General features: G+C 38.0%; 171 protein-coding genes, 8 tRNA genes and 1 pseudogene (1 of these 180 running past the window's edge). 71 read left to right on the top strand and 109 right to left on the bottom strand.

The features are described from left to right. Positions 1-14: 14 nt before the first annotated feature. Both BWI92_RS05820 and BWI92_RS05815 read left to right on the top strand, forming a co-directional pair. On the top strand, positions 15-317 hold the full coding sequence (locus tag BWI92_RS05820) for a ferredoxin (RefSeq protein ID WP_095161160.1): 303 nt from the start codon (positions 15-17) through the stop codon (positions 315-317). Between the two features lie 163 nt (positions 318-480). Next, on the top strand, positions 481-1,059 hold the full coding sequence (locus BWI92_RS05815; protein ID WP_229362712.1) for a hypothetical protein: 579 nt from the start codon (positions 481-483) through the stop codon (positions 1,057-1,059). An 84-nt stretch (positions 1,060-1,143) separates the two neighbouring features. On the opposite strand, the gene BWI92_RS05810 is transcribed toward BWI92_RS05815, so the two are convergent. From BWI92_RS05810 to BWI92_RS05780, 7 genes are all read right to left on the bottom strand, one after another. Further along, positions 1,144-1,833 carry a YjjG family noncanonical pyrimidine nucleotidase gene (locus tag BWI92_RS05810; protein ID WP_095161158.1) on the bottom strand — a complete coding sequence of 230 codons (690 nt, stop codon included), beginning with the start codon at positions 1,831-1,833 and terminating at the stop codon, positions 1,144-1,146. A gap of 227 nt (positions 1,834-2,060) precedes the next feature. Further along, a complete protein-coding gene (locus tag BWI92_RS05805; RefSeq protein ID WP_095161157.1) occupies positions 2,061-3,227 on the bottom strand; it encodes an AIR synthase related protein in 1,167 nt (388 codons plus the stop codon). A gap of 161 nt (positions 3,228-3,388) precedes the next feature. Further along, positions 3,389-3,583, bottom strand: coding sequence for a hypothetical protein (locus BWI92_RS05800; protein WP_095161156.1), 195 nt, complete (start codon positions 3,581-3,583; stop codon positions 3,389-3,391). Between the two features lie 2 nt (positions 3,584-3,585). Further along, complete coding sequence (locus tag BWI92_RS05795; protein WP_095161155.1) at positions 3,586-4,092, bottom strand: hypothetical protein; 507 nt, start codon at positions 4,090-4,092, stop codon at positions 3,586-3,588. 18 nt (positions 4,093-4,110) lie between these two features. Further along, positions 4,111-4,983 carry an OmpA family protein gene (locus BWI92_RS05790; protein ID WP_095161154.1) on the bottom strand — a complete coding sequence of 291 codons (873 nt, stop codon included), beginning with the start codon at positions 4,981-4,983 and terminating at the stop codon, positions 4,111-4,113. A 172-nt stretch (positions 4,984-5,155) separates the two neighbouring features. Then, on the bottom strand, positions 5,156-6,427 hold the full coding sequence (locus BWI92_RS05785) for a metallophosphoesterase (protein ID WP_095161153.1): 1,272 nt from the start codon (positions 6,425-6,427) through the stop codon (positions 5,156-5,158). Positions 6,428-6,561: 134 nt separating this feature from the next. After that, positions 6,562-7,704, bottom strand: coding sequence for an FAD-dependent monooxygenase (locus BWI92_RS05780; RefSeq protein ID WP_095161152.1), 1,143 nt, complete (start codon positions 7,702-7,704; stop codon positions 6,562-6,564). A gap of 119 nt (positions 7,705-7,823) precedes the next feature. On the opposite strand from BWI92_RS05780, the gene BWI92_RS05775 reads away from it, so the two are divergent. Both BWI92_RS05775 and BWI92_RS05770 read left to right on the top strand, forming a co-directional pair. Further along, positions 7,824-8,420, top strand: coding sequence for a TetR/AcrR family transcriptional regulator (locus tag BWI92_RS05775; RefSeq protein WP_095161151.1), 597 nt, complete (start codon positions 7,824-7,826; stop codon positions 8,418-8,420). Between the two features lie 260 nt (positions 8,421-8,680). Continuing rightward, on the top strand, positions 8,681-14,206 hold the full coding sequence (locus BWI92_RS05770) for an alpha-2-macroglobulin (protein ID WP_095161150.1): 5,526 nt from the start codon (positions 8,681-8,683) through the stop codon (positions 14,204-14,206). 411 nt (positions 14,207-14,617) lie between these two features. Here BWI92_RS05770 and BWI92_RS05765 read toward each other — a convergent pair whose 3' ends face one another. The 11 genes from BWI92_RS05765 to BWI92_RS05715 form a co-directional block, all read right to left on the bottom strand. After that, positions 14,618-15,451, bottom strand: coding sequence for a mechanosensitive ion channel family protein (locus BWI92_RS05765; protein WP_229362710.1), 834 nt, complete (start codon positions 15,449-15,451; stop codon positions 14,618-14,620). 62 nt (positions 15,452-15,513) lie between these two features. Beyond that, positions 15,514-16,065 (bottom strand): transcription termination/antitermination protein NusG, encoded by a 552-nt coding sequence (gene nusG, locus BWI92_RS05760; protein ID WP_095161148.1) that lies wholly within the window; start codon positions 16,063-16,065, stop codon positions 15,514-15,516. Positions 16,066-16,132: 67 nt separating this feature from the next. After that, positions 16,133-16,324, bottom strand: coding sequence for a preprotein translocase subunit SecE (gene secE / locus BWI92_RS05755; RefSeq protein WP_095161147.1), 192 nt, complete (start codon positions 16,322-16,324; stop codon positions 16,133-16,135). Positions 16,325-16,490: 166 nt separating this feature from the next. Then, positions 16,491-16,561: transfer RNA gene (locus BWI92_RS05750), tRNA-Trp, on the bottom strand. Between the two features lie 246 nt (positions 16,562-16,807). Continuing rightward, entirely contained in the window at positions 16,808-17,995 is a 1,188-nt protein-coding gene (gene tuf / locus BWI92_RS05745) for an elongation factor Tu (RefSeq protein ID WP_095161146.1), read from the bottom strand. Between the two features lie 119 nt (positions 17,996-18,114). Further along, positions 18,115-18,189: transfer RNA gene (locus BWI92_RS05740), tRNA-Thr, on the bottom strand. A gap of 127 nt (positions 18,190-18,316) precedes the next feature. Beyond that, a tRNA-Gly gene (locus tag BWI92_RS05735) sits at positions 18,317-18,389 on the bottom strand. Positions 18,390-18,443: 54 nt separating this feature from the next. Beyond that, positions 18,444-18,526 (bottom strand) — tRNA-Tyr (locus BWI92_RS05730). Positions 18,527-18,765: 239 nt separating this feature from the next. Beyond that, positions 18,766-19,947, bottom strand: a complete 1,182-nt coding sequence (locus tag BWI92_RS05725) for an outer membrane beta-barrel protein (protein WP_095161145.1) — start codon at positions 19,945-19,947, stop codon at positions 18,766-18,768. Positions 19,948-20,037: 90 nt separating this feature from the next. Continuing rightward, positions 20,038-20,871: a hypothetical protein gene (locus BWI92_RS05720; RefSeq protein WP_095161144.1), complete on the bottom strand. Its 834-nt coding sequence runs from the start codon at positions 20,869-20,871 to the stop codon at positions 20,038-20,040. An 8-nt stretch (positions 20,872-20,879) separates the two neighbouring features. After that, on the bottom strand, positions 20,880-21,455 hold the full coding sequence (locus BWI92_RS05715; protein WP_095161143.1) for an RNA polymerase sigma factor: 576 nt from the start codon (positions 21,453-21,455) through the stop codon (positions 20,880-20,882). Positions 21,456-21,598: 143 nt separating this feature from the next. On the opposite strand from BWI92_RS05715, the gene murI reads away from it, so the two are divergent. Then, positions 21,599-22,405: a glutamate racemase gene (gene murI, locus BWI92_RS05710; RefSeq protein ID WP_095161187.1), complete on the top strand. Its 807-nt coding sequence runs from the start codon at positions 21,599-21,601 to the stop codon at positions 22,403-22,405. Positions 22,406-22,465: 60 nt separating this feature from the next. Here murI and BWI92_RS05705 read toward each other — a convergent pair whose 3' ends face one another. The 23 genes from BWI92_RS05705 to BWI92_RS05600 all read right to left on the bottom strand — a co-directional run bounded on the left by BWI92_RS05705 (position 22,466) and on the right by BWI92_RS05600 (position 45,555). Continuing rightward, on the bottom strand, positions 22,466-22,735 hold the full coding sequence (locus tag BWI92_RS05705; RefSeq protein ID WP_095161142.1) for a hypothetical protein: 270 nt from the start codon (positions 22,733-22,735) through the stop codon (positions 22,466-22,468). 10 nt (positions 22,736-22,745) lie between these two features. Continuing rightward, on the bottom strand, positions 22,746-23,285 hold the full coding sequence (locus tag BWI92_RS05700; protein ID WP_095161141.1) for a DUF420 domain-containing protein: 540 nt from the start codon (positions 23,283-23,285) through the stop codon (positions 22,746-22,748). Between the two features lie 50 nt (positions 23,286-23,335). Beyond that, positions 23,336-24,061 carry an SCO family protein gene (locus BWI92_RS05695; protein WP_095161186.1) on the bottom strand — a complete coding sequence of 242 codons (726 nt, stop codon included), beginning with the start codon at positions 24,059-24,061 and terminating at the stop codon, positions 23,336-23,338. A 69-nt stretch (positions 24,062-24,130) separates the two neighbouring features. Beyond that, positions 24,131-24,448, bottom strand: coding sequence for a cytochrome C oxidase subunit IV family protein (locus BWI92_RS05690; RefSeq protein WP_095161185.1), 318 nt, complete (start codon positions 24,446-24,448; stop codon positions 24,131-24,133). A gap of 71 nt (positions 24,449-24,519) precedes the next feature. Beyond that, positions 24,520-25,275 carry a cytochrome c oxidase subunit 3 gene (locus BWI92_RS05685; protein ID WP_095161140.1) on the bottom strand — a complete coding sequence of 252 codons (756 nt, stop codon included), beginning with the start codon at positions 25,273-25,275 and terminating at the stop codon, positions 24,520-24,522. Positions 25,276-25,331: 56 nt separating this feature from the next. Beyond that, the gene (locus tag BWI92_RS05680; protein WP_229241869.1) at positions 25,332-25,928 is read right to left on the bottom strand and encodes a cytochrome c oxidase subunit 3; all 597 of its coding nucleotides are present in this window, start codon (positions 25,926-25,928) and stop codon (positions 25,332-25,334) included. A 44-nt stretch (positions 25,929-25,972) separates the two neighbouring features. Continuing rightward, the gene (gene cyoE / locus BWI92_RS05675) at positions 25,973-26,860 is read right to left on the bottom strand and encodes a heme o synthase (protein WP_095161139.1); all 888 of its coding nucleotides are present in this window, start codon (positions 26,858-26,860) and stop codon (positions 25,973-25,975) included. 18 nt (positions 26,861-26,878) lie between these two features. Next, entirely contained in the window at positions 26,879-27,841 is a 963-nt protein-coding gene (locus BWI92_RS05670; RefSeq protein WP_095161138.1) for a heme A synthase, read from the bottom strand. Between the two features lie 140 nt (positions 27,842-27,981). Then, on the bottom strand, positions 27,982-29,871 hold the full coding sequence (locus BWI92_RS05665) for a cbb3-type cytochrome c oxidase subunit I (RefSeq protein WP_095161137.1): 1,890 nt from the start codon (positions 29,869-29,871) through the stop codon (positions 27,982-27,984). Positions 29,872-29,926: 55 nt separating this feature from the next. Beyond that, a complete protein-coding gene (locus BWI92_RS05660; RefSeq protein WP_095161136.1) occupies positions 29,927-31,042 on the bottom strand; it encodes a cytochrome c oxidase subunit II in 1,116 nt (371 codons plus the stop codon). A 120-nt stretch (positions 31,043-31,162) separates the two neighbouring features. Beyond that, positions 31,163-31,969, bottom strand: coding sequence for a quinol:cytochrome C oxidoreductase (locus BWI92_RS28615; RefSeq protein ID WP_310588864.1), 807 nt, complete (start codon positions 31,967-31,969; stop codon positions 31,163-31,165). Then, positions 31,966-32,496, bottom strand: a complete 531-nt coding sequence (locus tag BWI92_RS28610) for a hypothetical protein (protein WP_310588863.1) — start codon at positions 32,494-32,496, stop codon at positions 31,966-31,968. Before BWI92_RS28610 ends, BWI92_RS28615 begins: the two co-directional genes overlap by 4 nt. A 90-nt stretch (positions 32,497-32,586) precedes the next feature. Next, positions 32,587-33,204, bottom strand: coding sequence for a cytochrome c (locus BWI92_RS05650; RefSeq protein ID WP_095161135.1), 618 nt, complete (start codon positions 33,202-33,204; stop codon positions 32,587-32,589). Between the two features lie 58 nt (positions 33,205-33,262). Then, positions 33,263-33,787 carry a DUF3341 domain-containing protein gene (locus tag BWI92_RS05645; RefSeq protein WP_095161134.1) on the bottom strand — a complete coding sequence of 175 codons (525 nt, stop codon included), beginning with the start codon at positions 33,785-33,787 and terminating at the stop codon, positions 33,263-33,265. Positions 33,788-33,871: 84 nt separating this feature from the next. Beyond that, positions 33,872-35,278 (bottom strand): NrfD/PsrC family molybdoenzyme membrane anchor subunit, encoded by a 1,407-nt coding sequence (gene nrfD / locus BWI92_RS05640; protein ID WP_095161133.1) that lies wholly within the window; start codon positions 35,276-35,278, stop codon positions 33,872-33,874. A 74-nt stretch (positions 35,279-35,352) separates the two neighbouring features. After that, positions 35,353-38,406 carry a TAT-variant-translocated molybdopterin oxidoreductase gene (locus BWI92_RS05635; RefSeq protein WP_095161132.1) on the bottom strand — a complete coding sequence of 1,018 codons (3,054 nt, stop codon included), beginning with the start codon at positions 38,404-38,406 and terminating at the stop codon, positions 35,353-35,355. Between the two features lie 103 nt (positions 38,407-38,509). Then, the gene (locus BWI92_RS05630) at positions 38,510-39,712 is read right to left on the bottom strand and encodes a c-type cytochrome (protein WP_229362709.1); all 1,203 of its coding nucleotides are present in this window, start codon (positions 39,710-39,712) and stop codon (positions 38,510-38,512) included. Positions 39,713-40,759: 1,047 nt separating this feature from the next. Beyond that, a tRNA-Cys gene (locus BWI92_RS05625) sits at positions 40,760-40,833 on the bottom strand. A 220-nt stretch (positions 40,834-41,053) separates the two neighbouring features. Then, positions 41,054-41,521, bottom strand: coding sequence for a 30S ribosomal protein S7 (gene rpsG, locus BWI92_RS05620; protein WP_095161130.1), 468 nt, complete (start codon positions 41,519-41,521; stop codon positions 41,054-41,056). Between the two features lie 150 nt (positions 41,522-41,671). Then, positions 41,672-42,094, bottom strand: coding sequence for a 30S ribosomal protein S12 (gene rpsL / locus BWI92_RS05615; protein ID WP_095161129.1), 423 nt, complete (start codon positions 42,092-42,094; stop codon positions 41,672-41,674). Positions 42,095-42,376: 282 nt separating this feature from the next. Continuing rightward, positions 42,377-43,318 carry a tartrate-resistant acid phosphatase type 5 family protein gene (locus BWI92_RS05610; protein WP_095161128.1) on the bottom strand — a complete coding sequence of 314 codons (942 nt, stop codon included), beginning with the start codon at positions 43,316-43,318 and terminating at the stop codon, positions 42,377-42,379. A 265-nt stretch (positions 43,319-43,583) separates the two neighbouring features. Beyond that, positions 43,584-44,771 carry a mannonate dehydratase gene (gene uxuA, locus BWI92_RS05605; protein WP_095161127.1) on the bottom strand — a complete coding sequence of 396 codons (1,188 nt, stop codon included), beginning with the start codon at positions 44,769-44,771 and terminating at the stop codon, positions 43,584-43,586. A 139-nt stretch (positions 44,772-44,910) separates the two neighbouring features. Next, entirely contained in the window at positions 44,911-45,555 is a 645-nt protein-coding gene (locus tag BWI92_RS05600) for a pyridoxamine 5'-phosphate oxidase family protein (RefSeq protein ID WP_095161126.1), read from the bottom strand. 111 nt (positions 45,556-45,666) lie between these two features. On the opposite strand from BWI92_RS05600, the gene BWI92_RS05595 reads away from it, so the two are divergent. Then, the gene (locus tag BWI92_RS05595; RefSeq protein WP_095161125.1) at positions 45,667-47,118 is read left to right on the top strand and encodes a PLP-dependent aminotransferase family protein; all 1,452 of its coding nucleotides are present in this window, start codon (positions 45,667-45,669) and stop codon (positions 47,116-47,118) included. Here BWI92_RS05595 and BWI92_RS05590 read toward each other — a convergent pair. The 6 genes from BWI92_RS05590 to rpoB form a co-directional block, all read right to left on the bottom strand. Continuing rightward, entirely contained in the window at positions 47,115-48,122 is a 1,008-nt protein-coding gene (locus BWI92_RS05590; RefSeq protein WP_205749546.1) for a sugar kinase, read from the bottom strand. The genes BWI92_RS05595 and BWI92_RS05590 overlap by 4 nt on opposite strands. 155 nt (positions 48,123-48,277) lie before the next feature. Next, positions 48,278-49,729 carry a tagaturonate reductase gene (locus tag BWI92_RS05585; protein WP_095161124.1) on the bottom strand — a complete coding sequence of 484 codons (1,452 nt, stop codon included), beginning with the start codon at positions 49,727-49,729 and terminating at the stop codon, positions 48,278-48,280. Positions 49,730-50,013: 284 nt separating this feature from the next. After that, complete coding sequence (locus BWI92_RS05580; protein WP_095161123.1) at positions 50,014-50,334, bottom strand: DUF3467 domain-containing protein; 321 nt, start codon at positions 50,332-50,334, stop codon at positions 50,014-50,016. A 334-nt stretch (positions 50,335-50,668) separates the two neighbouring features. Next, positions 50,669-54,997 (bottom strand): DNA-directed RNA polymerase subunit beta', encoded by a 4,329-nt coding sequence (gene rpoC, locus BWI92_RS05575; protein WP_095161122.1) that lies wholly within the window; start codon positions 54,995-54,997, stop codon positions 50,669-50,671. A 144-nt stretch (positions 54,998-55,141) separates the two neighbouring features. Further along, positions 55,142-56,788 (bottom strand): hypothetical protein, encoded by a 1,647-nt coding sequence (locus tag BWI92_RS05570; RefSeq protein WP_141234695.1) that lies wholly within the window; start codon positions 56,786-56,788, stop codon positions 55,142-55,144. Between the two features lie 3 nt (positions 56,789-56,791). Then, on the bottom strand, positions 56,792-60,652 hold the full coding sequence (gene rpoB, locus BWI92_RS05565) for a DNA-directed RNA polymerase subunit beta (protein WP_095161120.1): 3,861 nt from the start codon (positions 60,650-60,652) through the stop codon (positions 56,792-56,794). A 455-nt stretch (positions 60,653-61,107) separates the two neighbouring features. Here rpoB and BWI92_RS05560 point away from each other — a divergent pair, with 455 nt between their 5' ends. Then, positions 61,108-61,551 carry a DoxX family protein gene (locus BWI92_RS05560; RefSeq protein WP_095161119.1) on the top strand — a complete coding sequence of 148 codons (444 nt, stop codon included), beginning with the start codon at positions 61,108-61,110 and terminating at the stop codon, positions 61,549-61,551. Between the two features lie 222 nt (positions 61,552-61,773). Here the strand turns inward: BWI92_RS05560 and rplL are convergent, their stop codons facing one another. From rplL to pbpC, 5 genes are all read right to left on the bottom strand, one after another. Further along, the gene (rplL, locus tag BWI92_RS05555; protein WP_026997920.1) at positions 61,774-62,154 is read right to left on the bottom strand and encodes a 50S ribosomal protein L7/L12; all 381 of its coding nucleotides are present in this window, start codon (positions 62,152-62,154) and stop codon (positions 61,774-61,776) included. Positions 62,155-62,269: 115 nt separating this feature from the next. Further along, positions 62,270-62,803 carry a 50S ribosomal protein L10 gene (gene rplJ, locus BWI92_RS05550; RefSeq protein ID WP_095161118.1) on the bottom strand — a complete coding sequence of 178 codons (534 nt, stop codon included), beginning with the start codon at positions 62,801-62,803 and terminating at the stop codon, positions 62,270-62,272. Positions 62,804-62,805: 2 nt separating this feature from the next. After that, positions 62,806-63,504, bottom strand: a complete 699-nt coding sequence (gene rplA, locus BWI92_RS05545; RefSeq protein WP_095161117.1) for a 50S ribosomal protein L1 — start codon at positions 63,502-63,504, stop codon at positions 62,806-62,808. A gap of 95 nt (positions 63,505-63,599) precedes the next feature. Then, the gene (gene rplK, locus BWI92_RS05540) at positions 63,600-64,049 is read right to left on the bottom strand and encodes a 50S ribosomal protein L11 (protein ID WP_095161116.1); all 450 of its coding nucleotides are present in this window, start codon (positions 64,047-64,049) and stop codon (positions 63,600-63,602) included. A gap of 478 nt (positions 64,050-64,527) precedes the next feature. Next, complete coding sequence (pbpC, locus tag BWI92_RS05535) at positions 64,528-66,852, bottom strand: penicillin-binding protein 1C (RefSeq protein WP_095161115.1); 2,325 nt, start codon at positions 66,850-66,852, stop codon at positions 64,528-64,530. An 83-nt stretch (positions 66,853-66,935) separates the two neighbouring features. Between pbpC and BWI92_RS05530 the strand changes: the two genes are divergently transcribed. Then, positions 66,936-68,336 carry an MBL fold metallo-hydrolase RNA specificity domain-containing protein gene (locus BWI92_RS05530; RefSeq protein WP_095161114.1) on the top strand — a complete coding sequence of 467 codons (1,401 nt, stop codon included), beginning with the start codon at positions 66,936-66,938 and terminating at the stop codon, positions 68,334-68,336. Between the two features lie 113 nt (positions 68,337-68,449). On the opposite strand, the gene BWI92_RS05525 is transcribed toward BWI92_RS05530, so the two are convergent. Further along, the gene (locus BWI92_RS05525) at positions 68,450-69,634 is read right to left on the bottom strand and encodes an aminotransferase class V-fold PLP-dependent enzyme (RefSeq protein WP_310588862.1); all 1,185 of its coding nucleotides are present in this window, start codon (positions 69,632-69,634) and stop codon (positions 68,450-68,452) included. A gap of 169 nt (positions 69,635-69,803) precedes the next feature. Between BWI92_RS05525 and BWI92_RS05520 the strand changes: the two genes are divergently transcribed. Next, positions 69,804-71,279, top strand: coding sequence for a Gfo/Idh/MocA family protein (locus BWI92_RS05520; protein WP_095161113.1), 1,476 nt, complete (start codon positions 69,804-69,806; stop codon positions 71,277-71,279). A 140-nt stretch (positions 71,280-71,419) separates the two neighbouring features. On the opposite strand, the gene BWI92_RS05515 is transcribed toward BWI92_RS05520, so the two are convergent. After that, the gene (locus BWI92_RS05515; RefSeq protein ID WP_095161112.1) at positions 71,420-71,719 is read right to left on the bottom strand and encodes a LytTR family DNA-binding domain-containing protein; all 300 of its coding nucleotides are present in this window, start codon (positions 71,717-71,719) and stop codon (positions 71,420-71,422) included. A 306-nt stretch (positions 71,720-72,025) separates the two neighbouring features. Here BWI92_RS05515 and BWI92_RS05510 point away from each other — a divergent pair, with 306 nt between their 5' ends. The 7 genes and pseudogenes from BWI92_RS05510 (at position 72,026) to BWI92_RS05490 (ending at position 79,923) form a co-directional block, all read left to right on the top strand. Continuing rightward, entirely contained in the window at positions 72,026-72,547 is a 522-nt protein-coding gene (locus BWI92_RS05510; protein WP_095161111.1) for a phosphoheptose isomerase, read from the top strand. Positions 72,548-73,155: 608 nt separating this feature from the next. Further along, positions 73,156-73,758 (top strand): TetR/AcrR family transcriptional regulator, encoded by a 603-nt coding sequence (locus BWI92_RS05505; RefSeq protein ID WP_095161110.1) that lies wholly within the window; start codon positions 73,156-73,158, stop codon positions 73,756-73,758. Positions 73,759-73,861: 103 nt separating this feature from the next. Beyond that, entirely contained in the window at positions 73,862-73,990 is a 129-nt protein-coding gene (locus BWI92_RS28460) for a hypothetical protein (RefSeq protein ID WP_255406677.1), read from the top strand. A 41-nt stretch (positions 73,991-74,031) separates the two neighbouring features. Beyond that, a pseudogene (locus tag BWI92_RS28070) lies at positions 74,032-74,496 on the top strand (TolC family protein); the annotation flags it as partial. A gap of 54 nt (positions 74,497-74,550) precedes the next feature. Further along, positions 74,551-75,210: a TolC family protein gene (locus BWI92_RS28065; RefSeq protein ID WP_310588867.1), complete on the top strand. Its 660-nt coding sequence runs from the start codon at positions 74,551-74,553 to the stop codon at positions 75,208-75,210. Positions 75,211-75,242: 32 nt separating this feature from the next. After that, positions 75,243-76,358: an efflux RND transporter periplasmic adaptor subunit gene (locus BWI92_RS05495; RefSeq protein WP_095161109.1), complete on the top strand. Its 1,116-nt coding sequence runs from the start codon at positions 75,243-75,245 to the stop codon at positions 76,356-76,358. 208 nt (positions 76,359-76,566) lie between these two features. After that, entirely contained in the window at positions 76,567-79,923 is a 3,357-nt protein-coding gene (locus BWI92_RS05490; RefSeq protein ID WP_095161181.1) for an efflux RND transporter permease subunit, read from the top strand. Between the two features lie 465 nt (positions 79,924-80,388). On the opposite strand, the gene BWI92_RS05485 is transcribed toward BWI92_RS05490, so the two are convergent. The 7 genes from BWI92_RS05485 to BWI92_RS05455 all read right to left on the bottom strand — a co-directional run bounded on the left by BWI92_RS05485 (position 80,389) and on the right by BWI92_RS05455 (position 93,485). After that, on the bottom strand, positions 80,389-82,182 hold the full coding sequence (locus BWI92_RS05485; protein ID WP_095161108.1) for a MutS-related protein: 1,794 nt from the start codon (positions 82,180-82,182) through the stop codon (positions 80,389-80,391). Positions 82,183-82,350: 168 nt separating this feature from the next. Continuing rightward, positions 82,351-85,554 carry a S41 family peptidase gene (locus BWI92_RS05480; RefSeq protein ID WP_095161107.1) on the bottom strand — a complete coding sequence of 1,068 codons (3,204 nt, stop codon included), beginning with the start codon at positions 85,552-85,554 and terminating at the stop codon, positions 82,351-82,353. A 231-nt stretch (positions 85,555-85,785) separates the two neighbouring features. Continuing rightward, entirely contained in the window at positions 85,786-89,400 is a 3,615-nt protein-coding gene (locus BWI92_RS05475) for a M4 family metallopeptidase (protein ID WP_141234694.1), read from the bottom strand. Between the two features lie 66 nt (positions 89,401-89,466). After that, positions 89,467-90,219, bottom strand: coding sequence for a class I SAM-dependent methyltransferase (locus tag BWI92_RS05470; RefSeq protein WP_095161180.1), 753 nt, complete (start codon positions 90,217-90,219; stop codon positions 89,467-89,469). Positions 90,220-90,274: 55 nt separating this feature from the next. Continuing rightward, complete coding sequence (locus tag BWI92_RS05465; RefSeq protein WP_095161105.1) at positions 90,275-90,676, bottom strand: hypothetical protein; 402 nt, start codon at positions 90,674-90,676, stop codon at positions 90,275-90,277. A gap of 97 nt (positions 90,677-90,773) precedes the next feature. After that, positions 90,774-91,958, bottom strand: coding sequence for a M20 family metallopeptidase (locus BWI92_RS05460; protein ID WP_095161104.1), 1,185 nt, complete (start codon positions 91,956-91,958; stop codon positions 90,774-90,776). 75 nt (positions 91,959-92,033) lie between these two features. Beyond that, the gene (locus BWI92_RS05455; protein WP_095161103.1) at positions 92,034-93,485 is read right to left on the bottom strand and encodes a M61 family metallopeptidase; all 1,452 of its coding nucleotides are present in this window, start codon (positions 93,483-93,485) and stop codon (positions 92,034-92,036) included. A gap of 272 nt (positions 93,486-93,757) precedes the next feature. Between BWI92_RS05455 and rpmH the strand changes: the two genes are divergently transcribed. The 5 genes from rpmH (at position 93,758) to BWI92_RS05430 (ending at position 97,620) form a co-directional block, all read left to right on the top strand. After that, positions 93,758-93,913, top strand: a complete 156-nt coding sequence (gene rpmH / locus BWI92_RS05450; protein WP_095161102.1) for a 50S ribosomal protein L34 — start codon at positions 93,758-93,760, stop codon at positions 93,911-93,913. Between the two features lie 72 nt (positions 93,914-93,985). Next, a complete protein-coding gene (rnpA, locus tag BWI92_RS05445; protein ID WP_310588861.1) occupies positions 93,986-94,360 on the top strand; it encodes a ribonuclease P protein component in 375 nt (124 codons plus the stop codon). A 214-nt stretch (positions 94,361-94,574) separates the two neighbouring features. Next, entirely contained in the window at positions 94,575-96,239 is a 1,665-nt protein-coding gene (locus BWI92_RS05440; RefSeq protein WP_095161101.1) for a S41 family peptidase, read from the top strand. Between the two features lie 138 nt (positions 96,240-96,377). Next, positions 96,378-97,073 (top strand): tRNA (adenosine(37)-N6)-threonylcarbamoyltransferase complex dimerization subunit type 1 TsaB, encoded by a 696-nt coding sequence (gene tsaB, locus BWI92_RS05435; protein WP_095161100.1) that lies wholly within the window; start codon positions 96,378-96,380, stop codon positions 97,071-97,073. 34 nt (positions 97,074-97,107) lie between these two features. After that, entirely contained in the window at positions 97,108-97,620 is a 513-nt protein-coding gene (locus tag BWI92_RS05430) for a DUF2480 family protein (protein ID WP_095161179.1), read from the top strand. An 86-nt stretch (positions 97,621-97,706) separates the two neighbouring features. Here the strand turns inward: BWI92_RS05430 and BWI92_RS05425 are convergent, their stop codons facing one another. Further along, on the bottom strand, positions 97,707-98,222 hold the full coding sequence (locus tag BWI92_RS05425; protein ID WP_095161099.1) for an HNH endonuclease: 516 nt from the start codon (positions 98,220-98,222) through the stop codon (positions 97,707-97,709). On the opposite strand from BWI92_RS05425, the gene BWI92_RS27235 reads away from it, so the two are divergent. Next, positions 98,221-98,397, top strand: a complete 177-nt coding sequence (locus tag BWI92_RS27235) for a hypothetical protein (RefSeq protein ID WP_176464357.1) — start codon at positions 98,221-98,223, stop codon at positions 98,395-98,397. The two genes, BWI92_RS05425 and BWI92_RS27235, sit on opposite strands and share 2 nt — an antisense overlap. 356 nt (positions 98,398-98,753) lie before the next feature. Here the strand turns inward: BWI92_RS27235 and BWI92_RS05420 are convergent, their stop codons facing one another. Continuing rightward, positions 98,754-98,972 carry a hypothetical protein gene (locus BWI92_RS05420; RefSeq protein ID WP_095161098.1) on the bottom strand — a complete coding sequence of 73 codons (219 nt, stop codon included), beginning with the start codon at positions 98,970-98,972 and terminating at the stop codon, positions 98,754-98,756. Between the two features lie 251 nt (positions 98,973-99,223). On the opposite strand from BWI92_RS05420, the gene BWI92_RS05415 reads away from it, so the two are divergent. The 5 genes from BWI92_RS05415 (at position 99,224) to BWI92_RS05395 (ending at position 103,314) form a co-directional block, all read left to right on the top strand. Next, on the top strand, positions 99,224-100,672 hold the full coding sequence (locus BWI92_RS05415) for a BatD family protein (protein WP_095161097.1): 1,449 nt from the start codon (positions 99,224-99,226) through the stop codon (positions 100,670-100,672). Positions 100,673-100,728: 56 nt separating this feature from the next. Next, positions 100,729-101,838, top strand: a complete 1,110-nt coding sequence (gene aroC, locus BWI92_RS05410; RefSeq protein WP_095161096.1) for a chorismate synthase — start codon at positions 100,729-100,731, stop codon at positions 101,836-101,838. Continuing rightward, complete coding sequence (locus tag BWI92_RS05405) at positions 101,838-102,290, top strand: nucleoside deaminase (RefSeq protein WP_095161095.1); 453 nt, start codon at positions 101,838-101,840, stop codon at positions 102,288-102,290. The genes aroC and BWI92_RS05405 overlap by 1 nt, the downstream gene beginning before the upstream one ends. Positions 102,291-102,521: 231 nt before the next feature. Next, entirely contained in the window at positions 102,522-103,133 is a 612-nt protein-coding gene (locus tag BWI92_RS05400) for a superoxide dismutase (RefSeq protein ID WP_095161094.1), read from the top strand. A gap of 104 nt (positions 103,134-103,237) precedes the next feature. After that, positions 103,238-103,314: transfer RNA gene (locus BWI92_RS05395), tRNA-His, on the top strand. A 41-nt stretch (positions 103,315-103,355) separates the two neighbouring features. On the opposite strand, the gene BWI92_RS05390 is transcribed toward BWI92_RS05395, so the two are convergent. Beyond that, on the bottom strand, positions 103,356-104,282 hold the full coding sequence (locus tag BWI92_RS05390) for a serine hydrolase (protein ID WP_095161093.1): 927 nt from the start codon (positions 104,280-104,282) through the stop codon (positions 103,356-103,358). A gap of 97 nt (positions 104,283-104,379) precedes the next feature. Here BWI92_RS05390 and BWI92_RS05385 point away from each other — a divergent pair, with 97 nt between their 5' ends. The 10 genes from BWI92_RS05385 (at position 104,380) to BWI92_RS05345 (ending at position 111,490) form a co-directional block, all read left to right on the top strand. Continuing rightward, entirely contained in the window at positions 104,380-104,826 is a 447-nt protein-coding gene (locus tag BWI92_RS05385; RefSeq protein WP_095161092.1) for a DMT family transporter, read from the top strand. A gap of 8 nt (positions 104,827-104,834) precedes the next feature. Continuing rightward, on the top strand, positions 104,835-105,347 hold the full coding sequence (locus BWI92_RS05380; protein WP_229362708.1) for an NUDIX domain-containing protein: 513 nt from the start codon (positions 104,835-104,837) through the stop codon (positions 105,345-105,347). A gap of 138 nt (positions 105,348-105,485) precedes the next feature. Further along, complete coding sequence (locus tag BWI92_RS05375; protein ID WP_141234692.1) at positions 105,486-106,046, top strand: GDSL-type esterase/lipase family protein; 561 nt, start codon at positions 105,486-105,488, stop codon at positions 106,044-106,046. A gap of 17 nt (positions 106,047-106,063) precedes the next feature. Further along, positions 106,064-106,417, top strand: coding sequence for a hypothetical protein (locus BWI92_RS05370; RefSeq protein WP_095161089.1), 354 nt, complete (start codon positions 106,064-106,066; stop codon positions 106,415-106,417). Positions 106,418-106,512: 95 nt separating this feature from the next. Next, on the top strand, positions 106,513-107,502 hold the full coding sequence (locus BWI92_RS05365) for a sensor histidine kinase (protein WP_095161088.1): 990 nt from the start codon (positions 106,513-106,515) through the stop codon (positions 107,500-107,502). A 2-nt stretch (positions 107,503-107,504) separates the two neighbouring features. After that, complete coding sequence (locus BWI92_RS05360; protein WP_095161087.1) at positions 107,505-108,287, top strand: LytTR family DNA-binding domain-containing protein; 783 nt, start codon at positions 107,505-107,507, stop codon at positions 108,285-108,287. Between the two features lie 148 nt (positions 108,288-108,435). Next, a complete protein-coding gene (locus BWI92_RS05355; protein ID WP_229362707.1) occupies positions 108,436-109,665 on the top strand; it encodes a Na+/H+ antiporter in 1,230 nt (409 codons plus the stop codon). A gap of 5 nt (positions 109,666-109,670) precedes the next feature. Then, positions 109,671-110,006: a hypothetical protein gene (locus BWI92_RS28060; RefSeq protein WP_229362706.1), complete on the top strand. Its 336-nt coding sequence runs from the start codon at positions 109,671-109,673 to the stop codon at positions 110,004-110,006. A 61-nt stretch (positions 110,007-110,067) separates the two neighbouring features. After that, complete coding sequence (yidD, locus tag BWI92_RS05350) at positions 110,068-110,307, top strand: membrane protein insertion efficiency factor YidD (RefSeq protein ID WP_095161086.1); 240 nt, start codon at positions 110,068-110,070, stop codon at positions 110,305-110,307. A gap of 103 nt (positions 110,308-110,410) precedes the next feature. Then, positions 110,411-111,490, top strand: a complete 1,080-nt coding sequence (locus tag BWI92_RS05345) for a GTP-binding protein (RefSeq protein WP_095161085.1) — start codon at positions 110,411-110,413, stop codon at positions 111,488-111,490. Between the two features lie 248 nt (positions 111,491-111,738). Here the strand turns inward: BWI92_RS05345 and BWI92_RS05340 are convergent, their stop codons facing one another. Next, complete coding sequence (locus BWI92_RS05340; RefSeq protein ID WP_095161084.1) at positions 111,739-112,248, bottom strand: HPP family protein; 510 nt, start codon at positions 112,246-112,248, stop codon at positions 111,739-111,741. Between the two features lie 598 nt (positions 112,249-112,846). Here BWI92_RS05340 and BWI92_RS05335 point away from each other — a divergent pair. The 5 genes from BWI92_RS05335 to BWI92_RS05315 all read left to right on the top strand — a co-directional run bounded on the left by BWI92_RS05335 (position 112,847) and on the right by BWI92_RS05315 (position 119,181). Beyond that, positions 112,847-113,743, top strand: a complete 897-nt coding sequence (locus BWI92_RS05335) for a glycerophosphodiester phosphodiesterase family protein (RefSeq protein ID WP_095161083.1) — start codon at positions 112,847-112,849, stop codon at positions 113,741-113,743. A gap of 22 nt (positions 113,744-113,765) precedes the next feature. Next, positions 113,766-115,577 (top strand): alkaline phosphatase, encoded by a 1,812-nt coding sequence (locus BWI92_RS05330; protein WP_095161082.1) that lies wholly within the window; start codon positions 113,766-113,768, stop codon positions 115,575-115,577. A gap of 286 nt (positions 115,578-115,863) precedes the next feature. Then, on the top strand, positions 115,864-116,553 hold the full coding sequence (locus BWI92_RS05325; protein WP_095161081.1) for an RNA ligase family protein: 690 nt from the start codon (positions 115,864-115,866) through the stop codon (positions 116,551-116,553). After that, positions 116,537-117,640 carry an AAA family ATPase gene (locus BWI92_RS05320; RefSeq protein WP_095161178.1) on the top strand — a complete coding sequence of 368 codons (1,104 nt, stop codon included), beginning with the start codon at positions 116,537-116,539 and terminating at the stop codon, positions 117,638-117,640. The genes BWI92_RS05325 and BWI92_RS05320 overlap by 17 nt, the downstream gene beginning before the upstream one ends. Positions 117,641-117,894: 254 nt before the next feature. After that, on the top strand, positions 117,895-119,181 hold the full coding sequence (locus BWI92_RS05315) for a sensor histidine kinase KdpD (protein ID WP_095161080.1): 1,287 nt from the start codon (positions 117,895-117,897) through the stop codon (positions 119,179-119,181). 254 nt (positions 119,182-119,435) lie between these two features. On the opposite strand, the gene BWI92_RS05310 is transcribed toward BWI92_RS05315, so the two are convergent. After that, positions 119,436-120,578 carry an acyl-CoA dehydrogenase family protein gene (locus BWI92_RS05310; RefSeq protein WP_095161079.1) on the bottom strand — a complete coding sequence of 381 codons (1,143 nt, stop codon included), beginning with the start codon at positions 120,576-120,578 and terminating at the stop codon, positions 119,436-119,438. Between the two features lie 172 nt (positions 120,579-120,750). Here BWI92_RS05310 and BWI92_RS05305 point away from each other — a divergent pair, with 172 nt between their 5' ends. Next, complete coding sequence (locus tag BWI92_RS05305) at positions 120,751-121,512, top strand: enoyl-CoA hydratase/isomerase family protein (protein ID WP_095161078.1); 762 nt, start codon at positions 120,751-120,753, stop codon at positions 121,510-121,512. A gap of 416 nt (positions 121,513-121,928) precedes the next feature. Next, on the top strand, positions 121,929-124,046 hold the full coding sequence (locus BWI92_RS05300) for a tetratricopeptide repeat protein (protein WP_095161077.1): 2,118 nt from the start codon (positions 121,929-121,931) through the stop codon (positions 124,044-124,046). Between the two features lie 246 nt (positions 124,047-124,292). On the opposite strand, the gene BWI92_RS05295 is transcribed toward BWI92_RS05300, so the two are convergent. The 4 genes from BWI92_RS05295 to BWI92_RS05285 form a co-directional block, all read right to left on the bottom strand. Continuing rightward, entirely contained in the window at positions 124,293-124,502 is a 210-nt protein-coding gene (locus BWI92_RS05295; protein WP_095161076.1) for a hypothetical protein, read from the bottom strand. Between the two features lie 191 nt (positions 124,503-124,693). Beyond that, the gene (wecB, locus tag BWI92_RS05290; RefSeq protein WP_310588860.1) at positions 124,694-125,635 is read right to left on the bottom strand and encodes a non-hydrolyzing UDP-N-acetylglucosamine 2-epimerase; all 942 of its coding nucleotides are present in this window, start codon (positions 125,633-125,635) and stop codon (positions 124,694-124,696) included. Further along, positions 125,605-125,796, bottom strand: coding sequence for a hypothetical protein (locus BWI92_RS28605; RefSeq protein WP_310588859.1), 192 nt, complete (start codon positions 125,794-125,796; stop codon positions 125,605-125,607). The genes wecB and BWI92_RS28605 overlap by 31 nt, the downstream gene beginning before the upstream one ends. Positions 125,797-125,902: 106 nt before the next feature. Beyond that, positions 125,903-127,039: a glycosyltransferase family 4 protein gene (locus BWI92_RS05285; RefSeq protein ID WP_095161075.1), complete on the bottom strand. Its 1,137-nt coding sequence runs from the start codon at positions 127,037-127,039 to the stop codon at positions 125,903-125,905. A gap of 164 nt (positions 127,040-127,203) precedes the next feature. Between BWI92_RS05285 and BWI92_RS05280 the strand changes: the two genes are divergently transcribed. Then, the gene (locus BWI92_RS05280; protein ID WP_095161074.1) at positions 127,204-130,212 is read left to right on the top strand and encodes a HAMP domain-containing sensor histidine kinase; all 3,009 of its coding nucleotides are present in this window, start codon (positions 127,204-127,206) and stop codon (positions 130,210-130,212) included. Between the two features lie 6 nt (positions 130,213-130,218). On the opposite strand, the gene asnB (BWI92_RS05275) is transcribed toward BWI92_RS05280, so the two are convergent. The 12 genes from asnB (BWI92_RS05275) to tgt form a co-directional block, all read right to left on the bottom strand. Next, complete coding sequence (gene asnB / locus BWI92_RS05275) at positions 130,219-132,084, bottom strand: asparagine synthase (glutamine-hydrolyzing) (RefSeq protein ID WP_095161073.1); 1,866 nt, start codon at positions 132,082-132,084, stop codon at positions 130,219-130,221. Positions 132,085-132,087: 3 nt separating this feature from the next. Continuing rightward, positions 132,088-133,188: a glycosyltransferase gene (locus BWI92_RS05270; protein WP_095161072.1), complete on the bottom strand. Its 1,101-nt coding sequence runs from the start codon at positions 133,186-133,188 to the stop codon at positions 132,088-132,090. Positions 133,189-133,212: 24 nt separating this feature from the next. Next, a complete protein-coding gene (locus BWI92_RS05265) occupies positions 133,213-134,280 on the bottom strand; it encodes a glycosyltransferase (protein WP_095161071.1) in 1,068 nt (355 codons plus the stop codon). Then, positions 134,271-136,118, bottom strand: coding sequence for an asparagine synthase (glutamine-hydrolyzing) (gene asnB, locus BWI92_RS05260; protein ID WP_095161070.1), 1,848 nt, complete (start codon positions 136,116-136,118; stop codon positions 134,271-134,273). Before asnB (BWI92_RS05260) ends, BWI92_RS05265 begins: the two co-directional genes overlap by 10 nt. A 3-nt stretch (positions 136,119-136,121) precedes the next feature. Continuing rightward, on the bottom strand, positions 136,122-137,393 hold the full coding sequence (locus tag BWI92_RS05255; RefSeq protein ID WP_095161069.1) for a hypothetical protein: 1,272 nt from the start codon (positions 137,391-137,393) through the stop codon (positions 136,122-136,124). Continuing rightward, positions 137,366-138,700, bottom strand: a complete 1,335-nt coding sequence (locus tag BWI92_RS05250; protein ID WP_141234691.1) for a hypothetical protein — start codon at positions 138,698-138,700, stop codon at positions 137,366-137,368. Before BWI92_RS05250 ends, BWI92_RS05255 begins: the two co-directional genes overlap by 28 nt. After that, the gene (locus tag BWI92_RS05245; RefSeq protein WP_095161067.1) at positions 138,645-139,634 is read right to left on the bottom strand and encodes an NAD-dependent epimerase/dehydratase family protein; all 990 of its coding nucleotides are present in this window, start codon (positions 139,632-139,634) and stop codon (positions 138,645-138,647) included. Before BWI92_RS05245 ends, BWI92_RS05250 begins: the two co-directional genes overlap by 56 nt. A 37-nt stretch (positions 139,635-139,671) precedes the next feature. Then, the gene (locus BWI92_RS05240; RefSeq protein ID WP_141234690.1) at positions 139,672-140,172 is read right to left on the bottom strand and encodes a hypothetical protein; all 501 of its coding nucleotides are present in this window, start codon (positions 140,170-140,172) and stop codon (positions 139,672-139,674) included. A 37-nt stretch (positions 140,173-140,209) separates the two neighbouring features. Beyond that, entirely contained in the window at positions 140,210-140,605 is a 396-nt protein-coding gene (locus BWI92_RS05235) for a glycosyltransferase family A protein (RefSeq protein ID WP_095161065.1), read from the bottom strand. A 247-nt stretch (positions 140,606-140,852) separates the two neighbouring features. Further along, the gene (locus tag BWI92_RS05230; protein WP_095161064.1) at positions 140,853-141,905 is read right to left on the bottom strand and encodes a Wzz/FepE/Etk N-terminal domain-containing protein; all 1,053 of its coding nucleotides are present in this window, start codon (positions 141,903-141,905) and stop codon (positions 140,853-140,855) included. Between the two features lie 100 nt (positions 141,906-142,005). After that, positions 142,006-144,348, bottom strand: a complete 2,343-nt coding sequence (locus BWI92_RS05225) for an SLBB domain-containing protein (RefSeq protein ID WP_095161063.1) — start codon at positions 144,346-144,348, stop codon at positions 142,006-142,008. Between the two features lie 403 nt (positions 144,349-144,751). Further along, positions 144,752-145,885, bottom strand: a complete 1,134-nt coding sequence (tgt, locus tag BWI92_RS05220) for a tRNA guanosine(34) transglycosylase Tgt (RefSeq protein ID WP_095161062.1) — start codon at positions 145,883-145,885, stop codon at positions 144,752-144,754. Between the two features lie 226 nt (positions 145,886-146,111). On the opposite strand from tgt, the gene BWI92_RS05215 reads away from it, so the two are divergent. The 3 genes from BWI92_RS05215 to BWI92_RS05205 all read left to right on the top strand — a co-directional run bounded on the left by BWI92_RS05215 (position 146,112) and on the right by BWI92_RS05205 (position 148,082). Next, the gene (locus tag BWI92_RS05215; RefSeq protein ID WP_229362700.1) at positions 146,112-147,173 is read left to right on the top strand and encodes a glycosyltransferase; all 1,062 of its coding nucleotides are present in this window, start codon (positions 146,112-146,114) and stop codon (positions 147,171-147,173) included. Between the two features lie 36 nt (positions 147,174-147,209). Continuing rightward, the gene (gene rsmG, locus BWI92_RS05210) at positions 147,210-147,842 is read left to right on the top strand and encodes a 16S rRNA (guanine(527)-N(7))-methyltransferase RsmG (protein WP_095161060.1); all 633 of its coding nucleotides are present in this window, start codon (positions 147,210-147,212) and stop codon (positions 147,840-147,842) included. Between the two features lie 166 nt (positions 147,843-148,008). Beyond that, a tRNA-Asn gene (locus BWI92_RS05205) sits at positions 148,009-148,082 on the top strand. 61 nt (positions 148,083-148,143) lie between these two features. On the opposite strand, the gene BWI92_RS05200 is transcribed toward BWI92_RS05205, so the two are convergent. Both BWI92_RS05200 and BWI92_RS05195 read right to left on the bottom strand, forming a co-directional pair. After that, positions 148,144-148,545: a hypothetical protein gene (locus BWI92_RS05200; protein WP_095161059.1), complete on the bottom strand. Its 402-nt coding sequence runs from the start codon at positions 148,543-148,545 to the stop codon at positions 148,144-148,146. A 3-nt stretch (positions 148,546-148,548) separates the two neighbouring features. Beyond that, positions 148,549-150,897 carry a tetratricopeptide repeat protein gene (locus BWI92_RS05195; RefSeq protein WP_095161058.1) on the bottom strand — a complete coding sequence of 783 codons (2,349 nt, stop codon included), beginning with the start codon at positions 150,895-150,897 and terminating at the stop codon, positions 148,549-148,551. 206 nt (positions 150,898-151,103) lie between these two features. On the opposite strand from BWI92_RS05195, the gene BWI92_RS05190 reads away from it, so the two are divergent. After that, the gene (locus BWI92_RS05190) at positions 151,104-152,216 is read left to right on the top strand and encodes an ATP/GTP-binding protein (RefSeq protein WP_095161057.1); all 1,113 of its coding nucleotides are present in this window, start codon (positions 151,104-151,106) and stop codon (positions 152,214-152,216) included. Beyond that, positions 152,209-152,937, top strand: coding sequence for a hypothetical protein (locus BWI92_RS05185; RefSeq protein ID WP_095161056.1), 729 nt, complete (start codon positions 152,209-152,211; stop codon positions 152,935-152,937). The genes BWI92_RS05190 and BWI92_RS05185 overlap by 8 nt, the downstream gene beginning before the upstream one ends. A gap of 8 nt (positions 152,938-152,945) precedes the next feature. On the opposite strand, the gene pnuC is transcribed toward BWI92_RS05185, so the two are convergent. The 4 genes from pnuC to BWI92_RS05165 form a co-directional block, all read right to left on the bottom strand. Then, positions 152,946-153,530 carry a nicotinamide riboside transporter PnuC gene (pnuC, locus tag BWI92_RS05180; protein ID WP_095161055.1) on the bottom strand — a complete coding sequence of 195 codons (585 nt, stop codon included), beginning with the start codon at positions 153,528-153,530 and terminating at the stop codon, positions 152,946-152,948. A gap of 154 nt (positions 153,531-153,684) precedes the next feature. Next, positions 153,685-154,353 (bottom strand): endonuclease III, encoded by a 669-nt coding sequence (gene nth / locus BWI92_RS05175; protein WP_095161054.1) that lies wholly within the window; start codon positions 154,351-154,353, stop codon positions 153,685-153,687. A gap of 217 nt (positions 154,354-154,570) precedes the next feature. Next, the gene (locus tag BWI92_RS05170; protein ID WP_095161053.1) at positions 154,571-154,813 is read right to left on the bottom strand and encodes a hypothetical protein; all 243 of its coding nucleotides are present in this window, start codon (positions 154,811-154,813) and stop codon (positions 154,571-154,573) included. Continuing rightward, positions 154,788-155,390: an RNA polymerase sigma factor gene (locus BWI92_RS05165; RefSeq protein ID WP_095161052.1), complete on the bottom strand. Its 603-nt coding sequence runs from the start codon at positions 155,388-155,390 to the stop codon at positions 154,788-154,790. The genes BWI92_RS05170 and BWI92_RS05165 overlap by 26 nt, the downstream gene beginning before the upstream one ends. Before the next feature lie 412 nt (positions 155,391-155,802). Between BWI92_RS05165 and BWI92_RS27230 the strand changes: the two genes are divergently transcribed. Continuing rightward, on the top strand, positions 155,803-155,946 hold the full coding sequence (locus tag BWI92_RS27230; protein WP_176464356.1) for a hypothetical protein: 144 nt from the start codon (positions 155,803-155,805) through the stop codon (positions 155,944-155,946). 211 nt (positions 155,947-156,157) lie between these two features. On the opposite strand, the gene BWI92_RS05160 is transcribed toward BWI92_RS27230, so the two are convergent. Beyond that, positions 156,158-156,571, bottom strand: coding sequence for a hypothetical protein (locus tag BWI92_RS05160; RefSeq protein WP_095161051.1), 414 nt, complete (start codon positions 156,569-156,571; stop codon positions 156,158-156,160). Between the two features lie 334 nt (positions 156,572-156,905). Between BWI92_RS05160 and BWI92_RS05155 the strand changes: the two genes are divergently transcribed. After that, positions 156,906-159,008 carry a nitrite reductase gene (locus BWI92_RS05155; RefSeq protein WP_095161050.1) on the top strand — a complete coding sequence of 701 codons (2,103 nt, stop codon included), beginning with the start codon at positions 156,906-156,908 and terminating at the stop codon, positions 159,006-159,008. Between the two features lie 211 nt (positions 159,009-159,219). Further along, complete coding sequence (cobA, locus tag BWI92_RS05150; RefSeq protein ID WP_095161049.1) at positions 159,220-160,008, top strand: uroporphyrinogen-III C-methyltransferase; 789 nt, start codon at positions 159,220-159,222, stop codon at positions 160,006-160,008. Positions 160,009-160,111: 103 nt separating this feature from the next. Here the strand turns inward: cobA and BWI92_RS05145 are convergent, their stop codons facing one another. Together BWI92_RS05145 and BWI92_RS05140 are read right to left on the bottom strand one after the other, a co-directional pair. After that, positions 160,112-160,963 (bottom strand): 5'-methylthioadenosine/adenosylhomocysteine nucleosidase, encoded by an 852-nt coding sequence (locus BWI92_RS05145; RefSeq protein WP_095161048.1) that lies wholly within the window; start codon positions 160,961-160,963, stop codon positions 160,112-160,114. Between the two features lie 151 nt (positions 160,964-161,114). Then, positions 161,115-162,425 carry an NCS2 family permease gene (locus BWI92_RS05140; RefSeq protein WP_095161047.1) on the bottom strand — a complete coding sequence of 437 codons (1,311 nt, stop codon included), beginning with the start codon at positions 162,423-162,425 and terminating at the stop codon, positions 161,115-161,117. A gap of 534 nt (positions 162,426-162,959) precedes the next feature. Between BWI92_RS05140 and lon the strand changes: the two genes are divergently transcribed. Both lon and BWI92_RS05130 read left to right on the top strand, forming a co-directional pair. Further along, positions 162,960-165,446 (top strand): endopeptidase La, encoded by a 2,487-nt coding sequence (lon, locus tag BWI92_RS05135; protein ID WP_095161046.1) that lies wholly within the window; start codon positions 162,960-162,962, stop codon positions 165,444-165,446. Positions 165,447-165,558: 112 nt separating this feature from the next. After that, a complete protein-coding gene (locus tag BWI92_RS05130; RefSeq protein WP_095161045.1) occupies positions 165,559-166,446 on the top strand; it encodes an AAA family ATPase in 888 nt (295 codons plus the stop codon). A gap of 293 nt (positions 166,447-166,739) precedes the next feature. On the opposite strand, the gene BWI92_RS05125 is transcribed toward BWI92_RS05130, so the two are convergent. From BWI92_RS05125 to BWI92_RS05110, 4 genes are all read right to left on the bottom strand, one after another. Beyond that, positions 166,740-168,212: a DUF4301 family protein gene (locus tag BWI92_RS05125; protein WP_095161044.1), complete on the bottom strand. Its 1,473-nt coding sequence runs from the start codon at positions 168,210-168,212 to the stop codon at positions 166,740-166,742. 480 nt (positions 168,213-168,692) lie between these two features. Beyond that, complete coding sequence (locus tag BWI92_RS05120) at positions 168,693-169,946, bottom strand: amidohydrolase family protein (protein WP_095161043.1); 1,254 nt, start codon at positions 169,944-169,946, stop codon at positions 168,693-168,695. A 207-nt stretch (positions 169,947-170,153) separates the two neighbouring features. Further along, positions 170,154-173,324 carry a hypothetical protein gene (locus tag BWI92_RS05115; RefSeq protein ID WP_095161042.1) on the bottom strand — a complete coding sequence of 1,057 codons (3,171 nt, stop codon included), beginning with the start codon at positions 173,322-173,324 and terminating at the stop codon, positions 170,154-170,156. After that, the gene (locus BWI92_RS05110) at positions 173,321-174,868 is read right to left on the bottom strand and encodes a hypothetical protein (protein ID WP_095161041.1); all 1,548 of its coding nucleotides are present in this window, start codon (positions 174,866-174,868) and stop codon (positions 173,321-173,323) included. Before BWI92_RS05110 ends, BWI92_RS05115 begins: the two co-directional genes overlap by 4 nt. Before the next feature lie 356 nt (positions 174,869-175,224). Here BWI92_RS05110 and BWI92_RS05105 point away from each other — a divergent pair, with 356 nt between their 5' ends. Then, on the top strand, positions 175,225-176,460 hold the full coding sequence (locus tag BWI92_RS05105; RefSeq protein WP_095161040.1) for an alkaline phosphatase family protein: 1,236 nt from the start codon (positions 175,225-175,227) through the stop codon (positions 176,458-176,460). A gap of 365 nt (positions 176,461-176,825) precedes the next feature. Here the strand turns inward: BWI92_RS05105 and prmA are convergent, their stop codons facing one another. Together prmA and BWI92_RS05095 are read right to left on the bottom strand one after the other, a co-directional pair. Further along, a complete protein-coding gene (gene prmA, locus BWI92_RS05100; protein WP_095161039.1) occupies positions 176,826-177,662 on the bottom strand; it encodes a 50S ribosomal protein L11 methyltransferase in 837 nt (278 codons plus the stop codon). A 142-nt stretch (positions 177,663-177,804) separates the two neighbouring features. Beyond that, complete coding sequence (locus BWI92_RS05095) at positions 177,805-178,368, bottom strand: RNA polymerase sigma factor (protein ID WP_095161038.1); 564 nt, start codon at positions 178,366-178,368, stop codon at positions 177,805-177,807. Between the two features lie 285 nt (positions 178,369-178,653). Here BWI92_RS05095 and BWI92_RS05090 point away from each other — a divergent pair, with 285 nt between their 5' ends. Further along, positions 178,654-179,520, top strand: coding sequence for an AraC family transcriptional regulator (locus BWI92_RS05090; RefSeq protein WP_095161037.1), 867 nt, complete (start codon positions 178,654-178,656; stop codon positions 179,518-179,520). A 229-nt stretch (positions 179,521-179,749) separates the two neighbouring features. Here BWI92_RS05090 and BWI92_RS05085 read toward each other — a convergent pair whose 3' ends face one another. The 3 genes from BWI92_RS05085 to BWI92_RS05075 all read right to left on the bottom strand — a co-directional run bounded on the left by BWI92_RS05085 (position 179,750) and on the right by BWI92_RS05075 (position 183,758). Continuing rightward, entirely contained in the window at positions 179,750-181,288 is a 1,539-nt protein-coding gene (locus tag BWI92_RS05085) for a YifB family Mg chelatase-like AAA ATPase (RefSeq protein WP_095161036.1), read from the bottom strand. Positions 181,289-181,637: 349 nt separating this feature from the next. Continuing rightward, a complete protein-coding gene (locus tag BWI92_RS05080) occupies positions 181,638-182,549 on the bottom strand; it encodes an LD-carboxypeptidase (RefSeq protein ID WP_095161035.1) in 912 nt (303 codons plus the stop codon). A gap of 216 nt (positions 182,550-182,765) precedes the next feature. After that, positions 182,766-183,758 (bottom strand): ion channel, encoded by a 993-nt coding sequence (locus tag BWI92_RS05075; RefSeq protein WP_095161034.1) that lies wholly within the window; start codon positions 183,756-183,758, stop codon positions 182,766-182,768. Positions 183,759-183,960: 202 nt separating this feature from the next. Here BWI92_RS05075 and BWI92_RS05070 point away from each other — a divergent pair, with 202 nt between their 5' ends. The 4 genes from BWI92_RS05070 to ftsZ all read left to right on the top strand — a co-directional run bounded on the left by BWI92_RS05070 (position 183,961) and on the right by ftsZ (position 189,741). Further along, complete coding sequence (locus BWI92_RS05070; RefSeq protein ID WP_095161033.1) at positions 183,961-184,917, top strand: TIM barrel protein; 957 nt, start codon at positions 183,961-183,963, stop codon at positions 184,915-184,917. A gap of 72 nt (positions 184,918-184,989) precedes the next feature. Next, positions 184,990-185,526, top strand: a complete 537-nt coding sequence (locus tag BWI92_RS05065) for a DUF255 domain-containing protein (protein ID WP_095161032.1) — start codon at positions 184,990-184,992, stop codon at positions 185,524-185,526. Positions 185,527-186,434: 908 nt separating this feature from the next. Continuing rightward, a complete protein-coding gene (locus BWI92_RS05060) occupies positions 186,435-187,928 on the top strand; it encodes a M20/M25/M40 family metallo-hydrolase (protein WP_095161177.1) in 1,494 nt (497 codons plus the stop codon). 385 nt (positions 187,929-188,313) lie between these two features. Then, the gene (gene ftsZ / locus BWI92_RS05055) at positions 188,314-189,741 is read left to right on the top strand and encodes a cell division protein FtsZ (RefSeq protein WP_095161031.1); all 1,428 of its coding nucleotides are present in this window, start codon (positions 188,314-188,316) and stop codon (positions 189,739-189,741) included. Between the two features lie 325 nt (positions 189,742-190,066). Here the strand turns inward: ftsZ and BWI92_RS05050 are convergent, their stop codons facing one another. Both BWI92_RS05050 and BWI92_RS05045 read right to left on the bottom strand, forming a co-directional pair. Next, positions 190,067-190,780 (bottom strand): SIMPL domain-containing protein, encoded by a 714-nt coding sequence (locus tag BWI92_RS05050; protein WP_095161030.1) that lies wholly within the window; start codon positions 190,778-190,780, stop codon positions 190,067-190,069. 121 nt (positions 190,781-190,901) lie between these two features. Further along, the gene (locus BWI92_RS05045) at positions 190,902-192,251 is read right to left on the bottom strand and encodes a flavin monoamine oxidase family protein (RefSeq protein WP_095161029.1); all 1,350 of its coding nucleotides are present in this window, start codon (positions 192,249-192,251) and stop codon (positions 190,902-190,904) included. 373 nt (positions 192,252-192,624) lie between these two features. Here BWI92_RS05045 and BWI92_RS05040 point away from each other — a divergent pair, with 373 nt between their 5' ends. Next, entirely contained in the window at positions 192,625-193,035 is a 411-nt protein-coding gene (locus tag BWI92_RS05040; protein ID WP_095161028.1) for an Rrf2 family transcriptional regulator, read from the top strand. Between the two features lie 217 nt (positions 193,036-193,252). Here the strand turns inward: BWI92_RS05040 and BWI92_RS05035 are convergent, their stop codons facing one another. From BWI92_RS05035 to BWI92_RS05015, 5 genes are all read right to left on the bottom strand, one after another. Next, complete coding sequence (locus BWI92_RS05035; protein ID WP_095161027.1) at positions 193,253-193,738, bottom strand: GAF domain-containing protein; 486 nt, start codon at positions 193,736-193,738, stop codon at positions 193,253-193,255. Positions 193,739-193,842: 104 nt separating this feature from the next. After that, entirely contained in the window at positions 193,843-194,334 is a 492-nt protein-coding gene (locus tag BWI92_RS05030; protein ID WP_095161026.1) for a hypothetical protein, read from the bottom strand. Between the two features lie 73 nt (positions 194,335-194,407). Continuing rightward, on the bottom strand, positions 194,408-195,202 hold the full coding sequence (locus BWI92_RS05025) for a (Fe-S)-binding protein (protein ID WP_095161025.1): 795 nt from the start codon (positions 195,200-195,202) through the stop codon (positions 194,408-194,410). Positions 195,203-195,214: 12 nt separating this feature from the next. Beyond that, positions 195,215-196,213, bottom strand: a complete 999-nt coding sequence (locus BWI92_RS05020; protein WP_095161024.1) for a carboxylesterase — start codon at positions 196,211-196,213, stop codon at positions 195,215-195,217. Positions 196,214-196,353: 140 nt separating this feature from the next. Continuing rightward, positions 196,354-197,682, bottom strand: coding sequence for a (Fe-S)-binding protein (locus BWI92_RS05015; protein ID WP_095161023.1), 1,329 nt, complete (start codon positions 197,680-197,682; stop codon positions 196,354-196,356). 366 nt (positions 197,683-198,048) lie between these two features. On the opposite strand from BWI92_RS05015, the gene BWI92_RS05010 reads away from it, so the two are divergent. Further along, positions 198,049-198,121, top strand: a tRNA-Phe gene (locus BWI92_RS05010). 136 nt (positions 198,122-198,257) lie between these two features. After that, positions 198,258-199,220, top strand: coding sequence for an HNH endonuclease (locus BWI92_RS05005; RefSeq protein ID WP_095161022.1), 963 nt, complete (start codon positions 198,258-198,260; stop codon positions 199,218-199,220). On the opposite strand, the gene BWI92_RS05000 is transcribed toward BWI92_RS05005, so the two are convergent. After that, positions 199,210-199,734 carry a helix-turn-helix domain-containing protein gene (locus BWI92_RS05000; protein WP_095161021.1) on the bottom strand — a complete coding sequence of 175 codons (525 nt, stop codon included), beginning with the start codon at positions 199,732-199,734 and terminating at the stop codon, positions 199,210-199,212. The two genes, BWI92_RS05005 and BWI92_RS05000, sit on opposite strands and share 11 nt — an antisense overlap. A 375-nt stretch (positions 199,735-200,109) precedes the next feature. Between BWI92_RS05000 and BWI92_RS04995 the strand changes: the two genes are divergently transcribed. The 5 genes from BWI92_RS04995 to BWI92_RS04975 all read left to right on the top strand — a co-directional run bounded on the left by BWI92_RS04995 (position 200,110) and on the right by BWI92_RS04975 (position 206,671). After that, positions 200,110-201,831 carry a DUF885 family protein gene (locus BWI92_RS04995; protein ID WP_095161020.1) on the top strand — a complete coding sequence of 574 codons (1,722 nt, stop codon included), beginning with the start codon at positions 200,110-200,112 and terminating at the stop codon, positions 201,829-201,831. A 252-nt stretch (positions 201,832-202,083) separates the two neighbouring features. After that, a complete protein-coding gene (locus tag BWI92_RS04990) occupies positions 202,084-203,334 on the top strand; it encodes an FAD-binding oxidoreductase (protein ID WP_095161019.1) in 1,251 nt (416 codons plus the stop codon). A 60-nt stretch (positions 203,335-203,394) separates the two neighbouring features. Then, positions 203,395-205,755 (top strand): glycoside hydrolase family 127 protein, encoded by a 2,361-nt coding sequence (locus BWI92_RS04985; RefSeq protein ID WP_095161018.1) that lies wholly within the window; start codon positions 203,395-203,397, stop codon positions 205,753-205,755. 242 nt (positions 205,756-205,997) lie between these two features. After that, positions 205,998-206,339, top strand: a complete 342-nt coding sequence (locus BWI92_RS04980; protein WP_095161017.1) for a type II toxin-antitoxin system RelE/ParE family toxin — start codon at positions 205,998-206,000, stop codon at positions 206,337-206,339. Positions 206,340-206,359: 20 nt separating this feature from the next. Further along, complete coding sequence (locus BWI92_RS04975; RefSeq protein ID WP_205749543.1) at positions 206,360-206,671, top strand: helix-turn-helix domain-containing protein; 312 nt, start codon at positions 206,360-206,362, stop codon at positions 206,669-206,671. 5 nt (positions 206,672-206,676) lie between these two features. Here BWI92_RS04975 and BWI92_RS04970 read toward each other — a convergent pair whose 3' ends face one another. After that, complete coding sequence (locus BWI92_RS04970; RefSeq protein WP_095161015.1) at positions 206,677-207,546, bottom strand: AraC family transcriptional regulator; 870 nt, start codon at positions 207,544-207,546, stop codon at positions 206,677-206,679. A 295-nt stretch (positions 207,547-207,841) separates the two neighbouring features. Between BWI92_RS04970 and BWI92_RS04965 the strand changes: the two genes are divergently transcribed. After that, complete coding sequence (locus tag BWI92_RS04965) at positions 207,842-208,756, top strand: dihydrodipicolinate synthase family protein (protein ID WP_095161176.1); 915 nt, start codon at positions 207,842-207,844, stop codon at positions 208,754-208,756. A gap of 81 nt (positions 208,757-208,837) precedes the next feature. Further along, positions 208,838-209,145 carry the 5' portion of an aldehyde dehydrogenase (NADP(+)) gene (locus BWI92_RS04960; protein ID WP_095161014.1) on the top strand. Its footprint extends 1,159 nt past the window's final position, so the window shows 308 of its 1,467 coding nt (coding positions 1-308); its start codon is at positions 208,838-208,840; its stop codon lies beyond the right edge, outside the window.

Raw genomic sequence — 209,145 nt, 5'->3', positions numbered from 1 at the left:
ACTCATTGTTATTTATGAAATACAAAAAGCACGTGTTTGTTTGTACAAACGTAAAGCCTGCTCCTAAAAAATGTTGTGGAGAAGAAAGAGGCATGGCATTGGTAAACGCTCTTAAAGATGAGCTAAAAGAAAAAGGTCTTAATCTTGAAATCCGTGCGCAGAAAGCGGGTTGCTTAGATGTATGTGCATTTGGCCCTTCGATGGTGGTATATCCTGAAGGTGTATTTTATGGTAATGTAGAATTATCTGACATTCCTGAAATAGTAGAAAGCCATCTAGTAAACGATAAAGTAGTAGAGCGCTTGGTGATTGCATAGTATAGATGCAATGTCGACAGCTATAAAGTGATTTAAGAAAGTTTTCTTGAATCACTTTATACTTTTCATCAATTTTATAGAATATCTCAATTTTCCATTTCTAAAGTCTTTTGACGCTTTTATTATGATTCGCGTTTATCCGACCCTTTTAAATACATTTTCTTTGTTTTTACATGAAAAAACTAACTCAGAGGGAAATCTGATGGTTGATCTTCAGGAAATGTTAGATAGGATTAATCGTGTGCCTCGCCCAACAACCGAAGCGCAACAAAAAGGAATTGATTTTGAAAAGGCTATTACGACGGGCGCCAATGAAGAGATGTTTTCTGAATATGTGATAGAAAAGACAAGAGCGCTTTTACCTCCTAGATATAAAACCCAAGTTTACACTGAAACGCGCTATAAAGATTGTCTTATATATGGATATGTGGATATACTTGGTAATAATAAGGCAATAGACCTAAAAAGCACAAGAGTATACACAGGACCTAAGTTTGAGTACAATCACCAGAACTTGTATTTATTGGGGTTACAAAATTATGGTATCAAAACGTTGGATTATGTGATAACCGACTTTTCGGAAGTATATGTCGAAAGTTATCATATTGATAGCTATAATTTTTCGGAGCTATATAAAGAAATAGATGCTTTTAGTGATTTTGTGAATAGCCATCGCAAGCAAATTAGGGACAAAAAGCTTTTTGTAGCTGAAGATGATCACTCTCAATTATCGTTATTTTAATTTTTTTGTGTTCAAGGGAGTAAAAGCCTCTTCTTTTATAATGATTCCATCAGTTTTTATTCCCTATCATTTGTTATTTCCTTTCTAGAGTATTTTCTTCAACTCACTCAAATGCTTGATTTCGTAAGTAGGGCGTTCGACATGACGTTGATCGTTGGGATTAAAGAAAACCGCATCAATTCCTACTTGCATTGCTCCCAGCACATCTGTATAGAATGTATCCCCAATCATTAAACACTCGCGAGGCTTGGCACCTACTTGCTCGAGAGCATAATGAAAAATCTCTGGATCTGGTTTTTTGTGTCCAGAATTTTGAGAAGTAATAATATGTTTGAAATAATGTTTGATTCCTCCGCTATTCATTTTCACATCTTGGATTTCGTTAAAGCCATTCGTGATAATGTGTAATGGGTACTTTGGGCTGAGATAATCAAGAATCTCTTTGGTATAAGGTAAAAGGTGAGGCTTTTTAGGAGAAATATCCAAATAGGTATCCGAAACTTGATCGCATGAATCATGATTGTTGACGCCTAGTTGAGAAAAAACCTGACGAAAACGAATATGACGAAGTTCGGCTTGTGAGATTTTACTTCTTTCGTAATCTAACCAAAGTTTGTGATTGACCTCATTAAATTTATGGTAAAACTGTTCAATCGAGGGAATACCAATTTCTTGAAGTTGAAATAACTCAAAAACTTCGCCTAATGCGAGTTTTGAATTATAATGGTGATCCCACAATGTATGATCTAAATCGAAAAAGATATGCTTGTACATGTTGTGATGGTTGGATTTGGTCTTCGGGTTTAAAGATTAAACTTTTGTTTTACCCGAATTACCTTTTCATTACATTTCTCAAAGCTAGATACCATATAATATAATAGGGAGTAAAAGCTTTGCCCTTTACTCCCTATTATAATATTGTAGAGATGGGAGTTTCAATAATAAAGTCTTTTTAAAAGCTTATCATTTTTCACTCTTTACTCCTAGCTAATATTTTTTTACTAATAAACAAATTCACCGTAAGGAGACTGAATTGTTACTTGCTTTTGTTCAGCACCTTCTACACGACCAATAATTTGAGCATTGATTCCAAATGATTTCGAAATGTCAATGATTGTTTGGGCATACTGAGGTTGTACATATACTTCAAGACGGTGTCCCATGTTGAAAACTTTGTACATTTCTTTATAATCGGTGCCACTTTCTTGCTGAATCAGCTTGAACAATGGAGGTAGTTCAAAAAGGTTATCTTTGATAATATGAAGATTATCGATAAAGTGTAACACTTTTGTTTGGGCTCCACCCGAGCAGTGTACCATCCCATGAATGGCAGAGCGAAGCTCTTTCAACATTGCTTTTACTACAGGTGCGTAAGTACGAGTTGGAGATAAAATCAATTGTCCTACGTTGAGTGGTGTACCTTCAACAGCCTCTGTCAATGATTTTGAACCGCTGTAAACTAAAGATTCAGGAACAGCTGGGTCAAAACTTTCAGTATATTTATCGGCCAAATAATGTCCTAATACATCATGACGTGCAGAAGTAAGGCCATTACTTCCCATACCGCCATTATAGCTATTTTCGTAAGTAGCTTGACCAAAAGATTCAAGACCTACGATAACATCTCCTGCTTGAATTGTATGATTTGAGATAACATCATCACGTTTCATACGAGCCACTACCGTAGAGTCAACGATAATGGTACGAACCAAATCACCTACATCGGCAGTTTCGCCACCTGTACTCCAGATACCGATACCATTGTCACGAAGCATTTGGAGAACCTCCTCTGTTCCGTTAATGATTTCAGCGATTACTTCACCTGGAATAAGGTTTTTGTTACGACCAATTGTACTAGACAACAACATATTGTCTATTGCTCCCACACAAATTAGGTCATCGGTATTCATTACCACAGCGTCTTGGGCAATACCTCCCCAAACAGAAATATCACCTGTTTCTTTCCAATACAAGTAAGCCAACGATGATTTTGTACCTGCTCCATCAGCGTGCATAATATTGCAGTAAGCCTCATCGCCTCCCAACATATCAGGCGAAATTTTACAGAAAGCTTTTGGAAAAAGTCCCTTGTCTAATTTTTCGATTGCTTTGTGTACGTCTTCTTTTGAGGCAGAAACACCTCTTTGTGCGTAGCGTTCTTGGTTCACAGTAGTAATGAGTTAAACTAATTGGTATTGAGTCAACAGTGCTCAATGTCTAATTTTTTGCAAAAGTACGAATTTATGGTCAAAAGACTTGAACAACACCACTATAAAGCACAAAAAAGCGCTTGGTGTTGTTGCCAAAGCGCTTTTGAAGTGATTAAGTATTAGGAGTTTTTTTGCTTTTGGCAGTTGTTTAATTCATCTGCTGTATCGGCGAGTTGTTTTTTTAAGGAGGCATTTTGGGTATTTACTACCCATCTACCCAATAAAAACCCAACAAATGCTATTGCTAATAAAAGGATGAGCATTTCGGAAATAGCTACACCTTTTGACAGTGGATTTAATGCTAATAGTACCATATTTATTCTTTTCCTTTATTTAAAATATCTTGCCATTCTTTTAGTTCCTGCCATTTGCCTGCCGAAGCCAATTCGGCTTGACGAGGCCAAGTGCTGGGGTCGTGCATTTGAAAACGAGGGCCTGCTTCTTGTAATATTTGTTTTAATAAATACGTAGATGCTTGGCTCAATTGGATGAAAGTTAAAATACCATTTTGATTCAACAGCTCTTCAATCTTTGGTCCAATGCCTTCGATTTTCTTTAAATCGTCGGGTTTTTCAACCACTGTATGATAAGTATGAGCAATAGTAGGTATTGAGATGGTAGAAGTATTTATAGGGGTAGATTTTACTAGACTTGCTTTACAAGATTCTAATTGTGATTGAAGACTACTTAATTGATTTTGGAGAAAAGTTTTAGATTCTCCACTTCGATAACCGATGATATATCCTAATACGCCAGCGCCAACAAACATTATTACATGTTGCCACCAAGCATTTTCGTGTAAAAGAGGATTTAGCTCAAACATATTAATAATGATTTAGGGTTAAAATGATAAAACTACTCGGCGATTTTCTTGACGACCTTCTTCCGTTTCGTTATTGCCTTGAGGATTTGCTTTGCCTTGAGAGACGATTTTAAACTGCTCTGGAGAAAGTCCTCTTCGAACAAAAAAGTCTTGTACATTTTGTGCTCGTCGCGCAGACAACCTTAAGTTTAGTTCGTCGGAGCCTTTATTATCTGTGTACCCTGTTAGCGTAACTTGTTGACTTGGGCGAGCTTTGAGGAATGCTAGCACTTCTTCTATTTTCTTATCTATTTCTTCAGAATGGCTAAAATCTGTTTTAGCGTAAGGGAAATATAAAGTGAGATTAGGAGAAGATTCAAGGTTTGAAGAAGTTGTACTTTGAGATGCTACTCGCTTAAATATCACATCTATCCCGCCAATAAGCGTATCTGCCTGAAAATACAGTGAATCGCTCAAGAGACCATCTGTTATAATGGATTGTGGATTGCCTTTTTCTCCTAAGATAATACCCTTCAATGCCTCCGCTCTGGCAATGCCCAGATTCGCAAAAGATGTATTATTCTTTTCATCAGAAGCATATCTTCCAATCAAAAGCATTTGAAGCGATGGATTTTTGGCAAGATAATCTTTGAGTTGCGCTAGCTGAGGTTGCACCTCCGACACATTGGGTGTCTCGCCAGACTGAGGAAATTTGATATTGCCTGAAGCTTTGAGTGAAAGACCATCAGAATTATGAATATCAAAGGAGGGTTTAGTCAGGGTATTTGCAGATGAAGCTGATTTTACGAGAGGTTCATCACAAACTTCCTTGATTTTGCAGACATGCCAGTAAGTCGAACCAGCAATCCATGCTGTGAGCGCAATAAGCCAAGGTAAAGTATTTTTTTGCATAGCCAAAGAATTTATTTTTTATAAGACAATGGCTAAAGCTCTAGTTCACAAAGGATTATCTATATTTTGGTAAATATTTGTAAGAAAAGACATTTTGGGGGAAAGAAGAAAGGTGTTTTTACAAAAAAACGATGCCAAGAAAATCTCAGCATCGTTCGATATATCCATACTATTAAGCTTTCTTCAATTCAAAAACGGTAATTTCTGGTGGCATTCCTACACGCCCAGGATATCCCAAATATCCATAACCTCGATTCACATAGAGTTTTTGATTATCTTGTTCATACAAACCTGCCCATTGTTTGTACACATATTGCGCTGGCGACCAAGTGGTATCTCCTACCGTAATACCGAACTGTGTACCGTGTGTGTGTCCCGAAAACATCACATCAATATCTTTGTATTTAGTATTTACTTCTTTGTCCCAGTGCGTTGGATCGTGCGATAGTAAAAGTTTTACAGCCGCTTCGTCAGTACCTTTTACAGCCTTGGCTAAGTCACCATACGAATGAAAACGATTTTGCCCACTGATATTTTGTACACCAATAATCGCTAGTTTTTCGCCATTTTGCTCAATAAAACGATTTTCATCATTGAGAATATCCCATCCCATTACTTTATGGGCATGAATCAAATTATTAAGATTTTTTTGTTTAGCCGCTGACGAAGCCCATTGTACATAATCACCGTAGTCGTGGTTTCCTAATGTTGAAAATACGCCTAGTGGGGCTTTTACTTTCCCAAACAAATCAATGTATTCTTGTACTTCCACGGCTTGGTTATTCACTAAGTCTCCTGTAAAGAATACCATATCTGGCTTGGCGTTGAGAATCATTTCGATACCTCCTTTTACGGCTACTTTATTGAAAAAGCTTCCTGAGTGAATATCTGAAATTTGAGCAATCGTCAATCCTTCAAATTCTTTTGGCAAATTGGGCAAAGCCAACTTTACCTTACGAATACGATAATCGTGTGCTCCCGACAAAATCCCCCAAGTCATAGCAACAGCAGGCACTGTACCTGCAATAACAGCCGTTTTCATCAAAAACTCAGAGCGAGTAATAGGCTCGCCTTGTGTAGCACTCGTAGCATCTACTGGTGCTGAATTGGTTAAAAGCTGAACTTTTTGTACAATCCAACGAATCAATCTTCCGATATCATCAATTAATAAAAATAGCACGACAAAGATTTTTGAAAGGTAATTCATAAAAATACCTACCATAATCCACGTTCTAATTGTCTTTCCGAGCAAATCAGGATTTGTAAAATTATATAACCAAAGTCCTACCAGAGAGAGGGTTGTTAAACCCCAGAAGATATATCGAGCAGACTGTTGTATCGACTGAGAAAAATTTTGTACAGATACCTTTACGGCTTGCCAAACGTAATAATCTATTACCAGAAAGATAGCAGTCACCACAGGTATTATTATCAGCTTATTCATCGGAGAGTTGGGATAGTTGAATTTTTATTTCGCTATGTGGAAAGAACAAGCGAAGCTTTCTGAAGGTTTCTTTTGGTCTTTTTTTCTGGATAAAAGGTAATTTTTCTATTTCTTCGGAAAATTCTATCTCTTTTCTAAAAATCTATTTCATATAAAAACTCATATTGTTTGTCACGCATACGGTCGGGGGTGCGCTTCATTGTCCAATTTCTGAGTTTTATCAACAAAGGGTTTTCGAGCTGAGCTAATTTACCCACATTCCAACTGTTATTGACCACTTTAGTAACTCTTGCTATTCTTTTTTGTTCGAAAAGTTTCGTTACTTTTTCCCAATCAAATTCTTCTTTTAGGATTTGTTGTAGCACCAAAGCATCCTCTATTGCCTGACAAGCACCTTGTCCCATATTGGGTGTAGTGGCATGAGCGGCATCACCCAGCAACAAAATTCTGTCAAATGCCCAACGTCGAATAGGCGCCAAGTCATACAAATCATGTTGCATAAAATTGTTGATAGTTGTTGCCGATAAAATTTGAGGTATAGGGAATTGATAATTGGCAAAATGTTTCGCCAAATCGGCAGGAGTATATTGTCGATAGTGAGGGTCATTTAAAGGAGCATTGATACACACAAAGTAATACACATGAGTATCTGAAATGGGCACAAATCCAAAACGACCTTTAGCCCCCCAAGCCTCAAAAGCTTTGTTGATATCACAAGGAATATCGCTAATATCGACCAGCGCACGCCAGCAGGTATATCCCGAATATCGTAAGCGGCTGTTGGGAAGTAACTTTTTGCGCACCACCGAATGAATTCCATCGCCTGCTATCATCACATCAGCTTCGACTTGTGTCTCATCTTCGAAGGTGACAGATACTGATTGAGAATTTTGAGAAAAATCTTTGAGCTTTTTGCCAAGTTGAATTGTTCCTTGTTGTAGTTCAGAAGCTAAAATATGGTGTAAATCATAGCGAGCAATGGTGAAGTTTCCTATACCATATTTTTCAAAAAAACGATTAGCATATACTTCCGAAAGAACATTACCTTGGTCGTCGACTACCTCAAAAGAACTAACGATTCGTCCTGCTTGGATAATTTTTTGTTCTATTCCTAGTTTTCGTAGAGCCGTCATAGCATTGGCGGCCAATACAATTCCTGCGCCCAAAGCCTTGATTTCGCTACTTTGTTCATAGACAATGACTTCATGACCTAACTGTTGTAAAGCTATGGCCGTAGTAAGTCCGCCGATACCTGCTCCGATAATGATTACTTTCATGATTGAAAAGGTTTTTAGAATTTAGAACAAATGTACTAAAAGTATTTGACCGTAGAACATTTGTTCTAAAAATATTATCTTTAACCAAAAATCATTTAAAATTTTACCTGAAATACATCATGGTATTATCAACAAAAGACAAGATTTTGGCAAAAGCCCTTACTCTTTTCAATGAACAAGGTTCCGACTTTGTGACTGTTCGACATATAGCGAGTGAATTGGGAATAAGTCATGGAAATTTATGCTATCATTTTGCCAATACCGATGTGATTATTGAAGCACTGTATCAACAGCTTGTGGATAAACTCAATGAACTGACGATACAAATGACAGGTTTATCCGAAAATCAACTGACAATTCTGTATCAGTTAAGCTATCGCAGTTTTGAGATTTTGTATCAATACAGATTCTTGATGTTAGATTTTGTCAGAATCATGCGTCGAATTCCAGCTATCAAGTTACATTTCAAGGCACTAATGCAAATTCGACAAGAACAATTCAAACATATCATTACTTCGATGCAAGCAAATGGCTTCATTGATATTCCCGAAAAGAATATTGCACCTTTAATCGAGCAGGCTCTACTATTCGGAGATTTCTGGATTTCACGTGCGGAGATTCTATTTGATGGAAATGAACAAGAAAAAACAGCCTATTATCACAAAACCTTTTACGCCCTATTTGAACCCTATTTGTGTGGTAATGCGGACTGGTGATTTCTGATTTCGGAAATGATTGCTTCATCGCTAATTCAAGTCTTTGTTTTGGGCTTATGTTTAATAAAGCTGGTATCTCAAACCTCCACAGCCATTTACTATATTTTTTGCATTTTTGTTGTGAATACTTCAAAGATTTAGGAACTTCTTGCGTTAATTCAAAGGTTTGACATTTTTGCTCACAACTGCCTGATTTTAACCTTGTATAAACCCGCAAGTAACCCTAAATTTCTCGATTGTTTCAATCGTCTATTTTAACAATGAAAGCATTTCGTCCTTCCAATCTATTAGTACAATTGTCTTTCTTTTTCTTGCTAATACTTAGTTCTTGTTCTCATTTTGGTGATGTAACAATTAGTGGTACTAACTTTGAAGAAGAAATTAACCAAACTCAAAATCTAGTTTTCACTTTCAACAAAGACCTCGTTCCTGTTTCTGAACTCAATACGTGGTACTCTACGGACTATATTGAGTTTTCGCCTAAAGTCGAAGGACGATTTAAATGGACAGCCCCTAACGAATTGGTTTTCTCCCCTGCCGTAGGTTTTGAGCCAGCTACCGAATATACCGCCGAGGTAAATAAGCTTGTCTTGCACAAAGCTTCCGAAAAATATGACCTCGATACCGAAACCCTCAAGTTTCATACACCTTATTTAGCACTCGAAAAAACGGAAAGTTACTGGTCTAAGTCCAACAGTTCGACACAAGGTACTGCTATTCTGAAATTGCATTTCAATTATGCTGTTAATCCACAGGAAGTTGCTAAATTATTGAAAATCACAGGCGAAAAAGAGCACGAAGTCAAAACTCAGATTGTACAAACCGATGCCTCTTCGCTGGTTCTTGCACGTATACAAGATGACATTGCTTCGCAGGGCGGTTCGCTCAAAGTGAGTATTGACAAAGGGCTTTCATTGCCATCATCTCGCTATGCCACTTCTGAAGCAATAGAATCCGATATTCAACTGTCAGACCCTAGTAGTTTGGAGGTTCAGGAGGTTGAAAATGGATTTAGTAACAATAAAGGCTATATCAAAGTCTTATTCAACCAAGCTATTTCGCCAGAAAGTATTGCTAATTCCTACCAAGTTGCTATCAATGGCTCTGCTTCACAAAATGAAGAAACTGAAGAATCCGTAATAGAATATGACTCCTTGGGGAATCCGATTCAAAAAGTAAAAGAAGCTCCGAAAAAAGCCGATAATCCTAAAGTAGATACCAAATATGAGGTAATCGAAAATGGCTTTGTTATTTCTGGCGATTTTAACGAATCTGACACCTACTTACTTGAACTCAAAACACAACTCAAGAGCGTGTTGGGTATCAATTTGTCCGATAGCTATACCAAAGATGTGTATTTTGGACAAATGCCTGCTTCTTTGGCTTTTGTGAATAAAAAAGCAACTTATTTGAGTTCGAAAGGACATAAAAATATTGCCTTGAATATTGTCAACATTCCTCGAGTGAATGTGAAAATTGCGAAGATTTATGAAAATAATATTCTGAATTTTCTACGTCAAAATCGTTATCAAGATTATGACTACGAAAATGAGAATGGTGGAAACAACAAGTCTTTTGTCTACTATGAGGATGAGTCAGGTTTGTATTCGGATATTTTGGTAAATAAAATGGTGGAAACTACCAACTTGCCCAAATCCAAAGGTGTTCACGCTCTTAATTTATCCTTGCCTGACCAGAATAATTTGAAAGGAATCTATTTGGTAAGCGTCAACTCCACAGATGAATATTATCAAAATGCCACCAAATTGGTGAGTATTTCGGATATTGGATTAATCACCAAACAAGCCGATGACGAATTGTTTGTCTTTGCCAATTCTATCAAAACAACTGAGCCTATTAGTAATGTTGAAATAGCATTGATTTCTACCAATAACCAAACAATCCAAAAACTTACTACCGATAGCAAAGGCGTTGCAGTATTTAAAGATTTCAAAAAAAGTGGGTTTAAGGTTGCGATGCTTACTGCACATACAAGTGACGATTTCAACTATTTGTTTTTGGAAGATACGCAGGTCGAAACTTCTCGATTTGAGGTAGAAGGCAAACGTAGTAACGTTTCGGGCTTCGAAGCATTTATGTATGGCGACAGAGATATTTATCGCCCTGGCGAAACCATTCAGCTAAATACGATTATTCGTACTAATCAATGGAAATCGGTTGGTAAAATCCCTGTCAAACTACGTATTCTTATGCCTAATGGTAAAGAATGGAAAAGTTTCCGCCTCGAAACCAATGACCAAGGAGCCGTTGCCTTATCAATTCCTACCGAGCGTTCTAACGTGACTGGAACTTATATATTAGAAGTCCTCAATGGTAATGATGTTATTCTAGCCTCTAGAAACGTATCAATTGAGGAGTTTATGCCCGACCGTATCAAAGTGGATGTCAATACCAGCAAGCCATTCTACCGAACTGGAGAAGTTTTGCAGGTCAATGCCACAGCCACTAATTTGTTTGGTCCTCCTGCCTCCAATCGCAATTATGAAATGGAGATGAAGTTGTCGCGTAAAGTTTTTCAACCCAAAGGATTTGAAAACTTCGTTTTTGACGTCCAAGACAATACAGCATTTGAAGGAATCATGCGTCAAGGTGTTACCAACGAAAATGGTATTGCTTCCGAAAATTTCCAATTACCCGCAACCATGGCCGATATGGGTGTCATAGAAGCAAAAACTTATGTAACCGTTTTTGATGAAACGGGACGTCCTGTAAATCGTCTGAAAAAGTCGGATATTTTTACACAAAATGTATTTTATGGAATTGGGTTAAATGATACTTATCTCAGTACCAATTCGCCCGTACAGATTCCTTTGGTAGCGCTCAATAAAGATGCACAGGGCGTGAGCACACAGGGGAAAGTCGAGATTGTTCGTTTCGATTATCAAACGGTTATCGAGAAAAATTCAGATAATTCACTGAAATATACCTCCAAAAAACAAACCAAAGTGGTGTATGGCCGCATGGTGGATTTTAGTCAGGGAAAAGCTACTATCAACTTTGTGCCAACGATTTCGGGGGAATATGAAATTCGAGTACATCGTAATGGTGCTAAAACTTGGACAGCACAAACTTTTTATGCGTATAGTTGGGGAAGTACCGAAAACTCTTCGTTTGAAGTCAATACCGAAGGACAGGTTACTATGACTTTTGATAAAGAAAAATACCAAACTGGCGATAAGGTAAAAGTATTATTCAAAACACCTTTTGCAGGGAAACTACTTGTGACAATCGAACGCAATAAGGTACTGGAATATCATTATTTGGATACTGACAAAAAATCAGCTGAGTTGAGTTTCAAAGTAGATGACGAACATTTACCTAATGTGTATGTATCCGCTACGCTCATTCGTCCACTCGATGATTCGAATATGCCACTTACCGTAGCGCATGGCTATGCGCCTGTCATGGTCGAAGAAGAAGATAGTCGTTTGCCTATTGAGATTTCGGCTGTAGAAAGGTCAAGATCAAAAACTTCACAAACGATTAAGGTAAAAACCAAAGCCAATACCGCTGTTACTATTGCAGTAGTTGATGAAGGTATTTTGCAATTGAAAAACTTCAAAACACCCGACCCACATGCTTATTTCTATCAAAAACAAGCTTTGGAGGTCAATAGCTATGATTTATATCCTTTCTTATTGCCAGAAATAGCCATTCGTCAATCGTCGAGTATGGGAGGTGATGGTTATGATTTGGAAAAACGAGTGAATCCACTGACAAATGGACGTGTCAATTTAGTAGCCATTTGGTCAGGCGAAATCACCACCAATTCGAGCGGTGAAGCTAGTATCAAAGTTGATATTCCACAGTTTTCGGGAGATTTACGAATTATGGCGATTGGTTATAAAGACGAAGCCTTTGGTTCGGCAACCAAAAACATGAAAGTGGCCGACCCATTGGTTATCAGTACGGCGCTTCCAAGATTTGCTAGTCCAAACGATGAAATTCAAGTTCCTGTAAATATTACCAATACCACCAAACAAAATGCAGTGGTATTAGCCAATATTGCAACGTCGGGAGGATTAGCGATTACCACCACACGCCAACAAAAAGTAGTAGTTCCTGCCGAAAAAGAAGCGAGAGTATATTTTAGTGTAAAAGCCGCACCAGTGATTGGCTTGGGCAAAGTAGTCATTAGTGTTAATGGTTTGAAAGAGAAATTTACCGAAAGTACCGAACTCAGTATTCGCCCGAGTACCTCATTATTAAAAACTAGTTCTTCGGGTATTATAGCTGCTAATCAGAGTAAAGCTATTGCTTCTGGAACGGAAAACTTTATCCCAAGTTCAGTGTCTTCTCAACTGATTTTGAGTAAATCGCCGATGGTGCAGTTTATCGATAAATTTGAGCATTTGCTGGGATATCCTCATGGTTGTATTGAACAGGTAACGTCCAAAGCATTCCCTCAACTGTATTTCAAAGATTTTGTAGGATTGATTCAAAAGGGGAAAAAACCTCAAATGAAATCAGGAGAAAATGAGCTCAATCCTAATACCAACATTATGGCGGCTATTCACAAAATCGAGACGCAGCAATTGCCTAATGGTGGGTTAGCTTATTGGACAGGTTCGGACAAAGAATCATGGTGGGGTTCGGTATATGCTTGTCATTTCTTGATAGAAGCTCAAAAAGCTGATTATGAAATTAACATCAATACCCTTGGCAGGCTATTAGAATACATTAACAATCGAGCCAACAAGAAAGAAACCGAAACAGCATCCTTGTATGACCCTGCTACAGGTTCAAGTACTCAAAGCACCATTGCTAGTCGTGAAAATATCTATGGTTTGTATGTATTGGCACTGTCGGGCAAAGCAAACCGAGCAGTGATGAATTATTATAAAGCCAACCAACAGCTATTAAGTTTGGATGAGCGCTATTTATTAGCAGGAGCTTTTGCTCAAATCGGTGATCCTAAAAGCCAAAGTAGTGTATTGCCCACCCAGTTTGTAATGAATACAGATGCTCGTCAAAGTGGCGGAAACTTCAACTCACCTATTCGAGAGCTGGCACTAACCTTAAATACCTTAGTGGATGTAGACCCTCAAAACTTGCAAATTCCAGTTTTAGCTAGATTATTATCACAGAATATTGCAACCCAAAAATGGCTTTCGACCCAAGAAGAAGCCTTTAGTTTCTTGGCATTGGGTAAAATAGCTCGTAAAGCTCAAGCCAATCAAATTACGGCTTCAGTTCGCTCAGGAAAACAAATAGGTAATTTTAGCGGTGCCGATTTATTGATGAAAAACTTAGCTCCAACTACCAGCGTAAGTACTAAAGGCAAAGGCGCATTGTACTATTTCTTATCAAGTGAGGGATTATCGGCCAATAGCCAGTTTGTTCAGGAAGATAATTTCTTACAAGTACGTAGAACCTATTACACTCGTTCGGGACAAGTGATTGGTCAAAATCGATTTAAACAAAATCAATTGATTGTGGTAAAAGTTACGCTGTCGAGTCAAGTACCAACCGACAATATTGTTATTACAGATATGCTTCCAGCAGGTTTTGAAATAGAAAATCCACGCCTCAACGCCGACCGTGAACTTACGTGGCTGAAAGACCAAGCCTCACCTGAGCATTTTGATATTCGTGACGATCGTATCAATTTCTTTACAAGCACAAACGGCACAAACAAGAGTTTTTACTATTTGGTAAGAGCGGTTTCTAAAGGGAAATTTACTCAAGGACCAGTAAGTGCAGATGCCATGTACAACGCCGAACTGCGAAGCTATCATGGTGCAGGAAGTGTAACAGTAGAATAGTTTTTGAAAGCTGAATGGTAAGTTAGGAGTATACAAAGGATTATAAAAACCATATATTTCGGATATCGGATGTGGGATTTCGGAAGTGTAAACTTCTATATTTTATAAAAATAAAGGTATTTTACTTTATTTCCGAAATCAGAAATCCCAAATCTGCAATAGTTAGAATTCCTTAGTACACTCTTAGTGGCGACTCATGAATGCTTTTAAATTTATCATTACATCCTAAATTTTAATATGAAACATGAGTCATCCCGAATTTTAAGATTGGAGTTATTCTCAAAGTAGTATCAAAAAGGGGTCGAAATATTTTCCGACCCCTTTTTGATACTACCATTCCAGATTTTACTCTGCCTAAGAATCATTCAATCACGAAATCGCTCTATCAAGGATGACCCTTGTTTATTTTGATCAGCCAATACTTTTTACAGTAATCACTGGATCAGGAAATTGAATTCCCTCTTTATCAAAGTGCTTTTTGATATGTTCATTCATAAAATATTGTGTCTTATCTAAATCTGTAGCATTTACCCATAGCTTAACATCCCAATATATAGCGCTATCAGTTAGCCTTCCTACCAAAACATCATTATTCTTGTCTTTGTGGACAAAAGTACATTTCTCTATTACCTCCCTAATGGCTTTACGTGTTGCATCAATATCATTTGTCATAGCGACTTGAAATTGCATATCTAAACGAATAATGCCTTTTCTTGAAATATTTACCACTGGTGAGGTTGACAAGCTTCCGTTTGGAAGAATAATGGTTCGATGACTCGTTGTACTAATTACCGTATTGAAGATTTGAATTGATTCGACATATCCAGTATAGCCGTGCACTGTAATCAATTCTCCTACTCTAAAAGGTTTAAAAACTAATATAAGTACTCCACCTGCAAAGTTTGATAAACTCCCTTGTAGTGCCAAGCCAATGGCTAATCCTGCAGCTCCAAGTGCAGCGATGAACGAAGAGGTCTCTATTCCTAAGATTCCAGCGCAGCTCAATACCAACATAATATTGAGAGCAGCACGAACCACGGATGCTAAAAAAGGCTGTACATCGGGATCAATACTTTCCAATTTCATTTTGGAATGCATGAGACCAATTACTTTTTTGATAAGCAAACGCCCAATCAAAAACATCAATAATGACATCAATACCTTTGTGCCATATTGTAGTAGTAAAGGCCAAACTTTATCCTCAAAATTGGTCAAATAATTATGGGCTAAATACATAAAGTTCATAGCTATAAACAAATAAAGCGCCCTTGCGATAAGGACGCTTTAAAAACGAATGTCAAATATGATTATTTCTCTACTTGAGAGTAATTTAATTCAACTGGAGTATTACGGCCAAAGATTTTAACCATAACGTTCAATTTCTTCTTATCGTCAAAAATTTCTTCGACAGTACCTTCAAATGAAGAGAATGGACCATCAATAACTCTGATTGTTTCTCCTTTTGTAAACGACAATGTTGCTACTTCTTCAATTGGAGCAACCTCATCGATTTTTCCTAAGATACGCTTAATTTCACTTTGACGTAAAGGGATTGGTGTTTTAGACGTTTTACCATCATTCCAGCTCAAGAAACCAATTACACCTGGCATTGAAGTAATAATGTGTGAAACCTCACCATATTTAATATCAGCTTCTACGAAAACATAGCCAGGAAAAAGAGTTTTTTCACGAACAATTTTCTTACCGTTACGAATTTCGTAAGTCTTTTCAGTAGGTAACATTACTTGAGGAACGTACTCTGTAAGACCCTGTCTTTGCACCTCGTTCTCAAGATATGTTTTTATCTTTTTCTCCTGTCCTGAAACTGCTCTCAAGACATACCAATTAGTTTCTGCCATCTTTAATAATGATTTCTTTGAGATTGAGAACAAAATCTGTTTGTAAAGGAACAGTTCGTCAGCTCAATTAGAATGACTGATAGAACAACTCTAGACCAGACTTGAACAAAAAGTCGATAAGACCAACCACAAGAGCAAAAATCAAAGAAGCAACCAGTACTAGCGTAGAGCTTGCTTGCAATTCACTAAACTTTGGCCATGTTACGTTTTCTGTAACTTCAGTCCAAGAATCTTTAAATAATTGTGTTAACTTATTCATGTTCTTTGTAATGTTATGAAGCTACGAGCTTTCTTTGGTTTGCTTTTCGCTTGTAAAAAGTGATGCTATCCTTTATAAACTTTAAAGTTCCGAATTCTAGCTTAAAATTCCGACTAATTTAAATAATTAATCTGAAACTCGAAACTAAAAATCGGAACTTACTTTGCACGGGCACCAGGACTCGAACCCAGACCGAAGGTTTTGGAGACCTCTGTACTACCTTTATACTATGCCCGTATTGTTTGGATTGCAAAGGTAACAGTTCAATTTTGTATTTCCAAGTACCCGACCTAGGTTTTCTGTAATATTTTTAACTTTCATTAAAACTATTCTCCTAAAACATTGTTACTCAAAAACTTAAAATTATTTTTTTTATAAAAAACTGTTATTCACAAATACCGAACTAGATAAAAAAGCTCAATAATCTATAAAATAAAAGGCGCTATCTTACGATAGCGCCTTTTTATATGGTTAATCCTAGAATTAGTCTAAGATTTCAGTTACCTGACCAGCACCTACAGTACGTCCACCTTCACGGATAGCGAAACGAAGACCTTTGTCCATAGCTACTTTGTTCAACAATGTAACATCGATAGTCAAGTTATCACCTGGCATACACATTTCGATACCTTCTGGCAACATGATTTCACCTGTTACATCAGTTGTACGGAAGTAGAACTGAGGACGGTATTTGTTAAAGAATGGAGTGTGACGACCACCTTCTTCTTTAGACAAGATATAAACCTCTGCTTTGAATTTAGAGTGAGGCTTAACTGAACCTGGCTTACAAATAACCATACCACGACGGATAGATTCTTTGTCAATACCACGCAACAACAAACCTACGTTGTCACCAGCTTCACCACGGTCAAGGATTTTACGGAACATTTCAACCCCTGTTACAGTAGATTTCAAGTTCTCAGCACCCATACCTAAGATTTCAACTGGATCACCAGAGTTGATAACACCAGTTTCGATACGACCTGTTGCTACAGTACCACGACCTGTGATCGAGAATACGTCTTCAACTGGCATCAAGAATGGCTTATCGATATCACGTTTTGGAAGTGGAATCCAGTTATCAACAGCATCCATCAAAGCTTCGATAGTAGCAACCCATTTTGGCTCACCGTTCAAACCACCTAAAGCAGAACCTTGAATTACTGGAATGTTATCGCCGTCAAATTCATAGAATGACAACAATTCACGGATTTCCATTTCAACTAGTTCTAACAATTCTGGGTCATCAACCATGTCCACTTTGTTCATGAACACTACCAATTGAGGTACACCTACTTGACGAGACAAAAGGATGTGCTCGCGAGTTTGTGGCATTGGACCGTCAGTTGCAGCTACTACGATGATAGCACCGTCCATTTGAGCAGCACCAGTTACCATGTTTTTCACGTAATCGGCGTGACCTGGACAGTCAACGTGTGCATAGTGACGGTTTTCTGTTTGGTACTCTACGTGAGCTGTGTTGATTGTGATACCACGCTCTTTTTCTTCAGGAGCTGAGTCAATTGATGAGAAATCTTTCTTTTCAGCAAGTCCTTTTTCTGACAACACCTTAGTGATGGCAGCAGTCAAAGTAGTTTTACCGTGGTCAACGTGACCGATAGTACCAATGTTTACGTGAGGTTTACTACGGTCAAAATTCTCTTTTGCCATGATTATTTAGTTCTTAATTAGTTTTATAAAAAGAATGAAAAAATTGATACCTTTCAACTTCCAACAACCAAAGATAAAAGATACTTGATAGCTCCTATTTAACTATTTGTTGTTTTGAATGGAGCCTTTGAGCAGGATTGAACTGCCGACCTCTTCCTTACCAAGGAAGTGCTCTACCACTGAGCTACAAAGGCAGACGTTGAATGCTTTCTCGTGAATCCAAACTGAAGTAGACCACAAACAAAAATGGTTAATCGTTAATCGCTAATTCGCTAAACTATTAACTATTAACTATTAACAATCAACCATCTTAATTTCTTGAGCGGGAGACGGGGCTCGAACCCGCCACCTATAGCTTGGAAGGCTATCGCTCTACCAAATGAGCTACTCCCGCTTTTCTATAACTGGTTAAAAAGTTTCGAAAAAGTTTCCCTAAACTCTAAACTTGTGGGGACAGATGGATTCGAACCACCGAAGACATAAGTCAGCAGATTTACAGTCTGCCCCATTTGGCCACTCTGGTATATCCCCTCATTTTTCTCTTTTGTTTCCGCTTCTTGTAACGTTCCCGTGAAAGAGTGTGCAAAACTAGGTAGATTTTTGATTAAGTCAAAACATTATTGAAAAAAATTTTTACTTTTTTTCAATAAAACTCAAAAAACATAGCTAAACATCCCGTAACTAACCTTGTAATATTTTAAAAATCAAGGCTTAATATACTTCTTATCTAGTACATTAAGCCCCGAAAAAAAATTATTTTTTTTGATTTTTTAGAAACGAATACCAAAACTTAAGCCACTAATTTTAGGGCCATAGCCTGTTTGGTACAATTGTGACAAATCATAATTCACAAATAAATCTGGAAAATCTTTCAAACCAAGCTCCAAAGCAAGTCCATAGCGAAGATTATTCAAGTAAAAACTGCTGTGATTCCAAAGTTTTCTACCACTATCAGATTCTTTTGTCTTGGTATAGCTATCTAATCTGTAACCAACATATCCCCCAAATCCGATATATGTGACTGTGCTACTCTTTTTAAATGCCACATATGGCATTACAGGAAGATTAATATAAGCTACCGTTAATTTATTTCTTGATAAGTCTACAGGTTGTCCTTTGTCATCAACATAGTCTCTAAATTCTATATTGTTATTTCCTTTTATTTCATATCTGTTATTTTCATACATGAAATTGTACCAAGAAAACTCCAATCCGTAGCTTATTTTCAAAGCTGCACTGCTTCCTTTACTAATGGCTGCACTACGAGTCCATCCAAAACCGAAATAACGAGAGCCAAATGGACTTAATTCAAAGTCTTTCGTATTGTATATACCGCTTATAGAACCCGTATTAGTAAAGCTATTTAAACCAAAATAGATATTAAATCCTGAACGAGAGGCAAATTCCCCATTTCTGCGTGCCACTTTTGCTGTATCTCTCCACATCACTCTGGTTTCTTCACTACCATCTTTTACCACTACTCCATTAATACTCACATGGACTTCATCTCTTCCATCTTGAATGTGTACTCCTCCAGCACCCACACTTACGCCACCTTTAGAACCATTATTTCCTGACGACCCATTATTTCTATTGGTATTAGAAGAAGCATTTGCTTTAATAGCTACGTTGATTGTTTTGTTATTTTGTGATATTACCAAAACAGTGTCTTTTGTAATATCGCTATTAACCACCCTTCTTATTCCAATCCATGTAGCGTCGTCCAAGGTCATTCCACTTTTTTGAAAAAGTGCCTGTATATCCTCTTTCAAACTTACGTTGGGTTTACCTCCTTCTAAAACGGTCTGGTTTCTCTTATCTATTTTGATGACTGTTGAGTCAGTCTCAGTATTTCTTGCAATTGTTGGCTGAATTGCTAATACCATAAAAAATGCGACGATGTACAATTTTACCCAGTTTACTGTTACATCTAATTGGCTTATAGATTTCATGACTTTAATGATTTATACTCGATTTAGAAAGTTCTAATTTGTTTTATATCTCCTAGATGCAAGTCGATTGCCTTAGGTTGCGTGATAATTTTATTTTTCGTTATTTTTTATCTCTTTCACTGATTCTACGATAGACTCCTTCGTATTTTCTAGCTTTGCATCAGCACGTGCAAGCACTTTTTGAGGTTTGACACCAAGCTCGTTCCAATCTACACCTTCTCCATTTTTTGCTCTTTTGAGTTGTTGCCAAAGTTTACCAAATTTACTCGTTTTCTTGGTATTGAGTTCGTCAGTCCATACCGATGGTCGGGGTCTTTCAGTCCCACCTGTATCCATTGCATCTACCATTGCTAAAACGATTGTCTCTGAAGTTTTTGGCGAACTAGCAGGTTCAGGACTTGGCTCCATTAGTAATACGATGGTATTATTGGTTTTTGATACAGGCTGTATCGGATCAACTGTAGCTAGGGTATTTTCCGATAAATCTTTGTTAGGCTCTACCAATGGGTTTTGATGCACACGAAGTGTACCTGATTTTGGGTTAGTAGTCTTCCAAGAATTTTTATTATCTGATTTCTTCTGAGCTACAACTTCCTTCATTGGTACAATACGATCAGGCAACTGTGATTGCATTTGAGAACCTTGACTTCCAGCTTGTAAATCTCCTGACGGTTGTTGCGTAGTACTAGTTTTTTGTGCCACAGATATTTCTGTTTCACTATTTGTATGGAATGCCCAATAACCTGCTGCGCCTAATAATATAACTACCGACGCCGCGCGGGCCACTTTCCACCACAGTGGTACTATTTTGGTTTCGTTTTGCTGTAATCTAGCCTGCAACTTATCCCATGCTTCTGGTCTAGGTTTACGCTCATAATTTTGCAAACGTTCGTCAAATAGTTTATCTATATTATGCTTTTCCATTTTGTCTGCTAATTAACTGTTGATTTTTGTTGAGCTATTGCATTTTGCAATATAACTCTAGCTCTTGATAATTGTGATTTAGAAGTACTTTCTGTTATTCCTAAAGATGCAGCTATTTCTGCGTGAGAATAACCTTCGATAGCGTACAAATTAAAAACAGTGCGATAACCAATAGGCAGTGTTTCTATTAATTTCATCAGATCATCTACCTCTAATTGTGTACTAAATTGTTCGGGTTCTGGTTCGTAAAGGATATTATCATAACTCATTTCAAGTTTGGCATTTTTGGTACGTCTTAAATACATTAATGCTTCGTTTACCATGACTCTTCTAATCCATCCTTCAAAACTTCCTTCTAATTTGAAGGTATCAATCTTTTCAAAAACCTTCACAAATCCTTCAATCATTATCTCTTCTGCTTCAAAATCATCGTGTACATATCTAAAACATACTCCCAGCATTTTGGAGGAGTATTTTTCATACACTCTTCGCTGAGCTTTGGGGTCGCCTTTCTGACAGGCTTTGACCAGAGCTTCCTCGCTTTGAAAGAGTGATAAACCGCCGAGTTGTAAAATTTTCACGATAATTGTCTTGGTTTAGTTTTGTAATAGGTAGATGAAAAAGGTGCTAGAAAGGTTGCATGAATTGTAATGAATTTTCAACTTTACGAAATTTTTTTGAAAAACAGATTATATTTTCGGCAATTCCTTTTTACCCCACATTATTTATGCATACATCCGCTCCAATTGGAATTTTTGATAGTGGTATTGGTGGACTCACGGTAGCACATGCTGTTACGAGATTACTCCCAAACGAAAATATCATCTACTTTGGTGATACTGCCCATTTGCCCTATGGTGACAAATCGGCGACTGCCATTCAGGCATATTCTATCAAAATTTGTAATGTTTTATTACAACAAAAATGTAAGGTAATTTTAATTGCTTGTAATTCGGCTTCTGCTGCTGCCTATGAACTAGTAAAAGAATATGTAGGAAGCAAAGCGAAAGTCATGAATGTAATAGATCCTGTGGTGGCGTTTCTTGGAGAAAATTATGCCAATAAGACCATTGGATTAATTGGGACCAAACAGACTGTAAACTCTAATATTTACCGAAAAAAGATAGACTTTCTTGAAAAAGGTATAACGCTAAAATCTTTGGCGACGCCACTCTTAGCACCGATGATAGAGGAAGGTTTTTTTAATCATAATATTTCTGAAAGTATTATTAATGAATACCTTCAAAACGCTACATTAGACGATATCGAAGCATTGATTTTGGGTTGTACGCATTATCCCCTTATCAAAAAACAAATTAACCAGTATTACGATGGTAAAGTAACAGTTTTGGACACCTCTGAGATTGTAGCAAAATCACTTTATGATTATTTAGAAAACAATCATTTACTCAATGAGATGAATGCACATATTCGTCACTTTTATGTTTCTGATTATACACAATCATTTGAAACATCAACGAAAATATTTTTTGGTGAACAAATTCGACTTCAACACTATCCGCTTTGGGAATAGTATTAGGCATAAATTCATTATAATAAAAAAACCTGTCTCTTTCGAGACAGGTTTTTTTTATTATTTGAACGCTTGCTTCAATTTTCTACGCATTATATCTTTAGGGCTTAAGCCTTGATTGGAAGTTCTCCACCAAAGAAAACCAATAACCATTGCCAACACATACGGTACTGACAAAAGATATAAAATCCCTGTATTTAGGTTTGATGCAATTTGGCTTCTTCCATTCGATACCGTACTTTCTACTACCGAACGGCACATAGCACATTGAGCAAAACTCATGGTAGTCGAAACTACGCTTAGCAATAAAACTAATAATACCTTTTTCATACAATTTGAATTATTGATAATATGGAGAAATCATCAAGTAAACTATTACTCCTGTTACTGACACATAAAGCCACAATGGAAATGCCCATTTAACAACTTTTTTATGCTCTGCAATTTGATTACTCAACGCAAAATATACAGCTTTGAGTACAAACCAAACTACCCCTACTGACAATAGAATATGAGTAAGTAGAAAGAAATAGTAAATGGGACGTAACAAACCTTGACCTCCATATGGAGTTGAATCATTTGAAATATGATACAAGATATAAAGTACCAAGAACAAAGCACCTTGAACGAAAGAAAGCATCATCATTTTACGATGCCCTTCAAGATTTTGTTTTTTAATGTACGAATATCCCAAAAGGAGTGTAATGGATGTTGTAGTATTCAAAATGCCTATGACATGAGGCAATATTTTTGTCCAACTTCCTAAATCAATTTTTTGGCGAATACCTATTAAGAGTGCAACCGCAACTGGAATAGCGATAGCAAGGACGTTGACGATTTTGTCATTCTTCTTATCCTTCTGAATCGAAAAAGATGCCATGTTTTAGTGGATTATCTATTACGTTTTGTTTATTGATATAACTTCAATTTTTACTTTTCTGTTTCGTAAATTTTTTGAAGTACTTTAATTTCCAGCATCAATCGATCTACGTCTTTTTTATCTGTTCCGTCATAAAACCCTCGGATATATCCCTCTTTATCGACAAGAATCAACTTTTCGGAATGAATAAAAGTCTCATCTGGTGTTTTTACCGCTTTATCATATTCTGACGCATCTGCCACTGGAATATAATATCCTTTTACGGCCAATGGGTATAACTGTTGTCGAGTACCGGTCAAAAAGTGCCATTTTCCTGGAATAGCATCATATTGTTTGGCATATTCTCGTAGCATTTCAGGGGTATCGTGAGAAGGATCTACAGTGAACGAAGCAAACTCTACATCTTTATCTTGCCCAAAAGTATCTTGTACTCTAGTCAACTGAGTAGACATTTTAGGACAAATAGAAGTACATCTTGTAAAGAAGAAGTCGGCTACGTAAATTTTTCCTGCCAGTTGTTTATTCGTAAATGATTTTCCTTCCTCATTCGTCAATGTCCAATCAGGGATAGTATGAAAAACGGTATCCATTTCGGGTTCATCCCATTTCGGATTCGGGTTTTTCTTCATCTTGATATAACCTGTAGTAGAATCAATCACAGGAATCAACTTTGGGAGTTTGTAGTGGTTTTCACCAAAACCTCTCAAGAATAAAAAAATTAAAGCTGGAACCGCTAATGCTACGATTAGAATTCCAGCTTTGATACCTTTTTGCATATTTATCATGCTTTATACTTGAATAAAATACAGGCTGGCATTTTGCCAGCCTACCTTTATTGCTTCTGATCAATACAAGTGACCGCCTTCGAAAAGTAATGCAGTCAACAACCATACAACAAAAATAACTGGAAGCAAGATCATCCAAATTAATGATTTCACTTCATGTTTTAAGTGCATGAATTCGCCAATAATATAAAATGCTTTTACAATAGTCATTCCAGCAAAGATTGCTACACGAAGACCATTTGCAGGCATTGTAAATGCGATGATAAATTCAATCGCAGTCAAAATCAAAAGAATCCAGAATGTTTTCCAGATAGCGCCAGTCTGAGCTGGTGGAATTACTTTTTCCTCAGTTGCGTGAGAGTGTGAATGTGATGCCATAATTTCAGAGATATTTTCAAAAATGTATGATGTCATGGATAAAATTTACCCATGACATTTTCTCATAAAGACTAAACCAGATAGAAGAATGTAAATACGAATACCCATACAAGGTCTACAAAGTGCCAGTAAAGACCTACTTTCTCTACCATTTCATAGTGACCACGACGATCATATAAACCTGTAGCAGTGTTGAAGAACACCATGATAATCAAAATTACACCTGAAAACACGTGAGTTCCGTGGAAACCAGTAATAAAGAAGAACAAGTCTGCAAATGCTGGAGGACCATAAGGGTTCTGTGTAAGATTTGCCCCAACGATTGGATTACCTAATGCATCTTTAGCAGCTTTTGCTAAATCGTGAGGACCAGCAATGAAGTGAGACCATTCCCAAGCTTGAGAACCTAAGAAAGTAAAACCACCGATAATTGTCCACAACAACCATTTCTCAACAGCAGCACGGTCGCCTCTGTGACCAGCTTCTACTGCCAATACCATAGTTACAGAACTAAAAATCAAGATGAATGTCATAATACCAACAAACACCAATGGAGCTTCGCCGTGGAAGAATGGCATTGCCTCGAATACCTTCTCAGGAATAGGCCAGTGAGTCGTAGCGAAGTAAAACTTTTCGTGAGCGCCTGTCCAAGCAGGTTGACTAAAACGAATCATTCCGTAAGAGACCAACAACGCTGAGAATGTAAAAGTATCTGAAAGCAAGAAGAACCACATCATTAGTTTTCCATAGCTCGCTTTCAAAGGTTCTGAACCACCCGCCCATGTCAGTTTCTCAGGAACAGCAGGTGCTGCGTGAATTGAAGACATCTTTTTTACTTTTTTGGTTAAATATTAATTACTAGATTATCAATCACCGTTAAATATTAACGATTAAAATACAAGAAAAAGAACAAATACAACCAGAGTCCATCGAGGAAGTGCCAATACGTAGCACACAATTGTATTCTTGTTAAGTTATTAGCATTAATGCTTAATCTGAATGAAGATACCAATGAAAACAAAAGTACAACCAAACCAGATATTATATGCAATCCGTGAATTCCTACAAAAACGTAAATCCAAGAGGCTGCAACATCACTTCCAGAGAAGTGCAATTGATTCTTTACAAGGTCTGAGAAACCATACCATTGCATAAACAAGAAGGCCATCCCAAATGCAAAAGTAATAGAAATTGCTATTTTGAGTGTATTGAAGTTGTCTTTTTTTGCGGCTCTTACTGCCAAATGCATAAACACACTACTCACAACCAATACCGCTGTAGAATACAGGAAAATATTTGGTAAGTCAAATTCATGCCAATTTCCTTCTGCTTTTCTTACTAAATATCCCGAAGTCCAACCTGCAAACATCATCGTAATCGATGCAATTGCAAGCCACAACATAAACTTTTTCGGGTTCATCGACATAGTTTTTACAGGTTCTTCACCCATATCTATATCCTTCAAATGTTCTTGTGTCATCTTATTTTGTTTTTGCTTGTTGTTTCTATCTGTTGTTTTACACACTATACCTTATCCATCAAGAAGGCAATCTGAACAATTGGTAGGTAGATAAAAGAGCCAAACATCATCATCAGAGCTGATTTATCTGTTGGTTTCATCATTAAGTAAAAGGTTTGAGATAAAAACAATACACCACAAAGTACGGCAACCATTGCTGAGTTTACGCCTGTCATTCCAAGCATATACGGAACGAAGCCGCATGGTACCAAAAAGATCGTGTAAATCATAATGGTAATAGCTGTACGCAAATCTTTGTGTCCATTGTTGGGTAGCATTTTAAAACCAGCATTCTGGTAATCTTCATCAGCAACCCACGCAATTGCCCAAAAGTGAGGAAACTGCCAAAAGAATTGAATAGCGAACAATATACCTGGCTCCAACCCAAAGTGGTTTGTAGCCGCAACCCAACCAATCATTGGAGGAAAAGCTCCAGGAATTGCTCCAACAAATACAGAAATGGGTCCTACTCTTTTAAGTGGAGTGTATACAAATCCATATAAAATAAAAGAAAGAACTCCTATAACTCCCGATTTGAAGTTGAATTCGAAAAACAATATATAGCTCGATAAAACTAATAAAATCAAACAGTATATTGAAGCTTCTGTGACTGATAAGCGTCCAGTTGGAAGTGGACGACCTGCAGTTCGTTTCATGAGTTTATCCAACTCAATTTCTTTGATTTGATTGACAATATTAGCAGCTCCTGTGATCAAAAAACCAGCTAGGCTAATCAAAATCAAACGTCCCCAATCAATTCTTTCAACAGCAAGAGAATACCCAAATGCTCCAGAAAATGCAACTAGGAATGATAATCTAAATTTCAATAACTCATAATATGCTTTTACTTTACCAGCAATACCTATTGAGATGTTTTCGTTTGTGGTAACCATTTGTTACTTGACGTTCGTTTACGCCGTTTCCTTTTGAAAGACTTTTTCAGAATTGAGCAACAATACAATTACAAACTGCAATCCAAGTGCTACAATCGCTAATGTAAGGTGTACAGGCTGAATAAAAGCAGGTACACTAAAATACGCCATCACGGCGCCTGATACAATTTCAACAACAACCAATAGTACTAGTGCCCTGAAAAACTTATATAGAATTCCTTCAGATTGAATATTCTTTTTGAGCTGAACAATCAAATAAATGTGTAGGCCTAATAATACTAATGAGAAAGAGCGATGTATGTAAAAAGACAAACCCAATTGTTCTATCCAAGTAGAACGATCATAACCAAAAATAGGGTTTGCTATTATTTTATCAATAGCCTCTCGAACTTGAGTACCAATCAATACTTGTGCGGTAGACAAGATCAAAAGAAGCGTTAATATCTTACTTAATAAGGGCTTGTTTGTTACTTTTTCAGTTTCTGTCACTTCAGACCATCCTCTTGCAATTGAGTAGAGTAATACAAAAACAACCAAAATTGCTAGAAGCATGTGCGCTGTAACTACACCAGGTTTCAAGAACGAGTCAACAACAAACTTTCCTAATGCTGCATTTGCTCCAATTAATACTACTGCAAGAAATGATAAATAAATTAAGCTTTTATCTCTTTTACGATAGCTAAATGAAGCCAAAAAAACACCAAAAACTACAATACCTGTAAACGCACCTACCAATCTATTCACATACTCAATCCATGTTTTTACAGGGTTGAACTCCACTTCTCCGTGAAGTTTCTCTGCATAAATTTCCTGATAATTAGGAGGTAACTGACTTACCTCTGTGGGAGGAACCCACATGCCAAAACACTTTGGCCAGTCCGGACAACCCATTCCCGACCCCGTGCTTCTTACAATCCCTCCTGCCAATACTAATAAGTAAATCGAGACGATTGTAACAAGACCAAGCTTACGGAACCACATAAGTTTAAAATTGGATTTTAGATTGAATCGAAAGAATCAAATCTTGAAAAAATATAATTGGGTATTTCCATAAAATGAATTTGAGAATGTAGAGTGTAGATTTTCCACACTCTACATTCTCAAATCAATATAAGCAGTTATTAATGATTGTAAACATCATTTTGTACCGCCAACAAACCTTCGATTTCTTTTTCTTTAGCAATTTCTTCATTTTCCTCTGGAAAGTTCGACTCAGGAGTTGCTGAGAATGGAACGTTTTGAGGAATAAAGTCAGAAGCTGAACCTGGTTTGCTGTAATCATAAGGCCAACGATATACTGCTGGAATTTCTCCCTCCCAGTTTCCGTGACCTACGTTGATTGGCGTAGTCCATTCCAACGTATTCGAATTCCAAGGGTTTTGCGTAGCTTTTTTACCTTTGAAAATTGAATAGAAGAAGTTGAATGCAAAGATTGCTTGAGCAGCAAATGTCAAAATCGCAGCGATTGAGATAAATGCATTCAAATCAGCAAATGTATCTTGTGCATTGTTTGCCAAAGCAGTAAATGAATAGTAACGACGAGGGAAACCTGCGATACCAATGTAGTGCATTGGGAAGAATACACAGTAAACACCTGCAAATGTCAACCAGAAGTGAACGTATCCTAAAGTATTGTTCATCATACGACCAAACAATTTAGGGAACCAGTGGTACACACCCGCCAACAATCCGAAGAATGATGCAGCACCCATTACTAAGTGGAAGTGAGCTACTACGAAGTAAGTATCGTGCAAGTTGATATCCAATGCAGAGTTACCTAAGATGATACCAGTAACACCACCTGAAATAAACAGCGATACAAGACCAATAGAGAACAACATACCTGGTGTAAAGATGATATTACCTTTCCATAGGGTCGTAATGTAGTTAAACGCTTTAACTGCTGAAGGAACAGCGATAATCAACGTCAAGAACATAAACACTGAACCTAAGAATGGATTCATACCTGTTACGAACATGTGGTGAGCCCATACGATAAACGCAAGAACTGTAATACCCATCATAGATCCAATCATTGCACGGTAACCAAAGATAGGCTTACGAGCGTTGGTTGCAATAACCTCAGAAGTAATCCCTAAAGCAGGTAACAATACGATATACACCTCAGGGTGACCTAAGAACCAGAACAAGTGTTGGTACAAAATAGCTGAACCGCCTACGTTTGGAAGAGCTTCACCGCCGATATAGATTTCAGACAAGTAGAATGATGTACCGAAGCTACGGTCAAAAATCAACAACAAAGCAGCAGACAACAATACTGGGAATGATAACAAACCTAATACCGCGGTAAAGAAAAACGCCCAAATAGTCAAAGGCATTTTAGTGAATGACATACCTCTTGTACGCAAGTTGATAACTGTAGTGATATAGTTTACACCACCCAACAATTGTGATACAATAAAGAAGGTCATACTTGTCAACCACATAGTCATACCTAGACCAGAACCTGGCATAGCTTGTGGTAAAGCTGACAATGGAGGATAAATCACCCAACCACCTGAAGCAGGCCCTGTCTCAATAAAAAGAGACGCAAACATGATTACAGACGAAAGGAAGAAGAACCAATATGACAACATGTTCAAGAAACCTGAAGCCATATCTCTAGCACCAATCTGTAATGGAATTAAGAAGTTAGAGAATGTACCTGACAAACCAGCAGTCAATACAAAGAATACCATGATGGTACCGTGCATAGTTACTAGAGCTAGATAAAACTCTTTTTCCAATTTACCTTCCACAATCCACTCACCTAAAACTGGCTTCAACCAGTCAAGGTTCATGTTAGGGAAACCAAGTTGTAAACGGAAGATAATTGACAAAGCACCACCGAAGAAAGCCCAGATGATACCTGTAATCAAATATTGCTTTGCAATAGTTTTGTGGTCTTCAGAGAAAATATACTTTCTAATGAAGCCAGGCTCGTGATGCTCATGCTCGTGGTCATGACCATGTGCGTGAGTGTCGTTTGCGTGTAGTGTCGCAGTTGCCATAGATTACAATGATTATTCTAATAGTAATTGTTCAAAACTCTATTTCAAAAATTGATTATCTTCTTCTCAAAGAAGCAGTTGCAGGAGCTGCACCAGCAGCAGCTTGAGTACTATCTGATTCGGCTGCAGGAGCTTCAGCAGGAGCATACTTTTGAGCTTTACCTTTTAACTTTTCAGGAACTTTTGCTAAATAATCAGGATTTTGAGTCAAGAAAGGTTTTTGTTGTGCAACCCAAGCTTTATAATCTTCTGGTTCATCAACAAATACTGTGATAGCCATACCGAAGTGACCACGACCACAGATTTCTGTACAGTTCAACTTGTAGTTGAAGTCAGATTTACCTAACTCTGCACGCATCTCATCTGTAGATTTGTTTGCTACAAACCAGAATTTAGTAGGCATACCTGGAACGGCATCCATCTTAACTCTTTGGTATGGCAAGTATACAGAGTGAAGTACGTCTTGTGCTTTAATTTTCAACAAAACAGGTACACCTTTTGGTAAGTGTAATTCGTTTGCTGTAAAGTCGTCGAAAGAACTTTCGTCAGTGAAGTCGATACCAATTTGATTTGTATCGTCAATCAACTTATAGTTTTGGTTACCCAATTTGTTATCATCGTTACCAGCGTAACGTACATACCAACCAAATTGGTGACCTGTAACTTCTATAACTACTGCATTGTCTGGAGCTTGTTTTGTAATATCTCTCCAAATTCTCCAACCTGTAAATACCAATACAGCCATTACGATCGCTGGAATAATTGTCCAAATGATTTCTAACTTGTGGTTTACTGGATAGAAAGTAGCTACATTGTTTTTCTTGTAACGGTACAAGAAAGCAAAAACAAACAACAATGTGTTAGTTAAAAAGAAAGCAGCTGTAACAACACCCATTGAAATCCAGAACATTTGGTCTGTTTTCAAACCGTGTTCTGAACCAGCAACTGGAAGGAAGTCTGGCTGTGAGTGTAAGAAAGACCAAGCAGCGGCAATAGAACCTAATACAAGGAATACTAGAAAACCAAAGGCATTACCATTATTGGCCCCATCTACGCGAGCATCAGAGTCATCAGCACCCTGAATACCTTTCGAAAGAGCAATACTCTTAGAGACAATCATAATTGCCAAACCCAAGAATACTACTGACAGAAGACCTATTAGATATGTCATGTCTGAATTAATTTATTGTTTTGAATCTAATTCTTAAAATGAAATGTTCAGCAAAAATGTTTTACCGAATTCGAAAATTCTGAGAAAATAATTGGATGCCTGTAGGCATCCAATTAGTCACTAAATATCGTGGTGAAGCGACTCTTCCAATAATGGGTGGTTTTTAGCAACCAAAGACGCTTTTGTTAGTTCTGTTGAAACAACATAAACAAATGCTGAAGCAAACAAAATAACAGTACCAAATTCAACTAATCCGAATCCACCGTGAGGACCAACCGTACCTGGCATGATCATTTGGTAGAAATCCAAATAGTGACCTACAATTACAAAGAAACAACAGATTTTCAAGAAAATCGGAGTACGTTTTGCATCACGAGTCATCATGATCAAGAATGGGAAGAAGAAGTTCATGAACACGTTCAAGATTTCAACTGCTTTGTACACTTTATTGTGACCTTCCCAACGCTCTAAGAAGTAGATTGTTTCTTCTGGCATGTTAGCATAGTAAATCAATAAGAATTGAGCAAACCATACGTAAGTCCAGAAAATAGAGAATGCAAACATGAATTTACCTAAGTCATGCAAGTGGCTATCGCTAACATATTGCATATATCCTTTGTCTTTCAACAACAATACTGTCAATGTAATAGTAGCCAAACCAGTTACGTGCCAGCTAGAGAACATGTACCATCCAAACATGGTTGAGAACCAGTGAGTATCGATAGACATAACCCAGTCCCAAGCAGACAATGAAGAAGAAATACCCATTGCTACAACAAAACCAGTACCGATACGTACCATGTCAAAAAAGTTTTGAGTTCCACCGTTCAAATCTTCTTCGATTGATTTTTTACGCATCATGTTCCAAAGAACAATCCATACAGTAAAAATAGCAACCAAGCGAACCAAGAAGAATGTGAAGTTCAAATATCCTTTTTACCTGCAATAATTTTATCGTAATGCTCACTTGCAGGATCAGTGATTCCATGGTGCATCCAGTGGAAAATCACATCGCCTTTGAAGATGAATAACAAAAGCAATACAGGGAAGGTAAAATACAAGAATCTAGGGAAAGCTTCAGGGATTCTTTTTACTACAGATGACCAACCTGCTTTAGCAAGGTATTGTACTGCAACAAAGAACATACCGATTACGGCAATACCTGAAAAGAAAACACCATTCATCCAAAGGTTAACCCAAAGACGATTTAATGGATTCCAAGGTGATTCATGGTGAGATGCTGCACCGCCAGAAAGGTGCTCTCCGCCATGTTCAGCAGCATGACCTGCCACTGCGTGAGCAGCTTCGTGCTCACCACTTCCTAAGAAGAAAACGCCAATACCCAAAAGCACAGCACCAATGATCATCGCAGTGATCACTCTCTTGCGTGCCTCCGGAGTAAATTCATAAAACTCCTCGACGTTTGCTGGGGAAAAATGTGAATGTCCCGCCATTATACTTATAAGTTTGTAAGTTTAATAGTATGAAAGATTGCATCAACATTGATGCTTTTTTGACTATGCGCAATAATTACAAATTGTAAATTACTGCTTTTGCAATTCGTGTACGTAAAGTACAATTTTCCAACGGTCTGCTGATGAAATTTGAGAAGCGTGTGACCACATACGTCCTTTACCATGAGTAATTGTATGGTAAATATGACCGTCGTTTACACTTTTCAAAGCATCCGATGAATAAACTGGAACCCCTTTGTACATTTTTGCTACTAAGCCATCGCCTTTACCAGCTTCACCATGGCAGTGTTGGCAATATCTTTCATATTGAGTCTTACCTGCTTCAATGTTTTCGGGGGTTGCTGGATATGGGTTTGACAACAACGCTTCAGAAGAAGCCATATCATCTTTACCGATATTACGAGCAATCATATCCATTTTCATTAATTTGCTGTTTACTGTGTCTCCATCAGCAGCAGCAAATTTTTCGCGTGGTACTGTCCCTTTAACAGGAGTACGCATGTTCATACCGTAAGGGTTGATTGTATTCAACTCACCCTCAGTTTGAGTCATTGGTTCGTATGCAACCGAGTGATACATGTTTGGCGCAAACTCTGTCCCTGTATCATTATGGCTATCTTTACAAGAAGTTGCAGATAAAGCAACAACTCCCGATAAAAACAGACCTATGTATTTATTAGTTAACATATTTTTGATTTTAATTAGTCGTTGGACATTGCTTTAGGGTATTCCTAAGGTTCAATGCTTAGAATTGCTTTACATTCACTTCGATAGCACCAGAAGCCTTTAAAATTTCTTCGATCTCAGCTTCAGATTTCTTGTTAGTTCCCATGTTAATGGTCATGATGAACTTATCGTCAGTACTTCTTAAATCAAATGTTTTTGGCTTTTTACCTGGCCACAAGCTATTTGATACAAAGAAGGTAAATACCATACCAAATGCAGTGAACAATACCGTACCTTCGAAAGTAACTGGAATCCAGTCTGGTAATGCGAAGAAGTCTTTACCACCGATAATCATTGGCCAGTCAAAAACCATTGTATAGTTAATCAAGAACTGAGCACAAGTCAAACCTGTTAAACCAAACAAGAATGCAGCGATAGGAATTCTTGTACGCGGGTGACCGATAGCAGTATCAAGTCCGTGGATTGGGAAAGGAGTATATACTTCCTCAATTTTCACGCCTTTTCCTTTTACTTCAGTTACTGCGTGTAATACCTCGTCCTCATCGTCGTAAACTCCAACCAAGTATTTTTCTGTTGTATTCATTTTAATATTCGTTATGTCTTGATATTGATTTCAAAAGCTAGAATTGGTGCAGAGAAAATCTGCACCATCTCTTTTGAATAATTATTAATGAGTAACTGATTCTTTTCCTCCTTCAGACTTCTTCTTGAATGGGTAGTTTGAAGAAACACCTTTCATTACAGATTTCACTTCTGCCATGTTGATTACTGGCAAAAACTTAGCGAACAAGAAGAATAATGTAAAGAATAAACCGAATGAGAAAATATAGTCACCAATATCGTACATCGTAGGAGAGAACATTGCCCATGAAGATGGAATATAGTCACGGTGCAATGAAGAAACGATGATTACAAAACGTTCGAACCACATACCTACGTTCACAACTACCGAAAGGATAAATGAGATAAGGATGTTTGTACGAATACTTTTGAACCAGAATAATTGTGGAGAGATTACGTTACATGTCATCATCATCCAGTAAGCCCACCAGTAAGGACCAAATGCACGGTTGATGAAACAATAGCTTTCGTATTCTACACCTGAGTACCAAGCAATGAAAAACTCAGTTAAGTAAGCAATACCTACAACAGAACCTGTTACAGTGATGATGATATTCATCATTTCAATGTGTTCCATTGTGATGTAATCTTCCAACTTAAATACTACACGTGTTACCAACAACAAAGTTTGCACCATAGCAAAACCTGAGAAGATCGCACCAGCTACGAAGTATGGAGGGAAAATTGTCGTGTGCCATCCCGGAATAACCGAAGTAGCAAAGTCCATTGATACAATCGTGTGTACAGAAAGTACAAGTGGAGTAGAAATACCAGCCAAAATCAAAGACACATATTCGTAACGAGCCCAAGTTTTAGCAGAACCAGTCCAACCCACAGAGAACAAACCATACCAGAATTTAGAAGCCTTAGTTTGAGCACGGTCACGAATTGTAGCCAAGTCAGGAATAAGACCTAAGTACCAGAACACTAACGAAACAGAAAGGTACGTTGAGATAGCAAATACGTCCCAAACCAATGGTGAGTTGAAGTTAACCCAAAGAGAACCAAAAGTATTTGGAAGTGGTAATGCCCAGTGAGCCAACCAAGGGCGACCCATGTGAGCCAAGATAAATGAAGCAGCACATAATACGGCGAAAATCGTCATCGCTTCTGCTGCACGGTTAATTGAAGTTCTCCATTTTTGACGGAACAATAACAATACAGCTGAGATAAGCGTACCAGCGTGACCGATACCTACCCACCATACGAAGTTTGTAATATCCCAAGCCCAACCTACGGTCTTGTTCAAACCCCAAACTCCAATTCCTTGCCACCATGTGTAACCTAAACAATAGGCACCATAGGCGAAAATCACACAAGACACAGAAAAGGCAATTTTCCACTCTTTCGTTGGTTCACCTTCAACTTGCTTGCAGATGTCTTGTGTTACATCGTGATAAGATCTACCACCTCCTACGAGGGTTTCTCTTATTGGTGATACTACGTGCGACATATTTTAAGATTTAATAGTTTTAAATTCGTTATTTTCTAATAGGAGAGGGCTTTCACCCTCTCTAAATTTCTTACTTATGCGTGTTCTTTCGCTTCGCCCTCAGCTTTTTTTCCTTCTCTTTCTTTGTTACGTACTTTTACTAAGTAAGAGATATTTGGCTTAACGTTAATTTCTTCAATCACACCGAACGAACGACCAGTTTTCTCAGCAGCAAGTACTTGTGAGATTTCTGATTCTGGATCATTCATGTCACCGAACGTAATAGCGTTTGTTGGACAAGATTGAGCACAAGCCACTTGGATTTCTCCATCTTTTGGTCTTCTCTTCTCTTTCTTAGCTTCCAATTTACCAGCTTGAATACGCTGAACACACATTGAACATTTTTCCATTACACCACGTGAACGAACTGTTACGTCCGGGTTCAACACCATACGACCTAAGTCATTGTTCAAATGGAAATCGAAATCGTCAGTTTGGAAATAACGGAACCAGTTAAAACGACGTACTTTATATGGACAGTTGTTTGCACAATAACGTGTACCGATACAACGGTTGTAAGTCATTTGGTTCAAGCCCTCTGTAGAGTGTGTAGTAGCCAATACTGGACATACAGTTTCACAAGGAGCATTGTTACAGTGTTGACACAACATTGGTTGGAATACAACTTCTGGGTTTTCAGAAGCTACTTCCAATCCTTTTAAGTCTTCAACATCTGCATCAGAGGAATAATAACGGTCGATACGCATCCAGTGCATTTCACGACGGTTAATAACTTCTTGACGACCTACAACTGGAACGTTGTTTTCAGCAGAACAAGACACCACACATGCACTACATCCAGTACAAGTGTTAAGGTCAATCACCATACCCCAAGCGTGGTTGTTGTATTTGTGACCATTCCACAATGAAATATCAGTTGCAGTTTTCTTACCTTCAGCTGTTAAGATTTCTGGCTTGAAACGTCCTGCTTCTACATTCTTTTTGTATTCAGACAATACTGTTTCTTGCACAACAGCCTCACGAGCCATTACAGTATTGTGTGTTTGTGTTTGAGCAATTTTAACCTCTTCACCTGTTGCTTTGATAGCCACATCTCCAGTGTTGAAGAATGCCAACGTACCATTTACAGTAGAGATGAAAGGATAAGCATTAGCACCTACTCCATCAGCTGATTTACCAGCCTTTGTACGACCGTAACCGATAGCTACAGCGATAGTACCATTTGCCTGACCTGGTTGAACCAATACTGGCAATTTGATAGACTTACCACCAATAGTCAATTCAGCTTCTTTGTCTTGCTCTAATTTCAATTCAGCAGCTGTTTTTTGAGAAACTGCCAAATAGTTTGTCCAACAAGCTTTAGAAACTGGCTCAGGCAATTCTTGCAACCAAGGGTTATTTGCTTGAGAACCTGTACCCATACTTACTTTCTCATACACTGCTAATTCTAATTTATCAGAAGCAGCTTTGTAGTTCTTAGAGATAGCAGCGGTAGCATCAGCCAAGTTTACAGCAGGAGCAGCAGCACTAGCTGTTGAACCAAACTCATAAACGCCATCATGCAATACTTGTGACCATTGTACTTTACCAGCTTTTAAGATATTGCTAGTCCAGTTAGATTCCAAGTAAGCAGCATAATCAGCATTCAAACCAGCCCATGTTAATAAGCTAGATTGAATTTGACGAGTTTTGAAAATCGTTGAAATTGTAGGCTGAGTCAATGAGAAGAAACCTTTTTTAGGCTCAGCATCATTCCAAGACTCCAAGAAGTGAGAGTCAGGAGTGTTATATTTTACTAATGAAGCTGTTTCGTCAGCTCTATCGTTTGTTGCAATTGTTAAAGCAATCTTAGGAAGTGCTTCAGCCAATTCAGCACCACGAGGGTGGTTATAAACTGGGTTTGCGTTGTAGAAAATAACCGCAGCGATTGCACCAGACTTAGCTTCGTTGATGAACTGATTCATTTCAGCATCAGAACCTTGACGGTAGTTTGCTGGAGTTCCTAAATCAATTGTTGTACCATAAGCACCAACCAATCCATTGATTGCAGCTACCACAGCTTGAACTGAGGCGTCATTTGAACCAGATACTACGATTGAAGCACCTTTTGATGCAACTAAATCAGCAGCAGCTTTCTCCAAATATTCAACTTTTACAGCTGAAGTTGACAAAGTAGGAGCACCTACTTTCGCAGCAACTGCATTGTAAAGAGCTGTTGCAACTAAACCTTCTTGAGATGGCTTGTATGTTGCACGGTAATCAGCGTTAGCACCAGTGTTAGACATAATTGTCTCAAACTGATAGTGACGAGACATTTCTTTGTTACCATCTTTTGCCGAAGATACACGACGAGTTTTAGCCCATTGTGCAGCAAATTCAGATGGAGAAATCCAAGTTCCTAAGAAGTCAGCACCCAAAGAAACGATTGTCTTTGCTTTACTGAAATCAAAACTTGGCAATACCCCGTTAGCTGCTACTAAACCTGACAATGAGTTTGCATCGTAAGTAACAACCTTAGTTGTTGGGTATTTAGCGATAAAATCACCAATAACTTTCTTTGTAGTAGGAGACAAAATAGAGTTTGTTACAATTCTGATTTGTCCACCTTTAGCTAATCCAGAGATGATTTCTTTATCTATAGAAGCCCAATCAGCAGCTTTACCTGCAATTTGAGGTCCTTTTAATTTTTCGTTATCATAAAGACTCAATACTGATGCTTGAGCACGTGCCGAAAGAGCACCTTTTGATACAGAAGAAGCTTTGTTACCTTCAATTTTGATAGGACGACCTTCACGAGTCTTTACCAAAATAGAAGCGTATTCTCCGCCATCAACAAAAGTTGAAGCATACCAGTTAGCGATAGTAGGCTCAACATCTTCTGGCTTATTTAAGTACGGAATCGTATTCTTAACTGGAGCTTCGCAAGCTGCCAACGCTACCGCTGACATACCGAAACCTAACACTTTTAAGAAATCACGACGATGAGATCCTGTACCATCAAAGATAGCACCTTCTTTTTCGTCTGCTGACGGGGCATCACCGAACTCACGGTCTGCATATTTAACGAACTCAGCATCGTTAGTTAACTCCTCAATTCCTCTCCAATACCTTTTTGTAGTATTTTCCATATATATTATAATAGTATAAACAGAAACTATTGAATATTAAAATGAAGTAACAAGTCAGAAGCAAGAAAAACGTTTTTGTTTTTTGCTTCTGACATTTGACTTCTTAGTAGTGACATTTTGAACACTCCAAACCTCCGATATTAGCAACTTTCAAAGGCTCTTTGTTTTCTTTATTGTGAATTTCAACAAGCTTATCATAGTATGCGTTGCCTTTTGTATTTACGTCAGTTTTTCTGTGACAGTCAATACACCAACCCATAGTCAATGTTGAGCGTTGTTCAACTACTTCCATTTTCTGAATTTCACCGTGACAGTTTTGACATTCCAAACCAGCTACGTTTGTATGCTGTGCGTGGTTGAAGTATGCCAAATCAGGCAAGTTGTGAACACGAATCCATTGGATTGGCTCATCTTTCTCGATAGCACGGTAGATTTTTTGAATTTCTGGAGACTCACGCTTAATTGTGTTGTGACAGTTCATACAGATGTTTGGAGAAGGAACGTTAGCACCTTTACCTTTGTAAACACCTGTGTGGCAGTATCCACAATTGATTTGGTAATCACCAGCATGAAGTTTGTGAGAGAAATGGATCGGTTGTTCAGGAGCATAGCCTTGGTGAATACCTACACCATAAGCTGCATCAATTGTAGCTTTACCTATCAATAAGGTAATCAAAAGCGCTGCACCTGTCTTGAAAGCATTATTTGCCGCTAATTTTTTACCATTTTCAGCAATTCTTTGTAACAATGGAATACTTTCAGCTTCCTCAGCCGACACTGATGCCAATTTAGAAAGCGTAGTAACAATTGACAACAAAGCAACCAATACCAACACCATCACGCCAAGAAGTGCGATTAGGATATACTGTAACATTCCGCCGTTAGATTCAGCCGCTGGAGCCGCTGCACCTGCCGCTGGAGCTACACCTGCTGCTGGAGCCGCTGGAGCTGCGTTTTGTGCATCAATATAAGCAAGTATACTCTTAATTTGAGCTTCCGAATAGTTCGGATATGCTGTCATCTGAGCCTTACCAAATTTGTTGTAAAGATCGTTGGCATATTTATCACCACTGGCGATAACTGCCTGAGGGTTGTGAACCCACTTTACAATCCAATCCAACGGTCTTCTCTGACCTACACCTTGAAGGCCTGGCCCCACTAAAGGTTCTGCACTTGTATTGTGACAAGCCGCACAGTTGTTTTTGAAAATTTGCTCTCCTTCTGCTACATCCTGAGCATTTACTCTTACAACCGAGGCAAACATTCCCAGTAGCATTGTCAAAGCAACAATTTTCAAGCGTTTCATGGTTATCATAAGAATCTATAAACTAATTTTAATAATTAAGTACTACGCCAAACTATTTACCTAATAATCTGAGACTTCCACTTATTTTTAAACTTTTCAATCTAAAAACTAAGGCAAAAAACTAGAAGAAACACACTATTTCGGGTCACAAAAGTACAATCGGAATAATTACGAACCAATTTATTTATTATTGATTTTCAGCAAAATTAGTATAGTTATGAACTATTTAGAATAATTCTAAGTTATTTACAATTTTGTTGAATATACGGCTTCAAAATATCCTACATAATTTCCACAAAATCAGCTAGTTCATTTTAATTCATTCAGCCTTACTTATTCGGCATTTATAAGACCATTTATCTTATAAATTAAACCTTCGAATTTAGCTCATTTTTTTGAATTCACCATCCTTGTCACTGTTCAATTTGTGTACTTCAGCATGATTTTTATCATTTTTTTTCTCGAATTTTATTCAAATGAAATAGCATAGTAATATGATAGATTTGATAATCTTTATGAAATACCAATTCTTGGAAAAATACTAAAACTACTTACTAATTGACAGAGAATAATTTAACGCTTGTTATGAAAAATAATGCCAATGAGGAAAGATAAAATTAAGCCTTTTTTTACTCTTTGTACACGCTCGCTCTAAATTGGGAGAATTTCATGCAAGCGTTAAAAAGCTAAGCTTCTAGCTAAATTCGTCGATGTTAGCTAACCATTTGAAGAAAAGGCTAATGAGAGGAAGTGCTTAGAAAGAAAGATGATTAAGTAATCGAGCAGAATAATATTTAAGTTATGTGTTTAGGGACAAGGCACAAGGCACAGAGTGTTAAAATGTTTTTATTAACCACAGCTATGCTTTTTTCCAAAGCCCACCGCCGAAAGCTGATACCTGAATGCCGTAGGCACAAAAATTAAATTCTATTTTGCCCACTAACTTAAGTATTAAATTGTTTTTCCAATCTACAATTTGACTTATCTATTTTCTACTTTAGAAAACGTAGAACAAAAAAGCGCAACTAGAGTTACTAGTTACGCTTTTGGAGGTCTCGAGCGGATTCGAACCGCTGTACAAGCTTTTGCAGAGCTCTGCCTAGCCACTCGGCCACAAGACCCTTTTGTTTGGAATGCAAAATTAGGTATTCACAAGGCATTTACCAAACTTTTGAAGCAAAAAATCGTAAATACTTTATAAAACACTGATTTTCAAACAGTAATTACATGTAATACGATACTAGGTTTTAAAAATTTAGCTTTATAACAAAAGCAAAGGCAAACCCATTGCTGAGTTTGCCTTCGTGTGTGTATCTCTGAGTGTTGTTAACTTGATTAGAATTAGAAACGGAAGTGTGAGAACGCTTTGTTCGCTTCCGCCATGCGGTGTGTATCGTCTTTTTTCTTAACAGCAGCACCTTCACCTTTAGCAGCAGCGATGATTTCACCAGCTAAACGATCTACCATTGTTTTTTCTCCACGCTTACGAGCATAAAGAATCAACCACTTCATACCTACTGACAATTTACGATCTGCACGTACTTCTGTTGGTACTTGGAATGTAGCACCACCTACACGACGGCTTTTTACTTCTACAGCTGGCATTACGTTGTTCAAAGCTTTTTTGAACGTTTCCAAACCGTTTTCTTTTGTTCTATCTTCAACTTTGTCTAATGCACCGTAAAAAATGTTGAATGCCGTTGATTTTTTACCATCGTACATCAAGTTGTTAACAAACTTAGTTACCATTACATCTCTAAATTTAGGATCAGGTAACACGTATCTTTTCTTTGGTTTTGCCTTTCTCATTGGATTTGTTAAGTTTTTTAATGATAGCCCAAGCTTCTGCTCTTAACTTAGCATACTGGACTGGTTGTTGAATTTGGAAATATGATAATCAGAAAAATTTGAAAACGAATTTTTTACATTCTCAAATTGACGAATTTTCAAATTTTCAAATTACTTTTTCTTACCGCCTTTTCCGCCTTTTACTGGAGCTTGAACCTGACCTGGCTTAGGACGTTTAGCACCGTATTTAGAACGACGCTGACGACGACCGTTAACACCTGCAGTATCCAATGCACCACGGATAATGTGGTAACGAACCCCTGGTAAGTCTTTCACACGACCACCACGAATCAATACGATTGAGTGCTCTTGCAAGTTGTGACCTTCACCTGGAATGTATGCGTTTACTTCTTTACCATTTGTCAAACGTACACGGGCTACTTTACGCATCGCAGAGTTTGGTTTCTTTGGCGTTGTAGTATATACCCTTGTACAAACGCCACGACGTTGTGGACAAGAATCTAAGGCTGGAGATTTTGACTTCCAAGTCATTTGCTCTCTACCTTTACGTACTAACTGTTGTATAGTTGGCATTTTGTCTTGTTGTTATTGAGAGATACACTTTCCTAATTTGAATGATTTCAACTGCACTTTTCTAAGAAATTCATTTGATAGTCGCTCAAATCAGGGGTGCAAAATTACGTAAAGTCTCTGATAAACAAAAGGTTTGATACAATTATTTTCTCAATACGTTTAATAATTATCTCAGAATTAGGGCTTTGTAACAATTAGCACATTTTCGTCATAAAAAAGCAAGGGGATCTTGTGACAATTGTAGCACAAAATCCCCTTGCTTTTGATTTAATCTTTTGAAGCTTATTTGGTAAGTTCTGTTGTGTAAATGACTTTCCCGTCTTGATTTACTACTTGAACGTTGAGTTTATTACTGGTCACCGAAAACACCATAAAGCCATATTCATTGCTAGCTAACTTACTAATAGGTAATGTCCCAATAGCGGTACTTTCAGAAGCCGACCCTGATACAAAATAGTGTGTTTTATTGGGTGGTGGTAATAAATGTTGTAAGTCATGATCATGTCCGCATATATAGGCATCTACTTGATGCTTATCCAAAACACTTTTCAAAGATGCTCTTACGGCCTTGGTATCATAACTTTCTCTTCGTTTTTCAGTAGCCGTGAACAAAGGATGATGCCCTACTACCAATTTCCATTTTACTTTTGGAGAATTTGTTGACAATACCTTATCCAACCATTTTTTCTGAGCTGTACTATCTTGGCTGATTACATTGGGACCATAATCTTTATTTTTATAAAAATCTGGAATCAATGGGTTCGTGTCGATAAATGCTACTAATACTTCGTTGCCTCCATCTATCTGAAAGGTTTTAGTATAGTAACGGGCTGGCATTCGCCAACGACGACTAATTTTTGAATAGGCAACCTGTGCATCTGGATTGCCACCGTAGTCATGGTTTCCCAAAACAGGATACCAATCCCACTGCAAGGAGAAAGCTGTGTAGATATCCTCAAATGAATATTTCCATAATGGGTCAAACTCACTTTGAACACCTCTTGGGTAAAAATTGTCACCCGTAGAAATGACAAACTCACTACCGATTTGTTTTGCAACTTTTCCCATCTGATCAGCCACAGGCTTTTGGTGGTCTTCACCAACACGTCCCCAATCGCCCATCACCAAAAACTTCAAAGCGCCATCAATCTTCTGCACTTCTTGTGCTTCTGCATTGGTAGCCAACAAACATATACTGGCAAGCAGGTAAAATACTTTTTTCATAATTTTTTAGAAAATTAAGTTTATGTACCTCGACAATCTACTTGAGAAAACACTAATATTCAAGCATTCTCACTGTCAATTGTCGATAGTACACAGATAATCTTAAAATTGTACTCAATAGTCTATCAAAATTAGACTTCTATTGAGGATATTCTATGACTATCTGCAAGGATTTAACAATACAATATTATTAGAGTAATACAACTAGAGTTTTTCCCTAAATTTAAAATAAAAAAGCCCATGCTTTGGGCATAGGCTTAAGATTTTATACACTTCTAGCGATTCCTAATTCTAATCCTCGAAGCTCAGCTAATCCTCGCAAACGACCAATGGCAGTATAACCTGGGTTGGTACGTTTTTCAGGATTTAAGTCATCTAACATACGATGTCCATGGTCTGGACGGAAAGGCAAACGATAATCTATTCTACCTTCTGAAATGCGTTTGCGTTGTTCTAAAACAAGACCTTTCATGACACCATACATATCTACATCGCCATCGAGGTGATCTGCTTCATAGAAATTGCCTTCGGCATCACGTTTGGTAGCACGTAAGTGAATAAAGTTGATACGACTTCCCAAGCGTTCGACCATACCCGCTAGGTCATTATCTTCACGAACTCCATAACTTCCTGTACAGAAACAAAGACCATTATTAGTACTTTCGTAAGCGGCTAATAATTGTTGCGCATCGCTTTCGGTACTTACCACTCTTGGCAAGCCCAAAATAGGATAAGGAGGATCATCAGGGTGAATGGCAAGATTGATGCCTGCCTCTTCTGCTGCTGGAGTGATAGCTCTGATAAATTCATAAAGATTGGCACGCAACTCTGCATCTCCAACTTCATTGTAGGTTCCTAATACAGCAGCAAATTCCTCTACGGTAAAGCTTTCTTCACTTCCTGGCAAACCTGCAATAATATTACGAATAAGCTTGGTTTTGGCTGCTTCACTTGCTTGATTATACCAAGTGTGAGCTTTTTGCAATTGAGTTTCTGTGTAACTTTCTTCTGCGCCTTTTCTTTTTAAGATAAATACTTCAAAAGCTGCAAATTCGGTAGCATCAAAGCGTAGGGCGGTCGAACCATCAGCCAATGGATAATCCAAGTCGGTACGAGTCCAGTCCAATACAGGCATAAAATTGTAACACACAGTATCAATACCTGCTTTGCCAAGGTTTAGCAAACTTTGTTTGTAATTTTCGATGTATTGCAAATAATTGCCAGAACGCTTTTTAATGTCTTCGTGTACAGGCACGCTTTCGACTACAGAAAAATTAAGTCCTGCTTTTTCTATCTCGGCTTTACGAGTTAAAATTTCTTCTAAAGACCATACTACGCCATTGGGTAGATGGTGAAGTGCTGTTACGATACCTGTAGCTCCTGCCTGACGAATATGCGCCAATGATACAGGGTCTTTTGGACCAAACCAACGAAATGTTTGTTCTAAGGGCATTTTAAGATTGATTAGGATGAAAAGATGCGATTAATTTATAAAGGCAATCTTTGTTTTTTTTACCCAATCATTCCCAAGAAAGATTTAAAGAATAGGAAAGAGGGCAACAAGTTGCCCCCTATGATTTAGAGATTAAAGCTTATTTTTCACGAGAATAATTTGCTACATAATCAGGCACTGGTGTTTGATGACGCATAAGTGGATCTGTAATTGGGGCTTGCGCAACTTGCTTTAATGGTAAAACTCCTGCCCAAACTGGTAACTCATAATCTTCCTCATCCTCGCTTGGATTACCCACTCGTACTTTAGCCGAAGCTTTTTCCAATGAAAACGCTAAAACCATTGTTTTCTTCATTTCGGATGCATCTGGCTCACGAACTTCTGCCCAGCGACCTTTGATGACGTGTTCGGTAAAAGCTTCTAAAGCATCCCATGCCTCTTGTTCATCGGTGATAAGTTCGGCTTGTGCAAATACCACCACAGAGCGATAATTGACCGAATGGTGAAAAGCTGAGCGAGCTAGCACTAAACCATCCAACAAAGAAATAGAGATACAAACGTCTCGACCATCTGCGAGACTGCGCATAAAATGACTCCCAACCGAGCCATGAATATAGAGTTTATTCCCTATTCGACAATATCCTGTTGGTATCATCATTGGTTTGCCATTTTCTACGTAAGCTACTTGACAAACCAATCCTTCGTCGAGGATACTGTAAATTTGATTGGAGTCATAGCTAGCTCTTTTTGCTAATCGACTTGGTTTTAAATTAACCTCTTCCATAAGTTATTGTAAATGTGGATTGTTAACAGATATGTTGATAAATCATATTACAAATTTCTATCTTTACTGGCTTAGTTTATTAGTCCAGTTATAAATAGAAAAACAGTCCAGATGCAAATTCCATATAAATCAATTTTGGTGTTAGAGCGCAGTTCGGCTGTGCCTTTGTATGTACAGCTTGCCAATGCTTTTATTCAGCATATTCAAAGTGGTATTATTCCAAAAGGATATAAACTTTTGGGTTCTCGACCATTGGCTGAATTATTAGAAATAAATCGTCAAACAGTAATTCAGGCTTATGAAGAGATACAATCGCAAGGATGGATTGAAATCTTACCGAAAAGGGGCGTTTTTGTGAGTAATCAACTTCCAATTGTTCAAGCAAAAGGATTTATTTCTACTCAAATAAGTGAAGCGAGCGAAAAGGATAGTATCCTGACCAACCGAGCTTCGGGATTATTTTTACCTAAATTAATTCAACATCGTCTTGCCTTCAACGATGGCTTGCCCGATCCACGTTTGGCGCCTCGAGAGGCATTGGCCAAACGTTATGCACATTATATCAACTACGCAGAACCAGCTCTATTAAATTATACAGAGGTTTATGGATTACGCCGTTTTCGAGAAAATTTGGCAGCATTACTCAATCAAACCCGAGGGCTTTCCGTCACTGCCGAACATATCCTAAGCACACGAGGAAGTCAAATGGGAATTTATTTGGTGGCTCATGCTTTTATCCGTTCAGGCGACTTGGTTGTGGTTGGTGAGCTGAGTTATCAAGCAACCAACTTAACTTTTGAGCATTTTGGGGCTACAGTGATGACAATCCCTGTGGATGAAGATGGGCTGGATACTTTTGCCTTAGAAAAACTCTGTCAGAAGCAGCCAATTCGGATGGTATATGTTACCTCACACCATTATCATCCAACTACCGTTACGCTCAAACCTGAACGTCGTTTGCATTTATTACAACTCGCTGAAACGTATCATTTTTGGATTATCGAAGATGACTATGATTATGATTTTCATTATGCCAATCGCCCAGTGTTACCATTGGCAAGTGCTAATACACATGGAAGAGTTATTTATATTGGTTCGTTTACTAAGTTAATAGCACCAACTTTTAGAGTCGGATATGTAGTTGCTAACCCCGAAACTATAGAAGAATTAGGTAAAATAAGACGAATTATTGACCGACAAGGAGATACTATCCTTGAAGCATGCTTGGCTGACTTATTGGAAAATGGCACACTCCGACGCCACGTAACCAAGGCGCTCAAAGAATATCGTGTGCGTCGAGATTTTACCTGTGAGTTATTTGAAAAAGAGCTTGGAGAAAAAGTCTCCTTCGAAAAACCGCAAGGTGGAATGGCAATCTGGATGAAGTTCTCGGAAAAATATCCTTTAGCGTTATTATCGGATAAAGCCCATAAAAAAGGCTTATACTTGCCAAATGGAGGCGCATATAAGCCTTTAAATGCCTGTAGAATTGGTTTTGCCTCTATGAATCTTTCTGAGATTGAAGAATCTATGTCAATTCTAAAAAAAATAATGACTGATTAGCGCTTGAGTTTACCACTCACATCGCCTTTGACCACCATTTCAATTTCTTGTAAAGTAGCCAAATTAAAATCACCTTCCACCGTATGTTTCAAGGCTGAGGCTGCCACACCATACTCTAATGCTTTTTGAATATCTTGAAATGTAATATAAGCATAAATAAAACCTGCCATAAAGGCGTCGCCACCGCCGATTCGATCTACAATATTCGGTATATCGATAGTTTTTGTTTTGATCATTTCGGTACCATTCCAACATTGCCCCGAAAGGGTATTATGCGAAGCTGAAATTTGACCTCTTTTGGTATTCAACACAAATTTTGCTTGAGGAAATTGGGTTAAAATCTGCTGACAAATAGATTTAAAACTACCCTTTTCATCATTTGGCGTAATCCCAAACATATCATTGGCATCGCCTTTGCTACAAATAATCACATCGCAATGCGCGATTAGCTCTGGCATTACCTCACTTGGCTTTTTACCCCACTGCCAAAGATTTTTACGATAACCAACATCGGCTGAAATAGTCAAACCCATCCGACGAGCTACCTTGACAGCCTGTAAGCACGCTTCAGCAGCCGAGGCAGATATAGCAGGAGATATTCCTGTAAAGTGAAACCATTGTGCATCAGCAAAGATTGTTTCCCAATCAAAATCAGCAGGATTTAATAGTGCAAAAGCAGAATCAAAACGGTCGTATATTACTTTCGATGGGCGCATAGCGGCACCATTTTCTACAAAATAGATCCCTAAACGATTTCCTTTCATTTGCATAAACTCAGTACCAACACCGTATTTGAGATAGGTGGTACGAGCAGCATAGCCAAGGTCATTATCAGGAAAAACTGTTACATGACTTGCAGGAATACCCATAATTGCAAGAGAAGATGACACATTGGCCTCGCCACCACCAAAGTTGATATTGAAAGCGTCTGACTGTGAAAACCTTGCAAAATTAGGCGTAGTTAATCTCATTAAAACTTCGCCAAAGGTGATTACTTTTTTCATGATTCCAGATTCCTTAATGGTTATTAGACATAGCTTTCCGAAAGATAACAAATACGTTTCAGAAATCTTATTTTTAGGAATGTAAAAAGGCGTTCTAAACTCTTGATGAGATAGAACGCCTCTTTTATTTTAATAGTATGATAAACAAACAGTACTTACAAGTATTTAGATACTGATTCTTCAAAGCCTGCTAGTTGAGTCAAATCTTCGCCCCAAAGACTACGGTTAGATAATACTTTGTGCAAATCAAAATTGTCCCAAGCTTCGTAGAAATAAGATGCATAGTTACAGTTAATCTGATAATGCTCACCGTTACATTCTCCGTAATAGTTGCCATTTACCTCTTTTACAGCATGCATAAACTGCAAATAAGCAGCAAAACCCATAGCAAATAGCTCTGGCGCACGACCAAATTCACGGTAATACTCCATCAAGATTGGTACATTACGCATACGCATTTTAGCAGAATATTGTACCGTAATATCCAACAACTTATGATTGATATATGGATTACGGAAACGATCCAAAACCATACGACCAAAACGATCTGCTGTCTTTGAATCTACTTTGTATGGAATCGCCAACGACAACTCACCTAACATCAGATTGGTAATAATACGACTCATATAGCCATTAGCCATAACGTCTTTTACGTATTTAAAACCTAACAAATACGCCATCCCACACATAAGCGTGTGTGTACCATTGAGCAAGCGAAGTTTTAACTCACGATAAATTTCAATGTCTTTTTCAATAATAACACCTTCATCGACTTGAGCAAAACTCAATACCTTACGAACGTGCTCATCGCCTTGAATCGCCCACAAGCGATACACTTCAGACATGATTACTAGGTCATCTTGATAACCTAACTTTTGCAGGATTTCGGTTGCATTTTCTGGCTTTCCTGGTACAATTCTATCCACCAATGAATTACAAAAGCGATTATGCGTATCTATCCACTCTATAAACTCAGGCTCAAGTGCATTGCGGTGAGCTTGTTCTAAAACGATTTCTTGTAATTTATCACCATTACCAACAATCAACTCTGTCGGAACAATCACCATTCCGCTTTCAGCAGAACCACCAAAGTGTTTCCATCTTTCATACAAGAATGCCAATAATTTTACTGGAAAAGATTGCGGTGGTGTCGACGTAACCTTGTCTGATTCAAGTAATGCAATACCTACCTCCGTTGTGTTCGAAATAATAATTTGCATTTCAGGGTTGCGTGCGCATTCCAAAATAGCACTCCATTCGTTACGAGCTGATAAGGTACGAGAAATAGCACTATTGATGATTGTTTCTTCAATCAACTTGCCATTTTCTAAGCCTTTTATACAGTGAGTATATAAGCCATCTTGTTCATTAAAGGCATCGGCATCACCTTTATCGGTAGATTTTACCACAACGATTCTTCCGTTGAAAACACCTTGTTTGTTGGCTTTATCGATAAAATAATCGCATAAGCCTCTTAATAATACGCCTGTACCAAACTGTAATACTTTTTCAGGTAAAGAGAATAGCGTTTCATCAGGCACTTGTACTTGTCCTTTAAATTGGGCAGTAGCTGTCGACAAAAATGACTTGGTTAGTTTAAGATCCATCACACAACGAATATAATTTGTAAATACATACTTGACTAGAAAGTAAAATAAGGGGTTTATTCTACTCTATTTTAGAGATATTATTTCTTAAGGATGTTGATGTGTCCCAAACCATTAGGTTGGAAAATGCGTGTACTACAGGAAGGAACTTGGTGCTCTCGGGTATGAGTTAAATAATCTGTAGAATAAACTCATTTGTTATTATATCTATCAATTGGCTCAAACCCGATAGATTTACCAAGCATATAGGATTAAATTTTCATAGTAACTGGTCAAATCTCAGATTATGCCTCTCCGACTGGACCACTATAATTTGTTGGGAATTGGAAACCAATAGCGCCTTTCTCATCAGAAATACTACCATAAGCATCCTCATATTTTGCGATGTTATCTTTCAATGCATTTAATAATCTGTAAGCATGATCAGGTGTCATTATTACCCGTGATTTTACACGTGCTTTGGGTAATCCTGGCATCATTTTAATAAAATCAATTACAAATTCACTTTGTGAATGTGCAATCATTGCAAGGTTTACGTACTCGCCTTCAGCCATTTCCTCTGTAAGCTCTACATTAATTTGTGTTTCGTCTTGTTGATTTGCCATAGTTTAAAAACGTAAAAGTTTGATTTTCAAATTTAATCAAAAACATTACCTATTCAATTATTCCAGCTTTTAATTAAAGTTTTTCTTTTGAAAAAATCATGCTAATTAAGGTATTTTAAAGTCATTCAAATCAAGAAATACACATTTTTTAAAAGAAAAACAGTCAAAAATACCCCACGGAAATTATACTTTAAAATCCTGTATAGCAAACACTTACTGTCATAAAATCAACATATATTCTATTTGAGATTTTGATATTTTTCATCAAAAAAGCCAAAGGCCCTTAGAACTGAATCTAAGAGCCTTTGAAAATATATTCAAAAAGAAGTTGGTACTAAACAATCCAACGAGCTTTACGATAGCCACCCACTTTTTGTTGAGCTTGCTGTTCTTTAGCTGTTTCGATTTGTTGTAACTCTTCTTTCGAAGTAATGATATAATCTTGGTATTTGCGAACACCTGTACCTGCTGGAATCAAGTGACCTACGATTACGTTTTCTTTTAAGCCATCTAAGCCATCTGATTTCGCTCTGATAGAAGCTTCAGATAATACTTTCGTTGTTTCTTGGAATGACGCAGCCGAGATAAATGATTCAGTACCCAATGACGCCTGAGTAATACCTTGCAAGTTCGGTTGAGATACCGCTGGTTGAGCGTCACGAACCTCTACTTTACGTAAGTCACGACGTTTCAATGAAGAGTTTTCATCACGCAACGCACGAGTCGTTACAATCATACCAACCTTCATTTTGTCAGAGTCACCTGCGTCTACAACAACTTTCTTGTCAAGAATATCATCATTTGCCAAACGAACTGCAAAACGATCTACATTCTGGTTGTTCAAGAACATGGTATCTCCAGAATCAACGATTTCAACTTTTTGCATCATCTGACGAACGATACATTCGATGTGTTTATCGTTGATTTTTACACCTTGCAAACGGTAAACGTCCTGAATCTCGTTTACTAAGTATTCTTGTACCGCTGTTGGTCCTTTGATAGCCAAAATATCTGATGGCGTAATTGCTCCATCTGAAAGAGGCACACCTGCACGAACAAAGTCATTGTTTTGTACAAGGATGTGTTTCGAAAGTGGAACTAAGTATTTACGTTCAGCACCATCTTTAGCTTTCACATAGATTTCACGGTTACCACGTTTGATACCACCTAATGTAATTACACCGTCGATTTCAGAAACTACGGCAGGGTTAGATGGATTACGAGCTTCGAACAACTCGGTTACACGTGGAAGACCACCCGTAATGTCACGAGTTTTACCAGCTGCACGAGGAATCTTAGCAAGAATCTGACCTGGTTTAATTACTGCACCGTTATCAACAGAAAGACGAGCAGCTACAGGTACGTTGAATGAAGTTTCTTCACCATTTTTGTTAACAATTACGATTGAAGGGTTCTTCGTTTTATCCTTAGATTCGATGATAACTTTTTCTCTCAAACCAGTTTGCTCATCGGCTTCTTCCTTATAAGTGATATTTTCTTCGATTGAGTCGAATCTTGCAATACCATCTGCTTCAGAAAGGATTACGGCGTTGTATGGATCCCAAGCACAAATTTCTGCACCTTTAGTAATCGTTTGTCCATCTTTCACACGCAAGTAAGCACCATACGGAACGTTGTTGGTGATATAAACTTGGTTAGTAGCTGGATTCACAATTTGAACCTCACCCGAACGACCCATTACGATTTCTACTGGATTTCCTTCTGGATCTACAGAGGCTACAGTACGCATCTCTTCGAAACGGATGATACCATCAAATTTCGCTTTAATCGTCGCATCAAGGGTTACGTTTTGTGCAGTACCCCCAACGTGGAATGTACGAAGTGTCAACTGTGTACCTGGCTCACCGATTGACTGAGATGCAATTACACCTACAGCTTCACCAATACTTACCATACGACCTGTTGAAAGGTTACGTCCATAACACTTAGCACAAACACCATTTCGAGTTTCACAAGTTAATACTGAACGTATCTCGATAGAATCGATAGCCGTATCATCTACACTTGTTGCCATCTCTTCAGTGATTTCTTCACCTGCAGGAATCAACAAATCTCCAGTAACAGGATCGTGTACATCGTGGATAGACACACGACCTAAGATACGCTCAGAAAGTGGTTCGATGATTTCTTCGTTATCTTTCAACGCAGCGATTTGGATACCACGCAATGTACCACAATCTTCTTCGTTTACAATAACATCTTGAGCAACGTCATGCAAACGACGAGTCAAGTAACCAGCATCGGCCGTTTTCAAGGCTGTATCGGCAAGACCTTTACGAGCACCGTGCGTTGAGATAAAGTACTCAAGTACGTCAAGACCTTCTTTAAAGTTAGAAAGGATTGGGTTTTCGATGATTTCACCTACCGAACCTTGTAAGTTCTTTTGAGGTTTTGCCATCAAACCACGCATACCACCTAACTGACGAATCTGCTCACGAGAACCACGTGCACCAGAGTGCATCATCATAAAGATCGCGTTGAAGCCTTGCTGGTCATTTTCCATTTGCTTCATCAACGTATCCGTGATTTTCGAGTTTACTTTCGTCCAAATATCAATAACTGCGTTGTAACGCTCGTTATCGGTAATAAGACCCATCAAGTAGTTATCTGTTACAGATGCTACATCTTCAGTAGCTTTAGTAATCAAATCAGCCTTTTCTTCTGGTACGATAATATCACCGATACCCATTGAAAGACCACCTTTGAAGGCCATTTGGTAACCTAATTCCTTAATATCATCCAAGAATTTAGCTGTACGAGCTACTCCTGAAATTTTGAATACCTGAGAAATGATTTGTTGCAATTTTTTCTTAGTCAACAATTCATTGATATATCCTACTTCTTCAGGAACACAAAGGTTGAACAATACACGACCAGCAACAGTTTTCACCATTTCCTCAACCAATGTACCGTCTTCTTTACGAACCTTAGCTTTTACTTCGATATTAGCATGTTTCGAAACTCTACCTTCGTTCATACCAATTACTACTTCTTCAAAGCCGTAGAATTTCATTCCTTCACCTAGGATTGGGTACTCTGGTGTATGTCTACGTCCTTTTGTTACGTAGTACAAACCAAGAACCATGTCTTGTGAAGGTACAGTAATAGGAGCACCATTGGCAGGGTTCAAGATGTTGTGCGAAGCCAACATCAATAATGATGCCTCAAGGATAGCCTCTTGACCTAGTGGAACGTGTACCGCCATCTGGTCACCATCAAAGTCGGCGTTGAAGGCCGTACAAGTCAATGGGTGTAATTGGATAGCTTTACCTTCGATCAACTTAGGTTGGAATGCTTGGATACCCAAACGGTGGAGAGTTGGAGCACGGTTAAGAAGAACAGGGTGTCCTTTCATTACGTTTTCCAAAATATCCCAAACCACAGGGTCTTTTCTATCAACGATTTTCTTAGCAGATTTTACCGTTTTAACGATACCACGCTCAATCAATTTGCGAATAACAAATGGCTTGAATAGCTCGGCAGCCATATCTTTTGGCAAACCACACTCGTGCATCTTCAATTCTGGACCTACTACAATTACCGAACGACCAGAGTAGTCAACACGTTTACCTAACAAGTTTTGACGGAAACGACCTTGCTTACCTTTCAACATATCAGAAAGAGATTTCAAAGCACGGTTACCTTCAGAACGAACAGCGTTAACTTTACGTGAGTTGTCAAACAATGAGTCAACAGCTTCTTGAAGCATACGTTTTTCGTTACGTAAGATTACTTCAGGAGCTTTGATTTCGATCAAACGTTTCAAACGGTTGTTACGAATAATTACACGACGGTAAAGATCGTTCAAATCGGAAGTTGCAAAACGACCACCATCAAGAGGCACTAATGGACGTAACTCTGGTGGAATTACTGGAACCATTTTAATTACCATCCATTCTGGTTTGTTCTCGATACGAGTACCCGCTTCACGGAATGCTTCAACTACTTTCAAACGTTTCAAAGCTTCAGCCTTACGTTGTTGAGAAGTATCGTTAGCAGCCGAGTGACGAAGGCTATAAGAAAGGTCATCTAACGCAGTACGTTTCAACAACATTTCAAGTGCCTCTGCACCCATCTTAGCGATGAATTTTTGAGGATCTTCGTCAGGAAGCAATTGGTTTTCGCGAGGTAATTTGTCGATAATGTCCAAATATTCGTCTTCTGTTAAGAAGTCCATTTTGTTAACACCATCTTCCTCTTTGATACCAGGTTGAACTACCACATATCTTTCGTAATAGATAACTTGATCCAATTTTTTAGTAGAAAGACCTAACAAATAACCAATTTTGTTAGGCAAACTACGGAAGTACCAGATGTGCGCTACAGGAACCACCAATTCGATGTGCCCCATACGCTCACGACGTACTTTTTTCTCAGTAACCTCTACACCACAACGGTCACAGATGATACCTTTATAGCGAATACGCTTATATTTTCCACAGTGACATTCCCAGTCTTTCGTTGGACCGAAGATACGCTCGCAGAACAAACCACCCATTTCTGGTTTGTAAGTCCTATAGTTGATGGTTTCAGGTTGAGTAACCTCACCATGCGAACCTTCAAGAATTGACTCTGGCGATGCCAACGAGATTGTTACTCTCTGGAAGTCGCTATTTAATTTTCTATTTTTTTTGAATGACATTTTTAAATCTGTTTTTAATTTAAAATATCTAAGGGTTTGGAGAAATTAACACATGGTATTATTTCTCCTTGTTAATTGACTTTCAGAAAAACAACCTTACGATTTAGCGAGGATACTTAATCACTTATGAAAAAAACTAATTATTTATAAAACATTCCAAGTAAGATTTGTCTTATAATATTTTGCTTTTGACTCCTGATAATCACACAAGATTAACTCGTAAGATCCTTTGTACAGTTCGCTTTTTGATATAATCGTATTGTATTCTGAGCTTTGCAAATAAGGTTTTTTTGATGCCAACTGAACTCTACTTGGATTATATACAAATAAATGTTCTTTCGACTTCAACAGATAATAAGTTCCACTAAGTCCAGATTGCTCTAGATTATTACCGTCTAATGTCAATGTGGAATCTGTTACCACAGATTGCAAAGTCAAGGTTTCCTTCTCAAAAGTCGGTTTTTCAGCAAATGACTTCCATTCTTTGTGTAAAGGTGTTGCTGGAAAAACATAAGCTTTATAATGATTCATTAACGAATCGTTCGTCTTTTTGATAAAGTAGAATGGGTTATAGTGTGGATGAGTAGGAGGAACACCATCATAATAATGATTAAATGTTACTGCGGCTAAAAGTTTGGCACGCGAGGACATTAGTCCCCAAAATTTTGCATATCCTAAAAAGAAGACTGCCATAGAAAATCCTAAAGCAATTTTAGCAAAATGTGCATACCTTACATTCATCACAAAATATCCATACACCAACGCCAGTGCCATGAAAGCATAATAACGATGATTGGAAACTAACATCGTAAATTCTGGATCACTTCCTGTTCGACCAAATGCGATTACACTGGTTGTGAAAAGCAGGTATCCAAGTGCATAAAATGTAAATGATGCTACAAAACGTTCAGTGTGGTCTTTTGCTCTCATATTGAGAAAAGACTTCCACAAAACAAAAAATACCAAAAGTAGAGTCAAAAACCCTGCTATACCTGGTACTGTAGCCTTCCAAAAACTCAATGCCGACAAGGATAAATCAGCCCATCCACCCCAAATGTACAAAAACCCTAAAGGAATATAAGTTGGATGCTCTTGAAACGTCTTTAGTCCTAATTCAATAAATGGTTGCTTTTGGTAACCATGAAAATAGAATCCGACTATTATCGCCGCATAAGCCACCCACGCCAATAGCAGCTTATATTTCTTTTCTACTAATAAAATGACAGCTCCCAATGGTAGGGCAAAGATGCCACTACCAAAGGAAAAAATGCCCATTAATACAGCTCCAAATGCAAGATAATTCCACTTAGAATTTTTCTGTAACAACAGATATACTGTCCAAATACTATAAAACAATGCCCATAAGTACTGACAAGAAGAGTTTGCCCAAGTAATAATGATATAAATATGTAAAGGAAACATAAGATATACCATTGGCAACAGCTTACTACTACTTTCAACTCTTCTGAAGGTACTATACACTACTAAATACAATCCTAACAATGAGAAGTCTCCTATATAAGGGTAATAGTTGAAATGAATCTGACCAAATACCTTGTATTGAAACATACTCATCAGCGTCAAAATAGGAAAACGATACTCATTGTGCTGTGCAAACAATGCGGTAAGTTTTTCGCTAAAAGTTGATGCTTTTAGTTCTCCTAAAAATGCTCCTGCAACCATCGTGTAGTCATCATATATCACAAGATTCTGTGTATGATAAAAACAGAAGTAGGCAAACAGCAATGGAGGTATTATACCTAGTAAACAAACACCTAGTTTCCTTGTCATTTATTACTCTAACGTAATTTCTAGTGCTAAACCTCTTAGTTCGTGGATCAATACGTTGAATGATTCTGGAATACCTGGTTTTGGCATGTTTTCACCTTTAACGATAGCTTCGTATGCTTTTGCACGACCTACTACGTCATCGGATTTAACTGTCAAAATTTCTTGAAGGATATTAGCAGCACCAAACGCTTCGAGTGCCCAAACCTCCATTTCACCAAAACGCTGACCACCAAATTGTGCTTTACCACCAAGAGGTTGTTGCGTAATCAATGAGTATGGTCCGATTGAACGTGCGTGCATTTTGTCATCTACTAAGTGACCCAATTTCAGCATGTAAATAATACCTACTGTTACTGGTTGATCAAAACGCTCACCGCTAAGACCATTGTACAAGTATGTACGACCCCAAGCTGGCAATCCTGCTAATGTCAATTCGTGAGCAACTTCAGCTTCTGTAGCACCGTCAAAGATTGGAGTAGCGTATTTCTTGTTCAATTTTTCACCTGCCCAAGCCAATACTGTTTCATAAATCTGACCGATGTTCATACGTGAAGGTACCCCTAGTGGGTTCAACACGATGTCTACTGGAGTTCCGTCTTCTAAGAATGGCATATCTTCGTCACGTACAATACGGGCTACAACCCCTTTGTTACCGTGGCGACCCGCCATTTTGTCACCCACTTTCAACTTACGTTTCTTAGCGATATATACTTTCGCCAATTTCACGATACCTGCTGGCAATTCGTCTCCTACTTCTAATACGAATCTCTCACGTTTGAAGCGACCTACTAATTCGTTACGACGAACGTTGTAGTTTTTCACTAATTGTAACAACAATTTGTTGGCAGTATCATCATCACTAGCTTCTTCCAAAATCAAGTCAGCCAATAAGTTAGCCTCTTCAGGAACGCTATATGAGCTATCGTCACGGTACAAGTTTTTAGCTGGGAACAATGCTTCTTCGATGTTACGAGCTGTAAACTTGATTCCTTTTTCAAGGATAACCGAACCGAATTTATGTTTGATACCGTTACAAGTTTTACCTTCTAACAATTCAACCATCTTGCCTATCATCGTGGCACGGATAGAAGTAAGGTCTCTTGACAATTGTTTTGACAAAATTGCCAATTCTTTCTTCGCTTTCTCACGCTCGTCTTTGTCTTTCTTAGGACGGCTGAACAATTTGGTATCGATAACAACACCTTTCAATGATGGTGGCGCTTTCTTAGAAGCATCCTTCACATCACCAGCTTTATCACCGAAGATAGCACGAAGTAGTTTTTCTTCTGGAGTTGGATCAGACTCTCCTTTTGGAGTGATTTTACCAATAAGGATATCTCCTTCTTTTACCTCAGAACCTACACGTACTACACCGTTTTCATCTAAGTTCTTCACAGTTTCTTCAGAAACGTTAGGAATCTCAGCTGTTAATTCTTCTTCTCCACGTTTTGTATCACGAACTTCTAGCTCGAATTCTTCAATGTGGATTGAAGTAAAGATATCATCACGAACAACTTTCTCAGAAATTACAATCGCATCCTCGAAGTTGTAACCTTGCCAAGGCATGAAGGCTACTTTCATGTTACGTCCAAGTGCCAATTCACCTTGTTGTGTTGCATAACCTTCACAAAGTGCTTCTCCTTTTTTCACACGTTGTCCTTTACGAACAATTGGCTTCAAGTTGATTGTAGTATCCTGGTTAGTTCTACGGAACTTAATCAATTTGTATTCTTTTGTATCACCTTCAAAGCTTACTAAGTACTCATTAGGAGACATATCGTATTTTACAACGATTTTGATACTGTCTACATAAGCAATAACACCATCTGCTTCTGCCACAACCAATGTGCGAGAGTCAAGTGCTACACGTGCTTCAAGACCTGTACCTACGATAGGAGCTTCAGGGCGCAACAATGGTACGGCCTGACGTTGCATGTTTGAACCCATCAAGGCACGGTTGGCATCATCATGCTCCAAGAATGGAATCAAAGATGCTGCAACTGATACAATTTGGTTTGGAGCAACGTCCATGAATTGAGCCTCTTGTGGGTCAACTCTTGGGAAGTCACCTTCAAAACGAGCTTTTACACGATCGCTTTCAAACAAACCATCATCACCATAAGAAGCATTTGCCTGAATGATGTTTTTACCATCTTCTTCTTCTGCTGTCAAATAATGAACTTGGTCTACCTGAACTTTACCTCCTTCAACAACACGGTAAGGTGTTTCAATAAAGCCCATCGAGTTGATTTTCGCGTGAACGCAAAGTGATGAAATCAAACCGATGTTTGGACCTTCAGGAGTTTCAATCGTACAAAGACGACCGTAGTGCGTATAGTGAACGTCACGAACCTCAAAACCTGCACGTTCGCGAGAGAGACCACCAGGTCCAAGGGCCGACAAACGACGCTTGTGAGTAATCTCAGCCAATGGGTTTGTTTGGTCCATGAACTGAGAAAGTTGGTTGGTTCCGAAGAATGAGTTGATTACTGATGAAAGCGTACGAGCGTTGATCAAATCAACTGGCTTGAAGTCTTCGTTATCACGAACGTTCATACGTTCTTTGATTGTACGAGCCATACGAGCCAAACCTACACCAAACTGAGCATATAATTGCTCACCTACAGTACGAACACGACGGTTTGATAAGTGGTCAATATCATCGACTACAGCTTTTGAGTTGATCAAACCGATTAAGTATTTAACGATTGAGATGATATCATCTTTCGTCAATACTTTTGTTTCCATCGGAATATCATGTCCCAATTTCTTGTTAATTCTATAACGACCAACCTCACCTAAATCGTAACGTTTGTCAGAGAAGAACAAGTTTTGGATAATATCACGAGCTGTTTGCTCATCAGGTGCTTCTGTATTACGCAACTGACGGTAAATTTGCTCAACCGCTTCTTTTTCAGAGTTTGAAGAGTCTTTTTGTAACGTATTATAAATGATATTATAATCGTTTACGTTCATATCTTCTTTGTGAAGAATGATTGTATCAAGACCTGCATCTAAAATTGTTTCGATGTCATTTGCAGAAATAACAGAGTCACGTTCCAACAATACTTCGTTACGGTCGATAGATACTACTTCACCAGTATCCTCATCCACGAAGTCTTCTTGCCAAGTTCTCAATACCCTTGCAGCCAAACGACGACCTACTGCTTTTTTCAAAGTAGCTTGGTCAGCTCTAACTTCTTCAGAAAGGCCAAACAAGTCTAAGATTTCTTTATCTGAACCAAAACCAATCGCACGTAAAAGAGTTGTTACAGGGAACTTTTTCTTACGGTCGATGTAAGCATACATTACGTTGTTTACGTCAGTAGCAAATTCAATCCAAGAACCTTTGAAAGGAATGATACGTGCTGAGTACAATTTTGTACCGTTTGTGTGACGGCTTTGAGAGAAGAATACCCCTGGAGAACGGTGCAATTGCGACACAATTACACGCTCAGCTCCGTTGATTACGAATGAGCCACGCTCAGTCATGTAAGGAATATTTCCTAAGAATACTTCTTGCTCAATAGTTTCGAAATCTTCGTTGTCGTCATCGTTACAGATCAAACGAAGTTTCGCTTTTAAAGGTACTGAGTAAGTAAGACCACGGTCGATACACTCATCTACCGAATATTTTGGAGGGTCAACCGAATAGTCAATAAATTCGAGAACAAAGTTTTCACGAGAATCCGCGATAGGGAAGTTCTCTGCAAAAACCTTAAATAGACCCTCGTCATTACGATTTTCAGCAGGAGTTTCCAATTGGAAAAACTCCTGAAATGACTTCACCTGAATATCCAAGAAGTCTGGGTACTCAAGCAAATTCTTAACTTTGGCGAACGCGAGTCTGCCAGTGTTTGTCATGTGTGCCAAGGCTGTTACTGTTTTGAAGTTTACTGTAAAAGTTTACTGTTACCAGTTGGTATCAATGAGCAAAGAATGGTAAGCAAGGTTTTTCTTTGCAAAACTGACAAGTTTGGCTTTTGTGCCAAATGGAGCCTCGTAGATGTGAGTATCATTGTTTCCCTTTGCTAATCTTCCTACGAAAAAAGAAAAGTGTTTCGGAACCAAGTACTTATCAAATGGGATACAAAATCCGTAAAATCTTTGATAGCCTGCAAAATTATTAAATTAATCTTTGATTATCAAGTTTTTAGCAAGAAAATTTGGAGTTATGAGAAAAATGGATTATAACGCCCAAAACTCGTTAAAAATGCACTTGGTGACAGCTACCACTTGTTTGAAAGATTCATCTTCAGATATACTTGACATTGTCATTTAAAACATTTAACTTCCTCTAAATCAAACCTTTTACAACTATGTCAACTCTCGAACAAATTGAGCACTGGGGTGATACGCATCATCCAGCTTGGCTCGACATCGTACGTATTTTTTTGGGTGTTTTGCTTTTCATGAAAGGGGTTAGCTTTATAGGTGATACCACTTATCTTGCGACTTTAATTCAGGGATTACATTTTAATGCGTGGACAGTTGTGGCAGTGCATTATGTAGCATTTGCACATTTAGTAGGAGGGCTCATGATTATGCTGGGATGTCTTACCCGTACAGCATCAATCGCACAACTTCCTATCATGATTGTAGCAGTTTTCTTCACTAACCTCAGAAATGGCTTTAGTTATTTAAACTCTGAGTTATGGTTATCGGTATTTGTTTTAATTATGCTTATGGTATTTTCAGTAATAGGTTCTGGAGGATTCTCTTTTGATGAGTTTGTCAAAAGGAATACACCCAAAAGGAATTAAAGATAAACACAAACATGAGAGATACCCGAATATTGGGGATATCGGATGTTTGATTTTAGATTAATCAGTTTTAGAGTACTAATCCAACATAATAGCAAACCTTCATGCAGGACTAATTCTTGTACAAATGAAAGATTAAAATCATTAGTAAAAGTTGATATAAAGCAAAAAGAGCCATAACCTAAGGTTATGACTCTTTTCTTATACTGTATATTGTGTTAATTACTTAACTTCAACTTCAGCACCAGCTTCTTCTAAAGATTTTTTCAAGCCTTCAGCTTCTTCTTTAGAAACGCCTTCTTTGATAGCTTTAGGAGCGCCATCAACTACTTCTTTAGCTTCTTTCAAGCCAAGACCAGTTAAGTCTTTAACCAATTTAACTACTGCCAATTTGTTAGCACCAGCAGCTTTCAAGATTACGTCGAAAGAAGTTTTCTCAGCAGGAGCTTCAGCAGCATCACCAGCACCACCACCAGCTACAACAACTGCAGCAGCAGCAGCAGGTTCGATACCATACTCATCTTTCAAGATAGCTGCTAATTCATTAACTTCTTTAACTGTCAAGTTTACTAATTGTTCAGCGAATGCTTTTAAATCTGCCATTTTATTAATAGATTTTAATTGTTTACGATTTTGATTTACTAATATGCGTTATATTGTGCTTGGAAGCCTCTTTCAAAGAGTATGCCTTCAAGGAAGAATGACCAATGGTCTATTATTATCCTTCTCTTTCTGACAAAGTTTTCAAGATACCTGCCAATTTGCCTCCACTGCTTTGAAGAGCAGAAACAACGTTTTTCGCAGGAGATTGCAACAATCCAATGATGTCGCCAATCATCTCTTGTTTTGACTTCACATTTTCTAGAGCTACTAATTGATCTTCTCCGATGAACAAACCACCTTCGATAGATGCTCCTTTGAAACGGATTTTATCTTTACCAGCTTCTTTTTTGAAGTCTTTGATTAATTTAGCTGGAGTTTTAGGGTTTTCTGGTGAAAAAATAACACCTGACAAACCTTTCAAAACTGTTCCATTGAAAGCACTGTAATCAACACCAGTTGTTTCAAGTGCTTTAGCAATCAAAGTATTTTTAACAACACGGTATTCTAAACCACGTTGAAAACAAAGTCTTCTGAATGCGTTTACTTCTGCAACGGTCAACCCGCCGGTATCAGTGATGTAGAAGTATGGAGTAGCAGCGAACTTTTCGCTCAACTCACCAATAATGACTGCTTTTTCTTCTCTCGTCATGATTACAAACCGTTAACTGTTGCTTTGTCAATTTGAACACCTGGAGACATCGTTGAAGACAAGTTGATTGACTGAACGTATGTACCTTTAGCTGAAGATGGCTTCAATTTCAACAAAGTGTTGATCAATTCTTGAGCGTTTTCAGCCAATTTAGAAGGTTCGAATGAAACCTTACCAATTGAAGTGTGGATGATACCAGTTTTGTCAACTTTGAAGTCGATTTTACCAGCTTTCACTTCTTTCACAGCTTGACCTACTTCCAAAGTCACAGTACCTGACTTAGGGTTTGGCATCAAACCACGTGGACCTAAAACACGACCTAAACGACCGATTTTAGCCATTACAGTTGGCATAGTAATGATTACATCAATGTCTGTCCAACCTTTTTCGATTTTTTGGATATATTCATCCAAACCAACGAAATCAGCACCAGCAGCTTTAGCTTCCTCTTCTTTGTCAGGAGTACAAAGTACTAATACACGTACATCTTTACCTGTACCGTGAGGCAACGCTACTACGCCACGTACCATTTGGTCGGCTTTACGAGGGTCAACCCCCAAACGAACGTCGATGTCTACTGAACTATCGAATTTCGTATATGAAATCTCTTTCAAAATCTGAGCCGCTTGCGTAAGTGAGTACGCTTGCGTCTTGTCGTATTTCGAAAGAGCCTCTTTTTGTTTCTTTGTTAACTTAGCCATTATTTCTTTTCAATTTGAAAATTTGAAAATGTGCTAATTTGAAAAAGTTTAGATTTTGAAATGACGTATTTTTCAATCTTCTCATTTCCAAATCATCAAACCTTCAAATTAGAAAGGTTTTCTCCTGTAACTGTGATACCCATAGAACGAGCTGTACCTGCTACCATGCTCATTGCTGCTTCTACTGTAAAGCAGTTCAAGTCTGGCATTTTAGTTTCAGCAATTGTACGTACTTGGTCCCAAGTTACAGAACCAACTTTTTTCAAGTTTGGCTGAGCTGAACCAATTTTCACCTTAGCAGCTTCCAAAATCAAGATTGGAGCAGGAGGAGTTTTTACTACGAAATCAAATGATTTGTCTTTGTAGTAAGTAATTAATACAGGTAGGATAACACCTGGTTTATCTTGTGTTCTGGCATTGAACTGCTTACAGAACTCCATGATATTCAAACCCTTAGAACCCAAAGCAGGACCGATTGGAGGTGAAGGGTTTGCTGCACCACCCTTGCACTGCAACTTAACGTAGCCAGCTATTTCTTTTGCCATTTCTTTGTAATGTCTTTAAATGTTGGATTGTGACGCTAAACTTTTTCGCATAATTGCGAAATTTAATGCCAAGATTGACTCCTCTCTGCCAGTTGGGGTGGAAGCTTTCCCTACCTGATTGAAGTCGGGCGTTTGGGTAAGAAAATTTGTAACTGAACTTTCTGATTTACAGCATCTTGCTCTATCTCACAACAGGCAATCGTTGTGCTGCTACCGAAACGGACTGCAAAATTACGGCTTTCTTGTTAATATACAAATAGTTATAAAAAAAATTAGAGGATTTAGCGTTTTTTCTTATTTCTGCGCCTTTTTTACTCAAATGATGTCTATTTAAAATTGTAAGTAAGTGTTAAGATTGGGTTGTTGAGCTTTAATATAGGCAATGTCATCAATAAGGGTGTTGGGGAATATTCAAACCAGACTCGACTTTTAAGAAGTATTTAGTCTTGAATCATTGATACTGATTGGGCATGACAATCTAGCTCCTTTTAACTTGAATGTAGATATGCGAGGTACGCCCCTTGTCGTCGGTACATGAGATTTTTATTTTTCCTGCCTCTGGATAAAAAAACGTTTCTTGTTGAGGTGTACTTTTTTGATAGAGTTTATCATTGATGTACCAATAAATCATTTTTACGTCATTGCCCACTTGACAGCTCAGTTGGAGTTTGACCGATTCTTTAGGTTCTATCCAATATTCGGCACCATCATTAGGCGACGAAATGATAGGTGCATTGTTATTAAAAACCCTTGTACACTGTGGATTATGTGGTGGTATTTGTTCGTATTGAATATGTCGTGTTTGATACCATGCAATTAGCTCAGGGGCAAAAACAGGATATTGCTTTTGAATGGCTCCACTATCTGGCATACAAACAGCACAATAACTTATGGTAGCTGAGGGGTTTATCCAAACAGCTTTGGTATGCGCACAGCTCTGGGTATTAGATATCCCCATGATGTAATAATCTGTGATTTGATGATTGCAATGCTCACTTGGAATAAAACCTGTTTCGGCACAAACTTTGCGCATAGCTAAGTTGGCACCTGGACTAAACCATTTGGCAGAAGAATTATAGTCAATCGTATTAAAAATATCGAGCAAAAGTGGCGTAGCAATGTTGGCACCAGAAAGCTCTGGAACGCCCTCGCCCGAAAAATTCCCAATCCATATTCCTAATGTATATTTGGCATTATACCCAACACTCCAAGCATCTTTTTTACCAAAAGAAGTCCCTGTTTTCCAAGCTATTTTGGGCATTCGATAAGTATATTCATAATTGTTGGGTAAATCAGGACGGGTGATTTGACTAAGAATTTGATTTATTAAAAACGTAGCATCCTCAGACAGGATTTCAGTGGGTTTATTGGGATTTTCTTCTGCCAGTAATGTAGCCTTAGTAAATGTTCCCTGATGGGCAAAACTGGCGAAAAGATTGGTCAATTCTTCCAAAGTCACACCACAACCTCCCAGTGCTAGCGACAAACCCAGCTTCGACGCATTTTTCTTAATCGTTTGAAATTCGGCTTTCTTTAGTTTTTCAATCATACTAGCAGTAGAAATATCTTTCAACAATTTTACCGCAGGAATATTCAGAGAATTAGCCAAGGCAAATTCGGCTGTAACTTTCCCATGAAATTGTTTGTCAAAATTTTCTGGTTCAAAGCCTCCAAAATTGCTTGGCACATCGTTTATGGCTGATTTTGGCGTAATAATTCCTTTGTCCAAAGCAATTCCATATAAAAGAGGTTTGAGCGTACTCCCAGGCGAGCGAATGGCTCGGATACCGTCTACTTGTCCTCCATCAATAGGATTATTAAAATCCGCTGACCCCACGTAGGCTTCTACTTGTTTGGTTTGGTTATTGATTAACAGCACTGCTGCATTGTGAATATTGATACCATATAATCGGTTAACGTAGTTTTGAACGATTTTTTCTAATGTTAGTTGCAAATTTCTCCGTAAACTAGAATGTATCGTTGGCTCATTAGGATAGGTAGTTTTGAGTCGATAGGCTAGATGTGGCGCTAATTTAGGCGCTTCGTGTCGTCGTACTTGCAAAGGCTCAGCCAAGGCATCGTCTATATCTTGGGACGCAAACAAATCTGCTTCCGCAAAACGCTGTAACCATTTATTCCTTTCCTGTAAAACATAGGTATTGTTTTTTCCCAATCGCAAGCTCGATGGTCGATTAGGAATAATGGTTAAGGCTGTCGCTTCTGCCAAACTTAAAACATCAGGAGATTTTTGAAAATATAAAACAGAAGCAGATTTAAGCCCTTCAATATTAGAGCCATAAGGTACAAGGCTCAAATACATTTGGAGAATTTCATCTTTAGAATAATGCAATTCAAGTTGTATGGCTCGAATCATTTCGGTGATTTTATGCCAATAGGTTCGCTCTTGAGGATAGAGTAACCTTACTACTTGCATGGTAATTGTACTAGCGCCAGAGGTACGTCTCCCCTTAATAATATTGTTGAAAAAAGCACGACCCACAGCTATAGGATTAATGCCAAAATGATAACGGAACCAACGGTCTTCTTTAAAGATTATAGCCTTTTCGAGAGTCGGAGTAATTTCCTTGAGTTCAGTTTGCATTCGCCATTTATCGTGGGGATTTAAGAAGGCATGCAATATTTTGCCATCAGAATCAGTAATTACTGTAGAATATTGAGGGTTAACTTTCACAGGAAAAGCAATATCTAATACCACCAATAGCAAAATTACCACAATGCTTATTCGCCCATTGCGTGATTGATAGAGGCATTTTGCCCAATATTCTAGCTTTGATAGAGGCATTGAAAAAATGTTTTGATAAATTGTAAAAATAAGGCCTGTTTTATGAACAGCTAAGTAACTTAAAAATTCCTAGACTTGATAATATGAAAATTCAATTTCACGGAGCCGCACAACGAGTGACTGGCTCAAAGCACTTGCTAATTACTGAAAAAGGCACTAAAATTCTACTAGATTGTGGGTTATTTCAGGGTTTGAATACACAGGACATGAACCAAAAATTTGGTTTTGAGCCAGCCGAGATAGACTATGTCATTTTATCGCATGCTCATATCGACCATACGGGCTTATTGCCTAGATTGGTTGCCAAAGGATTTCAAGGACCGATTTTTTGTACTTCTGCTACCAAAGATTTAGCTACCTTATTGCTTGGAGACTCAGCAAGGATTCAAGAAAACGACTTGGCAAGAATCAATAAGCGTCGTGAAAAAAGGGGAGAAACTTTACTCGAAAATTTATATACGGAAGACGATGTGGCACAAACCATAGCGCAAATGCAAGCCGTCAATTTTCGTGAAGAAATTCAAATTTGCGAAGAAGTATCAGCCTTTTTTACCGATACGGGGCATATTCTTGGTTCGGCAGCCATTTCTTTAACAGTCAAAGAAGGGGAAAAATCCATTCATGTTTTCTTCTCAGGAGATATTGGTCGACCGCACGACAAAATTCTCAAAAGTCCAGAACCTTTTCCACAAGCTGACTATATCATTTGTGAGTCTACGTATGGTTCGCGTTTGCATGAGCCCGAGGCCGATGTAAAGTCAAGCTTACTCAAAATTGTAAAAAGAGTTTGTGTCGAACAAAAAGGCAAACTGATTATTCCAGCTTTTTCTATAGACCGTACTCAAGAGCTAGTTTATGCACTGGACCAACTCGAAGCAGAAGGGCATTTACCCAAAATTAAAGTATATGTAGACTCGCCGCTTTCGGTAAGCGCTACAATGGTCATGAAAAATCACCCCGAATGTTTTAATCCTGAAATATTAGCTTATCTCGAAAAAGGCGATGGTGATGCCTTTGGCTTCCCAAATCTACACTACATAAGTTCAGTGGAAGAATCCAAAAAGTTGAATGATAGCCCAGAGCCTTGTATTATTATTTCGGCATCGGGTATGGCAGAAGCAGGGCGTATCAAGCACCATATCGCCAACCATATCAACGATGTACGTTGTTGTATCCTTTTGGTAGGATATACTTCTCCTGATAGTTTGGGAGGACAATTAAAATCGGGAGCAAAACAAGTACATATTTTTGGAGAAAACCATGATGTTCGTGCAGAGGTGTTGGTGATGGACTCTTTCTCAGCTCATGCTGATTATCAAGAAATTATTTCTTATTTATCATGTCAAAACAAAGAAGAAGTCAAAACTATTTTCTTGGTTCATGGTGAACTAGATACTCAAGAAATATTCAAAGAAAAATTAGAAAAAGAGGGATATCAACACATCGAAATCCCTCAAATGCATCAAGAAATAGAGCTTAATTAAAAGTCTATTTCAAAAATAAGCTTTGAGCTATCAGCTATCGAGCAAAATCGATAAAATATCCTTTTTTGTTTTTATCCGAAAGCCGAAACCTGATAGCTCAAAGCTCTAATTGACTACTGAAGTGCCTGTGCCCAATCAGCTATCAAATCTTCAATATTTTCCAAGCCTACCGAAACTCGTAGCAAATTATCTGGTGTTGGACTTGTTGGACCTTCAACCGATTTTCGATGCTCGATTAAACTTTCGACTCCTCCCAAACTCGTTGCTGTAGTAAACAACTGTAATTTCCCAGTCACATTCATCGCGTTGATAGCATCCCCTTTTACTTGTACTGACAACATGGCTCCAGCCTGTGACATTTGTTTTTGCGCAATAGCATATTGCGGGTGTGATGGTAAACCAGGGTAATGCACCGCTTCTACTGCAGGATGCTGTGCTAGATATTCGGCTAATTGCTGAGCATTGGCCGTTTGCGCTTTTACACGCAACGACAAGGTTTTGATTCCTCTTGCTACCAACCAACATTCGAACGGAGAAGGTACTCCTCCAGTCAACTTTTGGATTGTTCTGATTTTAGTTGCTAATTCTCCATCTTCTTTTAAAATTAAAGCTCCACCCAATACGTCGCCATGTCCACCAAAATATTTTGTAGTTGAATGCATGACAATATCAGCCCCTAACAACAAAGGGCGTTGTAGCACAGGCGTTGCCCAAGTATTATCTACAGCACACAACGCTCCGTGTTGGTGTGCTAAATCTGCAATAGCTGCAATATCCGAAACTTTTAGCTGAGGGTTAGAAGGTGTTTCGAGCCAGATCAGTTTGGTATTAGGCTGAATGGCATTTTTTACTGCCTCCAAATCGGTAGTATCCACTTTGGTAAGCGTAAGTCCCCAGTGCGAAAAAATTTCTTCAATCAATACATTTGTAGCAAAATAAGCATCGTCTGGCGTGATAATATGATCACCAGACTTGAAAGACTGAAACAAGGCAGTTGTAGCCGCCATTCCAGATGCAAAGGCCAAACCAACCGTTCCTGCTTCAAGAACAGCTAAGCTTTTTTCTAGCAATTGGCGGTTTGGATTATCATTTCGCGCATAGATATACCCATGTGCGTACGATCCATCCGTTTCTCTTTCGAAAGTAGTCGAAAGATATATAGGCGAAGCAACCGCACCAGCATTGGCGTCGGTCATTTGGGTGCTTTTTATGGCTAAAGTTTCAAAATTCATCGGGAATGTTTTTTGTTTAAAAGTTTGTGCTGAAGTAAGTGCCCAAAATGGCATTTCAGTTGACACAAATTTAGTCTAGTATTTTGGATTTTGTAACAATTTACCGATGCCGACATAAAAGGACAACAAGTAATTCCTTTCATAATAGCTTTGAGTAAAGCACTTTTTAAGTATATTTATAAGTCCTTCAAAACGACCTATTACGTCTTCTTATTTAACCTAATTTTCTATTAAAATGACTGACTCAACAAAATTGCCATCGGGTAATGCTGGCAGTTCATCGAGAAGAGACTTTCTTAAAGCCGCTTCTTTGACACTCGGAAGTTTTTACATCGTTCCTCGTCATGTTCTTGGTAAGGGCTACACGGCACCTTCTGACAAGCTTAACATCGCAGCTATTGGTTGTGGTGGCAAAGGCTGGACAGACTTAAATGGCGCTTGGGATAATGGTCGTAACAATATTGCGACCTTGTGCGATGTAGACGACCGTCAGGCTGCTAATGCTATCAAAAAATTCCCTAATGCTAAGTATTACAAGGATTTTAGAAAACTTTTAGAAGCCGAAAAAAATAACATTGACGCCGTAACTGTGTCTACACCAGACCATACGCACTATGTAATTGCCATGGCTGCTATGCAAATGGGAAAACATGTTTACGTTCAAAAACCATTGGCTCACAACATTGCTGAGGTTCGTAAGATGACCATTGCCGCTCGTGAAAATAAAGTGGTAACACAAATGGGAAACCAAGGCTCATCGGGCGATGGAGTTCGTCGTATGATGGAATGGTACAAAGCTGGCTTAATTGGAGAAGTAAATCGTGTACATGCTTGGACAAACCGTCCTGTGTGGCCACAAGGTTTAGCCAAACCTCAAGGTAAATTTGATGTACCAAGCGAATTGGATTGGGACTTGTGGTTGGGACCAGCAGCGTACGAAGAGTACAACCCTGGATACCACCCATTCAACTGGCGTGGTTGGGTTAACTTCGGTACAGGTTCACTAGGGGATATGGCTTGTCACATGATGGATCCTCCTTATCGAGTGTTAGGACTAGGATATCCCTCAGAAGTAGAATGTAGCATTAGTGACGTATGGACAGGGCCTTTCAAACAAGGTTATTTCCCTGAAAGTTTTCCAGCGTCTTCGATGATTCACCTCAAATTTCCAAGAAAAGGAAAAGAGCCTGTGAAAATGACTTGGTACGATGGCGGCTTAATGCCCGAACGTCCTGAAGAAATCCCTGCGGATGTAAAACTTGGAGACTGGAGTGGCGGTGTGCTATTAATGGGTACAAAAGGTGTAATGATGTGTGGTGTCTATGGCGCTAACCCATCGCTTTGGCCAGAAGCCAAACTCAAGGAAAAGGGCGATAAACTTCCTATTTCTATTCCAAGAGTTGTGGGTGCCGACAACGAGGGGCATTACCAACAATGGCTACAGGCTTGCCGTGATGGATTTGGCAAACATCAACCATTAAGTTCATCGTTTGACTATGCAGGTCCTATGTCCGAAACCGTATTGATGGGTAATTTGGCCATTCGCAGTTATTTCTATCGTACTCCGAAAAAGGATAAGCAGTGGTTACAAGACTATGAATATCCGGGACGCAAAAAGTTGTTGTGGGATGGTGAAAATATGCGTATTACCAATTTTGAAGAAGCAAATCAATTTGTGAAAAGAGAATATCGTCAAGGTTGGAGTATGTAAGCATGATTTAAGATTTTCATAAAATTCTAATTTCAGTATTTTACCTCATAAAAAAGGAGTGACTCTTATGAATCACTCCTTTTGTGTTAAGTAAATCGTATAAATTTTCACATTAGTATCTCGTTATTTCCAATCAGTTTCTAGAGATTACCTCGTCTACGACGGGCAATCGGTAAAATACTCTTATCGAGCAATTCAACATAGTCGCGGTGTACAACACGAATGTACTGGCGATTGACGAGGTGTTTGCGGCTAATTCGCACAAAGCCTTCATCAGTTTTGGTAGCAACTCGTCCTATGGTCTGAGCCATAATGTCTTTTCTACCTGTTTGTAAATGCACGAAGGTATAATTGATAGAGCCTTCGAAATACATAATATCTTGGGAAAAATAGAAATATTTTCTCCCAATACTCAAGTGGGACGGGCAATTGTTGTTCATAAGGGGGATGTTGAGCTATTAATTTTTAACATACAAGGTTATACAAATATCAAATTAGAGGCTCTGGCATCAAATACTTAGCATTCAGTATTTTAACAAACGGCTCAAAAGTCAAATTGGACAAAATGGAGATATTTTTTAAGGAAAAGTGAAATTATTTTAAGGTACTTAATCTGTAAGTAAAGGATTGTAACTTTGTGTGTTTAATCATCCTATGTTGTATAGCATGACGGCTCAATAGGGTATGTGTTTTACGAAGTAATCTCTTTGTAATGAATACATGTCCATTCAATCAACTATTATCTTATGAACCTAAACATCTCTCCCAACTCAAGCAAAGAAGAAATTTTTGAACAAATCGCTGCGGAATTAAATACGCTTGGTTTTAATGTAGTTAAACAAGATCAAACCCGTCCTTGGGGTGGTTTTTTTGTGATTGACGAAACTCAAGCTCCAGCTTTTGCAAGTACGTATTTTCCTCACTTGGAAATGTCTGACATTCAGATTACTAATAAATTAAGCCCTAAAATTTTGGTTGTTGCCCCAGAAAAACGCCTTTCTTGGCAATATCATTTCCGTCGTGCTGAGATTTGGAAAGTTATTGCAGGAACAACTGTAGGCGTAAAAATCAGCCCAACTGACGAAGAAGGCGAGGATGTAAAAAGATTAGAATCAGGAAGCTTTATTCAAATGGATAAAGGCGAACGCCATAGATTAATCGGTTTGGAGTCATGGGGGGTAGTCGCTGAGATTTGGCAACATACTGACCCTGAAACACCATCTGACGAAGAAGATATCGTTCGTTTACAAGACGACTTCGGTAGATAAGAGTGAATGTAACGCTTTATGCAGTAAGCCGTAGGCATTAGGCAAAAAGCTTTCATTATTTTAAGAGAAACTATTTTCAACATTTAGCCTACGGCATAAAGCTTAATGCCTATTGCGGGTATTTGCCCACTAACTTAATTCTAGTTTCATCATTGATTGACTGTAAGTTTTCAGAAAAAATTGTTTATCTCAAGCGTACATAAGACTTCATCCCTTTGATTTTGAGTACCTTCTGATTAAATTCCTATTTTTTGAAAACTTACAGTCTTTCTTATTAAAGTTACCCCCTATTGATCTTCTTTATCGCCGCATACCACTTTTCCCTTCTTCAAGCAAGCATAAATAAAATACAATTTGTTATAAAATTTCATAATATAATTATATTCCACAAAATCTTCTTTATCAACACTTTACCATTTATCCATACCCATTTCCACTCATCACACTGGTAGAACTTTTCTACAAAAAATCACAGAAAACTTTGAACCTTTTTAAAGTTTCCATAGTTTTGCCTTCAGAAACTTTGCAGAACGTGAAAGTTTCCAACCTCTGATAAACTTGCAAAACCTACCATATAATCAGGTCATTAGCAATTTTACATATTAGAAATGAAGGAAAGAATTATTGAAACTAGCGGTCGTTTGTTTATGCGTTATGGGGTAAAGTCTATAACGATGGACGACATTGCCAAAGAGTTGGGGATTTCTAAAAAAACCATTTATCAACATTTTTCAGATAAAGACGAGATAGTTTTTCAGGTTGCAGTACATCAATTAGAAGAAGATAAGTGTGAGTTCCAAAGCATGAATGACGCTTCGAAGAATGTGGTCGAAAAAATGGTTAAAACGATTGAAATGCTGAAGAAATCGTTTTGTGAAATCAATCCGACGATGCTTTATGACATCAAGAAATATCACCCTCGTGCTTGGAATTTGTTTATGGAGCATAAGCAGAATTTTATTCTGACTCAAATGATTAGAGACCTTGAAAAAGGTATCTCTGACGGGTTGTTTAGACCAGAAATCAAAGTAGAAATTATAGCCAAAATACACTTAGAATCAATTTTTATTGCATTTGATATGCAAGTTTTTCCACCTGATAGATTTTCGTTTATTGAAGTTCAAATCGCCTTGATTGACCATTTTATTAGAGGTGTTTTGTCAGACGAAGGTCTCAAAATGTATAATAACTATCTCAATCTATTGAGTTAATGAGAGATTGCTATCCTTTACCTCAGGCACATTGGCAATCTTTCTTTAACAGATACCCGTAGCATATATGTTCTTTAAAATTTTACTAATTATCTAGTCAAAAATGAAAACTAAACTTAAAAGTAGCTTACTGACTTTCAGTATATTGCTTACTTCGGTGGTAGCTCGTGCCCAACAAAGCTACACACTCAAGGAAGCGATAGATTATGCAGTAAAAACCATTCGAATGTAAAAACCGCACAACTTGATGTATTAAATGCCAGTGCTAAGGTAAATGAAATCAAAGCAATGGGATTGCCACAAGTAAACGCAAACATTGGTTACACCAACAACTTTATCATCCAAAGGGTTTTTATTCCAGCCAAAACATTTGACCCAAATGCTAAAGACGGCGATGTTGTAGCAGCAGAGTTTGGTGTTCGTAACAGTGGTAATGCCGTTGCAAGCTTGAGCCAGTTACTATTTGACGGCTCGTATACCTTAGGCTTAAAAGCTGCAGATGTTTATAAGGAATTGTCGGCCAAGTCACTTACGCAAACCAAACAGCAAATTGCTGAAAATGTTACGAAGGCCTATTATGGCATTCTTGTCAATGAAGAGCGTTTAGAAATTCTTAAGCTCAATATGGGTCGCCTTGATTCTCTTTTCAATCAAACCAAAGCATTAAATCTTCAAGGATTCGTTGAAAGACTTGACGTACAACGTTTAGAGGTACAAAAGAATAATCTTTCAATAGAGTACAAAAATGTAGAACGTTTGCAAGAATTGAGTTACAACTTGCTCAAATTTCAGATGGGATTACCCCTAACTGAACCCGTGGTAGTTACCGAAAAATTGAGCAGTGTCAACCTAAATGAGTTTTTACCAGAAAACGAAACTCCTTTTCAATATGGCGACCGTATAGAATATTCGATGTTGCAAACACAAGATCGTTTGGCTCAGCTAGATTTGAAAAACCAAAAAGCAGGCTATTTGCCAAAAGTATTCCTTACAAGTACGTATGGCTATTCGACGGGTCGTCCACAATTTGGCGATTTACTTACAAAACCTTGGTTTAACGCCGCTACAGTTGGCTTCTCTATCCAAGTGCCAATCTTTGATGGTTTCGCAAAAAAATACAAAATTATTCAAGCTGCTAATAGTGTACAGAAGATCAAAGAAAACTTTAACTTCTTGCAAAACAGTATTGACTTACAGGTAAAACAAGGTCAAATTACCTTGAAAAATGCCTACGAAACCCTTCAGGAACAAAAGCATAATATGGATTTGGCCAAAGAAGTTGTTCGTGTGACTAAAATCAAATATGAACAAGGTGTTGGTACTAACTTAGAATTAGTCAATGCTGAATCATCATACAAAGAAGCTCAAAACAATTATTTTGCTACTTTATATAACGTCCTAATTGCTAAAGTTGATCTTGACAAAGCTAAAGGCAAGTTATTTGTAGAATAATCCCTAATACTAAAAATCGCAAAAAAGAAATAATGAAAAAGCAATACTTAGCAATAGCCTCTGCCTTATTTTTATTGGCAGCCTGCAATAAATCAACTGATAAAAAAGCCGAGCTAGAAGCCCTAAAAGCTCAAAAACAAGAAATTGAAACCAAAATCAAAGGCTTAGAAAAAGAATTAGGTAAAACAGAGAAAAAAGAAGAACAAAAAATCGTAGCAGTATCTGTAAGCCCAATTCAAGCACAGAGCTTCAAGCACTTTGTTGAAGTTCAAGGTTTGGTAAGCTCTGAAAATATCGTGCAAGTTACTCCACAAATGAGTGGACAACTCACAAGCGTTTTAGTAACTGTTGGACAAGCTGTGAAAAAAGGTCAATTGGTGGCTACTGTCGACAATACCGTTTTGAAACAGTCAATGGCTGAAATCAAGCAACAACTAGACTTAGCCGTTACGCTTTTCAACAAACAAAAAGCACTTTGGGATCAACAAATAGGTACAGAGGTACAATACCTACAAGCAAAAGCAAATAAAGAAGCACTTGAAAAACGTATTGTAACAATGGAAGCCCAATTGGCAATGACCAAAGTATATGCGCCAATCGCTGGAACGGTTGAAGTGGTTCGCCAAAAGGTAGGTGAAATGGGTATGCCAGGACAACCTATTTTCCAATTAGTAAATGTAGGTAATTTGAAAGTTGTAGGTAAAGTAGCAGATACTTATTTGGGCTCTGTAAAACGTGGTGATGCCCTAAATGTGAAATTCCCAGATATTAACAAGGAATTGAATACAAAAGTAGGTGTGGTTGACGCCCTAGTTGATCCAGTTTCAAGAACTTTTGGCGTAGAAGCTAAAGTACCAAACTTGGGTGGTCAATTAAAGCCAAACCAAGTAGCTATCCTGACTATCAATGACTTGTCAAAAGCTAATTCTATTGTAATTCTTCAAAACTTAATTCAGAATACCGAATTAGGCGATATCGTTTATGTAGCTGTTACCGAAAATGGTAAAAAAGTAGCACGTGGTCGTAAAGTAAAAACGGGTTTGAGTTATAATGGTAATATCGAAATCCTTGAAGGACTTTCGGCTGGTGAACTTTTGATTACGCAAGGATACCAAGACTTAGTAGATGGAACTCCTTTGAGTTACTAATCCACATGAAGTATTTGGATTGTGGATAACTTATTGTTTTTCCACAATCCAATTTCAATCGCATCATTTCTAAGGATAAATAGGCAAGAAACACTTGCCAACAGACCATAGCATTAAAGCCAATGGCTGTATAACTATCTCTATTAAAATGGAAAATCAAGAAAAAGATATACAAGAATTACCTCATGGTAGTGGTGGAATCTATAATATGATTGGATGGCTTGCCTCCAATCAAACCACCGTTTACCTTTTCACCTTTATGGTGTTTTTGGCGGGTTTAGGTATCTACGGAAGCCTTCCCAAAGAACAATTTCCAGACATTAAAGTACCTCAGATTTATGTGCAAACGGTCTATTTTGGTACAACGCCTGCGGATATTGAAAACGTAATCAACAAGCCTATTGAAAAGCAACTAAAGACGATTCAAGGGGTAAAACGTATCAAATCAAATGCCTTGCAAGATGTTTCGGTTATTTTGATTGAATTTAATCCGAATGTAAAGGTTGAAGATGCCTTACAGCGTGTGCGTGATGCAGTAGATAAATCCAAAAAAGATTTACCTCAAAAGCTAGATTCAGGACCAACAGCACAAGATGTAAACTTCTCGGAATTCCCGATTATGAACATCAACTTGGCGGGTAATTATCCTTTAGGAAAACTCAAAGAATACGCTGAAGAGTTACAAGACTTGATTGAAGGTTTACCAGAAATTACCCGTGTTGATATCGTTGGGGCTTTGAACCGTGAAATCCAAATCAACCTAGACTTATACAAAGCTCAGGCTTCAGGATTATCTTTTACAGATATTCAAATGGCCGTTCAGGGGGAAAACATTAACATTTCGGGTGGTGACCTCAATGTCGATGGAGTACGTCGTACGCTTCGTGTAAAAGGTGAGTTCAAATCAGTTGACCAAATCGCCAACATTATGTTGCGTTCGTCTTCGGGTGCGATGATTCGTTTGGGTGATGTAGCAGAGGTTATAGATAGTCATGAAGAGCGTCAAGATTTTGCACGCTTAGACAACCGTTCGGTTATTACACTCAACGTAATTAAGCGTAGTGGAGCCAACCTGATTTCGGCTTCTGAGCAGATTGAAAAGATTTTGGACAAATACGAAGAAACTCGTTTGCCTCAAGGCGTAAAAGTACAAATCACTGCCGATACCTCAGAACGTACTAAATCTGATATTGATGACTTGGTAAATACCGTAATTCTAGGCTTTTTATTTGTAGTATTTGTATTAATGTTCTTCATGGGTGTGCGCGATGCCATCTTTGTGGGCTTGTCGGTACCATTATCAGCATTGATCGCCTTTATTCCTTTGTACTTCTCAGGCTTTACGCTCAATACGATTGTATTATTTGCTTTCTTACTAGGTTTGGGTATTGTGGTAGACGATGCCATTGTGGTAATCGAAAACTCTCACCGTATCTTTAATCAGTTCCGCAAGTTGAGCATTGTTGAAGCCGTAAAATTAGCGGCATCAGAGGTATTCTTACCAGTATTGTCAGGTACGCTTACTACGATTGCTCCGTTTGTACCGTTGTTGTTTTGGCCAGGTATTGTAGGTGAGTTTATGAAATTCTTACCTATTACTTTGATTTACACGTTGTTTGCTTCCTTGTTGGTTGCTTATGTAATGAACCCTGTTTTTGCGGTATCATTCATGAAACGTCACGACGAAGAAACACACCACGTAGAAGGTATCAAGTCTTTGCAAAAGCCTCTAATTGTTATGGGATTGTTGGCGGTAGTAGGTTATTTCATCAACTTCGGACTTGGTAACTTGTTTGTGTTTATCCTTGCGTTATACCTTTTCAACCACTTTATTTTATCGCCAAAAATCATCGTGCCTTTCCAAGAAACAGCACTTCCTGCGTTCAAAAATCGCTATCGTGCAGTAGTAGCTTGGGTGATTCATGGCAAACGTCCGATTGGTGTAGTAATTGCAACATTTGGTCTACTAGTATTTACATTCATCATGATGGGTATTGTACAACCTAAGGTGATTTTCTTCCCGAGTGGCGACCCTGATTATGTGTATATCTACAACGTGATGCCTGTAGGTACAGATGCTCGTAAAACTGACTCTATCACGAAAATTATTGAGAAAAGAGTATTTAATATTATCAAGAAAAACAAAGCCGAGATTGCTGTTAACTCGGTAATCTCGAACGTCGGTAAAAACGCAGGTGACCCAACAAACCCAGACCGTTCGGCTACTCCACAAAAATCAAAAGTGACGGTAGCATTTGTGAAAAAGACAGAACGTGGAGAGATTTCTTCTGAAAGTATCTTACAGGAAATTCGTGAGGAACTTAAGAAATCTCCTATCCCTGGCAGTGAAATTTCTGTAGAAAGAGAACGTAATGGACCTCCAACGGGTAAGCCTATTGCTATTGAAATTGCAGGGGATGACTTTACGGTTTTACAAAAACTTGAAAAAGACGTTAAAGAAAGAATTGAAAAGTCAGGGATCAAAGGTATTGATGAACTAAAAAGTGATTTGATTACCAACAAGCCTGAAATCATCGTTGATGTTGATAAGCAAAAAGCTCAAAGAGAAGGGATTTCTTCTTCACAAGTAGCCTTGGCGATTCGTACAGCATTATTTGGTTCAGAGATTTCAAAATTCCGTGATGATAAAGACGAGTATCCAATCCAATTGCGCATCAAACAAAGTGACCGTAATCAAATCGAGAAACTTTTGAGCTTGAACATCACCTATCGTGATATGACTATGGGAGGTGTTTTGCGCCAAGTTCCATTAAACTCTATTGCAACGATTAGTTATTCGACTACCTTTAGTCAAATCAACCGTAAGAATCAGCAACGTGTTGTAACACTTGGTTCGGATGTAGTAGCAGGTTATAATGCCAACCAAATTGTTGCTCAAATCAATGATTTGATTAAGGATATAGAAATTCCGAGTGGTTATACTGTGAAAATGGGTGGTGAACAAGAAGAGCAAGCCGAAACTGCAAGCTTCCTAGGAACTGCATTTGGTGGTGCTATTTTGCTAATCTTCTTGATTTTGACAATTCAGTTTAACTCTATCTCAAAACCAATCATCATTTTCGGTACTATCTTGTTATCATTGATTGGTGTATTATTAGGCTTTATGATATTCGGAATGACATTCTCTGTAATCATGTCAGGTGTAGGTATTATTGCCTTGGCGGGTATTGTAGTGAAAAACGGTATCCTCCTCATAGAGTTTACCGACGAACTACGAGGTCGTGGATATGAATTGAAAGAAGCCATTATCGAAGCTGGTAGCGTACGTTTGACTCCAGTATTGTTGACAGCCTCTGCCGCTATCTTGGGTCTAGTACCATTGGCTGTAGGTTTGAGTATTGACTTTGTAACGATGTTTACCGAATTCAATCCACATATTGCTTTTGGTGGCGACAGTGCGGTATTCTGGGGTATTTTGGCATGGACGATTATCTTCGGTTTAAGTTTCTCTACAGTACTTACACTTGTAATCGTACCTTGTATGTACTACATCAACGAACGAGTTCGTATCAAGTACTTCCGTAAGAAACCAGCAGTAGAGTAAAATTGAGTGCATTGAGATTGAGAGAATGAGTGATTATTTCTTCAATCTCAATGTACCTGTAGAGAAGCAGTGATTGCGTCTTATGCAGAGTTAAAATCAATCATAATAGCATCAAAAAAGGGGTTGGGAAATATTTTCCGACCCCTTTTTTGATGAATAGAAATAAGATAATTCGAAAGGAATTGTACTTCTCAAACTATAGAAAAGCAAAGACTTTTTATGAGATTTAGTCTATCCATAATCCACCGATGATTGATATAATCTGAATTTATCAATCATAAAATGCCGTATTTATGATTGATAAAAGTAGTTTTATTCCTCATTTCCCTAAAAAGATACCCTTTATGCTGTAAGGCATTAGGCAAAAAATGCTTAAATTCTATCAAAAAAACTATTTAACTTTTAGCTTACGGCGTATAGCTTAATACCTATTGCGGGTAAAATCAATTTAATTTTACCCTTTCCTTACATCTTTATTCCAATCTGAGCCATCAGCTGACTTGCGTTGAAACTTCTACAAATTCCTTGTTTGAGGGTGTAATCAAAAACTAATTTCCCTTCTCTTACTTCTGACGAAAAACTGAAGTTCTTGACAAATCCTTTTTCACTAAACTCATCCCCCAAATCAACATCATGGGTCGAAATAAAGCCTGAGGCTTGAGCTTGATGCATTTGAAGCATCAAGGCCTTTGCTCCATCATGACGGTCTTTGGAGTTAGTACCTTTTAAGATTTCGTCTAGGAAATAGAAAGTCGGTAAGCTTTGCTTTTCGTTAACCCAATCGATGAGTTGTTTTAAGCGTTTGAGTTCTGCATAGAATGAAGATGTATCTTCTTCCAAAGAATCTTGAGTACGCATACTAGTAAATACTTGCATCACTGAACACTCAAATTGTTGGGCACATACCACACTTCCAGCCAATGCCAAAATGGTATTGAGGGCTACTGTACGCTGAAAAGTACTTTTTCCAGACATATTCGAGCCAGTGATAATCACGCATTGTCCTAGCCCTTCTATCTGAATATCATTACAAACACGTTTCTCGGCCTTAATTAAAGGGTGTCCCAATTGTGTAGCATGGATGATAAAATCTTTATCAGAAATTTGGGGAATAATATGGGAAAGATTTGCAAAACTATGTCCAGCCAAACTATTCAGTGCTTCAAATTCGCTCACAATAGCAATCCAGTGTGCCAAATGATTTTGATGTTTGGCTCGCCAATTTTCCAAATGAATAAAATAACGTAAATCCCATAGTGTCAACATACCGACAGAGAGGGCAAAAATGGGATTTTGACGATTGCCAATTCTTTCTAATAAAACACTCAATTCTTGAATATGAGCCGTTGCTTGATTAACTTCTGCTTGTAGTTTCTGTAAATGAGGATGTTTAAATTCGGGTACTGCAATACTTTTACACAAATTCGCATAGGCTTTTAGGACATTAGCCACCGAAGAGGTTTTATCGAGATATAGCCCTAGCAATCCACTGACTTTTCTAAGAATAAAACCATGAATAATAAACACCGCCAAAATCCATTGTAATGGCAAAATATCTAAAATACAGACCAATACCACAGGAATACTGAGATAGGGTAAGTAGAGCAAATATCGTAAAGATTTTTGCTTTAAAACCTCAAACGGAGCTAGTTGAAGCCACTCTAAGATAGGAGTAATAGGCTGATGTACATCTTCGATTTGCCAAGCATCTACTTCCAAATTCTGTCGCCAATCAATCATGTCTTTCAACTCGGATGAGCTTTCTTGACGTGTTGAAATAGTTGCCTGATTAGCTGGGTTTTGTAGCCAAGTGGCCAATATCTCCGCACCTGTGTAGGTACGAGTGCGATTGAGTAATTTGAAAATGGAATGCTTTCCAAAGATATCTAAATCTGAAGCATAAAAATGCTGTGCTTGTGCATAACCCTCTCCTGTTTCTGTTCTTACAAATTGACCTTTCAAACGGAGCGCTTCGTCCTCATTAAGATTGGTTAAGAGTTGATAACGTAGTTTTTGTGCCTTAATAGCCAAATGCTTGTTGATCATCCAAAGAAATACCCCGAAACCAACAACCAAAATTCCTAAAAAAATCCAAGGAGATAATGCTTCGAATGCCCAATAAGACAGGCTTCCCCAAGCGATAAAGTAGATAGCACGGGCTACAGCCCATTGATTATATTGAGCTTGTGTTTGTGTTTGAAGTGACTCGAAATATTGCTGTCTTTTTTGAAAAAAGTCAATTTGTGAATTGGATGACATATTGAAAAATAAACTCTTTTAATCAGGATTCTTTGAAATTGTTTGTATTGTAATCAGAATGCAAGTTAAGCCATGAAAATAACAATGGGAAAAATAAAAAGGGAATGATATACAAAAGCTATCATTCCCTTTTTATTTCTGTAAAATCTTAATACCTCTAATCTCTCTTTATTTCAAAGATTTCAGAATCTCTTCAATCGCTTTATCTAATTGTGGATCTTTGTTTTCAAGACGATCAGTGAAGGTTTGAGGAATCGAAATATCTGGACTTACGCCTTCTTTTTCCAAATCTTTGCCATCTAAAGTATAACATCCCCAAGATGGTAAACGATAAAACGAGCCATCTACCAAACCTTTGCCCGAAGTAAAGATAATCCAACGATAGGTTTCTGTACCGATGATTTTACCAAGCTTCAATTGCTTGAAACCTTGCGCTGTCATTTCGGCATCACTCAAGGATTGTTCGTTGATTAATAACACAATTGGTTTGTCAGCTGGATTGAAGTTGGGCTGAATGGTAAACTGTCCTTCACGATATTTCCATTTCAAATACGCACGCTGAGATAAGAAATTCAAGACCAAATCATGGACATTTCCTCCTCTGTTGTTACGAATATCAAAAATCAAACCTTCACGGTTATAGGCCTCTGAGGTAACGTCAATCATAAACTTCTCAAACTCGCTACGTCCCATATCGCTCATGTGTACATAAGCGATACGCTTATTAGACTTGGTATCTACATACTCTTGGTTTTGGTCAATCCATTCGTCATATAGGCTACGAATCTGAGCATAACTACGCTGTGGATGTACTTTGGTCGTAAATGTTTTGCCACTACGCTCAAATGTCAAACTAATTTCGTCGTCCAACGATGGTTTTGAGAAATAGAAATCACGGTTGATATTGGTGTCAACGCTATCTGCATTTACCTTCACTAATTTATCTCCTGGGCGAATATCTTTATCTGCTTTATCCGAAATGGAGTTTTTGATTACGTATTTTACGACAAAAGGATTTTCGTTTTCAAATACAATTCCTACGTTTTGAGAAACAGCTTTATAGAAAGTGGCATCTTCGTCACCATCTGTTGAGAAACCTAAGTGCGAAGCGTTCAGTTCGCCTAGCATATCCATCAATAAAGTACGTAAGTCTGCTCTATTGTTGATAGCAGGTAAAAACTTTGCATATTTTTCTCGTGTTTTTACCCAATCTAAACCATTGAATTTTTCATCATAAAAATTCTCTTGTACACCCGCCCAAGCTTCATAGAACATTTGTTGGAATTCATTGGCTAAATTTTTACGGAAAGTAAAATTCAAGTCAATTTTTTCAAGCTTATTGCCATCGAGATTGAGTTTATAAATATTTCCTCCAACCAATGCAAAGTATTTGCCATCAGCCATGGCAACTTCATAATCGTACACACTAGCACCTTCTACTTTTTCTGTTTTATTTTTAGCAAAAGGAGCTATAGTTGTTTTGTATAATGCGCCATTTCCTCCTTCATGATTTGAAACAAAAAGTACCGATGTTTTATCGTCTTTCTGGAACACAACAGGGCTTTCGGCAGAACCGAAATCAGGGCTAATTTGCTCAAATCGCTGCATCAATCCTTCCATATTGATGACAATTGGCACTATTTTAGGTGCTGGGGCAGGTTCTGGTTTTTTCTCTGGTTCTTTTTTGCCTTTAGCCTTTGTGTCTTTAGGCTCTTCTTTTTTCTCGTCCTTTTTCTCTTCTTTCTTTTCTTCTTTAAATAAGTCATTAAACTTATCAGATTTGAAAGGGGTATCTATTTTACTCAAGGCAATTCGGTAGATACGTCCATTAGTCAAACCAAATGGATAGCTTGCTTTGGTACGGTCAGATTCGAAATAAATATACTTGCTGTCTGGCGACCAATACGGATTGGTTTCGGTAATACCTGTATTGGTTAAATTAATGAGCTTTTTATCGGCCAAATGATACAAGAAAATATCTTGTTCAAAATTGCGATATGCCGAAAACATGACATATTCACCATTAGGTGAAAAATAAGGTTTAGGATTGTAAAGTGCCCAAAGCTCTTCTTTTACGACTGTATTCGAGACAAGCGTTTTGAGATCTAATACACGAATTTCATTTTTGCCGCTGATATATACCGCCTGAGTTTTCTCCTTATTGAAGGTGATATTGCGGTTACTTTGCTCGTCCGAAGTAAGTTGTTTGGCCTTACCTTTACCATCTGCCGAAATAGTAAAAAGGTTGTAGTAACCTTTTTCAGTAGTTTGTGTAAAAAGTAAAGTCTTATTGTCAGAAAGCCATTTAACTTCTACCACACGTCCATGAGCGTCTGTTGGAATTTGAGCAATGTATTTCCCTTCAACATCTGAAACAAATAATGCCCCACGTGATGAATATGCCAATTTTTTACCATCTGTCGACACATCAAACCCAGCGATATTTCCACTTACTTTAAAGTCTTGCTCGTGTGGCAAAACGTAATTTCGCAGTGGATTAGGGTTAATTTTCTGAGAAGTCTTACTTGCAACATCATACACATACAATTGGTATTCTTTTTCAAAAACAACCTTTTGCCCGTTGGCGCTCACTTGCGGACGTTTGATTGCCTCGGGGAATTGCGTCAAAGCGACCTTTTGTCCATTCTGGAAAGTGTATAAATTGTATTGCCCATTGGCTTCGTCTGAGGCGAAATAGACATTACCACTGCGGTCGATGCTTGCCCAAAGGTCTTTACCGATGTAATTGGTATAGCGCTTGTAGGCTTTAGTTTTAGGGTTATAAGATTGAATATCTGGATTAAACGCCCCTTTATAGCCTTTACGAGTGCTTTGGTTATCGCTTTCCCAAGTATCATTGAAGAAAATCTCGCCCGTAGTTGGGTGTTCGGCTACGTTGTGGATACGATTGAAAAAGTGAGAAAATAAACGTACGGGCGTTCCTCCATTGATAGCAAGTTTATAGGCAGTTCCGTCATTTTGTGCCCCCGAACTCAAGTAAATACTTTTCGAATCCCATGACCAAGATTCTACATAATCTTGGGTATCATGGAATGTTAATTGACGAATGGCGCCGCCTTCGAGAGGCATCACATAGACATCTGGATTGCCGTATTGCGAGCCAGTAAAAGCCAACCATTTTCCATCAGGAGAGATTTTTGGACGACTTTCTGTACCTCGCATAGCTGTGAGGCGAGTTGAGACTTTGGTATTGAGGTCTGTTTTCCAAATATCTCCTTCAAAACAATACACAAGGGTTTGCGCATCAGGGCTGATTGAAGGGAAAGAAGCAAAATAGGTTTCAGTATTTTGCGCCACAATCGCCTGAGATACTAATCCCGCCGCAAGCGAGAATAAAGTAGTTTTTAACATAATTTCAGGTTTGCAAATAAGATGATGAAATGAGTTTAGCATGAAGGCACAGAGTGAACAGGCACAAAGTGGCAAGTGAATTATTAAAAAACTTTGTGCCTCTGTGCCTGATGCCTGTTCCCTTTTTTGTAAAACTAACCTAGTCTTGCTAAAAAACAAAAGGCGTTAGGATGAATGTATCCTAACGCCTTTGTATGGTAAGTCTATTGAGCAAAATAAAGTTTTTTGTGCTTACAATTTGACCACTTTTTGTCTTCCGTCTCCTTCCTTCGTTTTTACATCTAAAATATAATTACCTGCTGGAAGCGACTGAAGATTAATCAATTGCTCGTTTTGACGGCTACCTTCTATGGTTTGCAAAACATTTCCTTCGGTATTAATGACATGGATAGACTCAATTCTGTTTTGAGTACCAACTTGTACTTTTGTCATATCCTGTATTGGATTCGGAGAAACTATAACGCCTTTGCTATCCAGTGGTTCAAAACCTAAAACTTTGCCAATTGGAGCGTCCTGACGAGCATCCGACATAATACTTTTACAACCATCCGTCGTTACGACCTGAACTGTAAAACTAGCACCTGAGGTTACAGCAATAGAACGCAAGCCTATTTGATCGCTCAAAACTGTACCATTTCTGTACCATACATTTCCTGTGGTAGCACTTGAGGTATATTCCCAATAATCGCCATTAGCATCGGTCTTTTTCACAACCGAAATGGTAGGTTTTACAGGATTCACACAGAATGAGTCTATTTGAGAAACAGCATAATATTGTGTATTCCCATCCTGATATGCGCCATAGCGCACACGTCCTGCGGTTCCGTTTAACGTAATTCTATTACTAGAAATAGAAGCAGGCCCTCCCAAAACAGACGTGATTACGCTTAATCCCGAATTAGAACTTGCTGTAATAGTAAAGGCAGCGTCGCCCACCGTTTTATCTGAAACTTTAGTAATAGTTAAAGCCTGAGATTTCTTTTGAGGCAAAGTACGGGCTACGTTTGTGTACCAAACGGCAAAAGAGGATTCTTGTGTTAACGTCTTTTGCGTAGATGCAATACCTACACGTTTGTCGTTTTTGTCTAGTTGAATAATATCCGTATTCTCTTGTCCAGTTTTAGCATCTAGGGCATTAAAAATTACATAGTCATCACTTCTTGAAAACTCTGGATAACCAATGGTATTATTGATAGCAGTAATCTGTAAATCGGAAGGACGAGATAAGTTGACTCCCAAAACGGCGTAATCATCACCTTGACTATCCGAATAGAAATAATCAAAAGCCAACATATTGGTAGAGTTTTTAGAAAAAGCAGGACTACCAACATTTTCTCCTTCTACTAAATCGTTGATAAGTTTATTGACAACGCCAGTCCCGAAGGTATTCTTTTGATTACTCCAAACATTAATAAAACCTACATCCCAATATTCAATTTTGGTATTAGTTGCAGTTTTGTACTGGTTAAAGGCATCATAAACTAAGTTTTCGCCATCATAGTCCCATTCAAACGAATCGGCATAAAGTACTTGTCCTGTTTTTACACCCGAATAGGTTGGATTATACAATCTAAACTTACGCCCAGGAATAGAGCTTCCCGAAGCACTAAGGTCATAAACATAAATACTGGTGTCGACTTTGGTTGTGATAGCCGCCAAGCGCTTACCATCTTTCGAAACTGCCACATTGTCCCAACCCGCAGCCGAAATAAGTTCTTGTTTGATGGTTGAGCTTTGGTCATTAGGCGAAAATGTTTTTACGGTACTCAAGTCTATTCGATAGATACCATTATCTTGTTTTACAAAATAGGCATATTTGCCATCATCAGTAACGCTTGGTTTGTTTTTCAGGACAATATTTTTCGCAATCAAAACATAGGTACTCGTATTTACAACTGTATCTAACACATACAATGACTTGTCTTTAGGGTCATAACTTAAGATAAATGAAGAACCTTTTTTAGTCGGAACATCATTGGATGGCGCTGGAACAGGCGTTGTCGTTCCTGTGTTTGGTGTTGTATTTGGTGGGTTTGAGTCGGTAATACCTACGGCATCAAAAGCACTTTTAGCTGCATTTACCTCTGTACTATTTGTTCCATATAAATCTGTGGCAGACTGAATCACTGCACGACGCAAATCAAGGAATTTTGAACTACTAGTTAAGTATTTCGTCAAGGTACGGTAATATACGGCTTCTGCTTTTTCCTTAGAATTGATAGATGTTGCAAAGCGATAATAAGCATAATTGACAATTCCAGAGTTGATATGCACCCCATAATTATCTTCTGAACCTGTATAATATTGGTTCATGCTGGCAGGCTGAAAACCATCATCTCGCAAGCTCGCACCTCCCTGATTAGGGTTGGATAAATCTCTTAATGGCTTTGAGCCTTTGACTACATCTTCGCCCATAAACCAATCATCTCTGTCAATCATCGCTCCGAAAATATCTGCCATCGATTCATTAATCGCACCAGATTGTCCACGATATACTAAGTTGGCTGTATTTTCTACTACTCCGTGAGTCATTTCATGCCCAGCTACGTCAAGTCCGCCTGCTAAAGGTTTAAACATCGTTGCTCCTCTGCCATATCCCATAAATTCACCATTCCAAAAAGCATTGTCCATGGCTCTGCCATCTTCATCGGTCAGGTTGATTAGGGAAATAATACTACCTCCTTTACCATTTAAGGATTTTCTACCAAATGTTTTTTCGTAATAATCATACGCCAAACTAGCATTATAATGTGCCGAAACAGATTCAGTATTACCCCAAGTATTATTAGTAGAAGATACCTGACGTACAGTTACATCATTTACTGACGAACCTGCTGCATTGAGCGTCCAAATAACGCCTTGTGGGTTTTCGACATTGATCGTTCCGCCTTTATACATACTTTTTGAGGCATCAATCATGTAATAATTTGAGCCAACCAAATAGGTATTAATAGCACGCGTTTTACCATTCAAATCTATGGCATTGGCTTTTTGTGGCCCATCGAGCGTACAGGTATAGCTATATCTATCTAAAATTTCGCCCGAATTGGCATCTATCATATAAATCCATCTTTCCAAAAAGTTAGGACGAACCACTACTTCGTATGCCAAATGCTGGTCGTTTACTGATTCATTTTTATGATAAACAAAAAGCTTTGACTGAGGCTTTTCGTATTTAAGCATGGCTTTTTCGGCAAAACTCAAGGTACGCAATTTAGTTTGTTGCTGAACATCCTGAAGAGCTACAGAAGCAATTTGCTCTGTCCCCATACTAGGTTCGGTCGAAGCCAAACTAGGTGTCGGATAAAGCTTACCATTCATTACCTCCACGGCATCGTCTTTGGTATGCAACATGATTTGAGCACCATACACAGGAACGCCCCTATACATCTGTTGCACACGGATATGAGTTTGATTAAGATTGTCATTCTCAATCTGATTTACATCAAATTCCTCTTCTACATTCTTGAGATGTAAATATTTTTGAACAGCTGATAAATAGTTATAAGCTGCCGAGGCTTCAGAAGATCGTCCTGCTTTGGTTGTCGTATTAGAAGAAAGATTTTTAGGTTTACCCACGATAAACGATGGCATACCATTTTCATCTCTCGAAATACTTAGACCGTCTTTTTTCGCCATCAAATTTTCTCGAAAAATACTATTCGAATACTGAAAATTATAGCGAGAAAAAGAAGAAGGTTCTGCACTTTTCGAAAAATCAACCATGGGCAAATTAGGACTAGTACCTTGCCCAGATTTAGATTTTTGCTTGAAAGTTTTTTGCGCTTGTGCCACAGACACACATCCGAGCAAGGCAATGAAGAGTAATGTTTTTTCATGAGACAAAAGAATTAACAGACTAACAGGCGGTATTTGTTGAAACACAGACAAACATATAAACGCTATTACTTTTTATCGCTCAATTTTGCCTGCTTTCAAAAATATTGGAAAGCTCACTTGGAACGTCAAATCTTCAGCGTATTTCTCTCTGCATTGCTGTACAAATTCCGTAACAGGATTATTTCCATTTTGCTGAATATATTTTTGGACGCTCGACCATGTATTTAGATACCCTTCCAACTGGTTAAAATTCCAAAAATATTGCATCGAAAACTCAGGCGTTGGAATAGAATCAAATGGAAAAGGAATTGTTGTGTATTTTTGGTCGATATGACCACGTTCACCATCCCAGTATGAGCCAATTTGTTCTTGATAAAAGTGTTGAAAATCTTGATTCAAACTTGGATATTCTTCTATCAACAAGGTGCCATATCCCCAAAAAGCTAATAGGGCATTCGGCTTTGCAATTCGTTTGATTTCTTGGTAAAAGGCATCAAAATTAAACCAGTGAATAGCTTGTCCTACCGTGATTAAATCAAATATAGCATCTGCAAAAGGTGTTTTTTCTGCCTGTGAAATTTGATAATGAATATTGCTAGCCTGAAAAGCATTATCTAACTGCTTTTGACTAATATCTGTAGCTTCGACTTGTTGAAACTTTTGGGCTAAAACTCTTGCTACTTGACCATTACCTGTGGCACAATCCCAAGCATTTCCAAACTTATCCACATATTGAAAGATAAAATCATAAAGTTCCTGTGGATAAGTCGGGCGAAACTGGGCATATAAATTGGCTTGCGTCGAGAATCTGTCTTTAGGAAGCATAAACAAAAAGCAATTGAGATTGTGAAACGGATATATCTATTTTCAAGCTTGATTTCTATTTTTTGATTTTCTCTAAAATAGACTGATAAACCATTTTGATAGAATCATTGACACTCTTAGGGTTAGTCCATTGGGTTTTGTAAGAAAATTTTTTACCCTCCGAAAAAACAAGATAATGATTCATATTACCCGCCTCATTCTGTGACAAACTATCCAGATGAAGCCCTTGTACAGCCTTGAATATTTTTTTGGTTTGAGCTTTTGTCAGCTTCTGAATAAGCTTTACCGAGTCGCTTTTATTGGTTCGATAAAGAATTTCTCCTGAAGACTTAAGTGTATATGATTGCCATAAATTAGCAAATCCACCACCCGAACCAACGATGATTTCTTGTTCTTTGGGAATACTTTTGCAGGCAAATACGCCAAAAATGAAGCTAAAGAGTATGAGTTTTTTCATAGAATCCATGTTTAGGTATCGGGTATCTAAAAAAATATCGGGTAAAGTTATGCACTCTACCCGATATTCATATAGTTCTGTTTCAGAAAATTAAAGCTTACAAAGTCTGTAACTCTTGAATGGTCAGCCAACTCATCAAACCTGCTCCAATTTCTAAAGCATTTTCATCAATATCAAAGGTTGGAGTATGTACTCCCGAAATAATGCCTCTTTCCTCATTGCGAGTTCCTAAACGATAAAAACAAGCATCTACATGATGTGTATAGAAAGCAAAATCTTCAGCAGCCAACCAAATATCCAAATCAATCACATTTTCCTGACCCATATAATCAATCGCGGCACCTTTCATACGACGCGTTAATTCTGGTTCATTTTGCAAGAAAGGATACCCTTTTTGGATAAATACCTCACATGTTCCACCCATAGCTTCGGCAGTTAGCTCGGCAATTTTTCTGATTTTTTCCAAACCTTCGGCACGCCATTGCTCGTCCATCGCTCTGAAAGTACCTTCGATATATACCTCATTTGGAATAACGTTGGTTGCTCCATTGGCAATTACCTTTCCAAAAGTCAAAACCGAAGGATAGCGAGGATTACGGTTACGAGAAATGATTTGTTGCATCGACACAATGATATGAGAAGCAATCAAAACAGGGTCGATACAGTTTTCGGGCATAGCACCATGTCCACCTTTTCCTTTTACAGTTAAGTATAACTCATCTGCCGAAGCCATGTACATTCCTTCACGAAAACCGATTTTCCCTACAGGAATATTAGGTGCAACGTGCTGTCCCAACATTTTGTGAGGCGCAGGATTTTGTAATGCACCTTGCTCAATCATAATGCTGGCACCACCTGGGGCTTTTTCTTCGGCAGGTTGGAATACCAATTTTACGGTTCCTTCAAAATCATTTTTGAGTTGACTCAAAATTCGTGAAGTTCCCAACAACGACGCTGTGTGCACATCATGCCCACACGCGTGCATTACACCAGGGTTTTGTGATTTATAAGGTACGTCATTGGCTTCAACAATCGGTAAAGCATCCATATCCGCACGCAAAGCCACTACTTTTGTACTAGGATTGCGCCCTTCGATAGTTGCCACCAAGCCCGTGTTAGCAATTTCGGTAGGAGTAATCCCCATCGATTTGAGTTGCTCGGCAACGTATTTTTGTGTATTAAATTCTTGGAACGAAAGCTCAGGGTTTGTGTGCAAATAACGACGATTGGCCACAAACTCACCCGCCATGGATGCAGCTAATTGTTTAATTTTATCTTTCATTTTTCTAAATATTTCGAGTAGCAATAGGTCACTTATAGACCAATTTGGACGACAAAGTTACATCACAACTAGTCTTTAGCCCAACCAATTACGTAAATTCTCATTCTCATGATCTACTTGACCGATAGTTAAGCGAAGGTTTTCGTCAAAACTAGCTTCAATTCCGTACCACGCCAAGCGTGCTTTTACTTGTTCTTGTAAAGGAATACTTCCTGAAATGCATTCGACAAAATAGGTTTCCAAACTACCTCCAAATACTTCCTCTGCTAGTTTTTTATAATCATTCAATGAATAACCCAAACCTGACTCTCCGAAATTTTCCCACATCAATCGCATGACATCATGTATAGATTTTTCATGTTGCGTTGCTTCACGAATCAATCCATCCAATAAAAAGGCAACAACAGCTCCTTTGTTATAAATTGATACACGACGATTAGGAATAGAAGGCACATAACCATCAAGCCACAAGTCAAAAGAAGCCTCTACTAACGACATAGGTGATAGTCCATCTTCTTCAAAATGGCGGCGAATAGTAGTTGTAAATTCCTTTAGATAGGCATCAAGACTAAATACACCTGACTGTTTTAAGAAAACATCCCCTAAATACGTCGTAACACCTTCTGCCACAAAGCCAGTTGGAAAATAATTTTCTTTAGTAAAATCATAAGGCATCATTTCCACTGGACGAATCTTACAAATATTCCAAGCGTGGTACAGTTCATGAGAACTTACGCCCAATAAATCGGTGTAAAGACCATCACCCTCTGTATCTGGACCTAATACAATCATGGTTGAGTTACGATGCTCAACACCATGATAGAAAGCCACAGGTAATATCCAGTTGATAAAATGGTAGTCTTTTTCAGGGAAATCTCCCATTATGTCAATTTGTTTTTCAGAAAAACTGGCAAAGTCTGAAAGGATTTTCTCCCAGTTTGGTTGATAATTTCCCAAAAACCAAACATAAAATTGAATACCCGCAGCCTTATACGTTTGGCACTGTAAATATGGACTAGCCAATACTGGCGAATCTACCAACTGATAATAATCTTGTGCCACTAAAGTCTTTCCTTCTATTGGCATCCCACAAGCGATTTTATACTCATCAGCTACTCCAAGTTCAACCGTACAAGGCTCATGCATGCGCCCACTTACATAAGGCAGACAGTTTACGAAGTTGACATACATAGTATTTTCGTCTACATACGAGCTACCCGCATTAGCAAAAACGCCTTTAGGATGTTGAATGTAAGCGTAATAACGAAGTCTAATAGTTAATTTTGAGATATTTTTGGTATAGACTTTCCAGCGGTCTTTGTTTACTTTATGAAACTCCACGGGGTTTTGCTGTTCGTCAAAAATTTCGAACGTTTGAATATTTTTAGCAAAATTCTGTAGCTCATAACGTCCCGGACGCCAAGCAGGTAATTGAATTTTTATACGGTCAGATGTAATATTCTCCACCTCCAATTCTACAGTTAAGAAATGATTTTGTGGATTTTCTGCATAAATTTTGTATCTCATATTTTATTGATATAGCTAAAGCCGCAAGGTACTATTATTCACAAAGAATCCAAAGTAACTCATAATCAACCTCCAAGCATTTAGAATCTTTTGTAAAAGTAGTTTGCAATTAAAAAATAATTGAGTACCTTTGCAGTCCTAATTTCGGGGCAAAAGATTTTTGTATTTTGAAAATTTTCACTGATACTTCAGACATCCTTTGATAATTTTTCAAAATATCTCTGAAAATCAGTCAGTTCATATTGTAAAAGGCATTTCAATTTTCAATAGCAATGAAAAGAACGTTTCAACCATCGGTAAGAAAGAGAAAAAACAAGCACGGATTCCGTGAAAGAATGTCAACTGCAAATGGTCGCCGTGTATTGGCAGCTCGCCGTGCAAGAGGAAGACACAAATTGACAGTTTCAGACGAGAAGAGAGGTAAATAATACAAAGTTTCTGCGTTTCGTGTTTCAAGTATCGTGTGAACAGTTGCTCAACGCGATTCCAGAGACACTTACATGAGACTTTGCATGAAAGCAACTTTAAAGAAATCTGAACGACTTTCCAGTAAGAAGGTAATTGGTTCCCTCTTTGATAAGGGTAGTGAAAACACCAAATCGGTTTTTCTCTACCCTTTTCGTGTTTCTTATTTTCTACAAGAATTATCTAACGAAAATACAGAACCTACACATCCTCAGATGCTTATCTCTGTATCTAAGCGCTACTTTAAACATGCTGTTGACCGTAACTTAGTCAAACGTCGCACCAGAGAGGCATATCGTCTCAACAAATCTATCCTGCTTCAAAAAAAGACAGCCCTCTACCAGCATCCATCGCTTTTGTGTATATTGGTAAAAAAATCGAAGACTTCGCTAAAATCGAAAAGTCGATGAAGAGTATTTTGCATAAAATGTAATTTTACCCGCAATATGCTTTAAGCAATATGTCGTAAGCTAAAAGCTGTACTTACCTAATGCCTAAGCTTACAGCCTAGCGCATAATTATCCAGTTTTGCCGAGTTACTTAAGTTTTTTGTTATACAAAATAACACAATCGCTTTAGCTTCGTTATATTCTTATTGGTGTAGAAAGCTGAATTAATCCTATTATGAAATTAAAACGACCTTACCGAGCCCTTTTGGCGACTTCTGCTCTTGTTGGAAGTTTATCTCTCGCTTCATTTACCGACCAAGGAGAGCGTTTTTTTGAAATTGCCAAAAACCTTGATATTTATGCTACGCTTTTCAAGGAGCTCAATCGCTATTACGTCGACGAAATAAATCCAAATCGTACTATCAAAATGTCTATCGACGCTATGTTGAAGTCATTTGACCCATATACCGTGTTCTATGCCGAAGACGATATTGAGGATTACATGACCATGACCACTGGTAAGTACAACGGCATTGGTATTGTAACGGGCAATCGTTCGGGGCGTATTACTATAATGGCTATCGACGAAGGAACACCAGCTGAAAAATCTGGCTTGCGTATTGGTGACGAAATTGTAAAAGTAGACGGCATCGAACTTAGTAAAAAAGGTATCGACCCCGGCAAACTTATCAAAGGTCAAACAGGTACTGTAGTAAAACTTACCGTAAAACGTTATGGTAGCAATAAACTTGAAGATATTAGCGTAACGCGTGATGTCGTGAAAATGAAAAATGTCACTTACTACGGCATGATCAACGACGAAGTGGGCTATATCGACCTGAAGGACTTTAATACCACCGCAGCCAAAGAAGTTCGTCAGGCATTTGCTGAATTGAAGGAAAAAGGCATGAAAAAACTTATCCTTGACCTGAGAGAAAACCCTGGTGGTCTCTTGAATATGGCGGTAGATATTTGTAATATTTTCTTACCAAAAGATTCTGAAATTGTTTCAACCAAAGGAAAAGTTGAAGAATGGAATAAAACCTATTCGGGGGTAAAAGCGGCTGTAGATGTAGATATGCCGATTTCGGTATTGACTAACTCGCGAAGTGCTTCGGCTGCTGAAATTGTCGCTGGTGTAATTCAGGACTACGACCGTGGAGTTTTGGTTGGACAAAGAAGTTATGGAAAAGGCTTGGTTCAAATCACACGTGATTTACCTTACAATACCAAACTCAAAGTAACTACTGCCAAATACTATATCCCAAGTGGTCGTTGTATTCAGGCGATTGACTATAGCCACCGCAACCCAGATGGTAGTGTAGGAAAAGTACCAGATTCGCTTATGACAGCTTTCAAAACTGTCCGTAGTGGTCGTACCGTTTATGATGGTGGAGGAATTTTACCTGATATTGAAGTTGAAAAGCCAATTCCTGCGGTAGTAACTCAATCTTTATCGGGTCGTTTGATTTTGTTTGATTATGCCATCAAATACCATTTCGAGCATCCGAGCATTAAGCCTGCCAAGGAGTTTTCTTTGAGTGATGCCGAATATCAAGACTTTGTTAAATGGGCAGCCACGCAAACTTTTGACTATACCACTCAGGCTGAAAAAGACTTGAATGAACTTGAAGCTTCTGCTAAAAAGGAAAGATATTACGACGCTGTAGCAGAGCAATTGAAAGCTTTGCGCACAAAACTTTCACACAACAAAGAAGCTGATATGATGAAGTTTAAGGACGAAATCAAAACAGCTTTGGAGCAAGAAATTGTGGTACATTATTATTTACAAAAAGGTACTCGTGAGCAATCATTTGCCAAAGACCCAGAAATACAAGCTGCACTCAAGTTATTTGGCGATATGAACCGCTATAACAATATCTTGAAAGGAAAGAAATAGTATTCTGGCTATAAATATTTCGTAAATTTGTGTGCTTGGGGAGCAATTCTCAAGCACATTTTTGTTTAGATAGAGTGAGATATTGATTTTAACCCACTCACCAATAAAAACATTCGCAAAGCGAAATCTCAAATCATTATGTCTCTGATAGTTAGTATCGATACTTCGACCAAAGTTTGTTCTGTAGCATTACACAAAGAAGGCAAACTATTAGGTCTTTCTGAATTATTTACTGAAAAATCGCATTCAGGTATGTTGACTACATTGGTTGAAAATGTAGTTAAACAAGCTGGCTATGAGCTTCCACAACTCGATGCCATTGCTGTTGCCAAAGGACCAGGTTCTTATACAGGCTTGCGCATTGGCGTATCTACGGCAAAAGGGCTTTCATTTGCTTTGGACAAGCCTTTATTATCCGTAAATACCCTCGAAGCCATGGCAGCACAACTCAAAGATATGTACAGTGCCGACACGCTACTTTGCCCGATGATTGATGCACGTCGTATGGAGGTTTACTGTGGTGTTTGGAATGCTGCTATGGAAAATATCAGTGAAATTGAAGCCAAAATTATTGACGAAACAGCTTTTATCACATTGTTAGAAAAACAGCCTATTGTATTTTTTGGAGATGGTGCTGCCAAGTGCAAAAGCCAAATTGCTCATCCTAATGCCCATTTCCCAAATACAGAGTTATATCCGTCAGCTCGCACAGTAGGTGTATTAGCTCACAAGGCTTTTCAAGAACAGGCATTTGAAAATGTAGTAAGCTTTGAGCCTTTCTATTTAAAAGATTTTGTTGGAACAACTCCCAAAGCTGCCCAAAACAAAGCCTAACGTTTGTTGAGCATCAATCTTAAGTTTAATGATTATGGAACTAGACGACCCAATTATCAATAAAGTAGCCAGCAGTGGATTGGTTACGCTCGACCTTGAAGATTATTATCACCAAGGCGAAAGAGTCATTTATGATCTGAAAGATAACCTATTCATGGGAATGATTTTGAAAGAAAAAGATTTCCGTGAGTTTCTCAAAAATCATGATTGGTCTATTTATGAAGGCAAAAATGTAGCTGTTATTTGTTCAGAAGACGCGATTATTCCGACATGGGCATATATGCTTTTGGCACTTAAATTAAGTCCGTTTGCCAATGCGGTAGTATATGGAAATTTGGAACAATTAGAAGATAAGTTGTATTTTGACGCTATTGCTAAAATCAATCCATTGGATTATGCAGATGCTAGAGTAGTGGTAAAAGGCTGCTCAAAAGTACCTGTTCCTACGTCAGCGTATGTAGAAATCACTCAAAAACTCATGCCTCACGCCAAGAGCTTAATGTTTGGCGAGCCATGTAGTACAGTGCCTCTTTACAAGAAAAAATAAATGTGATTTGAAAATGTGATGATTTGAAGATTTGAAAATACAACCATTTCCAAATCTTCAAATCATCACATTTTCAAATTCCGAAATTAAAATATCGCTTTTTCTCTTTTTCCCAAAAACGGAATCCAACTTGATTCTAGACTACCACCTAAGTCACGCAGAAACATAATAAACGAAGGTTTGAAAGGCTTGCTTCTGAGTGGCATATTTGCCTCCTCTGGTGTTAAATCTCCTTTTTTTGAATTACATCTTCGACAGGCTGTCGTGAGGTTATCCCATGTAGTACGTCCACCACGTGATTTTGGCATGACGTGGTCGAGGGTAAGGTCATCTTTGGAGCCACAATATTGACATACGTTGTGGTCACGACGGAAGATATTTTGACGAGACAATATGACACCCTTATAAGGCATATAGATATACTTGTGAAGGCGAATAACCGAAGGCATAGGAAAAGCCTGAGAAATACTATGTAATTGCTCGTTTTCGGATTCGGCCACCAAATCGGCCTTATTTAGGTACACTAACAAAAATGCTTTGGGAATAGAACAAACGGCTAATGCTGTGTAATCTTGATTCAATACTAAGACTTTCCGACCCATGACTAATTCAATTTTTAGTGAACAATATGGTCATCAGCCGAAGGTATTTTGTCAGTTACCTCTACTAATGACCTCTACGCTTGAGATGTTGGAATATATGGTTGTTATGAAACATGCTTATTTTAGTAAAATTCAATTGCACAAGGCTAACAGAACGATGGAAACAAAATGGTAATAGCTATTCAAAAATGGTAGTTTTATGAAACCATTGAGTTTTCCACCTACTCGCAAATTAATGATAAATCTCAATAATACAACTCGTATATTCAAAAAATAGTTTTACCGTAATTATTTGCTAATGAATTGATTATATAGGTAATACAAGTAGGTTAGTGGGCAAAATAAAAATTAAGTTATGTATTTAGGCACTAGGCACAAGGCAAAGAGTGTTAAAATGTTATTTAATACCCACAGCCATGCTTTTTCCAAAGTCCACCACCGAAAGTCCATAGCTTCAAATAAAAAGGTCTGTACCGAAGATATCATTCTTGGATACAGACCTTTTTATTATGTCATAAGATTGTATAGAAACTACGTTAGCCTCAGAGGTATCCTCCTTTTCAAACGATTAAAGCATTTAGTGATTAACTTTTCATACATCTTGCCATATCTTTCAAAACACCATTCATGCAAGAACTTAATTTCATCGATGGCTAAGTTTTTAATTGCCTTTCTTAGCTCTTTTTCAAATAACTTTGCATCAAAACTTACTTTCTCAAGTATCATTTTGACATAGTCTAAAGCTGTCATAGTTTAAATTAGATTTGATAATCTTGGTTTTTAAGTTATTAGGTTAAACGGTAATTTAAGTTTGAATAGTGTCTTCTTGAGGTAAAAGTCGTAAATTGCTCAACAATTAGCACTTCAGACACATAGGCATTTCTTCATCCCAAACTCAAAGTTTTCATTTTAGTGTGTCATATTCGCCAACGAATAAATCTAGAAATTGAAAACAGTAAATCATTCAAAACCCATAAAATAGTATCTATTGACGAAAAACGGTGAAATTTACAAATAAATATATCAATATTCTAATATTATTTTGTTTTTTATTTAGCTATTCGCTGATAGCTCAGGAAAACACACCTACACTTGTTTTGGGTGAAAAGACCATCACAATGGATGGATTTTTTACCATAACAACTGTGGTAAAAACAAATCCTGACCAGCCATTTCCTGAATGTAAATTTCCAGAATTAATAGAATTTAATAAACGAGGATATTCAAAGTCTATTGCTCGTTCGGTTGTTAATGGACAGCCTACGGTTACCTATAATATTACCCAAAACTACCAGCCTAAAAAAGAAGGTACGTTAAAAATCAAACCATTTAAAGTACTGGTTAATGGCACCGAAATCAAAAATGAGGGAGTAGTTGTGATTGTCAATAAAGCAGTAGCAAGCCCTAATCCTGAAACGGAGAATGAGGAATCATTGGTATCAGTAGCTGAAGGCAATCAAAAAGACTTAGTAAATGTAAAAGAAAATGCATTTTTGGCCATCAGCACCAACAAATTAGCGCCTTATGTGGGAGAAAACTTTACCTTGACGCTAGCGTTTTATGTTGCCGAAAACAATACAGCCGCTTTAGAATTTGATCATAACGAAATACAGATTCCTGAAATTATCAAAAAGATAAAACCTGAAAGTTGCTGGGAAGAAAGCTTTGGACTTACCGAAACGCAAACTTCGACGGTAAAATTGAATGGTAGAACCTATACGCAATACAAGTTTTATCAGGCAACTTTTTATCCACTTAATAACAAGAAAATTAGTATCCCTTCTGCAAATCTTCGTTTGTTAAAAGACTTTGATGAAAAAGAATCTAAAAAACGTAATTATGTTACTTTTTCGAGTAAAGCTTTTACCATACAGCCGAGAGACTTACCACCGCACCCTCTGAAGCAACAAGTATCGGTGGGCAATTTTTCGCTTAAAGAGAATGTGAGTAATAGTAAAGCTCAAACAGGGCAATCTATCGACTATCAAATTCAAATTATTGGTGATGGGAATATCTCTGTAATTCGTTTACCCGAAGTCAAAAATGATAGTACTTTTGACTTTTTTCAACCTGATATTAACTCGATTGTATCGCCTCAAGGCAGTAAAATTATTGGCACAAAATCTTTTACTTTTCATATTATTCCCAAACAGGCTGGTAACTTTGCAATGTCAAAGTATTTCAATTGGGTATTTTTCAATCCAACTACAGCTCAATATGATACGCTAAAGCCCAAAGTGATAATCCATACCAAGGGTCGAACTATTAGCACGGTAGATACTCCTAATGCTGAAAATTCGACGATTTATGATGGACTAGAGAATATCTCGACACCCGAAGGAACAAGCAACTTGGTGAGACTTCTCAAGAACGAAGCAAATATCATCATTATCATTATGCTGGCAGGATTGATTTATCTGTTTTTACCAGGCAAGAGAACCAGACAATAACATCGACTCATGGGCAATTTGAAGTACCCCTTGCCACGAGTCAAATCATTCAAAAAATGAGCAGTACATACGGTAAATTATTTAAAATTAGCACTTTTGGTGAATCGCACGGACAAGCAGTTGGGGTAGTGGTAGATGGATGTCCAGCTGGAATTCCTTTTGATGCTGAATTTATTCAAAGTGAGTTAGACCGCCGTAAGCCAGGGCAGTCACGTATTACAACACAACGTCGCGAGGCCGATGAGTTTCAGGTTGTTTCGGGTGTATTTGAAGGAAAAACCACTGGTACGCCTATCGCTATGTTGGTTTGGAATGGCGACCAACGTTCGAAAGACTATTCACATATTGCTCAACAATTTAGACCTTCGCACGCTGACTTTACCTATCAAGCTAAATACGGTGTCCGTGATTATCGTGGTGGTGGTCGTAGTTCGGCTCGTGAAACGGTGGCTCGTGTTGCAGCAGGTGCTTTGGCAAAGTTGGTATTAAAAAATATTGGTATAGATATCAAAGCTTACGTTTCGCAAGTAGGTAAGTTAAAATTAGAAAAATCATATCAGGAGCTCAACTTGGCATTGGCAGAAGAAAATGCCGTTCGTTGTCCAGACCCAGCCTTAGCACAAGAAATGTTCGACTATATTGATGAAACTCGTAAAAAGGGAGATTCAATTGGTGGAATCGTAGACTGCGTGGTAACAGGTACACCTGTAGGCTTAGGCGAACCTGTTTTTGATAAACTTCATGCCGAACTTGGTAAAGCTATGTTAAGTATCAATGCCGTAAAAGGTTTTGAATATGGCAGTGGTTTTGCTGGCGTAGAAATGTACGGCTCTGAGCACAACGACGAGTTTTTTATCGAAGACGAACAAGTAAAAACCAAATCTAATCATTCAGGAGGTATCCAAGGTGGTATTTCAAATGGGGCAGATATTTACTTCAGAACAGCCTTCAAGCCAGTAGCAACCATTATGCAGGACCAAGCGAGTGTGGATCAAGAAGGTAATATTGTTACGGTATCAGGTAAAGGCCGCCACGATCCATGTGTAGTACCACGTGCTGTACCTATCGTAGAAGCAATGGCAGCCTTGGTTTTAGTAGATTTTTACCTTCGCAACCGTGCCACACAAGGGTTGGCTTATGAACAAGAAGAAAAATTAGAGTTTTAATGCAAAAGAATAATTCCCTTTTTTCAGATGAGTACTTTATGCAATTGGCACTTTACCAAGCAGAGATGGCCATGGAAAAAGGGGAAATTCCAGTGGGAGCAGTGGTCGTTTGTCAAAATACCATTATTGCCAAAGCACATAATCAGACCGAACTATTGCAGGATGTGACCGCTCATGCCGAAATGTTGGCACTAACGGCTGCAGCTAACACGCTCGGAGCAAAATACCTTCGAGATTGTACATTGTATGTAACTCTTGAGCCTTGTATTATGTGTGGTGGGGCTTTGTATTGGTCTCAAATAGGGAAAATCGTCATTGGTACCATGGACGATAAAAGGGGGTGTTCGAAAGTGAGTCCAAAAATTTATCACCCCAAAACACAAATTATCACTGGCGTATTGGAAGAGACTTGTGAAGCTATGCTGAAAAGCTTTTTCAAAAAACTACGTTAGCTTATTAGTCGTACCATTGGCTCATTCAGTTCTTAGATTTTCCTTAATAAACAAACTTTACAGGAACTTATAGCCTCTGAAGGCAGTTTTTTAGACAAAGACTCTTAGTCACCAACAACGACGACTTGGTTATAGGTTGTTTTTATCAATCTACATGATTCATTGGACAGTCTATTTCTAAAGTACTTGACAGATATATTTTAAACTCAATTAACTTAATTAACTTAAAAAATGGCATTCGTATTAGACCCACTTCCATACGCTAACGACGCGTTGGAGCCGCATTTTGATGCATTGACAATGGAAATCCACCATGACCGTCACCACAATGCTTACGTAACAAACTTGAACGCTGCTGTAGCAGGTACAGAATTAGAAGGTAAGTCTTTGGAAGAACTTTTGGCTTCTATCAGCACGCTTTCACCAGCGGTTCGTAACAACGGCGGTGGTCACTTCAACCACAACTTGTTCTGGAATATTCTTTCTCCAAACGGTGGTGGTGCTCCAGTAGGTGCATTGGCTGAAGCTATCAATGCTAAATTTGGTTCTTTCGATGAGTTCAAAGCTGAATTCAAAAAAGCAGCAATCAGTCGTTTTGGTTCAGGCTGGGCTTGGTTAGTAGCTCAAAAAGATGGTTCTGTTGCTATCTCTTCTACGCCAAACCAAGACAACCCATTGATGGACGTAGCTGATGTTAAAGGTTTTCCTGTAATCGGATTAGACGTTTGGGAACACGCTTACTACTTGAAGTTCCAAAACAAACGCCCAGATTATATCGACGCATTCTGGAATGTAATTGACTGGAATATTGCTGAAGCTAGATACCAATCAGCTAAAGCCTAGATAATCAAAAACTTAGGCAATACTTTGATTTTTTTTGTAAAAAAAAGCTTCAAAGTATTGCCTAATACTGATAAAATACCTAATTTTGCATCACCAAAAAAACGGAGAGTGTAGCTCAGTTGGTTAGAGCATCGGTTTGTGGTACCGAGGGTCGTGGGTTCGAGCCCCATCATTCTCCCCAAAAGGTTATCTGAAAAGATAACCTTTTTTATTTTACCCCAATCAGTACCATTTTTCTATCCCTGCTGGTGCTGTCCATTGGAATTTAGGCTCGTAATGTTCCCAAACTATTTTTGAAACATTTCTCAATAATTGATACCCTTCGTTATTTCTTGTCCATGATTCGTCCTTTTGATTTTTAGTCGTAACACAAACTACATAATCACCAGAAGGCGCATTTACTAAAAAGACCTCAGATCTTGACTGATTCACGGCACCTTGTTTAGAGGCCACCTGAATCGTTGGAGGAATTTGACTTAGTGCTTCGCCATCCCAATAAATCCTCACCATATTACGATAAATACGCTCACTGGCAGCAGGGCTAATTACTTCTCCTTTTCTAATTTTTACTAATAATTCAGCCATTTCTCTAGGGGTAGTTTGTCCCCAGCCATAAATTTTACGATAGGACTCACGACCAGCAGTACGCGAATTAACCCTAGTATTTTCAAAACCATTAGCAGCTAGCCATTCATTGATGGCAGTACCAGTAGCCATAGCCTGACACCAAAGACTGGCGGTATTGTCAGAGGTAGTAATCATCAACATAGCGACCTTACTCAAAGCGATTTTTTCACCATCCTTAAACGAGCCTAAAATATCTTCTCCAGCATACAAAAGGGAGTCTTTGTAAGTAAGAATCGCGTGATAATCCAATTCGCCTTTCTCGATTTTGTTGAACAAACCAATGGTTATAGGTACCTTAATCATACTTGCCGTTGGAAAAATGGTATCTGCTTGAATAGCTACTCCCGTATTCTTTTTCAAATGTTTCACATAAATACCTGCCACACCCTGAAAGTCTTTTACGAGCATTTGAAGCTTTTTTTCCAGTGCTTTATCCGTTTTGAAAGAATTAGTGGGAGCTTGAGCAAAGAGTTGAGAAGAAAATAAAATGAACAGAATCTTGAGGTAAAATGTTTTTCTCATAGTTTTTGATGAAATTGTTGAAAGTTTACAAAAGGCAAACGCCTTTCAACCAATTTACTATTTATCGAGCAATTACAATCTCTCTTGTACCTATAAAATGCAACAATTCATTTTTATTTTCTTAGCTTTTCTTTGTGGGGCAGTATTTCCTACGCAGGCTGCATTTAATGGTAAAATGGCCTCAATTGTAGGTCATCCGATTTTAGCGGCTATTCTGTCATTCATTACGGGGCTCATTGCCTTGATAGTTTATGCCATTGTTGCCCAGATACCCATGCAACAATTTACGGCGTTTCGTACTGCGCCTTGGTATGTTTGGCTGGCTGGAATCTTAGGTGCTTTTTATGTAAGCACGATTGTGGTATTGATGCCACGATTAGGAGCAGCACTAACTTTTGGTTTGGTGATAGCTGGGCAAATGACTATTTCGATACTGATGGATCATTTTGGTTTATTTAATCTTCCTGTACGTGAAATATCGGCAGGGCGCCTCTTGGGGGCACTTTTATTATTAGCAGGTGTTGTACTTATTCGTAAATTCTAATGACAAAAATGAAATTTTGTCCACAATGTGGAAAAGAACTCGTGTATAAAATCAAAGATGGTAGAGATAGACATTTTTGTCCCGACGAAAGCGAATGTGGATATGTTTACTGGAACAATCCCATTCCTGTGGTAGCTGCCATAGTGGAGCACGAAGGAGAAGTTATTTTGGCACGCAATGCTGCTTGGCCAGCGACTTGGTATGCCCTCATTACGGGATTTTTAGAGTCTGGAGAGACGCCAGAAGAGGGAATTATTCGAGAGGTCAAAGAAGAACTAAATCTTGACGGCGAAATCGTAGAATTGGTAGGCCTATATGAATTTCACCGAATGAACCAATTGATTATTACTTACCATGTCAAAGCTACGGGAACAATCGAACTTTCTGAAGAACTAGTAGATTACAAACGTCTAAAGCCTGAAGAAATTAAGCCTTGGCCAGCAGGCACTGGACGAGCTGTACAAGATTGGCAAGCTAAAAGAGGTATTTTCAATGAAATGTTTGATTTTACAAAAGGCTAATTAACCACGGGTGAATCATTTCACCCGCTAGGTAGAATTGATGGTCTGTGACGAAACGTAATGTTAACCTTAACACTAATCTCTTCAATGCAATAAAGTAAAAACCGCTTTTAGTACATTTATTTGCCTCTCACAACTATGAAAAACATCTCTCTTCGCTTTCTTTGGATTGCGTTTATGTTGCTGTGTCAACATAGCTTTAGCCAAAAGTTTTTTGATCCTTCAGTCAAAAAAGTATTATTTATCGGAAATAGTATTACGTATTCGGGCGAATATATACAGCTATTCGAAACGATTTATCGTTTACAAAATCCAGAGAGTAAGGTAGAGTTTTATAATTGTAGCCTTCCAAGCGAGACAGTTTCTGGGCTTTCGGAAGAAGGGCACGCCAATGGTCGATTCCCTCGCCCAGTATTATTTGAGCGTCTTGATAGGGTTTTGAAAATGATTCATCCAGATGTTGTTATTGCTACTTACGGCATCAACGATGGTATTTATCAGCCTTTTTCAGAAGAACGTTTTTTGAAATTTCAGGAAGGTATCCAAAAGCTTCATCAACAAGTAGAAGCTATGGGAGCGAAGATTATCCATTTAACTCCCTCGGTTTATGAAGAAAAGAAAAAAGAGGCAACTTTCAATTACGCCGAAGTCATGGATCGCTATGCTCAATGGCTTATTGCACAAAAAAATGGGAGATAATCGATACCCATTTCCCAATGAAAAAGGCTTTGGAAGAAGCTAAAAAGAAAAACCCAGATGCTACATTCGCTTCTGATGGTGTGCATCCCAACTCGCAGGGACACTGGATAATCTGTAGAAATATGTTGACCTATTTTGGTTTGAAAAAAGCCAAAAATGCAGAAGTTTGGACAGAATTATACCCCAATCGCTCGGTAAGTAATTTGTTGTTACTTTTTCAGAAAATCCAAACAAGACATAATATCCTCAAAAATGCTTGGCTTCGCGCTACCCAACACACACGTCCAGAAATGCCAGAGGGTTTACCCATGGATGAAGCACTCACAAAAGCAAAAGCATTACAAGCAGAAATAGATAGCCTTTTAAGATAAGAACCTTTTCACCGACAAGCTTTTCCTATTCACCGATAAAGCTCAGTTAACTACCTATTTTTTTGTAGATTTGATTGGTTTACGCTCAAGATTTCATGTTCAACAACTTCATATACAAGCGAGTGATAGGAGGGATGGCGCTATTGGCAGCCCTTTTGGTCAATTTACCTATTATCATTCTCAACTTAGAACATTTACACAATTGGCAAATTGCCTTAATTGATGTAACAGTACAGGTATTTTGCTGCTTTGTGCTTGGGATAAGTGTGGTAGGGGTTTTGATGGAGAAAACGCCCTATACTTGGATAAATCGCAATAAAGCTCTTGTAATTTTTGGCTTACTGATCGGTTATTGCTTTATGCTGGCAGGGCTCAACAGCCTTTTTCTTCCTGTGCGGATGGGCATGATTTCATCGATTATCATGCGAGGAGCAGTAGTGATAGTCATGATGTACCTATGGAGCAAAAATCTTATTGAGGCAGAAAGAAAAAATGCCCTATTACTCGAAAACCAACAATTGAAACATGACAACGTACTTTTTCAATTAAATGCCCTCAAAAATCAACTGAATCCTCATTTCTTATTCAATTCGCTCAATACGCTTAGTTGGTTAATTAACCAAGATACCGCCAAGAGTCAGGAATATTTACAAAAACTTTCCCAGGTATTGCGCTATTCGTTGAGTATGCAAGAACAGCAGTTGGTGAGCTTAAAAGATGAATTGGTCTTGGTTGAAAACTATGTTTTTTTGTTACAAATGCGTTTTGGCACTAATTTACAAATCAATCTTAGTCCAATAGAGCCTACTCCGTATCAGATTTTACCCCTGTCGATTCAGTTATTGATAGAAAATGCCATCAAACACAATGTGGTATCGTCGAGTAAACCTTTGCAAATTGACATTTCATTTGAGGAAGAAAATATCATTGTTTCGAATAAAATTTCACCCAAACTTCACGCTGAAGGCACAGGCATAGGATTGGCCAACCTAGACAATCGATACAAACTTATGACAGGAAAAAGTATTTCGATTCAAAAAGACACATTATTCACCGTTCGATTACCCTTGATTAAGCATTCATAAAAATGGACCATCCACTAAAAATAGTTATTGTAGAGGACGAACCCGCAGCCGCGAGTCAATTGCATTTTTTGTTGGGGCAACTAGAAACTCCTGTAGAAGTTATCCACATCATAGAGGGCGTTGAAGAAGGTTTAGCATGGTTTCAGCAGAATACAATGCCCGATTTAATTTTATCGGATATACAGTTATCAGATGGCGTTTCTTTTGAGATTTATGAAAAAATTACATTGGAAACACCTATTATCTTTACCACAGCTTTCGACGAATATGCTATTCGGGCTTTCAAGCTCAATAGCATTGACTATCTGTTGAAACCTATCGATCAAGAAGCGCTAACAGCTGCCATTCAAAAGTTCAAAAACCAACAACTCTATCATTATTCTCAGTTGCAATCGCTTCTTGCGCAACAGGCTTTTATGGCTAAGAATTATCGACAAAGTTTTTTAGTGAAATTTAGAGATAAGCTTCTTCCTATTAAAACTGAAGATTTTGCCTTTTTCTACATTGATCAAGGTATCGTTTATGGTCAATTATTGGACGGGAAAAAGTACAGTTTAGAGTTCAAATTAGAAGACTTAGAGCAGCAACTCGACCCCGCCTATTTTGTGAGAGCCAATAGGCAGTTTATACTGAGTAGAGACAGTGTTGTTACCATCGAGAGTTATCCACATAGTCGTGTGAATATCCAAACCCATCCTAAAGCACCTTCAGACATCGTTATTAGTAAAGAAAAAGTAACATGGTTTAAGAAATGGTTGGCGAATCAAGTAACAATAAAGGCGTAAGGAGAACATTTCCCTACGCCTTTATTGTTGTCTCAGTAAGCATTCTCATGAGTTTTTTGTAGATTGGAAAAAGATTTACATATCAATACTTTGATATTTGCCTGAATAACCTAATTCCAAACCTAAAAGTAAATCAAGCCCTACAAGCATGTTACATCATTTTCCGTTTTATTTATCCTTAATTTTACTCATTATTATTCTGATTATTGTCGCCGACCGAATCAGAGTGGCGTATCCTATTTTGCTGGTATTGGGCGGACTTGGTTTAAGTTTTATTCCAAGTGTTCCTGACATTGAAATTGACCCTGAGTTAATCTTTATTATCTTTTTACCACCGCTATTATCCGAAGCAGCATGGTCTATTTCGTGGAAAGAACTTTGGAAATGGAGGCGGATTATTACCAGTTTTGCCTTTCTGATTGTATTTCTAACAGCCTTTGTCGTGGCGCTTGTGGCCAATAGCTATATTCCAGGTTTTTCTTTGGCATTAGGCTTCTTGCTGGGTGGAATCGTATCGCCTCCTGATGCCGTAAGCGCGGGTGCTATCATGAAGTTTGTACATGTTCCAAGTCGTTACCAATCGATTATTGAAGGCGAAAGTTTATTAAACGACGCCTCAAGTTTGATTGTATTTCGCTTTGCCTTAATTGCTGTAGGTACGGGTCAATTCATTTGGCAGGATGCCATTTTGAGTTTCGGTTGGATGGTATTTGGAGGGATCGGTATTGGTTTGGCGGTAGCTTATGGCTTCTTTAAAGCACATCGTTTATTGCCAACCGATGTCAATATGGATATTGTCTTGACACTTGTAGCTCCTTATATGATGTATATCGCAGCTGAAACGGTACATAGCTCAGGAGTTATGGCGGTAGTAAGTGGAGGGCTATTTTTGGCACAACGCAAACACCTTTTCTTAAATAGTAGCGGGCGTATCAAAGGGTTTTCGGTATGGGAAAGTCTTTGTTTTGTGCTCAATGGACTGGTATTTATGATTATTGGTCTAGCACTTCCTACTATCACGAAGGGGCTAGGAAACGTAAGTGTAAATGAAGCCATTGGTTATGGCGTATTAATTACCGTAGTGTTGATGGTAAGTAGAATTTTATCGGCGTATGGGGCCGTAGTTACCACCTTGATAGCTAGAAATTTTATTACAGTAGCCGAAAAACGAAACCCAGGTTATAAAGCACCGTTGGTCATTGGCTGGGCAGGGATGCGTGGCGTTGTATCATTGGCTGCGGCACTTTCAATTCCTGAAACGCTCGAAAATGGCGTGCCTTTTCCACAGCGTAATTTAATTTTGTTTATCACTTTCATTGTGATTTTGCTAACACTATTAATTCAAGGATTGACTTTACCTATTTTGATAAAAAAATAAATCTTTTGCGAGATAACGAGGTACTCCCAGGTGAATCGCATTATCAGGAGATGTATCGCAAGCTGACAAACCAAAGTCTGGAATATTTACACTCCAATTACGAAGAACAAATTACAAGACAGCCCATTTTGAAAAAGATTGTAGAAAAATGGGAAGAAGAAGGCAAAGAATTTGACAATATTCGCCTCGACCAAGAATGTAAACTGGTGTATGTAGATATGATCAATCACCAACGAGAGTGGCTTCGTGAGTGGAACAAAGACCATGAAGTAGACGAAAATATCGTTCGTCGCCACTTATACCGTTTGGACTTAGAGGAAGAGAAATTGAAGTATAGGTAAGCTTTTAACACATTCCTATTTATTATTACTCAAATTGCATCTGCTCACAGCAGGAAAGCTCATGTATAAATTGTTTGCTCATTTTTTAATTGCCTCGGTACGTGTATATCAGGCTATTATTTCTCCATATTTCCCTAATGCTTGTCGCTATAATCCTACATGTTCGCAGTACATGATTGAGGCTATTCAAGAATGGGGAATCTGGAAAGGAACTCGTCTGGGACTCAAACGTATTGCCTCTTGTCATCCTTGGGGAGGCAGTGGGCATGATCCTGTACCTCGTAAAAATGAGCAACGCTAACTCTAGGTAGTTATAAGTTAGCAGTATATCAGTTATTATAATGAACCCGTAATCAAAAAATCGCAATCCCTTCGGTGTTTCTTGCCTAATTCTTCTTTATCTCATGGAAAAAAAGATTCTCAATAAAATACCTACCAATATCATTACAGGTTTTTTAGGTGTTGGCAAAACCACCACCATTTTACATATTCTCAAACACAAACCTGCCGATGAGCGATGGCTCGTAATTGTCAACGAATTTGGGGATGTCTCTATAGACCATATCCCTATGGAAGGACAAAGCCAAGGCCAAGAAATGGCGGTTCGTTATGTCGCTGGTGGGTGTATTTGTTGTACCGCTAATTTACCTTTACAGACTACGCTTACACAAAGTATCCGTCAGGTAAAACCGCATCGAATTTTGATAGAACCCACAGGAATAGCGCATCCCGAAGCAATCATAGACTTATTGCAAGGAGAGTTTTTGTCAAAAGTAATTGACTTACGAGCGACTATCTGTTTGGTCAATCCTATTCAATTAATGAATGATAAGTACTTCGACGATGAGGTATATCAAGATCAAATTACCTTGGCAGACGTTTTGGTAGCCAATAAAGCAGATTTAGCTGGCGATGAATTGCTTCAAAAGTTTGCTAAATGGGCACAAGCGCTTTTTCCTCCTAAGGTCATGATTGCAGCAGTCGAAAAAGGAGAAATAGACCTCGATTGGCTTGATATAGAACCCTATCCACATCGCAAAGCTGTCTATATGAATGCTCATTCAAATCAGCTAGAAAATGTGCAAATTGTTGAAAATCAGAAAGAAAGTTTACAGCCATTACCTAATAAGCCTATCAAACGTGAAGGACGAGCTTTGGGTACTTTTGGCTGTGGTTGGGTCTTTCATCCAGACGAAATTTTCTCAAAAAATCAATTATTGGCTTGGATTGACTCATTAAAAGGCTTCGAAAGAATAAAAGGTGTATTTAGAATAGGAGAAAAAAATTGGATTTTTATCAATAAAACTACCGATGAGCCAGCGAATGAATGCTCGATAGCTTATCGAAAAGACAGCAGAGTTGAGATAATTTCCTTAAAACCAGTTACTTGGTCATTAATAGAAAAACAGTTGTTGGATTGCCGTAAAAGTGACCCAAATCAAGTCGATATTCCAAGTTTTAAAATGCCTTTTAATCTAAAATGATAAACATTCTAAATTTAGTGAGTTGAGATTGAGTGATTATTTTAAAAAGATATTTTATTAGTAGAGACGCAATGATTGCGTCTTAAGCCGTTCATATCTAGCATGATTTTATCAAAAAGCGGTCGAAATATATTTCCGACCGCTTTTTGATAAAACTTGGAGAAAAATCCCAACCCTAATTTAGGGATGACTCCTATTTATAGCTTCATTTTCAAATCTTCAAATTCTCCGATTTTCAAATTTGAATCCTATCGCCAGTACTTTGGGTACTTTCGTGTTTTGTGAGCATTGTTAAAAATCAATGCCACCAAGACTAAGACAAGAGCCCCAGACAAGAGTGGAGTAAATAAAAACCCCCATGAGGCATGGCTTAGAATAATTACCATCACATCGGCGCCTGCTGGCGGGTGTACTGTTTTAGTGAGCTGCATCAAAGCGAGTGAAATTCCTACGCCCAAAGACATCGAAAAAATGCTATCACCTACCCAATACAGACAACATAAGCCCACAATTCCAGCAATTAAATGCCCTCCAATAATATTTCTCGGTTGTGCCAAAGGACTATCAGGAACGCCAAATGCTAAGATGCAAGTAGCACCAAAAGGAGCAATTAGCATGGGAGTTTTAGTCCATTCGGCTATCAACCCAATGCTTGCGATACCAATGAGCCCACCCAAGGCCGAACTAAAGGCATGCGTCCATTTAGGACGAGCGGGACTACGCTCGTTTGTCTTAAACTTCGATAAATAATTTTTCATGGTTTTGTTTCAGATGCTTAGCCCTAAAGGTTAAGTCTTAGAATATTAAGGCAAATTTACATAAGAAGGTTTCATTTACAATCGGAAAAGTACAAGTGCTTAACCACCTAGTAATCAACTCAAAAGAGCCTTAATAGGAAAAGTACAAGTTCAAACTATTTTCCATAGTATTTCAATGGTAAAATCTTAAGATATGGTGCTCTATATTTTCGATAAAAAAAGTCTAGAAAAAATGCCAGAATAAGTATGAATGCAAAATAAAATTTAAGTTGTGAGCTTTAGGCAGCAGGCACAAGGCAAAGAGTGTTAAAATGTTTTTAATAACCAAAGACATGCTATTTTCTAAAGCCCACCGCCGAAAGCCGATACCTGAAAGCCTAATGCCCTACAAATTACTTTAACATAACCATAAAATAGGTTTAATACTCAAGCAAAAAGTAGAACCTACTTTTGTGGTTCTTTTATTGATAACTAACGATTCTAGTATGCGAAAAGCCATGAGTTAGGGATATGAATTGTCAAAAAAGCTTGTATCTTTTGAACAACTCTGAGCGGTTTGATATTCAGCGATTTGTCCAAAAACAAAACATCCAATTTTATGAAAAAACTCATTTTATCAGCATTACTGGCCTTTGCCTCTCTTAATACGCCCTTGTTGGCACAAACATTTGAGATAGAAGGACATAGAGGTTCAAGAGGATTGATGCCAGAAAATACCATAGAAGCATTTAAGAAAGCAATCGATTTGGGTGTCAATACACTCGAACTGGATGTTTGTATCACCAAAGATAACAAAGTAGTGGTTTCGCATGAGCCTTATATGCTGGCTCAATATATGTCAAAACCCGATGGGACTCCTGTGAGTAAGCAAGAGGAAAAATCACTGAATTTGTATCAAATGACTTACAAAGAAATCAAGCAATATGATTCTGGGATTCGTGGTAATGCGGGCTTTCCTGAGCAACAAAAGGTATCAACCTATAAGCCGCTTTTGAGCGAAATGATTAAGGCCTGTGAAGCATATATCAAAAAGAATGGTTTACCGCCTGTCAAGTATAATGTAGAAATCAAATCAGGCGAAAAGGAATACGGCATTTACCAACCTGCTACTGTTGAGGAGTTTTCTGATTTGGTTCATAAAGACTTGAAAAAGCTTCTTCCTGCCGACCGTATTATTCTTCAAAGTTTTGACTTTGCTGTTTTAAAACACTGGAAAAAACAAATTGATGCTGGCAAATATATGCCAGTGCAATTATCAGCTCTTACGGGTGAACTAGGTCCAGAGGCAACATTCGATGCTTTAGGTTTTTTGCCAGTTTATTACAGTCCTTATTTTAAATTAGTTACACCAGAAAGAGTAAAGGCCTGCCATGACAAAAATGTAAAATTAATGCCGTGGACAGTCAATGAAATTTCGGATATGAAAAAGATGAAAGAACTCGGTACCGACGGACTCATTACGGATTATCCTAACCGAGTGAAAAGTATTCAATAACCCCAATTTCTCATAAAAATCAATGAAAAAAGTCCTTCTTTTTAGCATTTTATGTTGTTTGGGCAATGTTATTTTTGCCCAAAACTATACGCTCAAAAATGCTCATTCGCATAATGATTACGAACACCAACAGCCTTTCTATCAGGCATTTGGCTTAGGGTTTGGCTCGATTGAGGCTGATGTCTATTTACAAAAAGACGAAATTTTTGTTTCACATGAAGTAAAAGATATTCATCCTTCTCGTACGTTCCGTAAGCTTTATTTAGAACCTATTTTAAGAGAAGCATTCATCAATCCTAATGGTGTCAGACCCTTTCAGCTATTGATAGATTTAAAAACGGAAGGGGTATCTACTTTGACCGCTTTGCAAAAACAGTTGCAGCCTTATCGTCAATATTTTGATAGAAAAAACAACCCCAATGCGATTCAAATCGTGGTAAGTGGCGAGCGTCCTGCTCCTAGTACATGGGCACAATTTGATGAGATTTTTTACTTTGATGGAAGAGATAATGAAACCTATCCTACCGATTTGCAGTGGCGTGTTCCGATGATTAGTGCCTCATTTAGAGACTTTTCTAAATGGAATGGACTAGGGCGCTTGCCTGCCAATGAATATAAGCGCTTAGAAGCATTTGTGAGCAAATGGCATGCTGCACAGAAAACAGTACGTTTCTGGGGAGCACCCGACAATCGCACAGCCTATATCAGTTTCATCAAATTAGGAATGGATTGGATTGGTACTGATCATTTAGAACAATTGAGTGAGTATCTTCAAAAACTTCCTAATAATCTTTCTCTGGTAAAACCAACTCATGAGGCTTACTATCCTACCTTCAAGTCTGATGGTATTCAGAAAAAATCAAAAAATGTGATTCTATTGATTGGCGATGGAATGGGTATTGCACAGATTTATGCGGGTTTCACTGGAAATAAAGGCGATTTGAATGTATTCAGAATGAAACAAATAGGTTTGTCAAAAACTAGTTCTGCTGATAATTACAATACTGATTCTGCTGCTGGTGCAACAGCCATGGCCACAGGACAAAAGACCAACAACCGCTATTTGTCGGTGGATGCTAAAGGCGATAGTATTGCAACATTGCCAGAGGTACTTAATCGTTATAAGATTCCATCGGGCGTAGTCGTTGCGGAAGAAATTACGGGAGCAACTCCAGCAGGATTTTATGCGCATCAGCCAGAGCGTAGTTGGAGCAGTGAAATCATCAAAGATTTGTTGAAAAGCCCTATCAAATTGGCTATTGGAGGTGGAAATACTCTCATTAGCGAAGCGCAGAAAAAGGCAAATCCTAGTACCTTGTTCTTAAATGATTTATCACAGTTGAATCCAGCAAATCCTAGCAAAGCCATTGTGTTGGTTCAGGATTCATTGGTAAAACCTAAGCAAAAAGGACGTGGAGAGTATTTGTCACAAGCTTTTGATAAAGCTATTGCACAACTTTCGACTTCGAAAGACGGCTTTTTCTTAATGGTAGAAGGCTCTCAAATCGACCACGGTGGTCATGCAAACCAATTGCCGTTTGTAGTAGACGAAATGATTGATTTTGATAAAGTAATTGGCAAAGCTATGGCTTTTGCTGATAAAAATGGAGAAACAACAATTATCGTAACTGCCGACCACGAGACAGGAGGCTTGACACTTCACGATGGTAATTTTACGACAGGAAAGCTCGAAGGAAGTTTTGCTACACCAGACCATACAGGTATTCCAGTAATGGTATTTTCGTACGGTCCAAACTCTACGTTATTCCAAGGTTTTTACGAAAACAATACCATTTTCAATAAAATCTTACAGTGCTTTGGTAAAGGGAAATAACCTTCTTGACCAGAAATAACCAAGCAATTTTTATCAACGCCGTAGGCGCGACAGAAAACCCATAAATTCTGTTGTTCCTACGGCGTTTATTATTACTAGCAAAAGGGATTTAGAAACTTTAAAAATAAATATTACTTTTGCACCAGCGTTAAAAAGCTGATTTACAAATTATTCACTTCTATAACTCCTACGGTCATGTAATGCTTTTATAAAACACATTCAATGCTTTCTCTGCTTTATTGAGCAGGGACTATTGGTATTATGTTTTATGTAAAGTTTTTATATCATGACTATCTCACGAAAGTACAACCGTACTTATCATTATCCCTTTTCTCCTGGTACTAGTTCTGATGACCGAATTAATAAGAACTACTGGGATGATTTATCACAAATTACTCAAGTTATCCATACCGAAAAACTCGATGGTGAGAACAACTGTATTTCTCGTCATGGCGTATTTGCACGATCTCATGCTACTCCAACTCAATCGCCTTGGACAGCTCAATTGCGTCTCCGATGGTCATCCTTAAAACATGATTTAGGAGATTTAGAGATTTTTGGAGAAAATCTTTACGCTATCCATTCAATCGAGTATAAGCGTTTGGAAGATACATTTTTTGTGTTTGCTATCCGTGAAAACAACCATTGGCTTTCTTGGGAAGAAGTATGCTTCTATGCAGGAGTTTTGGACTTACCTACAGTTCCTGTACTAGCAAGGGTATCACTCAGTAATTACACACAACAGCTTTATGAGCAAGAGATATTGACCTTGACTGCCCAACCAAGCCAGTTTGGCTCTGTAGATGCCCAAACGCAGCTTTTATGCACCTGTGAGGGTATTGTCACTCGAAATATAGAGGCTTTTGAAGTGGATGACTTTCAACATCATGTGTTCAAATATGTGCGTAAAGGTCATGTAAAAACGGATGAACACTGGACTAAAAATTGGAAAAAAGCAAATGTTAACTATAGATAATCAAACATGGGAATATTGGAGTGCTCGATACGATTGGGTACGCCAAATGGACAATGTGCCACAAGATGCGATTCATCATGCAGAGGGCAATGTGGCAGTACATACTCAAATGGTATTAGAGGCATTAACCTCATTGCCAGAATACAAAGAATTGACACAAACTGAACAAAGTATTTTATGGTATGCTGCATTGATGCATGATATCGAAAAACGTTCGACTACTGTAGTAGATGAGCATGGGAGAATATCGTCGCCTGGGCATGCTAAGAAAGGCGAACGAACGGTGAGACAAATTCTTTATCAAAACTTTGCGATGCCATTTGAGTACCGAGAACAAATAGCCAAACTGGTACGCTATCACGGTTTACCTTTATGGATTTTTGAAAAAACTTCACCAGAGCAAACGCTCATCAAGGTTAGTTTGGAAGTAGATACTAAACTGCTGGCGATGCTGGCAAAGGCAGATGTATTGGGTCGTATTTGTGAGGATCAAAAACAATTTTTAGAAAAAGTAGCGCTCTTTGAACTCCTTTGCCAAGAACAAGAATGTTGGGGAACTAAGCGAGTATTTCCATCAAATTATAGCAGATTTGAGTTTTTTCGTCAAGAATCTCTCTATCCTGATACCTTGTTGTTTGATGAATCAAAGGTAAAAGTGATTCTTCTGTCAGGCATAGCGGGCACAGGTAAAGATTACTGGATTCAAAAAAACTGTGGCGACATACCTGTAATAAGCTTGGATGATTTGCGAAGAAAGCTGAAAATTTCTCCAATAGATACCAAGGGAAATGGAAAGGTAATTCAATTAGCAAAAGAACAAGCGAAGGAATATCTTAGAAACCAGCAGAGTTTTGTTTGGAATGCTACAAACATTACCATGCAAATGCGCGAACAGCTGATATCACTGTTTGTTAGCTATCGTGCTTTTGTAGAAATAGTGTATCTGGAAGTACCTTACAAAACCTTATTACAACAGAATTCAAAACGTCAAGCAGTCGTTCCCGAAAAAGCTATAAACCGTATGATTGAAAAGTGGGAAGTGCCTAACCTTTGGGAAGCACACGAAGTAAAATATGTTTGTAAATAGATCATTAAGTTAGTACGCAAAATAAAGTTTAAGATTGTGCTTTAAGCTTTCAGGTATCGGCTTTCGGCGGTGGGCTATGGGAAAAATGCTTGTCCGTGGTCGTTAAAAACATTTTAACACTCTTTGCCTTGTGCCTGTTGCCTTGTGCCTAAAAATATTATTTTGGTATTGTTCAGCCTTTAGCAAAAGCTCACCGCTGTTAATGAAATGTTAAAGGATACGAACTTGTAGGCGATAAACGTTAATTTTGAACTATGAATTCAAAGACCTTACGCATATTTGTTGCGCTGTCAATCTTGCTAATGGCTGGCGTTATTGTAATCCAATATTTTTGGTTTAAGCAGGCTTATAATATCCAAGACCGAGATTTTGACCAGCGTGTGACTTCCGCTCTAAGAGTGGTAAGTCGTCGTATCCTTGATTTTAACCACAACCCCAATAATAAGCTTTTGCAGCCCGTCGAGCGTGTAACCTCGAACTATTACACCGTACAGACCAATGATACTATCAACGCAAAAGTATTGGAAGAATTCCTAAAGCAGGAGTTTGCCAGAAGTGATATTCGTCTCAATTTTGAATACGGGATTTATGATTGTTTAAGCGACAGAATCAATTACAAATCTTTTGTTTGTCACTCTGAAAACTGCGATAGAAGCGATTCCACGGCACATTATCGTTTTCCAGATCTCAATATCCATAATTACTATTTTGGGGTGTATTTTCCTGATAAAAAATTCTTTCTATTGGGCGATTTGGATAACTGGTTTATTTCATCGACCATCCTTTTGGTGGTAATGGCTTTCTTCGTGTATGCGCTCATGGTGATTTTTAAACAAAAGCGTCTTTCTGAAATTCAGAATGATTTTATCAACAATATGACCCATGAGTTCAAAACGCCTATTTCTACTATTTCTATTTCGTCCGAAGTGTTGATGAAACCTGAAATTATCAATACGCCAGAGCGATTACTAAGCTATGCGTCTATTATTAGAAAAGAAGCCTCACGACTCAAAAAGAATGTAGATACAGTTCTTCAAACAGCCAATATCGACCAAAAAATAGATAAGTTGAATCTGGAAGAAATAGATGTTCATGAACTATTAGAAGATTTGAGTATCAACTGCGAGCCAATTTTTAAAGAAAGAAAAGGTGAATTATTGCTTGATTTACAAGCAAGTTCAGCGATTATTAAAGCTGATAAGCTCCATATCAGCAATGTTATCCACAATTTGATTGATAATGGGCTAAAGTATTGTGAGATTATTCCAAGAGTAAAAATTAGTACTTATAACCAAGGGAATGATGTAGTAATCAGTATTCGCGATAACGGAATTGGTATTTCGGAGCGTGATCAAAAATACATCTTCAATAAATTTTTTAGGGTACACACAGGCGATGTCCACAATGTGAAAGGCTTTGGCTTAGGATTGTATTATGTCAAAGAAATGGTAGAAGGACATAAAGGAAAAGTTGAACTCAAAAGTAAACTAGGCGAAGGCAGCGAGTTTTGCTTGTTTTTTCCGCAGGTAAAGAATATTTAGTAATTGAGTGAATTGTGAATGAGTGATTTTCCAAATAGGTTGCGACTTAAGTCGTACCCTATTTGGAAAAAAGCACTCAAATATTAGTCATTTATTGACTACTAATCAAAAATGGCGGTCGAAAAACTAATTTCGACCGCCATTTTGATGTTATATTTTAGAGGAATACCTCTTTAGACGCAAAGTATTGCGTCTCTACTAGTAAAATACCTATTAAAAATAATCACTAAATCACAACCCACCCAATCACTCAATCACAAAGGATAGTCCTTCAAAAACTCTCGTGTGATAACGATTTTTTGGATTTCAGAAGTACCTTCTCCGATGGTACAAAGTTTGGCATCACGATAGAATTTTTCTACTGGAAAATCTTTGGTATAGCCATATCCTCCGAAGATTTGGACTGCATCAGTAGATACTTCTACCGCAATTTCAGAGGCATAATATTTAGCCATAGCGGCTTCTTTGGTCATGCTTGTTCCTTCCATTTTGAGTTCGGCTGCATGGCGAGTCATCAGCTCGGCAGCATGAACTTTGGTAGCCATATCAGCCAATTTGAAACTGATTCCTTGAAACTGTACAATCGCCTGTCCAAATTGTTGACGTTCTTGTGCATATTTTGCGGCTGCGGCCAAAGCACCTTTGGCAATCCCTAGTGACAAAGCTGCAATGGAGATACGTCCCCCGTCCAAAATTTTCATGGCTTGTTTGAACCCATCGCCTTCTTCGCCCAAACGAGCAGATACAGGAATTCGACAGTCTTCTAAAATTACTTCGGCAGTTTCGGAGGCACGCATACCGAGTTTATTTTCTTTTTTCCCAAATTTTAAACCAGGGTTTCCTCTTTCTACAATAAAGGCTGTCGCATTATTTTTGGCACCTAGCTCGCCAGTACGTGCCATAATTACCACAACATTTCCTGATTTTCCATGCGTAATCCAACATTTGGAGCCATTGAGCACATATTCATCACCGTCCCGACGTGCCACGCAGGTCATACGTGCAGAATCTGAACCTGTATTAGGTTCGGTTAAGCCCCAAGCACCAATCCATTCGCCAGAAGCTAATTTGGGAAGATAAGTTTGTTTTTGTTCTTCGCTCCCAAACTGTAGAATATGATTGGTACAAAGTGAGTTGTGCGCTGCCACCGAGAGACCAATTGAGCCACACACTTGGGCGATTTCTTCAATGATGCTCACATACTCTTGATAGCCCAAACCTGAGCCTCCGTATTGTTCAGGTACTAGAACTCCCAGAAAACCTTGTTGCCCTAATTGGTGCATTAGGTCGATAGGGAAGTGTTGTGCTTCGTCCCATTCCATCACGTGTGGAAGGATATGGCGCTCGGCAAATTCTTTGGCCGCAAGGCGGACTAAATCATTTTTTGAATTGTACATTTTATAGTTAAAGGTTTGTTGATGAAGTATAATTTTCAATTAAATAGTCTATAAAAAGTATTCAAAGACTATTAGGTTTATCGATTTTTTATCATCTTTATATTAACAAGATAACGAACTAAAGACGATATTTTGATGAAAAAGTCCTGAAATTTCTAAAAATATTTTAATTATGCAAAATTCTTCATCAACAAACCTTGATATTTCTATTGCCTCTTCGGGTGTTGTAACGCTCACTTTTTCACATCCGCCAACCAATGCAATGCCAATTGTACTTTTGGAAGATTTAGCAAATGCCATAGAAAAATTGGCAGAAGATTCTAAAGTGCAAATCATTATTTTGCAAAGTGGCGGAGAGAGAACTTTTTGTTCGGGAGCAGATTTTAATCAGTTACTCGCCATTGATAATTTGGAAGATGGTAAAATATTTTTTAGTGGTTTTGCCAAAGTGATTAATGCTTGTCGAAAATCTTCGAAAATTATCATCGGTCGCGTGCAAGGCAAGGCTGTTGGCGGAGGCGTTGGTTTGGCTGCTGCTACCGATTATTGCTTTGCAACTCAGGCGGCAAGTATCAAACTAAGCGAACTCCATATCGGAATTATTCCTGCTGTTATTGAACCCGCCGTGAGCCGTAAAATTGGACTTTCCTCATTTTCCAAAATGTCCTTAAAACCTACCGAATTTTATTCGGCACAATGGGCTTTTGAGCAAGGACTGTTTTATGAAGTACACGAAACCATAGCCGAAATGGATGAAGCTATAGCACGAATGACCGAGCAGTTAGCTACTTATAATCCAGAAGGCTTACAAGAACTAAAAAAAATCTTGTGGCAGGATACAGCTCACTGGGATACCTTACTGTATGAAAGAGCAGAAATAAGTGGAAAATTGGTTTTAAGCGAGTTTACCAAACAGGCCTTGCGCAAGGTTTAAAAGATACTTTCTAAAAGTATCAATACTAAGCAATCTATAAGAATTACTTCTTCGTATATATGGCAATTAAGTAGTTGATTTACAGTAAATAATAGCGGTATGGAATGGAACAATACTTTGTGGTCTATCCCTTTTAACCTTTTCAAGTAGTTATTCATTTACAAAACAATAATTAGATATATCACTTTAGAGAGGCACACTCCCAAAAGTATTAATGATTGGAATTATTTCGAGCGAAGTACTTAAAAGCACTGGTTTTATATACCAGTGCTTTTTTAATGGTCAAAATGAGGTAGTATTCAATGTCATTTACTATTCTTGAAATAAATAATGGCAATTTCTCGCACAATTTTTGATGAGTAATTAATTTTACTAATACGCAATTAGCTAGTAGCAATTCAATTAATCAATTATTCATGGCAAAGAGTAAACCTTCGAGTACTGTAAAACCTCAGAGCGCCAAATCTGTGGAAACTCAGTCAACAAAATCCGCCTCAACCGTCAACTTTATCGCGCCGCCAATCGAAAATACACCTCGTAATTTCAAAATGCTTTTGGGTATCATCATAGGAGCCACTTTTGTCGCCTATCTACCAGGCTTTCAGAATGGATTTGTATGGGATGATATGTTTTATATTGTCAATGACGAAGACCTTCGCAAGGTTTCGTTTGATAATTTTTATAAGCTTATTAGTGATTTTTATTTAGGTAACTGGCATCCATTGACTATGCTTACCTATTATTTGGAGTATACTCTCGTGAAAGATACAGCTTGGGTATATCACCTCAACAATACCATTATCCACGTACTAAATAGCATTTTGGTATTTAAGGTTATAGAAAAACTGAGCAAAAACTTTTTAGTAGGGGCAGTTACGGCGGTTCTTTTTGCGATTCACCCATTACACGTGGAATCGGTAGTGTGGGCAGCAGAGCGAAAAGACGTCCTTTATACCTTATTCCTATTGCTTTCTTTTAGACAGTATCTCAAATATAGCGATGCCCTTGAAGAATCAGGAAAAACCCAATGGAATAACAAGCATCTTTGGTTTGCTTTAATCTTGTTTGTTCTTTCGTGTTTCTCGAAAGGTATGGCTGTAATTTTACCAGTTGTATTTTTATTGACTGATTACTTCTTATTAAATCGTCGTAATCTGATTCAAATAGGTATTGAAAAAGCGCCGTTTTTTCTAATATCACTCATTTTTGGTTTGATTTCCATCAAAGCACAAAGTGAAGCTGGTGCCAATGCCACAAAGGTCATTAGTTCGTCATATTCGCTTGGAGAGCGCTTTTTTATGATAAATTATGGAATGCTCACTTACTGGCTCAAAATGCTTATTCCTGCCAATATGTTGGCGTTTTATCCATATCCACAAAAGCCAACAGGCGTGATTCCTAGTTCTTATTATTCTTCGTTTGCAGGTATTATTGTTATCGCTCTTTTGGTGTATTTTTTGGGTCGTCGCAACAAACTGGTCTGGTGGGGAGGATTATATTTTTTAATCGTAATATTTCCTGTTTCGCAAGTATTGCCTGTAGGTAGTGCGTTGATGGCCGACCGTTATTTTTATGTGTCATCTATTGGTCCATTGATGTTGATAGGTTTGTTTGCCAATTACCTCTATCAAAAAGCCTCCACCAACAAAGCGTTTCCGAGTATAGCCACCATTGTGTTATTGGCATTTACCTTTTTGTCTTTCCGCCAGTCTACCAAGTGGAAAGATACGCTTACGCTATTTACACCTGTTTTTGAGAAATATCCTAACGACCCGATGGTTACAAGTAACTTGGGTTGGTATTGGTTTTTGAAAAAAGATAATGAAAAAGCAAAATTCTATTTTGAAGAAACGCATAAGACTAATTTCAAAACGGCGGATGTACATACTGCTTTGGGACAAATTTACTTTGATGAAAAGAAATATAAGCTTACGGTAGAAAACTTTGAAGCTGCCTTGAAATTAAAGCCTGAGGAAATGAAAAACCTTCATTGGATGCTTGGAGGAGCTTATTTCTATACAGGAGAATACGACAAGGCAATTGCCGAAAGCCAAATTGCTTTGGATAAATCTGACAACAAAAACCAGTTTGCCAACAATATCATGGGTTTGGCTTTGTGCAAAAAAGGTGATGAAGTAGAAGGACGAAAATATTATGAAAAAGCCTTGTCGCTAGATCCAAAATTTGCCGACCCTTATGTCAATATCTCTACGATATACAACCATCAGGGCAACCATGAAAAGGAAATTGAAGTGCTACAAAAAGCTTTAAAAGTGGATAAAAAAGCCATGACTGCTTACAAAAATTTGGGTGTAGCCTATAAAACCCAAGGCAAATGGCAAGATGCTATCAAGATTTGGGAACAAGGCGCCCAAATGGATGCCAAAGATGGAAGTTTTTACTACAACATAGGCTTAGAATACGGTCAGCATGGCGATATTCCGAATGGAGTAAAAGCAATGCAAAGAGCTGTAGCGCGTGGCGATTCTAATGCTATTAGCTTCCTGACTGTACGAGGTATTCCATTAAAATAGGAAATAATACTTAATGTTAATACTCAAAATGAGTCATCCCGAATTTTAAGATTGGGGTTATTCTCCAAATTTTCATTAAAAAAGGGGTCGGAAAATATTTTCCGCCCCCTTTTTTGACACTAACATGCTAGATATGAATGACTTAAGATGCAATCATTGCGTCTCTACGGCTAGAATAAAAATTTTAACATAATCACTCATTCGCTCAATCACTCATTCCCTAAACTAGGGATGACTCATGTTAATTTAGTTGTTCGGTCTTGGAGTTCTTTTTCCTTCTTTACGAATCAAAGAATCACGCTTTGGACGTCCTTGTCCGTCGCCACGAGGACCTCTTTGACGACCTGTTGAATCGGCTTTCCATTCTCTTTTTCCTTTTTTAGTAGGAACATCTTGAGCCAATGTAGTACCTAAAGTAAAGCTAAAAATAGCGGCAATCATCAATAATTTTTTCATGACTAAAAGTGTTCAAATTAGATTGTTGGACAACTAAAAATGAGAATTTCGGTTCTTGGATTATTCTTAAAAGATAAGGTTTAACAATGATGTACAAGATTATACGTCTAAATCCAATACCTAAAACAGAAAACCCTCGAATATGCCGATATTCGAGGGTTTTGACTTTGGAGTCTCTATGAAGTCACGATTTATTTACCAAGTTTTTCTACTAAAATAGCTGCAATTCTTTCAGAGGTATGCCCATCCCAAAGTGGAGGGATTGTTCCTTGCTTAGCTTTTCCTTCTAAAATTTCTACAAATTTTTCATGCACTGTAATAGGATTCAAATCAGCCAATAACTGATTTGTGCCAAGTTCTACAGTGACAGGACGCTCGGTGGTATCTCTAAAAGTTAAGCAAGGTACTTTCAAAAAGGTAGTTTCTTCCTGAATACCTCCTGAATCAGTGATAATCAAACTAGCATTTTGCATCAATTGCAAAAACTCTAAATAGCCTTGAGGTTCTGTCAAAACTAGGCCTTCAATCGCTTGAAGTCTATCCCAAAGTCCTAAGTTTTTGAGGTTGTTAGCCGTGCGTGGATGAATTGGGAATACTACTTTTTTGAATGGAACGGTATTTTCGATAATTGTCAAAATCGAAGAAAGACCTTCAGCCGTGTCTACATTAGCAGGACGGTGCATGGTCATTACGACAAATTCATCTTTGCTCAAGCCTAATTCGTCAAGTACAGGCGTTTGCTGTGCTTTTTCCAGATAGTGCACCAAGGAATCAATCATGACATTTCCTACAAAAAACACTTTTTCGTCAGGAACACCCTCATTTTTGAGGTTGTTGATACCTGATTGTTCAGTAATAAATAAATAGTCGGATACGCTATCTGTCAAAATACGGTTAAGTTCTTCTGGCATTTTGCGGTCACCACTACGAAGACCAGCCTCCACATGCGCCACAGGAATATGTAATTTGATAGCGACCAAAGTGCAAGCCAAAGTAGCATTTACATCGCCTACCACTAATACTAAGTCTGGTTTTTCTTGAAGAATTACTTTTTCAAATTCCAACATTGTACGTGCTGTCACCTCTGTATGAGAGCCTCCTCCTACACCGAGGAAATAATGCGGTTTAGGCATTTGAAGCTGTTCAAAAAAACATCACTCATCTTGGCATCAAAATGCTGTCCTGTATGAACAATCTTTGATTCGATAGCTGGGTGATTTTCAAAAGCACGATGTAATGGCGCTACTTTCATAAAGTTGGGACGAGCGCCAACGATGTTAAGAATTTTCAACATAGAGTATGTACAAAAAATGTTTGATGCTATTCGTAATTATAGTTATCCACAATTGATTGTGGATAACTATGTGGGTAAATTCAATGCAAAGTTGGTTAAAATTGTCTTATTTACCGCATAGTAAACGATGATATAGTGCAATAAAAGCTTGATTGAGATGCGGCTCTGTGTAGTTATCCACAACGACTTGCCTAGCATTATATCCTAAAAGATGTCTAACTTTAGGTTTTTCTAGCAGATAATCAATCTGTTGTGCTAAAGCTTCAATATGCCCAATGGGCACAATCAAGCCATTTTTATGATGTTCAATTAAGGCTTTACATCCATCACAATCACTGGCTACAATGGCTCTTCCAACCGCCGAAGCTTCCAAAAGTATGCGTGGAAAACCTTCATGATAGGATGGTAATACAATGATATGGGCTGTTTGTAAAAATGGTAGTATGGGGGATTGGGCTCCTTTCCACATAATGTAAAAGTTATCCACATTGGCTTCAAGCTCTTGTTGGGTCAATGCGCTAGGATTGGCATTGTCGATAGGACCAATAAGTTCAAAAGTAACTTTCCCTTCCCACTTACTCCGAAGAAGCTCTGCAGCTTTAATAAAATCCCATACACCTTTATCTTTCAACATTCTTGCAATAAGGCAAACCTTTAAAGGCGTTTGTATTGACTCTGGCGTATATACAAAGTAATTAGTATCTATACCTGTACCTTTTATAAAGTTGATTTGCAGGCTTTTTAGGTGGAGAAGTTGCTGGAAAAACTGAGCATTTTGTTCATTCTGAAAAAGAAAATGTTGATAACTTTTTCTAAACATGAAACCCATAAGAAAGAATATCCTTTTTAAAATACTTTCCTTGTTTTGAGATAACGCCGAACCTAAACCTGCAACAGCATTGAGAACAATACTATTACCCAATCCCAAACGAGCAATACTTCCAAGTAAGATGAGCTTAATACCAACATGATGAATAAGGTCAGGATTGATTTGATGATACAATTTTCGAAGAAGCCATAATTCCTTCAAATTCTGCAAAGGAGACTTACTTCCACGATCTAATTGAAGATCATAAAAATCAATGCCAAGGGATTCTATGTAACTGCGTTGACCTGTGTTTTTGGTAATGAGACTTACCCTAAACCCCTGTTCAATACATGCTAAAGCCATTGAAAGGCGATGTGACACAAAGAAGTAATCAGCATTAACGACAAAAAGTAGGTGTGAATTTGATTTATTCATAGAAGAGTGACGTAAATGATGTAGAAGCGTTAAATAAAGAAAGTAGAAGTTTTTTACAGTAATACTATAAAATTGGTTTATTATTTGTTAGAGTTCACTACGATTACTTACCCTAAATAATTAAAATAGCTACTTTCCGCATAGTCAGGCTATTAATTAAAAATATGAAAAAAAGTGTACTAGCGTATAGGAACCGTCGTCGCCTAGAGTTTGTCCTTTGTTTTTTGAAAACTCTATTAATCTTCCTATTATTTGAAGAAAACCTTGCTTATGGGCAACCGCTTCCAAGTTTAGATAAACGTTATAATATTGAGACGTTTGACGAGTCAAAAGGTCTCTTTAATAAAGACATATATGGACTTGTGTTTGACAAATATGGTTTGGGCTGGCTAGGTAATAGCGATGGACTACATATATTTGATGGGAAGCGTGTATACTCCTCAAAGGGTTATCTAGGTATTGACAATCCTTTACTTAATCAACCTGTAAAAGCACTAATTTATGATAGTAAAGAGCATAAATTGTTGGTGTTTAGTTTTGCGGAAGGTAAAACCAATATCTATGTCTTACATTTGGATAGACTTAGTTTAAATTTATCACAACCTCCACTGACACTAATGATATCAAGGCACGGCCCCCTTGTAGGTTGGCCAATCTACGATCGTAACCGTATTTCTTGTATTATTAATGGTACTCCTACATTTTTAGATATTAAAAACTTTCAGATATTCAAAATTCAGATAAGTACTCTTGAAGGGAGGGTCTTTTTTAAAGACCTTGGAAATCGATTAATATTAGATGCTCGTGATGGATATAACTACCAAGTTTGTAGTAAAAGTGGTAAAGTGCATCTTAAATACCTAAATAGATATGATATAATTGGTGCCGAATTGATAACTAACAGCACCTTGTTTTCACATCTATATAGCCCACTAAATGTAGCTATAGCAAATAAAAAATTGATAGAGAGTATCATTCGGTCAAATAGTACTCTAAAATACCCTACTGGTTTATTTCAAGGTATCGTAAAAGACCCTTTAGGTAATTTCTATCTATGTAGCCGAGACTGGGGCTTACAAAAGTTATCTATTAAAAGAGATCTAGCTAAAAGGATTAAATCAACAGATGAAACAAGAGCTATTTTCTATCAAAAAAAATTTGAGTATGGTTGGGTAGCTACAGCGAGGGGAATGCGAATGTTTTCTCTAAAAAAAGGTACCATTCCTCTACTTAATGTGCTTAAAAATAGGAATAAACCACTTTTCTACTATGAATGTTCAGTTTCAGTAAATGACAGTTTAATTTTATTTTTTCCTCTTTATCCACAAAATAATCCTAGGCACCAAGCAACACTAATAAATAAGAATACGAATAAAGCTAGCCTCATTTCGTTGCAATATCCTGATACAATTAATCATGATAACAAAGATAATTACCTACAGTTTACAATTGCTACTTGTAAAAAGGCTGCTGATGGTAACATTTATTTAGGCACAAATCGTGGTTTGTGCACAGCTCAATTTAAAGGAGATAGAGTGCTTATCAAACCAATAGGTATCAGAAAAAATGATCTCATCTTAAATATTTTGGATTCCAAGAAAGCTAAGCATTTAATATTAGCAACTGAATTAGGATTATACGAAGTAAACTTATACACCCAAAAAGTAACACAACTTAAAAAAGGTAGTTTTCTCAGTCTTTTAAACTATTCAGATGGATGGGTTGCGGGTAGCAGACAAGTTGGAGCCTATTTTTTTGACAACAATAATAAAGTCATTGGACATCTAAATACAGATAACGGACTCAATTCAAATACTGTATATAGTATTTTGTATGACCCTAAATTTTATACTATTTGGTTAGGGACAGGTAATGGCCTGACAATGTACAATCTCAAAAACTTCCTACTCAAAACTTATTTTGAAAAAGATGGTCTGGTTCATAATGAGTTTAATCGTGAAAGTACCTATATGATCCCGGAAGATAGTCTTATCCTTATGGGAGGACTCGCTGGCATATCAGTAATTTCGAATCGAAATTACTTTTTTTCTGACATTAATAAAATAAAACCTCTGGTTTGGGGCGTAGATGCTACCTATGATAGCAATCAGCATCGCTTTTCCTTTATTTCATCTGGAAGGTTAGCGTCGAAATTTGCACCAAAACTTCGAAAACTTGTATTTCATGTTGCCAACTTTGCCTCAGAGCAACAGCTTTATGGAGTACTTTATAGAGTGGATAATGGCGAGTGGTTGAACCTAAAACAAGGCGAAGATATAGAATTGTTAGACGTGGATTCAGGAACACATAAGTTAGAAATAAAAGGAATGACAGCAGATGGCAAAACAAGCCCCATTAGCATCATTGAATATGAGGTGTCTCAAATATGGTACAAATCTTGGTGGGGAATTTCTCTTTTTACGCTACTAGGAGCATTATCAATGATTCCTTTGTTTTTGATTCGAAATAGAATCGTTCAAGTAAAAGCAAAAGAGGAGTTATACAAAAACCGTGAAAAACTCTTTGGAATGATAGCGCATGATTTAAGAAGTCCATTAAGCGCCTATCAAGGCTTGGCTGGAGTGGTCAACTACCTCATTAGCAAACAAGAATGGACTCAATTACAAAAAATAGGACAAGAAATAGATGATACGGGTCGTCACTTGGATTTAATGCTGAACAATCTGCTTAATTGGAGTTTAGTCCAGCAAAAAAGCCTAAAGCCTATTTATCATCATACTACAATCGGGACAATTATTCATGAAATGTTGCCTGTATACAAAACTGTAGCAGGTAGTAAGGATATTACTTTAGATAAGAATATCGACAAAGAGGTAACCATTAATACCGATGCCAATTTGTCTGCTTTAATTATTAGAAACCTTTTGGATAATGCTGTGAAAAATGCTCCTGAAAAAAGTACGATCAAAATAGAGATTACCAAAAAGGATAAAAAACTCACGCTATTAATCGAGAATGATTTCCATGAGCATAAACTACCTGTTGTTACTGATATTGTTGCCAATATCAACGATCCCGAATGGGAACTTAAAAGAGGCGTTGGTTTAAAATTTGTGATGCAAACCTTGAAACTACTTAAAGCCTCTATTCAAGTTTCGATTTTGAACAACAAAAACCGAATTAGATGGTATGTTGAAATACCAGAACCTTAAACTCAACTAATTCCTCACTGAGTCATACCATTTTTGGAAACAGTAAATACTCCATAGTTGAAACTTATATCTATGAGGTTTTTGAAGGAAAAAACGAACTTGCTCAGACATTTTTGAAGCGTTGAAAATGCCTTGTTTTTTTAGGAAGTCAACACAGGTCAGCATCAAAAGCTCCTTTTTAAGACTTGTACTAAGCCAGCTTGCTATTGGAACTTCAAAACCTTGTTTTTTCCCTTGCTGAAAACTTTCTGGAAAAAGCGTTGAATGATAGGCTTTCAATACATATTTAGTAGTTCCCTTCTGGATGAGTAATGAATTGGGAAGTTTTTGTGAAAACTCCCAAAGGCTTTTTGACAAAAAAGGTGTTCTGTATTCGATAGAAGCACGCATACTCATACGGTCTGTCTTAACAAGCATATCTCCTTCCAACGCGACTTGTTTGTCCCAAAGTCTCGCCAAAGTCAGTGGATTATCTTGTGGAAATGTCTGAAATAGTCTTTGTAATGTATTAGGCTGGTATTGCCAATGGGGTAACAATAATCTATTCAGCATAGAGTTCCGCATACCCATTTGACTAATATTCCATATATCTTCGGAAGGATTTGAGCCTATTTTTTCGAAAAACTTAAGGAAGGTATTTACTTGAGCACTATCTGGTAACTGATGCAAGGGCAGATGACTAATACTTTTCAAAAGAGGTATATATCTTCTAATTTTTTCAGCCCAAAATGGCATCAAATATCGCTGATAACCCCCAAATACTTCGTCAGCACCATCGCCACCATACATGAGTTTTATATCATTTTTGACCCACTGATGGACGGTATCGCTAGCAATCGCTGAAGAGTCAGCATAAGGCTCGTCAAAATAGCAAAGTGTTTCGCTAAGTTGTTTTTGTACTTGTGCAAAATCTAATGGAATAATCTCATGCTTTAACCCTAAATATTGAGCTATTTTTTGCGCTGCAAAACTTTCATCTTGTTTGTTGGCCTGTGTTTGTAAAGAAAAACAGCTAATACTGGGGTTCATTTCCTTAAACCAATATGCCAAAATACTCGAGTCGATTCCTCCGCTGAGTAATAGCCCTGAGGCATGATTGGTACATATCTGTTGTTGTACACTTCCTTGAATCAATCTATCCAAAATGAGTAGGGCTTCGTGATGATTGCAGTGTGGAGTATATTCTGGCATTTTCCAAAAATCGACTGTGCTAACCTGAAGTGTTGATAAGTCTATACTCAAATATTGCGCTGGCATTACTTTCAAGATAGATTGATAAATACTTAATGGCGCAGGAATAAAGCCTAGTCTGAAATACCAATTAAGTGCTTCTGGACTAATGGATACTCGTTCTTTGTTAAGTACTTCCAAGCTCGTCAAAAGTCCTTTTAGTTCGCTCGACCAAATCACAAATTGATGGTTGATAAAATAATACAAAGGCTTTTCGCCATTAATATCTCTCGCCAGAAAAAGCCTGTTGAGCTTGAAATCTATAATCGCAATGGCAAACATTCCTTCGAGATACTCAAAACATGATGTCCCCCAATGTAGATAGGCTTTCGCCAGCACTTCGGTATCTGACTTGGTACTAAATTGATACCCCAAGTCCATTAAGGTTTGTCTGAGAGCTTGATAATTATAAATTTCTCCGTTAAAGCATAAGCAAAAGTCTTTCTCATGCCAAGGTTGTTTGGCAAAGTCAGCATCTACAATCGCTAAGCGACGCATTCCCATACCCATAGTCGATTCTGTATTTATCCAAATACTGTCATCATCAGGCCCTCGTCGAGATAATTGCTGATTCATATTTTTTATTAACCTAGGCATAGACTCGATAGGTTGTAGCGCTATAATTCCATTAATTCCACACATATTTTATTCGGGATAAAGTAATGACAAATGCCAATCATCGTATTGCTGGGCAATTTTTGTAATATGAAAATGCGCCAAAACTCGTTCTCGTAAGTCTAATCCAAGTTCAATACGCTTTTCTAAAGGCATAGATAATACCGAAAGCCAAGCCTCCGCTAGTGCTTCAGGACTTTGAATTGGCACAATCAATTCAGACTTTCCTACAAGTATTTGTGCATCGCCTGCATCAGTACATACACAAGGAATACCTTTCATCATGGCTTCTCCAACTACATTTGGAAAACCCTCAGAATGGGAACTCAGTGTGAAAATATCAAAGGTTTCAAGAATTTCGTCAAGGGTGCTTTGAGCTTCATGCAGTTCGATATACTCGTTTATTTCAAACTGATCAATCCATTCCTGTAGTTTCAGATTTGCAGCATTACAGCCTTTCCCCACTAATACAAATCGACAATTGGTATTTTTCTGAATGAAAAGGTTTACAGCTTTTAGAAAAGTGTAATGGTCTTTTTCGGGCGTAAATCGTGCTATCATTCCAACACGCATGACAACATGATTTGGGAGTGCGACAAGGCGGTTATCCACAAAGCCATTGTGGATAACTTTGATTTCCTGACAAAATCCAGCATGATGATGTTCTTCGGCTCCTCGTTGAGAGCAACTCACAATATAATGTGGGATAAAACGAGCGCAAATTTTTACCAGTAGAAAAAAAGCCCTTTGAGACCAAGACGTCACCCCACTCAAAGTATTTCGAATATTCCACACAATGATAGGGCGATAAGGTAAAAAAAAGGTTGCTATTCCGCCCAGCAGATTGGCATGATATAACCAAGTATGAACAATGTCAGGACGAAGTTGGCGGAGGACATGATGGCATTCAAATGTGATAAAGGGAAGATTATACCAACGATTTTGAAAGGGTAAAACAACGACCTCTATCCCCAAAGATTGAATAGAGGCTAACAAGTCAGCCTCCGAAGTCAAGCATATTACCGATGGAGTAAACTCTTTACGATTAGAATATTTCAGCAATTTATAGAGCATATTTTCGGCTCCGCCTATGCCTAAGCTCGTAATAATATAGGTGATTTTGATGGACATAAGTTGATTCAGCAGTTTTAGGTGTCAGTTATTATTTTCAGTAAATAACTTTTCATATATAGACATAACCGTGTTTAATTCAAATGGAGGTAGATTTTGCAAGAGTTTTTGGGTTGAAATTGGATTTGCTAAAAACTCTGAAATTGATTTTGCAAAACTGGTTATATCATTTACCAGAAAACCATTTTCCCCTGAATGAATAATCTCAGAAGTTCCTCCAGAAATAGCAAAAGCAATAGGCGTTATCTCCAAGCATAATGCTTCCAAAATGACATTGGGAAATGCCTCCGAATATGAACCTTGTAGGTATATATGAGCGCTTTTGAGTAAGGGAAAAGGATTTTTCAGTTCTCCTGTCAAAATCACTTTTGCTTCCAGTTGATGCTGCCTGATATATGTTTCGATAGTATTTCTTTCTTGCCCTTCACCTACGATATAATAACAAAATGGTATATCGAGCAAAGTCAATGCTTCCAAAATTCGCAGATGCCCTTTGATGGCATCTAGTCTTGCAATAGTTATAAAAATGGGACCATCAGGAAGGTGGTATTCCAGTGGCTTCTGAGCCAGCTTCCTAACCAAAGTGGTATTAATGGGATTAGGAATAACCAAAGTTCTTGGTGCAATTTCGGGTAGATATTGGATAATATGCTGCTCCATCAAAGCTGATTGCACGACCAACAAATCGATATTGCTGTACAAATACTGCGATAATAATTTTTGAGAGGGACTTAGCCATTCGAACAAATAATTAGACTCACGAGCGATAAGCTTACAGGAAGTTGGGATAAATGGTTTTAGCAAAATCATTAATCTTGTAAAATCTAACACACTAAAAATATAATCAGGTCGCTCTTTCCAAATCAGTTTCAGAAGCATTATCCAAGTATATCTAACTCTACTTTTACCAAAAATGGTAATAGAGACGGGAGTATTGGTAATAGGATAAAATGGGATTTCTTTTGAATTGACACCCAGCAGTATATCAAACTTCTCGCCATCCCAATGATTAATGAGTGTACTGATAACTTTTTCGGTGCCCCCACATGCCAGACTGGGAATCAGAAACAATATTTTAGGTTTTATAGCCATCGATTGTACCAAAGTTGAAATTGCAATAGGTGCCAAAGTGTAGTAGTATAGCTGTCTGAGCCTCCATAAAAATGCTTGATATAGCGATTCACAGTCGCTGTATTAAGTAATCTGTGTTGCTCCAGTGCAGAGGTTGTCAATGTATCCAACACCAGCTCTTTCAAAGAACCTCTCAGCCATTTACTTAATGGGACACCAAAACCCTTTTTAGGTCTGTCCAAAAGCGCTTGAGGAATTTTTTGATGCGCTAATTTTTTCAATAAATACTTTTGTTCAGAACCATTGATTTTGTACTGACTTGGCAAACTCGATACCCACTCTACCCAAGGATGATGCAACATGGGTTCACGTATTTCGAGCCCAACAGCCATGCCTGTTCGGTCAGCTTTGACCATCAAATCATCTACCAGATACTGAGAATAATCCCAATACAACATCGCATGAATGGGGTCATTGGGAAAAGCCTTCCTAAAAGTATTTTCTGAATTTGGACTAAAATCTTGTACCAATGACGGGACTAAATTGCTACTGAGCGACTGACTCACAGCATCGAGTATCCAAAGAGGATTTTGAGGATGTGATAAAATATGCCTCAGCTTGACGCATTTGCGATGTTTAAACGATTTTAGCAGTACCCTAACAACTGAACTTGGAGCATATTTTAATCCTTGAAAAAGCCTTAAACTTTGTACATAACGGGGATATCCCGCCCAAAGCTCGTCGCCACCCTCAGCAGATACCACCGCTTTGACCGATGACCTCACTCGCTGACTTAGTGCCAAACATGCAGCCGCAGAACTATCACCAAAGGGCTCATCGAATACTTCGGGCAATTGTGTTGTGAGATATAAAGATTCTCGGTTTTCTAGGATAAATCCCTCAAATGGGATGTTCAAATATTGAGCAATTTGTTGAGCAAATGGAACCTCACTATATTCATTTTCTTCAAAACCCAAACAATAGGCTTTGTGAAAATTGCTATGCTTACGCGCATAATACGCTACTAAGGAACTGTCATAACCCCCACTCAAATACAACCCAATGGGATGGTCGGCGGTCATTCGGGTTTGGCAAGCAGTATCGAGTCTTTGGTCTAATTCATGAAGTAAGCATGATTCGGGGTGATATTGCTTTACAGTTGGTTGACTAAAAGAATCCAAAATCGACCAATACGTTTGATAACGTGAGGTATTTTGTGGCAAGTCAATCACTAAAATCTGCCCTGCTCGTACTTTATGGGTTTGTTCAAAAATACAATGCGAACTAGGAACATAGCCATACTGAAAATATAGTCCCACAGATTGACTTTGTATTTTTCTTGGAAAATCAGGATGTGCCATTAAGGCTTTGAGTTCGGAGCCAAATAAGATTACATTTTTTGATTGATACACATATAATGGCTTTGTGCCAGCCCTATCTCTTACCAACATCAATTGTTGATTTTCCTGATTATATAAGCCAAAAGCAAACATACCAGTCAATTGCTGAACTGCCATTTCGCCCCAATAATCAAAAGCTTTGACTAGGACTTCTGTATCAGATTCACTTTCAAAAAAGTAACCTTTTTGTTGAAGAGTATGTCTGATTTCTCTAAAATTGTATATTTCTCCATTAAATACCAATACCCAATGCTTCCATCGGTAGGGTTGCGAAGCCAAAGTACTATCGTCCAATAGCGACAAACGCGTATGTCCCAAACCTATCTGATATAAAGGCATAGATTTCCAGTATTCTCCAACGGCATCAGGACCACGATGACTCAAAGATGAATACATTTGTTGGAGTATTTGACGAGAACTTTTGTATCTAAAGTCAACAAGTCCAGTTATTCCGCACATATTTTAGTTTGATTTAGGATGAGAACTATTCCATCGAATTTTAATCAGAGAAAAAAGCCAAGGCACTACGGCAAAAATCAAAACTCGTTTTTGTAAGTATAGTTGAAACAAAAGATTATTTCGATGAATATAAAAAGCCCATATCGAGAAAAATAAAGCGATAATGACCAAAGAATAGCCCGTTGAGCGCTTGATAAGAAGATTCCCAAGTACCAAAACGATATGGTAAAAAAAGACAAAAACGATTAAGGTAATCCAACCACCACTTGCCCATATATCTCCCCAAATATTGTATGCTAAGCCATATTCAAGTTGTGGAAACAAATCTTTTTGGCTCAAATAATGGCTATTAGACTGCATTCCTAGCCAATCGCCACCAATTATCAATTGTCCTACAATATCCACAGGATGATACCAATCTACCTCTATTCCTTTACGCAAGGTTTCTGACAAATTTGCCTGAATAGCGGCAGGTTCGCTTACTACAAAAGCATGAAATAATACGTCTTGCCAAGAAGGATAAATTTCTTCAAATAAATCCATGCGATTGGCTTGTAATAGAGGTAATATCAGTTTTGAAATAAAGAAAATAGCCACCAAACTAATGAGCAACAGCGTTTTGCCTAAGTATCTCCAATGACTAATATAGCTCACTAATCGTTTGGGCTCATGCTGTGTCGATAACACTAGTAATGCCAACACCACAAAAGCTGAAGAAGAGCGATTGCCTCCCCAAAACAAATCCAAACCTAAGAGTACTACTGCTAGTATTTGGTAAAATCGATACCCAGCCTTGAATGCTATCATGGCCAGTAAACTTGCACCCATCGCCCAGAGCACGCTCCAGCGGTCGGCTTGATGGCTAAGGATTTCTTGAAGTTCACCTTTACTTACTTCCGCACGATTCAAATACAAATCAGGAAACTGAATCAATGAGCCCGCCAAACCCAATACGCCCATCATCAGTGCTCCTAGAGCTAAACTAGGCTTAAAATCTCCTTTGAGAATGATAGATTTATCTTGTAAAAAACTATCATTTATCAACACTGTAAATAAGTTAATCCCCAAGACCAAATCATAAACCCAATAACAAGGGGGGTAAATAGCGGTAGTTTCATCGGTATTGTATGGATTAATAATCAAGCCCGAAAAACCTGGAATAAAATAAACCAAGGAACTAAAGAAGGACAAACTCAAAAAATCAAATAGGCGTTTCGTAAAAATGTAGTAACAAGTTCCGATAAAACTTAAGCCATAAAATAAGGTTTCGAACATATCAGGGAAGGTATAAAACGTGTTTCTCGAAAAATATAATTACTCAACCAACATTGCCATATTCCTGTAATCCAAGCGCTCAAGATTGCACCATATATTCCCCAATGAGGTACTAAAAGATAACTAAAACAGACTCCCAATAGGCACGAAATTACCTGAATGGGTATCATCAAATGGGTCAAATTATTGGTAAACAAAAAGCTTGAACGAGCCATGTCTAACATATAAAATACCAGATTGCCAGAGATACCCACAATGAGCCAAGTCAACTGTTTTACCCCTAAAACTCTTTCCAACATAGGTGCACCAATCCACATCATTACAACCAAAACAATACTCGTTCCCAAACTTATTTGAAAGTATTGACGCATTTGTTTTAAGAATAGCGTTTCTGACATTCGTTTCGCCTCAATCATGCGCGGGTACTGGTGGGTAAATAACAATACTGGGACAAAATAGCTGGCTTCAACCAGACGTAAAGCGGAACTATATCTACCTGTATCAGCTAAGTTCAACAAGCTTGCTAGTAATAATACATCCATTTTGGACTGGACTAGCCCAATGATTTTACTTACAAATACAGACCATGCTCCTTTGCACATTTCTTGTACTAATTGCCAATGAATTTGCCATTTTCGCAAACCTAGTCCTTCGCGTTTGACCAACCAACAGTAGACTAATATTAAACCCAAACTACAACCGAGTTGAAGCCACAGAAAAACAGAAAATGAAAATGGTTTTATCTCTACACAAATGACCTTACAAATTCCTGCACAAATGGCATAATAAGCATTTACTTGGTTGATTAGGTAGGGCTTTTTAATAGCATCAAAATAAAAGTAAACCACATGAAAGGGCGTTGTCAACAAATTGCCCGCTTGTACCCATATGAGATTTTTCAAGAATGAATATTGTGGAAAAAATCCCCTAAAGCTCAGTCCACAAACAACAAACCCTAATACAGACAATAACACCGCCATAAATGCCACGCTCCCCAAAATCGGTTCTACCTTTCGCCCTTCTACGATGGCTTTGATAGTCCAATCTTTTAACCATATTCCTGAAAAAACACTAAACAACCCATGATAGGATACCAACAAACTAATACTTCCCCAATGTGAATCATCCAGATGCCATATAAGCCAAAGGCTACTGATAAAAGTCACGCCCAATTGTATCACATACCAACCTAGCTGACTCGAAAGGCCTGTTAGTTGTAGCTTGTACAAGCTTTGTAGTTTTGGGAAAAAGCTAAACATGGATTTTCTGTGCTTGATACCAAGAAACTGTTCGACGAATTCCCTCATTGAAATACACCAAGGGTTGATAATTCAAGTATTTCTTCGCTCGACTTATATCGGCTTTGCTATGCAAAATATCTCCTTGACGAGGGTTTTCATACTGAATTGGCAATGTTGCCTCACAGCAAATATTAACAGCATTCCACACTTGATTTAAAGAAATGGACTGTCCACAGGCTATATTAAAAAAACGATAGTCTTGAGAATTAGTCAAAAGCGCCAAGATATTGGCATATACCACATTGTCGATATAAGTAAAGTCTCGGCTTTGCTCTCCATCGCCAAAAATAATCCCAGCTTTATCCTCCAAAACTGCTTGAATAAATTTGGGAATAACAGCGGCGTAAGGACCATCGGGATTTTGTCGTGGACCAAATACATTGAAATAGCGCAAACCAATCAAATCTTGTTGGTAGGTATTGGCAAAAATGTCTGCATAAATTTCATTGATACGCTTGGTTGCAGCATACGGAGAGAGAGGTTCACCAACTGTAATTTCTTGTTTGACATCATCAAGCAAACTCCCATAAACGGAGGAAGAGGAGGCAAAAATCATTTTTTTGACTTGAGCTTTTTGCATAGCTACCAATAAATTTACAAAACTATTAACATTGGCCTGATGCGTACTAATAGGATCGTGAATAGAACGTGGCACCGAGCCAAGGGCGGCCTGATGAAAAACAAAATCAATGCCTTCACAGGCTTTTTCGCAGATAAGCCGATTTTGTAAATCACCTTCAATTAACTGACAATTGGCAAACCTCAAGGCTGTTTGAATATTTTCAAAAGAGCCTGTTGAAAAGTTATCCACAATGACAACTTTTTGGGCATGGTGTTTTAGTAAAAAATCCACCAAATGAGAACCAATAAATCCAGCGCCACCCGTAACTAAAAAGCTACTTTGCTGAATCAGTGCAGAAAGGGGTTGTGATAGAGTCATAGAACAATTTTTATGATATAAATAGATGTTGTAAAAATTACTTGAACAGACGATATAAACGTATTAAGCTACGGAGACCTATTTGTCGTTTAATCCAATAGGTAATTATTTTTCCCAAAATTGGACTTGATAATAGATGAGCAAAACGTAGTGCCGTCTCAAATTGCTGAGAAGTAAAAGCTTTTAGACAATAGCTTAAAATGCGTTTGTCCAAAGCCTTATATTCTTTCCTGTAATCAAGTGTTAGCTGTGTACTCAAACAAACCCTATATGCCGACTCTAACAAGCCTTTTTCGGCATAGTCAAAACCAGAAGTAGCGGAAGTTGGCACACGCCTTACTTGCATGAGTACTTGGGGCAAATATGCATAATGACATATTCGGGATGACCTTAGCCAAAAGTCCAAATCTTCATAAGCCAGTTGTTCGTTATATCCGTCCATTTGCAAGAGTAAACTTCTTCGTATCATCATCGAAGGGGCAGGGATAAATGATTTTGACAGAAGTTGGAGCCAAATATTTCCGCTTGGAGGAGGCAAATTACCAAAGGTTTTACCCTTACTTTTTCCTTGTTCATTAATCCATTCGATGTTTGAATAGATGACGCCAACTTCTTCTGTTTGTTTTCGAAAACTGAACTTGTTGACTTACACAGTGTGGCAACAAAATATCGTCAGCCGAAAGGTCTATTATGTATTTTCCTGCGGCTTGTGCAAAGGCTCGATTAAAAGCTTTACAAATACCTAAGTTTTCGGAATGATAAGTGACTTGAAAATGATGCGTATTGTTTTGACAAAAGTCCTGTATGCGACGAGCACTATCGTCGGAACTTCCATTATCTGACACAAAAACTTCGAGATAGGGGTAATCTTGAGACATAACAGAGCTCAACGTCTGTTCGACAAACGCAGCCTGATTGTAACAGGTACAAATGATTGAGACAAGGGGTAAATTATTAGGTATAGTATTCATGCGTTTCTCCAATTTTCAAATAAATAGTCATGGAGTTTTCGCAGTAGAGCAGGTCTGATAAGATATTATAGGTGTGTTATCTAATGATTGGGCTTTCGGCTTTCAGCCATGAGCATTCGGTAAAAAGTTTCTGAGGAAGCTTGTATTAGTACTATTCTGATTATGAGCATATTCTAATAACTAATCTACTATTGACTGATTATCTTAATATTAAGACTTTATTCTGAAAAAGTCAAATGGACAATACCTAAGAAAATAAAGTTGATACCTTAAAATGTTTAAAAATCAGGATGAAACAAGCAATCATTCCTCCCAAAATCATGAAGGCTAGTACCATAACCGTACGTTTGGGTTCGCTTTTTTTGAGAGGTACTTGTGCTGGTTCGAGTACCTGAAAAACAGGGGTATCATGTTGAACTTTCACCCTTGATTCTTCGAGCTTTTTACTCAATTCAGAAAATAAAGAAAAGGTGAGTTCTGACTCCTGCTGAAGCTTCTGTTCTTGCTGTTTGGCCGTATTCAAAAACAAACCTCGGTGACTATCCTGATAAGAGGAATAGCGCTGTAGGGCAAGTTGGTATCGTTTCTGCGCCTCTTCAACTCTTTTTTCTAGAAATACCACCTCTTTTTGCGTTTTCTCAAGGCGATACTTTTTTACATATTCGTTCAAATAATCTTGAGCATATTTTACCACGATAGTAGCCACCAAAGGGTCTGGCATTTTAGCACTAATGCTTATTACGCCTGATTTTTTATCTAAAGAAGCAATAATATTTTCTTTTAAATCCTTCAAAATAGCCACTTCTTGCTTGTTCAATAATAGCGAACTTTCGGGTGCTTGTTTAGCCGAAACGCCCATAGTTTCTGAGGAGCTTTCTCCAAAAATTCGATAGGATAATTTTTCTTTACGAAGACTATTTAGGTACTTAAACAAAGACGTTTTCTCTTGTGTTTTTGCCACTAATACAGGCGTTTTGAATGTACTCAATAAAAAAGGAGTGCTTTGCAAAATAGGAGGATACAAATCTGGTCTGATGGCCTCGGTACTGTTCAAATTATCCAAATCAATGCCTGCTAAGCCTGCCAAAGACTTAAACTTATCCAGACTTTCGATATTTTTAGTATCTATTTCTGGTAAAATTTTGACTTCGGAGGTATAAAGATTGGGCAAGGAAATTGCATATAAAGCCCCTAAAATTCCGAATGAAAGACTCATGAGCAAGATAAAACGCTTGCCCTGAACCAACCCCGAAATAAGGTCTTTGATTGATATGGTTATATGTCTTTTATTCGTGTCCAAATGAAAAAGAGAACAAAAGGTGGATGATTTTTAGGCATTATGCTTTGCACTATTTGGTAGAATACCTTGCTGAAGGCTGATAGCCTATAGCCAATAACTCCTACTTTATGGCATTTGTGATACTAATAATCACATACACCAAAGAACTAATTCCGCTCATGATAGCGATGCGCTCGCCTACACTGAGTTTAGATTGGGTTTCTTTGTCTTGTTCGGGTACCACTACTTCCGACCCTGGCAATACTTTAGGGTATTTTCTGAAAAACAAAAAATGATTGGTTTTATCAGACATCCCATTGGCATATTTCACATAAATGCGATTTCGTTGCGCCAAAGGACTAAGTCCGCCCGCTTGTGACAAATAGGTCTGTAAGCTTTGTCCTTCTCGGTAAGCCACTGCAACTGGATTGAGCAAACCACCAGTTAATTTGACTGTTTCAACCAACCGTGGAATCGTAATTTTATCGCCTGCCAACAATAACAAATTTTCAGATTGCTGTGGATTTGCCAAAATCAAGGATAAATCAATCGCCACCACTGACGAATCTCGCTGAAAAACGGCACCTTGTGGATATGCTCCTTTTTTGAGCCCACCTGCCAATTGAACCAAATCACTAATTCGCTGTGCCTTGTCTTTGATAGTGTACGAACCAGGATACGCCACTTCTCCATCAATATAGACCGATTTTTGGGCTTCATAATTAGGAGCAGTTCGAATATAGACTTTATCGAAAGGCATCAGAGCCATAGAGGCTTCTTTAGACTCAAGACTTAGGTTTTTATCTAAATCAAAAAATAAAATCTCAACACTGTGGTCGTTGTCTGCTGAATATTGCTCTGTTTTGACCCTTCTCGACAATTCCACTTTCGAAGCACTGGCCCCTTCGGTAAATCCTTTGGCTTGTAAAATCAAATCGCCCAGAGTCATGCCGTCGATATATTCATAAGTTCCCGCTTGATTGACTTCTCCTTCGATTTTCACTACACGTTTTTCCTGTAAATCATGTGAAGAATAAACTGTCAGAAAATCTTCTCGCTTCAAAGGAATATCTGGGTTTTCTCCACTCAGGATTTTCCCTAAATCAAGATTCACTAGCTCATATTGGTCGTTACTTTTCAAACGACGCAGACTTGCACGATTCGTAAATGCCTCTGGTTTGAGTCCTTCGGCTATTTGGAGTAATTCTTTTACAGTAGAAGTCCCTTTTTCGATGGCATATTCACCCGGACGAAAGACAGCTCCTGCGATTTTTACTCGATTTTCAAAACGCTCTAAAATCGTCCCAATGTTATATTTGTCGCCACTTTTAGGAATAAAACTCGCTACTTCTTCTTGGGCAACATTAATGAGTTTTAATTCTTTTGCGGTATTACGTTTGAGCTGAATCGAATAGGTATAAGCTTTATCTGTAAAACCACCTGCAAAGCGTAAAACATCTTGAAGTGTCTCTGTTTTTTCTACTTCAAAAATCATCGGACGCTTCACTTCTCCTTGTAACTCAACTCTTGTAGTATAATCTCCAATTCGGATAACATCTTGATCTTGCAAACGCACATTATCCTTTTGGTCGGCACGAAGCAGGAAATCATATAAGTCTAATATGCGATAAACCTTGTTGTTACGGATCAAACGGATATTTCGAAAAGAACCATTTTCTGAGGGTCCACCCGCCGCATACAAGGCATTGAATATCGTTGCCAATGACGAAACGGTATAAGTGCCTGGGCGGCTAACTTCGCCCGTAAGTGTTACCTTAATACTTCGAACATTACCCAAAGTCACTTGTGCCGACACGCCACTTCCTGCCACGTTGAGCCCTTGGTATAACTGTCGCAAACGCGAAACGATGCGTTGCGAGGCACTTTCTACACTGAGTCCATTGACATAAATCGGGCTTAGATTTAGTATTTTGACAGTTCCTTCTGGACTTACTTTTACATGAAAGTTATCTAAAGCAGCCCCATAAATATCCACAATCAGCTCGTCTTCGGGACCTAATTGATAATTTTGAGGCGTGGCAATACGTAGGTTAGGCTCAAAACTTAACCCTTCTTTGGTAAAAAGAGCTTTGCCAAAAACAGCTGAAGCAATATTGGATGACTGAGGTTCGGAAAGTTGTCCTAATTGAGTTCTGGAAGTGTTTTCGGGAGGAGTGACGTTGGTCAAAACCTTATTTTGTTCGGTTCTAACTTTTTCGACTCTTTCTTTAATCCTAGCTATTTCGGCAGGACTATATCCCTGTTGTTGCGCTACTTTTTCGATTTGACTAATAGACAAACCACTAGTTTGCGCTTTTTGGATAAAGAGCTGAATTTGTTCGTCTGAGACCGTTTCTACAGATTTTTTTGGGAAAAACCATTGATAGAAATTGAAAAGCAGATCAAGATTATAGGTGTACAAAGCAACAAACTTCGGCGACTGATGGAAAAATAACCTCGCCAAAAAGCCGTAGCTATTGGTAGAAAAACTTGTAAGGTTCGCATTTACTACAAAATAACGGATATGAGGTTAACATATAGTTCTATCCTTACAAATGTAAAAATATCCCTTGAAATTCATAAAGTTTACGACTGATTTTTATAGGATAATTTGGTAATTTGAAAATGTGATGATTTGAAAATTTGAAGATATTGGTTAGTGCAATTATGATACATTGAAGTGAAGAATACTCATTAACACCAAAAAAGCGGTCGAAATTAGTTTTTCGACCGCTTTTTTGATACTATATTTCAGAATGATATTTACTGATGGAGTTTCTATTAAAATAATCACTAAACCACTCAATCACCATTCACTCAATAGAAATTAAAAAAACTCAGCACTCCCAACTCAAAACTCTACACTCCTAAAGTCTTTGCATCAATTTTACAACCATTTGGTCTTTCCATGCACGGAAAGTTCCTGCTAAGATATGCTCACGTGCTTGACCAACTAACCATAAATAGAACGTCAGGTTATGAACACTGGCAATCATGGCGCCCAAAATTTCTTCTGCTTTTACCAAATGACGCAAATACGCTTTTGTGTAAGCGTTACTCACATAGCTATCCAAACCAGCATCAATCGGAGAATAGTCATCCTTCCATTTCTCGTTCTTGATATTGATAATACCTTCTGTTGTAAACAACATACCGTTACGAGCATTACGAGTAGGCATCACACAGTCGAACATATCGATACCCAAGCCAATCCCTTCCAAGATATTGGCAGGCGTACCTACACCCATCAAATAACGAGGTTTATCTTTTGGTAAAATATCTGTTACGATGTCGGTTGTTTCGTACATCATTTCGGCAGGTTCTCCTACCGACAAGCCTCCAATGGCATTACCTTCACGCTCAAAACTAGCGATTACCTCGGCAGATTTTACACGTAAATCTTTGTATACACTACCTTGAACAATAGGGAAAAGCGTTTGGCTGTAACCGTATTTTGGTTCGGTAGCATCAAAATGGTCACAACAACGTTTGAGCCAACGATGGGTCATTTCCATCGACTCACGTGCATACGTGTAATCGCATGGGTATGGCGTACATTCGTCAAATGCCATGATGATATCGGCACCGATACTTCGCTGAATATCCATCACACGCTCAGGCGTGAAATGATGAATTGAGCCATCAATATGTGATTTGAAAGTAACCCCTTCTTCCTTGATTTTGCGACCAGTACCCGCCAATGAATATACCTGATACCCACCTGAGTCCGTCAAAATTGGTCTATCCCAACCATTAAATTTATGCAAACCTCCTGCGCGTTCTAGTACATCTAAACCTGGACGTAGGTACAAATGGTAGGTATTTCCCAAAATAATCTGGGCTTTAATATCTTCTTTTAATTCACGTTGATGAACAGCCTTTACTGAGCCTGCTGTACCCACAGGCATAAAGATAGGCGTTTGGATATCTCCGTGGTCGGTATGAATCACCCCTGCTCTAGCCTTGCTGTTGGGGTCGGTGCTATGTATGTCAAAAGTCATATTTTCGTACTAAAATAAAATGAACTCTATCTTACAAGTAGGTCATAATTAAGCAACTCTACTTTTTCGAAAAGCCTGCAAAGTTACCAAAATCTACGCACTTATCAGCATTGCAGTGATAAGGATTCACTATCTTTGCGTTTTAAAACTTAATAGTCAGTTCGCTTTGGTTCCTTTTTTACTCATTTTGTTCCTATTATCCCTTGGGATTCAACTGTATTTTATATTGAATGTTTTCAATAAAATCAATCAATATGAAGCACCTATCAGCGATTTGGTGGCATTGCCTCCTGTATCGGTGATTGTATGTAGTTGGAACGAAATCCGTAATCTCGAAGAGCTATTACCTGTGCTCGATACACAAGAGTATCCCAAATTTGAAATTATCGTCGTAGATGACCGCTCGTATGATGGCACTTACGATTTTTTACTGACCGAAGCGCATAATTTCAAGCATCTCCGTTTTATCCGAATAGAAGAAACACCAGAGCATTTATCTCCCAAAAAATATGCATTGACTTTGGGGATAAAATCAGCTAAGTACGATGTAATTCTACTGACCGATGCCGATTGTCGCCCTCAGTCGAGCACTTGGATTCAATCAATGGCTTCATGCTTAACCAAAGGCAAAGAAATTGTTTTAGGTTTTTCACCCTATTTTCCAGAAAAAACTACGCTGAATAAGTTTATTCGCTACGAAACCCTTTTGACGGCGGTTCAGTATTTTGGATTGGCGCTATACGGAATGCCTTATATGGGCGTAGGACGCAATTTGATGTATCGTAAATCTCTATTTTTCAAAAACAGAGGATTTGCTAAACATACCAATATCTTGGGTGGTGACGATGATCTCTTCATGAATGACGTAGCCAACGAGCAGAATACCGCTATTTGTTTAGACGAAGCCTCATTTATGTATTCTATTCCAAAACATAGCTGGCAAGATTGGTACCGCCAAAAGACTCGACATATTTCGGTAAGTAAGCATTACAAAACCAATCATAAACTTACGCTCGGGATAATAGCGAGCTCTCAGATATTATTTTGGTTAAGTTTTATCATATTAATACCTTTGGTAGTATTTAGTCAGCTAGTATATTGTGTATTAGGATTTTGGCTGCTTCGATTGATTGTTCAATGGGTAGTTTTAGGTAAAATCAATACACGTCTCGACCGAACCATATCTTCATACAGTATTCCCTATTGGGATTTTTTAATGACAGTTTACTATGTAGTGATGGGCGTGGTCAATACCCTGCCTAAGCGCAAGAAAATGCGTTGGCGTTAGTCTATCCTACCAATTTATTTATCCATATTTTCGATTATGAACGATTCAAAACTAATAGAAAAATACTTTCCACAGCTCACCGAAAAGCAAAAAGCACAGTTTGCTCAATTGGGCGAATTATATCGTGAGTGGAACGAAAAAATTAATGTGGTATCTCGCCAAGATATTGAGAATATCTACGAAAAACATATTCTTCACTCATTGGGTATTGCCAAGGTTGTCAACTTCAAAGATTTCTCAGAAATTTTGGACGTAGGTACAGGCGGTGGATTCCCGGGCATTCCTTTGGCGATTATGTTTCCGCATTGCCAATTTCATTTGATTGACAGCATAGGCAAGAAGATTAAAGTCGTAACAGAAGTAGCAAACGCCCTAGGTTTGGAAAACGTACGTGCCGAACAAATCCGTGCTGAGCAAGTAGATGGCGAATACGATTTTATCGTGAGTCGTGCCGTAACACGTATTACTCCATTTTACGGATGGGTAAAAGGCAAAGTGAACATCAACTGCTACAATAAGCTCAAAAACGGGATTTTGTATTTGAAAGGTGGCGATTTGGGTGAAGAATTAAAAGAATTAGGAAAAAAAACGAAGACATTCGAACTACACGAATACTTCACAGAAGAGTTTTTCGAGACCAAAAAGGTCATTCACGTTCCGATGGTATAAAAATTTAAAAAAAAGTTTACAAGATAAGTTTTTGAAAATCAGGGAATAATACAAAAGTGTGCGTTTTTTTGTAATTTTTTTGCTTAAAACACTTGCATAGTAACAAAAAAGCGCATAATTTTGCATCACAATTCAGGAACAAAGAAACACAAAATTGTAAAGAGATTCCTTCTTAGCTCAGTCGGTTAGAGCACATGACTGTTAATCATGGGGTCCCTGGTTCGAGCCCAGGAGAGGGAGCTAAAAGCCTTAAGTCGAAAGATTTAAGGCTTTTTTGTTTTAAACCATTTTCTATGGTTAACTATTTACCAATGTTGATGTTCGAATTACTGATTCCTTGAAAACTATAGTTACCATCACCTGTTACCGTCATAGTATTGGTTTGGGTGCTGGTATTGCCTGTTTTTGATGCTATTACCTTTACCATTTCTAATAGAAATTGTTCTGCTGCTGGGTTATCTTCTATTTCTGAAACAATAGCCACTTTTACAGCCTCCTGTTTAGTCGCACTATCAGGATTTTCTTTGAGTTTCTGAATAATTTTCTCCTCCGTACCATCTTCTTTTAAAAAAATAGGACGTATCCAATTGACAGTAGCCTCTGTAAAATCATCTAAAAAGCTTTTTACTGATTGATTTTCTTTTAATTTTCCTGCCAAGTACGTGACAACACTGGCAATAGCTGTGGTGGTGATGGGTTCCATGATTTATGATTTTAGAAAGTTGAATAATTTACCTAAAAAATTACTTGGCTTTTGTTTACTTTTTTGAACAACATAATCTAAATTACTTTTAATGGTTGTTGTATTAGGATGATGTTCTCCTAGATGATTGTAAAAGACTTGATAAGCTTTTTCTAACAAAGTAATGGCTTTTTCATATTCGCCTAAATCTTTAAGGACGATTGCCAAATTAGAGTAACGAACTGCCGTGGTGGGATGCTCTTCACCAAAGTTTTTCTCATCTGAAATCAAAGCTTTTTGTAGTAATATTTTGGCTTTTTCATATTCGCCTAAAGCTTGAAGGACGGTTGCCAAATTAGAGTAAAAACTTGCCGTGGAGGGATGCTCTTCACCAAAGTTTTTCTCTGCTGAAATCAAAGCTTTTTGTAGTAATATTTTGGCTTTTTCATATTCGCCTAAATCTTTAAGGACTAATGCCAAATTAGAGTAAGTTCTTGCCGTGGAGGGATGCTCTTCACCAAAGTTTTTCTCATCTGAAATCAAAGCTCTTTGTAGTAATATTTTGGCTTTTTCATATTCGCCTAAATCTTGAAGGACTAATGCCAAATTAGAGTAAGTTCTTGCCGTGTTTGGATGCTCTTCACCAAAGTTTTTCTCATCAGAAATCAAAGCTTTTTGTAGTAATATTTTGGCTTTTTCATATTCGCCTAAATCTTTAAGGACTAATGCCAAATTAGAGTAAGTGCTTGCCGTGTTCGGATGCTCTTCACCAAAGTTTTTCTCATCTGAAATCAAAGCTTTTTGTAGTAATATTTTGGCTTTTTCATATTCGCCTAAAGCTTTAAGGACTAATGCCAAATTAGAGTAACTAACTGCCGTGGTGGGATGCTCTTCACCAAAGTTTTTCTCTGCTGAAATCAAAGCTTTTTGTAGTAATATTTTGGCTTTTTCATATTCGCCTAAATCTTTAAGGACGGTTGCCAAATTAGAGTAACGAACTGCCGTGGTGGGATGCTCTTCACCAAAGTTTTTCTCTGCTGAAATCAAAGCTTTTTGTAGTAATATTTTGGCTTTTTCATATTCGCCTAAATCTTTAAGGACGGTTGCCAAATTATTTTGTAGTAGTGAAACTTTAGGTAAAAGTTCTTTTCCAAAAATATTGTCCAATGCCTTACCAAATTCAACCCATTGAAACTTATCAACTGGATTATCTTTGGTTTGGTCTATTGCTAATTTATTGGTTACATTATCCAGTAATACTTCAACATCATTTATCCCAACTTCCAATTTCCTACGGCTTACTTCTGCTATGATGGTGTGCATTTTGTAGCTATCGGCTTCGGGGTTTTTCAATAGCCAGCCTTTGGCTACTAAGCTTTCGATACTTTCGGGTAAAAGCTCCGCTTGCTCGCTTTCGGGCGTACAAATCAGTTCTTTAATCAAATCATACGTATGAAAATCAGGAGGTAAGCAAGCCATTTGTTTGAGTAGCCAAGCTTCTGTATCCGTTACATTACTCAAATCAAAAATAGAAGAAAGATAAGAATACACTTTGTCTATTTTATCATTATTATGTTTGATATAAACCCCTGCTCTGATGTCTTTCTCAATCGCATTTTGTAAAGTGTCTATGTCCAGACGCTGTAATTGGGCTGTTTTGGCTAAAATCTCAATCGTTAACGTATGGTAATCAATGGTATGTAAAAGCGTTTCAATGGCTTTAACATCCGTAATCCTTGTGCAATGCTTTTGAAAGAGCAAAAGGGCTTTGTCTGGTTCGAGAAAACCAAGTTCTTTGCTTTCAAAGCCTTCAATGTGTTCACGAGAAGTAACCAATATATGCCAATGGGGTTGCCGAGGGAGTCTATCATAATAGCTGCTCAAAGTAGCATCAGCATTATCGAGGATAAGTAAATTGGGTTTGGCTTCAAGAGATTTTAAATCATGTAATAATTCATGAAAAATATCCGTCACTTCTTTACCTTCGGTTGTAATCCCAAAGGTTTTGTCTAATAGCACCGCATTGATAAAATCACTTTCCAAAGAAGTACCGCCCACCGTTATCCATGCCAAATGTTGGTATTGTTCGGCGTATTTTGTCAGGTAGGCTTGGCTCAAAGTCGTTTTGCCAATACCACCCAAGCCATTCACCAATACCACTTGCTTATGTTCAAAAAGTGATTGATGTAGCTCGGCTATTTCTTCTTCACGTCCAATAATATCCTCCAAATTAACGGTAGGCATCTGTATCGTTAATTCTTTAGGTAGTTTGGGTTTGGTGTGATGATGATGGACGCTATTATGTATGGTGGAATTTGTGATTCCTTGGAATGTATTATTGTGTTCTCCCTGAATATTAGCAGAATTTTCCATGAGCTAGAATAGTAGTATGTATGAGCTGTAAATGGTATTTCATGATATTAAATTTAACCTTTGGAAAAACCTAAACAAAATATATATCTAGGAAACTATATAAGGAAGGAGATAATTTATTAAATGGATGAGAATCACTTTGCCGTAATTTTTTTACGGTAAAACCAAATGCTTCATTACCTTTGTGTAAATCAACCCTCTTTACTATGCTTACCAAATTTTCGGTTTCCAACTTTAAAGGCTTTAATCAGGACTTTGTATTTGATTTTTCAGATACAAATGGCTATGAGTTTAATAAATCCTGTGTCAAAAATGGTATTGTGAACAATGCGCTTATTTACGGACATAACGGAGTGGGTAAATCAAACCTAGGCTTTGCTATTTTTGATATTATTGGACATTTGACCGATAAAAAAACAAGTGACTTAGAGTATGCCGTTTATCTCAATGCTCTCAATCCCACGGATTATGCTACTTTTAGGTTTGAGTTTTTGATTGAAGGGCATAAGATTGTATATGAATATCGTAAAAAGACGCATAGAGAAATCTTGTCGGAATATTTCGAGATTAACGGAAAGATACTGGCTGTGATTGATAGAAACATTTCTAATGAGGCTACTTTTTACTTTGAAGGTGCTGAAAGTCTTCGCAATACGGTAGAAAATGTAGAATTATCTATATTAAAATATGTCAAGAATAACTCTGTGTTAGAGCCCACAACCGAAAACCTAGCTTTTCTTTCTTTTTTTAAGTTTGTCGAGACGATGTTATTTTTTAGGTCGGTTCATGGCAATATGTATTTAGGATTAGAGGCAGACAAGATAGATTTGGCGGAGGATATCATTAAAAAAGGTAATGTCAAAGATTTTGAGCAGTTTCTCAACAAAGCAGGTATTGAATGTAATCTTACCGTTGAGAGAGAGTTTGATAAAGATATCCTTGCTTTTAATTTTGAAGGAAAAGTTTACCCGTTTTTTAAGGTAGCATCACATGGAACTAAAACCTTGATTTTATTCTATTTTTGGCTACAAAGAATACGTGAAAACGGAACAGTATCGTTTTTATTTGTCGATGAGTTTGATGCCTTCTACCATCATGAGCTTTCTGAGTTGATTATTGAAGAACTAAAAAAGACAGGAGTTCAGTTTATCTTAACTACACACAATACCTCTAATATTTCTAATGATTTGTTGCGACCAGATTGTTATTTCTTGATGTACAAACAATTTATTCGCTCTTTAGCCAAAAGTACCTCAAAAGAACTAAGAGAGGCTCATAATATCGAAAAAATGTATAAAGCTGGTTCGTTCAATGCCTAATGAAATACTATTTGTCTTTGAAGGAGAAAAGACAGAAAAACAAATTGTAGATAATCTGACCCAATATTTTATTTCTGAAAATTCAATTATACAATGTGCCTACTGCTCTGAGGTTTATCAATTGTATAAAGAACTTTCAGCAGACGAAGATTTGGACATGTTTATGATTTTGAAGGAAATACCTCGGAATAAAGAAATTCTTTCGAGGTATTCAAGAAATGACTTTGCGGAGATTTACTTGTTTTTTGATTATGACGGACATTCTACGCTAGCAAACGACTCTAAGTTAGAGTCAATGTTACGTTTTTTTAACGAAGAAACCTCTGTAGGAAAACTTTATATTAGTTATCCGATGGTGGAGGCGCTCAAACATATCCAAGATGAAGATGCTTTCAGGTATGTTAAAGTACTAGCCAAAAAAAATATCCATTATAAAAATATAGTGAGTCAAGAGTGTAAAAAGGAGTTTGTCCAGTTTACTTCCTACAATAGAGATATATGGATTATTTTAATCAAGACACACTTACAAAAACTGAATGACTTAATCAATGATGATTATATTTTTCCAAACACCCTTGTTTCTCAAGAAATGGTCTTTCAGCAACAACTGGAAAAATATATCAATGTAGATTCTACAGTTTCAGTTTTGAGTTCTTTCCCTATTTTTTTGCTTGATTACTATGGAGTTTTTCAACTCAAAATCCTATTAAAGTATGATTGAGAGAAATTTTATTTATCCATCCCCCTCCTCCAATCAAAATACCCTTTTATAGCCATGACGAGTAATAGCGCATACAAAATACTCGTTCCATGTAAGTCCTTGAAGTAGTACATGCCTATATACACCAAGTTGGCTACAATCCACAAAATCCAATTTTCCAGATATTTTTTGGCAATCATCCATGAAGCAATCAAACTAATGGCTGTCAAACTCGAATCTAAATAGGGTAAACTAGCATCAGTTTGGGCATGCAAATACCCTGACACACCCGTAAATGCAATACCTGCTGCCAGACAAATAATAATGTACTTTTTAGGCATTCTGCTTACTGGGAGCTCCGTCTTGTTAGCGCCTCCATAAAGCCATTGATACCAACCATAAACGCCCAGAATGATAAACACGATTTGTAACTCCATATCAGAATAGAGCTTGCTTTGGAAATAGACGACTCCATACACAGATGAGCTTACAATCGCCCAAAACCAACTCCAGATATTTTGTCGGATATTCAACCAGACATATATTAAGGAGGTCACAATACCAAAAACTTCTATCCAATTGGTTTGGACATAATCTGTAAGAAAATCAAACATGTTTTAACAAATGGGTTAAGCTTTCAATTGTGGATTGCTGATGTTGGATTTCGGAAGTATAATCTTCGATTTTTTGTAAAAGGTATTTTACTTTATTTCCGAAATTAGCAATCCCAAATCTGAAATTGTTGAAAATCAATTCGCAACTCATCCTTTACAGCTTAGGGCTATCCTTTCGTAAATGTGGAGGTTTGCTGAAGTACTTGCACAAATGCGTTAGCTTACACTCTTCACATTTGGGCGAGCGAGCAATACAGACATAGCGCCCATGCAAAATCAACCAATGGTGCGCTTTGGGAACTAAATCCTCAGGAATATGTTTGATGAGCTCTTTTTCTACTGCCAAAGGCGTTGTAGCAGTTTTGGCTACCAAGCCCAAACGATGTGATACTCTGAATACGTGCGTATCTACCGCCATGGCTGGTTGATTAAAAATCACCGAAACAATCACATTGGCTGTCTTACGCCCCACGCCTGGAAGGGTTTGAAGTTCTTCGATGGTACTAGGCACTTCTGAGCTGAAGTTATCAACAAGCTTTTGCCCTAAACCAATCAAATGCTTGGCTTTATTGTTAGGATAGGAAATCGAACGGATGTAATAAAATACCTCTTCGAAAGTGGCGCTGGCTAAGGACTCAGGCGTAGGAAAACGCTCGAACAAGGCAGGCGTCACCATATTGACTCTCTTATCGGTACATTGGGCGGATAATACTACAGCCACCAATAATTCAAAAGGAGTGGTATAATGTAATTCGGTTTCAGCTACAGGAAAATTGTGAAGGAAGTAATCTATCAGTAAACGATAACGTTCTTTTTTGAGCATAACAAAATCTGGATTAACGAGATTATACAGGAGACCTGTGTGACAAGTTCCAAAAATCAAAAATAAGGATAAATAGCCAGATTTTTTAGTTGCAGAGACACAATAAGATATAATCAGAAGTTGGTAGATAACTTCTAAAAAATAAAGCAAATAGAAAATTACTCAAGTCGATTGAAGACTTGAGTAAAACAAAAAAACATCAAACCTGAGCCTAAAACTAGGCGGAGGTTTGATGTTTTGAGTCAAAATTACGAGAATACGCTAATATGTTGTCGACCGTTCTAGAGGATGGTTCACGATAACTAGCATCTAAACCAATTTTAAGATCTACCAAATCCAAATAGAATTCAAGCATTTCGGTATCGTGTACCAATGCATCTTGGATTAGTAGGTTTTCTTCTTCTGAAGTTTCCTCATAAACGTAACGAATTACGTCATTCTGCGTAAAGGTTTGTATCATAGCTCGGAGAATTTTTACTCATCATTTTGCGTAGATTTATCAACGCATAACGCATTCTCCCCAATGCCGTATTGATACTAACGCCAGTGGCGTCGGCAATTTCTTGAAAACTCATATCTTCATAATGACGCATCACGAGTACTTCGCGTTGCGAATCAGGAAGACGTTTAATCAAATCTCTAAGATGATTGTGTGTTTCATTTTTGATTTGCATTTCCTCGATAGAGTCTTCTGCAAAATCAAGTGTATTGAATACACTACTACCATCTTCGAATACGATATTGGGATAGCGTTTTTCTCGACGGAAATTATCTATAGCCATGTTATGGGCAATTCTAAGTACCCATGGCAAAAATTTACCTTCATCGTTATACTTGCCAGAGCGAAGTACATCTACTGCTTTCACAAAAGTATCTTGCAATAAGTCTTCTGCTACGTAAGTATCTTTTACGATTAAATAAATTGTTGTATAAACTTTTGATTTGTATCTGCGAACAAGTGTTTCGAAGGCATGTTCGTCACCATTTTGAATATAGCGTGATACTAGCTCACTGTCGTTAACATGGATTCTTTCCATCTTGATAAATCTATTTGGTTAACGTAAAGCTTTATATCATATTGCTTCTCCTATATTGTTTTTTTAGTGACTACTCTAATTAAAAATGAAGTATGCTTGATTGGTTGATTCAAAGATAGTAGTTGTTATATTAATTCCAAAAAAATTACAAGCAATTTTAACTTTCGTTAACAAATATTAACAGCCTTTTCTTCGTTATAAGAGAATGTACTTACTCAAAATGACTGTTTATACCTAATAAATACCTAGTATTTTCCTGAAATCTCCAAATTTATTGTTAATCTACTTTATATACGGATAACAATATGATTTGGATGTTTACTGTCTTTGGTTTCAAAAATACTCAAAACTCAGGCAAATGCAAGGAATATGTACACAGAATTGATTAAATGGTCTCAAAGTGAGAGAAAATATGGGATTTAATACAATAAATAGACCAAACTTGAAAAATGCTATTGGTTATAAGTTGGTGCGCAAAATAGAATATAATTTTTGTGCTTTAGGCTTTCAGGTATCGGCTTTCGGCGGTGGGCTTTGGAAAAAAGCATGTCTTTAGTTATTAAAAACATGTTAAAACTCTTTGCCTAGTGCCTGTTGCCTAGTGCCTAAAGCTCACAACGCCCACTAACTTAAATGAATACTGTTGCTATTAAAACCAACTTTAGGTGTAAATAAATGATCTTGGGGCTGGATAAGACTCAGTGAAGAGTAATAAAAAAAGAACTGCTTTTTGTGAAGCAGTTCTCTTAAATGTACTAAAAGGAAAATTATCTACGACGTCTTTTCGCTTTACCTGATTTGCTATTACGAACACGCTCTTCTAATTCTGCGATTACTTTAGATGAATTTTCTTTGTTTGATTCGTAAGTTTCATTCAATGACTTGTAAGAAGCTTGAATCTTGTTATAGTCGTCCAACAAACGATTATATTTAATAGTAAGTGTTTCGAAAGTATCCTTACTATCTTCTTGGCATTTCATGTAGTCTTCATTCTTTTTCTTGAACTGACTTTCAAGACTAAAACGGAAGCTACTTAGTTCAGCGTTTTCTTGACGCTCCTTCAAAATTTGACTTTCAAGTCTTCTTACTTGATCTTGATACTCAGCAACTTTCTTGCTATCTGTACAACTTGACAATAAAAATGCTAATAAAGCAACAAATAAAGATAGATTTCTCTTCATGGGTATAATGGGATTAATTGGTCGATTTGATTGACTAAACAATTGTTGTAATGTTCGACTTTTAATAACTACTTGTATGACGAATGAATATAATTGATTATTACTCAGCCACTAGACCATCTGGGCAAACTTACTTGGATTTTTTGAATGTTTAAAATATATATCAAACTTTTTTTAGAAAAAGCCTTGATAGATAGAATTTCTTCCTTAGTTTTGCATAAAAATCTACTTATTTTATAGAGTAAATAATGTAGGTGGATTACTCATTACACAAGAACCTTGTGCTACTTTGACCAGCTTAGGGTGTTTTGTTTGATTTTTAAACAGAAAAGCAATGCAAAGTTTCAGAACTGAACTCGAAAATCCACTTGTTGAAAAAGACATATTAGATTTAGCTCGTAAAATTGAATTATTCAGAGAAGGTAAAATCCACGAAGAAAAATTCCGTAGTTTACGTTTAGCACGTGGTGTGTATGGACAACGCCAGCAAGGGGTACAAATGGTGCGTATCAAGTTGCCTTATGGTAAAATGACCTTTAAGCAATGGAAACGTATCGCTGATATTTCGGATGAGTATTCGATAGGAAATTTACACTTGACTACACGTCAAGATGTTCAAATTCACTTTGTTTCTTTGGATCGCACGCCTGAATTGTGGGCACAATTGGAACAAGATGATATTACGCTTCGTGAGGCATGTGGTAATACCGTTCGTAATGTTACGGCTTCTATCACTTCGGGTATCGATACTCAAGAGCCTTTTGATGTAACTCCTTATGCTGATGCTATTTTCCGTTATTTCTTGAGAAACCCTATTTGTCAAGAAATGGGACGTAAAATTAAAATTGCCATTTCTAACTCCGAAGCCGATACTGCATTGACTTATATGCACGACTTTGGTTTGATTCCAAAAGTGCAAGATGGCAAACGTGGTTTTAAAGTAGTTGTTGGTGGTGGTTTGGGTGCACAACCAATGTTAGCGCATACAGCATTTGAGTTTTTAGAAGAAAATCAAGTTATCCCTTATTTAGAAGCTGCACTCAGAGTATTCGACCGCCACGGTGAGCGTAACTCTCGTCACAAAGCTCGTTTGAAGTTTTTGATTCAAAAAATTGGTTTCGATAAGTTTGTAGAATTGGTAAATGCAGAAACAATCGCAATCAAAAACAAAACATTTGAGATTCCTACTACTGGTTTTAGCGAAACGGAAATCGAAGGATATTTGCCAACTCAAACAGCATCGATAGTAGCTCCTGAGACTGAAGAGTATAAAACTTGGTTACAGTCTAACGTTTTTGCTCAAAAACAAGAAGGATATTTTGGTGTATATGTTCGTATCTTAAATGGTAACATTTCTTCTAACACCTCTCGTTCTTTAATCGAACAGTTGGATGGATATGTAGCAAATGATGTACGTGTGAGTATCAACCAAGGTTTGATGTTACGCTTTGTCCCAGAAGCCAATATTCCATATATCTACGAGGTGTTAAAAGCACATGATTTGGCATATCCTGGTGCAAATTCGATTGCCAATATCACAGCTTGTCCGGGTACAGATACTTGTAACTTGGCGATTTCGGATAGTACGAATATTACTTCCAAATTAGAAGCCGTTATTTCTGAAGACTTCCCTGATTTGATTTATAATAACGATATTAAAATCAAAATTTCAGGTTGTATGAACTCTTGTGGTCAGCATGGTATGGCCAATATCGGCTTCCATGGTTCATCTTTGAAGTCGGCCGATAAGCGAGTATTGCCTGCACTTCAAGTGCTATTAGGAGGTGGTACAGTTGGCAATGGTGTAGGTCGAGTAGCAGATAAAGTAATTAAAGTACCATCAAAACGAGGTCCTGAAGTACTGAGAGTGTTGTTGAATAATTACGAAGAAAATGCCACGGAAGGCGAATACTTCAATGATTATTATGACCGTCAAGGCGAAAAATATTTTTATAATTTACTAAAACCAGTTGCAGACCTTACTACTTTGAAGGACGATGATTTTATCGACTGGGGTGCTACAGAACAGTTTGCCACAGAAATTGGAGTTGGTGAATGTGCTGGTGTAATGATTGACTTAGTAGCCACTTTGTTATTCGAGTCAGAAGAGAAATTAGAGTGGACTTTAAATGCCTTTAACGAAAACCGTGTAGCAGATTCTATCTATCATGCCTATAGTGTGTTTGTAAGTGCGGCTAAAGCCTTGCTTTTGGATAAGAGTGTTAACGTTTCAACACAAAGTGCTGTTATCGAGAAATTTGATGAGCATTTTGTTGCAAAAGGCGAAATCACCATTGCTCAGAGCTCTTTCAAAGAATTAGTACTTCAAATCAACCAAAATGAGCCTAGTATCGAATTTGCAACTACCTATATCGCTGAAGCAAAAGCTTTCTTAGCACTTGCCAAAGCATATCGTGAGCAAACAGTAGAGGCGTAAGAAGTTTTGATTGATTATTTAGTGTAGTCATATACAACATTTGAAGGGGTGTAATTCAAAAGGCTTGTCCAATTGGATACACCTCTTTTCATTTTATTGAGTGATTTGTGAGTAAAAGATGGAGTACTTTTTAGTATTCTTATAAAAATTGACCTATCGTAGTTTGGTTTAATTCGCTTGCCATTACTCTGTGATCAAATACTTTTCGATTATGAATAATTTAGAAGCTTTTCATACAATGGAACCTAAGCCACGCCTGACGGTAGTCGGCGCTGGACCTGGTGACCCAGATTTAATTACCGTAAAAGCCACTAAAGCATTAGCTTCGGCAGATGTGGTGCTTTATGATGCGCTAATTGCTCCTGAATTATTGGACTATTGTAAACCAGAAGCCGAAAAAATTTACGTCGGTAAACGCCCAGGAGAAAGCCATTCTCAAGATGCTATTAATTTTTTGATAGTCGAAAAAGCCTATATGTATGGGCATGTGGTGCGCTTGAAGGGTGGCGACCCATTTATTTTTGGTCGTGGTATGGAAGAAATCGAGTACGCTCAGCAATTTGGGTTAGAAACAGCCTATGTCCCTGGTATATCTTCGTCTGTAGCTGCTGCTGGTTATGCTGGTATTCCGTTGACAACGAGAGGAGTTAGCGAAAGTTTTTGGGTGATTACTGGTACTAAATCAGATGGTTCTTTATCCAAAGATTTGGCACTAGCTTTACAATCATCGGCAACTATTGTTGTTTTGATGGGAATGAGCAAAATAGAACAAATCGCAGAACTATGTATTCAACAAGGTAAAGCAGATTTGCCTATTGCCGTTGTACAGCAAGGAACAACCGTTCATCAAAAAGTTGGAATTGGCACTGCTAAAAATATTAAATTCGTCGTTGAGCACAATAAGCTATCTAATCCTGCCGTTATTGTGCTTGGAGAAGTAGTAAAGTTTGCTTCAATAACGACATTACAGTCAATTGCACAAAAGAAGTTTAGTGTCTAGTACACATTCGACATATTAACAAGCCCCCAAGGCATGTTTAAAGATTATTAGTGGTTAGGTATTTAGAAAAGCTCAATAGTTATTACTATGAGCTTTTTTTGTTTTATAACGCTTTCAATAAACCTAGTACTAAACTAGCGGAATTGTAAGCGGCAATTTTTTCAAAATTGGGCATATCCTGATGAGCATCGCCATTGGCATTGTCACTTATGCTTCTCAAAACCAAACATGGTAATTGCATTTGATAACATACCTGTGCTACAGCCGCTCCTTCCATTTCGATAGCATCGGCTTTAAGGTTTTTCCTTAATTCTTCTACTTTTGATTGAGAATTAACAAAAACATCCCCTGTCGCAATGATTCCTGTCAAAATTTGAGGCATTCTATTATTTTTTCCAACAGCTTGATAAGGACATTTGGGTGCTATCTTTTGAGCTAAACCTATCAAAATACTATCTGAAGGTATATAAATCGGATTCAACTGTAAGGTTGCAGGATTTCTTGTTGGACGCAGTGTAATCCCTTCGTTTTGAAGTCTGCCAAAATCGTGATGTACGCAAGATTTGGCTATTACAATATCGCCTGGAGCAATACCGTTGGCAATTCCACCTGCAATGCCTGTAAAGATAAGCCTTTCAGGTTGCCAGTTCATCAGTAATAAAGTTGTTGTCATAGCGGCATTGACTTTGCCTACGCCAGTCAATGCGATTACTACCGATTTACCAGAAAGTTCTCCTGTCAAAAAACGAACTCCTTTTACTCGATGTTCTTCTTTGTTTTTGAGAGAATCCTCCAATAACTGGATTTCTGCATTAAATGCTCCTACAATTGCAGTAATAGTTTTAGTTTTTTGAGAAAAAACTTTGGGACTAAAGAAGCAAACCAAAATGAGCGTACTGATGAATACTGTGCGAATTGATGCACAAAAAGATGACTTTGGGCTAAAATTGAACATGTTTGTTGTGATAGGAGTTAATGCTTTTTACTCTTGGTTATTAGCATTCAGCAATACAAAGCTGATAACCAGAGCTTAAAACATTACTTAGCATTTGAATTAATGAATAGTCTTATTTGAAATCAATATGAAAGTCGATAAATACATTTTTCTAGTGTCCCCAAAAAAGTGCAATGAGTGCAAAAGCATCGATAATCCACAAAGCAAGTGATACTTCTTTTGATTTCCCGACAGCGACTTTGATAATAGTCCAGCTCAAAAATCCCCAAATAATACCTTGTGTAATCGAATAAGAAAAAGGAATAAGGACAAGGGCTAAAAAAGCAGGAACGGCATCGTCAAGCCCTGCCCAATTGATTTTAGCAATAGGTTTCATCATAAAAACCCCTACAATAATCAACGCTGGAGCCGTTGCAATGGCAGGAACAATACTCAGCAAAGGAGACAAAAACATAAATGGCAAGAATAAAAGACCTGCCGTAATGGCAGTGAGTCCTCTTCGACCTCCTTGTTCAATGCCAACAGCCGATTCGATGTAGGCTGTACCCGGACTTGTGCCCAAAATGCCTGCTAAAAGCGTAGCCACGGCATCGGTCATAAGTGATTTTTTGACGTTTTGAGGCTCGCCATTTTCGTCATATAAATCTGCAGCTTCGGCTATTCCCACGAAGGTCGAAATACTGTCGAACATATCTGTAAAAACAAAAGCAAAAATCACAGGGAATAAGGAGACTTTCAGCGAGTTTACCAAGTCTAATTGAAACAACAAGCTAAAGTCAGGAGAGGAAAAAATACCTTGCCAAGTAACTAATTGGGCATTGCCAAAATTGACAGCCGAGGCATCGCCCCACCAGCGTCCAATCGGAATAGCTAAGAGGGTAGTCAATATGATTCCTATAATAATTCCGCCTGCAGTTTGACGAACAATTAAAACTGCTGTTACGAATAAACCTATTAGAAAAGTGATAACGATGGGGTCTTTAAACGAAGCAATACCAACCAATGTTGCTGGATTACCTATGATGAATTTGGCATTTTCAAAACCTATTAAGCTAATAAAAAGCCCGATTCCAGCCGATATTGCAAACCTAAGCTGTGTAGGAATCGCTTTTACGATATAGGTTCTAACATTAAACGCAGAGAGAATAACAAACAAAACCCCTGCCCAAAATACAGCGCCTAACGCTACCTGATAGCTAATGCCCATGCCTTTCACGGCTGTGAAAGTAAAGAAAGCATTCATGCCCATGCCGGGTGCTACCACAATCGGATTTTTAGCATAAAGTCCCATCATTAAGCTACAAAAAAAGCTTAAAATAACCGTTGCCGTCAATACCGCATTGAAAGGCATACCCGCCTGACTCAAGATAGAAGGGTTGACGACGATGATATACATGGTGGCCAAAAAGGAGCTTACGCCAGCAAGAATTTCTGTGCGATTCGAGGTAATTTTAGTTGTCATGAATAAGGGATTTTTCTAAAAATACAGTCCAATTTAGACAATCCCAAATAAGATGTAGATTCTCATGACTTTAATACAATTTCTTATTAAATTAGTTTCAATACCAATATGACACTTTTTTTTACTTGAAACCGTTATATAAATTTAAACCTACCGATTACGAAAGTTATTTTGGGTCAGTTACTTACAAGAATACTGACAACTTGTTCATTGGCACAGCTTTTGACCATTTAATAATTCACTTAAAAAGTATTCAGATTTTACTATAACTTTATTATCATTCTGACACTTTGTCAGTTGAGCTACTTACTAATTTGGAATTAAGCGCAGAACAAAATCTATTTTTAACATCATTAATTTTTTCTACAACTTCTTCAAATTATGAGTAAAATTCATCAACAGCAGCTTGCTTACGGAAATATTGATAAACTATTGCTTCTAATTTGCTTATAAGCTCATAGCCAAAAGCATCATGCTGAATGTTACTTAATTATAATACCTTACCGCTTATCCAAATTTTTTTAGAGGGAGATTATGAGCTACAATAAAAAATTTTTTGATACACTCAGACTTGCCGAAATTTCGGATTTCGATGGGATTGAGTTGATACCTTTAGGTACAGAACAAGTTGATGACGAGAAGTTAGGAAAACTCTCCGATGAATTACCAATACTTCCTATTCGCAACATCATATTATTTCCAGGCATGGTGATTCCTATTACGGTAGGAAGACAAAAATCTGTGCGCCTTGTCAAGAAAGCCTACAAAGGTGATCGTACCATTGGTGTTATTGCACAGGCCAACCCTAGCAAAGAAGAACCTGTAGGTGATGATTTGTACAAAGTGGGAACGGTAGCACATATCCTAAAAATGATTGTGTTGCCAGGAGGAAATATCACGATTATCGTTCAAGGGCGTAAGCGTTTTGAAGTAACCGAGTATGTCAAAACAGAACCACACTTGTTGGCTAAGGTGAGCTATATTGAAGACACTTTCCCAACGAAGTTAAATCGTGAGAATAAAGCTTTGGTTCAGTCTTTGCGAGATGCGGCTGGAAAAATTTTATTATTAAATCCTGAAATTCCACGTGAGGCACAAATTGCCCTAGATAATATTGAGTCTCCTAACTTTTTGGTGCATTTCCTTTCAGCTAATATTAATGCAGAATTAGCTGAAAAACAGCAATTGCTCGAAACTTTTAGCGGAATCGAACAAGCTCAAAATTTGTTGGAGTACATGATGAAAGATATTGATTTGCTTGAGCTCAAACGTGAGATTCAAAGTAAAGCCAGTAGCGACATAGACCAACAACAAAGAGATTATTATTTACGTCAACAAATTAAGGTTCTTCAAGAAGAATTAGGCGTTGATAGCCCTGAGGCAGAAATTGATAAATTACGTGCTAAAGGTGCTAATAAAAAATGGTCAAAAGAGATTTCTGACCATTTCCAAAAGGAATTAGGAAAGTTACAGCGTACCAACTCCATGTCGGCTGAGTATCCTATGCTCATGAACTACGTAGAGTTATTAGCTGATTTGCCTTGGAACGAATATTCGAAGGATAATTTTGACCTAAAAAAGGCGCAAAAAGTACTTGATGCTGACCATTTTGGTTTAGAAAAAGTAAAAGAGCGTATCATCGAATATTTAGCCGTTCTGAAAATGAAAGGCAATATGAAGGCACCAATCCTTTGTCTTTATGGCCCTCCAGGGGTTGGTAAAACCTCTTTAGGTCGTTCTATCGCCAAAGCCTTGGGTCGTAAATATGTACGTATGGCCTTGGGTGGCTTACACGATGAATCAGAAATTCGTGGTCACCGCAAAACTTATATTGGTGCAATGCCAGGCAAATTGATGCAAAACATCAAGAAAGCTGGTTCATCAAACCCAGTATTTATTCTTGATGAAATCGATAAAGTTGGTTCTGACCACCGTGGCGATCCTTCTTCTGCTTTATTGGAGGTACTTGACCCAGAACAAAATAGCGCTTTCTTGGACAATTACTTAGAAGTAGAGTTCGATTTGTCAAAAGTTTTGTTTATTGCTACTGCCAACTCTCTTGACACGATTCACCCAGCCTTGCGTGACCGTATGGAGATTATTGACATTAGCGGTTATACTATGGAAGAAAAGGTGCAAATCGGCAAAAAACACTTACTTCCAAAACAAAAAGAAGAACACGGTCTCGAAAACAAAACGATTAATGTAACCGATGGTGCACTCCAAAAAATAGTTGAAGGATATACTCGTGAGTCGGGTGTACGTAAGTTGGAACAAGAAATCGGTAAGCTAGTTCGTAAAATTACCAAGGCAATTGCCATGGGTGATGATTACCCTAAAGTAATTAAGCCTGATGATGTAGTGAAATTGTTGGGAACTGAGATTTTTGATAAAGATTTATACGAGACGAACGACTTGGCAGGTGTAGTTACAGGCTTAGCTTGGACTCCTGTAGGTGGCGATATTCTCTTTATTGAATCATTGTTGAGCCGAGGAAAAGGAGGTTTGACTTTGTCAGGACAATTGGGTGATGTCATGAAAGAGTCGGCACTAACGGCACTATCTTACTTGCGTGCTCATTCGGATGATTATGGGATTGATTATCGTATTTTTGATAATTATCATTTGCATATTCACGTGCCAGCAGGAGCGGTGCCTAAGGATGGTCCTTCTGCAGGTATTACCATGACTACGTCTATTGCTTCAGCTTTGACACAACGCAAAGTAAAACCACACTTGGCTATGACTGGTGAAGTAACTTTACGTGGCAAAGTGTTGCCAGTAGGTGGTATCAAAGAAAAGATTTTGGCAGCTAAGCGTGCTGGTATAAAAGAGATTATTCTTTGTAATAAAAACAAAAAAGACATTGAAGAAATCACGCCAGCTTATATTTCAGACCTTACTTTCCACTATGTAGACCATGTGGATGAGGTATTGAAAATTGCTTTATTACCTGAAAAAGTTAGTAAGCCAATTGATTTTATTTTTCCAGAAGAGAAAAAAGAAAATGTATTAGCATAAGCAATCGATAAATAACCTTCGAGCAGCCCACTGCTAAAAGTTTATAGGATTTAACAGTATCCAACTTAGGCACAGAGCTTCTGACTCTGTGCCTTTTTTATGTTCAAAAAAGATGTCTCAAAAAGTACTTATTCTACAAGGAATTCCTGCTAGTGGAAAATCTACATTTGCTAAAGCGTTGGTAGCTGATAGTCGAGGTTTGTGGAAACGTCTCAATAAGGATGATATGCGCGCTATGCTAGATGATAGTGTGCATTCAAAAGAGAATGAAAGCTTTGTCGAACAGCTCCGCGATATGATGTTGTTTGAGGCACTTAAGTCTGGAAAGAATGTAGTTATTGATGATACTAATCTCTGGGAAAGACCTATCGAGCGAGTGAAAAAGGTCGTAGAGCAATTTCAAAAAACACATCGTACCAAAGTAGAAATAGAAATAAAGTCATTTGAAGCAGACTTAGGCACCTGTATTGAGCGCGATAGCCAGCGAGTGCCAAGTGTTGGAGCAACAGTTATTTCAAAGCTCTATCGTCAACATATTGTATCAAAAGAAGAACTATATACCTATACAGAAGCTGATGGGTTATTACCTCAAGCTCTCATTTGTGAACTGGATAATGTATTGGCAATAGCTCATCAGCGAAATCTACAAGACGTTTTTTTGTGCGAAAATGACTTGGTGCATCAACCCATCAAAGAGTTACTAGATATTTACCGAGCAGCCAATTACCGAATCATTTTGCTAACCCAGCGCCCAGAAAACTATCGTCGACAAACACAAAATTGGCTCTATTACAATCGCATCGAGTTTGATGAATTATTGATGTATCCTTCTGGTGCAAAAGGAATTCGAGTAAAAAAAGAGTTGTATGAACAACATATTTCTTCCAAATATCAGGTAAAACTAGCTTTGGAAACCCAACAAGAAGCAATAGACCTTTGGCGTTTAGAACTAGGTATTCCATGCTTGCAAGTGGGATATGGAGATTTATACTTAGTATAAATACTGAATTGTGAGCGGTGAACTTGGTCTGTCCGAAGGATTTACAACAATTTCAGATTTGGGATTTCTGATTTCGGAAATAAAGTAAAATACGATTATTTTTTACAAAATGTAGAAGCTTACATTTCCGAAATCCAACATTCGATATCCGAAATGGTTTTTATAATCCTTCGTACAAACCAAATTCACAACTCATAATTCAGTACTACTACCTAGACTTTATTCGTAGATAATAAAAAAACCCTCAAATGAGCCATACACATTTGAGGGTTTTAAACTTATAATATACACTATTATTGGTGTTCGTCTCTTAAAAGGTCGTTTACCGTTTTTACGGGATTGAACGTAATCAATGGAACTTCTACAAAAACAGTATTCCAATCAGACATAGCGCCATTCCATAAACCTGGAAGTTCTTGTGCCTTTACTTCTTTTCCGTCACGAGATTTCACCGTTACGAAGCCAGTTTTAGGGTCTCTAAATTGCAATAAATTGAATTTTTCGCCTTTACCATTCTTCAAACCACAGATCAAATCAACTGGGTTAAAGTGAGTAGAGTTATTGAAAATGGCTTTTTGCTCATCACTGTCTACATCTATTTGAGCAGACTCTACAATTTGCAATGAAGCTGTTCCATCTGAGTTTTTGCACCAGAAAGGACCGCCGCCAGGTTCGCCAGTGTTTTTCACAACACCACACACACGAATAGGACGATTCAATTTTGTTTTGAAATATGCTACTTTTTGCTCGTCTGAGTAAGTATCGAAGCCCGCTGGAGGTAGTACGCAAATCTCTTTTTCGTAGAATTCAGCTAACTCAGCTAATAATTCTGGCGTTACACCAGCTTCTAAGGCAGCCTCAAAGGCAAAGATTTTTGATTGATAATTCAACAAAATACCTGCAAGTGCTTTCTTATAATCATAAGTTGTACCTTTCAAGCGATCTGGAACAACGTTGTCGATATTCTTGATAAATACGATGTCTGCATCGATATCATTCAAGTTTTCAATCAAAGCACCATGACCCGCAGGACGGAACAATAAGGTATCATCTTTTTCACGGAATGGAGAATTGTCCATATTTACCGCGATGGTATCTGTTGAGCCTTTTTGTTCAGAGAATGAAACGTTAAATTTCGTATTTAAAGCTCTTTGATAGTACGGCAAGATACTTTTGGTTAAGCCTTGGAAACCAGCGTTGTATTCTGGCGATACCGTAAAGTGCAAGTTGGCAACACCTTCCGAAGCACCGTAGTTAGCAGCCTCGATAATATGTTCCTCTAATGGCGTACGACAACCCTCTGGGTAGGTATGAAATTTCAACAAACCTTTTGGTAAATAGCCGTAGTTTAATCCTTTTTCGGTCAAGAAATACTCTGCAATAGTCTGCTTATCTGCATCTTCTGGAATTAACTCCAATAAGTCTTTGTAAAAGGCAAATAAAGGAAGTTTTTCAAAAAACTGATCTACCGATTTATCTGCTTTGTTTTCTGTCAGGAAAGTAAAAAGGGACTTAAACATACGAGTAGCGGCTCCAGATGCAGGCACAAACTTTAATAAGTTGAGACCCGCTGAATTTTGAGCATAGCTATCGGCATATTGCTTCACTTCTTCATCCGATAAGCGAATTACACCGTCGTTGACAGTTGCTGCTTTTTCTAGACTCATGAATGGGAATCCCGTTCTGAAGTCTTCAATTTGCTGCTCTACCGTCTCTATCGCAATGTTTTTGGATTGAATTTGTAAAAGGTCTTTTTCTGAAAACATAGTCGCTTTGGAGTAAGAGTATTTTTAATGGAATAATATCTATATTACTTATTTAATTGGTACTGAATTGCTGAGTTGTGGTTGGTGCAAAGCTCCAAAACGTATAACTTATTGGTCTTTCAACCCAATATTTCTATGGTAAAAAATCTTTTTCCCATCAACAAATATACTTTTTTTGGATAGCATATTTGTATAAAAGTTAGTGAGCGGTAGCGATTACCATAAATCTAATTTTCTTCTGCCCAAATGCTTTTTACACTTGTAAAAGTAGAGGTTCATATTCTTTTCATAGTCATGACTAGGTTAAAGATGTAGAGTATCCACGTTGGTTTATCTAGCAAGTTTTTTAGGCAGCTTTGGATTTAGTAATTGAAGCCAAACCCGCTTTAATATCATGCTTAGAAGGCCAATAGATTTTAAATATACTCATTTGTTTGGGAAGCCTTTATCTACTTTTACTTTTTTTTACTCAATAATTTATTAATCGACTTTAATTCCTCCTTTGAGTACTATTTTCACCTTTCTAATGGCTTTAATATCTTGTATTGGATTTCCCTCCACCACAACAATATCCGCTAAATTCCCAGCCTTGATTCTACCAAGTTCTTTTAATTTAAAGACATCTGCATTGATAGACGTACTCGAACGCAATACATCTAATGGCTTCATCCCATATTCTACCATCAATTCTAATTCCCGTGCATTATCGCCATGGTTAAATACGCCAACGTCGCCTCCCATACAAATTTTCACGCCTGATTCTAAAGCCTGCTTGAAAGCTTTACGCTTAGTTACTATACGCTCTGGTTCGGGATCTTGTCCTTTTTTCCACCCTCTATATTGCGAAATAGCGTCACCAGCAGCCAAAGTTGGACAAAAACATACATCGTGTTGTTTCATCAAGGCAAAAACCTCTGGCGTAGCATTATCGCCATGTTCAATGGTCTTGACACCTGCCATTACGGCTCTGCGAATACCTTCTGCTGTAGAAGCATGTGCCACTACGTCCCGTCCTGAACTGCGGGCTATATCAACCACCATTTTGAGTTCTGATTCTAAAAAGGTAGGTTGAGCATCTTTAAATAAACCCCATCGGTAATCGGCATATACCTTCACGACATCGGCTCCTTTCCCAATTTGGGTACGCACAGCTTTTGCCAAATTATCAACACCATCAGCCTCTTCAGCTCCTTGTATTACTGATACATCTGACTGAAATCCTTTGGGCCCGTAGCTTCCTGTAGCTACGAGCGCTCGACCTGCAACAAGCATACGAGGCCCCTGAATGACACCCTTTTCAATAGATTGTTTCAATCCTACATCATCATAATCGGCGCCTTCTGAACCTAAATCTCTCACCGTAGTAAAACCTGCTAATAAAGTTTTGCGAGCGTGGTTGCCAGCCCGCAAAATACGCTCAGCGCGTGATTCTCGTAGTACTTGATCATCCCATGTGACTTCATTGTAGGGATGTAAAAGTAAGTGAGAATGCCCCTCTATAAGTCCAGGAAGCAATGTACAATTGGGCAAATCAATGATTTCGGTATTAGCTGGCACTTTTAAAGTGGCTCCAACTGCTTCTATTCGTTGATTATGCACTAATACTTGCCAATTTGCTTGAAGATTTTCACCATCAAAAACCTGGTGAGGTTTTAGTAAAATCCATTTTTCTTGTGCCATTGACTGTAATCCCGTCGCAAGTATGAATCCAGAGAGTAAAACTTTTTTTAACATATTTGAATTATATAACTCTAATCAATACAAGGCGAATCAAATTAATTAGAGCTTTTAGTTTGATGAATTTAAGAAGTATTCGCCTCAGGTAAAATTGCCTTCACTGTAAATGTAAAAATTCTCCATTAAAAACTCATCTTTCCATAGAGGTGATATGTGATGATATAGCAACAAAAAAGCCACTTCGAAAGAAGTGGCTTAATAATTTTAGAATCCATCTTTGGCTTCCTCTTTTTTCTTTTCTACTTTTTTAGTTTTATCATCACCTTGAGCGACTTTTTTCTGCTTAGTTTCTTTCACTCGATAAGCTTCCATAAAGCGTTCTACAAAGGCTAGCTTTTCCTCGGCTCCAACACCTAAGAAAATATAGGAGTTTTTGCCACTACCTTTTTTCACACCTTTTGCCTTAGCAGCTACAGCATTATTGAATTCTGCATCTGATGAAATTACGCCCATTTCGCCTTTGATATAACCCAAAAAGTACCATGTATCTTCGTTTGGCGCTAAATACAAATAGAACTCATCTCCCTCATTGGTTTTACGAATTTCTAGATACCCATCTACTTCCGAGTTAATATCTGTTCCGCCTATACTTGCCAAGCTCAGTTTTCCTGTTGAATAAAACGCCGATTGTTGATCCGAATAGCGTAGATTAACCTTAGAAAATACTAATGAGGTATTCAACTTAGAATTGATGGTATGCACTGGGACGTGTTCGTTTTTCAAACGACGTTCGATTGACTCTACGGCTTTGTGACCGACCAAATTTGCCAGTTTTGACATCAAGCGTTCTTTATCCTCAGGTTCATCGGCACTACCATTATCTCTTGAATCCAAGTTGATTTTAACAATTTTGTCTGATAATGCTTTTAGTACTTCCGAAGGCATCGGGAAATTGACTAATAGCATTTGGTCAAATTTATATTTGCTACTATCTATTCGAATATCCGCAAAACCTGCTCCTTGAATATAGTTATTTGGGGTAAAGAAATTGAATGCACCTTCCAGATTCAAAGTTTTCTTGGCATCATCATAGATATAGCGATTGGCTTCGTAGGATTTATCGGTTTCTTCTGTGCCTATTTCAAACTTTGATGATTTGGCAACATCTCTGAATTTACCATTTACGACAAAAATATTCTCGTCTTTGGCATCTGTTTTTTCAGATAAGAAAGTCGTGTAAAGTCCCGTAGAAGCTGTTCGGAAATGTAAACCAGCTAACAATTGCGTATTGATATCGCTTTTTAATTCTGGCTGTACATCTAGCGTTAGATTATTGGTGCTATTGCCTTTGTAGGGAATCCAACTAATTACATCTGAGCGTCCTTTGGTTTCGGGTTTAATAAAACCTTCCATTTTAAGATTCTTCTCCGAGGCTGTTAAAATTACATCGCCTTTGTAAAGAATTTTTGACGAAAGATGGAATTTATCTTTCTCATCTACTGTCGCTTTGGCTGTAGTCGTAATAGCTTTTACCTTTTTATTTTTACGGTCGTCAGCACCAATTTCTTTGAAAGTAAAGTTACCAATCTTCAGATTCAGTGTATCACCGACCAAGTTCGGGAAGCGATAAATGGCGTCGCCTTCAAAAGCATTTCTCGATAAAATTCGAATATTGCCTCCAACGAGTTTGTGATAGCTCGTGAGCGTATCGATTTCGAGTTTGGCATTGTAGAAAGTCTTCATTTCGGCATCGCGACGAATTGATACTTGGCCTTGGTCTGGAATAATTTTAGCATCAGCAGACTTAATAAAAGGCACGCCACTAATATTCAATGATTGTTTTTCGATTTCGTAAAGTGCTCCCGACCCATTGAATGTTAAGCCCTCTTGAGATGGCTCGATTGAAGTAAAGGTTGATGTTTTAACATCGCCTTTCATTGTAATATTTTTCTTATTAATATCCCATTCCGCACTATTGATAGAAGTACGATAGGCTGTATAAGGGAAATACATACTTGTAGAATCTTCGAGCTTGAGTACGGCAGGAGTTTTGATATTTACTTTACCTGTAGTCAAGTTGAAATACACATTCATATGCTTACCAAACAAGGCAGGCTTAGCCGCTTTTAGATTACTACCTACCATCAAGTTGGCTGGTTCGGCGGAGAACCCATCTTTTCCAAATTTGAAATTATCAGACTCCGTCTCTGAATCTTGGCGATGTACTTTACCAAAACCAAACATACCTGTCTGACGAACTAATAACTTACCTTCTAGTTTCGAAGAAGCAGCATAAAATTCAAATGAGTTTCCTTTGGTTTCAATCAACATACTATCCACTTTGGGTTGCCACTTAAGCGAGTAGTTTTTAATGTCTACTTTGGTAAAATAAGCTTGACCTACAGGACCTTCATTGATTTTACCGATGGTACCAGTAGCATTGACTGAGTCTTGCGTAAATACAGCCTCTTTAGCTTGAATTTGCGCTGTTAGGTGGTTGATTTCTCCAGCAGTATGCAAACCTCGCTTATCCATAATCAATGGTTCCTCAAACTTGATAAAGCTTTTGGTATTATAAAGCACATACTTACCCTCCGCCACTTTGTGACTAAACCCAAGGGTATTGTCTGGCATCGAAATCAGGGTTTCTTTAAAAGGTGGGAAAATACCATCTGAATAAAATGTTCCCACAAAGTCGATATCCTTGATATTTAAACTATCAAAATCAATGCTTGGTACTTTAAAATACACCTTTTTGTTATACGCCATTTGCCCGCGATAGGCATGGTCGAAATAGGCGGTAACGCCCGTAGGAACCACCAATCGAGGATATTCAACCAGTCTTTGACGACCAGATTTGTTGTCGGGTTTGTTGATATAAATTGTACCCGACTCATACTTCAAATCACCTCCAACTTCGGTTCTGCCACGTTTGGCAAGCTCTTTTTGTGGCACAAAAGTAATAGAGTCAATTTTGTTTAACTTGACACTAAATTCACCATAATTAAAGGATAAATCTTTTCCTCTAAATCTAAAATTACCTGTTTTTAACTCTCCACTAATACCGAAGTTACGGTCCTTATTTACTTTGATAAGATTGTCATAAGGAGCCATGTACACATTTAGTGAATCCGACAAATAAAACTGCTTAACCCCTCTAATAATCAACTGATTGTCCTTTAAGCTCAATGTTGCATTAGCTGTGGTATCTTTACTACTAGTTGCATAAAGCGATGGGATTAATAAGTTATCATAGTCTCGTTTGGTATTTTGAACTGATAAGTAATGAGTTCCCTTTCTCGACAATTTGATAGTTTCGACTTCAGGGTCATACTCAAAGTAACCCTTTTGCATCATTGCTAAAAATACAGGTTTGAGCGTAGCTAAGTCTTTGTTATAGGCTTTGGCTAATTCTGAAAGTTTTACGGTAGTCAAATTATTTTTTTGACATAATTATTAACCACAGTCAATGGATTAAAACCGAAGGTTTCCGAAATTTTATTGAATCGCTCTGGATTAAAATAGTCAAATGATTCGAATAAGGCAGGCACTACATTTTTAGCAACGAGTATATAAAAGTCAACCTTATGGTCACGCAAACTCCAGCGCATAGCATCGGCTGTAATTTCTAGTTTATGATAGCTATCAATATAACCCGCTTCCTTAAAACCACTTTCATCGACTTTACTTAGTCGCAAATTTTGCTGCAATCGGTCGTACGTTAGTTTTCCTAATGGATGATAAATAGAATCATTTTCGGCAAAATATCCTGTAAAGGAGGCGGCTGGTGAGGTAATTAAGGAATCTCCTATTATGAATTTTCTACCCGAAATCTTGAAAGCTACCTTTCCTTCTTTTTTTACTACAATGGTGGTATACTTTTCCTGCAGAGATGAACTCAACACTGTATTGCCAGACAAGGCAATACCTCCTTTATATTCAAAATCAGCAGATTTCTTTAGCACTGCTTCATTCTTGAAAGACATAAAACGAGGAAAGGTTGACACTACATTTTTTGGGCGTTTTTTACTCTGAAACTCAAACATTCCTTTGATAGGATTCGCAAGCTTATCGGCATAGGTCAGCGTCGACGACTCGGCCTTTAATCGTGGATTACGAATATCCATGCTATAGTTATCCAAAACGGCATATGCCTGTGGCAGTCCTACTGTTTCCCAAGAAAACTTTCCACCAGTACCGAGCAATACTCCATCTTTGATACCCAATGTAGCATTAGTACCTATCAAAGTTGCCGAATCGCTGGCGGTAACAATAGAAAGGTTGATATTCTTAAAAACAATCGCTGGACCAGGATTGATAAACAAAGGAGCGGTTTCTTCTACAGGTGCTGGGGCTGCTCCATTGTTGCTTGGTGTTGGAGGAGCATCTTCCCAACCATCGTTATTTGAAGGAGTAGTAGTGGCAGCATTGCTGTTGGTTGGCGCAACAGCAGTTGTATTTGAAAGCTCTACTTTTTGGTCATTATATTGAAAGCTAATATTCCCATCCAACACATACAATTTGTTGTAATTGGTATAATACACCGCCTTATTACCAAATAGCAATTTCGAAATTTCTATCAAACGAAGGGTTGTCTTAGTATCGTTACTTTCAACTGATTTGCGTAGTGTTTCGAGAAAAGCATCCAATGTAGCTCCCGAAAGTTGACTAGTAGCTGAACCTGTCACCACAACATCAAATAGGTTTGAAAAGTGGGGTGGTTTGTACCCTTTTTTGACCATAAAATTTGAAAGGCTCGCTATCTTGGTCTTTTGTGGACTAGCTAGTTTGTCGGAATTCCATAGTTTTTCAAAGCCCTTGGCTATACTTTCGGCTTGCGGATTACCCGATACACTCAGCACATTTTGGGCATCAGCCAAAAATTCCTCTGGCTTATCTGATAGTTTTAGACCTTGACCATAAGTTGTTACGGTAAAAAGTAAGCCCAGAACTAACAAAAAGTAAATTTTGAGTTTCATGGATAGTATTTTTTAGTGTTAGAGTGATTTGGAGAATTTTCTCCGAAACCATAGGATGTTCTGGTAAAAATAACGACTTTTTCGCAAAGGTATTGCCAAGTCCGTGGATTACACAGCTTTTCGCTAAAGGACTTTGTCTTGTAATGAAAAAGGGACTTTTCGTCGAATTTTGCTTACCTTGTCTTTCTAAAAAGTTAATTTTGATAAAGTTTTTAGCTCAATCTTATGTTGTCAGAACTTGGGCATTTTCACGCAAGACAATGCTTTTTTAAGAAAGACAAAAAATAAATCCTTTCGGTTGTACCGAAAACCCGAAACCAAAACATTATTTATCATTCATTTTAATATTACACTTCATGAAAAAATTAGTAAGCCTTTTGTGCTTTCTCAGCTGGGCATTTGTAAGCCTTGGTCAAAATAGCGATAAACCTTATGTTGTAATGGTTTCGTTCGATGGGTTCCGTCATGACTATGTTCAGAAATATCCTGTAAAACACCTCAAAAATTTCATTAAAAAAGGTGCCGCTGCTGAGGTAATGCTGCCTTCGTATCCAAGCAAAACCTTTCCCAATCATTATACTTTGGTAACAGGCTTGTACCCCGACCATCATGGTTTGATTGATAATACTTTTTATGATGCGGGTCGCGATACCTTTTACTCGATTCGTCAGCGTGATAAGGTAGAAGACCCTTATTATTATGGTGGTTTGCCTATTTGGCAATTGGTTCAACAAAATGGAATGAAAGCTGCTTCCTATTTCTGGGTAGGCTCCGAAGCCCCAATTGGTGGTCAATATCCAAGCTATTATCATCGTTTCGACGACAAAGTACCTCATCCAAAGCGTGTTCAAGCGGTATTTGATTGGTTGAATTTACCAGAAGCCGATCGTCCGCACCTGATGACGATTTATTTCTCGATGGTCGATACACAAGGACATGAATATGGCCCTAATGCCCCTGAAACCGAAGCTGCGGTGATGGAAGCAGACAGTTTGGTAGGTATGTTGATGAATGGATTAAAGAAAATTAAATTGCCTGTAAATGTTATCCTTACCGCCGACCACGGTATGTACGAAATGCAAAACCGTCCAGAGACGTTTATCATTGCCGATGATTTCTTGGAAGGGTTGAACAAACAAGATTTCCTTTTTGTAAATAATAGCACTCACGGTAATATTTTCTTGAAAAATAAAGACAAAGCCGACGAAATATTCAATGCGATTGCTGCAAAGGAGAAGCATTTTAAGATTTATAAAAAAGCAGATATTCCCGAAAAATTACATTTCAATACCAATGCTCGTATTGGTGATATGCTATTGGTGGTAGAACCAGGTTATGGTTTTTACAACAAAGAATCTCTTGCTAAAAAACCTGAAAAACGTAAAGTTTGGGGTGTACACGGATTTGACCCAACTGCTTGTCCAGAAATGGGTGCGATTTTTTATGCCAACGGACCCAATATCAAGAAAGGAGTAAAAATTCCGACCTTCCAAAATATTCATGTATATCCATTTATTGCACAGCTTTTAGGCATCAGCACTCCTCCAATCGACGGAGACCCAAAGGTTTTAGAAGGGATTATTAAGAAGTAAGTTAGTGGGCAAAATAAAACTCAACTATTTGGCTTTCGACTTTCAGCAATGGGCTTTCGGTAAAACATATCTTTAATTACTACAAAACATGTTAAAACTCTTTGCCTAGTGCCTAAAGCACACAACTTAAATCTTATTTTGCACGATTTTACTTAAGTGTTGAAATATTTGTAAAGAGGGCAATGGATATACCAAAAAAGGGATAAAGTTTAACTGATAAACTTTATCCCTTTTTTGGTATATCTTGACTAGGTATCTGTTCTCAGATAGCCATGTACTAAAGATGCTGAGCTTGGGAGATATAGAAAAACTTACATTTTGTACCACACTTCCGCAATCCAACATCCGCAATCCGAAATAACAAATTACTCTCTTTCAAAAACAACCGATGCCCAGTTATTTTTGGTATCAAAAAAGGTCTTTTTCAAACCCACTCCGTTGGCTACTTGCTCAATATCTGCGATGTCATGCTCGTAAAAACCACTTACCACCAAATAAGCTTTTGGTAACATATATGTCACATATTTCGGAATATCACGCATTAAAATATTGCGATTGATATTTGCCAATACGATGTCATACAAATCTGCAGGTTCGTCGTCGATAGTTCCTTGTCTTACCACTACGCCTTCGCAATGGTTCAACTCCACATTCTCGCGAGAGTTTTCGGCAGCCCATTCCTCAATATCAAAAGCCGACACATAGCTAGCACCTAATTTGGCTGCCATAATCGCCAAAATACCCGTTCCACAACCGACATCAAGTACTTTTTTACCCTGATGCTCCTCTGCCAATTTTGAGCCTTGTATACCCAAAACCATCGAAGTAGTTTCGTGGTGTCCAGTGCCAAACGACATTTTAGGATTAATTACAATATCAAAGCGGTGTTGGTCGTCTGGTTCGTGGAAACTCGCACGTACGCGTACCAAGCCATTTACACTGATTGGCTCATAACTTTTTTCCCACTCCTCATTCCAGTTTTTCTTTTCGAGCGTGCTGTAGCTATAACTAATAGGAGTCATGGCTAAGTATCTTTCCATGATTTCGTCAACGGTTTCTTCCGAAAACAAATCTTCTGTGATATAGGCATTCAAGCCATAGCTTTCTTCGGTAAAAGTTTCGAAACCGATTTCGCCAAGCTCGGCCATAAAAATATCTGCAAATTCTGGATTTACAGTGAGTTTCAGTTCTATATAGTTCATTACGATATGATGAAAATACGTCTGATTTGACGCTTCAATTTTTTACAAAGGTAGTGGTTTTTAGAAAATCGCAGATGCTCCAAAGCCCATAACAACAAAAAAGCCTCCCAAAGGAGGCTATTCTCAAATTTCATGCTCGCTATTACGCTACTTGGTCTAGTTTGAGACGAAGGGTTTCGACACCACGGTGAATATTGTTATTCACCGATTGATAGTTAATTCCCATCTTTTCAGCAATTTCCTGATTACCCATTTTGTCGAAGTAACGCATTTTGAGTGTTTCCCAAACACGAGGTGACAAGTCTTGCACAGCTTTTTCCAAACGCTGGAAAGTAGCTTCACGCTCATCGCTATCGTGCTGATAGTAAAAGGCATCTTTTTCGAACTCATACGTCAACTCTGGCGAATCATCAAAAGAAAAACTATTGCGTGATTCTGCCACACGACGTACTAGCTCATGCCTAAGAGAGGTTTTAAGGTAAGGTTCTATATTGTCAGTGTCTGAAAGGAACGTCCTACGATTCCAAAGGTTAAGGAATAAATCATGAACTGCATCCATTACCTGCTCGGCATCCATCGAAATTTTGTTGCCGTAGCGAATCAAAACTTTGTAATACTTCAAGTATACCAACTGAAACGCATGGGCATCACCAGACTTAAACTGTTGCCATAAGGTAAGGTTTTCGTGAGCAGTTAATTTTTTCATAGGACAATAATTTTACACAAAGGACACAACAAGTTCTAGTTTAGTAATATATCACATATTAAAACTTTCGATTATACTATTTTGTCGTATATAGCTAAAATCAGTATTATAATGCTGATTTTTTGCTGAATAGTTTTAAATAGAATAAAACGAAGATATTTTGGTAAGATTTCTTTACAAAATGACTAAAAAAAATGAATAAAACTTTTCGTTAATTAGTAGTTTCTGATACTATATTGGCATAAATACAGTAGATTTGTAAAATATGTCAGTAATTTACTCACAATGAAGCCTCTTTTTCGCAAAGTTCAGGTAGGTCCAGAGCAATCTTTTAGCATACGTCAGGATGCAGTGCCTTATTTCTATAGTCATTGGCATTATCACCCCGAAATCGAAATTGTACATATCCTAAATGGTACAGGAATGCTTTTGGTGGGCGATGGTGTGAGCAATTACCGCGAAGACGATTTGATTATTATTGGCGCCAATGCACCGCATTTCTTTAGAAGCGACCCTCAATATTTTGAGCAAAGTATGGATTTACTTTCCAAATCGAATGTAATTCACTTTGACCCAAATTTTTGGGGTGAAACCTTCATGAAGTTACCTGAAGCAGCAAGTTTGAGTGATTTATTTTCGAGAATCCGAAAAGGTATGATGATTCGAGGAGAAGCTCGTGACCAAGCTGGAATACTCATTGACCAAATGCGTCAGTCGTCGGGTATCGATCGTGTGATTTTACTGCTAAAAGTTCTTAAAATTTTTGCAGCAACGACGGAGTACACTTATGTATCGCAAACTGAAGGTACTGCCAGTTTGGACGAACAAAATACCAAACGTATTGACCAGATTTTTTCTTTTTCTCTTAATAATTTTACGAGAGATATTACTTTACAAGAAGTAGCGGATGTAGCCAATATTAGTGTCAATTCTTTTTGTAGATATTTCAAAACGCATACTCGCAAAACTTATTTCCAGTTTTTGCTAGAACTGCGCATTGGGCATGCTTGTAAGCTATTGGCAGAAGAAAAACTAAGTATATCTCAAATCGCCTACGAAAGTGGCTTCAATAATCTATCGCACTTCAATCGTACTTTCAAAAGCATCATGAAAATGCGCCCGAATGAATATCAGCAGTTGTATAAGGTGTAGGAGGAATGATGAATTGTGAATGAGTGAATTAGGGCTGTACGAATGATTTCAAACTATTGCAGATTTGGGATTTCTGATTTCGGAAATAAAGTAAAATACCTTTGTTTTTTCAAAATATAGAAGATTATACTTCCGAAATCCAACATCCCATATCCGAAATAAACAGTTTTTATAATCCTTCGTACAGTACTAATTCACAATTCACTCACTCAAAATTCACCATTAAAAGTTACCCCGCCCAATTTTCTCTATCTAGGCTTCGGTATTGGATAGCTTCGGCGATGTGTTCGGTTTGGATATTTTCGGTACCAGCCAAATCGGCAATCGTGCGTGCTACACGCAAAATACGGTCGTAGGCGCGCGCTGAAAGTTGAAGCTTTTCCATAGCTCGCTTGAGCAACAAAACACCTACGGGTTCAAGTACGCATACTTCTTTAACCATTTGCGAAGGCATCATTGCGTTGGAATGTATAGCAGGATAATCTTTAAAACGTTCTGTCTGTATCAATCTCGCCTTGATTACTCGTTCTCTAATCTCCTCACTCGTTTCTGTTTTACGGGTAGAAGATAGTTGGTCAAAATTGACAGGCGTTACCTCCACGTGCAAATCGATACGGTCGAGCAGTGGCCCTGAGATTTTATTCAAATATTTTTGAACTGTTCCCGGAGGACAACTACATTCTTTTTCGGGATGATTGTAATAACCGCAAGGACAAGGGTTCATGCTAGCAATGAGCATAAAATTGGATGGAAACTCCACCGCCCATCTTGCTCTCGAAATGCTTACTTTTCTTTCTTCCAAAGGTTGACGCATTACTTCTAATGCAGACTTTTTGAATTCGGGTAATTCGTCCAAAAACAATACCCCATTATGCGCTAGCGATATTTCGCCAGGCTGTGGATTTGAACCTCCACCTACTAAGGCGGCATCCGAAATGGTATGATGAGGGGAACGATATGGTCTGGTAGAAATCAGGGTAGCTTTCGTACCTAGCTTGCCCGCCACCGAATGAATCTTGGTAGTTTCAAGGGCTTCTTGTAAAGTCAATGGAGGCAAAATCGTTGGCAAACGTTTAGCAAGCATGGTTTTCCCAGCTCCAGGAGGGCCAATCATAATAGCATTATGACCGCCTGCTGCCGCTATTTCGAGCGCACGTTTAATATTTTCTTGCCCTTGTACATGCGAGAAATCGACATCGTAATCATTTTGAGAATGAAAAAATATATCTCTCGTATCTGTTACAGTTGGTTCTATTTCAAGACTTCCTTTCAAAAAACCGATAGCTTCACCAATATTTTTGACCCCTATAATATCTAAGTTATTGACAATAGAAGCCTCTGAGGCATTTTCGACAGGTAAAATAAAGCCTTTGTAGCCACGTTTACGAGCTTCGATAGCAATGGGCAAAACACCCTTGATAGGTCGTAAAGCACCATCTAATGCCAACTCACCCATAATGACGTAGTCTTCCAAAACAGGTAAATGGGCTTGTTCGGAGGCGTGTATCACCCCCAAAGCAATAGGCAAATCGTATGCTGAGCCTTCTTTTCGAATATCAGCAGGAGCCAAATTTACGACCACCTTAGTACGTGGGAAAAAATAGCCAGTTTGTTTAATTGCCGATTCTACACGGTGAGCAGATTCCTTTACAGCACCATCGGGTAAGCCTACAATAAAAAAACCTTGTCCTTGACCTTCACTTACCTCAACGGTAATAATTGTAGCATCTACGCCATGAACGGCGCTTCCATAAGTTTTAGCAAGCATGATTAAAATGTTAGGTAAAGTGATAGATGTATATACGAATGTTGAGTTCTGAGTGATGAGTTTTGAGTTGTCCTTGCCTAAAATAGGTTGCCCTCAAAAAGCAACTTTGGGGCTTTCGACTTTCAGCAATGGGCTTTCGGCAAAACATATCTATAGTTACCAAAAACCTATTAACACTCTTTGCCTAGAACCTGTTGCCTTGTGCCTAAAACACATTTTGCCCACTTACTTACTTGTTCATTTAGTTAGTTAGAGGGTTGTGATAGAGTGATTATTTCTAAAAGACCACAATACAGAGGAAACTCTATCTTTTTATAGTTAAAATTTAATAAAAAAATCACTCATTCAATTACTCAATTATTCTTTCTTCCAGCATACAGAGATTTTCGAGTACAGTTAGTTTCATTTCTCGACCTACAGGCATAGCCCAGTTCTCTGGTTCGTGACCCACTGGAAAGCCGTAGCAACGAGGGTATTCATATTCCGCAACGGCCTCTTCTACAATTTCATAAGCTGTTTTGCCATAAATAGAAGGGTCGTCGGATAGATTAGAAAAATGCCCCACAATCAAACCTGCTAACTCGGCTAATTGACCTGTTCGCTTGAGCTGAATCATCATGCGGTCGAGCGCATAATGATATTCGCCTACATCTTCCAGAAAAAGGATTTTACCACTCAAATTTACTTCAGATCTCGAACCAATCAAATGCACCATCAATGCCAAATTACCACCCACGAGTTGCCCTTGCGCTTTTCCTTTACGATTCATTGGATGACTTGGTACTTGATAGGATATAGGTTTGCCAAATAGCAAATCTTTGAGCGACTCTAAGCTTTGTGCGCCGCCTTCTTGCAAAAATAATTTAGGCATTACCCCATGGATACTTTCGACACCTAAACAAAACGCATGGCAAAGTACCGCCGTAATATCTGAAAAACCAATCAACCATTTTGGGTTTTCTAAAAAAGCATCAAAATTGATTTGGTCCAAAATTCGAGCACTTCCATAACCTCCTCTTGCCGAAAAAATCGCTTTGATAGATGGATTATCTAACATTTGCTGAAAATCTCGCGCGCGTATCTCATCTGTTGCTGCATATTGATGATAGCTTGTTTTCAATGACTCCCCCAATACAACTTTGAGCTCCCATTCGGTTTCCATAAAAGCAATTGCTGCTTCTAAATCTTCAAAAGCGACTTTCCACGCCAGTGCCAATACTCCTACGGTATCGCCTTTTTTCAAAAATGGAGGTTTTTGCATCTAATTCTTCAATCTAAATTTTCTCATTTACACAAGATGTAAATTTACAAAATTCTAAAGAGATAAGTGAAAAGAAGTTATTAGTTAAGTTAGCACGCAAAATAAAATTTAAGTTTTCAAGCAATAGGCATTAAGCTGTAAGCTAAAGAATGTGCTTGCCTAAAGCCTATTGCTTATTGCCTAGAGCGTATTAATGCAATTAATACTTACCAATATCTACTCCTCAGGAAACAATTCGCTAGCCAATGGCACTGGGTTTGTCTCTGATAATTTACTCAAGTCCAAGACTACGTGACCATTACTATCTATTTCACCAAACATTGAAACAAATTTTTGTCCAAACACCACCTCCTCGGCATGATATGAGCTACGAGAATGAACAGTCTGATTAAAAGTATCTTCGGTACCTTTTATCAAAATCAAAAACTCTGCATGTTTTTCTAGAAGCTCCTCTTGACTCATACCAAACAACGGACTTTCATCGGTGATAGGGTGAACGATGGTCCAACTGCCTGGGAAGAAATTCACTTGGCTTCTTTCCAAATGTAAGCGGTTGTAAGAGCGTGTTTTTCTGCCATGCTCATCTTTTTGTAACATGGATAAATTAACTTCTACTGACAAATCGATTATTTGGTTATCTCGTGCATTTACAATTCGAAACATCAAACCTGTCATATCCAAATAGGGTGCTACAACAGCTTTATCAGAGTATAAAATATGAGCAATAGGCCGAGAAAAGCGGCCATACAATAACCCCGTAGCAATCGCAAAGCCCATTAGACCCAACAGCGACTCTAACGATGCGACGGTACTCATCAATAAGCCCGTTGGGGCAATACGTCCGTAACCAACCGTGGTAAGAGTTTGGGCTGAAAAGAAAAAAGCATCCATAAATCGCATAGTAGGCGTGCTCATGTCAGCTCCTTGAAGGTGCTCCATCCCTATAAGATTGTACAATCCTGCAAATAGCAAATTGACCACCATAAAATACACAACCACTATCATAAAAAATTGAGGCCATGTACAAGTAATCAACTCATGATAAATGTTGATACGGTCTAGAATAGAAGAGCCAACCCTTTTGACATTAAAACTTCCGTCACGATTGACCAATCGTTGGGCTTCGCCTACTTGCTTGCCAAAACCAAGTTCTTGGCGGCTTTCTTCCTGTTTGAGGTATTTATCGTTTTTATAGCGTAATAAAGCCATATATGTGTATGTTGGAAAGGGATTTTTATAGCTAACATATTTTGAAGTCCAAATCGTTTCGTAATTTTAGAGAAGACTCTTGTTACCTTCCAAACCCTATAATACTTTTTTTTCTTCAATGAATTTCAATAACTTCCGAATAGGTTCCTACCTCAGAGCATCATAAATATTTACCAATAAACAATTTAACAAATATTATCCAATGAACTCACGTCGTGACTTTCTCAAAACGTTTGCTGCTGCTAGCGGTGTAATGGCTTTTGCACCAGAAATGTTAGCTGCTTCTGAAGCTAGCAAAAAGCTTTTCTTCGAAATTTCTTTGGCCGAATGGTCTTTGCACAAGGCGATTTTTGGTGGACAAATGACCAACCTCGATTTTCCTGTAAAAGCTCGTAAAGATTTTGGTATCGGTATTGTAGAATACGTAAATACTTGCTTTAAGTCATCTACCAAAGATTTTAAAGAAAATGGAAAGGATAGCGCTTATTTGAAAGAATTGCTGATGCGTTGCAACGATAACGGTGTCAAAAACCACCTAATCATGTGCGATGCCGAAGGCGACATGGGAGATTCTGACGAAAAGAAAAGATTACAAACGGTAGATAATCATAAAAAATGGGTAGAAGCTGCTAAATTTTTGGGCTGTAAAACCATTCGTGTAAATGCTGGTGGTAAAGGCTCTGCCGAAGAAGTAGCAAAAAATGCAGCCGATGGCTTGGCTAAACTTAGTGAGTTTGCGGCTACAATGAAGATAAATGTTATTGTGGAAAACCACGGTGGATATTCGTCAAATGGCGAATGGCTTACTGGCGTTATGAAGGCCGTAAACATGAAAAACTGCGGTACATTGCCAGACTTTGGTAATTTCTGTATCAAGCGTGACGCTACCAACTGGAGAACTTGTGTAGAGGAGTATGACCGTTACAAAGGCGTAAAAGAACTGATGCCATTTGCCAAAGGGGTAAGTGCAAAAACAAATGTTTTTGATGCAGATGGCAATGAACGCGTTATGGATTACGTTCGTTTGATGAAAATCGTCAAAGATGCTGGTTTTAAAGGCATCGTAGGAATCGAATTTGAAGGCGAAGAGCTGAGCGAAGACGAAGGAATCAAGGCTACATTAAAATTACTCCAAAAAGTGGGAGGAATCTTGAGTTAAGCCTGTAACTTTGTAGTTAGCAAACTGGATACCAGCAGTTTTATCAAATACAAACTACATTTTATTTCGGATATGAAAAAATTCTTGTTAGCAATACTTTGCTTACTTTTTGTCCAATATACCAATGCTCAAGATACGGCTACAAAGCCCAAAATCAAGTGGATGACCCTTGAGCAAGCTTTTCAGGCTATTCAGAAAGAGCCTCGTAAAATCGTTATCGATGTGTACACAGGTTGGTGTGGTTGGTGTAAAGTAATGGATCAAAAAACCTTTACTGACCCCAAAGTTATTGAGTATATCAATCAAAAATATTACGCCGTAAAACTCGACGCCGAGCAGAAAGACGATATTACGATTGGAACACAAAAGTACATTTGGCAAAACGGTTACAACCAAGCAGGTGTTCAATTACTACAAGGTAAAATGTCATTTCCTACGATGGTGTATCTGGATGAAAAATTCAATATGATTCAGCCAGTGCCAGGCTATCAAGATGCTAAACAGTTTCACCAAATTATTACTTACTTTGGTGACGATCACTACAAAAAAGGTGAATGGGACAAATATCAAAAAGATGTTTACCCTAAGCAATACGGTAGTACAAAGTAAATCAGCATAATCATTTGATTGGGCAAAAGACTTCAGTAGATTGTTGAAGTTTTTTGCCTTTTTAAATAAAAATCTAACTTTAAGTTAGTGCGCAAAATAAAATTTAAGGTGTGCTTTGGGCTTTCAGGTATCGGCTTTCGGCGGTGGGCTTTGGAAAAAAGCATGGCTGTGGTTATTAAAAAATATTTTAACACTCTTTGCCTTATGCTTGTTGCCTTGTCCCTAAACACATCACTTAAATCTAATTTTGCACGATTACTTAAGTAATCGTGCAAAATTAGATTTAATCAATTGGAGATGTAAGATATTGATAGTTAAAATTTTACATTCACAATTCACAACTCATAATTCAGCACTAATACTTAAGTATTACTACAAAATAGAATTGCATTAAAATGCTCTAGGCTATAAGCCGTAGGTCTTAGACAGAAAATGTATTCATGATTTTGTTAGAAATACTTTTAGCTTATGGCATATAGCTTAATGCCTATTGCGGGTAAAATTTATTTAATTTTGCCGACTAACATTAAAATTACCTTTACCTGACATTATTGCGTAAATAGGAACCAAACCATACATATACTAAATTTTGATTGCTAAGCATTTACTACACAATGTTTTTTTGTAAATTTCGATAAATACATATTCCAATAAACGGAATAAGGGTAGCTTCACATAGCCTTAAATTGCTTTTCTTTGGGAATCAATTATTTGTACGATAAATTAGGAGAGTATAGTCATTTGTATAAAATTGTAGTCAACATTCTGAAAACTACCATCGCCCTTTCGTAGCCAATTTTGAATTCTTACTTTAGATGGCATGCTTTTCTTATGTGAACTATTATCATTTCGTTTTAATTGATTCTATTGGGTGTCCACTCTTAGCAAATTTTGTTTAACATAACATGATGAAAAAAAGTTTTTTGAGTCTGCTTGCCGTAGTATTACTCATTGGTACCGCTGCCTATAACCCTATCAAAGACGAAACCGACGAATTAGAGGAAATCTTTCGCCAAATCAATACCGAAGTTTTGTCAAATGGGAAAGCTTACGAAACGCTAGGACAAGCTTGCAAAACCATTGGTCATCGCCTTACTGGCAGTAGCAATGGAAAAAAAGCGGAAGAATATGCACATAACTTACTAAAATCTTACGGTTTTAGCGATGTCAAATACCAGCCATTTCAAGTAGAGGCATGGTCACGCGATACGGTTACGTTAGCCATCGCGCCACGAAAAAGTGATAATTTCCGTGATGTTGAAGTCGTTTCATTAGCCATGACTCCTGTGGAGGCAAAAGTTACGTCTGAAATAGTTGACGTAGGCAATGGATTGGAAGGTGATTTTCAAGCCGTAAAAGATAAGCTTTCTGGCAAAATTGCTCTTGTCAACATTGGCTTGTTAGCTCCTATCAAGGGGCCACGTAATTTGCACCGTTCCGAGAAAACTGCCCTAGCTATGCAATATGGCGCTGTTGGGGTCATTTTTGTGAATACGGTAAAAGGAAATGTTCTATTGACAGGTACTGCCTCTGTAACAGGAAGTCTGATTGAAATCCCAGCCGTTTGTGTATCGCTCGAAAGTGGTATGGAACTTCGTGCGTGGTTGAGTCAAGAACCAAATTTGGTAGCGATGATTGACATGAAAAACTTTAGTCGCATGATTAAAGCTCGTAATGTGATTGCTACGCTCAAAGGTAGTAGCAAACGTCATCAAGATGAGAAAATTGTCATTGGTGGTCACCTCGACTCATGGGATTTGGCACATGGTGCATTGGACAATGGCATTGGCTCTTTCTCGATTTTGGATATTGCTCGTACCTTCCAAGCGTTGAAACTGAAACCTAAAAGAACGATCGAGTTTGTGATGTTTATGGGTGAAGAAGAAGGGTTGCTTGGCTCAAAAGCTATGATTGAAAAGCTTAATAAAAGCAATGCTATCAACAAAGTGGCTTTTATGTTCAACCTCGACATGGCAAACAACGCCAATGGATTCAATACATCGGGGCGTGACGAAATGGTACCTCTATTTACAAGATTTGGACAGGTAATTCAGAAAGTTGAACCTTCTTTCAAAAATACCGTCATCAATCAAGCAGGATTGCACTCCGACCACCAAACATTTATGCTTGAGGGTATTCCTACGGCATCGCCAATCGGTAGTATTGCACCAGAAGCTATTGGTTGCTATCATGCCAATTGTGATAAATTTGATTTAATCAAAAAAGATGAAATCAATAATACAGTTCGTTACACAGCGATGATGCTATATGCGATGGCAAATGCAGAAGAGATTCCTGCTAAAAAGATGGATTATTACTCAACACGAGATTTTTTCATTAAGCAAAATCTTCGCAAAGAACTAGAACTTGGTCGTGAATGGAAATGGGGCGCTAGCGAATAACAATATTTCATAAAAGTTGGGGCTAGGTTAGCAAAACCTCCTTCGCCGAACTCCAACTTTTATGGTTTCAAATCATACGAATAAAAAGGATTTTTAAGTTGATAAATTGACCACTCACTAAAATATGCTGATTATCAAAAGCATAATGTATCAATCTGGCAACTTTTATGTAATTTTATAGTATATGTCATATTGATAGGTACTTACAATACCTGAGTAATTTAAAATTATTTGTAATTTTGGGAGCTTAAATTTGCGGTTGGCACACCAAAGTATACTGACCGAGGTAGCGACCATCTATTACTTGATTATCCTGTCTTTGTAATCAGTATAATCCCTAACTTATCCTTACTGAATATTATTAATCCTTAACCCGTTTAAGCGTATGGCATTTTTTGATCATAATATCGAACTAAAGGATGATAAGCCTTCTAATATTATCAAAGTCATAGGCGTTGGTGGTGGCGGTAGCAATGCTGTTCGTCACATGTATGAAATGAAAATTCAGGATGTTGACTTCGTGGTTTGTAATACCGATTTACAAGCCTTGAATGATAATTCTGTGCCAACAAAACTTCAGTTAGGAGCCATTCTTACCGAAGGTCTTGGAGCAGGGACCGAACCAGAACAAGGTAGATTAGCCGCCGAAGAAAGTGCAGCTCAGATTACAGCGTTGTTGGAAGGTGGCACCAAAATGGTATTTATCACCGCAGGTATGGGTGGTGGTACAGGTACTGGGGCAGCACCTGTTATTGCTAAGGTTGCCAAAAGTCTTGATATTCTTACTGTTGCTATTGTTACTGCTCCTTACTCTTGGGAAGGAACAGAAAAAATTGATGCCGCTATGCGTGGTATCGAAGAACTACAACGTACTTGCGATACTGTTTTGGTAGTGCTTAACGATAAATTACTTGAGATTTATGAAGATCTAAATATACTTGAAGCATTTGAGCACGCTGATGACGTATTGGCCAATGCTGCCAAATCAGTCGCTGAAGTAATTACCAAGTCTGGTAAAATCAACGCCGACTTTAAGGATGTTAAAAAAGTACTTAGCAACGCTGGTCAAGCGGTAATGAGTACAGCTTCAGCAAAAGGACAAAATCGTGCATCTGAAGTAATCAAAAGCGCGCTTGATTCGCCATTGCTTAACAACAAAGACATCAAAGGTGCTAAACGTATCCTTGTAACTGTGGCTACTAGTAAAGCTAAAGTTATGGGCGTGAAAGAACAGCAAATTATCACAGACTATATCATGCGAGAAATTGGCGAGGCTCCTGCTGGTTTCAAACTTGGTTTTATCCTAGATGATGATTTGGATGAAGAAATGCGTGTAACGGTTATCGCCGCAGGATTTGACTTGGGCGACGATGCTCCACTACCTGTAAATGGTAAAAATGTCGAAGAAAAAGAGCACATCGTCGCTCCTAAACCTAAGCCGACTACCATTAAAGACCTTGTGGATAGACCGTTATCACCAAAACCCGTAGGTAATTTCAACAATCCTCATAGAGTGCCTGTACCTGCTGCACCTGTGCCTCAACCACAGCCTCAACCTCAACCACCTGTGGTGACTTATGAGGAAGAGGAGGTATATGAAGAAGAAGAGGAAAGAACAGAACATAAACCAACGTTTTATTACAAGCATGAAGATGACACGCTTCGCATTAGACGTATGATAGATAGTTTTTGTCAAAAAATTCCTAACGAGACAGACCTTGAGACTCCTGCTTATTTGAGACACAAAGTGCCTTTAATAGATATTAGTCAAGTTCCAGAAGTTGAGTTATTTGATCAACCTTTGTATGAATAAGAAAAAGGGTGTCGAAATCGACACCCTTTTTTGATATAATCACCTGAATAATTGTAATTTAACTTGCAATAGGCTGTATGCTATATGCTGTAAGCTAAAAGTTTAAAAGCGTTTCTAAGAAATCATGAATACATTTTTGCCTAATGCTTACGGCTTATAGCCTAGAGCATTATTTTAGGCACAAGGCATCAGACATAAGGCAAAGAGTGATAAAATGTTTTAATAACCACAAACATTCATTTTCCCAAAGCCCACCGCCGAAAGCCGATACCTGAAAGCCTAAAGCACAAAAATTAAATTCTATTTTACCCACTAACTTATTACCTTACTTGATTTTAAACACAGCTTTCATATCAAATCTCACCTTGATTTTTTGTACATCTACTGTACTCTCTTGCATAGGAGCGGCGTCTGCGGACATTGCCATTTCACGTTTCATGGCAGCATACATAGGTTGAGGATAATAGCCATTATCTATTTCATAAATCTCCAAAGCTTCACCCAACTGCTCGCCGATTCCTGCTAATAAGTAACTTGCTTTTTCTTTAGCATTTTGGAGAGCCTTGATTTTTACTTGTTTTTTTAGCTCCTCAATTTTTGAGTATTCAAAGCGCTCGATATTAGTTGAGAAAATACCTTTTTCATCAACACGGTTCAGAATAGCATCAATTTTTGAAAGATTTGCTAACGCCAAAGTATAGGTTTTACTTTCTAAGAAATTGGTTGGTTTTTTCTTTCCCCACCATTCACGATAACCGTTGATACCTCCAACCGTTAGGGACTCTTTAGGTAAACCTGCATCAGCCACAGCCTTTTGTAATTGCTGTTCCAATACCAAAATATCTACTCGGTTCTTGTTGTCTTTATCTTTGAAATATTCTCTCAAAGTAACTGAAACAAAGATTTTATCTGGTAATACTTCTTCTTCGGCAGTACCAGTCACTTCAATTTTTTTCACAGGGGCTTTATCATTATTTTGTGCTTGCGTAGAAAATAAAACTCCACCAAACATTGCCAAGGCCATCATTAATTTTTTCATAATAGTACAAAGATTTGTTTTTGAAACATCAATTTATGTCTTTACAACGGGCATTGGATAGCTCAAGTATGTATTAACAAAAGTTTAACAAATAGCCGAGAAATCAACTACGAGGCTATTTTCATATTTTTTCCACTATTTCACTAGCCACTCTTTCTCCCGAACGAATGGCACCATCGATATATCCATTCCAAATTTCGGCGGTTTCGGTACCTGCCCAATGGATATTTCCTACAGGTTCACGAAGATGTTTTCCCAAGCTTGTCCAAGCTCCTGTAGGCATCAGTCCTGCGTAGCACCCACCCGAAAATTCTTCCTCTGCCCATGATTTATCTACATAGAATAAAGGCATTTGAGCTTCCTCACCAAAAAATTGGGTAAACTGTTTTAGCACTACTTCCCTACGCCGTTGTTCCGACAAAAGAGAGAAAGCTTTTGCTTGATTTGCCAATACAAATCCCATCATAATTCCCTTTGAGCCATCTTTTGGAGAATTATCGAAAGTGACACTCACATATCCTTCATCACTTGCAGCCAAACCGTTGAGTTCTTTTTCTCGCCAAAATGGTTTTTCATATACCGCATAACATTTCCAAACACTTCCCATTGGCATACGCTGTACCAACTGCTGTCGGTTGGCTGGTAGCGCTGGCGAAAACCGTATTTTATGTGTCAAGGTTGGGGGAATTGCCACTATAATTTTGGAAGCATGATAATGAAAATCCTTTCCTGTGACTTCTACACCGTGTTCATCTTGCACGATTGCGTCTACACGATGATTTAGTAGAATGGTGTTTTCGGGTAAGTCATCTGCTATTTTGAGGGCTAAAGTTTGTGCTCCACCTAAAATCCGTTCTTCTTGAGCTCCATTTTTTACATTCATCAAGGTATCAAAATCTCGTCCCGATTTGGTGTAAAACAAGGCATGAAGCATAGATATTTCATTGGGATGCGCGGCCCAAATCGCCTCAGATACTATTCCAAAAAGCTTTCGAGCAGTTTTAAAACGCATTTGCCGATTCATCCATGATTGTAAAGTCATGCTATCCCAATGGTATGCATTTGGCGTATTCCAAGGACTGGAAAGGTCAACAGTTTTAGATAACTTATTGATTGTCTTGATAGCAAAATCTAGACTCAGCAACGCAGGAATAGGCAATGGAGGAATCAGTCCCTTATAATTTTTACGCTTTCCATTCATCATCAGGGTACTTTTTCCTTCATCGTAAGTGGGAAATGTCGCTAGTTGATATTCTTTCAACATGGCATAAACTCTATCTTGCGAAGGACCAACCCATGTACCTCCCATATCGAGATAAAAGCCTTCGAAGTGCTCAGTATGTACCCGTCCACCTACACGGGGGCGAGCTTCGAGCACACGCACGGTTTTTCCAGCTTGAAGCAAAGCCTTTGCGGCGGTGAGTCCCGCAAAACCAGCTCCAACAATTATGACATCTGTGGAGTTATTCATGAAAAGAGAGTTTTTATCACAATTGAAATGATATATGGAGACAACAGGCTATGAGCATATATTCATTGTTGTCCTGTTCTTTGCTAGTCGATGACAGATGAAACTGTTTTATGATAAAAATCATTTTATATCCACCTTTTAATTATAATTATTTTGTGAAAAAATTAACATTTTCACTGAAATATAGTCATTTTTTGAGCATATTCAAATTTTAGAAAAATTATCAAATCCCATAAATTTTATGTAGCTTTGTCTATAAAGCAAATAGAACTACTCTGGATACTGGATTTGTTATGGAGGAGAAAGGCTTCCATTGATTCGAGCCCAAGAATCCTTTAGTAAAAGATTCAAGCATCAAGAAACTAAACAGAATATGATTTCCAAGAAAGCCAAATACGCTTTAAAAGCTTTAAAAGTACTAGCTCGTGAATATGAGAAAGGTCCTTTGTTGATTGCCAATATTGCCGAATCAGAGCACATTCCAAAGAAATTCTTAGAGGCTATTTTATTGGAACTCAGAAATCACGGCATTTTGCAAAGTCAAAAAGGAAAAGGGGGCGGATACTATCTTAGAATGTCTCCCGATCAAGTAACTTTTGCTAAAATTATTCGCATTATAGATGGTCCAATTTCTCCAACACTTTGTGTTTCTTTGCATTTTTATGGCAAATGTGACGACTGTGTGAGTGAAGAAGCTTGTTCACTTCGTAGCGTAATGGAAAAATGGCGTGATGCGAACCTTACGGTATTGGAAGACACTACTTTAGCTGATTTGATTAAATAAATCAACAGGCATTCTTTATTGAATGAGTTGTGATTGAGTGGATGAGTAATTGTTTTAGAATTATTCTCCAACTTTATCAAAAAAAGCGGTCGAAAAATTATTTTTCGACCGCTTTTTTTGATAATATAACTCGGATTTAGACCCAATCATTGCGTCTCTATTGACACAAAATAATCAGTCATTCACTAAATTAGAGACGATTCAGCATTACAGAAATTTAAAGCGTTTTTTCCAAGGCTTTCATGATTTTCCCTAAACCTTCGGCATCTACTTCCGAAAAGTCATTGAGCAAGTCAGAATCTACGTCTAATACCATCGCCACATTTCCTTCTTTGTCAAAAACTGGCAATACAATCTCCGATTTTGAGGCCGAAGAGCAAGCAATATGCCCTGGGAATGCTTCTACATCGGGTACAATTACCGTCTGTTTTGTGGTATAGCAATGCCCACAAACCCCTTTGTTAAAGTTGATACGTGTACACGCCAATGGCCCTTGGAATGGTCCTAAAACAAGTTGATTTCCTTTGGTCAAATAAAAACCTACCCAGAAAAAACCAAATGCTTCTTTGAGTACTGCCGAAATGTTTGCCAAATTGGCGATTAAATCACTTTCGGTACTAATCAAAGCTTCTATCTGTGGGATAACAGCCTCGTATATTTCTTTTCTATCTTTTGTTTCTGGAATAAATAAATTCTCAGCCATATTTGATTTTAATTGTTTGTTGATGGACTTTCGGCTTTCTGTAAAATGTATGATTGAAAAGCCAATATACTATTGCCTCCTTGCCTAAACCCTATACCCTAAATCTAAACTAATTGCTTAAAATATCGCGCCATCCATGACTCGCCTGCGGGAAGCGTCCATTTTTCTTGGAATTCGGCAACGGTTGCTACCAGTGTATTAACAATAGGTGTTTCGGGTGTAATCTCGCCAGAAGTTACCAGTCCTCTGATTTTCAACATCTCGACAGTCTCGATGGTATCACCTTTAAAATAGGCAATTGAGCGGTCGAAAAAACTAATGTTCAAATGTTGCCCAAGCTCCTTAAACCAACGCCCAGAGGCATCAATAGAGCATCCCGAAGCAGCATTTTGCTGTTCGTCGGCGGCTACAATAATAAATCGATTTTGAATAATCTGAAAAGCTCCCAACAGTGGTGCACCGTGTGCTGCCCATTGTTCAATTTGTTGTTGAAGATATTGACCAACAAAAGCTGTTTCGTCAGATGAAAGAAGGCGTTCTGTTTGATAAACCCAAACACGTGCCGAAGGAGATATATTTTCGAATGCTACGTACATAATTGTATTGGCTTTTAGTAAGCTTTGACAAAGATAAAATAGAGAATCTCTTTGTCAAAGCCTACACCAACAACTACATACTTGCGTCGATGAGTTCCGCTAAGTCATAAACTTTTACGGAGTCTTCTTTTTCTTTATTTTTTACGCCATCCGACATCATGACCATACAAAATGGACAAGCTACCGCAATGGTTTGTGCACCTGTTTCTAAAGCGTCTTCAATACGTTCTACGTTAATATCCTTATTCCCTTTTTCGGGTTCTTTAAACATTTGTGCACCACCAGCGCCACAGCACAGACCTTTGGTACGACAACGCTTCATTTCTACCAATTCGGCATCAAGGGCTTCTAATACAGCTCTTGGCGCCTCATAAACTTCATTGGCACGACCCAAATAGCAAGAATCATGATAGGTAATCTTTTTACCCTTGAAACTACCACCTTCGGCCATTTTGACTTTACCGTCGTTAATCAACTGTTGCAAATACTCCGAATGGTGCAATACCTCATAGTTGCCTCCAAGGGCAGGATATTCATTTTTGAGGGTATTGAAGCAATGCGGACACGCCGTAACGATTTTCTTGATACCATATCCATCTAATACTTGGATGTTCATGGTCGCTTGCATTTGGAATAAAAACTCATTACCTGCACGACGTGCTGGGTCGCCAGTACATGATTCTTCGGTACCTAAAACCGCAAATTTGATTCCTACACGATTGAGAATTTTGGCAAAAGCAATCGTAACTTTTTTATATCGGTCATCAAATGACCCTGCACAACCTACCCAAAATAAGATTTCTGGGGTTTCGCCTTGCATAGCCATATCGGCCATGGTTGGCACTTTGAATTCTAGCGCTTGTGACATCTGTTGAATATTTTATGGTCGGAAAACCTTTTCGTCTAAAAACTTTTCTGTGCCTTTTTGTACTCCTTCATAATCTTTCGAAAGTACGTACGAGGCTATTACGTGATTGCCCGCATTAGGGAATGCTTGTTTCTCCTTTTTCGAAGCACCAACGCCCAATTCATCATACATTTTGAGCATAGCAGGCACTGATACTACTTTATCCTGTTCTTGCTCATTTTTATAATAATAGGCCAAATAAGTTGGGCATTTTACTTTTGCAAATGTTTCTGGAGTCATCACATGAGTCAAGAAATTTTGTAAAGCAATTAGGCCATCCACGTGATAATGTGTAGACCAATATTTGGCATGAAGTGGATTGTAGGGTTTAAAATCTCGTATTTCTGAGCCCATAATAGCGGTAGCTAATTTTTTACCCCAAGGATTATCAAGCGCTGCTGCATTTTTATCAAATATCTCAATACAAGGCGAATACAACACAATCGCTTTGATTTCAGGATGTCTCGAAGCAAGATATAAGGTTAGCGCTCCGCCAAATGAAGTTCCTACTACGATGACTTCTTTACCTAGTTTTTTGGTAATCGCCAAAGCCTTTTCTACCGACTCTAATACTTGGTCTGTGGTAAGGTTTTTCATGGTGCTATCACCCAAATTAATTCCATGCCCAGCCAAACGTGCGAGGTACAAATTGGCATGGTACTTTTTTGCCAAATTGGTATGAACAGGGTCACCTTCTTCTTGACTTGCCGAAAAACCATGAACGTACAAAAGCGCAACATCGGTTGGCTTTTTTTGTAAAGAATCTGCCCAAATAATTCTCGCCTGATTATCTTCTCTAATACCCTTCACAGCTTTTTCTTCGGCATTTATCTGAGCTTCGAGCGTATTTAAAGAATCGGGAAGACTAAAGCTGTAATCTTTCAAAGTTGGAGCATCAGGTTTGGGTCCCAATAAGTAGAGAATACCACCAAACCCGATGACCCCGAAAAGTATGCTGATGAAGCGACGCATATTGTGTTTTGTTTTTTGAGTTAAAAGTTTTTTTGAGGCACAAAGTGGCAGAGGCACATAGGCACAAAGTGAAAGTTAATTTTATGGCTCAAATTTTTTCGAATGAAACAAACACTTTGTGCCTTTGTGCCTTTGCTACTCTATCCCTCCTTCTGCGCCCAATTGAATCGATCTGCTGGCGAGAATTTCCAAGGAGCCTGATTGTTTTCTAAGTTTGAAAACATCGCATTCCATGAGCCTGGGGCATCTGATTCTTCCATGATTTGGTATCGACGCAATTGGAGAATAATATCTAATGGCGAAATATTGATAGGACATTCTTGTACACAGGCATTACACGTTGTACAAGCACGTAACTCCTCGGCTGAGATATAGTCGCCGTACAACGACTTTCCATCATCCACGAATTGCCCCTTATTTTGCGTCATATTGCGTCCAACCTCCTCCAGACGGTCGCGAGTATCCATCATGATTTTTCGTGGCGATAGCGCCTTTCCTGTTAGATTGGCAGGGCATTGCGATGTACAACGACCACATTCGGTGCAAGAATAGGCATCCATCAAGTTTTTCCAAGTCAAATCTTTGATGTCTTTTGCTCCAAAACGAGCAATTTCAGCAGGTGCGTCCGGGGCAGGTTGTTCGAGCCCCAGCATGATTTTTACTTCCTGCGTTACTGATGGCATATTAGCCATTTGTCCTTTGGCTTCCAAGTTTGAAAAATAGGTATTGGGAAACGCCAAGAAAATATGCAAATGCTTTGAATAAGTCACATATACGGCAAAAGCCAAAATCCCAAGAATATGTAACCACCACGCCAATCGCTCATAGGCAATCAAAGCCGTTGTATTCCATCCCTCAAAAATTGGTTTGAGAAATCCACTAAATGCAAACGTTCCTACAGGATGATAATGCTCAACACCTCTCGATTGCAAAACGCTGTCGGCAGCGTTCATGCTCAAAAGAAAGAACATCAAGATAATTTCTGAAAACAAAATCGTATTAGCGTCGATTTCTGGAAAACCACTCAACTCACGGTGGCGAGTAGCTTGAAGGCGTTCTACTTTGGTAATATTTCTACGAATCAAGAAAATCACACACACGACCAATACCCCAAAAGCCATTGTTTCGAAGAAATTAATCAATAGGGGATAGACATCACCCAAAATTGGCGCAAAAAGTCGGTGAGTCCCCAAAAGCCCATCTAAGACGATTTCGAGCACCTCGACATTGATTAGCAAAAAGCCTGCGTAAATAACAAAGTGCATTAAACCAATCAAGGGGCGGTCAAACATCTTTTGTTGTCCAAAAGCAATTCGTAGCATCATAGCACGACGTTCTTCGGGACGGTCGCTACGGTCTTCATCACGACCCAGTAAAATCGTGTTGCGAATAGTTTTGATTCGTTGTCCGATAAAATACCCTGCCGCAGCTAATGCTAACAGAAATAGGATTTGTTGTACGACTTGCATAGTAAGTTGAGATTATTGCTGATTACTTTTGGTAGGGACAAAGTCTTTGAAAAACTACCTGATTTTGTCTTAAAAAGCTACCAAATATATTCTTTTAATATTTTTTCATGAAAAAACTGCATATTGCAAAGATGGGTAAAATTAAAATAGTATGCAAGCATACTATTTTAATTTTTTTCTATTTTTTTGTAAAATTTTTTACTGATGTAACTTTCTGAAAATCAAACAAAAAGCCCCTAATTTTAGAAATTTCGCAATTTTTTTTCATTTTTTTGCGAAAACATTTTGGTTTTTAAAATCTGTCTACTAATTTTGCAGTCCCGAAACACACGAACAAAACACGAAAATGTAACGGGAAATCAGAACGGTGAAGTAGCTCAGTTGGTAGAGCATCGGACTGAAAATCCGTGTGTCGGCGGTTCGAGTCCGCCCTTTACCACAAAAACCCTCTCAGATTCATTTCTGAGGGGGTTTTGTGATTTTACGGGGAAATTTGAAAGATTTCTTTCTCTCCACAAAAATTGTGGCTATATTATCTCTAAAACTTATCTATTTCACATCTAAGCTCATTTCAGATGATTGATGTCCGAAGTTCTATTCAAAAACTCAAATCCATTCGACAGGGTACTTCCAAATATGGAAATGCCCCACATAAGCTTATTCTGATCCTGACTATTATCGAGTTAATTGAAAACGGACACTTTCTAAAGAATGAATTTTACATTGACCCAGACTTTGTAGCCCATTTTAGAGAAAACTGGACTCTTTTGGTTGATACAGCACATAGTCCAGACTTTACTCAGCCTTTTTATTATCTTCAAAACGAAAAGTTAGCGGGAGAGCCTTTTTGGAAACTTCATCTCAATTTTGGTTTTACCCTCACAAATCACATCAGGAGCATCAACATTTTAAAAGACGTGGTTAAATACGCTTCATTTCAGGAGGACTTTTATCTTTTATTACAAAATTCAGAATTTAGACTTTTAGCACAACATACCATTCTTGACACCTATTTTACAAAAACGAAGGAGCAATTCGTCATCGCCAAACAATTTGGGAAAGGATATATCAACGATTTAGAAGGCTTTTTGTTGAACGAAAAGGAAGCCCCAATTTATAATATTGGCTTCAGCTCAATCGATGAAGAGGAAGTTTTTGTCAGAAGTGGATTATTTCCACGCTTAATAAGAAAAGTTTACTCTTCCACTTGCTGTATGTCAGGAATGAAACTTATCACTGATTTTGGTGGAGATTTAATTGAAGCTGCCCATATTATCCCGTTTAGTGTTTCAAAAGATGATAAAGTCACGAATGGATTAGCCCTTTGCCCAAACTTACATACAGCGTTTGATAAAGGTCTTGTAAGTATTGATGACCATTTTAGGATTTTGGTTTCTTCACAAATTAGTGAAAACACAGAACATCCTTACAGTCTGGCACAATTACGTCAAAAAAAGATCATAATGCCATTTGGATCAAAACACTACCCTAATATTGAGAATATTCGTTGGCATCGCGAACATATTTTTAAAGATTAGTATCCACCACTTCCACCTTCAATTCCTTCCCCAAGCCCAATGCTACAATTTTGTGAAGGGTTTCTAGCTGAATATCGCTTTTACCGTTTTCAATTCTCGAAATATAGTTTCTGGTTGTACCTGCGCTCAAAGCTACTTCTGCTTGGCTAAGACCAGCTTTTTCTCGGGCTTCTTTCAACATAACTCCTACGGGTATTGTATCTATGTTCTTGATGAAATGACTTTGTTCATAAAGAACGTCTGGGTCGAGGCTAGTGGGAACTTCAATACGCTTGTTTCTAAAATTTACTACAGAGGTATGATTCAACCATTCTAATGTTTTTGACTCACTCACTACCACATATTGGAATACCTCCCAATCTTTCAGTGCCAAAAGATGTGTGTTAGCGCTTTTATCCCATTGTTGAAAAAAAGGCTCAAAATCTATCACTCGTATCTCAGCAGTAGTCCAAATTACGGTGATTTTATACGGCTCAACTGATACAATCTTAGTAATACGGGGTAATTTATTCATGGCGTCGAAATCTATTATTTGATATATCCTTTCAATAATATTTTTATCCAATCGAAAAATGTTACCTAATTAGATAACATCACTCACAATACTAGTGAATTTATAAAAACTCCCAACATTAACCCTCTGATTATTTTCGATTTACGCTATTCTGCTATCATGAATCAGAATAATATTTTCAGCACAATTCCCATTATCTGAATACCACCAATACCTATTTATTACCACCATTTCCAATAATTCCTTCTATCCTTGGTTAATATTTGCTTATATTTTGGTAAAATGTACATAGCGCTTCCTTCTTGAATCAAGTAATTTTACAGTATACCCATTTATCTTGGGAAACCGTCATGGGCATCTTAACTATCATTATGTATGAAACACTTCGTCAATTTATGCTTTATTACTTTTGGGATGGTTTTGTTGGGTATTGTACCAAGCTGGGCACAAAAAACAACAGCCAACGATGCTTTGAGACAACTCATCGAGATGTATCATGCCGATCGTGGTAACCTACAGCGTTTTTATACGATTGACCATTCTCCTGAGCGTAGAGAGCGATTCAAAACCCTAGCTCAGTCTTACCTTTCGCAACTACAGCCAATTGATTATAATGCCCTCGATGCTGGCGGGCGTGTGGATTACTTGTTGATTAAAAGGGATTGGGAAGATGTCCTTTATCAAAGTCAGGAAGAAGCTACCGCCTTTCAGCAGTTGGCAAACTGGTTTCCGTTTGCACAGGTGATTTATGATGCCGAAAAGGCTCGTCGCAGAGGACTTATGCCCGATTCACCCAAATTGGCGTCGGAACTTAATCAATGTGTGAAACAAATTGCGGGTCTACAAGCCAAATTAAAAGAAACAAAAACCCTTACCAAAGATTTATCTAACCGTGGTAGTCGTATTGCCTTGGGGTTAAAATCTGCCTTAAACTCTGTTTTCAGTTTTTATAATGGCTACGACCCGATGTTTACTTGGTGGATGGCAAAACCTTATGCCGAGCTAGATAGTGTATTGAAGGGCTATTCTACGGCTTTTTTGAAGGCTACAACCGTAAGTTCTCAGGTCAAAAACGATGCTTCGGGGATTGTTGGCAATCCTATCGGTAAAGAAGAACTCACACGTAAACTGAAATTAGAAATGATTCCGTACTCGCCAGAAGAGCTGGTGGAGATAGCAAACAAGGAATTTGCGTGGTGCGATGCCGAAATGCTGAAGGCTAGTCGTGAGATGGGTTTTGGGGATAATTGGAAAGCAGCTTTAGAAAAAGTAAAGCAAACGGCCGTTCCGCCAGGGCAACAGCCTGCGGCGATGGTCAAACTCTATGAGGAATCTATCGCCTTTTTGAAAGATAATAACTTGATTACGATTCCGCCATTGGCGGAAGAAACTTGGCGCTTGTCGATGATGAGTCCTGAGCGTCAGTTGGTCAATCCTTTCTTTTTGGGCGGCGAAGAGTTTATTGTTTCATACCCTACCAACACGATGACGCATGACCAAAAAATGATGAGTATGCGTGGCAACAATCCTCATTTTTCGAGGGCTACCGTACATCATGAACTCATTGCGGGACACGGATTGCAGTCGTTTATGACCCGTAGATATAAAACTTATCGTCATTTCGAAACGCCATTTTGGGTAGAAGGCTGGTCGCTTTATTGGGAAATGTTGTTATATGATTTGAAATTTCCTCGTTCAGCAGAAGACCGCGTTGGGATGTTATTTTGGCGTATGCACCGCTGTGCTCGTATTATTTTCTCGCTCAATTATCATATTGGCAAATGGTCGCCACAAGAGTGTATCGACTTTTTGGTAGACCGTGTAGGGCACGAATATGCTAATGCAGAGGGCGAAGTACGCCGTTCGTTTGTAGGAGGTTATGATCCATTGTACCAAATCGCTTATATGATTGGAAGCTTACAAATAAGAGCCTTGAAAGACGAATTGGTAGGTACGAAAAAAATGACTTATCAACAATTTCATGATCAATTTATGCAAGAGAACAAGCTCCCAATCGAAATGATGCGCGCTATCCTCTCTCGGAAGCTTTTACCAAAAGACTATCAAACCAACTGGAGATTTTATTCACTTAAATAAAGTTATTTGTTATCTGTTAATAGTTAACTGTGTTTATTCTATCGAATGTTATTTAGTCGAATCTGCTGAGTAACAGAAAAGAATAAATCAATAATATAGCTATGGTACACATTGAATGTATCTTTCTGATTATGAATCTATTCTACTAACTGTTATACTGTGAACTCATAACTTCACATTGATTGTATCCTTATGAGCACATTTTATTAACTGTTAACGAATAACTGATCACCAATAACTCAATATCATACCATGAATCACATTTCAATTATTGGCGGGGGGATTGTAGGATTAAGTTCTGCTTATTATTTGCATGAGGCGGGCTATAAAGTGACGGTATTTGATAAAGGAGATTTATCGGATAACTGTTCTTATGGCAATGCAGGCTATGTGTGTCCGAGCCATTTTGTGCCTTTGGCAGCACCAGGGATTATTTGGCAAGGCATCAAATGGATGTTTAATCCTTTGAGTCCTTTTTATGTAAAACCTGCTTTGAATAAAGCGTTAATCAATTGGGGGTTCAAATTTATGCAAAGTGCCAATCCACAACATGTAGAGGATTCGGCAGTGCCTTTGAGAGATATTTCTTTATTGAGTCAAAAACTCTTTGAAGAATGGGAAGCGAACGCTGCTTTTGACTTTGGCTACGAGCGCAAAGGAATGCTAGAGATTTTCCAAACAGAAGCCGTTGCTGCCCACGCACACCATACCGTCGAAAAAGCACATGAGTTAGGGTTAGATGTAAAATATCTCAATAAAGAACAATTACAGGCTTTAGAACCACAAACGCCTCTCAATGCCATTGGTGGACTACAGTTTAATTGTGATACCCACGTATATCCAAACCTTCTGATGAAGAATCTTATCTCAGATTTACAGCAAAAAGGTATCGAAATCAAAACGAATGAAAGTATTACAGGTTTTGAGAAAAAAAATGGTAAAATCACTCATATCCGTTCCAACAAACAGCAATATGCTACCGATGCAGTAGTGGTTGCAGCGGGTTCTTGGAGTCGTGAACTAGCTGAATTAGTCGATATTACACTTCCACTGATGGCAGGTAGGGGATATTCCTTGACTTTGGAAAATAGTCCTCATACAATAAATCATCCTATTATTTTGGCAGAAGGTCGTGTGGCATTAACGCCAATGGATGGTAACAAAATACGTATGGGAGGCACCATGGAAGTTGTTTCGACTAATACTCCTCCGAATTTCCAACGTGTAAAAGGAATTTTACTATCAGTCAAAAACTTTTTACCAACTTTTGATATTGCATTCCCTGCTGAAAAAGACATCTGGCATGGTTTCCGACCTTGTTCGGCCGACGGTTTGCCTTATATTGGCCGTACTAGCACGTATGACAACGTTGTAATTGCTACAGGGCACTCGATGATGGGACTTAGTTTAGGACCAGGTACAGGAAAGCTGGTCGAAGAAATTATCAGCGAAAAACCTACAAGCATCGATATTCAAGCATTCAACCCACAACGATTTGACTAAAAAGAAAGGGCTTTTATCTGACGATATCGTTCTTGGATAAAAGCCTTTGTTTTCTTTACTATGAAAAAACTTACCCTTCTCTCTATTTTTTGTGTATTGTTTTTAGGAAAAATAAATGCCCAAAATTATACCCCTCTCAAAGTTGACAAACGCTTTAAAGTACAACCCAAAGTTACCTTACAGGCTTATCCATTCGATTTAGACGAAGTGACTTTATTAGAAGGTTCGCCATTCAAAAATGCGATGGACAAAGATGCGGCGTATTTGTTGAGTATCGAGCCACAGCGTTTGTTGCATCGTTTTTATCTCAATGCAGGTTTACCCACTAAAGGCGCAGTGTATGGTGGCTGGGAAAGCGAAGGTCTTTCGGGACATACGCTTGGGCACTATCTTTCGGCGTGTGCGATGATGTATGCTTCGTCACAGCAAAAAGTTTTCAAAGACCGTGTCAACGAGATGGTAACGGCTTTGGCAGAATGCCAAAAAGCTCGCAAAACGGGCTATGTAGGCGCTATTCCAAAAGAAGATTCGATTTTTACAAAAGTATCTCGTGGCGAAATCAAGTCTGGAGGTTTTGACCTCAACGGCGGTTGGAGTCCTTGGTACACAGTTCATAAAGTCATGGCGGGTTTATTGGATGCTTATTTGTACTGTGGTAACCAACAAGCTTTAGCGGTAGTGACAGGTATGGCCGATTGGACAGGAAAAACCGTTAATCCACTTTCGCCAGAGTTATTACAAAAAATGCTTAAATGCGAATACGGTGGAATGGCAGAGGTGTTGGCGAACTTATATGCAATTACGGGTAAAAAAGAATACCTCGATTTGTCTTATAAATTTTATGACGATTTTGTAATGGTGCCTTTGTCGAAACGTATTAATCCGATGGCTGGCAAACATTCGAATACCAATGTACCCAAAGCCATAGGTAGTGCCCGACAATACGAACTAACAGGTCTGGAATCTGATAAAACGATCGCAAGCTTTTTCTGGGATATTATGGTACATCATCATACTTATGTGATTGGTGGAAATAGTAACTACGAGTACTGCGGCGAGCCTGACAAATTGAGTGAGCACTTGAGCGATAATACTTGCGAAACCTGCAATACCTACAATATGCTAAAGTTGACTCGCCACTTGTTTACTTGGCAACCCAACAGCGAGTTGACAAACTATTACGAAAGAGCGCTTTACAACCATATTTTGGCATCACAAAACCCCGAAAGTGGTATGATGTGCTATTTTGTACCCTTGAGAATGGGGACTAAAAAAGATTTTAGCGACCAGTTCAATACCTTTACTTGTTGTGTTGGAAGTGGCATGGAAAACCATGTAAAGTACAACGAAAGTATTTATTTTCAAGGAGCGGATGGCAGTCTGTTTGTGAACTTATTTATTCCTTCTCGTCTGAATTGGAAAGAAAAAGGTTTGGTTTTGACACAGCAAACACAATACCCAACTCAGGGCAACTCACAGCTTACCTTAGAACTCCGCAAGGCTCAAAAATTTGCCCTTAAAATTCGTAAACCTTGGTGGGCAACCAACGGTGTTCAAGTAAAAGTCAATGGTCAGTCTGTTGCTTCGGAGCCAGATGCCAGTGGCTATATTGTGATAGAAAGAACATGGAAAAATCAAGACCAAATATCGCTTGAAATGCCTATGCAGGTTTACAGCGAAAGTATGCCTGACAACAAAGACCGTATTGCTTTACTTTACGGGCCTTTGGTTTTGGCAGGTCAATTGGGCAAAGAAAACCCAGATCCAGTGTATGGTATTCCTGTTTTGTTGACCGACAATAAAAATGTAAATCAGTGGGTAAAAAGTGTGGAAAATACACCCTTAACTTTCAAAACCCAACAAGTAGCCGTTCCTTTTGAAGTAACTCTTATTCCTTTTTACCAAAGTTATCAACAACACTACAGCGTGTATTGGGATTATTTCACCAAAGCAGGTTGGGAAGAGAAAAAGGCCGCTTATGAAGCAGAGAAAAAACGTCAGAAAGAGATAGAAGATAAAACAGTAGATAATTTCAGAATTGGCGAAATGCAACCTGAACGCGACCACAACCTTACCATCGATGGCGAGTCCTACGTGAGCGATGCCCTAGGACGTACAGGTCGTGAAGTCAGAAAAGGAGGTTCGTTCTCATTTGACTTAAAAATCAAAGCTAATTCAACTCAAGCATCCATTTTGATGACCTATATTGGCGACGACAAAGGTCGTTTCTTCGATATTTTAGTAGACGGTCAAGTATTGGCAACACAAGAGTTGAAAGGTGGAGCAACTGGTAAGTTTTATGACATATCTTATCCGCTTAATACTTCTTTTACTGCTAATAAAGATAAAATCAGAGTAACCATCAAAGCACACACAGGCAAAACCGCAGGAAGAGTTTTTGGAGTGAGGAGTTTGGAATGATGAGTGATGAGTTGTCCTTTATAGGATGAATAGTCAAAACTATTCTATAGATAAATGCCATTTTACAGCGCCGAAGGTGCGAAAGAACACCAATTATACTGGAGTCTTTCGCACCTTCGGCGCTTGATTGATTTAGATATTTGTAATCTCTAAATTTTTACCATTTTTTCTTTAAGTAAAGATATGGATTTGTTAAAAGTTTCTAAATTTAGAAACTTTTAAGTTTTACACCATTTACAAAAATGAAATATTTTGAAACCATATTTATGGAAGAAGCGAATGATTTTATTGCCTCATTAGATGCTAAAATCATTAGAAAAATTATCTATAATATCGATTTAGCAGAACAAACCAATGATCCCAAGTTGTTCAAAAAGCTACAACATGATATCTGGGAGTTTCGAACTCAATATTTAGGTTTGCAAATAAGGCTTCTCGCATTTTGGGATAAAACAAATCAACAAGAAACCTTGGTTATTGCCACACATGATTTTATCAAAAAAGTAGATAAAATTCCTGCTAACGAAATCAATAGAGCAATTAGACTAAGAGAAAAGTATTATAACCTTAAAAATATTCAGTAGTGTCTATGAAAACCCAAGAAATGAAAACATTCACTTTAGCTGAAATGAAAGATAAATATATCGGACAAATTGGCACTTCAGAGCGGGAAGAATACGAATATGAGCTTAGTATGGAACTATTAGGGAGAATGATTAAAATAGCCCGACAAGAACGAAACCTCACACAAGAAGAACTTGGTAAGTTAATTGGAGTACAAAAAGCTCAAATATCAAAATTAGAAAATAGTGCCAATAGTGCTACCATCGACACCGTTGTAAAAGTATTTCGAGCATTAAAGGCTGAAATAAAATTCAATGTCAAACTTGAACATCAAGCCTTGAGTATCGGTTAGTTTTCTCACTTAAAAAACTCCTCCAAATATTCGCTTGGTGATTTGCCTTTGATACGTTTGAAGATACGGTTGAAGTTGGTAATACTATTAAAACCACAACTGTAGGCTACTTGTGCAATACCAATGGGAGATTCGTTGGTGAGTTTTTTACAAGCTTCATTAATACGTACTTCATTCAAGAAAGATAAAAATGTATGACCTGTGTGCTTTTTGAAATACCTACAAAAAGCATGCGGAGTCATGTGGGCTTTATTGGCTGCGTCTTCGAGGGTAATAGGCTTTTCAAACTCTTGAATGATAAAATTATAGATATTACTCATTCTCAAACCTTCATTTTCACTGTAAAGCTTTGGTCGTGATCCTTCCGAAAGTGCCCCTAGCGATTCTATGCTAGAGATTAATCGCAACAAATCCATAAAATGAATCATTTGCTCGATACCGATATGTTCATGAATGAGCATCATCTTGGTCGAAATCTCCTCCGCTTTTTCTGCTGGTATCTTAAATCCATTGGGATTTTGTTGTAAAAAGCGTTTTACATTGAGCATTTCGGGTAAATTAAACAAAGCTGATAATGGTCCGTGAGGATTGAAAAATAGTACCAAGGCTTGAATTTCTAATTCGCTTTTTGGTAAAAAATAGCTCGGATCACTCTTAAACATGTGTGGCTGGTTGGCACCCAACCAAAAAATCTCATTCGATTTGAAAGTGTGCATATTATTATCCGCAATCAACGTTCCTTCGCCTTGCTGTACCCATGTAATCTGAATCTCCTCGTGTCTGTGCAAATGTGGATAGAAATACGGCATAATGTCCTGCTGAACAATAATCGTATGATCGTGCGGTACGGGAATGGTAAATTGTAAGACTTTCATTGCTTGTATACATACTTGTTAAAAGGATTCAACATGAATCTGTAGGTACTCTATCTGTAGTCTTCAACAAATTAAGTTTAACCTCCACTACCAATATTCATTTCCCAAAAGCTAAAATTAGTTTGTCTTTATGCTACCATAATACTCTTTTCTACTAATTAGCTAAATATAAACAATTTTATAGTTATTCGCCCTACAAATAGGTTAATATCTGACTACAATTGATTAAAAATCAACCTTTGACCCGCTTAGGTTTTGGGTAATTTTGATAAAAAACAACAACAGAACTATGGCAATCAATTGGCAAGGCGTATTTCCCGCTGTGACGACAAAGTTTGGTGCAGATGACCAACTTGATTTTGAATTATTTGACAAAAACTTGCAATTCCAACTCAAAGCAGGTGTCGACGGTATCATTCTTGGCGGAACCTTGGGCGAAGCAAGTGTACTAAGTCTTGAAGAAAAAGGAGCATTGGTAAAGTTTACCGTTGAAAAGGTAGCTGGGCGAGTTCCAGTAGTTTTAAATATTGCAGAAGGAGCTACCAGAGATGCAATCCAGTTGGCTAAACTAGCCGAAGAATGGGGTGCTGCTGGTTTGATGATGCTTCCTCCAATGCGCTACAAAGCTGATGACTACGAAACAGTAGAATATTTCAAAGCGGTAGCTAATTCTACTACACTTCCGATTATGATTTACAACAACCCTGTAGATTATAAAATTGAGGTAACATTGGATATGTTTGCTTCCTTGGCTGAGTGCGAAAACATTCAGGCAGTAAAAGAATCTACACGTGATTTGACCAACGTAACCAGAATGCGTAACCGTTTTGGCGACCGTTTCAAAATCATGTGCGGTGTAGATACCATTGCTATGGAGCAATTAGTAATGGGTGCTGACGGATGGGTTGCTGGTTTGGTATGTGCCTTCCCTGAAGAAACAGTGGCTATTTATAAATTAGTAAAAGCTGGTCGCTACGAAGAAGCTCGCAGTATCTATCGTTGGTTTATGCCATTGTTGGAACTAGATATTCATCCAAAATTAGTACAATACATCAAGTTAGCTGAATCAAGAGTTGATTTGGGTAGTGAAGCAGTGCGCCCACCACGTTTGGTACTTAGCGGTGCTGAAAGAGAGCGCATTTTGGCACTTATCGATGGCGCTATTGCAATCAGACCAACGTTGCCAGATTATAAGGCGATTGTGTTATAATTTGAAAATTTGGAGATTTGAAAATGTGTAATTTAATTATTTTCAAATCTTCAAATTCACTCATTTTCAAATTTCTCAAAAATGTCTCAAATCATATCAACGGTAATGCAACAAGCACAAGAGGCATTTGAGCATTATCGCCAAGTATCGGGTAAAAACCGTGCTATATTTCTAGAAACTATTGCAGAAGAAATCGAAGGTTTGAAAGATTCCTTGGTGGCCATTGCTCATCAAGAAACCAATCTTCCCTTGCCTCGACTTCAAGGAGAAATTGGACGCACAACAGGTCAATTACGCATGTTTGCTCGTCTGATTGCTGAAGGTTCTTGGGTAGAGGCTTGTATTGATACAGCCAAACCTAACCGAGTACCTCCTAAGCCAGATACTCG

This window comes from Flectobacillus sp. BAB-3569, from assembly GCF_002270355.1.
GTDB classification, from domain to species: domain Bacteria; phylum Bacteroidota; class Bacteroidia; order Cytophagales; family Spirosomataceae; genus Flectobacillus; species Flectobacillus roseus.
The sequence above is the reverse complement of the archived record's forward strand: the minus strand, read 5'-3'. Positions and strand labels throughout refer to the sequence as shown.

Bases quoted from the DNA above. Each gene is read 5' to 3' on its own strand.
- BWI92_RS04990 (WP_095161019.1), top strand. From the start codon at position 202,084: ATGAATCACATTTCAATTATTGGCGGGGGGATTGTAGGATTAAGTTCT.
- BWI92_RS05110 (WP_095161041.1), bottom strand. From the start codon at position 174,868: ATGAAACTCAAAATTTACTTTTTGTTAGTTCTGGGCTTACTTTTTACC.
- BWI92_RS05775 (WP_095161151.1), top strand. From the start codon at position 7,824: ATGGTATTATCAACAAAAGACAAGATTTTGGCAAAAGCCCTTACTCTT.
- BWI92_RS05570 (WP_141234695.1), bottom strand. From the start codon at position 56,788: ATGACAAGGAAACTAGGTGTTTGTTTACTAGGTATAATACCTCCATTG.
- BWI92_RS05770 (WP_095161150.1), top strand. From the start codon at position 8,681: ATGAAAGCATTTCGTCCTTCCAATCTATTAGTACAATTGTCTTTCTTT.
- BWI92_RS05440 (WP_095161101.1), top strand. From the start codon at position 94,575: ATGAAATTAAAACGACCTTACCGAGCCCTTTTGGCGACTTCTGCTCTT.
- BWI92_RS05190 (WP_095161057.1), top strand. From the start codon at position 151,104: ATGCTTACCAAATTTTCGGTTTCCAACTTTAAAGGCTTTAATCAGGAC.
- asnB (WP_095161070.1), bottom strand. From the start codon at position 136,118: ATGTGCGGAATAACTGGACTTGTTGACTTTAGATACAAAAGTTCTCGT.
- BWI92_RS05360 (WP_095161087.1), top strand. From the start codon at position 107,505: ATGGACCATCCACTAAAAATAGTTATTGTAGAGGACGAACCCGCAGCC.
- BWI92_RS05800 (WP_095161156.1), bottom strand. From the start codon at position 3,583: ATGGTACTATTAGCATTAAATCCACTGTCAAAAGGTGTAGCTATTTCC.
- lon (WP_095161046.1), top strand. From the start codon at position 162,960: ATGAGCTACAATAAAAAATTTTTTGATACACTCAGACTTGCCGAAATT.
- BWI92_RS05695 (WP_095161186.1), bottom strand. From the start codon at position 24,061: ATGCAAAAAGGTATCAAAGCTGGAATTCTAATCGTAGCATTAGCGGTT.
- BWI92_RS05015 (WP_095161023.1), bottom strand. From the start codon at position 197,682: ATGCAAGTCGTACAACAAATCCTATTTCTGTTAGCATTAGCTGCGGCA.
- BWI92_RS05050 (WP_095161030.1), bottom strand. From the start codon at position 190,780: ATGAAAAAATTAATGATGGCCTTGGCAATGTTTGGTGGAGTTTTATTT.
- BWI92_RS05660 (WP_095161136.1), bottom strand. From the start codon at position 31,042: ATGACATATCTAATAGGTCTTCTGTCAGTAGTATTCTTGGGTTTGGCA.
- BWI92_RS05320 (WP_095161178.1), top strand. From the start codon at position 116,537: ATGTTAACTATAGATAATCAAACATGGGAATATTGGAGTGCTCGATAC.
- BWI92_RS05005 (WP_095161022.1), top strand. From the start codon at position 198,258: ATGATTGATGTCCGAAGTTCTATTCAAAAACTCAAATCCATTCGACAG.
- BWI92_RS05040 (WP_095161028.1), top strand. From the start codon at position 192,625: ATGATTTCCAAGAAAGCCAAATACGCTTTAAAAGCTTTAAAAGTACTA.
- BWI92_RS05705 (WP_095161142.1), bottom strand. From the start codon at position 22,735: ATGAAAAAGGTATTATTAGTTTTATTGCTAAGCGTAGTTTCGACTACC.
- BWI92_RS05785 (WP_095161153.1), bottom strand. From the start codon at position 6,427: ATGAATAAGCTGATAATAATACCTGTGGTGACTGCTATCTTTCTGGTA.
- rplK (WP_095161116.1), bottom strand. From the start codon at position 64,049: ATGGCAAAAGAAATAGCTGGCTACGTTAAGTTGCAGTGCAAGGGTGGT.
- BWI92_RS05265 (WP_095161071.1), bottom strand. From the start codon at position 134,280: ATGGCTATAAAACCTAAAATATTGTTTCTGATTCCCAGTCTGGCATGT.
- BWI92_RS27235 (WP_176464357.1), top strand. From the start codon at position 98,221: ATGACTAATTCAATTTTTAGTGAACAATATGGTCATCAGCCGAAGGTA.
- BWI92_RS05455 (WP_095161103.1), bottom strand. From the start codon at position 93,485: ATGAGATACAAAATTTATGCAGAAAATCCACAAAATCATTTCTTAACT.
- BWI92_RS05700 (WP_095161141.1), bottom strand. From the start codon at position 23,285: ATGGCATCTTTTTCGATTCAGAAGGATAAGAAGAATGACAAAATCGTC.
- BWI92_RS05305 (WP_095161078.1), top strand. From the start codon at position 120,751: ATGCAAAATTCTTCATCAACAAACCTTGATATTTCTATTGCCTCTTCG.
- secE (WP_095161147.1), bottom strand. From the start codon at position 16,324: ATGAATAAGTTAACACAATTATTTAAAGATTCTTGGACTGAAGTTACA.
- BWI92_RS05490 (WP_095161181.1), top strand. From the start codon at position 76,567: ATGATTGGATGGCTTGCCTCCAATCAAACCACCGTTTACCTTTTCACC.
- asnB (WP_095161073.1), bottom strand. From the start codon at position 132,084: ATGTGTGGAATTAATGGAATTATAGCGCTACAACCTATCGAGTCTATG.
- BWI92_RS05345 (WP_095161085.1), top strand. From the start codon at position 110,411: ATGGAAAAAAAGATTCTCAATAAAATACCTACCAATATCATTACAGGT.
- BWI92_RS05340 (WP_095161084.1), bottom strand. From the start codon at position 112,248: ATGAAAAATTATTTATCGAAGTTTAAGACAAACGAGCGTAGTCCCGCT.
- BWI92_RS28065 (WP_310588867.1), top strand. From the start codon at position 74,551: ATGGGATTACCCCTAACTGAACCCGTGGTAGTTACCGAAAAATTGAGC.
- BWI92_RS05650 (WP_095161135.1), bottom strand. From the start codon at position 33,204: ATGTTAACTAATAAATACATAGGTCTGTTTTTATCGGGAGTTGTTGCT.
- BWI92_RS05470 (WP_095161180.1), bottom strand. From the start codon at position 90,219: ATGCTTCCTAAAGACAGATTCTCGACGCAAGCCAATTTATATGCCCAG.
- BWI92_RS05790 (WP_095161154.1), bottom strand. From the start codon at position 4,983: ATGCAAAAAAATACTTTACCTTGGCTTATTGCGCTCACAGCATGGATT.
- BWI92_RS05780 (WP_095161152.1), bottom strand. From the start codon at position 7,704: ATGAAAGTAATCATTATCGGAGCAGGTATCGGCGGACTTACTACGGCC.
- BWI92_RS05235 (WP_095161065.1), bottom strand. From the start codon at position 140,605: ATGAATACTATACCTAATAATTTACCCCTTGTCTCAATCATTTGTACC.
- BWI92_RS05665 (WP_095161137.1), bottom strand. From the start codon at position 29,871: ATGGCAACTGCGACACTACACGCAAACGACACTCACGCACATGGTCAT.
- BWI92_RS05000 (WP_095161021.1), bottom strand. From the start codon at position 199,734: ATGAATAAATTACCCCGTATTACTAAGATTGTATCAGTTGAGCCGTAT.
- nusG (WP_095161148.1), bottom strand. From the start codon at position 16,065: ATGGCAGAAACTAATTGGTATGTCTTGAGAGCAGTTTCAGGACAGGAG.
- BWI92_RS05595 (WP_095161125.1), top strand. From the start codon at position 45,667: ATGCAAATTCCATATAAATCAATTTTGGTGTTAGAGCGCAGTTCGGCT.
- BWI92_RS04995 (WP_095161020.1), top strand. From the start codon at position 200,110: ATGAAACACTTCGTCAATTTATGCTTTATTACTTTTGGGATGGTTTTG.
- BWI92_RS05530 (WP_095161114.1), top strand. From the start codon at position 66,936: ATGAAAATTCAATTTCACGGAGCCGCACAACGAGTGACTGGCTCAAAG.
- BWI92_RS05160 (WP_095161051.1), bottom strand. From the start codon at position 156,571: ATGAAGAGAAATCTATCTTTATTTGTTGCTTTATTAGCATTTTTATTG.
- tgt (WP_095161062.1), bottom strand. From the start codon at position 145,885: ATGACTTTTGACATACATAGCACCGACCCCAACAGCAAGGCTAGAGCA.
- rpoB (WP_095161120.1), bottom strand. From the start codon at position 60,652: ATGACAAACACTGGCAGACTCGCGTTCGCCAAAGTTAAGAATTTGCTT.
- BWI92_RS05365 (WP_095161088.1), top strand. From the start codon at position 106,513: ATGTTCAACAACTTCATATACAAGCGAGTGATAGGAGGGATGGCGCTA.
- wecB (WP_310588860.1), bottom strand. From the start codon at position 125,635: ATGCCTAAACCGCATTATTTCCTCGGTGTAGGAGGAGGCTCTCATACA.
- BWI92_RS05295 (WP_095161076.1), bottom strand. From the start codon at position 124,502: ATGAAAAAATTATTGATGATTGCCGCTATTTTTAGCTTTACTTTAGGT.
- BWI92_RS05280 (WP_095161074.1), top strand. From the start codon at position 127,204: ATGAAAAAAAGTGTACTAGCGTATAGGAACCGTCGTCGCCTAGAGTTT.
- BWI92_RS05120 (WP_095161043.1), bottom strand. From the start codon at position 169,946: ATGTTAAAAAAAGTTTTACTCTCTGGATTCATACTTGCGACGGGATTA.
- BWI92_RS28460 (WP_255406677.1), top strand. From the start codon at position 73,862: ATGAAAACTAAACTTAAAAGTAGCTTACTGACTTTCAGTATATTGCTT.
- BWI92_RS05195 (WP_095161058.1), bottom strand. From the start codon at position 150,897: ATGGAAAATTCTGCTAATATTCAGGGAGAACACAATAATACATTCCAA.
- BWI92_RS05510 (WP_095161111.1), top strand. From the start codon at position 72,026: ATGAACCTAAACATCTCTCCCAACTCAAGCAAAGAAGAAATTTTTGAA.
- cobA (WP_095161049.1), top strand. From the start codon at position 159,220: ATGAATAATTTAGAAGCTTTTCATACAATGGAACCTAAGCCACGCCTG.
- BWI92_RS05030 (WP_095161026.1), bottom strand. From the start codon at position 194,334: ATGTACGTAGCATTCGAAAATATATCTCCTTCGGCACGTGTTTGGGTT.
- BWI92_RS05155 (WP_095161050.1), top strand. From the start codon at position 156,906: ATGCAAAGTTTCAGAACTGAACTCGAAAATCCACTTGTTGAAAAAGAC.
- BWI92_RS05820 (WP_095161160.1), top strand. From the start codon at position 15: ATGAAATACAAAAAGCACGTGTTTGTTTGTACAAACGTAAAGCCTGCT.
- BWI92_RS05090 (WP_095161037.1), top strand. From the start codon at position 178,654: ATGAAGCCTCTTTTTCGCAAAGTTCAGGTAGGTCCAGAGCAATCTTTT.
- BWI92_RS05025 (WP_095161025.1), bottom strand. From the start codon at position 195,202: ATGTCACAAGCGCTAGAATTCAAAGTGCCAACCATGGCCGATATGGCT.
- BWI92_RS05645 (WP_095161134.1), bottom strand. From the start codon at position 33,787: ATGAATACAACAGAAAAATACTTGGTTGGAGTTTACGACGATGAGGAC.
- BWI92_RS05185 (WP_095161056.1), top strand. From the start codon at position 152,209: ATGCCTAATGAAATACTATTTGTCTTTGAAGGAGAAAAGACAGAAAAA.
- BWI92_RS28610 (WP_310588863.1), bottom strand. From the start codon at position 32,496: ATGGCGGGACATTCACATTTTTCCCCAGCAAACGTCGAGGAGTTTTAT.
- BWI92_RS27230 (WP_176464356.1), top strand. From the start codon at position 155,803: ATGGGATTTAATACAATAAATAGACCAAACTTGAAAAATGCTATTGGT.
- BWI92_RS05045 (WP_095161029.1), bottom strand. From the start codon at position 192,251: ATGAATAACTCCACAGATGTCATAATTGTTGGAGCTGGTTTTGCGGGA.
- BWI92_RS05270 (WP_095161072.1), bottom strand. From the start codon at position 133,188: ATGTCCATCAAAATCACCTATATTATTACGAGCTTAGGCATAGGCGGA.
- BWI92_RS05680 (WP_229241869.1), bottom strand. From the start codon at position 25,928: ATGACACAAGAACATTTGAAGGATATAGATATGGGTGAAGAACCTGTA.
- BWI92_RS05285 (WP_095161075.1), bottom strand. From the start codon at position 127,039: ATGAATAAATCAAATTCACACCTACTTTTTGTCGTTAATGCTGATTAC.
- BWI92_RS05520 (WP_095161113.1), top strand. From the start codon at position 69,804: ATGACTGACTCAACAAAATTGCCATCGGGTAATGCTGGCAGTTCATCG.
- rpmH (WP_095161102.1), top strand. From the start codon at position 93,758: ATGAAAAGAACGTTTCAACCATCGGTAAGAAAGAGAAAAAACAAGCAC.
- BWI92_RS05020 (WP_095161024.1), bottom strand. From the start codon at position 196,213: ATGCGTCGCTTCATCAGCATACTTTTCGGGGTCATCGGGTTTGGTGGT.
- rpoC (WP_095161122.1), bottom strand. From the start codon at position 54,997: ATGTCATTCAAAAAAAATAGAAAATTAAATAGCGACTTCCAGAGAGTA.
- rsmG (WP_095161060.1), top strand. From the start codon at position 147,210: ATGAACGATTCAAAACTAATAGAAAAATACTTTCCACAGCTCACCGAA.
- prmA (WP_095161039.1), bottom strand. From the start codon at position 177,662: ATGAACTATATAGAACTGAAACTCACTGTAAATCCAGAATTTGCAGAT.
- BWI92_RS05460 (WP_095161104.1), bottom strand. From the start codon at position 91,958: ATGAAAGATAAAATTAAACAATTAGCTGCATCCATGGCGGGTGAGTTT.
- BWI92_RS05795 (WP_095161155.1), bottom strand. From the start codon at position 4,092: ATGTTTGAGCTAAATCCTCTTTTACACGAAAATGCTTGGTGGCAACAT.
- BWI92_RS05250 (WP_141234691.1), bottom strand. From the start codon at position 138,700: ATGAGGGAATTCGTCGAACAGTTTCTTGGTATCAAGCACAGAAAATCC.
- BWI92_RS05325 (WP_095161081.1), top strand. From the start codon at position 115,864: ATGACTATCTCACGAAAGTACAACCGTACTTATCATTATCCCTTTTCT.
- BWI92_RS05105 (WP_095161040.1), top strand. From the start codon at position 175,225: ATGAAAAAATTAGTAAGCCTTTTGTGCTTTCTCAGCTGGGCATTTGTA.
- BWI92_RS04985 (WP_095161018.1), top strand. From the start codon at position 203,395: ATGAAAAAACTTACCCTTCTCTCTATTTTTTGTGTATTGTTTTTAGGA.
- BWI92_RS05035 (WP_095161027.1), bottom strand. From the start codon at position 193,738: ATGGCTGAGAATTTATTTATTCCAGAAACAAAAGATAGAAAAGAAATA.
- BWI92_RS05140 (WP_095161047.1), bottom strand. From the start codon at position 162,425: ATGACAACTAAAATTACCTCGAATCGCACAGAAATTCTTGCTGGCGTA.
- BWI92_RS05075 (WP_095161034.1), bottom strand. From the start codon at position 183,758: ATGGCTTTATTACGCTATAAAAACGATAAATACCTCAAACAGGAAGAA.
- BWI92_RS05165 (WP_095161052.1), bottom strand. From the start codon at position 155,390: ATGGAAAGAATCCATGTTAACGACAGTGAGCTAGTATCACGCTATATT.
- BWI92_RS05495 (WP_095161109.1), top strand. From the start codon at position 75,243: ATGAAAAAGCAATACTTAGCAATAGCCTCTGCCTTATTTTTATTGGCA.
- BWI92_RS05430 (WP_095161179.1), top strand. From the start codon at position 97,108: ATGGAACTAGACGACCCAATTATCAATAAAGTAGCCAGCAGTGGATTG.
- BWI92_RS28605 (WP_310588859.1), bottom strand. From the start codon at position 125,796: ATGTTGAAAATTCTTAACATCGTTGGCGCTCGTCCCAACTTTATGAAA.
- BWI92_RS05670 (WP_095161138.1), bottom strand. From the start codon at position 27,841: ATGTGGTTCCGTAAGCTTGGTCTTGTTACAATCGTCTCGATTTACTTA.
- BWI92_RS05585 (WP_095161124.1), bottom strand. From the start codon at position 49,729: ATGGATCTTAAACTAACCAAGTCATTTTTGTCGACAGCTACTGCCCAA.
- BWI92_RS05635 (WP_095161132.1), bottom strand. From the start codon at position 38,406: ATGGAAAATACTACAAAAAGGTATTGGAGAGGAATTGAGGAGTTAACT.
- BWI92_RS05515 (WP_095161112.1), bottom strand. From the start codon at position 71,719: ATGAACAACAATTGCCCGTCCCACTTGAGTATTGGGAGAAAATATTTC.
- tuf (WP_095161146.1), bottom strand. From the start codon at position 17,995: ATGGCAAAAGAGAATTTTGACCGTAGTAAACCTCACGTAAACATTGGT.
- BWI92_RS05810 (WP_095161158.1), bottom strand. From the start codon at position 1,833: ATGTACAAGCATATCTTTTTCGATTTAGATCATACATTGTGGGATCAC.
- BWI92_RS05080 (WP_095161035.1), bottom strand. From the start codon at position 182,549: ATGCAAAAACCTCCATTTTTGAAAAAAGGCGATACCGTAGGAGTATTG.
- BWI92_RS05355 (WP_229362707.1), top strand. From the start codon at position 108,436: ATGTTACATCATTTTCCGTTTTATTTATCCTTAATTTTACTCATTATT.
- BWI92_RS05690 (WP_095161185.1), bottom strand. From the start codon at position 24,448: ATGGCATCACATTCACACTCTCACGCAACTGAGGAAAAAGTAATTCCA.
- BWI92_RS05380 (WP_229362708.1), top strand. From the start codon at position 104,835: ATGAAATTTTGTCCACAATGTGGAAAAGAACTCGTGTATAAAATCAAA.
- tsaB (WP_095161100.1), top strand. From the start codon at position 96,378: ATGTCTCTGATAGTTAGTATCGATACTTCGACCAAAGTTTGTTCTGTA.
- BWI92_RS05315 (WP_095161080.1), top strand. From the start codon at position 117,895: ATGAATTCAAAGACCTTACGCATATTTGTTGCGCTGTCAATCTTGCTA.
- BWI92_RS04975 (WP_205749543.1), top strand. From the start codon at position 206,360: ATGAAAACATTCACTTTAGCTGAAATGAAAGATAAATATATCGGACAA.
- uxuA (WP_095161127.1), bottom strand. From the start codon at position 44,771: ATGCCCTTAGAACAAACATTTCGTTGGTTTGGTCCAAAAGACCCTGTA.
- BWI92_RS05145 (WP_095161048.1), bottom strand. From the start codon at position 160,963: ATGTTCAATTTTAGCCCAAAGTCATCTTTTTGTGCATCAATTCGCACA.
- BWI92_RS05085 (WP_095161036.1), bottom strand. From the start codon at position 181,288: ATGCTTGCTAAAACTTATGGAAGCGCCGTTCATGGCGTAGATGCTACA.
- BWI92_RS05060 (WP_095161177.1), top strand. From the start codon at position 186,435: ATGAAAAAAAGTTTTTTGAGTCTGCTTGCCGTAGTATTACTCATTGGT.
- pnuC (WP_095161055.1), bottom strand. From the start codon at position 153,530: ATGTTTGATTTTCTTACAGATTATGTCCAAACCAATTGGATAGAAGTT.
- BWI92_RS05600 (WP_095161126.1), bottom strand. From the start codon at position 45,555: ATGGAAGAGGTTAATTTAAAACCAAGTCGATTAGCAAAAAGAGCTAGC.
- BWI92_RS05405 (WP_095161095.1), top strand. From the start codon at position 101,838: ATGCAAAAGAATAATTCCCTTTTTTCAGATGAGTACTTTATGCAATTG.
- BWI92_RS05245 (WP_095161067.1), bottom strand. From the start codon at position 139,634: ATGACTCTATCACAACCCCTTTCTGCACTGATTCAGCAAAGTAGCTTT.
- BWI92_RS05765 (WP_229362710.1), bottom strand. From the start codon at position 15,451: ATGAACTTTATGTATTTAGCCCATAATTATTTGACCAATTTTGAGGAT.
- BWI92_RS05310 (WP_095161079.1), bottom strand. From the start codon at position 120,578: ATGTACAATTCAAAAAATGATTTAGTCCGCCTTGCGGCCAAAGAATTT.
- BWI92_RS05300 (WP_095161077.1), top strand. From the start codon at position 121,929: ATGGCAAAGAGTAAACCTTCGAGTACTGTAAAACCTCAGAGCGCCAAA.
- BWI92_RS05485 (WP_095161108.1), bottom strand. From the start codon at position 82,182: ATGTCATCCAATTCACAAATTGACTTTTTTCAAAAAAGACAGCAATAT.
- BWI92_RS05685 (WP_095161140.1), bottom strand. From the start codon at position 25,275: ATGTCTTCAATTCACGCAGCACCTGCTGTTCCTGAGAAACTGACATGG.
- BWI92_RS05505 (WP_095161110.1), top strand. From the start codon at position 73,156: ATGAAGGAAAGAATTATTGAAACTAGCGGTCGTTTGTTTATGCGTTAT.
- ftsZ (WP_095161031.1), top strand. From the start codon at position 188,314: ATGGCATTTTTTGATCATAATATCGAACTAAAGGATGATAAGCCTTCT.
- BWI92_RS05630 (WP_229362709.1), bottom strand. From the start codon at position 39,712: ATGAAACGCTTGAAAATTGTTGCTTTGACAATGCTACTGGGAATGTTT.
- BWI92_RS05420 (WP_095161098.1), bottom strand. From the start codon at position 98,972: ATGACAGCTTTAGACTATGTCAAAATGATACTTGAGAAAGTAAGTTTT.
- yidD (WP_095161086.1), top strand. From the start codon at position 110,068: ATGTATAAATTGTTTGCTCATTTTTTAATTGCCTCGGTACGTGTATAT.
- nrfD (WP_095161133.1), bottom strand. From the start codon at position 35,278: ATGTCGCACGTAGTATCACCAATAAGAGAAACCCTCGTAGGAGGTGGT.
- rplA (WP_095161117.1), bottom strand. From the start codon at position 63,504: ATGGCTAAGTTAACAAAGAAACAAAAAGAGGCTCTTTCGAAATACGAC.
- BWI92_RS05070 (WP_095161033.1), top strand. From the start codon at position 183,961: ATGAACTCACGTCGTGACTTTCTCAAAACGTTTGCTGCTGCTAGCGGT.
- BWI92_RS04970 (WP_095161015.1), bottom strand. From the start codon at position 207,546: ATGAAAGTCTTACAATTTACCATTCCCGTACCGCACGATCATACGATT.
- nth (WP_095161054.1), bottom strand. From the start codon at position 154,353: ATGCTCAAAAAAGAACGTTATCGTTTACTGATAGATTACTTCCTTCAC.
- BWI92_RS05095 (WP_095161038.1), bottom strand. From the start codon at position 178,368: ATGAAAAAATTAACTGCTCACGAAAACCTTACCTTATGGCAACAGTTT.
- BWI92_RS05385 (WP_095161092.1), top strand. From the start codon at position 104,380: ATGCAACAATTCATTTTTATTTTCTTAGCTTTTCTTTGTGGGGCAGTA.
- murI (WP_095161187.1), top strand. From the start codon at position 21,599: ATGCATACATCCGCTCCAATTGGAATTTTTGATAGTGGTATTGGTGGA.
- BWI92_RS05590 (WP_205749546.1), bottom strand. From the start codon at position 48,122: ATGAAAAAAGTAATCACCTTTGGCGAAGTTTTAATGAGATTAACTACG.
- BWI92_RS05065 (WP_095161032.1), top strand. From the start codon at position 184,990: ATGAAAAAATTCTTGTTAGCAATACTTTGCTTACTTTTTGTCCAATAT.
- pbpC (WP_095161115.1), bottom strand. From the start codon at position 66,852: ATGCCTCTATCAAAGCTAGAATATTGGGCAAAATGCCTCTATCAATCA.
- BWI92_RS05465 (WP_095161105.1), bottom strand. From the start codon at position 90,676: ATGAAAAAACTCATACTCTTTAGCTTCATTTTTGGCGTATTTGCCTGC.
- aroC (WP_095161096.1), top strand. From the start codon at position 100,729: ATGAGCAGTACATACGGTAAATTATTTAAAATTAGCACTTTTGGTGAA.
- BWI92_RS05375 (WP_141234692.1), top strand. From the start codon at position 105,486: ATGAAAAACATCTCTCTTCGCTTTCTTTGGATTGCGTTTATGTTGCTG.
- BWI92_RS05170 (WP_095161053.1), bottom strand. From the start codon at position 154,813: ATGATACAAACCTTTACGCAGAATGACGTAATTCGTTACGTTTATGAG.
- rplL (WP_026997920.1), bottom strand. From the start codon at position 62,154: ATGGCAGATTTAAAAGCATTCGCTGAACAATTAGTAAACTTGACAGTT.
- BWI92_RS05370 (WP_095161089.1), top strand. From the start codon at position 106,064: ATGAAAAAGGCTTTGGAAGAAGCTAAAAAGAAAAACCCAGATGCTACA.
- BWI92_RS05725 (WP_095161145.1), bottom strand. From the start codon at position 19,947: ATGAAATCTATAAGCCAATTAGATGTAACAGTAAACTGGGTAAAATTG.
- rpsG (WP_095161130.1), bottom strand. From the start codon at position 41,521: ATGAGAAAGGCAAAACCAAAGAAAAGATACGTGTTACCTGATCCTAAA.
- BWI92_RS05425 (WP_095161099.1), bottom strand. From the start codon at position 98,222: ATGGGTCGGAAAGTCTTAGTATTGAATCAAGATTACACAGCATTAGCC.
- BWI92_RS05610 (WP_095161128.1), bottom strand. From the start codon at position 43,318: ATGAAAAAAGTATTTTACCTGCTTGCCAGTATATGTTTGTTGGCTACC.
- BWI92_RS04980 (WP_095161017.1), top strand. From the start codon at position 205,998: ATGAAATATTTTGAAACCATATTTATGGAAGAAGCGAATGATTTTATT.
- rnpA (WP_310588861.1), top strand. From the start codon at position 93,986: ATGAGACTTTGCATGAAAGCAACTTTAAAGAAATCTGAACGACTTTCC.
- BWI92_RS05200 (WP_095161059.1), bottom strand. From the start codon at position 148,545: ATGGAACCCATCACCACCACAGCTATTGCCAGTGTTGTCACGTACTTG.
- BWI92_RS05720 (WP_095161144.1), bottom strand. From the start codon at position 20,871: ATGGAAAAGCATAATATAGATAAACTATTTGACGAACGTTTGCAAAAT.
- BWI92_RS05335 (WP_095161083.1), top strand. From the start codon at position 112,847: ATGAAAAAACTCATTTTATCAGCATTACTGGCCTTTGCCTCTCTTAAT.
- BWI92_RS05480 (WP_095161107.1), bottom strand. From the start codon at position 85,554: ATGTTAAAAACTACTTTATTCTCGCTTGCGGCGGGATTAGTATCTCAG.
- BWI92_RS05400 (WP_095161094.1), top strand. From the start codon at position 102,522: ATGGCATTCGTATTAGACCCACTTCCATACGCTAACGACGCGTTGGAG.
- BWI92_RS05560 (WP_095161119.1), top strand. From the start codon at position 61,108: ATGTCAACTCTCGAACAAATTGAGCACTGGGGTGATACGCATCATCCA.
- BWI92_RS05130 (WP_095161045.1), top strand. From the start codon at position 165,559: ATGTCTCAAAAAGTACTTATTCTACAAGGAATTCCTGCTAGTGGAAAA.
- rplJ (WP_095161118.1), bottom strand. From the start codon at position 62,803: ATGACGAGAGAAGAAAAAGCAGTCATTATTGGTGAGTTGAGCGAAAAG.
- BWI92_RS05125 (WP_095161044.1), bottom strand. From the start codon at position 168,212: ATGTTTTCAGAAAAAGACCTTTTACAAATTCAATCCAAAAACATTGCG.
- BWI92_RS05390 (WP_095161093.1), bottom strand. From the start codon at position 104,282: ATGAGAAAAACATTTTACCTCAAGATTCTGTTCATTTTATTTTCTTCT.
- BWI92_RS05330 (WP_095161082.1), top strand. From the start codon at position 113,766: ATGAAAAAAGTCCTTCTTTTTAGCATTTTATGTTGTTTGGGCAATGTT.
- BWI92_RS05255 (WP_095161069.1), bottom strand. From the start codon at position 137,393: ATGTTCGAAACCTTATTTTATGGCTTAAGTTTTATCGGAACTTGTTAC.
- cyoE (WP_095161139.1), bottom strand. From the start codon at position 26,860: ATGGTTACCACAAACGAAAACATCTCAATAGGTATTGCTGGTAAAGTA.
- BWI92_RS05580 (WP_095161123.1), bottom strand. From the start codon at position 50,334: ATGGCAAATCAACAAGACGAAACACAAATTAATGTAGAGCTTACAGAG.
- rpsL (WP_095161129.1), bottom strand. From the start codon at position 42,094: ATGCCAACTATACAACAGTTAGTACGTAAAGGTAGAGAGCAAATGACT.